Source organism: Paenibacillus sp. FSL H7-0350, from assembly GCF_038593195.1.
Classification (GTDB): domain Bacteria; phylum Bacillota; class Bacilli; order Paenibacillales; family Paenibacillaceae; genus Paenibacillus_AQ.
Genome location: NZ_CP151972.1, coordinates 6,919,122 through 7,149,807, shown reverse-complemented (window position 1 = coordinate 7,149,807; position 230,686 = coordinate 6,919,122). Strand labels below are relative to the sequence as shown.

Sequence of the window (230,686 nt, the reverse complement as noted above, 5' to 3'; positions counted from 1 at the left end):
TAATCGTAATCGCACTGATTAACCCTCTTCGACTTAATCCAGTGTGCGGCAAAACATCAAACTCCAAGCCATTCAGAGCGCATACATTCGGCCTATGCGCATCTGCGCCTAAACAATGTATTTGGTTTTTCGCATACATTCGCATTTGCTCCACCTACCTTCGCGGCAACTACTCCCTAACCAGCACAAAGCCGGAATCCTTTGTGCGGATTCCGGCTTTTCAGACTATCAATTACAGAAGCAGTTATTCCTGCCCCGCCGCAAGCAGTTCCTCGACGGGCCAAGGAAGCGGGTTGTTGAATGCCGTCCAGTCCTGCTGCATCTCCTCTGCAGTCAGCAGGCAGCGGTCCAGGCGGGCTTCGATATCCTCACGGTTCATCTGGACTCCGATGAAGACGATCTCGTTCAGCCGGTCTCCCCACTGCCCGTCCCACTTCGCCAGCACATCCGGTTCCGCAGCCAGCACCTCCTGCTGCTGCTCCTCCGGCAGGGTAGCCAGCCAATAACCGGCGGGACCGAACTGGATGGACGGCCCCGCCTGGCTGATGGTCGCTGCCAGATCACCGCTGGCCGCCAGCCAGACCAGTCCTTTTGCCCGGACGACCTCAGAGGGCCAGTTACTGAAGAAGAAGCTCAGCCGCTGCGGCTGGAACGGCGCTCTCCGGCGGTAGACGAAGGAGGTAATGCCGTATTCCTCAGTCTCCGGTGTGTGTTCCTCCTTGGCAAGCTCAGCGATCCAGCCGGATGACTGGCTAGTCTGTTCGAAATCGAATAATCCCGTATTCAGAATCTCGGATAGCTCCACTTGTGCATTCACCGTGCGAATGATCTTCGCCCGCGGCTGAAGTCTGCGCAGAACCGCCTCCAGCTTGTTAAGCTCCACCTCCTCCACCAGATCACACTTGTTAAGCAGCAGCACATCACAGGTCTCGATCTGATCGATCAGCAGATCGACGATATCCCGGAAGTCGCCTTCACCCGCCGTCATATTGCGGTCCAGCAGACTGTCGCCCGAGGCGAAATCATGCCAGAAGCGATTGGCATCGACCACCGTCACCATCGTATCCAGCCGGGCCAGCTCGGTCAGGTCGATATCCAGCTCAGGGTTCGGGTAAGTGAAGGTCTGGGCCACCGGGACCGGCTCACTGATGCCGGAGGATTCAATCAGAATGTAATCAAAACGCCCCTCCGAGGCGAGATGATTCACTTCGCGCAGCAGGTCATCGCGGAGGGTGCAGCAGATGCAGCCATTGGACATCTCCACCAGCTTCTCCTCTGTGCGGGAGAGGCTGCTGCCGGATTTTACCAGATTCGCATCCACGTTCACTTCACTCATATCATTGACGATAACGGCTACCTTCAAGCCCTCACGGTTATGCAAAATATGATTGAGCAGGGTAGTCTTGCCGGAGCCAAGGTATCCGCTTAGCACTGTTACAGGAATTTTGTCCATTGTAGTCTCCTTGTATATTATATTTTCAGAATAGCGCGGCTAATCAGCTTAGCGGGTCTCCCGGTGCAGCGTGATGCGCTTCAGGCGCGGGCAATATTTTCTCATCTCAAGGCGTTCCGGTGTCGTCCTCTTATTCTTCGTGGTGGTATAGTTGCGGTCGCCCGTCTCCGTACAGGCCAAGGTAACGATTACTCTCATCTCCATCTTGCTCCTTTCTATTTAATCGTAATTATTACGATTTACACATTCTACACGCTCCAGCCCTCCGCTGTCAACAGCTGTCCCCGAACATTTCAGCTCGCTTAGATTAGTGTTCTTTCCTGAATAAGCTTGACGTATAGATGGAATTACAAGCGGAAGCGGCTTGGCCGCCTTCTTATGGGGACGGTACTATTGGAGCGGGAGAGTGAGCCATGAAGATACCTGTGATTATACTGAGCGGATTTCTGGGGAGCGGAAAGACGACCCTGCTGCTGAGTCTGCTGAAGGAGAGCCAGCGGAGAGGGCTGAACCCGGGAGTAATCATGAATGAGCTGGGCGCAAAGGATGTGGACGGCTATATCCTTCAGGAGAGTACCGGCACAAGTGTGGAAAAGCTGCTGGACGGCTGCATCTGCTGCAGCCGCAAGGAGGAGCTGCCGCGCAGCCTGATCGCCCTGCTGGCACGCCGCCCGGACATCATCTACATCGAGCTTACAGGGGTAGCTGACCCGGATGAGATCGCGAAGTCGCTGCTGGCTCCGGCGCTGGCAGACCGGCTGCAGCTGCACCACGCCATTACGCTGCTGGATGCCGAGAATGCACTGGAATACAGCAGCCGCTTCTCGTCCGACAAGCAGCTCGTCCGCACCCTGCGCAAGCAGATCACCACCGCTGATCTCATCATCGTCAACAAAAGCGATCTGGTAGAACCGGAGACTCTATGGAAGATTGAGAAGATGGTCTACAAGCAAAATTCGGAATCCGAGATTGTCTTCACCCACTACAGCCAGATTAATCTCGCTCCGCTGCTGACAGGTATCGCAGCACGCGGATTCAAGGGCTCTTCTCCCCGGCGCGGCCCCGGCAATATCAGCGGCGCTACCCTCCAGCGGATGAACACGGACAATAGCAGCAGCGGCGGCAGCGCAACGGCAGTACATGAGCCTGAATCCGGGACGGACGACTCTTTTTCCCAAGTGGCAGCAGTGACGTTAACCGTTCCCCCGGCATGGACCGGAAGCCTCCGGCAGGAGGAGCTGGAGCAATTTTTGCGGCAATGGGGCTACAGTCTGCTGCGGGCAAAGGGCCATGTACGGCTTGCAGGCCGGGATTCCGTGCAGCTGGTGCAGCTCGCGGGGAACCGCATCTCCTGGGAGCCTTCAAGTTACCCGGGCCAGCCTTACATCGTCTGCATTGGCCTGAATCTGGACGAGAGGGCGATCAGCCGCAGCTGGGCGGCGTTATTCAGCTAAGAACCTTGTGCGGGAAGGAGCCGATAAACCTTTGACCACCTTTACTCCGTTTAAAATATTGCCGCTGCTCTTTTCCGCCGCTTTTCTGCTTACAGCGGGCAGCCTGTGGCTGCCCGGGCATCTGAGCCTGCTGGATAACGGCTATGTCGACACGTTCAAAACTGCATTCCTCGGCATTTTGCTGGAGGCCTTGCCGTTTGTCCTGCTGGGCGCGCTGCTCTCCTCCCTGCTCCGCGTCTTCGTGCCGGACGAGCTGATCTCGCGCTGGATTCCGCGCCGCGCGGTTCCGGCTATTCTCTTCGGCTGCCTGCTCGGAATCCTCTTCCCCGTTTGTGAATGCGGAATGATTCCACTGGTCCGCCGCCTCATGCATAAGGGGATGCCTCTCTATGTTGCCATCGTCTTCATTCTGTCCGGCCCGATCCTCAATCCGGTCGTCTACGGGGCCACCCTGACGGCCTTCCGCTCCCATCCGGAGCTGGCCTACACCCGGATGGGACTGGCTTTTGCCGTCGCGGCATGTATTGGCCTGATCATCTACGGGACCATCCGCAGATCGCCGCTGCGCCTGTCCATCCGCCGGGAGGGAAGCGAAGAGCAGCATGGCACACTACGCGGGGGCCGGGCGGCGGCGGTCCTGGTGCATACGTCGGATGAATTTTTTGAGATGGGTAAGTTCCTGATCATCGGCTGTCTGCTGACTGCGGGCATCCAGACCTTCATGAATCAGAGCAGCCTGTCCGCCATTGGTGACCGTCCGCTCGGCTCCTACATATTCATGATGGGGCTGGCCTTCGCACTCTCACTCTGCTCCACCTCCGACGCCTTCGTTGCGTCCACCTTCCTGCATACCTTCCCGGCAGGAGCGCTGCTAGCCTTCATGGTGCTGGGACCAATGCTGGATTTCAAGAACGCCCTGATGCTGCTCTCGCTGTTCAAGACCAGATTCGCCCTGTACCTGTTCTTCCTCATTGCCGCGGCCGTCTTCACCGGCTCCGTGCTGGCTTCATTCTGGCTGTAGCTGCCCTGAAATTCCAAATATCTGGAGGAGGATCTGCATGAATAACTCCGGGAGCATCCGGTTTCACTATGTACTCAGGGCGGTTATTCTGCTCGCCTTCGCCCTCTATATCGGACATCTGGTCCAGCAGGACGCCCTCCATTATTATGTTGCGCCTAAGCTGGCCCGCTGGATCAGGTTATGCCCAATTCCGCTGTCCCTAATGGCGCTCAGCCTCGGGCTCCAAGGTGCGCTGGGCCAAAGCTCCGCCCTCTGCGACTGCGAGCACCGCCTGCCCCGTTCATTCATGGGCAGCTCCGCGCTGTACAGCCTGTTCCTGCTTCCGCTGCTGCTCGGGTTCCTGCTGCCCGACCGGGCACTCGGCAGTGCCGCAGCGGCCAAGAAGGGCCTTACCCTGACTTATACCGCCGTAGAGTCCGCCACCGGGGACAGGTTCACTCCGGCCAACCCCTATGAGGCCGAATTTGCAGAGCTGGCAGGACAGCTCTACAGGCAGCCCGTCATCCCTGTATTCCCTGAGATTTTCTCAGAAACGCTAGGCGCCCTTAATCTCTACAAATCGCAGTTCGAGGGCAAGGAAATCTCCGTATCCGGCTTCCTGTACCGTGAGCCGCAGGGGTCCGGTCAATCCGGCTACGCTGTCAGCCGCTTCCTGGTTCAGTGCTGTACGGCAGATGCCACCCCTTTCGGCATTCTCCTTGCGCCGGGTACACAAATAAGCCTGCCCGCCGATACCTGGATTGAGGTTCGGGGCAAGCTTCATGTGACGCTCCGTGAGGGCGTAGAGACTCTGCAGATCGCTCCGCAGAGCATAACCGCTATGGCAGCACCGTCCACACCTTATGTGTACACGAACGCCGATGCCGCAGCGGCATGGACAGAGCTGCAGCCTTGACTAGATGACCGCATCCAGCCCGTTGTCATCCTCCAGCGAAGACTGCGGGTTCGAGATTTCCACCAGGAGACGGGCCGGAATACAGATAATTTGCTGCTTCGGCCGGGAGATGAATCCCATGTCCAGCGCAATGGTCAGCGGAGCATCGGAATAGGTCATCTGAATACCATAATCGAATACCTTCAGCGTGTTATGACCATATCTGGTGCGGATATCAATAATCTGCTCTTCCTTGGTCAGCTGTACAGTCTTGTAGGCTTTGCCGTTCACGGTGATTACGGCCTCCAGTTCCCCTTGCTTATACGGATGATTGTGGTTAGAGAACCACTTGTAACCGTAGATGGAACCGGCGGCCAGCAATACAATGAGAATCAGCAGGAAATCTCCGCGCTTCATCGTTTTCACTCTATTGACCCTTTCGCTTGCCGTTATTCATTCGTAATATTTACGATTTATATAATAGTAATGCAGACAAGGAAAAGCTGTCAACGTGAATAGCGCTCGCTTTGCCTGCCAGCTATCCGGCCTTCTATATTACAAGACTACCTACGGATGCTGCCCGACCATTCCCTCAGCACTCTGTCCAGCTCTTCCCCACGGATTGGCTTGGGGATAAAGTCCTGCATCCCTGCCCGGAGGCACATCTCTTCATCTTCCTTACGTGCAAAGGCCGTGGCGGCAATAATAACCGGAGACAGCCCCATCGCCTCGCGGATCTGCCGGGTCGCTTCAATTCCGTCCATGCCCGGCATCTGAATATCCATGAACACCAGATCATAATGCCGGGAACGTACAGCTTCTACCGCCTGTTCCCCGTTCACTGCCAGGTCTGAGGAGTAGCCGCGCTTTTTGAGAAAAGTCTGCAGGATCTGCTGATTCACCTGATGATCCTCTGCGACTAGGATAGACAACGGTCCGTACTGGCCCTCGGGATGATCCAGGTTGAAGATCCCGCCCTTATACTCCTGAGTGGCAGCAACTCCTGCCAGCAGCGCTTGGCCCGGCTCCTCCACCGAATACATCACGCCGATGGTAAAGTAGAATTCCGAGCCCTCCCCTTCGACGCTATTCACACCGATAGCTCCGTCCAGCAGCTCGACCAGCTTCTTACTGATCGCCAGCCCCAGTCCCGTCCCGCCGTACTTACGGTTGATCGAAGGGTCCAGCTGGGAAAAGGACTGGAATAACAGGTTCTGGCTGCCCTGCGGAATGCCTATTCCGGTATCAGTTACCGTGAACCTCAGAATCAGCGAGCCCGGCTCCCCGGCAGCCTCCAGCTTCACACAGACGCCGACCTCGCCTTCTTCCGTGAACTTGACCGCATTGCCGACGAGATTCACCAGCACCTGCCTCAGCCTGGTTTCGTCGGTGATGACAACAGCCGGAATATCCGGCTCAATATGGCTGCGCAGAATCAGCCCTTTCTCCTGGATACGCGGATAGAATAGCTCACAGACGTTCTGAACAACCTGCCGGATATCGACCGGCTGGAGATCCAGCGTCATCATGCCGGATTCAATTTTACTGAAATCCAGCACCTCGTTAAGAATATGTACGAGCGCGGCGCCGCTTTTATTAATAATCTGGGTGTAATACTGCTGTTCCTCCGTAAGCTCTGTTCCCGACAGAAGATCCGCCATCCCGATAATTCCATTCATCGGTGTACGCAGCTCATGGCTCATAATCGCCAGGAACTCCGACTTGGCCCGGTCAGCCTTCTCCGCAGATTCCTTGGCACGCTCCACAGCCTTCTCCTCGGTGATATCCCGGAAGACCACCACCGCCCCTTTATGCTCTCCGTTATCATATAGTGCCGTCATCCGGTATTTGACCAGGAAGCTGGAGCCGTCCTGACGCCAGAAAATCCCTTCCTGCTCCTGCTCATAAGAGAGCTTGGTCTTGAGCAGCTCCGCCAGCGTCCGGTGTCCCCCGGGATACAGCTCACCATCCATCCAGGTCTGCGCGATCGTATGCAGCTTGATATTACCGGCCAGCTCCCCCGGATTATACCCGAGCATGACAGAGGCAGCGGGATTAATAAATACGGTCTCCCCCTCCAGATTCATGCCAAAAATCCCCTCCGACACAGAGTTCAGGATCAGCGCATGCTCATAGCTAAGCTTCTCAATCTGCTCCAGATACCGCTTAGGCTCTGTAATATCACTGGTAATGGCGAATACGCCGACCACTTCATGATCAATCAGCATAGGGACATAAATCATCCCCACCTCCACCCGCTCGCCGTCGTGACGGATCACCCGGGTATCGAAGGTCTGGGCCATGCCTCCGGCTGCCGCCAGAAACCGCATATTCACATGCTCCAGCTCATCCTCTTCAATAATCTCACAGTAACTGGAATGTATTAGGGTCTCCCTGCTGTATCCAGTCAGCTGCTCCAGACTGGCGTTCATTGACTGAATGTACCCCTGCAGATCCATGGCACTGATGGCAGACGGATTGTATTCGAAAAGCGACTTGTAGCGGTTCTCGCTCTCACGCAGCTGCTCCTCCATCCGTTCACGCTCGGTCACATCCTGCACCATACCGCGGATCTGCTGAACCTTGCCGGAGGCATCCAGGATCACTTCCCAGTGTGCGTAGAGAGACTTACGATCCTCACTACCCTTCACTCTGAAAATCGCCTCGCCCTTAGCCCCGGACTTCAGCGTATAATGCAGCTCTTCACGCAATCTGTCCAGGTCCTCCGGCACTACACAGTCAAGCAACTGAGTATAATGGACCACGGTATGATTTCCGCAATTCCCGCCTAATTCAAAGATAGCCATCAGCTGGCCGGAGACGATCAGCTGCTCATAGATGGAATTCCACTCCCAGGAGCCCATTTGTCCAAGCTCCTGCGCGGCAGCCAGCATATCTTCAACCTTCTTCCGCTCGGTGATGTCACGGGCAATCGTCAGGATCTGCCGTACTTCGCCTTCACGGTTCCGCACCACCTGAAGGGAGCTTTCAATCCAAAGATAATGGCCGTCCCTATGCCTGACCCTGCGTGTGAAGGTGTCACTGTCAGAGTAGAGCTTCCCCGGCTCAGTCATTTCCAGCGCATCCGCTTCATGGTAATATTCCGTTTTGTTGCGGCCGATCATGCCGCTTGCCGGATAGCCGAGCAGCGTTTCGACTGACGGGGAGACGTAGCGCAGCGTCCCGTCAGGATCGGAGAATGAAATCATATCCGGAGTGTGCTCCGTAACCAGCTCGTAGAGCTGGTGGTCCTCCTCTATCTTCTTCTCCGCGATCTTGCGCGCGGTAATATCCGTCATCTCCGCAACCAGATGGGATGGACTTCCCGTCTGTTCATCAATGATCAGAAAAAGATGCAGGGCAACCCAGAGCATCTCGCCATTCTTATGTACGAACCGCTTTTCGGTATCTACAGCCATATCGGGACTGCTTATTAAATCATTCATAATCTGCCCGTGATCCAGGGTATACCCTTCATCCGGAAAGACGATATCCTGATAACGCAGCTCCTTGAGTTCGGTCTCGGTGTATCCCAACATCCCGCAAAGCGCAGGGTTGGCCATGAGCATAGTTCCATCCGTAATGGATACTGCCGCATATCCTATTGAGGACCGCATGTACAAGTGCTTAAATAGTGTGTCGGACAAAGCTAGAGCCTCCTCTGAGAAAATGGGGGACATAATTTAGTAACATTATACCTTTTATTCGGAATTTATGCTCCAGACCTAAAGTCCCGCTAATGATGGTGTGCAGGACAAGCTGCCGCTGGAAACGGTGCATATTCACACACAAAATAACCCCACAAAGTGGGGCTTTAGCGCAGGTGATGACTCAGGTACTTTGCGGGGACCCCAAAACATATAAATTCTACAAGTGGAAACGGCTTTGCCGTCCTTTTAAGGACGGTATCGTTTCAGCGAGAAATAGAAGGATACTTTATCGTGTGCAACATATAAAGTCTTATATTTTCAAAAAAACCGCCCTGGTCACTTGCATGACGTCAAGGCGGTGGTTATAGGTTAGTCCAGTCTCCTGCGCGGCAGCCAGAAGGCACAGAAGAGTACCAGTGTCAGCGATAGACCGGCAAGCAGCCACTTGCCGTTATCCCATGGTTCCTTAAGCAGGCCGAACAGGTAAAAGGGCCCGGTCAGTCTTCCCTTGGTGGTGAAATCCAGCAGATACCAGGAGAATCCGGCAATATATCCAGCCGAGAGATTACCGGCCAGAAGTGTGGCTGTCAGACCGGCTGACCCCATCACAATGGCGGTAATTGCCGTCCCTCCCACCATCGGCCATAGCTCGAAATCTGCGCCGCTTCCATGTACCCAGATGAACAAAGCAGCAACAGCAAGGAAGATATAGAGGGCGGTAAGCACCCAGCGGAACAGAAATAACGGAAGATGACGTACCCGCTTGGCATAAAGCACCTCCTGGATGCCGCCATCCTCCAACAGACCTAGATGCGGATAGACTATCAGTCCCAGCAGGCTGACGAGGAATTCTCCCAGTTTCGCAACCTGGAGCCTGTCCATTAATACAGGGTCTATGAATACCGGTACGGCTGCCAAAAGTACCGCTGACAGCAACCAGGAATAATGCACTGTCAGCTTGAGGTTGTAACGGGCGAGCGGAGCGATGATCTGCCTGCTCATCTCAGCGCCCCCGGTGCGGGCACCGCCGGAGTCCGCTTCGTCTTCTTCCTGCCAAGTGACTGGGCAGAATCCAGACGGCTGCGGTTTCGCTCCCAGAGCCAGGCTGCCCCGGCGGTCAGAAGAATTGCCAGCAGCAGGTAAAAGCTGCGGTTAAGGGCAATCTCATCTGCCCAGCCTCGGTACAGATTATAGTCATTCGGCGAATTGAAGCGGATGAACAGCCGATTCAGCCCATAGGAGCCCATAAGCGGCAGTACGGATACGAACCACCAGATGATCTGCAAGGCGATAGGCACAATGCCCCGGCGGAACAGCATGGAGCCGAACATCCCGAAGGCGACCGAGATCCACAAGGTGGGCAGCAGCCACCAGGCCGTATAGCTGAGAAAGATCCTAATGGCCTGCCCCGTCTGACCTGTAAGCCCAAGCGTATCCACCGTCTGCCAGCCCCCGATGACAGCCAGAATGAGGTAGACCACAGAGAGCATGATTCCTTGGGCGATAAACTTTGACCCGACATACACCCACGGAGAGACCCTGCGGCTGTAGATCAATTCATTCATCCGGCTGGAGCGGTCCCGCAGCAGCAGGAACGCGGACAGAAAAACCGGGAAGATCCCTGCCGGCAACGACAGATAGTCACTGAAATAGCGTGCGGCTCCAGGCAGCAGCTCCCCTGCGTCTACCTTGGCATGGTAGTCCGCAAGCTGTGCATCCTGTACCTTCATTGCTTCGTCTACAGACGTTATAGCATAGCTGTAACCACCCAGTCCTTGTTGGTACATGCTGTTTCCGCCCAATTTACTGTTCAATGCCTCAGCGATCTGGTAAGCCTCATCCATCGTATATTGGCCGGGGTCCTTCAGGATCTTATCCAGCTGTGAGATGGCAGCGGTCAAGGCCGCCTTCTCTCCGGCATCCAGCTCTACTTCCATCGGGAAGCCCAGCCTGAGCTTCTCACCGGCTCCCGCATTCAGATCCCGCTGCATATGAATTTTCATCTGTTCAGCCAAGCTGCGGGTATCCCCCGGAGTAGCCCAGCCGTAATAAGGCTGTTCCGCAGTCCCCATATTCTGCGGAGTATTTATTACAGGAGGACCGAGCTCTCCCCAGGTCTCCTCCGTAGCATAAGAAGTGAAATAGAAGAATACGCTGGCAATTACAAACAGATAGAATACCAGACTGCGCAGGGTCATGCGCATCTCCTTGCCAATCAATGCCATCATACGTAGGATTCCTCCCTGCGCATCAGGTGCAGGTATGCATCTTCGATGGACGGTGCAGTCTGCTGCGCCCCGGCAAAGGGCTGCTCCCCGGCCAGCACCCGGACCCGCATGCCTGCGCCCTCCGGCACGGCCGACAGTACCGGGAAGCGGTCGCGGTCCCGCTCCCACTGCGTCCGGTCCAACTCGGCGATCCAGACACGGCCGGCCGCAGCGGCGGTGAGATCGCCTATTCTGCCGTGATACCGCAGACTCCCCTTCTGCAGTACAGTCATTTGCTCGCAGGTGGACTCCACATCTTCAACGACATGCGTGGACAGGAGGACAATCCGCCCTTCCGCGAACCGTCCCAGCAGCCGCCGGAAGCGGATGCGCTCCTCGGGGTCCAGCCCCGCTGTCGGCTCATCGACAATCAGCAGCTTCGGCTCATGCACCATGGCCTGGGCCACGCCCAGCCGCCGCTTCATCCCGCCGGACAGCGCCTTGACCTTCGTCCGGCGCTGCTCCGTAAGGTTCACTTGCTCCAGCAGATCATCTATTCTCCGCTTCCGCCCGGAACGGCCGCCTATCCCGGACAGCAGCGCAAGATAATCCATAGCCTCATAGACGGTCATACCGGGATAGAAGGCGAACTCCTGCGGCAGATAACCGACCAGCTCGCGCACCCGGGCTTTATCCTGCAAGGGTACCCCGCCTATCTCTACCGTTCCTGAACTGGGCGTCAGCAGAGTGGCTAGCAGCCGCATCAGCGTAGTTTTGCCGGCCCCGTTCGGCCCCAGCAGGCCGTGAATACCCTCGCCTACCCGAAAGCTGATATCCTGCAGGGCTGCCTTGCTTCCATAAGTCTTGGTCAAATGATTAATGATTAGCTCCATTTCAGTTCTCTCCCTTTCCTGCAACTCCCGTTCAACTGTCGTTCTCCAGACTCCACAGCAATTCAAGCTTCTCGATCAGCAGACCTGCTGTAATCAGAAGGAGCGACAGCGCAACACAAAGCTCCCGATCCACCTTGCCGATCCAAATCATCAGGGCGAATACGGCTGTAACGATTGTGAAGCATGAGACTGTCAGAATCTTGCGTCTGGCCAGCACTCTGCGGTTATACAGCACTTTCTGCGCTTCACGCTTGTCGTATTCCAGCAGCCGGGCCTTGCGGTAGACCTCATCCAGAAATAACTGCTCCTGTTCCGTTGACTTCACAATCCCACTCCTCCTTCTCATAGATCTGCCTCAGCTTCTTGCGCGCCCGGTGCAGCAGTACCTTGAAGCTCATTTGATTCCGGCCCATCACTGCGGCCGCCTGTTCATAAGACATCTGTCCCACATCCACCAGATAGACCGCCTGCCCGTAATCGGGCTTCATCTGATGCAATCTCCTGCGCCATTCTACATCCTCTTCCCGGATGATGGCCAGCTGTTCAGGATTTCCCTCATCCGGGTTATGTACGCTGCTGCTCTCCGCCGTATACGGTAAGCTTTGCTGCCTTGCACGCTTACGGACCGAGTCTATGCTCTTGTTGCGGAGGATGGTAAACAGATAGGTTTTGAAGGATGCCCGGTAATCATATTTCTCCGGGTACACCAGCAGATAGGCGAAGCAGTCCTGCGCCAGATCCTCGGCGGTATGATAATCCCCGGTCAAGTGGTACGCAAACCGCACAGCCGGCTCCCGGTATTGCCGGACCAGCCATTCAAACGCGTCCCGGTTCCCTTCCGTGAACCTGATTAGCACCGCCTCTTCATCCAGCCGAGAAGCCGCCGCCTCATCCGCCGTCTCCTGGTCCACTGCCACAAGACCTTCTCCCCGGTCCCTTTCGCTCCCGTTCGTCTCACACGCCTCCTCTCCTGCCCAGCCGTCTACTGCTTATTCGTTCAAGTAAGGCAAAAGGTTACAGTTTGTCCGTGAAAAAATAAAATCACCCCAACGGGTGAATGATGCCGGTACCTCCTGCCACGTGTAGGCAGTACTTTACGCGCCTCCATCCACTCTGCTTTCTGGCGGCATATAGCATGAAACATGAGCAGCATGGAAATCCAAACATTTGGCCCAGGTGCCTGCTTGCGAGCATAATGTATGCTTTTTTCCGCATACATTCCGGCCACGTACCTGCATGTGAGCATTATGTATGCTGTTTTTGGCATACATTGGGTCCATATGCCTCTGTAGCACTCTTACGTTACACCTGTTTCGGCATTCCTTTGCATCGCTTCTGGGAAATAAGTCTCTTCCCCGTCAACTGGAGTAGAAACGCAAAAAATAGCCCTTCCGAAGAAGGGCTATTGAGTAATGCGGATGCGGTCAAGAGGACTCGAACCTCCACGATATTGCTATCACTGGCACCTGAAGCCAGCGCGTCTGCCAATTCCGCCATGACCGCATATTATGTAGTTCAGTGATTCAATCACCGTAATTAAGAATATACTCTCTTTTTTGGGGAATTGCAAGCTCTTTTTTGTCAAGAAATCTAACGGTCAACAAGTAGAAACGGCTTTGCCGTCCTTTTAAAGGACGGTACCGTTTCAGCGAGAAATAGAAGGATAATTTATCATGTGCAAAATATAAATTCTTATATTTCAAAAAAATGACCCTGCCAGCAGGCAGGGTCCAGAGTTCACCAGATATAATCACACATACAAGCTGAGGCACACTCAATATAACACCCGATTGTTAAAGCAGTATGTAATCTAATCATTGACTTCAACAATTAGATATATTTGTCGCGTCCGGCCCCCATACCGGCTGCGAATAGCAACACACTGGCTACAGCAAGCAGCGCAAGCGGTACATTCCAGCTCCCCGCAGCATCATGCAGCAGGCCGAACAGCGCAGGACCCATCGCGGCGAGCAGATAACCTGCCGATTGGGCCATGCCGGACAGCTCGCTGGCCTCCTGCGTAGTCCGGGTGCGCAGGCTGAAGAACATCATTGCCAGACCGAAGGCGAAGCCCCCGGCAATCCCAATGCAGATAGCCCATAACGCCATTAGTGCGGTACTGCCCAGCCAGACGCCAAGGATACCGGTGATAAACAGAACAGAAGTAATCACCACCGGCAGCCGCTGGTTCTTCATCCTTCCGGCCCAGAGCGGCACGAAGAATGTGAACGGCAGCTGGGCCAGCTGCATCAGCGAGAGGATCCAGCCGGCATGGCCGGCAGACATCCCCCGCTCTCCGAGGATCACTGAGAACCAGGCGATCAGCACATAATAGAGCAGGGATTGCAGTCCCATGAACAGCGTAACCTGCCAGGCGAGCGGAGAGCGCCAGACCCGTGCCGCTGATGAGGATACAGTGCCTGCCTGTCCCGTGCCCAGACTCTTCAGCTGCGGAATCCAGAAGATCGTAGCCAGTGCAGCAATCATGAACCAGAGCGCCAGCGTCCCTCTCCACCCCAGCCCCGCACGGGTGGCCAAGGGAACACTCAGCCCCGAGGCAGCCGCTGCACATATGTTCATAGACACGGTGTAGATTCCGGTCATCAGACCGATGCGGTGCGGGAATTTCCCCTTGATCAGTCCCGGCAGCAGCACATTACAGACGGCAATCGACAAACCGATCATGGCCGTACCTGCGAAGAAGGTTACCGTGCCGGAAGCCGAACGGACCAGAATTCCCATGGACAGTGTGAGCATGGCCAGCACCAGGATATTGGGCAGTCCCAGCTTGCGGGCTAGCCGCGGCGCGAAGGGTGACAGTAGAGCAAAAGCCAGTAAAGGCAAAGTCGTAATCGCCCCCGCTAGAGTATTAGACAACCCCAGGTCATCCCGGATCATCTCCAGCAGCGGTCCGACGGAAGTGAACGGGGCGCGCAGGGCAGCGGCCACACAGATGATTCCGGTGACGAGCATCCATCTGCTGCGGACATCCGCAGCAGATGAGGACAAGGCCGGGCTTGTCCTCTTGTTATTTTCACGGCCGAGCTTCATGTGGTACCTCCAGGTCGCAGCAAAACACCCGTCAAGCCCGGAGCTTGTCAGGGAATAGCCGCTATATGTATTACGCCCTTCATCCAAGGCGCATTATTTCATTATATCATATCGCTTGCCGGAGCAGTCTCCCGGGGCCAGAATATAACCCCACAAAGTGGGGATTTAGCTTCAAAGATAATTCAGGCACTTTGCGGGGGCCCGAATTCTTAAAAAAACCGCCGGTCAAGCGACCAGCGGCAGGTGAACAAAATTAGAGACAGAAGGATTTCGTGATGATTACGAGCAGGATGAACAGAACCAGGATTGCGCCAGTGGAAGTGAAAACTCCGCCGTATCCTCCAACATTTTCGCCCATGTTAACTCCTCCTTTATGCCTGGATACTGTTAAAATATGTATAAATTACGATCTTGGTTTGGGTTAAACGGCAATCAATTCCGCAGTATATTTCAATTTTTACGATTCTCACCGTTGACAAAACATGTAACCATCTTTAGTATCCTAAGCAGAAGGTTTAATTGAGAATCACTCTCAGTAACCAGATACATAACATATTATAGAAAAGAGTGAACAAGAGATGCTGCGTCGTTTTTTCTCCTATTACCGTCCCTACAAGAAGCTGTTTATCCTTGATTTCACCTGTGCGGTGGGTGCGGGTCTGCTGGAGCTTGCTTTTCCGGTGGCTGTCAATAAATTCATTGATGATCTGCTGCCGGGTCAGGATTGGCCCCTGATTCTGATTGCCTGCGTGGTTCTGCTCGGGATCTATGCACTTAACACAGCCATGAACTATGTGGTTACCTATTGGGGGCATATGCTGGGCATTAATATTGAAACCAATATGCGCAAAAAAATGTTCGATCATATCCAGAAGCTCAGCTTCCGGTTCTTCGACAATAACAAAACCGGTCATCTGCTTGGCAGAATTACCAATGACCTGAATGATATCGGGGAAGTTGCGCATCACGGGCCGGAGGATGTGTTCATTGCGGTCATGACGCTGGTCGGCGCATTTATACTGATGGCCGATATCAATCTCCAGCTGGCCGTAATTACGTTCATCATCGTGCCGATTATGGCCTGGGTCATTATCCACTTCGGGCGCAGCATGACTGAAACCTATCACCGTCTATTCGGCAATGTAGGGAACTTCAATGCCCGGATTGAAGACAATGTCGGCGGAATCCGCGTGGTCCAGTCTTTTGCCAATGAAGAATTCGAGAAAGAGCTGTTCGCTGTGGACAACCAGAAGTTCCGTGAGACCAAGCTAATGGCCTATAAGCTGATGGCCAAAAGCTCGTCGGTCAGCTATATGATGACCCGTCTGATCACCATTGTCGTGATGGTCTGCGGGGCGTGGTTCTTCATCAAAGGAGAGCTGGAAATCGGGGAATTTGTCGCTTTCATTCTTCTGTCTAATGTCTTCTTCCGGCCGATTGAGAAGATCAATGCGGTTATTGAGAGTTATCCGAAGGGGATTGCCGGATTCAAACGTTATCTTGAAGTCATCGACACTGAACCGGACATCGCTGACAAGCCGGATGCGGTAGAGGTGGATTCGCTTCGCGGGGATATCTCCTTCAGCCATGTCAGCTTCGGCTATGAAGCGAACCGGAAGGTACTGGAGGATATTAGCCTGGAGGTTAACGCCGGGGAGACCATCGCATTCGTTGGCCCTTCCGGTGCAGGTAAAACAACCATCTGCAGCCTGCTCCCCCGGTTCTACGATGTGACCGGCGGCGCAATCTCCATCGATGGGATCGACATCCGTGATATGAAGCTCAGCTCGCTGCGCAAGCAGATCGGAATCGTGCAGCAGGATGTGTTCCTCTTCTCCGGCACGATCCGAGAGAATATTGCCTACGGCCGGCTGGATGCGGGGCTGGAGGACATCTGGCAGGCGGCCCGCCAGGCTCACCTGGAAGAGCTGATTAACAGCCTCCCGAATGGGATGGAGACTGTAATCGGCGAACGCGGCGTGAAATTGTCCGGCGGACAGAAGCAGCGCCTGGCGATTGCCCGGATGTTCCTGAAGAATCCGCCGATTCTCATTCTGGATGAGGCTACCTCGGCGCTTGATACCGAGACTGAAGCGGCGATCCAGCAGTCGCTGGCCGATCTGTCTGTGGGCCGTACCACGCTGGTCATTGCCCACCGCCTGACGACGATCAAGAACGCTGACCGGATCGTTGTTGTAAGCGAGGACGGCATCTCCGAGGAAGGCCGCCACGAGGAGCTGGTGAATGCCGGAGGCACTTATAGCCGCTTGTATCAGGCGCAGTATAATGCGTAGACATTTCTATTGATACGGACTCAAATTAAAAACCTTCCGAAATGCGGCTTAAGCCGTATACCGGAAGGTTTCTTTATTTTGAATCAAAATGTGGTGCATAATTAATTTCCTCAAGGATCGCTGCACCAAGGGCTCTAATCTCTTGAATACTGCTGGTGTAAGAAAATTCATCGCCCGCAGTAAAAACGGTGATTAGAAACAACTGTTCATGATCGGATTGTTCTATCCATTTCCACTCAAAGGATTCGTCATAATGCGAAAAATAACCATTATATAAATCCATCGGGAAATTATTAAGCATCTCAACAAATTTATTTAATGTAAAATCCGTCCACCCTACTTCACTCACAACGATGCTTCTATTCTCTGTAATTGTAACGATAAACTTACAGCCCTGATCAGGTCTCTTATCACGATAGACAAATTCTATATTCAAAGATTTATCATTCTTATAATAGTCTTGTAATTTAGCCAAATTAACAACCTCCGTCAATCCATTCCTCAGCACGATCTGCCATGGCCTGGACCTCGTTCATGAACCATCCTGCATGATAGCCGTCACAGACTGCATGATGGACTTGCAACGACAGTGGCAGGTATATTGAATCGCCTGTGGTCGTGAATTTACCTGCGGTAATAATGGGCAGAAGGTAATTCCCGTTATTGCTGATATTCAGGTTAAATCCCGTAAAGGAAGTCCACGGAATCATAGATACAGAAAAGGTATGCTCAGGTATAGGTGTCTTAGGGAACAATCTCCCGGAATCCTTATAATTCTCCACATCAGAAACATAAGCAACATGGAACGCTTTGAAATCATTCGTGCCCGCCGTCCAAATCGCCGAAAAGGATTCTGAGACACTGTCGGCAATTGTATACAGCGGGTCTACCTTGTCCCAATACCCTAATTCCCCCGTACAATTGTATCCCATTCTGAACGCAATATTGGAGTTGACCACACGGGTCATTAAGAATAGAAGGGCAGGATACAGCTTATATTCTTGTTGTTTTATTATTCGGTATAAAACGCTAATCTCGATTTCTGCTGTCAGGCTAAAGGTCGTACCCTGGTTCAGATAATGATTAAAGATCTCTTGTCTCTTCCAGTTATCCCTATCAATCAGATTAAAAATCATTGGCTATGCCTCCTAAATGTTTGTGTAAACTGAATTTAGGAGGCTGACTTGTCTGCTTTCTTCATTAGAAGCCCATCCTTTAAAAAGAGTTCATATTATTGTATCATACATCACTATTTCAAAAAAACGCTGTCACCCCGGCCTTGTTACCCAGTGTGACAGCGTTCGATACCCGGCTGCAATAGCAGCAGCTCCGGCTTATTTCTTGGCAATATGACATTTCAGCAGCTTGCCCTTGACCGTGGTCTCCTTCATCGTCTGGAGTACAAGCGGTCCCTTACCGTTCAGAATATCGACGTAGGTCACATTATCCTGAATCGTGATGATCCCGATGTCCTCAGCCGTAATGCCCTCAAGCTTCGCAATGGTGCCGACAAAGTCCACCGCGCGGAGCTTCTTTTTCTTGCCGCCATTGAAATACAGCTTCATGATGTCCTGGTTCATGACCTCGGTTTTGCCCGCTTTGCGGACCTGCTGCTTGCCCAACTTCTGGTCGAAGGCCGGTTTGGCATAGGCCACGGCATCGTCTGAAGGAGCCTTCATGACGGGCAGGCTGAAGCCGATATAGCCTTCGATTTCTCTGACCCATTTGTGTTCGTTTGGAGTCACGAAGGTGATCGCTTTGCCGCTTTTGCCTGCGCGCGCGGTGCGGCCGGTGCGGTGGACGTAGCTCTCTTTTTCCAGCGGGATATCGTAGTTAAAGACATGGGTGATGTTCTCGATATCAATTCCTCTGGCTGCAACGTCGGTGGCGATCAGATAACGGAACTGGCCGCGCTTGAAGGCATTCATTACCTCGAACCGCTCGTCCTGCTCCATGCCGCCGTGGATCTTGTCCACCGGATATTCGAGGTCAGCCATCCCGCGGAAGAGGGCGTTCACCTGCTCCTGGGTCCGGCAAAAAATAATACAGCTATCCGGGTTCTCCACCGTCAGCAGATCGCTTAGCAACCCGAACTTGGCAGCTTGTACAACCTCAATCAGTGCATGCTCAATCGATGCTGTCGTAATTCCGCTGGCTTCAATCTCAATGTCCACCGGGTCCGTCATATACTTCCGGCACAGATTCTTGATCACATCCGGCAGTGTCGCCGAGAACAGCATCGTTACACGTTCCTTGGGCAACTGCTTAATAATCTTCTCGATCTGCTCGATGAAGCCCATGCTGAGCATTTCGTCCGCTTCGTCGATCACCAGATATTGAATGCGGCTCAGGTTCAGCGTACCGCGCTCAATATGATCGAATACACGGCCCGGCGTGCCTACAACGACATGTGTCTTCTGGGTCAGCTCCAGCTTCTGCGGGGCGAACGGCTGCTTGCCGAACAGCGCTACCGCCTTGATCCGCTTGAAGCGCCCGATGTTCGTAATATCTTCTCGTACCTGCTGGGCCAGCTCCCGGGTGGGGGTCAGCACCAGCGCCTGGGGTTTGTTCTCCGCCCAATCGGCCAGCTCGCAGAGCGGGATGGCGAATGCTGCGGTTTTGCCGCTGCCGGTCTGGGACTTGACGATCAAATCCTGCGCCTTCAGCGCCACCGGAATAACCTTCCGCTGCACCTCTGTAGGGTCCGTGTACTTCAGAACCTCCAGCGCACGGATAATCTCCTCATCCAGACCATAATCACTAAACTGTACTTGTACTTCACTCATATTATATTCTACCTCTTCTATGCCGATTGTTCCGGTTCAGGCGGGATCTCCCGCGTTCCATCCATCTTGCGCATACCTTCATTATAACAGCTACTCTGCCCCTTGATTCCATTCCTTATAGAATTGCTCCAAAAAACTAAGCATGAACTGATGCCGCTCCTCTGCAAGCTGCCTGCCGTAAGCGGTGTTCATCAGATCCTTCAGCTTCAGCAGCTTCTCATAAAAATGGTTGACCGCTGTCCCCTTGGAATAGTCCCGGTATTCCTTCTGCAGCGATTCGTCACGCGGAGGGAGCTGCGGATCATAGACCGGACGGCCCTTGGCTCCCGAAAAGACCATGGTCCGCGTAATGCCGATAGCCCCCAGCGCATCCAAACGGTCCGCATCCTGGACCACCTGCCCTTCCAGCGTTGACATGGGCTCGCCCCCGCCGCCGCTGAAGGACATCGTGGCAATAATCTCCATAATATGCTTACGAGCAGCTTCATCCGGCAGATGTCTGTCCAGCCAGTCACTCACCTTGAGCAGCCCCGCCTCCTTGGAAGGATTCAGCTTCTCGTCTGCTACATCATGCAGCAGGGCGGCTATCGAACAGATCACCACATTCGCCCCTTCCATTCCGGCAATCAGGGCTGCCGTATTCCGCACCCGATTGGTATGAAACCAGTCATGTCCAGTGGTGTCCCTTCCTAATTGTTCTTTGGCGAAATTCTCCGCTGCTGTGATCAGCTGTGTATCATTCATTAGGTTTGCTCCTTCGTGATAAATAATGCAGGTCTTGCGCCGCTGCTCCTGATCCGCTATAATGTGCTGTAATCCAGATGGAAAGGAATTGATTCACATGAACCGCTTGTCCATCATAACGAATCAACTTCATCATCACAAGCAGCGTTAGCACACCTGAATTGATTCAGGGCGGGCTAACGCATTTCGCGTTTGACCTCCCTGCGGCATAGATAAGCGCGCAGGACCATGAGGTCCGGCGCGTTTTTTATTTTCACCGAATTCATATTCAAGGGGGCTGCTTAGGATGCAAAATATTAAAGGAACTTATGATTACTTCGGCCGGGAACAAGCCATCCGCCAGAAGGTTCGGACTACGCTGCAGGAGCTGTTCGAGCTGTACGGCTTCGAGCCGATGGAGACGACCCTGCTGAATGAGCTGGAGCTGCTGACCTCCAAATACGCCGGAGGCGATGAGATTCTGCGCGAAATGTACCAGCTGGCCGATCAGGGCGGACGCAGGCTGGGGCTGCGGTACGATCTGACGATTCCTTTTGCCAAGGTGATTGCCTTAAACCCTGGAATTGAATTCCCCTACCGCCGGTATGAGATCGGTAAGGTGTTCCGGGATGGTCCGGTCAAAAAAGGCCGACTGCGCGAATTCCTGCAATGTGACGCCGATGTCGTCGGTATTGCCGGACCGCAGGCGGAAGTAGAGCTGATGCAGCTCGCCGCAGAGGTGTTCCGCAGACTGGAAATTCCAGTGATGCTGAAGTGGAACAACCGCCGCTTCCTCGGCGAGATTCTGGGTGCAGTCGGTGTTCCGCAGCAGGAGCAGCTCTCCGTGATGCTGACCCTCGACAAGCTGGCTAAGATCGGCAGCGGCGGGGTGCTGGTCGAGCTGACGGACAAGAATCTGACCGCTGAGACGATTACCTTGATCTCGGAGCTGCTGGAGCTGGAGAACCCGGGATTCGCAGAACTGGTAGAACGATATAAGCTGGAAGAGCAGCCGGGCACGCTCGAAGTGCTTGCCTTGCAGCAGCTGATTGATGCGGTTGGACTTGCGGATGTGTGCGTCTTCGATCCTTTTTTGTCACGCGGGCTGTCGTTCTACACAGGGACAGTCTACGAAATCTTCGATGCCACAGGCAGTTATACGTCCAGTCTGGGCGGTGGAGGCAGATATGATGCCATCATCGGCAAGTTGGTGGGGCGTGATGATATAGAATACCCTACCGTCGGCATCTCCTTCGGTATGGAGTCGATCATGGCCCTGCTGGGTGAGCGCCCGGCAGATATGGCAGACCGTTCCAGCGTGCTGATTGTTCCGATCGGAGGATATATGCCGCAGGCGCTGGCGGCAGCAGCTAGCCTGCGTTCCGCCGGTATCCGGACCACGGTGGACTCCGGCTCGCGCAGGCTCAAAAAAACGCTGGCCGCAGCTTCAGCCAAAGGCATCCGCTACGTGATCATGGTCGGAGAGAGCGAAGCCGCAGTGCAGAAGCTGCGGCTGAAGGATATGGAGCTGGGGAGCGAGGAACTGGTTACAGCGGCGGAGGCGGTTCAGTTGATTTCGATGGGCTGAATTCTATCGAACAGAAACCTGGAGTCCGCCAGATACTCTCTAAGATAGGCCAGTGCATACGTCTGCTCCTCCCTCAAGCTGGGGAGTTCGTCTGGATTAGAGATGTGGTGGCTGTAGTTCCCGATCATGATCATAATGAAGAAGCATTCCAGCTTCCGTTCGTAATCCGGCTCCAGCGCACGGACGCTGCTATAGCCCCCGATCAGGCTCCTGCGCTGCTCCGGGGACAGCTCCAGCAGAGCAGCTGCCAGATCATAGAGGTAGAAGCCGTAGCCGCAGCGGCCGAAATCGATGGTACGCGGCTTGCCTGCAGCGAACACCACATTCCCGCCGTGCAGATCACCGTGAATCAGACCATAGTTACCGGGGTCCGGCGCCATAGCATTGAGTTCACCCGGGATCTTCACGGCAGCCGCCTGATAAAGCTTCCACCAAGCTTCCGGGACCATAAGTTCATGGTGCTTCTCCAGCTTGTCCCACTCCTTACGAAAGCTGTCTGCTCCCCATACCGGACGGGTGAACTCTCCAGAGGGAACAAACTGTTTGCCCGCTTCATGTATCCCGGCCAGCATAACGCCTACAGCGTAGAGCTGCTCATCCAGCAGATTGCCCTCTGAATGCTCCCCTTCGACCCAGCGCATGAGGGTAACATAGTTTAGTGGCTGTGCTTCACTGCCAGCTTCACTTCTAGTCTCCAGAATATAACTGCCGCTTGAATCGGGCAGCCCTTCAGGAACAATCAGGTCTGCTGTCTGACTGAGATGTCTGAGCCATTCCAGCTCCGACAGAATCTCCTCCCGGCTGCACCGTCCGCCATGAATCCGCAGCAGCAGCTTCTGCTTGTTTTCCGTCTCTATCTTGAACGTGATACTATCGGATTCCTTTATATATTCAATTTTTGTCCAAACTAATTCGTATGCCTTGAGCGCCCGGAATACTATATTTCTTGTTGCTGTTTCTATTGTCATCTGCCTGTCTCCTCCTATGAATGTCTACATTCATTATAGGGTCGGCGGAGGCGGCGGACATAGATAATAGACAGGTATAACCTGACTTTTGCACAAAAAGAAAAGGCTGCTCCAAGAGTCATGACACGACTTCTTGGGACAGCCTTCTTTGTTAAGTGTGGATCAGCTTGAGTGCCAGGCGTGGGCGCTTGTCTATGAACGCTGCGATTGTATTTCATACACTAGATTTCTGCATTTATGCTCCAAAATTCCGCCTGTGCAAAATTCTACTGTACAGAGTGCAGCAGATGCTATTTTTCGAGGGGTTTTAGAGGAATCTAGTGTACATAATGCAATCGAAGCCAGCTCTCGGGGTGAACATCATAGGCCTTAAGGTTGCGCGCCCTAAGACCTCTATCCTCTCTGCTTGCTTCCATACACAATCTTCTTGATGCTGTCGCCCGACAGGCAGAATTGCTCCGCCAGCTCGGTTACGCTTAGTCCGCTGGCATAATGCTCACGAATGGACTGGTTCCGGGCGCTTAAGTAGGATCTGCCGCCTGAATTCTCCCCCCACCGCTTGCGCTGTCCCTGGGGCTTAGGGATATAGAGCATCCCGCCCTGCATATATTTTTGAACCTCCTGCAGCAGCTGCTGCGGTAATACCAGGTCTGCATTTACATATTTCATATAGCTCCGCTCCTCTTAAGTTATTCAACTTATCAAGGCAGCAAAGTCTATAGCACAGAACCTTATCCGGCCAAACGTTGCAGCGGAGAATAGCTATCCGCTCTACACAATAACCGCTGTCTGTTGATCCATAGACTTTGCGTAGAGCTGAGCATTAATCTTGTCATGATGCGTCCTCCTTCCAGTATCTAACATAGCTTATATTGACTATAGCATACCAGTCTCCGGTCTTTCAAAAAAAAGGGACCCCGCCAGCGTCCGGCGGGGCCAAAAGTTATATTAAAGGGGGGTATGTGAGTACTATACCCCCTCAAGCTTAAAAACAGATGAAGCCCAGATAAAGATCTGCTGAAACGAATTTTAGATTTTGAATTTCTCAACCAGCTGCTGCATTTCCTTCGCGCTCTGCGTATTCTCGTCGGCCATTGTGGCTTCATGGAAGGTCTTCTCCACAATATCTGCCGTCTTCTCGGCGATATCCTGCACCCCGATGGCTCCCTCGTTCACGGTAGCCGCCACCTCATTGACAGCGATGGCGATGCTGGAGACGGTCTCGTTCAGGTGATCGGCCGCCGCCTCGAACTGGTTCATCAGCCCGTTAATCGTGGAAGCATCATCATTGTACTGCTGGCTGACCTCGGTCAGGCGCTCATAATCGCCCAGCACATTGCGGTCGATGAAGCTCAGCACGGCCTCGGAATGCCGGGTCATCTGCTCCACGGAGGCATACACATTCCGCACAACCTCTTGAATGCCTGAGGCCGTCTCGGAGGACTTCTCTGCCAGCTTGCGGATCTCCCCGGCCACCACGGCGAAGCCCCGGCCCGCCTCGCCTGCCCGCGCGGCTTCAATCGCTGCATTCAGGGCCAGAAGGTTGGTCTGGCTTGTAATAGAGAGAATCGTATCGGCCAATACGTTGATCTCGTGGATCGCTTCTGACTGCTCAATGGCCTGCTGCATCTCACTGCGGACAGAGCTGTAGATCTGTTTCGCGTTCTCTGTGGACGTCACTGCATCATGCTGAAGCTCCAGGGCCCGCTGCGTAATTTGGCCCGATACCCCGGAGCCTTCTTTTACCTTAGCGCTGATCACTCTGACATTACTCAGGGTCTCGTGAATGGCCGCCGTCATCTCCTCGGTAGAAGCCGCCGTCTCCTCCATCCCTGCGGACAGCTCTTCTGCCGTGGCTGAATTATCATGCGCATTCTCTCTGACCTCGTTCGACAGCTTCTCCAGCGTCTCGGCATTATCCAGCACCTTGGAGGAGATTGCAATCAGACTGCCCGCCATCTCACGCAGCGCCGCACGGGTACGGAACATAGCCTTGGCGATAGTTCCTGTCTCGTCTTTATTTTTAGTCAAATATTCATATTGATTATCATACTTGAGATCCAGCTCTGCCGTGCGGTTCACCAGCTCCGTGAGCTTGATGATCGGTGAGGAGATCCGGGTAGCCACTGTAGTCCCAATCAGCAGGGTGAGCAGCAGGCTTCCCAGACCGAGCAGCATAATGAAGTTCGTCATCTCGTTCACCGGCTGCAGCACCTCGTCCACATCTCCGCTCAGCACCAAGGTCCATTTCGTCTCCGGGAGCACGGTGTAGGCCGCTTTTTTCTTGGCCCCATTGAAGGTATATTCCACAATGCCATCCGCAACGCTCTCCCCCGCCTTCACCCGCTCGACCACGGCTTTGATCGACTCGTTCTCCACCAGTGAACCTATCTTCTTCTCGTTGGGGTGATACAGCGTATTCCCCGTTTCATCCACCAAGTAAGCATAAGAGGAAGGCGCACCCGCCACCTTGGCATCTGCCAGATAAGTCACCAGACTGTCCGCCCTGACTGCCGAAGCGACGAATCCGACCATCTTCTCCCCACTCATCACCGGATGGACAAAAGCCAGAATAAAAGCCCCTGTTGACTTAGACTTCAGCGTCTCGCTGATTACAGGCATCCCGGTCTTCAAGACATTCTTCGTATAATTTCTATCGCTGAAGTTGGCGCCGACCAGCTTGGTATCGCTGTCCGCTACCGCCGTTCCCTTCAGATCAACCACAAACATATGCTCCAGGTTGCCTGCATCCTTCACAAGACCCTGAAGCTTCACATTCACTTGACTCTGCAGGGGATTCCCGCCGCTCAAGCCGTTATTACCAGCCTGGGTCAGAAGCTGCACAATCTCGCTGTCCCCGGCAACCAGCTGCATACTCCGCTTCTCTTTATCAATCATGGCGGCAATGGTCTGCGCTTTGTTGGTGTTAGCCTGTTCCATGGAAGATTCGGTCAGATTCATGATGGTGCCCGTGGATTTAGTGTACGTAAAGATCCCCATTAGTGCTGTAGAAATAAGTGTAACGACAATCATCATAACCGATAGCTTCATACGAATCTTCATGATTTCTACTTCCTTCCACCCTTTTCTTATCCTCTAGCTTCTAATCAGCCAAATAGCTTACTTTATTACAATTATTATCGGATTTCCCTCGAAAATAATGAATATTCCTTGTATTATTTTCAGAAATATTATCACTTTTTGTCGAATGACAGCATGAAAATTACATTTCATTCCAAACACTACAAAACCCGCCCTCCGGTACCGCCGCAGACTACGGCATAAACAGGAAAAGCGGGTTCATATACACACATTCTATTTAGTAAGAGATCTGCGAATGTCGGATGAAGCTGGAGCGACGAGCCCGTCAGCCAGCAGATCAGCCTGCTGCCGCCGTCTCACCCTGCTGCGGATGAACATGCCGGTACAGGCAGCCAGAATCTGCTGGAACAGCATACCGGAGATCACAGGCAGCGCCACGGCAGGCGGGAAGTAGCTAACAGCCAATACTGCGCCTGCACTGAGATTACGCATGCCGGAGTTGAACTGCACGGCCACGGAGCTCTCATGGTCATAATGGAGGCGGCGCGAGACGAATGCTCCAATAACATAGCCGAGCGCAACCGTAACGAAGGTAACCGCGATAATTAGAACGAGCTTGCCGTCCGGATGCTTCAGGTACCGGGCAATGCTGGCACCGTTGATTGACACCACCGTGAACAAGCCCACCTTGACGAACGGGGCCAGCGGTGGCCCGCAGGCAGCACTGATCTTGCCTTTGCTGAATTGATTCAGCAGCATTCCCGCTACGGAGGGGAGCACCACCATCCAGAGCAGGCCCCGCATCATCTCACCGGCGTCCATCTGTACGCTTGCCCCCATCAGGACATATAAGGTAGCCGGTACAATCAATGGCGATAACAGCGTATCAATCAGGATCAGAGCCAGCGTAAGCGCAATATTCCCGCCATGCATGGATACCCAGACTACACTGACCACCCCGGTTGGAATCGCGAACAGCAGCACATACCCTGTAACCGTATAAGGATCGCCCGGGAAGAACAGCATCGCGGCCAGCCAGCCGATCAGCGGCATTACAACGTGCAGGATAACCAGCAGAATAATCAGCTTCTGCGGCTTGACCAGCACGGCTAGCAGATCCCGGAAATTCGATTTCAAACTGCCGATCAGCGTCATACCGGCGAAGATCCAAGGCACCAGCCACGTTAAAGGAAGCAGGGACACCTCATTAAGCACGCCAACTACGATGGCTGCGGGTGTTAGCAGCGGCATGATCCGCTCCAGCACACGGTTGGATGATATTAATCCGCGTCTTACTGCACCAAGCATGGTTCTCATCCCTCCATGTTAACTATGCCATCATACACCGCTGCACTGACTCTCTCTGCTGCCAGATCCGGTAAATGAGCTATACTCCTTGCGGGAACAAAGCGTCCAGCGCCGGGCAAGGCCGTTTCTCCAGATAGTCCGACAGCGGTGCCGGCATGTTGCTGTACAAGTCCTTCAGTGACATTCCGTTATAGATATTGCCAATAATGACCGGGTGGCACAGCTCGGAGATCAGAATGTCGCCGTTGCCGTGCAGATGAAGCTGCTTCATCCCTTCAATGCAATGCGGGAAATAGACGCCCGGCTGCTCCTCGAAGCCCATTGCGTCCATGAACCGGTCCATACAGGTGAAGTAGAGGGTGGTATCCGCCGGCTTCCGCGCAATCAGCTCATTGACGGCATTCTTCAGCTGTTCCCGGGCGGCAATCGCCTTCCAGCCGGTATGTCCCATGATAATGCTATTCTGGATTTCATGCGTTCTTACGCCCATAGAGTAGACATGCTCGCTGATTTCCTGCATATGGTCCTGCGTCTCATTGAACAGCAGCGTCTCCAGGACGACATTCACATTTGTTTTGGCGAACATGGTGATGTTCTCTCTAATTTTGTGGTAGATACTCGGATGAATATTATAATACCGCGAGAAGCCCTCAGCCGTGGTGAAATTAAAAGAAATATGAATCGTCGTCAGACCTGCGTCCACCAGTTGTCCGATCCGCTGCTCATTCAGCAGACTGCCGTTCGAGTTGAGCTGGGTCTGAATGCCCCTGGAGGTACAGTAGGCGACAATCTCCACGCAATCCTGAAACTTCAGTGTAACCTCTCCGCCTGACAGGCGCACACGCTTCAGATTAGGCAGCTCCTCCAGAATGCGGATGACCTCCTTACCGTCAAGGGTCTGGCCGTCATTTCTATTGTAAGCGCAGCAGTAATCACAGCGGAAATTGCAGTTCGAGGTCACGCCGACTTCCAGCCCTTCCAGCTCATACGTCATCGGCTTATCCAGTTCCAGTGCTTTATATTTTGTACTCATATTCTATAGTCCTCCTTGGATGTGCAAACATTCGCAATAAGTTAACTATAGAATTATACAGGTAAGCCCGCGAGGTTAATGTGACATTTGATATTTGCAAAAAGACTGCCGCATGGGTTAAGGCTCACCATACGGCAGTCTTCATTAATAGATGTACCTATTACAGCTCGATAGCTTCTCCCATCCGGCTCAGCACCGGCTGGCCGATGATCCCCAGACGCCAGATCGCAATTCCCTTAAGGCCGTAACGCTTAGCCAGGCCGATCTTGGCATTGACGGAGGCTTCGTTCTCACTGTAGACCGATATCCCGAGAATCAGCTTCTCCTTGCTGACCTGCTTCAAGGCCAGGCGGATGCTCTCATCGACCTTATTCATCGGCTCCGGCCCGGTCTCCCCTTCATAGGCGTAAGCCATGATAACCAGATCGTCCGCAAGTGTCCCCAGCGTCTTATAATCATACCCCTTGTAGGAGCTGTTCAGCGGATGCAGAATGACGGTCAGCTTGAGGCTGGCGGCGCGGGCGGCTGTGGAGAGATTTTTGACAAAAGCGTTATATTGACTCTGCACCAGGGCCTTATCCCCCGTCAGCCCCAGTCCTTCAAGATCCAGTCCGATGCCCTTAAATCCCTTCTGCGAGGCCAAATCGACAATACTGGCAATCGTCTGCTGCTGAAGCTGCGGGTCCTCTAGATTCTTACTCAGCTCAAGTGTTGAGTCACTGGAATAGACCATCAGGTAGGGAGCGGTCCCTCCCGCCGCCGCATTCTGCACAATCGACTCCGGCGTAACCTCGCCTGCCGCCTCCGGCCACCAGAAATCCTTGCCTGTGGTGGTGAACTGGCCGTCCTTGCCAATCCGCGCCCAGCCAAAAGCAACCGCATCAAAGCTTGGAATAAGCGAGACCTCACTGTACGCCTTCTGTGCGTAGAAGCCTAAGGTATACATGTCCCGCTTCGGGGAGGTGATGGACACGGTCTTGGACGCCTGATCCCAGGAGGCTGCCGCCCCGAACTGCTGGCTGAAGAATTTGAGCGGCAGCATCGTCGTTCCGCGGATATCCTGCGGTGCTACTTCCAGCTTCACTACCGCCCCGTTCACGACGGCATTTTTGCTGCCGAGCGTCAGGACGACTACAGTTGGAGCGGCACCAGCTGCGGCCTTCCGGGTGGCAGTGATTTTGCGGGCCTTCTGATCCCATTCCACCTGAATGCCCAGGGCTTCAGAGATGGCGCGGAAGGGCACCATGGTCGTTCCGTTCATCATCACCGGCTCTACCGGGAACGGCAGCGGATAACCGTCCAGCATGATACTGACACCCGCAGGTGCAGCATGGACCGCACTAGCCGGAAGTGCCGAGAGGCTGCCGAGTGAGATCGCTGCGCATAATACTATTTTGGCCAAATGCTTCATATAAGTAAGTTCCCCATCCTCTTAGATAGATTGTGAATCTCTCAACCTTACATCCCCTACTATTCTAGCAAACTAGATAAATATAGCAAATGAAGAGATTGTAACCATTGCAGATTCACCCGTCCGGGGTTCTCCTTACACCTACATGAACACGCTCAAAAAGACACCAACAGCCCGTTCAGCATCCACCTCTACAGCCACTTCGATGAATTCTCCTTCTTTGGGCTGTGCCCGCAAGTCTGCTACGACCATACCGGAGGTGAACGCCCCCTGATGCTCTACACGGACCTTCATCCGGCGGCAGGTTACCAGATCCGGCTGCAAGGCAGCCATCAGGGCCAGCGGATCATGCAGCGGAGCGCTGTTAATGAGATAGTTCGCCTCGCGGTAAAATTTAAAATAATACGCCAGCGACTCTTCCATAAAGTCAATGACCGCCTTATTCTCTTCCCGTCCATGCCGCCTCAGCAGCTCCACATGCTCTGAAGTGATCCGTGTCTGAAGTGTCACATCCAGCCCGATCATCATTACAGGCAGTCCTGAAGTGAATACACGGTCAGCCGCTTCCGGGTCGCCCCACAGATTGGCCTCGGCTACCGGCGTAACGTTGCCCGGCTTAAAGACCGTTCCGCCCATAACCACTACCTTCTTCAGCTTGGAGGTCAGCTGCGAGTCCAGATCCAGGGCCAGCGACAGGTTCGTCAGCCGTCCGAGCGTCACCAGGACCAGTTCTCCCGGATTCGAATCTGCCATCCGCACGATGAACTCTGCCGCCGTCTCTTGCACCGGCACCTGCCGGGAGGGTGGCAGCTGAACGCCGCCAATGCCATTCTCCCCGTGAACATGGGTGGAGAAGCCGGTTAGCTCACGCACCAGCGCCCGGGAAGCTCCCAGCGCTACCGGGATTTCATAGCCCGGAGCCGCAAGCTCAAGCAGCCGCAGCGTATTCTCCGCCGCCTGCTGCACATCAATGTTGCCGAACACCGTTGTAATCCCCTCGACCACTACCCCCGGTGCCCGGAGCGCATACAATATGGCCAGTGCATCGTCTATTCCTGTGTCACAATCGATGATGATTCTAGTTGTGCTGTTACTCATCTCTATTTCTCCACTCCCTATATTAACTTTGCTCTCTAGGCTTAGTCGCACTGCTCATCTTAACATGGGGTTACCTGCGGCTCAATATGGTTTGTACACAAGCAGAAACGGCTACGCCGTCCTTAAGAGGACGGTATCCGTTTCAGCGAGAAATAGAAGGATAATTTATCGTGTGAAACATATAAATTCTTATATTTAAACAAAGAATCCGCCAGCCTCATCAGGCGACGGATTCTTCATTACATATTATCGGGTTACATAAGCGGCCGCCGCCCCAGTGAACCGCTCCAGCGCTTCAACCAGCACGGAACGCGGGCAGGCCAGATTGATCCGCAGATGGCCTTGGCCTTCCAGTCCGAAGACCGAACCTTCGTTAAATGCCACCTTAGCCTCACGGTACATCAGCTGCTTGAGCCCGTCTGCATCGAGTCCGAGGGCCCGGCAGTCGATCCACAGCAGATAGGTGGCTTCCAGCTGCATAGGCTTCACCTGCGGAAGATGCTCGGCCAGATAGGAGATGGCGTAGTGAGCGTTGCCGTTAATGTGCAGGATCAGCTCATCCAGCCATTCTTCCCCTTCGTTATATGCCGCTTCCACAGCCTCTGGCGAGAAGAATGCCGACATGTGCAGGCTAAGCGTCTTAATTTTATAATCGAACTTCTGTTTCAGCTTCGGGCTGGAGGTGACGATATATGAGGTCTGCAGACCCGGCAGATTGAAGGTCTTGGTAGCCGCCAGTGTGGTCAGCGTAATGTCAGACAGCTCCGGGGACAAGGAAGCGAACGGAATATGCTTGTGTCCGGGCATGATCATGTCGCAATGAATCTCATCCGAGATCACCGTTACCCCATACCGCAGGCATAGCTCGCCGAGACGCAGCAGTTCCTCCCGTTCCCATACTCTGCCGCCCGGATTATGCGGGTTACACAGCAGCAGCAGCTTCGCACCACCCGCCATCAGCTCTTCCAGCTGGGCGTAGTCCATGACATAACGGCCTGCTTCCAGCTTCAGCGGATTCACCGCCACCTTGCGGTCATTCATCCGGATCACATCATAGAAAGGATAGTAGACCGGCGATTGCACAATCACCTGATCCCCCGGCTGGCTGAACAGCTCCACAGACAGGCTGAGTGAGGTTACAATCCCCGGAGAATCAGAGATCCACTCCTCCTGAATCTCCCAGTCATGGCGTCTGCGGTACCAGCCGGCAATTGCCGCTTTGTACGAGTCGCCCGACACACTGTAGCCGTATATTCCTGACTGTACGCGGCGCAGAATCGCTTCCTGTACCGCAGGAGGGCTTGCAAAGTCCATATCGGCCACCCATAGCGGAAGAATCTCCTTGTCTCCGAACAGCTTCTCGGACTGGTCCCATTTGTAGGAACGGGTATTGCGGCGGTCAATGATACGGTTAAAATCATACTTCAACTAAAATCACCCATCCTTTCTGCTTGTCCGTACATTGTACCATGGGCAGAGACATCCGGCATCCTGATTCCATCCGCCAGCCTGCTTCAGCTTCCCTTGCGCAGCCGCTCCAGAGACTGGCCCAGCCGGACCTCCTCCAGCGGCTTCAGCACATAATCCACAATGTCCTGGTCGAAGGCCCACAGGGCATGCTGCTTCGTCTCTGTGACCACTACAATCTGAATATCCGGCAGCCTTTTCTTCACCAGCTCGGCTACAACGACTCCTTGGTGGCCGGGCAGCTGAAGATCCAGAAACAGCACATCAGGCTGCAGCAAGACAATCCGGTCCACAACATTCTCGGGATAAGCAGACATGCCGATCACATTTACCTTGCCTGTATGCTGAAGCATCGATGACAGCTTATAGAGATCCTTCTGATTCACATCCAGCAAATAGGCTTTAATCACCCGGGTTCCTCCTCCTTCCATAGGGATGCATTACGATTATCAAGCAGCTTGTACATTCTTGTTTGTAAAAAAATTGCTGTCCCCGCGTTTGCCAAGAAACGCTTAAGGACAGCCATAGTCGGTATTATATTGCAGCCTCAAGTGTAAGCTGCTTCTGGTAATGCTTTTAGTTGAAGGAAGCTGGCAGCAGGCTGCGCAGATCCTCCATATTCACAATCAAATGAATGTTATTCATTGTCCGCAGGGAACCGGAGATGATACCCGCCAGCTCGCCGTGCGTATCCAGCAGAGGCCCCCCGGACATTCCGCTTGCCACCTGGGCCGATGTTAGAATCCGGCTTCTGCCGTTAATGTCGGCTGCCGGAGTGTTGACGATCCCCTCCGTGATGATCGCTGTATTCTTAAGCGGATACCCGAGGGCATACACCGCTTCACCATGTCTCAGCTTGTCCTTGCGTAGCGGCAGATAAGCATAGGCATTATCCTTTTGCTTCATCGCGGCAGGACTTGGCAGTTCAAGGATGGCCACATCCTTCAGCTCGTCGGACTTGATGACTTTAATCGGACTGATCACCGTTCCATCCGCCATGACTCCTTCAATGCGCTGTGCGTTTTTGACCACATGATACGCCGTTGCTGCGGTACCGGCCGGAGTCAGGATGATTCCTGTTCCGGTGGAGCTTGCAGTACCGTCGCTTTTCAGCACACGCAGATAAAAGATCGCCTTACTCGCTATTCCATAGCTTTGTTCAGCGCTAAACGCCTCAGGTGTATCTGCACTGGTGGTGTCTGAATAGAAGAGTATCGCCGAGATCAATGAGAGGACCAGGCTTACGGCAAGCAGCTTTGTTTTCATCCGCCGATCTCCTTTACTTATGAATTTCTGTTATTTCACAACCGACATGATGTCTTTGTAAGCCCAGTGAGTAGCTGGAAGATCCTTGAACTGTACAGAGGTTACCGTCAGCTTCTTCGTGCCGGCAATCCGGTTGATCAGCACTACGGCCTGCGCACGGGTAATCGGTGTTCCCGGCTTGAAGGTTCCGTCAGGGAAGCCTTGCACGTATCCTGCCTGAGACAGGGCATTCACGTACTTCTCTGCCCAGTGGCCCTGCAGATCCTTCTGCTTGGTCACGCCGTTCTGAGTTACATCGAGCTTCAGCACGGTTGTCATGATTTTGGAGAATTCCGCACGGGTCAAGCCCTTGGTTCCGCCGAATCCGCCATCCGGGAAGCCTTCAATAATGCCGGCTGAGGCGAAGAATCCGGTCAGGCCTTCATTCTCGGCATTGACATCATTGAACAGGTTGCCTACATTTACTTCTTCCATATCAAGCAGCGGTGCAAGGGACTGGATCAGCTCATACCGGGTAATAGCTGCGTTCGGCATGAACAGACCATTCGGATAGGCAGCCATATACTTGATCTCGCCGCTGTTACTCTTCAAGCTGTACTTCGCATTCTCCACCACATATTCAATGGTAATGACTTTATCGTCTTTGTCCGTGATGGCTTTAATCGTCATACTCTTGGTAATCAGCAGCTCACCGGTGTATTTCGTGCTCTTGATAGTCGGAATGCTGCCGTCCGTTGTGTAATAGATCGTCTGCCCTGCTGGAGCTGTCAGCTCCAGCTTGCTGTTCCTCACAATCTTGACCGGAGCTTCACTATCACCAGTTACTGTTGATGTTCCAGCAATCGCGGTAATCGCGGGAGCTGCCGGTGCAGGTGTCGGGCTCGGAAGCGGAGCTACCAGGCCACCGCCACCACCGCCTCCGCCTCCGCCGCCTGGGCCGGAACCTGAGCCGGGATTAGGGACTACAAGCGTCCAGGTCCAGGCTGCAACCGGGCTGTACTCTTTGCCGGGAGCAATGGTAACGGCTCTAACCGTTGTTATGCTCTTAAGAACGATAGGTCCGCTGTAGACCAGGGACGTCTCTGTAGGTGTTGTACCGTCCAGTGTATAGTAGATGCTTCCTCCCTGCTCACCTGTTGCCAGCTCCACCTTCACTTCAGTGGTGAAATTCTTATCTGCAGGAGTTGCAGTTGGTGCAACTGCTGCGCTCGGGTACTGGAGTGCTGCTGTATTAATAGCAATACTTCTGCTCTGTCCTCCAGCAGTTGCCTTCAGCACTGCACTGCCGCCTGATATCAGGCTGCCGGTTGTACCGTTCACTACAGCCTTGGACGAATCAGCGCTCCAGGAGAGTGCTAAGCCGCTGCTCATGTGGAATGCCGAACCCACGCGGTTAATCAAATCCTGCGGGTCCAGGATAACAGCGGCTGAAGCCAGAGTCCCTTCGTCTGTTCCGTTAAAGACTGCAAGTACTGGATAGAAGGTATTCTGGGCTGTCCAGACACCGGCATCCAGGTCTGCCGGCAGATTCGCACCGGTCAGCTCGGTGCCGAGAAGTCCCGTTGCACCGCTGCCGGCTCCGGCTACTGCCTGGCCATTCAGATTGTAGTACGCAATATTATTCTTCAGCATTTGTCTGTTAAAGAAGGAACCGCTGATCGTGGCATTGTCAGATTTCTGTCCGGCAATTCCCCCGAAGAAGGCCTGCAGCGGTTGAATCTTGCCTTTTACTCCAGCCTTCACTTCTCCGGTATTCAGGGAAGAAGTAATGGAGCCGCTCTCTGCCAGACCGGCAATTCCGCCAGCCCATGCAGTAGACATGCCTTCGGCGAGAACCGTGGCGGCAGAGTAGCTGTTCTTGATCTCTCCCGCATTCAGACCGCTGATCCCGCCAGCGATCGCCTGGGCCGAAGCCACACGGATAGCGCCATAGGCCATTGAATCAGTGATGGAGCCTTCCGCACTGTTCTCACCGGCAATTCCGCCTGCGGCCAGTGCAGATGAACCATCAATGTTGCCCTTCGATACAGCCTGGTGAATCACACCAGCGTTACTTCCGGCAATGCCGCCAATCCGGCCTGCTCCGGCTAGCTTCACTCCTTCATTCGTAACCTTCTTCAGAGTTCCCTGATTCACGCCTGTTACCCCGCCTGCGGCAGCACTGCCAGCCACAGAACCGCTGACCTTCACATTCTGGATGACTGCACCTGTGTGGTTGATCCCGGCAGCAATACCTGCATTCACTGCGCCGGAGAGTTCTGCTCCGGTGAAGCTAACATTCAGGAGCTGACCACGGTTATCCTTGATGAATCCGGCTGTCTGCTGCTCAGAGCGCTTCAGCGAGAGTCCGTTAAGCGTATGGCCCTGGCCGTCGAACACGCCTGTAAAGCTGTCGAACGCGGTCCATCTGCGTCCGGCAAGATCGATATCCGCATCAAGCAGGATTGTTGCCAGCTCCGGCTTGTTCGCTGCCGTTCTGTTGAACAGCTTGTAATAATTCAGTCCAGTCTCGTTATAGAACATGACTGCACCCGCAAGCTGTAGCGGAGTTCGCACCGTAATGGATGCGTCCGTCAGGCCGTTCAGGAAGGTGGTATCAAAATCAATATCCCATAATCCCGAGCTCAGCGGGTTAACCGCTGCTGTACTCACGGCAGCTGCGGCTGCACCTGTGTTACGGCCTATGGCACCTAGTGTGCCTGTGTAGGATGAACTAATAATTTTGCCATCCCGGAAGTTATAGCCGACCAGTGCGCCAATATAGACATTGTCGCCTGCAACTGCGGCGGTGATCTGCGGCACATTGGCATAGACACTGGTTAACGTTCCATCACTATATCCGGCAAAGCCGCCGTTATAGGAGCGGGTCGAGGACTTCACCCCGACAGTAGAAATCTTGCTCTGCAAAGCGTAAGACTTGCTGATGCTGCCGCTTCTCTCCACTGCTGCTGCGAAGCCGCCGCTGCGCGTGTCGAAGCCGGTATTGCTTACGTCACCGGAAGCATAGGAATCTGTGATCGAATAATGATCAACAGAACCGGCGAAGCCGCCGACATAAGCACCTAATCTGCCGCTGACATTCAGCTTGCCTGTGGCATAAGACTGCTGAATTTGTCCGGCAAGCGTACCGTTCTCACCCAGGAGTCCGGCGAAGCCGCCTGCATATATCGTATTATCCTGATTGGTATCTGTAATTACTACCGGAAGATCTGAATGGGAATGTGCAATACTCACATGATCCCCCATACCGATAACCCCGCCAGCCCGTGTAGCCGGTACAGATTGGCCAAGTGTTACTGCCGTTCCTAAGGTAAGTGTCCGTCCAGAGCCGGCGATGACTTTACTGTAATGAATCTCGCCGCCTTCTCCCCAGCCCACAAGCCCGCCTACATTATTCACTCTGGTGTTGTCCACATTAAGACCACTTCTGACAATGGTATCTACAATGATACCGCTGCTGTATCCGGCAACTCCGCCTGCATTCACTGTGTTGCCGCCGGTTACCTTCAGCTCTGTAGCAACCTCTGAGCTATAGATGGAAGCATCCGTATTCTTACCGGTCAAACCGCCTGCATAGAGGTCAGCACGATGGTCTGCTCCATTGACTGTGATTTGGCCGTTATGAACCTTGGCAATATAAATCCCTTTATACAGCGGATATGCCTTGCCAAAATCAAAGCCCTGATTGATATCCACGGCTGTGATCGTTCCGGCAATCCCGCCGACCACAACCTCGCCACTCTTCGCCGCTGCCTGAAGATCTGGTGATGAATCCGCATTGTAGATGATGGAATTATCACTCTCGCCCACAATACCTCCGGCAGTGATCACTTCACCGGCGGCCTGTAGGGAAGCCTTGAACTTGGCGTCGTTGATCGCCGTCCGGGAAGCCGATCCGGCAATCCCGCCGAGCACAGCCTTCAAGCTGTCGCTGGTCGTAGCCAGCTTCACACCTGACACTGCTGCATGTTCAACATCGAAGCTGCTGCTGTTATCTACAGAGCGGGCCAGCATTCCGCCGAGTCTGCCCTCCTTAGAGCCAACTACACCACCGGCAGATCCGTTTGCTGTCAGTTGTACGCCGCTGCCGGAGCCGGTTACTGTTACATTACGGATGCTGTTCCCCTGATCGGATTGACCGATCATACCGCCAAGGATGGAGCCAAGCCCCCGCGCTTCCAGGGTTCCGTCTGCAAAGCTTACGGTCAGCCCTTCAGCTTGACCTGTCTGGTAATGTCCAACCAGTCCGCCAACCGTGGCTTCCATTCCCGTGGAGGAAATCCGGTATCTGGAATTCACCTCAAGAGCCAGACCCTTCACATTCCCGTTCTGAACCCCGATAATTCCGCCGATAACGGCATGGTCAGCCGCGCTGCCGATGCTGCCGTCCTTATCGTGGATGACATAAGTGTCAGCTGTAATATCCGCTGTGTTGTCGCCGATCAGACCGCCGGCGATGCCGCCTTCAGCCACCGTCTCAATCCGGCTTCCACCGTCCAGCGTAAGCTGCAGACCAGCAACACTGCCTGAGTTCTGGCCGATGATGCCGCCGACAATACCGCCGCTAACCTTCACGCCGTCAAGCAGCTTAAGGTCCACATTCTTGACCGTGCCCAGGTTCGTTCCGGCCAGTACGCCGGTGTAGCCGTTACCGGCAACCGTAAGCGGCTCAAGATTCATGTTCTGCACTGCAGCCTTGACTCCAATGATTCCGAACAAGCCGGAATGAGTATACACAGGCTGAAGCGTTAAGCCGTCAATCAAGTGGTTCTTTCCTTCAAAGGTTCCTTCAAATGGAGTAGTCTCCTTATCGCCGATAGGCACCCATTGCTTGGACTGAATGTGAATCGGATTCATGACCGTCACCGTTCTGTCCGTAAAGCTGAACTGGTCCACACCGGCAATCGTGCCGTTGACAATTCCCGCCAGACCGGCAAGCTCAGCCTCCGAGGTGATCTCGAAGCCAATCGCATCTTTATCCTTCACGTACCAGTTGATATTGGCATTCACGTTATTCCCGTTGTCACCGCCCACATTGGCCACACGGTTAACTTCAGGATACCGGTATACTGCGCTCAGCGAGCCGTATTTCCAGGCTCCTTCAAAGTCCCAGCCCGACAATCCAGGGAAAACAGCTCTGTCCTTCAGCGTCTCCGACAGAATCGTAGTCAACCGGACATGCACATTCAGCCAGCGGTGATTGCCCTCTGCGAAATCAGGCAGATCGCGGTTGATGTTCAGTGCTTCGTCTTTAATATAGTAAGACTTATAGAGCAGTTCTTTACTTGCATTGTCATAACGCCCGGCGAAGCCGCCGGCATAAGCACTCTTACCCTTCGCTACATTAACCTCTGCAGCTGAGTAGACATTGCTCACCTTACCGTTTGTAATTCTGCCTACAAAGCCGCCGGCGTAAGAATTATTGTTCTCAGCGTTAACACTTTTCGCTACGTAGGAGTTCTTGATGTTCCCGCCGGACAGTTCTCCGACCAGACCGCCGACAATGGTATATATGTTTTTCGCCGTAACTTTGGAAGCGGAATACGATTGCTCCACTGTACCGGCAGTATTTCTGCCGATCAGTCCGCCGAGGTAAACCGAGCCGCTTGATGTTCCTTGAGCATCGCCTGTCACATCAATATCTACATAAGAAGCAATGACAGGGCCAGCATTGCTGCCTGCCAGGCCTCCAGCATGTGTACCTGTCCCTTCAATGGTCAGGTTCGCATTGGAGTAAGTGTAGTAGAGTGTTCCTGATGCCGTATTGACACCGGCCAGACCGCCGATGATGGAGGAATTTCCTCTTGAAATGACTGTGATTTTATCGGTAATGCTGTTGTTGGCAATCAGCGCGCGGTTCTCACCAACCATACCGCCCACAATGGCATTTGCGGAAGCTGCTGAGACCGTACCCAGTACACGGGTATTCTGAATCGTGCTAATAGAGGTTACAGGATTCAGTACAGGTTCATTACTCTGGGCCGCATTCAGGCCCACAATTCCCCCGACATAAGAGGACACTGCACTGGCGTTAGCCTTCAGATTCAGAGCACTTACATACGTGTTCGCAATAATTCCCGAAGCACTGCCGTGATTATATCCGGCTACCCCGCCTGCAGTAGCGCGTGGTGCATTAAGTGTCAGACTAAGCGTTGATCCGGCCAGACGTTCCAGCCTGGAGGCTTCATTGTAGCCCACAAACCCGCCGATATAGGCATCTGTAGCCGCCGGTCCTACCAGAATCAGCATATTCTCCAGGTTGACCATTTTACTGTCACTGCTGATACTGCTGTCCGTTAGTATACCTGCCAAGCCGCCGACAGAAGGCTTCGCTGCTTGCGCCTGAATGAGCATCAAGGCACTATTTTCCGCATTCACTTCCGGCAATGTAATATCCGTTGCTCTGGCAGCACCTGCGATAGCTCCTGCTTTCGCATCCACTGCTGTCAGCGTAATCATCGGTTCAGCACCGGGAACATTCAGTACAGCGGATGCAATGCCTGCACGTGCTTCAGGCGTCGCCGCCCCTTCGGAATGCCCGGCGATTCCGCCTGCTTCAGCACGGACACCATTTGCTTCAATAGACAACTGGGTCACTGTAGCGTTAACCAGCTGTCCGGCATTGAAGCCGGTATTCCCGCCAAGCTGGTTATCCGCACCACTTGCGGTGATGACAACATTCTCCGCATGATTGTACGGAGCGGCTGCGGCCGAATGGTTCTCGCCGAACATCCCGCCGGCTTTTACCGAAATGCCTGTAGCCTTGATGTCAATATGATTCGTGTGACCATTGAACTGGGCAGCCGAGTTATGCCCTGCACCGCCGCCGAAGCTCACCTTGTCAGCCTTCAGCTCTGTGCGGATGTCTTGTACCTGTACAGGCACAGCGGCAGATCCGATTACCGCATCTGCAGTCAGCTTGCCTGCTGCGCCGCCGATTGTATATCCGCTTGTTCCAGCTTCATTCAGGAAGCTGATCCGTGCAGCCTTACCGCCGGTCAGCGTCAGAGGCTTGGTGTTCACGCCCACGAGTCCGCCAAACGTGACATTATACTGCCCGTCTGCTGCACCTGCTACCGCAGCCTGAAGCACCAAGGTACTGTAGCCTGCCGATTCAGCATCTCCCGCAGTAACTCCGCTTACCGTTCCTTGTGCGTTACCGGCGATTCCGCCGACAACGCCGCCAGCCGAGGTCACTTGAAGCGTTGCATATTTAATAGAAGAATTAGTCACGGTTCCTTCCAGATAACCGGCGATTCCGCCGATGGTACCATCGGAAGTAATATTCAGATGACCCGCTGTAGTCTTGCCGGTCACTGCCGATGCAATGGTTCCGCCAATTTCGTAACCCACGGTACCGCCGGTATAGACATCCGCAGTACCTTTAACCATCAGTTCGCCTGTGGAAGAGGTCTGGGTGATGTTCCCGCCTGCATCATAGCCGGCAATCCCGCCGGTATAGACTCCTTTACCGCCGTTAACCGAGATCAGCTCTCTATTCTCGAATACTCCCGCCGTAGCGTTGCTGGTAACCAGCCCGCCTGCGGCATATCCGATGAATCCGCCGGTAGCTACATTCTCTGAGCCTGTTGCTGTAATCTGCTGTGTATTCGCATAAGGATGCGTCCAGGTGAATTTACTGCCGGTATATCCGGCAATCCCGCCAGTATATACGTTTTTTCCGCCGTTATTGGTAACCGGCGCTGTATTCACAAAGGTAATGGAAGCCGCTTCGCTTGCTACCGTACCTGTTGCACCTACCAGTGCCCCGGCTGCCGAGTTCACTGCCGCTGCTGCATCAACGGTAATTGCACCGTTATTGGTAGTCATGTTGGAGAACACGACGGTGTTGTCTACTTTTCCGGCTATCCCGCCTGCCGCAACCTGACTCCCGCCAGCGATAGTAACCGCCGCCGTATTGATGATTGGAGTGTCTTCATCATTTAGACGAAGCGAGCCTGTGGTGTGCCCTGCAATTCCGCCTGCGGTGAGCACGGAACTGTCCGTCCCTTGGGCAAGAATCGCTCCATTATTGACTACTTTTTTGATGATGTTGCCTTTGGAACCGCCATAGCCCATAATTCCGCCAACATCGGCTGAACCATACACCGTAACGGTTCCATTATTGATAGAGTTCGAGATCATCCCTTCGCCCATCCCGACAATACCGCCCGTGTAGGAGTGGTACGGAGAAGCGTCCGAAGTGATATTGATCTGGTTGGTAATGTCAAAAACAATGCTGCTGCCGCTCATTTTACCTACGGCAGAGCCGGCATAGACATCATAGGTTACTCCGGTCACAGAGATGGTGCCTGATTCAAAAATCAGGCCGCCTACTGTACCGCCTTGCATATTTCCTATCAAGCCCTGGTAAGAACGGTTCGCTATTACATTCAAACCGTTAATCTTCTTCATTAATCCTCCTTCCGTGATTAATGTTCCCCGGAAGGGATGCTCGGCCGTACCGATTGGCACCCACTGGTAAGCGGAGAGATTCAGGTCATTCGTAATATCCAGAATCTTACCGCTGAGTCCGTTTACGGTACCTTCATTAACGAGCTTGGCTACACCTGCCAGCTCTGCAGCAGTCTTAATTTTGAAGGTATCATTCGTTGGCACGTACCAATTGGTATCGGCTGCGCTGTCCCAGGTCTGCGGATCAGCCTTGGCCATGATGCCTCCGGCAACTGCGGCAACGACAATTACCGCCAGTGCTATTAGATAACCTATCCATGATTTTCGCTTCAAAGCCATATTGACACCACCTGAATAGTATTGTGATTTGAGGATTCCCCAGCAGAGTGTGCCCGCCCGCTTACGAGCGAACGGGCACATCCTTGTTATTGCTTGGCTGTAATGAACTGATCAAGCCGGATGGCTATGGCTGCCGCCTGCTCACGCGTAAGCGGACTTGACGGGTTCACCTTATTGCCTTCCCCGAGAATAATGCCGTTCTTAATGCTCATTGCCACTGCTTGTCTTGCCCATGCTGGAACCTTGCCCTTGTCTGTAAAGCCGCTGAGGATCGAAGTGACTTCGGCTTCGCTAAGTTCACTGCCCGGATGGACCTGATTCAGCAATCTGCCGAGCATCGTCATCGCTTCGACTCTTGTCAGCGTATCCTTAGGCGCATACTTGCCGCCTTCAAGTCCGGTAACAATCCCCAGTTCGGCTGCAATGGAGACACTGCGGTTATACCAGCTGCTGCCGCTGACATCACTGAAGGCTGCCGAAGCTGCCTGCTTGTTCATGAGACCTGCAACGCGCAGCAGAATGGTTGGATATTCTGCCCGGGTCACTTGGCCTGCCGGATCGAACTGTTCCGCAGATTTCCCTAGCACGAACAGCTTGGCGGATGCCGCAGCGATACCTTCCTTCCCCCAGCCTGAAGGCATATCCTTGAAAGTCTTCTGGTTGCGGATGAAGAAGAGGCTGCCTTCACCGGTCAGCTGTGTATTGACCGCCGTACCGCTGCTGTCCAGCTTCCACGGTACAGTTGTCCAGTTGCCGTCTTTATCCTTAAGCACCATGGCCGTAATTTCCTTGGCCGCAAGCGGCGCAGGAATGGCAATCTTGGCTGCAAGCGCCGGTGTCCAGCTGCCCTTCGGCAGGTTAACGTTCACTGTTACACCTTGCCCTGCCGCCATCAGCGTGAAGCCTTGCTGATCCGCAATAGCCTTCATCGCCTGCTGGTCAGCAGTGCTATTACCGCCAATGCCGGTAGTAAGTCCTGCGGTCACACCTGCAAGATTCTCAGGAGCAATGACCAGTTGTCCCATAGGAACTTCAATCACAATCTTCTTCTTCGCACTCAGCTGCTGCTGGACCACACTCTGGTCTACCCGGATACTGAATGCTTTGGCATTCGGATCAGCAGAGCTTACCGTGAGGTCACTACCTGCAACAGCTTCTTTATCCGTAATGTGTACGATCGCTGTAAGTCCATTCCACTCTGTCTTCATGGCTTGGCCGTTGACGGTAATCTGGGCTGCCTGCTCCGGTGCTTGTTCTTCAACAACTCCCGGTACGGCACCACCGCCGCCACCGCCACCGCCAGCACCGCCGCCGCCTGAACCACTGCTGGTCCAGACCGATGCAGCTACACTGCCGGAAGCCTTAACCAGCTTGTCCACAGAGGTACGCTTAGCCAGCACAATGGTGGCACCCGAATGAGCGGATACGATACCATCGAGCGGAAGCAGACTCCATGAGCTTACATTATCTTTATACTTCAGTACTTCAGGACTTGACGAGAAGACCTTGTAAGCGATCTGCTGTCCAGTCATATCTCCGGCTGAAGTCACCGTAATCTTCGTGCGGTTGCTGTCTCCGCTGATTGGAGAGGATACGGCTTGCACAACTCCCAATTCATCCGAATCCGGAACGGCTACGGTTGCCGCAAGCATGCCCTTAAGCGTTACACCCTCGGACACCTTATACTCTGCCTCAATCAGGCTGGAGCCTGTAGCCAGTGCAGTAACATTGCCTTGTGCCGACAGGGATACTGAATCGCCTACGGCCACTTCATAAGTCAGATTAGCTAGATCCTTACCAGTAATCGGCTCATCCTTAAATTTAGGCTTGCCATTATCGTCTTTGCCATCCGACACCTTGAGATAGGCCTGGATTTGGCCTGCCGCACCCGGCGTCAGCTTCTCCGCTCCCTTCAGAATCAAGGCAACCGGTACTTTGAATCCGGCATTCGTAATATCCACTACTGCCGTATTCTGATTGCCCGCTTCGTCCTTAGCCACAATATTGAGGGCTACAGAAGGTTCATTCGAGTCAATCTTCACAGTTCCGTTGAAATCACCGGTTAACGAGTCCACTGTAAGTGGAGCAGAAATCTCAACATCCTTGTATTTCCCATCCGGCTGTAACTGACTCACGGTATAAACTGCAGCCAGCTTCGTTCCTGTAGTTGTTGTTCCGGCTACACGAACGGCACCCTGTGCAGTACGTTCGCCCGTTACAGGCTCTGTGAGATACAGCACCGGTGCGATCGTATCTACCGTCAGATACAGCATGGTCACTGAGATATCCTTCGTTGCCGTATTTCTGGCCCTGAGTTCAATCGCATACGGCCCGTCCGTCTGGAACTGGTCGAGATTCAGTATGCCTTCGCTTGTGCCATCTGCTTTATTCTTCAGAGCTACTGTCGCAATGGATTTGTCAGCATAGAATGCTTCCACCGTCACATTGGACTGGCCTGAAGAGAGCGTCAGCTTCTGCTTCGTTTCATTCGTTAACAGGTTAACGTAGTTCCCGGAAGAGGCATCTACCGTCCCTGATGAACTCAATACCGTCAGCTTCGGCAGGCTCGGAACCGGCAACCATGTGCTGCTGCTGCTCTGCCGCTCGGCATAATGATAGTTCTGATGCTTGTCGGCATCCTCGGTTGGAACCGCCGCTGAAGTAACGCCGATGACGTAATTCTTCTTCACTTCCAGGCCGACGTATTTCACCTTACTCAGATCAATCACTGTGCCTTCAAGGCTTCCCTTGTAGACTTCATCTGTTGTAGTTACAGCCTTCCAGCCGCCGATCAACAGACCTTCATATTTGCCTGTGGATGCATTCCAGTAAGGCTTAAGTTCCTGTTCGGTATACAAAAGTTCTCCAAACGGAGCATATTCACTCAGTTTACCTTCAGCATCCAGTTTCGCGTCTACTACGTAGCTGTGCTCGAAGCCGCTGTGTCCCGATTTCTTCGCTCCCGGCTTGAAGGAAAGCGAGAACAATCCGTTGCCGGCAGGCTCAACCTTGACATCACTAACACTCTGAGGTGCCAGCGGATCAATAATTTCAAACCGCTGCGGCGAAGTCTTCGTCCCGAAGTTCGCGCTGGATTTCAGCTCGGCCCGCAGGTAATAGTTGCCTTGTCTGAGCAGCCCGCGGATATCCTCGGGATTGCCCATCAATGTTACATTGGTGACATCGATCACTTTGCTGCCGCTCGTGATTCCGCCGCTAACCGAGCCGCCAGCTCCAACTGGTACATCCTTGGCGATCAGCATACCCGGATCACCTGTCTGCAGAATCTCTTGGCCATTCAGCATTTCCTTGCGGCTTGTCACCGCATCCTCAGCCAGGTACAGGTTCACTGTATCGCCTTCGGCTGCGTTAGCAACTTTCCAGGAGGCTGTGAACTTATTCGCATTCGAGCTGTCCTTCGCCAGGTTGACTTCACCCAGAGTAGGCAGGGTTGGAACGTTGAGCAGCTTGGTATCAACAGCCGAGACGGCTGTCAGCTTCCAAGTGCCGCCTTTTGTAGCTTCATTCTCAGGAATAATGATATAAGCTCTGCGAATGTCCACTTCATCGCTCAGCCTGGACGGATCTTCAGATTTGAAGCTTGCAGGAATATATTGTGTAAAAGCATTTGCCGTAGGATCAGTGTTCGTGTTATCGAATTTCACCGGATACATTTTGCCAGATGCATCCTGCAGCTTGAATTCCGGCATTTCCTTGCTGCTGTACTCCATCTCAATGATGGCATTGCCGGCTACGCCGTCCATCGGAATCTCATGGATTCTGCCGCCGTTCTTGACCGTAATGCCGCCTACGCCGACATTGATTGATCCGTTCTCTACATATTTGACTCCCTCATCTACCTTACGGTAGATAATTTCCTGATTCTCTTCCTCGGAAGCTACCTTGGAGGTGGCCAGCGTCTGTACGCCTGCACCAATCACCATAAGACGAGGTCCAAGCTCAGGATCATCCACCACCAGATGGATCATTCCCTCCGGCAGCTGATCGGTCGAAGTACCGAATTCAATGCCGCCACTCCAGTAGTAAGTAATGCCTAAGGAGATTAGCAGAATACCGATGCTGCCCCAGACCTTATCATTGTTGACGCCGAGGAACATACTCGACAGCGGCATGCCGCCGACAATCGGTACATCGTTCGGAATCTGCACCTTCGAGCTGATATAGCCTTCAAAATCAGTGCGGTTCTTCTCCAGATTCTGTCCGACGAAGATGCCCGCCTTCCCGATGATAACGTCCCAACCGCCGATATCCATCTCTGCTTCCACGCGCACGAACCATGGCGTTACCCACTGCGCTTCGAGCAGCGCTTTGGTCAGCATCGGAAGCCGGTCGTCTTTCTCCGCATCAGCTTTGGCAGCGAAATCCAGCTTGCCTTCCACTTTAAGGCCAGTGCGTTTCACTGTCAGGTCCACATCTCCGAAGAAATACGCCGGAGCAATCCCGAACCGCATGCCTACGCCTGCCTGAATGGTTAACGGGAACGGATCTTGTGCCGTGCCGCCAGCAATCGTATCTGCCAGTTCACGTACTGCACCCCGGATTGCTGTCAGGTAAGTTGCACCTGTGACCAGGATACCCGGCTGCGGAAGCTCTGCACCGAAGGCAATGACATCCGGCAGAATCCGGCCGTCCTTTACTTTTTTAAGTGAGAATTCAATCTCCACACCCATCATATTCTTCAGTTGTGCCGCGAACTCCAGGCCGTATTCATTGCCTACGCCGCCATCCTGCACAGCATGCTTAATCGTAACCTTGCCGCTCGGAGCATCAGGACCTTTTTTCTTATCCGCATCCTTCTTCTTATCCGGTCCGAACAACCCCATCTCCTGATTGAGATCGAAGCCCAAGGAGGCATCGACGCCATAGAAGCCGGCACTGTTGAAGATTACATTCTTGATTTCGGAGTTAATGATCTTCAGGGACAACGAGCCTCCGAAGGAAATACCATTCTCACGCAGAATGAAATCATTGAAGGAGAAGCCAAAGCCGTCGATTGAGAAGCTTGGTGCCCCGAACAAAGACTGCTTGTTGAAGTACACATCCTCAATCATGATCTGGCGCAGCGGGTTCAATCTGTCACCCACACCGCCGATGGCCCATTTCAGACTGCCGTTCTGACTATCGTCTTCCGGATTGCCGTCATTGCCTTTCTCATCCTTCTTATCGTCATCTTTGTCTTTATCCTCTTCGTCATCCTTCTTGGTAGGATCGAAGTCCTCTTCTCCAAGCGACTTGTTGAAGCCGTTGAAGAAGTCGAGCGTCCATTCGCCCTTATGGAAGACGAACCCGCTGCTCGCTACACTCAGCGTCCCCTCACCCTTGATGAACAGGGTATCCAGGAAAGGCAGATCGCCAGGAAGGGTGTTGCCGAAAATATCCAGCTTACCGCGTACAAAAGACAGGTCCTTACCTTTATAAGCTACAGCATCATTAATAATTGCCGGTTCTGTCTTGGTATCCACGATGACCTGCTCTTCGTCACCTGTGCCAACCTGCTTGATCATGCCACGGACAGTTACCAGAATCTCACGGTCGAATTCCGGGTCCTTGGCTTCCGCTTCTTCCTTGAATTCCTCAAAGTCCTCTTCTGTTGCAAACAGCTTGTAAGCATACATTGGAGTCTCTTTCAGCGCTTCTTCATCCATAAATTCACTGATATCGAATTTCGGATCAACCGCTTTGCTCGCTGCGCCGAACAAGGCCTTGGTTTTCTTATATTCGGTAACAGCCTTATACAGGAACGAACCGTCCTTGAAAGGCTTGCCCGGGAACAGAGAGTTCAGCTGATCCACCAGCTCATCCTTTACAGAAGCGCCGTTTGCAAGGCCGCTGATATCCACAGCTTCCTTGTATACCGCCATTACTCCGGCTTCACGGATTCGTGTGTCGTTATTATCAGTGACCAGGAAGGATTGCGGAGTGGTCATATCATAGAGAGCCGCTATTTCCTCATCCCCGCCGGCATCACCTTTGTAATCAATCTCCACCTGGTACTCACCGAGCGGCAATTCAGGTCCAAGTCCGGCTTCCAGCACATTGCCGCCTGAATCCACCTGGTCACCGCCGCGGTACGTAATCCGCATGGCGCCGGAGAATCCGTCATCCGTCGGCTGCATCACCACTGCATCCTGAACATTGACTTTGTACCGGTTACCATCTGCTTTATTCTTGAGGTACAGGTCAAAGTTCGGAGCAGTCGTTGCATTGCCCGTATTGTAAGCTTCAATATTCGACAGATTGACCGTCAGATATTTCACATCTGTGCTATACAGCTCTGCCGGAGCGAGTGCATAGGAATACGTAGCGGTTGCTTCTCCCACCGGCGGCAGGAGAATGAAGTTGGTACGGGTCGATTCATACTGGGCTTTAATGCCCTCATCCTTAACGCCTTCGATTTTACCTTGCGTTTCGGGGCTTCTCGCGGAGATCATGTACTCCCGGGTAACCGGCCAAGGTCTGCCTTTGGCTTGAACGCGGAAGGTCGCGGTAATTGCGTCACCCGGCTTGTACTTCGGCTCAATGCCCATCGCCGCTTCATCAGGTGTGGCTGACTTTTTGAATTCCAGCATTTTGCTGCGGGAATTCTCCAGGACCGGATTACCATTGGCATCCAGGACATCATAACCCTTCTCATCCTGCCTGACGAAGCTTAGCCCGCTCTCCAAGGTCATCTCCACTTCGATCTTGGAGTGCTCCATATTGTAGGCCTGCAGGTTCTCTACTTCTGCTATAACGTCGAAGACACCGTTTTTCTCATATTTCGTCGGCACTCCTCCGCCGTCTACCGGCTCGGTAGCCAGTTGCTGAACCTGATCCACATAACGGATCGAGAACACTTTATCCGGTGCAGTAAGTTCTCCTAGTCCGTATACAGTCTCGAAGCTCTGGAAGCCGCCAGGTGCCAGCTTCTCCGGGTTCCAGTAGAAGGCGACGGCGGAGTCCGCTGTGCCGAAATCATTGGTGTCCCTAGTGAAGTCCAGATTCGGATGGACTTTATAATCCCATTTCGTATTCGCCAGACCGTTCCAATGCCCCACAATCATCTCATCCACAATATTAATATTCTGCTCGGCAAAGTTATTGAAGCCGTAGGCCACCACATTGGTTGCCTGAGGATTCGTCAGATCCAGCTTATCGCGCATAACCCAGTAAGAAGGAATCTTGAAGTACGCTCTGTCCTCTTCCGGGATTCCGGCATCATCCTCCGGGTTATGCACCAGCTTCCGCTCTACCTGCAGCGGTGACTTGTAGGCTGTGCCAATCTGGAACTGCGGTCCGTCGTTTCCGCCGACCATCGTATCCAGCAGAATCCGGCTGCCGATCTGCACCTGCGCCCCGCTCTTGTTATTCACTTCATAGCGGATATTGACATTCCCGGAATTCACAGCATCCTTGCTGTCGGTGTAAAGCATCAGAATCTGCTTGATCTCTACGCCCTTAATCTTCCAGATCATCTCCAGTTGCTTGGTGCCATTCGAATTCTCCACTACTTTAGGTGCAATAGTCTCTGAATAATGGCTGTTGTCGAATTTGTATTTATTGCCGTAAATATAATCTGTTCCATCAATCCGGAACGTCGTGAACGACGTCTCCGGGTCATCCCCCTGGAACAGCAGATTAACATTATTGTCGTTCTTGCGGATCGGTTGACCCTCTACAGTGCGAATACCGTAGCGGCCTGTTTCGTTATCCACAGTGACCTTAATAAAGTCATTCTGGATCATGGTTGTCTTGGTACTGCTGGCCGCCTCGACGAGAGCATGGAAGCTCTCGGAGGTGGACAGAAATACCATGATTAAGGTGAGCATTACCGCTACTGTGCGTTTCAACAACTTCACCAAGTATTCCCCCTGTTCTTGTTTCAACTATTTCAGATTGCCGACAAAGAAGGTAGCAAATTCGCGGTCCCGCTCCTGGGTTCTCACCACAATGGTGTACCAGCCTGTTTTCGGGAAGGTGACCTTGAAATTACTGCTCACCAGCTCAGCATAGGTCAGCTTCTGCTTCACCAGCTTCAGCTGTCCTTCGCGGTACAGACCAGGGTAATACAGAATATCGAATGTTCCTGCCTGATTGACCTTGTCTACTCCGCCTACCTTCATCAGGTTGAAGCCGGATACCTTGAAGGTAATGGTGTTGGTATTGAACAATGCAGATTCGCCGGATGAAGCCGAGATTAAGGTATCGTTACCGAAGACCAGCAATCCGCCGTCCTTCACGACCACCACATCCTGATAGACCACCGACTTATTGCCTACCTGGTCAACTGCTGTGTAAGCTACGCGCTGGCGTCCAAGCTTGCTCAGATCCAGCCCGCTGACCGATACTTTCACGTTAGCTTCAGCCGATACATTATCAGAAACGGTGAACCCGCCGAGATCCGTACGGAAGCTAAAGTCTTTCTTGTCCTGGACAATCCCTACCGTTTCCTTGTTCAGAGTCAGCTCAGGCGCAGTGTTATCAAGTCCTGCAATGGTCACCGGAACCTTGTTCACATTGCCCAGCAGATCCGAGATGGCAATGACCGCTGAACCGCTGCTCTCAAAAGCACGCGAGTAGCTGTACGTTCCATCCGCTTTACTGATCTGGTTCGTATACGCGGCTCCGCCCTGAATAGGTCTTACGCCCGAGAACATGTGGTTAGGGGCAGCAACTGTGCCGCTAAGCGTAACCTTTACTTTGCCTTTGGCATATTTCTGTCCGCCGATGGTAACAATCTGATCTGCCGGAACCGCTTTGCCTTCGGCATCTACAAAGGTATAAGCCACTTTATCCGGTACTGGCGGTGCAGAGAGAATATTCGTTACCTTCTCTTTGATAACTGTCGTATTGCCGTACACATCCACCACGGTAAATGATGCCGTTCCATTCTCCATGAGTGTAATGCTCTTATCGGGACTGATAATGTTGAACGCTTTAGCCGAAGCATCTGCCTTCTCTACCGTAACCGTAACCCCAGTGGAGAACAGCACATTGCCGCTGTTATCCTTCAGAGTGCCGAAGGTTTGGCTTCCATTCTCGCCATATTGGTAGGAACGGACTACTTTTACCCTAGGTACTTCCTTGTTAATGTTCGCAACCGTAGCTTCAACCGTATTGATATTTCCGGCAGCATCCTTAATTTCGAATTCGAACTTTCCGTTCTCCGTGAAGGTGTAGGCTGTCTTTCCACTATTGTTCACCACCGTGACCGGCTCAGAGGTGCTCTGGAGAAAGGCAACCACATTGCCGTTCGTGCTCTCCATGTATGAATATTCAACGGCTCCTTCAGGAGGAGTACCGTCAATATTCTTCACAACCAGATATAGGGTATCTGTCCGGTCCGGATCACTAAGATCGGTCAGATCGAAGCTATAGTAGCCATTCTGATAGATTTTGAATGAATTACCGGTCCGCACAGGCACCGAAGGGTTAATCTTCGATGGCATTACCCGGATACCCGGCGGGACCGTGATTTCAATATCCGCACCAACTTTGGCATTGACCGGGCTGTTCACGCTGAGTGAAGCTAGCGCATAGACCGGCTCTACTGTAGTAAGAGGGAGCTCGATTTCAAGCTTGGCCGCTGTGCTGATCAGACCGCCCGGCGTTCTGTACTTCACCCATACCTGAAGCTCCTCAGTCTTACTCGTCGGAACTTTAACTGCTACAAAGTTAGTGTACGGCTTCCAGTTCAGCCAGCTTACACCGTTATCCGGTGACACCGAATATTCATAACCGGTCTTGTCCTCCGTTTCGAGACTCAGCTTCATAATGGCTGTGTAGCCGTCCGCTGTATCACCGGACAGATAGATCAGAGAAGACTTGGCATCCGACACCGGCGCATCCGGCTTGGTCGTTGCCGAGACTTTGAAGGTTCCTGCACTTGCCTTGATCGTGCTGTTGCCTGCTCCGTCAACCGCGAGTACATATAAGCGAAACTCAGAGATTTCTCCCGCATCCAGCGATTTGTCGTCGATGGATACTGAGCCGCCTGCCGGAACATCTTTCCATTCTTTGGATGACTCTGTAGGTACTTTTGCACCTGCATCTTGTCTGACCCATTGATACTTGCTGACCAGTCCTGTTTTGCTGTAGAACTCCGACACGCTGATCCGCGTCTTCTGCAGCGGCAGGGGGTAAGCAATTGAATCAGGGCTGAAGTACACTACCGGTGCTTCATTGTCAAAATAATAAGCCTTCGAGTAGTAGTACGTTTTGTCGCTGTGCTTCACCATAAGATGAATGTACTGCGTTCCGTTCAATTTATCGCTAACTGGAATGACATAGCTGTAAGTGGCTTCACTTACAGAAGCGCCAAGACCCATGGCTGCAAGCTTGGCATCAGTGCTGACTTCTGGTGTCGCTGCCGGTTCCGTTACTTCTGCCGAAGCAGCAGGTGTCGCCGCCGGCTCGGTACTGTTATCCGGTGCCGGAGTCTCTTCCGGTTCAAGCGGCGTCAGCGAAGGCGCTGCCGGCCCTGAGGACAGGAACCTCATAAGGGCCACCGGTCCGATGCTTGCTGTAACTTCCGGTGTGGCCGGAGGACTTGGCTCTGTAGGAGCACCAGACGCTTCCGGTTCCGATCCGTTTTCAATCAAGCTTTTCTCAGACAACGGGGACATGCCGGATGACTCGGAGACCTCCAGTCCGGTAAATTTACTATCATTATCTGGACGAATGGAGCTGTCGCTGATGGCATAGCCCACATAATCGGGATGCACACCGCTGATCTGGAACGTAACATCATGACTCTTCACATAGTTAGGGTTGGCTTCCGGTGTGAACTGTGTCGGAATAGCCGCCTCTGAACTCACGACTACCGCTTTTTCCTGCGGAGTTTTGACCGTCTCGTTGCCTGCGTAATCAAGCGCCTTCAGATAGAGCCAATATGATCCGTCCTCATCAATATCATCATAAGTAGACCGGGTTACAGTTGAGCCGGTGTAGGTCGTATCCGCCCACTTGCCGATCGCCGGAGAATCCCCGTCCTTCACCCATTGATACTGCACACTTTTGACACCGCTATGCGGGTCCTTCACAAGAGCTTGTACAGTGGCGATATCCTCTGCAGCCATGGTAATGGCAGGCCCCTGGTTGTCCAGCTTCAGAACGCCTACTTCATGCTTCCAATTAGAGTCGTCATTCTTGAAATCGTCCACTTTCCAGACGCTCAGATCGCCGTATTGTCCAACAGCCGCCAGCGCCTGATTATCGGCATAGAAAATCTTATCCGCCTCTGAACCCGGTGCCTCTGCAATCCAAGCATCATACTGTGCCTTATGAGTATCCACATAGACTTTTTTCTTCTCATACTGCATCAATTCTCTGGCAGAATCCCAGGACATATCAGCAGTCCAGGTATGCAGATACCACTCACCGCTGTTCCCTTCCTCGAAGGCTTCTGCCGGAGGAGCAAGCAGGTTCGTCTTGTTATTCACTACCGACAGCTCTATATTCTCGAATTCTCCTGGATATAGCTCATCTGACGGCTGCTTGGCGGAGAGTGCGTAACGCTTGAGCGCTGCATAATGATCTCCGGCTACACCGGCGAACGGATCAGCCTTATCCTGGCTCCACCAGTAGTACACCAGGCCCACGGAAGGAGAAGCTTCCGCACTCAGATTCGAAGGGCGGTAGATTCCTCGGCTCGGCCGTTCCGTACCGCGGTCAGGGACGGTAGGATCCAAATGCGGTACTTTAATGGAAGGATCGTTGGCGTCAATCGTAACCTTACCTTTTTTGGCATAGGTTGTATCCGTCGCACCGCCTGTCTCGAACCGGTAACCGATCACCGGCTCCGTATTGTCGATGAACAGGTTCGCCCAGTCAATTTTGGAATTAGCGAGCGATTCGTCACTGCCGTAAGGGTCAATTTTCTCTTTATGGATTCCATCGAAGTTCGCAGGCTGAATCATCAGGTTCCCTGCATAATCCTGGATAACATCGGTATCCATCTGGATGGGCTCACTGCCGCCCTTGGCATCATTAGATATAGCTACAGCCTTGAGAAGCGGGGTTTCCACAGTTTTGCCATCAGGCACAGTCATGCGGAAGCTCCAATTCGGTGTATTCCGGCCTGCAACATAATAGGCTTTCATTCCGTTATTGAAGAGGATGAAGGTTTTCTTCTCGTCCCAGCCGGTCTTGGCAATGGCCTCTTCCGTCATCTGCAGGGTGAAGTCAATCACATCTCCCTTATTCAGCGTAACTCCGGTCAGAATCTCCGGCTGAATGCCATTGGCGGTCTTGGAATACTTCGGACGCACGGCATCGACAATGACGCGGAAGCCGCCCCGGTCAAAGTCAAAGGGGTTCCCGCTTTTCCGGTCCAGCCAGGCATTGCTGCCGCTGCTCGGTACAGTATTGAGATTGACAACCGCTTTATTGCCTGCCGCATCACTGAGCACGGATTCTTTCAATTTATTATCCAGCGACAGATCCATCTGCGCTCCGCCGGTAGTCCCCCCGGTAATCAAAGGTTTCAGCGGATTATTGCCGCTGTTGTGGAAAGGAACTCCCGTATATCTGTAGGCAATTTTTTTCTGGTAGGAATCCAGATTGTTCTCGTTAAAGGATATATTCTGCAGATACTGCTGTTGTCCGGCTGCCGGAAGTCCGGTGCCCGGATCATTAATGAACAGCTTGTGCCGCAGGAAATAATCAGAATTCGCCTTTACCACCGAAGTCGGTCTGACCGGCTCGCTGAAGTTGTAGCTGAGCGTGATGTTCTCGTCTCTTTTGACATACAGCTCTTTCTGGTTAATATTCTCGTTAAGCCGTTCTGCACCGTTGCCGGTAAAGGTATAGTTATCAATCACCGGACGCTTGAGATCCTGGAACTTGAGGTAGAATCCGCGTACACCCGCCGCTTCACCATCATCATCGCCTTCACCCCAGACCCTAATAGTGATAACAGAATTCGGTTTGATGATGGCCTTGGCCGACTTGTTATACCGCTGGCTGCTGCCGGTTCGTTCATTGATAATATCTTTTCCGTCGATGTTTACTGTAATGGACGAATGACGGGTCCATAGGAACCCGGAGTGACGCCGCAGCACGGCGAACCCTGTAAGCATCTCCGCATGTCCGCTCTCTGCCATATTCTTCAGAAGCGGATTGTCGGCTACCTTCACCTGGAATTGAACCGTTGCTTCATTATCATCAACACCGGCAAAGATATCGCCCTTAGTCCAGTCGTACTTGGCGTCTTTATCTTCCTCTGTCTGCTTGAAGCCCTCCACCTTGGTATAAAAGTTGAGAAATGTATTGTCTGCAGGGTAGCTTAAGTTGCCGACATGTTGTCCGTTTGGAAACTTGACCTCAAAATCATCACCCGCAGCCTCTGCCAGTCCGCTAAAGGCACTGGGTATTAACGATAGCAACATACTAAGAATCAAGCTTAGCGAGATATATCTCTTCAATCTCCTGCTCATTAACAATTGGTGCTCCCCCTTATTCGTTCATCATTTCCTGTCCGGCGTGCAGCAAGCTTCGCTATAGTCTGGATTCACTCCCTATGCTTCCGCATTCTCCTTTCGACCTGCCCACCCGTGGACAACAAATACTAGTTATAAAACTGCCTGTTTTTTCATATCTGCGTTTATTCTATCAGGCAGCTCTAAACAAACTCTTAACAAATCTCGACAAAAGTTGCGTCAAACGCCCCGAAATAAGGTTAATACACTCGAAAAACGAAAAAAGTCCTGATTTTTAAGGGAAAATGTCTGAAAACATAAACAAACCGCACTGAGAGTGACTCAGTTGCGGTTGAATGGGTGTGGATCAGTTTTAAATTTTAAGATGGATTATGTCAATTGCTCATTTTCTTTCTTGCTATCGATAGACTAAAGATGAATTGCTTCTTATTGAAAATAAGCAGCTCACAGCCAACCTCAGAATCCGTCCGCATTAACTCAATTCCGATAATTTCATTTCTTGTTCGATACTTTGACATATCCGATGACATTGATCTTGATTCCTCCCTCGCCGTTGCGAGAATCAGAAACCAAGATGACAAAATCTTTATACGGGTTTTTCATAGGTTATATGTGTTATTGGTAGAATGTTGGGTTTATTCGGCACTAGGTAGCCCCACCACCTTGGTTATACATGTTTCAACCAATTACCTCGACACTTTGCACCCTTGTTTTAAGTGAATCGATACGAAGACTTAAATCCTTAGCATCGGCAATTCCTAGCTCATCAACAAAATTATCAAAATCAAAACACTTAATGATCTCATCCACTACCTCATAGATTTGAGAAGAAAGAATCCCGCTATTGATTTGCAGATCAGCTACACTAACATAAAATATAGTTTTCTCGGTGTCTCCCTCCTCAATGACCTTAGCAAACTCATACAAACACCGTCCTCCTGCTTGCAAATTATTTAAACCATCGGCAATTGAATTAGTAAAGACCTCGGCAACATATTCAGTCAATTCGTTATATTCCCATTCCTTCACGTCCACTCCCCCTTATCACCTTTACATCTTAGTGTGACATTTCTTTTTCAAGGTAAGGATGGTCAAGTAGACTAAGTAAACTTGTGGTTAAATATTTCGTCTGATACGGGTCTAGAGCTTTATTGACAAGCAGTTGGCCTTTCTCCATTCTAAGCAGCTGAGCTGAACCATCTTCTAGAAATAATAGATTTCCATCAATATGACTTATAAGCCTTCCCATAATTTTAAACAAAAGCTCTAGTCCTTGATAAAACGTACTTCCGAACAATTGAATTCTGATGCAAACATTCACATCTAAGTTGTAATGATTTCTAACAAAAGCGATATCCGAAATATCTTCAACTTCAAGTGCCAATGCAAATAGCTCAGACCCAATAACTATTTCCTCATCGTTACAACTCAAAGATGCCTTCTTGTTCCCAAACTCAGTCGTAAATTTTCCCAGCATTTCACCTAATGAATTATTACTTACTTTAGATAGTAAAAACAATTCATAATCCATGGACTTCTATCTCCCAGATACTAGTGTGAATTCCTCAGCTCTATACCTGAATTCCCTTTCGAATCTTTTAAAATATTATCAATGGTAGTATTATCATTTTCATTCCCGGAAAAATAGTGATCGACTATATCTACTATCTCATTGTAAAACCATCTTGCTTTTGGGCAAAGATCTACTGGCATTTTTTCGAGTTCTTGCAATACTTTGTTTCTCCTCCAATAAGATAAAGTTCTCTCCTTATTTCATATTATTAGAATAGAAATTCAAATCAATATTTAGTAACTTTATCCTGAATTCCATCATTAGTTTGGAACAGCAATGGCTTCGAGTATTTTTGCCTCTGTGTCATTAAATCTTGGAAATTCATCATCAACATAACAAAAAACAGGTCAATAATGGTAACATCTGACCACAATGACCTGTTTCCCATTTCACTCGGCACTGGTAGCCAATTCCTCTTAGCCACTTACTTCACATTTTTCTAACATCCATTTCTTTGCTTCATCTGATTTCAACAAAGTCGGCTTCTCCAACGTACCAATATTAATACTTTTAATATGAGCTTCTTCTATACCTTTAATATTTTTTAAAGTCACTCCGCTTAATAATGTTTCTTCAAATGTCGCTACACTTATATCTATATTTTCTAGTCTTGCCCAACTAAAATCCGTTAAGTAGAACGATACATTAATCAAATTACAATCTAGTAAATATGCATTTCTAAATATTGCTTCCCAACAATCACCTTTACTAAATCTACTGTTTTTAATGACACAGTTGGTAAAATCCGTATATCTAAGGTCTGATTTATAAAAATCACATTTATCTAAATATGCATTTTTAAATGTTGACGAGGCTAATAATGATGTGTGAAAATCAATGTTTTCCAGTCTGAGATCATCAAAAGTACACTCAATCAAATATGCTTGTTCAAGCAATATATCGGATAAATCAATACTTCTTAAGTCCACTTCATCTAACTTTAACATTTCGCCTTCTTTACCAATTGTCTCAACCCACTTTTTATGCAAATCAAACTTCCTATTAAGATTCCCTTCCATTTTCCCACTCCTTAAGGATACCATATTATTTTATCGGTTACTCCTTCTTCATCAATTGTTTTCTTGAGTTGTTCAACATGCTCAGGCTCCATTTTTCTTGTGTCAATAATTACGTTGTTCCCATTATCAAATTCTTTTTGTAGCTTTTTCATACCTTGTTTAATAGTAAAGGCACCCTTTTTGGGATTTGTTATAGGAATTCCATTGTCACCACTTGGGTATGATTCAAAGCTTTTCACGTCCCACTTTAAACCTGATGAAGTATCTATAAACTCTGCTCCATTTTCTCCTTGAGGATCACGCACTAGCTTTCCCAATTGACCTCTTTCTTCTACTGCTAATCCAACTTCCCTTTCTCTGATATTTTTAGGTTCTATTTTCCCATTACTTGCTGGATCTCGAGCTAAGTCATCCAATTCCTTCTGAGTTCTACCACCCGTTTAATTTCCAGCCTTATCGTAGAGTTTAGGTTTGTTACCTTTCCCCCTCCCCTCACTCCGCCACACCTGCCCCGGCACTTCGACCGGGCCAGGGCCGCCCGGCGTTGCCGGGATTAACCGGTTTGGGTAAGGGTTAATCCCTGGAAATTTCCAATGCTTTAAGGCATCCGGCACTTTCTTGACCGCATCGGTCAGCGGGTCCATCACCGCGTCGGCCAGCTTACCGACCATGCCGCTCTTGGCGATAGGTACGCCCGGGACGAGGATGGATGCGGCGTTGCCGAGCATTTCGGCTTTTTGCTCCGGGGTGCCTTCATTGAAATCATGATACATGGCTTTGGCTGCATCCACCAGAACTTCGGGGTGATTGACGAGATAAGCCACCTTGTCCATCGTTTCCTGAGTCGTCTTCTCCGGGTCGATGACGAAGTCAAACGCGAACTTGGCGGTGTCCACCACACCCATTACGGTAGATTCGATCAGACCGCCTACGAAAGCTTGGGTCACCTGATCGGCCTGCACCACTATTTTGCGCCATTCGGTCATGCCGTAGGTGTCTTCCAGCCAACTGTAATAGGCGGTGTATATGACTTCAGAATGTTTACTGGGATCATAGACCTTGTCCTTGAAGTAGGCAAAGGTCGTCTCGTTCTCTTTGTTCTTAGCTGTGATTGGCGTGCCGTCCGGCAACGTCATCGGCGGTCCATGGAGCCGCTTATACTCTGCCACCTGACGCTCCAGCTCGCGAATCTGTTCCGCTCGAACCACCGCTGCCTCGATGTCCTTATAATTATTCTTCGCCCACGCGCGGTATTTCTCATTCACCAGTCCTAAGGTGATAGCGAACCGCAGTTCATCACTGGCTGGCACCGCTGATCCGTCCGTCAGCAGCGGATTATAGGTGCAGGCCGATAAGGGGGAGCCCTTGTATTGTGTCCGCAGGTCGGTCTTCGTATAGAAGCCCGGATCCACGCCCAGCTTCTGCAGCAGCTCCCGCTGACGTTCTGCATGTTCGTTCGCGGACTTCATATAGGCCTTGTTGCCATACTTCTCATATACAGAGTACGCCGCTTGACTTCGTCCGATTTCCCGCAACGCCTCCGCAATCCTGGACAATTGTTCCCGCGCCTGCTGCTGTTCGGCGGAACTACCGGTTTCTCGCTGCCGGAACAGATCGGAGATGACTGCATCTGCGGCAAAAAGCTGCAATTGTCTGTTCACCGAAGTGTCCCTGACGTTCCGCAGAAGCTCCTGAATCATGCGGCTAAGTGTCGGCGGATGACGAAGGACATCCTGAATGCCACGCCCTGCCCGGTCCCGTATGCCTTGCAGCCACCGGCTGAATATGCTGCCCGCCTGCTTCCAAGTGAAGGCCGGTGTCGTATGAACCAGACTCTGTGCCTTCGTCTCGGCAGCTTGATATTGCCCGGCCGCCCAGCGTAACGCCGATTGCTTACGCTCTATCTGGTCATTAAGCGACTGCGCCTCCCTTACCAGCTCCTGCAGCAACCGGACCGCCTCGCGGGAGGGAGACTGCACATAACTTTCCGGATAAGCAGCTTGCACCGAACGGACCAAACCGCCAACGCTTCTATCAGTACCGGTGACCTGTTCCTCCAGCACACGGTTCAAGCGCTTCAGTCCCTGTTCCAGCTCCAGTATCCGCTTGATGTCCACCTGCTGCTGCATGCTTCACCTCCAGAGATGCATCAGTCATACAATGAAATTATATATTTCTAAGGTCGACAAGAATTCCTGATCTCACCGTCTTTTAAAAAATCCATTCTAAAGCTCTCCACATTCTAATCTTCTGAAATTTCGTGCAGCCTTTCTAAGAATTCCCCAAAATCCTTAGAAAGGAAAAACATATTGCCCATATCTTCAGGGTCTTCATCATGAATCCAGAAATACACATGTCCAAAATGCGCTTCAGTAAGACCTAAGCATATCTGATTACCACCAGAATCATCTGCAATCGGAATAAATCCCGCCTCTAATATCTCATCAAAATTATGAATTTTATTGTCTAAATCGTCGTACATTTCACCAATGCCATAAAAAACATTTACCATACCCATCCCTTGTTCTCTTGAGATAGTAAAGTAATAGGGTTTAGGATATCCCCCATTGTGTTTCAATAAAAATTCTCGATATTGTTGGGGAAGTTGAAGCCCGTTTATTCCTTCAAAGTCTCGGAGTCTAGATTCTGTTAAAACTTCACAGCTCCCTTGAATCTCCAATTCTAGTCCCCTCCTGTTCCATTTACAGTGGACTGTCCGCTCATTGGTTTGTTGGTTTCTACTGTTCATCATCGAGTGCATCCAGAACTTCATCCCTAATGTCTTGGGGCTGAATTCCCCTAGTCATTACCCCGGAATTGCGCGGCCATCCATGTTTGCCACATACTAACTCATTATGGTGATAGCTGATCCTTCCACCTCTCTCAAACAACTTAATAATAGGGTCATATAGATCGTGAAACTTCAGAGCCACAGGTGTTTTTTTGTCCACCACGTATGCCCATTCAAGATAAAAAGTGCAAAGATACTCTGTAACCCAACCAACGTTGGAGTTTACTAATGCATTACATTCTTCTTTTATATGTGCAGGTGTATCAAAATTAATTACTTCTGCTGCATTAAAAACAGCACGTCTATTATCATCCTTGGAGTTAAAATCCAAAAAAATATTCCCCCTTCTTATAAACTCGGTAACTAAGATTATATAAGAGGGTTTATCTATGCCATTATTTTTCCAATTCATGTTCATTATTTTTTTCTTGGCTTGTTCAAAGTTAGACTTCAATTTTCCCACCTCATTGTAAGAAATCCAATGCCTCAAGCCACCCGGCACTTTCTTTACCGCATCGGTCAGCGGGTCTTCATTATCATCCAGTTGAATTGCTATAAATAGTCCACCGAACCCAAGTATCTCAGGTAATTGGTTAATATTGTAGCTTCAGCAATCTCCCCGGTATACTTAAAGTTAAAAAGTAAAATAACTGCATTAATATCTCTAGGTAATTCTTCCTCCACTAGTGCATTAAATTTCGGGGCAATTTCATTATCATAAGAGAATCCTTCAAGTAATAGATTTAGGTTATTATTTGCCTCTTCATAATAGTCTGCTTCTCTTACTGCATCATCATATCTGCGAATCTCAAAGTGATTAGCAAATATGGATGGGATAAAATCTCCTTCATCGGAATAAGAGACATTAAGTAATCTATCCAATTCCTCGAAAGATTGAACATCTCCAACCCACAAAGACACGAATCCTTCCTGTTCCATGTTAAGTCTCCCTAAGTTTATAGTCCTTCAGGCACAGCGTATCCCCACCCTTAACCCACCCTCAGATCTGTAATTAGCCAAATATCCATGGCTTTTTACTCTTCCCTGTATCTATTAAAAACAATATATAAAACAAAGCTACCACCTCTATTTTGTTATGGAATTATTCTTTGAATACATTTCCATTATTATGAATTATCCCAATTATAATGCATATAGGATAAAAAAAACCACAACACGGGCGGCTAGCTCGCATTGTGGCATGGAAGGTTGTATTTTATAATCTTCTTGCTAGAGTTATATTTCTAATCTGTTTTTTATTATTTCTAATAGACTGTGGATCTTAACATTATCTTCTGGATGATCAACAAGATGTTTCGCACTAAAAATAACTAAATAGTTATAAAATTCATCATACCCCATTACTGCCATTACATCTTCGTCACACGCTGGGGGCTCTCCTATAAAGCACACTTTCTTGTCTCCAATGTAGTACTTCTGCTCTGGTTCATGATAGGTAGAAAATTGTACTTCTAACGGACCTGAGCCATATCCGTGTCTCTCATTATCACCAAAGTATTCCAAGGATTTCGGAAAATTAATAATCCAGAAATAAGATTCAACCAGTTTATCAATTTCGTTTTGTTCTGTAAGTATTCTATGCATTTCTTTTTCTCCCTGTTAACCTTTGATTGGAATTAACTACTTATTAAAATAAGTTACCATATCTTCTTTAGTGTAAATGTCCGTATTCAGTATATATCCAAAGAAGTCTGCCACAATATTCTTATTCTCTGGATTAATACTATGGAATCGGTCTAGGAAGTGAATAATTAAGTCCTCATCCACATTTTCAATCGGGGCAGGTAAATACCTTGCACCTTCAAGAATATATGCTTGTTTGTTCACAAAAGAGACAGCATCTACAATGCAATCCCATTTCGCTTCATTTTCTTCATATTCATCCATTTGCATTTTTATAAATAATCCTCCGAACTCTGTACCATCATCTAATAATCCGTATATTTCATCTCCAGCAGGTATTTTTGTTTCTAACCATTTCCAACAAATATCTAAAGCATTTCGAGCATCCTCAAAAAAATTGTTGTCACTTAACGATTGAACAATAAACTCGCTTAGTCCCAGGTAAAATATTATCTTCTTATTAATCGGTAATATAGACCAATCATTCACTTTGCATCCAGTCAATTCAGTATATTCCCATTCCTTCACGTCCACGCTCCCTTTCAAACGAAGATCAGATCAATTACGCTGGCATCTGACCATAATCAACTTCTTTAATGTAAGTGCTTTCATTATTACGTTAACATAATTAGAAATTCTTCAAAGGTGTTACTTGTAAAATAAGTTACAGGGTCTAAATCTGATGATTCTTCATGATTCCAAACGCAAACAGTCGGCTCTGTTGTAGCAGTATTTCTATAATCTAAAAACACAAAGTCACCTGCAAATAGAGCAGCTATTGGTAATAACTCAGTACCTACTAAGTTTTCGTCTGCCACAATCCTCTCCTCTAACTGAGTTCTAACTACTCCGATATCGTAGAATTCATCATCGCTCTCCCCGATTACCTTCAAGATACATAAAAACCTATCAATTGTATAACTATGGTTGTTACACCTAAAGCTAGCTTTTACAGGAGAAGCACCATTACATATTTTAATAAATTCTTTATATTCATCCGGCAATTTAATTCTCCACTTATTTTCTTTTTCAGTCAGCAGAACATCATCCGGCAAAGGATATATTATAGTTTGATCTTTAACTTCCATGTCTCTACCTCCTAACAATATTATCTTGGAGCGTCCGCCCACCATTATAAGATTGTAATATTGTCGGTCCAATCAAATTGCTACATCTTGGTACCCTACCCCAGCTACTTCTTCATTAATTAGACGTATACCAATTCCGTTTTCTTCATCCCATGTACAGTCAAAAGTTAGTCCAATAGATCTGGCTTCTACGCGTTTTGCAGCTGGCACATAAATTCCAACGAGTTCGATATTTTCAAGAAGTTTATCATTTGTTTCAATTAAAGGATAATTTTCATCATATGAAACGTCATAGCCAAGTTCAGACCGCTTCTCTTTGTAATAATTTAAAATTGGGGTCAGAATACTTTGCTGAATCTCTCGCCAATATTCTATCAATGTGTTATATGAAGCATACTGTTTTCCACTAAATTCGCCATCTTCTTCACCATCTACCATCACAGCAACATTGACTTGTTCTCCGAAAAATTCAATTGTAAAATCCTTGCTCCACACATAATGGTATTCAAGTTCACCGAACACAGCATCATTAATGATCACTCTGAGAAATCTCCTTCTATTTATTAGATTTTGCTTAGATTCATTACCACCCGCCAGTTCAATGGATGATGTATGGTGCGAATAGGATGGGGCAGTATAGTTTAAGAATAAAAGGGTTCCTCTAAGCTTTGTATGATTCTGACTCAATAAAATTCTCTACTAAAAATTTATCATTATCGCTTAGGCCCTCTAAAAGTTCGTTAAACTTAACCTTTGCATCCTCATTATCCAAAAGGGATAGTGTAGCGATAGCAACATGACCCAATTGCCAAGGTCCAATAAATTTATTGTCTGTTAAAAGTTCTCCAAGTTCAGCTAATCTGTCAACAATTCTATGACCACAGTAATGTCTCTCAATCAATTTGAACATTGCCATCGCAACAACTCTTAAATTCTTAGCCTCTAAACATACTATTAAATCTTCATTTTTAATCTTGTCAGTATTAATTTCTTCTACTAATTCAGCTATTGAAGCCATAAGCAAATCTCACCCCTTTTTTCAATTGTATTAGTTTTTAGGGCTCTTATGGCACCAATCTGAGTCATACGGTAACGATTTTAGTTTTTGCATATCCTCCCAACTGTAGACCCAATCATAGTCCGCGACCCAAAAGTAATCATCGGGGTTTAATTTCAGGTATTCATATATAAAGCGAAATATCAATTCTTGAGCACCATAAATCTCCTCAATTCCACCCACCTGATATAGTGGAAGACTCGAATCCAAGCCAAAAACAACCTCATTATTATCATAAGTGATCTCGTAGTTATCAAGTCCATCAACATAAAATATAAATTGCTGATTATTCTCATTAACCAAAGGCTTATCAGTAACATTTAAGGTTGTATATAAGAACTGTTCATTCTTATATTTTTTATAGTTATCAAAATACAATCTGGCATCTGCATGAAAAGCAGCTACTATCGTGTCGCTTAACAATTTTTCAGGGGTATACTTTTCTTGCTTCATTAAAATAAATGCTGACGATCCCATACTACTTTATCACCTTTCCTAATTCGTCTTACTCTCTATATCAACGTTATCTAAATTTTCGTCTGAAATATCAATAGCATGTAACTTTGAATATCGTTCACGCCAATTGTCTATAGGAAATGCGCCAAAACCATAATCCAAATAGATACTCTGATCAAGTCTAAGAGTTCCCCCCTTTCAAAATACTTAATCAATGGCTCAAAAATATCTTGAGATTCACCATTAAGTATTTTCCCTTCCCCAACTAAAGAGACCCATTCAAGATAACGTAAACATATTGTTTTACATAATAGATTTGGTTTACCTGATTCAGAAAAAACACTAGTGATAATATCCTCTAATTCTAGATTAGAGCCCAACACTTTTGCAGGACTAAAGAAAGGTCCGGATTCAATTGAATACCTCTCCAAAAATAGTGAACTTCTCCTCAAATACTCAGCAATTAAAAGTTCACTTGATTTCTTTTTTGTTTCAGAAGTTCCCCAAGCAATATTCGAGATTCGTGTTATTGCCCTTTCCAAGAAATCAATCATACAATTCACTCCATTTGAGATTATAGAATTTATTAGGCTTCGCTTGTTAGTTCTTTATATTTATTCTTAACTGAGTTCCAAGTACTCTTCTAGATACTCAACCTCATGCTCATCTAAGCTGTCCCGATAATTAACCTTATCTGACAAATCTAAGACTCGCTGCATATTAGTAATATCTAGTTCACTACTGCTACTTCATAACCTTCAGATTTTGAAATCTTGTTGATAACTAATTCACTCAAAGAAAGGAGATAGACTACCTTGGCATCCACATTTAAATTGTCGAATTGATTCATTATTTCGCACCACTCTATGCTGGGGTTATAAACAAAAAGTTTCACAACTAGGACAACGCCATACACTGTTCCCGTTGACATCTCCATTCTACCTATACAATTTTAAACTTTCGTTTAATTGCATATAGTCGAGATTCAATTACATCCTTATCATCAGAGTGCTTTAACAAATATACTTTACTTGCTTCCTTAAGATAAACATAGAAACTGGAGTAATCTAGTACGAAGGTTACATCTTCATCAACTGCAGGACGGTCAAAAAAATAACAAACCCCATCTTCTCCGAAGTACCCTTCTTCCCACTCTTCTAGCTCACTTGCAAATAAACACCAGATATGCTCATTACCAAAACCCTGCCCGTTACAATACTTTTCCAACGCTTTAATAAAGTTCCCATCTCCGATAGAAAAATAATAAAGATCGATCAGTTCTTTTTCAGAAATATTTTCATTTGTCATATCGTCACCTCCCTATTTCCCCTCAAAACATCCTTAACATTTGATGCATTTTCCAAATATACTGAACAGGCTGTCCGAAAGGCTTCTTAATCATGTAGTTCAACAACCTCCTCTAAAGTTTTTCATTAGGTTTTAAAAACAGGAATTCTCTAGGTTTGATAATTTCTTTGAAGTTCTCATTATCCCAAAATCCAGTATTATTATTAATATAGATCACTTCATTTAACCTTACTAAATAAACTGTATCGCCATTAAACTCAAAAATGCAGTTAGTGCTGACCTTATTCATGATTTCAAAAACAATAGTTAACATATTAACTATTGCTTGTTCCCATTCAAAGAACTTGTTAATTCTAAAACTTAAATCTTGTCGATTGATGAATTCATCCAAGAAGTACTCCGACTCATAACCGTAAAGTGACTTAGAAGTATCCATTAGCGCCAATGAAAACCCAAGCCTATCATATGTTTCAGTTATTCGAATCCCTTCTGACATTTTTTCTATTTTGTTCATGTCTAGTATCACACCCAATTTTTCCAGTTCAATACTGATATCAGTATTGGATAATTGTATCTCTTCTAACATAAATGAATATTCTATAGCCATTAATATAACCCCCCGTTTTATGGAAGTAAGTCAATTACCTTTTTATCTTTAGTTATTACGATGACTTCATCTAAATTCTTTATAGGCCAATCAATAAATTGCTTTTTCAGTTCACTTAGATTTCCATTCCAGTCTCCAAGAAAGCGAACATAACAAAAAACAGAGTAATTATAGTAGTATCTGACCATAATCAACCTGCTTTGCGTATCGCAATAGCTTTATTTAGGTTACAAAATAAAAGCAATTGATATGCATACTTGAAATCAGCCGCCCTACTGGAGTTGAGATAAGAGCAAAAGTTGTCAGACTTCCATCCCTTTTTACAACCATTATAGCTCGATCTGGAAAAATTTATGTACCATCAGGTAAAAACCAGCACCTTCTTACATCAGACGGAAGGTCCACATAGTAAGCCCCTGGGCCTCTTTTCGCTCTCCAACATACCAATATTTAAAACTCCGTTCATGTACATTATTCTGTTCAATGTAACGTAGAATGACGCTTTGATCGCTGTACAATGTCTCATTATACAGTGCTTCATCGAAGCATATTCAAAGATCGCTCTGCTGATCATACTGTCTGACAAATCAGCCTCATCAAAAACCGACCCCAAAAAGTATCCTCCGGCAAGGTCGCTATGATGCAGAATGTTTTTTTTGAAATCCGACTCCACTATAATGGAATCACTCAAATCGGCATGGGGTAAAATTTCTCACCAAGCTGGCCGTTGGAGTCTACCCATGTCTTATGGTTCTCTAAAAGATGAGCAATGTTCATTTAATCCCCCCTTGCTGATTGGCCCTCTCCACAATCCACTTTAGTTTTCTCCAAGTTCAGCTAATCTGTCAACAATTCTATATTGAATGTATAGTATAGTGCTTAGCTAATTCGCACCTAAAAATGTGTTTACAATTGTCTCATTTGCTGGATGAATAATAGCCACTCCATCAGACCATTCCGTTCCATCAATATTCAAAGCCCGCCCGCAAGTATCACATTCTAAAATTAATTTTTTCTCCGCTGCAACAACATAATTCAACTCATCATCTTTACACCTGGGACAATGTAGTGAAACTGATTTTTCATGTCATTCAACCATTGATATACTGCCATACTCATCATTCTTTTCTATTTTGTCAGAAGCGTTGCTCCTTCAATTTCTCTAAACGATAGGGTGATGTGACAGTTAAGACCTATGCAAAAAAGAATCCCCGCACAACGGCTGGGGACATGTTAGCCAAACAACGGCAAGTATTTACGATAGTAATTAATCCATATGATCATCCGATAGCCGTCAATCATACTGATTTAGGAATCGAGCAACTTTTGCTAAGACTTGATTCCGATGATTTAGTCTTCTCACGGGCAAGAATAGTTGAATTTGCTTGGCTTCGTTATCTCCCACCCGCTTAATATATGATGCGCTGTACTGACTGGCTTATTTGGTTACTAAATTACAATATCCTGGTATCCAACATCAACCACCTCTTCATTCAATAAACGAAGTCCCAACCCATTTTCCTGGTCCCATGTGCAATTAAAAAGTATTCCAATATCTCGACCTTCTCTTATATCTCCATATGGGACCACAATTCCCTCTAGAGCAATCATTTCAAGAATTTGGTCATTTGTTTCGACTAACGGATAATTTTCTTTCTGATCGATATCGTAACCCAATTCATGTCGCTTTTGTCGATAATAATTTAAAATTGGTTCAAGAAAACTTTCATGTAATTGCTCCCAACTCTTCATTAACGCTTGGTATGCCGCGTACTGTTCTTCATCAAATTCCCCATCTTCTTCGCCATCAATCATTAATGTAATATCAGTTTCTCTTCCGAAAAAAAGAATAGTAGTATCCTTAGACCAACTATAGTTATACTCAAGATCACCAAAGATTGGATCATTTTTTTTCATTTTATGATCTCCTTTTGTTTATTTGGCAAAACCTCCAGGTTCAAATGCCCCTGCATTAATCTCTCCTACACCGCCAAGATGTCCAAACGTACTGTTAATATTTGTTGGCACTAGTTGCATTGTTTTTACATCATTTAATTCATGCCATGTTAAGTTGTTTTTTTCACGATAGATCTTTATATCCCTTACACTAATTTTACCCGAATCCATTCCGAATTGGCGTGCTAATTCAGGAGAACTATTGAGTTGCTCAGCCAATTTTGAATCTGATTGAATGAAATTTTCCCTTCGTGCTTTTCCTCCATAAATTCCTTTTCCGCCTAGCATATATTCGATTTCTACTTGCGCTTTTGCTACAGGTGAAAAGTCAGGTACAGCATTTTTATATTGTATACCATCAATGCCAGCCTCATTTAATACTATTTGTACTTCAGAATCAGGTGGCGGCTTAAGAGTACACTTAGATTCGCCCCTAGTTCCTTCAAAACCAACCGTTGGATTTTCAGGTGCAGGTGTCTGACTAAGTCTTGCTTCGTAAGAACTGGCAAATTCAGTTTGCTTGAAAGCAGGCGGAGTATTGTCAATCTTACCCGTCCCCTGACTCCGCCACACCCGCCCCGGCACTTCGACCGGACCGGGGCCGCCCGGCGTTGCCGGAATTAAACGGTTCGGGTAAGGGTTCATCCCTGGGAAATTCCAGTTTTTCAAGGCATCCGGCACTTTCTTCACCGCATCAGTCAGCGGGTCCATCACCGCGTCAGCCAGCTTGCCGACCACGCCGGTCTTGGCGATGGGTACGCCCGGGACGAGAATAGAAGCGGCGTTGCCGAGCATTTCGGCTTTTTGCTCCGGAGTGCCTTCATTGAAGTCATGATACATGGCTTTGGCCGCATCCACCAGAACTTCGGGGTGATTGACGAGATAGTTCACCTTGTCGATCGTTTCCTGGGTCGTTTTCTCCGGGTCGATGACGAAGTCGAACGCGAACTTGGCGGTGTCCACGGCACCCATCACGGTAGATTTGATCAGGCCGCCTACGAAGGCTTGGGTTACCTGATCGGCCTGCACCACTATTTTGCGCCATTTGGTCATGCCGTACGTGTCTTCCAGCCAACCGTAATAGGCGGTGTACACGACTTCGGAATGTTTACTGGGATCATAGACCTTGTCCTTGAAATAGGCAAAGGTCGTCTCATTCTCTTTGTTCTTCGCTGTGATCGGCGTACCATCCGGCAACGTCATCGGTGGTCCATGGAGCCGCTTATACTCTGCCACCTGCCGTTCCAGCTCGCGAATCTGTTCCGCTCGAACCACTGCTGCTTCGATGTCCTTATAATTACTCTTCGCCCATTCGCGGTATTTCTCATTCACCAGCCCCAAGGCGATGACGAACCGCAGTTCATCACTGGCTGGCACCGCCGATCCGTCTGTCAGCAGCGGGTTATACGTGCAGGCTGATAAGGGAGAACCTTTGTATTGCGACCGCAGGTCGGTCTTCACATAGAAGCCCGGGTCCACGCCCAGCTTCTGCAGCAGCTCCCGCTGGCGCTCCGCATGTTCATTCGCGGACTTCATATAGGCTTTGTTCCCGTACTTCTCATAGACAGAGTACGCCGCTTGACTTCGCCCGATTTCCCGCAACGCCTCCGCAATCCTGGACAATTGTTCCCGCGCCTGCTGCTGTTCGGCGGGACTGCCGGATTCTCTCTGCTGGAACAGCTCAGAGATGACTGCATCTGCTTCAAAAGGGTGCAATTGTCTATCCACCGAAGCGTCTCTGACGTTCAGTAGGAGATTCTGAATCATGCCGCTAAGCGTGGGCGGGTGACGAAGGACATCCTGAATCCCACGCGTTGCCTGGTCCCGTATGCCTTGGAGCCATCGGCTGAACATACTGCCTGCCTGCTTCCAGGTGAAGGCGGGTGTAGTCTTTAGCAAACTCTGCGCCTTCGTCTCAGCAGATTGATATTGCCCGGCCGCCCAGCGTAATGCAGATTGCTTACGCTCTAACCGGTCAGTGAGCGATTGTGCCTCCCGCACCAACTCCTGCAGCAACCGGACCGCCTCGCGGGAGGGAGACTGCACATAACTTTCCGGGTAAGCAGCCTGCACCGAACGGACCAAACCGCCAACGCTTCTGTCCATATCGGTGACACGATCTTCCAGTATGCGGTTCAAGCGCTTCAGTCCCTGCTCCAGCTCCAGTATCCGCTTGATCTCCACCTGCTGCTGCATGCTTCACCTCCTGAGTACAAATCCGCCGTCTAGTTATTTAAGTCGTCGAACATGGAGCCCTTCACTGTGATGGTCATGCCGTCCAGTGCCGTAATACCTTGAATGGAGCCTAGAGTGCGATAGGCCAGCTTGCTCTTGCCAAGCTCCACATTCCCAACCGACACTTTAATCGGATATTCACCGTCCGCCATATTGGCATGAGTATACAGATAGCTGTTCTTCGGGTTGATCACAATCGTAACGCGGGTCTCTTCCGTAATTTGATACATGCTCTGCCCGTCTTTTACGAATTCCTTATATTCAAAAGCCGTATTGCTTCCAGCCGTAGAGGACTGGCTATAGCCTTCCATCACCTTTTTCCAGTATTCATGGGTATCGCCCTTTACGTCCTGTGAATGCTCCAGCTCCACTACCTTTTTGCTGTAGCGGCTGTCATCTGTACTACGGTCCATTACGGCCAGCAGCACTTCGCCATTCACACCCTTTGGACTCGCGGCAGTCAGTATGCCCGTCTTACGGGCAAAACCTCCGCCCTGTTTGGCAAGCGGCTCATTGCTCAGGTTCACGGCGATCTTTTTATTGTTGATATAGATCAGGTCATTCTCATAACGGAAAGAATCAATGACCCGCTGCACCAGCTCTTTATGATCTTCAGTATCGTCCTTGACCGGCTTGTACACCACAGTCTTTACCTTGAAGGAATAGGACCCTGCCGGGTTAAAATAGTAGCCCGACTTCAGCGGATAGTTGAAGCGCTGCAATTCCCGGTCCGTGGCGAACACCGCTTTGTCATAGCCTGCTTTACCTGCTTGTCCATTTTTGGCTGCTGTCCGCGAAGTCTGATATTCTTGGAGCTGCGGACTGGTTGCACTCCAGGCAATTTCACCAGTACCTTGCTGCGTGAACGAACGATTGTATTGCCCATTTACGGCTACAGCTTTGTATGCTTGATTATTCTTATCTAAATGGTACATCCAGCGGATGACATCCACCGGATACGGTTCGGTTCTCCACAGCAACTTCTTGGATAGAGCGGTCCCGGTGTTCTGCCCGATCTTACTGTCTATCACAGGCTCCGGTACTTCTTTGCGTCCATGATAGAAATACATTTCATAGAGTTTCCGGTCCGTTCCCTGCGGGAAGCTGGCGATTGCCGTATCGGTCTCTGTCCGTGTGGTGCAAGTGCCATTGCTGCAGCTCGTCACTTCATACTCATAGCTTCTTTGCACTCCGCCTTGAAAGTCCACCCGGCCTTCTTTTACCGCAGGGGAATATGGATTAGCCGGATTGAGCCATTTGCCATGCTCAGGGTCATCGCCGAAATCCTTGCGGTCAATCACCGCGCTGACGATGGGCTGGCGCGAAATACGACTCCCCGGATCATCCACCACAGGATTGCCCGACACATTATATTGCCGGAATACATCCGGTGTCGCATTGGTCACATTCAGTTGTCCTGTTGCCTTGTTGATCCAGTCTCCGCGGGGTAAGTACAACTGGGCAACTAACGGTACGCCGCCGTAGATCGGGAATTCCACCTGCCGGGTCAGCACATTATAGCCCAGCGGCTGCGGCTGCAGCAGCTTGACGGCGATCGGATGCGAATCGAGCACGTTATTAGCCATCTGCTTCTCCTTGGGGTTCTTCCCCTCCGGGTTCACGCTGAACTTGATACGCACATCGCTGCCTGGCATCTTGAAGCTGGCTTTCAGCAGGCGCTCCCCGTTCTTGGGAATGACAAGCTCGCCGCTACCCTTCTGCGCATGACCGGTGAACGTCAGCTTCGCCGAAGAGCTATCGATGGCCTTGCCTGTACTCACCTGAATAATCTCCCAACGGAAGGGAGTCTTGATCTCTTCAGGAAAAGATGAATCCACCCGGATCTGTACTTGCACCTGTTCACCGGCCTCTGCCTGCAGCGGCAGCTGTTCAAATTCAGTCTTTATATCGTACTCCTGCTCAATCAAGGCCAGCGGTGCAATCGGAATGTCCAAATACGTGATATTCCCGCTGTTATGGGAGATATAGACGGTGCCATACCCCCACGAGAAATACGTGGGCGGCTGGAGCACATGAACATAGTCAATCCACTTGCCACCCTTGGATGGAGTGGCGTTGTTGGTATAGACCTTCTTATCTTGAAGCTCTTTATTCTGATTACGGTACATGAAATCCTTATACGTATGGTTGCCGCCGTATTCAATATTCAAGCCCTCGATAATCGCCTGCTCAAAGGTCCCGTCTGTGAGATAGGCGGTGAGCTTTGAGTTGTTAGTGTTTTGATAGCGGTCAAATTTATTTGTGTTAACTTTGAATTTTTGCTGAACGGCATCATCCTCCCAGGATTCCTTAATCAGGGAGAGATTCTGAATCTGCGTCCCGCTCCACCCGGCGAACCAGGGAACATTCTCTGTCGGTACCGAGTTGCCTTCCCGGGTATAGCCGGAATATTCATAGAGCCCTCCGTCCAATTGGGTGCCATGACTGGTCCCGTAGACGATTTCATAGTAACGTTCGGCACCTGAAGCAATCCTTTTTTGCAGCAGATCCTTCCGGTAGCTGCCCTTGGAGGTCTCCTCCTTGAAGTAATCCTTCACACCATATAAGTCCAGGTAATCTTCGTTGGCGAATTTCAGCACTTCGGCCGGAGTGGCCGGCTTCCCGCGTGCATCCGAATAGGTATCCATTTGGAAGACGGCAGCGACAAAAATGACCGATAGTATGGCTAGAACCAGGGCTCTCTTCATCCATCTACACCTATTTTCTGTATATAGTAAAAACCAGCGCGTTATATTCGGTAGAAGACACATTAATTTTGTATTTTGCATCTTCAAATGTTCTAAAGGGCAGGTTATACTCTACTGTCTTCTTTGGAGCAACATAGTCCAGCATGGCATCTACAGTAGCCGGCTCAATCTTTTGCCGCATAATCGCTTCTGCTTCCTTCATTTGCATGGCATAATCAGCACCCTCGATCTCGAAATCGACCAGAATGACAAGGACGGCCTTGCCCTTGGGAGGATTCTCAGTAGAAGAATTAACCTGAAGCATAGAGCCTGTATCCGTATAATAAGTGAATCCGTTGGAGGTCTTAGGAGTGCCCTTAGCGGGTGCGGAGCTGATAACAGGCGTCTTGCCATCCGTGGAAATATAAGCGGTGCTAACCCGCTGGTCCCAGTTCACGCCTACGCCCAGCCCTTCGCTGACAAACTTCAGCGGCACGAACGTTCTACCGTTCTTCATCAGGGCAGCGGTATCCATCGTCTTCTTGGCGCCATCCAGCGTAAATTGTCTGTTCCCGATGACTAGCACCAGCTTCTTGCCGTTCAGTTCCACCGTTACGGTCTTGGAAGCCGGAACCCAGCCCACCTTCGCCCCGAGGGCTTCACTCACGAAACGGACCGGCACCTGCACCCGGTTCTGCTTGTCGAGGAATGGCTGGGCATCCGGGAAGCTGATTTTGGAGCCGTCCACCACCACCCGGACAGACTGGGCGGCATGTGCAGATACAGGCATTAGCGAGATTAACAGGAATAGGGCTGTGAACAAGATTGTTATTTTTTTCATCTTCATATCCTCCTCAAGTGGGGTTGTGACAAGCCTTAGCTATACTTCCTCTACTGGCGCTGCAGAATTACCGGCTCCCCGTCTAACTCTATCGTAATTACAGGATCGTTAATCAGCGTGCCCATGAAGCCGAAGGCGTGCCAGTCTCCGCTTGCCAGTACTAGGTCTGCACTGTGCTTGCGGCCGTATTGGGTCAGGAGAGGTTCAAGCTCTTTGCCGGTAAAAGGAGTCACCTGCTTAGTCCCGTCACTGCTGTCCGAGACGGCAATCGAGCTGAGCCTGATCTCCTTCCGCGAGTCTGTCAGATCCTCTGCATACAAATCAAGCCCAACTTCAAGCGAACGTTCATCTGACGCCTCTGCAATTGCAGACAGGAAGGCATATTCATCCTCCTTGCCGCGCAGCTTGTTCATCGCAGCTTTATATTTCTCATTCCCCGGCGTAGTTGGCGACAGAATCGCCATCAGATGCACGCCCTGCGTCGAATAGCCGGTATAAATCACGGAGTCGCCCAGCAGCGGTTGAACCTGTTCTTTCTGATCCAGCATCTCTTCTACTTCCGCATCGCTGAGCACGATGGACATAATGCTCTGCAGCCCGCGAATCCGGTCCGAAGCCAGCACGGCGGCCATCAAATCATCAGAGTTTTGCGCAACCTTCTGCATATTTGCCTGCAACTCTTCATACAGCTTCTCTTTCAGTGCAGTGCCTTCATCATCTCCGGCAGGCTTCACCTGATCATAGCTCTCCGTAACGGGACTGTTCGTCTCCCACTTATAAGAAGAGACCCCCCAGCCGCCAACCTTCTGTTGCTGCAGCAGCACCGTAAAGTAATGGTCATTCATTACATATTCCAGGACCCGTCCGCCATCGTCAGGCAGCTCATAGGCATGGGAATCTTCCCCATACAGCCGAACGACATCCGCTTCCGCGTCTCCCATTTTGAGGCCTGCTGCTGTAGGAGAATCATCGGTCACATCAATGATGTAGAGCCGCTCATTCTCATCGAATGTGAACTCAGCTCGGTCCGTCATAACGGTACGATGTCCCTGATTCCAGTCGGCGGGATCACCTGCATTCTCAATTTCATTGCTGTCGTCTATGCCTTCAACTTCCAATTGTTTGCGCACTTCTTCCAGAGTCATTCCCAGTTGGAACATACCATCTTCTCCATTCTTCTGCTCATCGGTAATAACCCTATGGGCCGGGACTGCTGAAGGACTGGGAGCAGCGGTCTCCAATACCGGACTTTGCGTGGCTGACTGCCCCGTTTCTCCTAAAGTAGCCTTATCTGTCCGTGCGCAGCCTGTAATCATAAGTGCGGTGTACAAGCCTATCATCCAAAACCATTTTTTCATATGGCTATTTCTCCCTTCCAAGAGTTACTGCTACTACTGAACTTTCTGTCACCGCGTACTATGTCCCTTGCCCGATTCTGCGCTGCCGTCCGTTTGCCCTTCTGTAACTCCGCCATTTTTGCCATACCCCACGATATAGGTGTCAGTAAGCTTATAGGAACGCCGGGCAACCCTATCTTTCGTATTGCCTTCAATGGTGTATACGGTTTTGGACTTGCTGTCATAGCCGGTGACGATGCCTGTATGGTTTTGCCCGCTGCGGGTAAAAAAGATAACATCTCCAGCCTTCGGCGTGTATCCCGAGGAGCGTTTACTATAACGCCCTTGCTTGATGTACCATTGTCTCCCGGCTTCAACACTTGCATATTTGGGTACCACATTGCCCAGGATTCCGGCTTCATTAGCGATATAAGAGACGAACATCGCACACCAGGGCTGGTAGTTCATCCCATACCATTTGCCGTAAGGCGTATTGTTGTCACCGCTTGTTTTGCCTTTGGGGACATGCTCCTTGAAGCCCTTAGCCAGTTCCAGCTCGGCGGCTGCAAGAAATTTGTCAATACCAGGGGGATTCCCGGTACTGCCGCCGTTTACACCGCCCTTAGCGTCAGGTGCTTCCGGCTTCGGCTTGGATGGCAGCTGCGGAGTCCCGGAGGGAGTCTGAAGCGCTGCGCTTTCTTTATAGGTGTTGTTGCGCCGGGTGGTATATTTGCCCATGACCTCGTCTTTCAATGCTGCATTATGAATATTCTTGAGCGTCAGCGGAAGACCCGCCTTAAGCACCGCCTCCACCACCCGGTTCGCTCCGCGCGGCGACTGATTCTTAAGATCCGCATAATAGACCAACGCCTGGGGATCGGTAATGCCGAGTTTTTCCCCGCTATCCAGATAGACTTGAACATCCTTGCGGGCCTGCTCATCCTGTGCATTCTTCCCTGCCTTGGTCGTCAATAAGGCGGCAAGCGCTTCTTTCTCCTTCAAGCTCAGCACCCTGGTATACCACCATTTATCCTGCTTGGCGTACTTGATGAGATCCTTCGCCAGACTGGCAGGCAGATGCTTCTTGAGCTTGGCTTCATAGTCTCCCTGGGATGGCGTGATATTCATTTTCTTGAAGGTAAGCAGGATCAGATCTCTGGCCCGTTCGCCGTGCCACTGTATTTTCCCGACACTCAAGCCGCCGCCGTCGTCCGGAACCACAGTACCGTAATTGCCTTCATTGCCAAAAATCACGCCCATCGCCAGGTCCGTAAGCTGCGTCTCCGTGAGCGTGTTGCTGCCCGTTCCGGCGGAAGAATCAGCCTGGTTCAGCTCACTGAACAGCTTCTTCCAGGTGTGCGGGCCTACGATACCGGCCACGTCGCCTGTATTGCCCAGATGATTAGCGGCCTTAAACGCATTCACCGCTTGTTTCGTCTTGGCGTCGAAACGGCCATTCACCGTAACCTCATAGCCAAGCTCACGCAGCCGGATTTGCATGATCCGCACCTGCTCGGAGTACACATGAGGGCTATATTTCAGCCCGCCCTGAATGACGCCGAACAAGTAGAGCCAGGTCATCTCGCCTACGATCCCGGCATCCTTGCCTGTATTGCCCAGTCCATATTTCTTCTTAAAAGCATTTACAGCCTGCTTGGTCTGCTTGCCGAAATAACCGTCTGCTTCAAGCGGATACCCTAATTCAGTCAGACGCTTTTGCAGCAGCAGCACCTCTTTACTGTAGACATCGGGGTTGTACGAGAGCTTGGAAGAAAGTGCTTTGATCCCCTCCGGCAGTATCAGAGCTGCCGGTTTGGAGGCTGCAGCTGAGCCTTTGTTCTGGGAAATACCGGGTGCACTCTGCTTTATGACAGATATTCGCTCCAGCCTGATGGTAGACTGCTTCTCTTCCCGCTGATACTGATCTGCTGCCCAGATGAGCGCAGCCGCTTTGCGGTCCAGCTCAGTGGAGAGCGTTCCCGCCAGCGAATTGATTTGCTTAAGCAGGTTCTCCACACTATAGACAGCAGACTGCACATAACCTTCTGTATATCGTTCGCGGGTTCTTGCAGCAGCCTGGCCTGCTGCCTTCTGCATATTGCTGCTCCCGCTGATCTCCCGGCCCATCCGCTTCAAGCCGGCCGACAGCTCAGTCAGCCTTGTACGGTCAACCTCTTGCGACACTGTCCCGGCCTCCTTCCGCCTGCTTCACTTCTATATCTGAACCATCACTTTCATGAGGTCTGGTATGCTGAAGTTATGTATGACAAGCATAGCCGCGCCGGAAGCCTAAGCTTCCGGCCGCCTATACCTATATTCCGCCTGCTTCTATCTGCGAAGCTGGCTGGCAATATCGCGATCGCTTTGTTCTTTGATCTCTGCAACCTTATTCAATTGCATACTGATGCCATTCACACACTCGACCAGCTTGTCGAGCGACGGCTTCAACTGATTGAATTCCTCAATGAAGGCCTTGGAGGATTCACCTTGCCACCATGCTTCAGCAGCTTTAATTTCACTATCCAGCTTGTTGATGATATCTTTAGCACTTTGGCCTTTAGCCTTAATGGAACTGGCAACACTTCTAGCCTGCTCAGGACTGAATACCTGTTTCACCATTCGATTCACCTCCCTTCGTGGAATCTATTGCCGTTACTTCTTCCTCGCAGCGGCTGCGGCCAGCGCGCGGCGGGCCTCTTCTTCGGCCTTCGCCCTCGCCCTGCGTTCATCGTCAGCCCGCTGAACAGCGCCCGCCAGGACCTGCAGCTGATTCTGCAGCTCCCGCATATGTCCAAGCAAACGGGTTACATCCCGGGTAATCTCCTGATACTCGCTGCGGTAAGTATCCCCGGCTCCGCCCTTCCACCAGCTGCTGCTCTGAGCGGCACTGCTGTCATTCTTACTCTGCTCCCGGCGGATATCCTCCGCCGCACTGCTTACATTTCCTGACTGCCGGCGGATTTCTTGCGGCGTAGGCAACAAGCTCACCTCCTCAAATGGGTCATTCGAAGGCCCTAAGTAGCCGTACGAATACCCGAGTATTTATTCTTCAGAATCAGGTAGCCATCGCCCGGCTCCAGCTCCTTCTCCTTCTCACCGTAAGGCAACCGGACGTTGAACAGATTCTGATCCTTCAGGCTGCCCAGCTGAAGTCCGCATTGTTCCTCGCGGATTGCCTTCCCGAGTCCGTCCCAGTTCCCGGCCAGCTCGGAGGTGTTATCTCCGGCAATAACGGCAACCTTAAGCGCCCGTTCCTGCTTTACCATTCGTTCCAGCAATTCTTTCAAGGCATAGAGGTCACCATTCGTGAACTCCGTAAGCCGGTCAATGACGAAGACGATACGCGGCCATGAGGCAAACAGCTCTTCGGCTGCACCGCCGCTGCTCTTGACCTCCAGCAGGGAGCGGCGTCTGCCCTCAAGCTCATTCTTGATTTCTTCTGCGAAGGCATACATATCATCTACGGCTGCCAAATCCGTTACACCAGGCTGCCCTAGCACACTGTAAATTCCCATACTCCCTGAATCAAGCGCATAGATAACGCTCTTCTCAGACCGATTAAGAAGCTGTGTGATCCATGACACCAGCAGTGTGCTTTTACCGGACATGGGATCTCCGGCTACCATGACAATAGGTGTTGTGTCCAGATCCAGGACGGCAGGCTGAAGGTCGTTATCTGATAGTCCAATCGCCAGCCGCCCTTCCGGCAGTGCACAAGCCTCATTCAGCTTACGGATATCAATGGAAGCCGGCATCACCGGAATCCGCGGTGCTTCCGTAAACAGGCCGGTGTCTGCCTGTTTACGCAGGTGAAGTATCCACTGCTCCACTCCTCCATGCTTCTGCTCTGGCAGGAGCGGCAATGCCGTCTGGAACTCCAGCGGAGGCTTACCGCGCACAAGTCCCCGGCCGGCCGCACGTGATGGCTCCAGTCCTTCCGTGCGGCCGACAATCATTTCATATTCGCTTTTCTCTGTCATCTGCAGGCTGATGGCATTCTTGAAATTGATAGCGAATTTATAGCGTACAAGCGAAGCATTGGTAGCCGTAACCACCATATAGATTCCATATTTGGTCCCTTCCCGCGCCAGCACCACCATCTGCTCATCCAGCTCCTCATAGGTCTCCGATAAGGCGAAATAGTTGTCAATCACAAGCACCACTGACGCCAGCTTGCCGATCCTTGCCCGGTAATCGGCAAAGCCGTCCGCCCCGCTGTCTTCAAAAATCCGCTTGCGCTCATTCATGGTGCGAAACAGGAATTTAGTGAACTGGAGAATAGTCTTCTCCTGCTCCAGCGTCATCACGCCCCCGCAATGGGGCAGCGCTTCAAGCGCTTTGAACGAAGAGCCTCCGCAATCCATTAAGTATAAATGTACGTCATCTGGTGAATACCGGTACGCCGCTGACAAGCATAAGGTTCTCAGCAGCACCGTTTTGCCCGTGCCCGGCGCCCCGTAGATGAAGAGATTACCTTCCCCGGCCAAATCAAGCATCAACGCTTCCTGCCTTTGCCCGCGCGGGTCATCTACAAGTCCGACGGGGATGCTCAGCGTCTCCTGGACTGCCGGCCAGCCGCCAGCTTCCTTCCAGCCCCCGTCAGCCTTATACAATTCCGCTAAATCTACCGATTCAGGCAGCGGAGGATGCCAGGGTCCGGGGAGCGGGTGAATGTCTGCGCTCCGGGCAGAAGCTGCCAGCGATTTGACCACGCTCTCCAGTTGGCTTGGCACCTCCATCTCAGGCAGCTTCTCTTCATCCAGCGGATAGATCTGCTCCTGTTTGCCGTTGAGCTGCAGCCGGTAAATGCGTTTGTGCCGGAGGTGATGCCTTTGCACGTTGCCAGGATCATACATTGCTCCAGAGTAAGCCGACTGGAACATCTCAAAGATCTCGTCATTCCCCACCTGGATGAACGCCCGCCCCGGTTCCTTGATCATGGCCGCATCCGGACGCTTAATGACATCCTTGCTGTCCGCTTCATCCTGGACCTTCAGGCATATTTTGAATTTCGCATTGCTCCAGATCTGATCATCCACGATTCCTGCCGGCTTCTGCGTAGCCAGGATCAGATGTACCCCCAGGCTTCGGCCTACTCTCGCGGCACTGACCAATTCCTTCATGAAGTCGGGCTGATCCTGCTTCAGCTCCGCGAATTCATCGGCGATCATGATCAGATGCGGGATAGGCGTCATGCCGCGTTCCTTTCCTCCGTTATGATACAGCTTCTGATAGCGGTCGATATTGTTGACCCCTTGTTCGGCGAACAGCCGCTGGCGGCGCAGCAGCTCGCTTTTGATGGAGAGCAGCGCCCGGTTCGTCTCATTCCCGCCCAGGTTGGTAATCGTCCCCACCAGATGAGGAAGTCCCTGGAATACGTCGGCCATCCCGCCGCCTTTGTAGTCAATCAGGACAAAGACCAGGTCATGCGGATGATAGTGGATCGCCAGCGAAATAATCAGGCTCTGAAGCAGCTCGCTTTTGCCTGAACCCGTGGTCCCGGCAACCAGGCCGTGGGGGCCATGCCCGCTCTCATGCAGATCCAGACGAAATGCGGTTCCGCCTGCGCGTACACCGATAGGGACACTCATTCCCCTAAACGTCTTGTTGCGGCTCCAAATGGACGGGAAATCCAGTTCCTTCACGGTACGGACCCCCAGCATGTCCAGTAGTGTGACCGAAGCAGGAAGAGCAAACGCTGCTCCCGTAGACCGCAGACGCAGAGGGGCCAGCTTACGGGCCGACTGTTCAAGCGTTCTCGTATTCACCTGATCGGGCAAGAAGGTCAGCTTGACTCCCGATATTTTGTCCGCGAGTTCGGCACTCTTGCTGTTCATATGGATCACTACGCGGCTATTCATCGGAAGATAGGCTTTATTGGCTGCAATGAACATCGAGGATACGCCAAGCCGGGAATTCCCGTTATAGAGATAATTGTAGATAGGTTCATTCTCAAGCAGCGAAGGATCTTCAATGATAAAGACATAATGCGGATGCAAACTCCCGGGCACCGTGCGCAGCTCCCGTTCCCTCAGAATCCCCTGTAATTCACCCAGCACAGGGTGGGCCATCGGCCGGCCGCAGAGCAGGTAACGGGTGGTGAAATCCTCATTCCACACATGGGGCAGATGCTTAAGCCAGCTCCAATCTTGAACACGTTCCTCCGGCACCAGCAGCACGAGCTTCACATCATCGTATCCGTGATGCGTCACCAGCTGCAGGACCATTTGCTGCAGCAGATGCCGGGTTCGCTCTGCCTCTCCTGCGAGGCCGCAAATTTCAGCTTCCAGCAGGTTAACCGTAACCGGTGCATCAGGAACCTTGGCGAACTCCAGCGCCAGCCGGTGCGGCTCCATCAGCAGCGGGTCATTCTCCAGCACGACTGCCTGCTTGTTGTATACGATACGTAAGGCGGACGGCACACTGCCTACCCCCAGCCGCAAGGAGAGAAAATCCTGGTGAACCGGCGTCCGTTCCCACAGCTTGCTGTCATGCTGCTGAAGTCGATGCAGACAGGCTTCAGGCTCCGGGTTCATCTCGTGCAGCGCCTTACTCTGCTGTGTCCGGGCCAGGGACAGCTCGGCACGGACATCTGCAATATATTGCAGATACTTCTGCTCCCGCTCCTTCTTCTGCCGGTTATACTTACGAATCTGCGACGCTGCACCCGTGAAGGAGAACAGAAGCGTGGTTACCGTCATGGCAATGGAGAGCATCATATACATAGACTGGGCTGTCAGTGCCAGCAGCACGGTAATGACGAGCATTACGGCAGGGGGCACCAGCAGGGCCATCCAAGCGATCTCCGGTTTAGCATAGGCATGTGGAGGATTAGGAATTTCCAGTTCACCGCCAGGCATATCCGGCAAAAATCTGGGCTGGCGGCTGAATTCGTATACTTTTGCCATCTTCATCCCCCCTTAACGACTTCTGTCTGCCTGAAAGCGAACCGCTTGTCCGCCTGACATTGGCATGGTGTACCACAGCTCTTGATGAATGAAGAACAGTTGCCCGTCTGCCTTATGCACGCGGTCCGCACGCTCTCCATAAATGCGCAGGCTCTCACCAGACTTCAGATCCAGCCTATAGATCGATCCGTCATTGCCCGCATTGCAGCAGTAGATGTAACCACCTTCGCTGATCATACTGAGCGGAATCAGGTCCGGGTAGGCTTCCCGCTCACCGGACAGCGGATCAAGCAGCGTCAAGGCATGTCCATTCATCAGATCCGCATACAGGAGCCGCGCTCCGCAAGTTTGCAGATAAGCAGCGCCTCCCTCAGTCAGCCGGGTAGAGTGGTTACCCTCCAATGGACAACTGTAAATACCTTGTGCGCAAGCATAATAGAGCTGTTCTCCCAAGATCGTATAGCACTGCACCACACTGTCCGTAAGGCATTCGGTCTTGCGTCCGTCCGGCAGACAACGGTACAATCTTCCATCCTTTTCATTAATGTAAAACAGCCAGCCTGCTCTGAGCCTGATCTCGCGGCAAGGCTCATGCAGCAGTACTTTCAGCTCCAGCGTTCCCGTATCCACTCTGCACAAGGCATTACCACGGCTCTGGTCACTGGCGAACAGCAACCCGCCCGCTTCATTCATGAACCAGAGGATTCCGGGCAGCCTTGCAGCTCCTTCTTCATCCCGGCTCAACAGATAAGTTCCCGGTTCCGGTTCCAGCGTCCCGCATAGATCCGTTATGCAGTACACACCAGGAGTCTGTAACAGGAGTCCGCCGCCTGCAATATTATCATTCATGCTGTCATTCCTCTCCTATCAGCGTCAGCAGCGCGCCGTGGCTGACACCCTCTTCCTCAAGTGAACGTGCGCTCTCCAGAATACGGCCCAGCGGCTCTGCCTGCAGTCTCCCTCTCTGCGGCTTCTTCAGCGCAAGCGGCTCCTCCAGCATCTCCAGCAGTTCAGATACCGGGATTTCCGAGGGCAGCTTCAGATCAGCTTCCACCATTCCTGCCTTCAGCGTAACCATCACATATTCCATAAGAATCCTATCCTCCGTTCCCTAGTTCTTCACAGAGAGTACGGTCATCCGCTCGCCTGTCATGACGAAATCCACATCCTGCCCGGCTTCCCGGGCCAGGCGTAAATATCTTGTCTTGAACACATAAGGTACTTCCGCCAGGACATGCACTTCAGTAGTTTCCCGCCCATTCCATGCCTCAGGCTCATGTCTAAATTCAAGGGTTACCTGTATCGCCTGCTGCTCCCCTGCGAAGGTTAGCTGACCTCCATCGTTGCTTGTAAGCCCGGCTTTCATCGCTGCACCAAACGCTTCAGCGAAGTACTCCGCGAAACGTTCTTCATCCACCTCCGCGTCCAGGCCCCGCAGCTTCTCATAGACCAGGCTCCGGTCCTTCGCTGAGCGCAGCGCATTATTAAGCGCCGTACTCAGTACAATCTGCTCGCGTGAAATGTTGAACACTTCTGTCAGCGGTGCAATCAGGATGGACAGCATCACAGCGATCAGAATGGACACAGCGATTGTTCTCAAGTCCTTCAGTCCCCGCTTCTCATCCGAATGAGTTAATCGAAATAATAGTCCAGATCCTTATAGTGCTTCAGCCCGACTGAGGTTAGCGAAAAAGACACGGGAATCTCCGTGCGGATCTCTTCCCCCCATAGCTTAACGCTCAGCGGATAAACTGCGCGTACCGTGACCGTCACGGGCTCTCCCCGCTGGCGGTAGGGCTTCTCCAGCTCGGTCGCATTGGCATAGACTGTCTCGTCGTCATTGCCGACAGCCCTGCCATTATCTTCATTCAATGCTTCGACCTCGATCTGATTCGGATGCTCCCGGTAGATTGGACGCTCCTTCAGACGCTTCAGCGCATCATCATAATAGGATTGCTTGATATAGTTATCTCCGGCAGCGACCTGTGACAGGTTGAAGGTCTCGATGACCAGTGTCATGTACCATGGGAAGAAGAACACCAGATTGGTGAACACCATAATGCTGGCTGCCACCACAATCGCGACCAGAAAGGATTTTGCGACTCCCCGCATTGCTGGTGTACCTCCTTCAGATTACTGTGTGAATTTCTCAATCTGCTTCATGAAGAGATCCCAAATGTCACTGATCCAGGCTCCCAGATTTCCTTGCACAATAACGATTGCCGCACCGATAATGACGATGGCCGCTACGGTAAGTGCAATCTGCTTCACCCCGATATCCCCGCGCTCTTCTGTCCAAAAGCTCTCTTGACTCTTCTTAGGTTTAGCCACGTTTTCCGATTTCTTCTCCATATTGTTCAACCTCCGAATATAAAATTTATTGAAACATTTCCAGTGAACCCTTGACCAGGAACAGATAATAAATGGCAATGTACACAAACAGGATGATGATCAGTATCCATTGGATTCGGGCATTGCTGCGCTCACGCCGCAGAAGATCCTTCTCCAGTGCTTCCACCCTAAATTGATTGACCTCATTCTTGAGGTACACCATCTGGGAGACATTGTCATAGCCTCTAAGGCGGGTCTCCATGATGTCGCAGAACTTGATGACATAACGCATGGGAACCCGTTTCTTGAGCTGCTTCAGCGCATATTCCTCGCCGTATTCAATATTGTCCAGCATCACACCCAGCTCTTCAGCCATATCCTGGCCCGCATGAGGCAGGTAATCCCGGATCACATCTGCCAGATAGATATTGATGGATTTGGAGTACTGGTAGTAGACCATGCTGTAAAAGGCAGGAAAATCAAGCGAGATATTGCGGTTCTTCTTCTCGATACGTTCTTCAAGACTCTTGACCGGATAGATCCAGCCCAGCAGAATGAAGATGGCGGTCACACAGCCAAGCAGCCGGTTTGCACTGCCCAGCACGATTGCCAGAAGCGTTCCGCCCGAGGCATAGAGCAATTGATTCAGTCTAATCTCCTCCGGCCGGACCAGCAGCTCCAGACGGTCTATCATCTTGCGGAAGCGGATGCGGTCTGCGGTGCCTACAAAGCCTGTCATATATTTCAGGGCAAAGTTCTTTTTGTACAATGCTACCCGCTGCTTCAGCTGCGTGCTTTTTCGTTCGTTCATGAACCGGCGTGCGCGCTTCTTCTTTCGTCCGCTGACCGGCTTCAGCATGGGCAGGAGAAACAGCTTAATCAGATACAGAATGGACGTTAAGGCACACACCTTGGCAATAAAGATCATTTACGGTCACTTCCTCCCCCAAGGTTACCCTGGAGCGCCTGGGTGCGTGCAAAGCTCAGACAGATTACACAGATCATCATGGTATTAATTAGCTTGCCAGCCTGCGTATCCAGCATGAATTCGCGAAATCCGTCAATGGACAGAGCGTAGATGAAGAATAGCAGTACGATGACGGTTTTCATCAGGAAATCACGGTTCATTTTACGGAAAATCGTCTCCTTACGCGCATTGATCTCCCTCAGTACCGCATTCTCATCTACAATATCCAGGAAAATGTCGGCCATTCCCTTGCGTTCGTTATATTCAAACACAATCGCCTTCTTCGTAAAATCATCGAACTTAGGACCGAGCTGGCGGTTCAGCAGAGTGATGGCCTGCCTGAAGCTATATCCGTTATTCTCGCAGTTATCAATGAACTGCCGGAGATAGACCCGGATGTTAGGGCTGATGTATTCGTCACTCTCCATCACCTTCTTGATCGCGACCAGCACACCGTCACGTGCCAGCGGACAGATCAGATCCTCTGCGTCCATAATATTTTCGATATCCTGGGCACGTATAATCTTGGACTGCATCACGAACCAGGTCATCAGGCCGACAAAGATGGAGATGGTTACGACTACCGACAACGTTACACTATTCATGAAGAACACAATGACCACGGCTACCAGCGCGAAAGAAATGCAGAGCAGAGAAGTGAAGCTCTCCAGAGTAACCGGGAGGTTGAAATCCAGAATCAGCCCTTCCACCAGCCGGTTATATTTCGCGATCGGGTTCTCCTTGCGCTTGACAATACGCTCCCGCTTAATCCGGGCAACGTAACGTTTGGTATTGTATTTACCAAGATGGTCGGCCACCGTGTCCAGCATATCTAACAGGCGGTGAAGAGAGCCCTCGAAGAAGCGGACCTGGAAGATCGTATTGAACAGCACAAAGGCCGCAGCGCCGAGCAGCAGACTAATGAGTAAGTTCACATTCATCGAATGCATAACCCTCCGTTTCGTCATCGAGGGGCTCCCGGGTGAGGAATTCAAACCGGCTGCGCTTAATGCCCGCCTTGAGCATAGATTCCTGGGCACGCAGGGATAGCTTGCCCACCCGCTTGTGCCGCCCGATGATTTGGACCACCCTTGTGCCGCCCGCCTCCTCCACCACATCATCATAGATGAACTTATAAATCGGATTAATCAGCGGCTTCAAGCCTTCAGACCCCAGAATCTCAGATATCGACGTGACCTTGCGGGTACCGTCAGCCAGCTTCTCCTGGTAGATTACGAATTTGACTGCACTGCAAATGTTGCGCAAGGCGAGCTCGGCAGGTTCATTCGACACCATCAGATAGGCAGTCAGGAAGCGGTAGATCGCCTCCTCATCTCCTTCGGCATGAAGTGTGGTGAAGAAGAAATGCCCCGTCTGTGCCGCCCGCAGCGCAGTCGCGAATTCACCCGGGGTCCGCAGCTCGCCCGGCCCGATCCAATGGGGAGACTGCCTCATCGCATTGATCAGCAGATTCTCCATGGTAGCCGGGCTGGCATCATCCTCTTCAGGCACGGATTCGTACTGCAGCACATCATTGATGATGGGGCCGAATTCTCCACCTTCCCGGCGGTGCAGCCGCATCTCGGACGGATTCTCAATGGTTATAATCCGGGAGAGCGGATGAATCTGCTTCACTAGCACTTCATTCAGCGTAGTTTTACCGCTGCCGGTTGGTCCTACAGTAATCCATGACTGATCTGCTTTGGGAATTAGGGAGAGCAGCCGGAACATATTGACGGAGAAGCTTTGTTCATGAATCATCATGGCTGGAGTAAGACTTTTTTTGCTGAATTTGCGGATTACAAAAGCAGGCAGCTCATAGGGTGAGATTTCCGCATGCGTGGCATTCACCCGGTACCCTTCCACCGTTCGGGCATTCACCATCGGAACCTTCGGTGTTAGGCGCATCTTGGACACTCCAATTAACTTCGATATGATACGCTCCATATGTTCGCGGTCTGTGAAATGCTGGTCCCAGCGCAGCGTTTTGCCGCCGGTCTCCACGAAGATCTGTTCCGGCCCGTTGGCCCGGATCTCGTCAATTTGCGGGTCCTCCATGGCCTCGGTTATCGGGCCATAATGCGTGATTTCGTTAATCAGCGCATTTTTCAGGGACTGCAAACCGCCATATTCCTCCACACTAGGCTTCTGGGAATCGACAAACTCCATAATATACCCCTGGGTCATTTCCCGTTTGCGGATCGGGTCTCTCTCCCGGCGGAAGGCATTCGTTGCTGCCTTGCTAATATATTTCTGGCATAATTCCAGCGCTTCCTCGAAGCTGATGGTGGTGTATTTATTTTTGAGTGCATCCATATCTTCCGCTTGAGTGCTGTGGTGCGAGAACTTCTGCTGCATTTCACTTACTTTTGCCCGGGTTAGCAAGGCTCAGGCCTCCTTCACTGATTAATAATGGAATCCCGCAAACGGTTCATTTCCTTCATGAACGCCTTATTTTGCAGAGGATGATCTTTAACATATAGCTTGCCGTCCTGGGTGTACGCCGCTGCGGCCTTCACAAAGGGCAGCGCTGCTGCGATCTGAAAGCCCATCTGCTTGAACACCTTATAATCCAGCCCGATCTCATGCAGGTTCATCATAATCACACTGGTGAACTTGGCTGTGCTGATGCCAATGGAAGCGGCAAAGTCCAGCAGCTTGGTCATATTGCCCGGAGCCTCGATCCGCTCGGCTGCTGTAAAATATCCGATATGGCAGTGCTTCATCGCCCCCGTACAGAATTCGAGTGGAGGATTATATGGAATGTCCAGCAGGATAATATCGAACATTCCCTTAAGTGTGGATAATACCTGTTCAATATGCGCGAAACCAAATTCGAAGTATTCCTCCAGCAGATCATAGGGACTGGGGGAGAGCAGATACAGGTTCTCCTCAGAAGTAGGATCAATATCTTCACGCATATCCGCTTTATCGCTTTTGAGCACCCGGATCAGCCCTTTTCCTCTGGCGGGAGGATCTACACCAAACAGATAGTAGAGGTTCGGATTGAACACTTTAAAATCCACGATGCAGGTGTTGAAGCCTTGTTGTGCCAGCAGATAGCCTAAATTGCCGATCAGCATGGCCTGATCTGTCCCTTCACAGGCCGGCAAGAAACCAATAACACTATAGATCAGCGGGCTGTCCCGAAACTCGGCTCCTACCAGCTCCTTAGAGGATATCTTGCGGAAGATGCTCTCCAGTTTTTTTACTTCTTTTCGATCCATGATTCCACCTCATTTTGCAGTGTAGGCAGCTCATCCATAATTACCGTGCTGCCGCTTCTGCTGAGCATCGTAATCAGAAAGCTTTTGCTGTCCAGGCTTTTGTATTTGGCATACTTATTAATCTCCTCACCTGAGCCTTCCAGCAGCAGAGCCTTGGGCTGAATGCTCTTCAGGAAATCGTCGCTGCGCATAACCTCCTGCCGCTTGTCCTCGCTCAGCTTCAGCACTTCCTTGTATACCTCATAGATCGAATGGCTGTTGGCGTTGAGCATATCCTTGATGACAATACTGTCGAACAGAATCTCGGTCTTCGTAACGGAGGACTGTGAGGGGTTGAATACGGCATTGGGATTGCCTCCTGCACCAGAAGCTGCAGCTTCTTCCACATTGTAAGACACCCGGATACGGACACGGTCTCCCGGCATCAGAATGTCTCCGCCAGCCTCAAGGAAGTTGTAGGGCAGGGTGAGGACTTCCTGCTTCTCACCCAGCTTATACAGCCATTCATTCTTGACCGGCTTCTCATCCAGCAGCTGATCCTCATACAGCACACTATTATCCCGAATATAATATTTCGTGAACTTGCCCAGTACTTCAGGAAGCTTGTCCGCCAGCACCATATCGGATGTATACTCTGTGCGGATAATGTTATAGGTCTCCACTTGCTTCTCTGTCAGCACCGTAAAGGCGGGCAGCCCTCCCTTTTCTGTGAGCCGCAGCACCTCTACCGTATCACGGGCATCCTGGCTGGCGTTGGTGATGACTATGTATGAGACGACAATGACGGTCAGACTGAACAGTACTGCAACTATTCGTTTCAACAGGTTCCGGTTGGGAGCCACATTTTTTACACTTCTGATATCCATCTACCCCGAACCCTCCATCAATCTAAGAAGTATGGTGCCGAAGGCCCGCTCGAACTCCGGTCCGCTGTTCACAATCGGGATATCACTTTCGATCTGCTGGTCAAATCCGGCACTGGCAGGCACGTACCCGGCCAGTGCCGGTTCAAACCGGAAGCTGTCACTGAGGCCCGAGCCGAGCAGCTCACCGACCTTCTCCGGGGTAAACAGGTCACCGTGATAACGGAAGCTGTGATTATAGCGGGTGACAATAACTTTGGTCTTGGCATTGAGATAGGCGGCAGAATCCCGTTCAAGCACTAATTCAATATTCCGCAGGGTGCTTAGCACCGAATATAGGTTGTTAGGAACACACAGTCCGAAGGTATCCATATGAATCAGCGCACTCTCCATCTGCCGCATGGCATCCAGGGGAAGATCGAGTACGACCAGGTTGAAGTTATTCCGCAGAGCCGATAACAATCCGGCCAGCTTCTCGCTGGTGTAGAATTGCTGAATCGCCCGCTTGTCCTGGAATCCGTAGCTGAGTGTAGTCATCCATAGATTTCCTTGGACCGGAAAAGCATTGGTCCTGTAATCCTGCGGCTTCGCCAGCATCCGGATCAAGGAACTCCCCAGATGCTCATCCTTGTGCGCCTGTTCATCAAATCCGCTGAAATATAAGTTAATCCCTCTGTATTCAGTATCCATATCCACAAGAATAGTGTTCAGTCCGCGTTTTGCAGCTTCTGCCGCCAGATTGACTGCGGTGCTCGTCAGCCCGCTGCCCCGGTGTCCGGTCACCGCCACTACCCGGCTCATCCCCCGGCTGATGTTCGCCAGTTCCCGGGAGAGCGAATCAGTGGACTGGAGGGCTTCTGTATCCTTGCCTTTGGAACGGAACCTGTCCAGGAAAGAACGCTTCTTGCCCTTCAGCTCACCCGGTTCACTCTCCCGGGCTGGCGTGAAGCGCATTTCTAGGCTGCCTGATCCTAACCCATTATTCCTCAGACGATCTGCAAGCTGTGCCAAAGCCTGCTTCACCAATGCGATTGGCAGCCTGGGTGTATGATATTCAAGAACACTGAGCCCCAGATATTGTCTTGCAAGGGATGACCATGCTTCTCTCTGACGCGGGTCTCTCGTTAATATAATTACCGGAGTGTCTTCCCGGGTCTGGGATAGATGCTCTAACAGATTATGAACAGACTCCCTGTCAGCAGCCAGTCCGTCCGGCAATCCTTCGTCTGTAATCACAACAGCTTCCGGTGCGGGAATCGTGGAATTCTGCAATAACCCGGCTGTATCCCGGACCCGCAGGCCTCCGTCATTCATAGTTGTCCACGGATCAGCGATATGGGCAGTGATGTACCCGTGACCTGTACCAGCCAGTAGAAGTACCCTCATCATCAATCCTCTTTCATTGTAAATTTGCCTGGTATAGAACCCCGGCCTTCAGCCTTGACACAATACGGCACATCATGAGAACATTTTCCATAAAGCGACTAATAGTGCAGAGCACAAAACCCAGCACAGCACACAGAATCCGAGGCGGTGTCCTATATGAAACTCCTACTGTTATCCAGCCTTATGTTAATACTGATCCTATGTAGCTTAAATGATATCCGCCGGCGCAAGATTCCCAATATTCTGACAGTCTTAATTCTGGGAGTGGGCATTCTTCATATGATCCTGTACGGGTCTCTGCTGAACTCGCTTAACGGTTTGCTTCTTCCCGCCGCCCCCCTTCTTCTCTTGCGCAGGTACTCTCGTTCAATTGGAGCAGGAGACATTAAGCTAATCTCGGCTGTAGGGGTATGGCTGGGAGGACTCCTGAATCTGGCCCTGTTCGGTGCGGCTTGTCTGTTATGTGCTGCGGTTCTGCTCTTGAAGCGGACTTACCGGCAGGATATTCCCGGCTCCGTGCCCTTCGCTCCTTTTCTTACTGTTCCAGTCATTCTGACTGTGTTAATTATGTATTAACTTCATTTGATTTAGCTTTTCTCAATTGGTAATATTTCCTTCTGTTTTTAATTAATCCAATGGCAGGTGATTTGAAACAGGCCACATTACCCAAATTAAGGTGCAAATGCGAAATATTATACAGACCTATAGACAGCATAATTTTCAGGTAAACCGCTAATTATTATGTAGATCAATCGAACTAATCGTTCGTCCTAACGAAAAAGAGCGTTCCACAGTCTCTATCGGCTGTGAAACGCTCTTTTTTTTGTAAATAAACACTTTATGCTTGTGCCACCCGCTGCCCAATCGTCCGGCCTACCTGATCCAGAATGGCAGACACCGAGGCGGGATCATGCACATCGTACTCATCAATATTCAGCCGCAGCACCGGACAGGCGCTGAATTCGTTAATCCACTGGGAATAGCGGCCATGCATATGCTCCCAGTAGGAGACGTCGGTCTGGATCTCCATCTCGCGTCCGCGCTCATTGATGCGGGTCAGGATCGAAGGCAGGCTGCCTTCAATATAGATCAGCACGTCGGGATGCGGGAAATATGGCGTCATCACCATGGCCTCATAAAGGCTGGTGTACGTAGCATAATCGGTCGGGGACATAGTGCCTTGATCGGCGTGCATTTTGGCGAAAATCCCGGTGTCCTCATAAATCGAACGGTCCTGCACAAACCCGCCGCCCAGCTCGAACATCTTCTTCTGCTCCTTGAAGCGTTCGGCCAGGAAATAGATCTGCAGGTGGAAGCTCCACCGCTCGAAATCGTGATAGAACTTCTCCAGGTACGGGTTATGATCTACCTGCTCCAGCGAGGTCTGGAAATTCAGGCGCTGCGCGAGTGCTGCGGTCAGCGTCGACTTGCCGACACCTACGGTTCCGGCCACAGTGATAATGGCATCATTCGGGATGTTGTAACTACTCATTTCATAAGCTCCTTTACTTGCTTCGCGATGGTGTTGAAATCTTCGGGATTCTCCACGAAATCCACCTGATTTCCGTCGATAGTGACGATTACGGTGGACGGTTCGCGGCGGGCCAGTGAGGCCATTGCATCGTCATAATCCTCAATTAACTGCTGGAGGTAGGCAGGGGCAATGATCTCTTCAAATGTACGCGCACGCTTGGCAATCCGGGCCAGCAACGTATCCAGATCCGCCCGGATATACAAAATGATGTTCGGCTTGGGGAAATCATCGGTCAGAATATGATAGATCTCCCGGTATTTGTCCCGTTTCGATCCCTTCAGCGTCCGTTCCCCGAAGATCAGATTCTTATAGATATGATAATCCGAAATGACCGGCTTCCCTTGATCTATGTACTGCACAGTTGTGTCTTCAAGCTGCTTGAACCGGTTGCAGAGAAAGAACATCTCAAGCTGGAAGCTCCAGTCGTCCATATTCTGATAGAACTTGTCCAGAAACGGATTCTCGTCGACAATTTCTTTAATGACCGGAAGCTGTAGTTCGGTGGCGAGCATCGTGGCGAGGGTGGTTTTACCGGCTCCAATCGGGCCTTCCACGGCTATAAAAGGTGCATGTTTCATTAACGCTAATTTCCTCCTCAAGTACGGACAATTCCAAAAAACAGACTAAATTATTGTACCACAGGAGCACCGCAAGCAACGGTTAATTTTCAAAGAAACTTTTCAGGGCCAAGCAGCGTCTATATTCAAGGTAATATATTCTTTTATTTACCTAATTCAGTAATTTCCTATAGAGAGTAGAGGATATCGTGATGAAAAAAAGAATTTTGCTTGTGAGCATGGTGGTGGGTTTGACGGCGTGTCTGACTCTGGGGAATCCCGAGGCTGCAACAGCAGCAGCTAATGACGTTGGCTCCGGCATCTCCTCCTACGGACCCGATTATCTGATTAAGGACGATGGGACCCTGTGGGTCTGGGGGGAGACGAAGTCCGTACCTACTCAGGTACATGGACTAAGTGATGTACAGGCTTCTTTCCCTTTATATTACAGTGCAATGGTAACCACCAAGGATGGCTCGGTCTGGAAGTGGGAGAGCAACGCCCGGACTATGGCCATTGAAGTTACACCTGTGCCCGAATTGAAGAATATAACCAGTTTCCAAAGAGTATACCCGCGTCATTTGGCAGTCACTGGAGAGGGTGCGGTCTATACTTCAGTTACGTCAACCGACGACAATACGACACCTCCGTTCGCGCCTGTTCCCGGCCTGGATCACGTTACAGCCATCTCTCAATATTCCGAGAGCAACAAGCTTAACAATAAGTTTAGCGACTGGCAGCGCTATCTGTTCCTGAAGACAGACGGGACGGTCTGTACCAGCATTGACGAACTTGCCACTTTTACACCGGTCGCCAATCTGAAGGACATTGTCCAGCTCGAACAGAATTATGCGCTCAGTAAGGATGGCAGCGTCTGGACCTGGCCGGACCAGGATAGTTATTTACCGGAGACCTATAGTGACCCGGCGAAGATAACTGCAACTCCTTTTTCCGGCTTAAAAGATATTCGCACTCTGTACAACAACGGGCGCAGCCGGCTCGCGATTGACAAGCAATCCCGTCTCTGGTTCTGGGGCTCCACAGTCACTGGATATTCGGATGGAACCACGTATCAGGATGAACCCGTTCCGGTTGTCTTCTCAGGGATCAGCAAGGTGAACGATGCGTACATTGTTGAACAATCTATTGTCGCTCTGACCTCAGACGGCAAGGTCTATGCGGCTTCGATTGCCGCAGAACTTATGTCGCCAAATGCAAAGTTTACCTTGCTTGCTTCCGACATCCAGTCGATAAAAGGCGGAGGAAGACATGTCATTATGCAGAAGAACGACGGCACCCTCTGGGGGTGGGGCGTGAACAAGAATGCTGAGCTCGGGTACGGTACTTATGAATTCAGCTACAAAGAGCCCGTTCCGATGCAAAAGCCAATCTCCGTTAGCCTGAATGGCGAATCCATTGCCTTCACCAATGGTGTCATTACCCGTAACGGACAGAATTTCATTCCGCTGCGTTCACTGTTCAGCAAGATGGGAGCTACTATCGGTTATTCCATGGACAAAGTAGTAACGATCACCGGTACCGCTGCCGATAAAACTCCGCTAACCATCGTCATCAACACCGTGAACGGAGCCACCACAGTAAATAATAAAAACGTCACTCTGGCAACACCGCCGTTTGTAGTTAATGGTACCGTCTACCTGCCGCTGCGCTTCATCAGCGAACAGCTCGGGGCCAAGGTCGACTGGCTGCCGCAGGAGAGCCGGATTGCGATCAGTATGAAGTAAGGGGATTCTCCCCTGACACAAAAACATTAGCAGACTATTCTCAAATGGAGAATGGTCTTTTTTTTATTTTGATCTTGTATATAAACAAAGAATAATCTAAAATTCGCCTTTTGAGATATTTTGAAACCTTCAATCGTGTTGTTTATAGGAGGCGAAATAATGAAATCCAGCTCTTTGTTAGACACAGATATAGAATTCGCAGAACTCTATCAACGACATGCAGATATGGTCTACCGGCTTTGCTATATATATTTAAAAAATCCTGTTGATGTTGAAGACGCTGTTCAATCTGTGTTCCTCAAACTAATTAACACTCCAAGGTTCTTTAATGACCACGAGCATGAAAAAGCATGGTTGACAGTAACTACTAGAAACTACTGTAAAGATATTCTTAAACATTGGTGGAGAACCCGCCGTGTGGCATTAGAGCGTTTGCCGGAGGCTGTTACTTGGAATGGTTTTGAGCCTTCGGGTAAAGTCGTTTCAAAACTTCTTTCACTCCCTGAAAAATACAAAACCGTATTGTATCTATATTATTTCGAGGAATACACAGTAAAGGAAATCGCTAAAATGTTAGGCTGCAAAGAAAGCACAATCCAAACACAATTATTTCGAGGCCGTAAACGGCTTAAGATAGATTTGGGAGGAGATTATATTGAGGATTAAAAATATTCATGAGGCTTTTGAAGCTTTGACGCCAACAAAGGATCAAAAAGATAAAATTTTTCAAAATATTTTAACAAATAGCCAGATTAATCATAAAAGTCAAAGAAGAACTGCTCCTATAAAACTTAGAAGATATACTATACTTGCTGCTGTACTGATGATTGGTTTAACCACTACAGCTTTTGCAGCAGTATATACAGGACTTGATGAAGCACTGATTCAATTTCTTAAACCATCCAATAAGAATCAGGTTGTACATATGTCTAATGGCGCTTTTACAATAAATAAAATAATTAAAAATAAGCAGGGCTCACTAACCATTAGGCAGGTGATCGGCGACAGCAATCTAACTTATATTTTAATGGACTTTACCGCTCCTAAAGGCACAGATCTGAATGCGGCCCGCTATCGATTTCATGCCGATATCGACTCTAATCAAAGCTCGTACAGTACAGGATACGAGGTAATCGATGACGGGAATCCTTATGACAACAAAATTAGTTTGGTTATGAATATAATGACCAATAATTCCTTAGCTGGTCAAACCGTTGATCTTATTCTCAGAAATCTGGAAGCTGCTGATCCGTATCCCGGTATTTTTGAAACCGTAGTATCTGGTTCCTGGGAGGCCACACTTAAGCTTGATTTCAAAGAATACTCTAGCCTTTATCAGGTCAATCAGGGCATTTCACTGTATGGTTATAAAGCAATCTTAAAGACGATCTCTGTCTCGCCAATTTCAATCACCTTGAAGATTGAGAGCGATTCATTACAAGAAATAAATAAATTCGCCTTCAAGTTAGAAGAAATTGGTCCAAATATATATTTGGATGACTTACCTATCACTATAAATTTTACAGATGGTACTTCAGAAACAACTAGAATTTTTACAGGAATGTCTACGAGCTATTATACAAGTAACCAACTCATTACACTAAAAACGTTTGATAATGTTATAAATGATAAAGAAATCGAGTCTTTCGTATTCTTTGGTAAAAAGATTCCGATTAAAACGGTCCCGCGCTGATTGTTATTCGGGTTTAAATTGTTGCAAGTTTTGCAGGATTTCTGGCCGGATAAGTAGCATAAGCGGGGATTGTTGCATTTATTGCAGGATTTCCAGCGGTTGGCTGGCTCAGATCATTCTATTGTTGCATTTTGTGCAGCATTTCAAGCAGATGGACCGATCGGGGGATGCATTGTTGCATTTTGTGCAGGATTCCCCCCCAGTTGCCCAGTTGGATCGAGTAGGAGGGGGCGGCAAACCCCCGTCCTCTCACACCACCGTACATGCGGGTCCGCATACGGCGGTTCCAAAAGGTTAACAAAGCTCTAAGTAACGTGAAAGCAAACTTTTCAGCCCTTTCCCTTCCCAGTAGGAAGTCGGAAGGGCATTATTTGTATTCCGGGACATTTCCCATGCGCCTCGCCGTGAGTTTGCCATTGTGAAACAGGCCCACTCGGGCGTTCCTAGTGCCCGGAGTTCGCGGATTCGTGTGCGTACTCGTTTCCACTGTTTCCACAGGCACATTCGCAACCTTCTTCGAATCCACTGGTCCAGCGTTTGGAGGTGTTTCTTGGCCGATGCCAAATGGAAATAGCCTAGCCAGCCCATCAGATATTGATTTAATCGGCTTATTCGTTCTTCCATTGAGATGGACCAGGTTCGGTTCGTTAGCTCTCGAATTCTCTCTTTGCATGCTTTAAGACTCTTCGGCGCTATTCGTATGGTTGCCTGTTTCTGGCTCAGGAAACTGAATCCTAGGAACTTCCGGTGCCAGGGTCTGGCTACCGCACTTTTCTCCCGGTTCACTTTCAGTTTTAGCTTTCCTTCTACAAATCGGCTGACCGATTCCATGACCCGTTCGCCCGCTCGTTTACTCGCCACAAAGATATTACAGTCGTCCGCGTAGCGTACAAACCGCAGTCCGCGTCCGGTCAATTCCTTATCCAGATCATCCAATAGAATGTTTGCCAGAAGCGGACTGAGCGGACCGCCTTGTGGCGTTCCTTCCCGGCTATGCTCCAGCTTTCCATTGACTATCACTCCGGCGCTAAGATACGCGCGAATCAGTGTTAGTACTCTCTTGTCTGCTACTTTCCGCGCAACCCTTGCCATGAGCCTATCGTGATTTACCCGGTCAAAGAATTTCTCGAGATCGAGGTCTACGACCCATCTCAAACCACTTTGGATATATCTTTGTGCTTGTTTCACGGCGTCATGGGCGCTCTTTCCCGGCCGAAATCCGTAGCTGTACCACGAGAATCCTGCGTCAAAGACCGGATTCATGACTTGTAGAAGAGCCTGCTGGAGAAAGCGGTCCATTACCGTCGGGATGCCTAGCAGCCGTACGCCGCCTCCGGGTTTGGGGATTTCCACCCGTTTGACGGGTGCAGGTTTATAGGTACCCGCAAGAAGTTCGGCTTTCACCGGTTCCCAATGTGTTTTCAAATAAGCCTGTAGATTCGCTACCGTTACATTGTCCACACCGGGTGCTCCTCCGTTCTGGACCACTCGTTTGTATGCGAGCCGAAGGTTATCTCCTTCGAGCATTCGCTCCAGCAGGTGGCTCTCTGCTTTGCGAGAGGAAAGGCCGACTTGTGCCGATGAAGAACTCGGCGCTCCGGCATACCCTGACGGCTTCACCGCTTCTCTTTGCCGCAAGCTCTCTTGCGAGATATTCTGCTGTCGTTGCTCTTCATGCGAACGCATCGGTTTCCTCTCTCCTTTCGGTTCAGCCCTTCCGTAAACGGTTGCAACAGTTTACGTACTATGGCTTCTGCTGACTCCTGCCAGTTCAGCGTAGCCTCTCAGCTACGGTTACAAGTTTTTTTCCTTGCATATCCGACAGGCCTCCCCAGATAAGAACGTCATCTTTCCGCCCGCGCCTGCCCAAGTCTACGGCTACAGCACTTGGCAGCTTTGGATTTTGTCATGTGTGGGTGACTCATCCGGCTGCAGCCGCCTCTAATTGGATTCGTGTACCTCAGGCCGTGCTTTTGCCTCCGGCTTCCTTCAGATTCCACCTCACGGTAGACACCCTTGCCCTTGGCTAACGGTAGGCGCTTGCCAGCCCCCGCTCGGGACTTTCACCCTAAAGATGACGCCCATGCTGGGCGTACCACAAAAACGCCCCCTCAGCCAAGCTGAAGGGGCGCTTCTATTATTATCATCAACCGATTAAGACAACCGGCCGCTGAAGTCACTATATTCGAACTCGCGGATCACCTTGAGGCCTTCTTCTTCATTATAAGAAGCGATAGCCGGGAGGTTCACGCCGTTGAACATGTGGTTCTTCACCATGGAGTAATGCGCCATGTCGGTGAAGATCAGCTTATCGCCGTATTTCAGCGGTTCCGGGAAGGAATAATCACCGATCACATCCCCTGCCAGGCAGGTCATGCCGCCAAGCCGGTAGGTGTGGGCGAATTCGCCCGGTTCTCCGGCACCGAAGATGCCCGGACGATAAGGCATCGCCAGCACATCCGGCATGTGGCATTCAGCCGAGGTATCGAGAATCGCGATATCCATGCCGTTATGCATGGTGTCGAGTACCGTAGCAACCAGATAACCAGTGTTCAAGGCAACGGCCTCTCCCGGCTCCAGATAGATCTCCACGTTGTACGTCTCTTTCATATGCAGAATGCACTTGATCAAGGTGTCGAGATCATAGTCAGGACGGGTAATATGATGCCCGCCGCCGAAGTTCAGCCATTTCATCCCGTGCAGGTACTGGCCGAATTTCTCTTCTACAACCCTCAGCGTACGCTCCAGCGTATCCGAGTTCTGCTCACACATCGTGTGGAAATGCAGGCCGTCAATGCCGTCCAGCTCGTCCGGCCGGAAGTTCGGCAGGGTTACGCCCATACGGGAGAAGTTGTAGCAAGGATCATAGAGCGGCACTTCAATCTCGGAATACTCCGGATTGACGCGAATCCCGCAGCTAATCTGCTTCGGCGCGTTCTGCACGCGCTGCTTGAACCGGCTCCACTGGTCGAACGAGTTGAATACTATATGATCGCTGTAGCGAAGCAGCTCATCGAACTCACGGTCGACATAAGCGGGTGCATAGACATGGACCTCTTTGCCCATCTCCTCGAAGCCCAGCCGGGCCTCGAACAGAGAGCTGGAGGTTACGCCATGCAGGTACTTGCCGACCAAAGGGTACATGGCGTGCATGGAGAAGCCTTTTTGCGCAAGAAGAATCTTGGCTCCGCTCTTCTCCTGCACATAATTCAGGGTCTCCAGGTTCTTCGTCAACAGCCGTTCATCCACCAGATAGGCAGGGGACGGCAGATTGCTGATATCTATATCGATGTCCTTGTTCTTCATGGCCATGCGCCTTAATCCAGCAGCGTCGGCGAGAAATTTTCTTGCCAAGGCAGGCCGTGTTTGTTAAGTGCATCCATGAACGGATCTGGATCGAACTCTTCGATATTGTGTACACCCGGTTTGTTCCAGATCCCTTTGATAATCATCATCGCCCCGATCATCGCAGGAACACCGGTAGTGTAGGAAATGGCCTGTGAGCCAACCTCTCTATAGCACTCTTCGTGATCGCAGACATTGTAGACATAATAGGTCTTAGGCTGACCGTCTTTGGTTCCTTGAATGATACAGCCGATATTGGTTTTACCTTTGGTTCTTGGTCCCAGGGAAGCCGGGTCAGGCAGAATAGCCTTCAGGAACTGCAAAGGAATAATCTCTTTACCTTCATAATTAATAGGCTCGATAGAAGTCATGCCCACATTCTCAAGTACCTTCAGGTGGGTCAGATAGTTCTGCGAGAAGGTCATCCAGAAGCGGATCTTCTTCACGCCAGGAATGTTAACAGCCAGTGATTCTAACTCTTCATGGTACAAAAGGTAGATATCCTTCGGGCCGATCTCCGGGAGATCGTATACTTTCTTCTCAGACAGCGGCGCGGTCTCAATCCACTCGCCATTCTCGAAGTAACGTCCGTTCGCAGTAATCTCGCGGATATTAATCTCAGGATTGAAGTTGGTGGCAAACGGATAACCGTGGTCGCCCGCGTTCGCATCCACAATATCAATCGTATGAATCTCGTCAAAATAATGCTTCTGCGCATAGGCCGTAAATACTCCGGTTACGCCAGGGTCGAAGCCGCTGCCGAGCAGCGCTGTAATTCCGGCCTGCTCGAATCTTTCCTTGTACGCCCATTGCCAGGAATATTCAAACTTCGCAGTATCCTGCGGTTCGTAGTTGGCTGTATCTACATAGTGCACTCCGGTAGCCAGGCAGGCATCCATGATCGTCAGATCCTGGTAAGGAAGAGCCACATTAATCACGACATCCGGCTGGAAGCTCTTGATCAGCTCAATGACTTCTTCCGTGTTGTCAGCATCCAGCTTGGCCGTAGAAATCTTAGTCAGGCCCCCGTCCAGCTTCTCTTTGAGCGCATCGCACTTCGACACCGTACGGCTGGCAATGCAAATCTCTTCGAATACATCCGGGTTCTGGCAGCATTTATGAACAACAACGCTCGCTACACCGCCAGCGCCAATAATTAACGCTTTTCCCAAATTAATAACCCCCTAATTATGCTTAAGTTATTAGTTATTAGCCTTGCTGCTCTGGAACAGGCTACATCCTATGAAAAATCAACAACGCTGATTATACAGAAACTTTCTCAATAAATCAATAAAATCCGACAAAAACTGTGATCTTCCGTGTAAAATCTGCAGTTTTCTACATTAATACTCTGTAATTCACTTCATTGCACTGAAATCCTTCGTTTTCCTTCGCTTTTAACCTTAATAAATGGAGAACCAGCTTAGGGTCCCTTCCACATTTCAGTCCATCAGGCCAACCGGATAATTATATCACAACGGCGGTGTTGTTCAACTTTTTATTTTAAATTTAAGCAAGGCAGCCGGACAAAAGTGCAAATGAGGCACATTATAATAACTTACCCGTTTTTCGATGCCGTTAACTGATAAGTGTAAAGGTCGCCCAATGTTGACTAATCTGATCCGGTCCGGTCCATTCGTTTATTATGCGTAACCCTGCCTTTCCCATACCTCTGTCATACCTGGGCGTTGCGGGATTAACTAGACCTTATCGCAGACGGCGGTTGTCCGCTGATCTGCTTGAAAGCTTTGCTGAAATGAAACTCATCGCTGTATCCGCAGGCGGCCGCAATCTCCTTCAGGGTTAGCCTGGTATACAGCAGCTGCTTCTTCGCATGCTCATAGCGGATCTCACTTAAATACCCTTTGGGACTCTTGTGCAGATATTGCTGAAAAAGACCGCGCACATACGAGGAGGATATGCCGTAGCGCACCGCCAGCTCATGGATCTGTAAGGGTTCACTGTAGCGCCGCTCCAGCTCCTCCTTCATCCGTAAGAATAATTCGTATCCCTGCCCCCGGTCAGGATGGCCGCCCTCCTTAGCCTGAAATAATTCGTACAAAAGCTGATAGAGCAGCGCCTGAGTCTTAAGCTGGCTTCCGGGACTGCCGGGAACAAAGTCGCCAGCAATCCGGCGAAACAGCTCACCCAGCGCTCTCCCCGGCTCCCTCCCGGGCTTCAGGCGGAACGGCAAGGGCAGTTCATGAAGCGGCTCTACCCTCCCCTGATTGTCCGCTGAAGGCGACAATGTATACAGCGAGAGCAGGATCATGGTGATCCGCAGTGGCATCCCGCCTCCGCTGTTCATCTCCATGGACAATCCCGGACGGAGATAGAACAGCATGTCCGGCGACACCGGATGCTCCTCTGTGTCTGTCCGGAACACTCCTTCCCCCTCCTGAATCCAATACAGGCTGTGGACATGTATATTCTGACGGATATCCCTCCAGTGCGGAAAGGTAGTCTTGTCATGAATCCAGTGGATATCCATCACCAGATTCTGCGGAATCTCCACCATATATAGCTCCTCCGTTTCTCGGCCTGCCATTTACAAGGATGGGATCAATCAGGGATTCATTTCTGAAGCGTTTTTGACATGCCAGTTCTGTTCATTATACCATGCCACTCCCCTGCATTCATTGCTACACTTAGGACATTAACGGCTGGAATGATGAAGGAGAGATACCAGATGACTGAAACCTTGTCCACTACGGCACAAGCCCTGGATTACATGCCTTGGATTGGCCTGTCCGAACAAGAAAGGCTTCAGCAGGACCGGCACCAGCAGCAGCTTGCTGCCGATTATCCCTGCACCTTCGGGGAAGCCTGCTTCGTCTCGCCGCAAGCCATTGTGCTGCCGGATCAGCTAACGCTTGGCGACCGGAGCTACATCGCCGGAGGTGCGATTGTCCGCAGTACACGGCTGATCACAGGCAGCGATTGCTCTATTAACAGCTATAGTATATTGTCAGGCGATATTACCATGGGGAATGGCGTACGGATCGCTTCCCATGCAAGTCTATACGGCTTCAATCACGGCTATGCTGTGACGGATGTTCCGGTCTTCCGCCAACCTTTGACAGTTAAGGGCATTGTCATAGGAGATGATGTGTGGATCGGGGCGAATGCCGTGATTCTTGACGGAGTGCGTATCGGCTCGCACAGCATTGTTGCGGCGGGGGCGATAGTGACCCGCGATGTACCGGCGTACAGCATTGTCGGCGGCAATCCGGCCAAGCTGATCCGCAGCCGTCTGGCCGGGGAGACTGTGACAGAAGATCATAAGGAGGATGAAGCAATGGAGATGGAAGAGCAGGCTGGCGAATACGCAGAGCATCTAGCGAATGCGCAGGGAACGTCGTCTGCTGAATACGAGACAGATACCGCTAAGCTTGAAGGTGCGGGAATGGGTAGCGGGGTACTGCCGCTTGGCGGAGCGGAGCCTGCTCCTTCAAGCCTGTATGAGCAGCTCGCGAATTTCAGCAAGCAGGTGCAGGAGCAGCTAACTCCCCTGCTTGCGTTCTACTCCGAAACGATAGAGGGAGAGAAGCTGTTCCGGGACCGGCCTGGAGCGGGGCGGACTGTAAGGGCGTACTGCGATGCTGTGGAAATTGCTGCGATGTTCGGCAGTCTGCCGCCCGGCTGGACGAAGGAGGAGCTGACCGCCACATTACACCAGTTCCAGGACAGCGGGACCGGATTATTGCCCGACCCGTGGTCGCCGCCCGGACCGGAGGATCAGCCGGAGCTGTTAACCGATCATCTCTCGCGTTATCATCTTCTCGCTGTAGGCTACGCGCTAGAGGTGTTAGGTTCTGCTCTAACCTATCCCGTAGCCGTGGCCGAGAATATGGATACCGCCACACTGTATCAGCAGCTTGATAGTCTGCCCTGGGCGGACAATGCCTGGGGCGGCGGCGACTGGATTGATTGCTATGCTACCGGGCTGTATCACAATCTGAAGTCCTTCGGCTCCGGCAAGCGCCCGGATGATCTGTTCGGCTGGCTGGCGACGCACTGCAGCCGGGACTCCGGGCTGTGGGGTCTGCCTACTCCGGAGGAGAGCTGGCTGCAGCCGGTGAACGGCTTTTACCGGCTTACCCGCGCTACCTATGCACAGTTCGGCCTGCCTCTGCCGTACCCGGAGCAGAGCATCGATACCGTGCTGGCTCACAGCCGGGACCGCCGCTTCTTCCGCCTGGACGCGCTGAATGCCTGCAACGTGCTGGATGTCGTCCACCCGCTCTGGCTCTGCCTGAAGCAGAGTGATTACCGGCAGGCGGAGATTCGCGCTTGGGCAGAGAAGCTGCTCGGCGAAGTGCTGCCCTTCTGGGTTCCCGGACGCGGCTTCGCCTTCCAACTGTCGCGGCAGCAGGAGACCGGCCTGCAGGGCACGGAGATGTGGCTAAGCATTATCTGTCTGCTGGCGGACTTGTGCGGGTTAAGCTCAGCCCTGGACTACTCCCCGAAGGGAGTTCACCGACTGGAGCCTGCCTTCTCGTTATCGGTATAAACGCGGCTTGCGCCCACAAGGCGGCTTGAACTTATTTTCATAAGTGGAAACGGCGGATTTGCCGTTCTTTTAAACGGTACCGTTTCAGTGAGAAAACCCCGTCGTCTCCGCTCGTTCTAAGCAGAGATGACGGGGTTTTGTTCGCTTTTACATACAGCTTCCGATTATTGCCCGAAGCCGACGCGCGGACGCTCGCGTTCCTTGGTCTGCAGCTCTACCGCCCGGATCGAGGTAATGGGAATGTAGAGGGTCTGATACTCCGTACTGTATTTCACGAACCGTTCATCCAGCTCCTCCAATACGCCACCTCTAACACTTGTACCATCCAAAAAATGAATATGAACTTCCTGTCCCTTCAGCGCTTCCAGCATGCTCTTCCTCTCCTTCGTCTCACAAATGGGTGATGATGGTGTCAATAATTCCGTATTCCAGTGCCTCCTCAGCCGACATGAAGTAATCCCGGTCCATATCCTTCTCCACCTTCTCCTTCGGCTGGCCGGTCCGCTCAGCGGTGATCCCGACAATCTTCTCACGGATCTGAAGAATACGTCTGGCGCTGATCGCAATATCGCTGGCCTGCCCCTGCGCCCCGCCATGCGGCTGATGGATCATAATCTCGCTGTTCGGCAGGGCCGATCTTTTGCCAGTGGCTCCCGCAAGCAGCAGCAGTGAAGCGAATGAAGCAGCAAAACCGGTGCAGATCGTGTTGACTTGAGGTTTAATTACCTGCATCGTATCATAAATACCGAAGCCTGCGGTAGTTGAACCTCCCGGGCTGTTAATGAACATCTGAATATCCTTCTCCGGCTCATCGGCCGCGAGGAACAGCAACTGCGCAATAATGCTATTAGCCAGCCCGTCATCAATTGCCGCACCCACGAATACAATCCGGTCCTTCAGCAGCCGGGAATAAATATCATAGGACCGCTCTCCTTGGGCTGTCTGTTCAATCACATAGGGGATTACGCTCATTCTGGTGTGCCTCCTCTGATCTGTTTTAGTGTGGATACCCTGTAAACGGTCCACCCGCACGAAAAGATACGGTGGGCGGAAGAGGTGCGGAAATAGCGGGGTGCGTATCTTTTACATTGTGCTGTTCGTTTATATAATAGAAGCAACGCAACCCATCGAAGGAGAGGGCCACTATGACGATTATTGAACATCACCGGACACCGGATACGATAGCCATGGATACAAGACATCTTCAGGAGCTGGGAACAACGCTGCAGCGCTACTGCCTGTCGCTCACCCGCTCCCGCTTCGACGCCGACGATCTGGCGCAGGAGACCTGGGCCAAAGCGCTCGGCTACCGCAAATTCACCATCAGCCCCAATCCCGAAGCCCTGCTGCTGCGGATTGCCAAGAATACCTGGATTGACGCTTCCCGCCGCCGGGGGTCGCTCATCCGTGCCATGGAACGGTCTGGAGTGTCAACCGATCCAGCTTCTGCTGCGGCAGCCCTAGAGGAGCTGACCGGGACGGAGCTGACCTTTCAGGCGCTGCTCGCCCATCTCTCGCCGCCGCAGCGGACCGCCTGGGTCCTCCGCGATGTGCTGGGGTATTCAGCCGCCGAGTCCGCCGGACTCTTGGCTACGACGGAAGGCGCGGTCAAAGCAGCGCTGCACCGTGCACGCCAAGCCTTGAGCAAGGTCCGGGAGGAGCTGATCCAGCATGAAGGTCCCGCGCTTCCGCAGGATGCCGATTACCGGGGTTATCTGCGGGCGCTGGCTGAGGCCTATGAGCAAGGGCAGATTCCAGTATTGCTGGAGCTGCTCCGCCAGGAGAACGCCGGGGAGGTAACCGCTGCTGTAAGCAACTTTACCGTTCAGTCCGTGTATTCCATGTATACAGACAACACCAGATACGCCTATACCCAGGGAGCACCTGCATACGGCGGGCTTCAGATGGCTGCATAATACGGATGAATGGAGCAGTGGCTCTGCTCTGATTATAACTTAGGAGAGTGAACCCATGAAGAAGGTGCTTGTGCTTGGAGGAACGAGATTTTTCGGCAAAAGACTGGTGGAGCTGCTGCTCCAGGACCAGGACAGCGAGGTCACCATCCTGACGAGGGGGCTAACTGAGGATACCTTCGGTGAGCGTGTGACCCGGCTGGCTGTGGACCGGACGGATGAAGCGGCGCTTGAGCAAGCTATCGGGGATACTTTATGGGATATCGTCTACGATAATATTTGCTACACGCCGGATGAGGCGGCTGCTGCTGTGCGGATCTGGGCCGGGCGGACCAAGCGGTATATCCTGACTTCCAGCTTATCCGTGTACGATCCGCAGCCGGAGGCGCTGGCTGAAACGGACTTCGATCCTTGGCATTATCCGCTGAAGTCTGGCGGAAAGACGGAAGTCAGTTACCAGGAAGGCAAAAGGCAAGCCGAAGCGATTCTGCTTCAGACAGCGGATTTCCCGGTGGCTGCGGTACGTTTTCCGATTGTGCTGGGCACAGATGATTATACGCGCCGGCTGCATTTTCACATCGAGCATGTTCTGGCAGGTCAACTGATTGGCATTCCTAATCCGCAGGCGGAGATCTCGTTCATCCGTTCGGACGAAGCGGCTGATTTCCTGCATTGGCTGGGCCGGGAGGGCTCAGCTGTCACGGGGCCGGTGAACGCCTGCTCGGACGGCACCCTGACCATTGGCAGCGTTATTTCCATCATCGAACAGATCACGGGAAGGACGGCTGTCGTCCAGTGTGAGGCGGCGGAAGCAGAGCAATCCCCTTTTGGCATCGGTGCATCCTGGTTCATGGATACGGCAAAAGCCCGCTCGGCGGGCTTCAGCTTCCTATCCTTATCAGAGTGGTTCCCGGAGCTGGTCTCGTCGCTGACCCATTCACTTCGCCAGGACCAGTAGTTCCTCTTCCAGCTCTTTGGAGATCTCTTTCTGCGGTTCGTTAACAAATGTACTCAGGCCGGGCGCAGGCTTATCCTGCACCGGTATTCCCGCAGGCAGGGGCCGTTGAATTTCGGCTTCTGCCTTTTTTCTCGTCTGTTGCGTGAGGTTCTTATGCATCTCCTGCTGTGGCTTGGCCTGGATATGCTCTTCTGTCTTCGCTTGCGCCTTCACTTTCGATGCCTGCACCCTTCCGCGAACCGTTGTATCTGCATGTGCTGAACTTGAATCTAAATCTGAACTTGGTGCTAATTCTAGCTCAGACGCTGCTTCCTGCTCGAATCCAGCCTCAGCAGCCTCCGGTATTTTGAACACATTGATCTCCCGGAACAGCTGCTGCGAGATTTCATTAATCTCCCCGGCCTGCCTTGCAATGTCCCCGATGGCCTGATCCTGCTGGGTGCTGGAAGCGTTAACCTCCTGAACTCCGGCCGCCGTCTGCTCAGCTACAGCCGCAACAGAATGTACAGATTCGGCAAGCCGTGAATTGAGGGTACGGGTCTGTTCCACCTTGAGGTGAATTTGCCCGATCTGTGTGCTGATGCCTGTAATCGATTCGTCGATAGCGGCGAAGGAAGCCAGGGTCTGCTCCACCTGATGGTCCTGCTGCTCCAGGCTGTCCCGGGTCTCCAGCATATGTCCCTGGAAATCCGCCATACCGGCCCCAAGCTCCTGAATAATCCTGCTGATATTCACCGAGGAGTCATTCGTCTGTACGGACAGCTGCCGGACTTCATCGGCAATCACCGAGAAGCCTTTGCCTGCTGCTCCCGCTCTGGCAGCCTCGATGGCCGCATTCAGCGAGAGAATATTCGTCTGCTTCGAGATTTCGGTGATTGAATGGGTAATGCGCGAGATATCCTTGGACTGGTTCACCAGCTTGTCCAGCGCACCATACACCTTGCCGATGGATTCCCGGGACTGACGGGAGCTGTGGCGCAGAGCCGTAACGGTATCCGAGCCCTGCTGTCTGTTCCGGTTAGCCGCTTCACTTGTAGTCAGCATTACATCGGTATAGTCAGTAATTTCCTGGACCCCACTGGCCAGCTCCTCCAGGAGCTGCGTGCTCTGCTCCGACTGGCTGGCCTGCTGGTCTGCCCCAAGCGAAATCTCCTGTATAGTTCTTACAATATTCTGGTTCGTATGCGCTGTAACGGCCGAAGACTCCTCAAAAGATTGCGCGTAATCGGCAAGCGAACCTGCCGCAGACAAGGTCTGCCGCAGCATCTCCTGTACCCTGCCGACCATATGGTCGAAATGATGGCTCAGCTGTCCCAGCTCGTCATTGTACGGGGAGTTAATCTGCTGCCGCAGATCGCCCTCCGCGATCTGTCTGAGCGCCGCCTGAAGCTTGCGCACTGGTGACAGGAACGAGCGGATCAGCAGCCAAGCGAGCATCAGCATAAACAGGGAGACTGCGATCGCAGCGTACATCACGATGGATACGGTATCATCCAGCAGAGCGAAGGAGACCCCCTGGGCCTGATCGGCATTGGCAGCGGCAGCGGTGTACAGCTCACCGTTAGTCTTTAGCATGTCCTGATTCAGCGCAAGCGCTTTTGTATGTATACCATCTATGGTCTCCAGTACACTCAGCGGATCAAGGGTCTCGTCCGATATCGTCGTTACCAGTTCTTTCGTTAGAGCGCCATATTCTTTTGCTTGTGCAGACAGTAGCTTATAACTGGCAGAAGCAGGCGTACCCTGTTCAAAATTCACCTTGACCAGCTCCGCAGACAGCTGCTGCTGCTTCTCCTGCAACGGTTCGGCCTGCTCCAGGTCACTGGATTCCGCCAAGGAAGTCTCCGCACGGTTCAGCTCCTGCAACTGCTGGGTGATGGTTGAGACCGTAATTCTATTCTCCATTTCGCTCTTCTGCCGTTCCATGGATTGCTCGACCTGCTTGATTTTATGTCCCTGGTACACAGCCACGCCCAGAAAAATAAGTGTGATCGCCGAGAAACTCAAGATCAGCTTCCATTTCATCGAAAAGTGCAGCGGATTCCCCTTCAAAAGTATCATCCCTTCATATCCAGCCTGATTTTGCAATAGGTATATTCTGCTAATACTCTCTAATTGTAAAAGCCGGATATTAATTGTCCTCCTATGTTATGTATGCGTAGCGTAAAGATTCTGTTGCGAAACTGTTAACAAATGTGCAGAATTTAAGGAATGACAGGACTAATTGGACTAATAAGACTATTGGATAGGAACACGGCTTATTTGTACGGGACGATTGGGCCGGTGGGTGTCAGAGAGACAAGGTGTGACAGCAGCGGCATGCCCGGTTGTTGTACAAATTGCAACTTTGATATACCGATAAAAGGGTAATTCTAAAGATTGTTGCATGAATTGCAGGAATATCGCCGCCCAGCCCCTTAGAGAAGAGGGAATGCTGCCTTTAGTGCAATATTTTTAGATTAGGATTAGTTTAATGAGGGAGAAGTTGTATAATATGCAGCATTTGTATCAGCAAGGGAGCAGAGGGCATACGCCAGAAGGGACTGAATAGGGACTATGAGTATAGAAAACAAGCTTGCAGCTACAACAAGGGAAGAATTAAGAGATTGGCTAATGGCGAACAGCAGCACAGAGGCTTCTTGCTGGGTAGATGTCAGTCTCAAGCCGCTCCCGGGGACGATACTGTATCTGGACGCCGTGGAAGAAGCGCTGTGCTTCGGCTGGATTGACGGGGTGAAGAAGGCGGCGGCTGACTCGAAGCTGATACAGAGATTATCCCCGCGCAGCAAGCGCAGCTCATGGACCGAGCTGAATAAGGAGCGCGTCCGCCGCCTGGAGAAGCTGGGACTGATGCGCGCCGAGGGACGGCGGGTCCTGCCGGATATGGATGTAGAAGCTTTTCGAATTGATCCCGTGATTGAACAGAGATTGAAGGCAGACGAGCAGGTGTACCGCCATTTCCTGGCCTTCCCGGCGCTGTATCAGAGGGTGCGGATCGACACTATTCAGAGCTACATCCGCCAGCCGGAGCTGTTCGAACGCAGATTAGACAAATTCATAGAGAATACCCGTGTGAACAAAATGTACGGACAATGGCATGACGACGGGCGTCTGCTGGAGTATTAGTTGGGTTGGAGTATAGTTCTGGTGGATTATTAGTTCTGGTGGTGAGGTTGATTTCGGACAAATTGTCCTTACAATTGGAGCATTTAGCTCCCGAATGGTTTGTGCAAACGGTATGTGTGGGGATGGGTGCATTGTGTGGGGATATGGGAAGGGTGTATTGAAAGTAACTGGGGGTTGCTCTACATGATAGATATTACATGACGAAGATTACATAATGCATATTAGTTGGAAAAACGTATCTTATTCTAGGTCCTTTGGAGTGTTTGCGGAAATTAATTGGATTTATGACATTTATGTTCGTGCGAACTCCCTCTAAGGCTCTGATGCCAGCATATTAAGTGTCGTTTATCCAACTACGGCTCGCTATGCCCCCTTCCGCCCCTGAACAAGTGCCCAAAATCCAACTGTTCCCTGCGGCAGGGGTTGAGGTTGACGGTGAGGCTGGTGCTGAGGTTGATGGCGAGGCTGGTGCTGAGGCTAATGCAGATACATATGTTGATGCTGAGGCAGCTTGTGGTCCAGGTGCTGGCGCAGACGTTGACGCTAGTGCGGACATATTGCGGATGCTAGTGCGGGTGTATTCAGAAAACCGAATACATTTACTATTAATGTTACTGGCGTGGTGCAGACGCTGGCGCAACAGCCATGTCCTTGTCCTCGCCCTGTCCTTGCCTTGCCTTGCCCTGCCCTGCCCTGCCCTGCCCTGCCCTGCCCTGCCCTGCCCTGCCCTGCCCTGCCCTGCCCTCGCCCAGCACTTGCCGCTCCCGCCCTCTGTAATCGCTCAATTTGAGCGATTCACTTACATATCATAACAGGCCCCCATAACCGGGGGCCTGTGCACAACTTACCGCCGCGCCGCTCAGTCCCGGCGGTACACCCAGCCGCCGCCCTGGCACAGCGCTGCCAGCGCAAGCCCGGCACCGCCCGGCCCGGTCCGGCGGATCAGCGCCAGATCGGCCGGTGCCCCGGCCGCCAGGCCCGCCGCCGCCGGCAGGGCCATGAAGCCTGCCGGGCGCACGGACGCCATGTCCCAGGCGTCCGGCAGCGCGACCAGGCCCGCGGCGCTGAGGCGCGCGATATGGCGCAGCAGCATCTGCGCCGAGCCCGCCAGCAGCCCGGGCTCGCCGGCGAGATGCAGCCGGCCCGCCGGGGTCAGCACGACACGGCCGCCGACCGGCGTGTCGTAGCTGCCGGGCGCCAGCCCGGCCAGGGCAACGGCATCGCTGACCAGCAGTGCCCGCTGGCCCTTGACCTTCATCGCCACCTTCAGCACCTCCTCCGGGAGGTGGAAGCCGTCGGCGATCAATGTGCACCACAGCTCATCTGCCGCGAGCTGGGTCCACAGGTAGTTCGGATGGCGCGGCAGCATAGCATGCGCGCCATTGCCCAGATGCGTGGACAGCCGCGCTCCGGCGGCTACCGCTCCGGCAATCTGCGCGGCATCCGCTGACGTATGCCCGATGGAGACGGTGATCCCCTGCCGGACGCAGTGGCGGATGAACTCTGCGCTCCCCTCCCACTCGGGGGACAGCGTCACGATGGCGAGGCGCCCGCCAGAGGCCGCCTGCCACTGATCGAGCAGGGCCGTGTCCGGCGGCCGGATATGCTCCAGGGCATGCGCCCCGCGCGGACCGTCCTCCGGCGAGAGGAACGGGCCCTCCAGATGGATGCCCTTAATGGTCGCCGCGCTGGCTGCATCCTCGTCACAGGCCCGGGCAATAGCCCGCATCGCCCCCAGGATGGTATACGGCGCGCCGGTAATCACCGTAGGGTAACAGGCGGTCACACCTTCCCGCCATACCGCGCGGACTGCCTTCTTGACATCCTCTGCCGTCAGTGCCGGATGATTGAAATCATGTCCGCCATAGCCGTTGATCTGCAGATCGACAAGCCCCGGAGCCACCAGCGGCAGCTCTGCCTGTTCCTCCAGCGTCAGCCGGGTCTCCAGCGGTTCGATAGCAGCAATTAAGCCCTCCTCCACCGTAAGCCGGACCGGCTCGCCCGTCCGGTAATGCAGCGCCTCCAGCTTCATGAGAAGACTGCCCCGAACGAGTCGGTATCCAGGAACATCCGGCAGTCCCCATGCCCCCGCAAGATGGTGGACGGACATGCCGTAGAGACGGATTCATGCAGCGTCCGGGTCACCGCACCGCGCTTGGAAGCGCCCGGCACCATGCAGAACAGCCATTGCGCGGACAGTAGCACCGGTATCGTAAGCGTCAAGGCCTGCTGCGGCACTTCCTCCAGACTGGCAAAACACCCGTCATTCACCTGCTGCCTCCGGCAGATATCATCCAAGACCACCAGCTTCACAGGAAGCGGATCAGCGAAATCGGCTACCGGCGGATCATTGAACGCCAAGTGGCCGTTCTCCCCGATGCCAAGGCAGACTATATCGATAGGCGCTTCTGCCAGCAGCCGCCCGTAACGCCTGCATTCCGCTTCGCTACCTGCGGCAGGACTCAGATAATGAACCGTTCCCGGCCGGACCTTGTCGAACAGCGCCTCCCGGAGGAAGCGGCCGAAGCTCTGCGGTGAGCCTGCCGGCAGGCCGGTATATTCATCCATATGGAATGCGGTAATGCGGCTCCAGTCCAGCTCCTTCGCAGTGGCAAGCTCAGCAAGGAATTCGTTCTGCGAAGGGGCGGCGGCGAAGACGATCCGCACCTGCGCTTTGGAGGCCAGCAGCGCCCGGATGGCTGCCGCCGCCTCACGCCCGGCAGCAGCTCCAAGCTGTGCACGGTTTTTGTATACACGGACAAGCATAGCACCCGACAGCTCGGTGTGAATCGGTTTGATCGTCAGCATGGGTAGTGCCTCCTTGCTTCAGGGGGTTGTGTGAATCGGTTTGATCGTCAGCATGGGTAATGCCTCCTTACTTCAGAGGGTTGTATGAATCGGTTTGATCGTCAGCGTATGAATCGGTTTGATAGTCAACATGGGTAGTGCCTCCTTGCTTCAGGGGGTTGTGCGGAACGGTTGCCTTCCTCTCCCCGGAATTCTCCGGGCGTAGCTCCAGTATGCAGCTTGAACAGCTTCGTGAAATAGCTCTTATTCTCATACCCAAGCCGCTCGGCAACCTGCTCCACACTTTGCGGAGACTGGTCCAGCCATTCCTTGGCCTGCTCCATTTTGATATGGGTAACGTAGTGGATGAAGCTCATTCCGGTCTCCTTCTTGAACAGACGGCTGAAATAGCTCGAATTCAAATGCGTATATTCCGCCACCTCCTCCAGGGTGATTTTCCGGTTCAGATGGCGGTCTACATATTGCTTCACCTTCTTAATCTCCTCCCGGCGGGTCTCCTGGTACATCTCGCGGATATAAGGAAGCCGTTCGTAGAAGAAGGCCAGGGACCATGTCTCCAGCGTGCCGATATCGTCGATATCCGCCAGGGTATCATGCAGCAGCTCCAGCGAAAAAGTGGACTGGAACTGCTGGCGGGCCATCAGCCGCATCTGATTGTCATAGAGCAGCTTGAGCATCCATTCCTTCACCTGGCGCGGGGCATAACGCTTCAGACGGATGTGGTCCATCCATTGGGTCAGCAGCTCCGCAAGCCTGTCCGCTGATTCCTCCAGGAAGGCATCGCGGATCTCGTGCGCAGCTTCGGCGTAATGGGTGAACAGGTCCTCCTCCGTGAACGGCGGAAGCTCCTTCAGTCCGGCCAGCCCGCCGGGCTTCAAGTAGAAGGCATACTCCCGGCCTTGGGTTAACAGCTCTATCAGCCCCTCGCGGAAATAACCGCTGCCCGCCGGGATACACAGGTATTGAAAGGACGCCCTCACCCCCGGCACGGCTTGAATGGCTGAACGCAGCCTGCCGAGCATGGAGATGTGTCCGGCCTCTGCCCCGTTCCCCATACCGCCGGTGAAGACCAGTACACAATCACGGCCGCTGTAGGGCAGACATAGGGCGGCATTATTGTCCTGATACACCGACTCAGCCGCCGCTGCCACCAAGGACATCCGCGCAAGCTCTTCCCCTGGAGCCTCCCCGCTGTCTCCGCTGATCCGGCAGAGCACAGCGACATGGGCTGTGAGCTCAGGCAGAATGCCCAGCTCGGCAGCGTCACTCTGCCACTCGCTGCCTGGCAGCTCCCGGGCAATGATCCGTTCCAGTACCCGTTGCTTCAGCAGCCCCTTTTGATGCTCGGCCATGCTTTTCCATTTCAGCGTCTGGGCCTTCTCCTCGTCCCTGCGGCGCAGCTCCCCGCCCAGCTCCCGGAGCAGGGTGATGATCAGCTCTCGGCTCATCGTCTCCTTCAGAATATAGTCGCTCACCATCAGCTTGACCGCCTGTTGCGCATAGGTGAAGTCATCCATGCAGGACAGCACAACCACGCGCACCTCCCCGCTTCGCAGCTTCAGCTCGCGGATCAGCTCCAGACCATCCATATACGGCATGCCAATGTCTGTAATCACAATATCCGGCATGTCCGCCCCGGCCTTCTCCAGAGCGACCAGACCGTTCTTGCAGGCCGAATGCAGCGTGAATCCAAGCTCGTCCCAGGGAATCATTGCCGACAGAAAATCCAATACCGGCTGATCATCATCCACCAGCATTACGCTATACATCCCTACCACGCTCCCTTTCCTCAGCCTGATCCGGAATCTGCACGGGCAGCACGAACCGGAAGGTTGTCCCCTCGCCGGGCCTGCTGTCCATCGTAATCTGGAAGGCTGAACCGTAAGTCAGATGCAGACGTTCATAGACATTGGACATTCCGATGTGGGCCAGCCTGCCAGGCGGCATCGCTTCCTTGCCCGGCGGCTTGGAGCTTAGCCCGGCGTGCAGGCGGCTCAGAGTGACCTCATCCATCCCCTGACCGTTGTCTTCTATCTCAATGAACAGCCGGTGATTCTGCGTCCAGGTTCGGATCAGAATACGCCCGCCCCCTTGGCGCAGCCCATGAATATAGGCATTCTCAATGACAGGCTGAAGCAGGAAGCGGGGGATACGGACACTGAGGCTCTCGGAGGTACAATCAGTATCCAGCGCCACCTCCTCGGACTGGCGGAAATTCAGCAGCTCCACATAGCTCCTGACAATATACAGCTCATCATGCAGCGTAGTGTATTCATCCCGCTGTTGAATCGTCATACGCAGCAGCCGGGAGAGCGAGAAGAGCAGTTCCGCATTCTCCTCATCTCCCCGCATCATAATGCGCAAGCGGATCGAGTTCAGGATATTGAACAGGAAGTGGGGATTAATCTGCGATTGCAGCATCGCCAGCTCCGCCTTGCGCTTCTGTGCCTGCTCTTCCTTGATCTGAAGTACCATCCCTTCTACCCGGTCCAGCATATGATCGAAGGATTTGCCCAGCCGCCCGATCTCATCATAGCCCCGGACTCCCGAACGGAGGCCGAGCTCCCCCCGGTCCACCCGCGCCGCCACCTGATCGAGCCGGATAACCGGCTTCGTGAACTGCCTGACCAGCAGCACCAGGATCAGCAGGAAAAAAGCGCCCGACACCACCTGCACCGCCGTACTCCAGCGGTGGGTCGCGCTGATCCGGCTGACCGCCTCACGGTAAGGCGACAGGCTGACAATCCGGTAATTGCCGTAAGGGATCTCCAGACTGCTGAGCAGATACTGCTCCCCCCGGTAATCGATGAAGCTGGAAGCGGCGGCGGGCTTCACGGCATCCATAAGTGAGAACGGCCGGCCCAGCAGGGACTTGTCCCGGGCGGCAATCACCGTTCCGTCCGGCGCAATCAGCAGGGTCTGCTGTCCCTTCCCGCTATCACTCAAGATCTGGCTGATCCGGCTCTCGGCGATACTGATTATTACCGTAGCGTAGGTTGAACTGGAGGACAGCTTGAGATTGCGGGCAATCGTAAGCACCTGCGGGCTGCCGGCTGCTGCGGTCGGGATATAGTTATCAATTACGCCTGCCCAGTACAGCTCGAAGGCAGGCTGCTTGCGGGCGGTATCCATCCAGGGCTGCTGGAGCAGTGCCCCGACATCGAGCTTGGCGTAGGAATAATTGGAGTAGTATTGCCCGTCCGAGGTGAGGACGGTCACGAACGTTTTTTCCATCATGGAGGTCACGCTGACCAGCTTGTCGGTCACCTCTTTGAAATCCAGGATATGCCTGGCTGTATCAGGCTGGTGCAGCTTGCTGCGCTGCCAGTTTTCTTTGAGAATAAGTGTGATGCCGGGATCGAACTGGATATAATTCGCCACCAGCACCATATTGCTGAAGAGGTTCGAGATGTACAGGCTCTCCTGCTCCAGCGAACGGCGTTCATTCTGAATCACCTGGGAACGGAGGATATGCTCTGTGTAGGAATTGGAAATATACAGGGTAATAGAGGCGGGAAGCAGCAGACAGAGCAGGGAAGCGACGAGCAGCTTATTGCGAAAACCGAGTCTCCATCCTCTTAGCAGCAATGGCCATCCCCCTTCACAATCAGACTATCGTGTCTATGCTTCTATCATATCAGCTTTCCGCCTCAAGCAGCTGATTTCACCGCAGGATTTCAGGTAAAATCCGGCCGTTTAGCCCTGCCAATTTTTACTTATTGGCATCCACAATCTTCTGCAGCTCCGCCTGCGCTTTGCTGATCGTAGTCTCCAGATCCTGCTGCTTCAGGATGAACAGCTCGGTCTCTTTGGTAAAGGCCGTTTCCAGCTCGCCCTGGTAGGTCGGCGGCACACTTAAGGGAGCAGGCTTCGCATTCTTGATCACATAGGCCAGTGAGGTTTCGTCAATGTTGTCCGGGCTCATGGCCTTGGTTTTGACGCCTGCAATGAACTGGTCCACATCCTGCTTCTTCCAGGCGGAGTATACATTCTGCATCTGCTCGCCCTCCGTGGAGTACCAGCGGATGAAATCATACGCTTCCTGCTGATGCTTCGACTTTTCCAGAATTCCAACGTAGTTGCCGTTAGCAATACTGACCCCGCTCGGTTCTCCTGCACTGTTCGAAGGCATCGGCGCGAACGCGGTGGTGAACGTAGCCGGGAACTCCTCCGACCCGCCGGCTTCACCGATCATCCAATTGCCGGTCACGATCATCGCGGCATGTCCGGTGAAGAATTCTGAGCGGTATGCGAGCTTCTGGGAGATCGTATCGGCATACGGTACGGCCACTCCGGATTCCTCAGCCTTATTGCGCAGCTCCAGAGACTTGCGGATGCCCGCGCTGTCAATATTTACGATACCGTTATTGACCAGATTATTGTCCTTCTCCTGGTTGATGATTCCGAGCTCCCAGTACATGGCCCAGGTATGGAAATAGGTGCCGAAGGTCTTGGAGGGGCCAGTGCCGCTGGTCAGTTTGGCTGCATAATCGAGATAGTCGTCCCAGCTCCATTCCGTCGGAACGGCTAACCCTGCCGCATCCAGCTTGTCCTTGTTCAAGAGGACGAAATAATTCTCAAGCGTATCCGGGAGTGCATACACCTTGCCGTCCACGGATGGATCAATCGTGTATTCGTCAGCCAGCGTGATCCCTTCCTTGGTGATCAGGTCATTCAGCGGAGCCAGCAGGCCAAGTCCGGCACGCTGTGAATAGTCGGTGGCTCCGGGCATGAACACCACATCCAGGTTCTCGCCGGAAGCCACGAGCAGATCCAGCTTTTTCATGCCAGCCACAGAGTCCCCGTTGTCGGCAAGCTCGACATATTCCAGGGTGACGCCCGGATGTGAGTCCTCATAGGCCTTCAGCACAGGCTCCATATCCGCCGCAGGGGACCAGTTGGCCACCTTAATCGTTACCGGTTCTGTGGAAGGTGCGGCACTTTCCCCTGCCTCCGGTGCAGCCGTACTACCAGCAGCGGGAGCTGCGCCATTGGTGTTGTTTGAATTGCCGCAGCCCGCCAGGGCTACCAGAAGCACGACGATCCATACCAGAGCGAACACATTCTTTTTCATCAATAACACCCCTTCTAATGTGGTTTACACCCGGTTATGCAGTTTCCGGGAATCTGCCCGCCCTCACCCCTTCACCCCCCCTAAGGAAATACCTTCGATAACCTGCTTCTGCCCAAGGATGAACACAATCAGCAGCGGGACAATAGCCGAGACCGAAGCCGCCATAATCAGCGAATAGAAGGCGCCGTTGCGGTCGGCGAAGGCGTTCATCCCAAGCTGTAGCGTGTAGAGCGTCTTACTGTTCAGGAAGACCAGCGGCGTCTGAAAATCATTCCAGGTCCAGATAAACCGCAGAATCGCATACGTGGCAATCGCGGGCCGGACCAGCGGGAACAGAATGAAGGTGAAGATGCGCAGATGGCCCGCACCGTCAATCTGTGCCGATTCGATATATTCGTTCGAGAGCGAAGCGAAGAACTGGCGGAGCAGGAAGGTGCCCAGCACGCTGAACCCGCCCAGCAGGATCAGGCCCAGATGCGTATCGTACAGGCCCGTGGAACGGAAGATGATGAACAGCGGCACCAGTGTGGCTTCCGCAGGAATCATATAGGTTGCCAGCACCAGTACGAACAGTGCATTTCTGCCGGGGAAGCGGATTTTGGTGAAGCCGTAGGCGGCCATGCTGGACACTCCCACAGACAGGAGCGTGGTGAGCGCCGTGACCTTGATTGAGTTCCAGTAATAGAGCGTGAAGTTGGCTTTGCCGAACCAGACGGAATGATAGTTGAAGGACGCCCGCAGGGTCTGCGGAATCCATTCAATCGGATACTTGAAGACATCGGCCTCCGGCTTAAGCGAAGCAGACAGCATCCATATAAAAGGAAGCAAAAACACGATCCCCAGCAGCGCCATGATCAGGGTGATGATGGCTTTTCCCCAATCCAGATTGCCTATTCTCACAGGTGTGCGCCTCCCTTCTCTAGTAATTGACCCAATAGCGCTGCCCCAGCCACTGCAAGCCGGTAATGGCCAGCACGATGACGAACAGAATCATAACCATGGATGAAGCATACCCGGTCTGAAGATCGACGAAAGCCGTCTGGTACATGTCATATACGACAACAGAGGTGGAATGGGCCGGTCCGCCGTCCGTCAGCACCTTGACCAGAGCGAAGGATTTGAAATTGCCGATAATCCCGGTCACCAGCAGGAAAAAGGTGGTCGGCGTCAGCAGCGGAAAAGTAATTGAGCGGAACTGGGCCAGCTTCGAGGCGCCGTCGATCGTCGCCGCTTCATACAGATCGGCAGGAATATTCTTGATTCCGGCGATATAGATAATCAGCGAGACCCCAAGATCGATCCAGATCATCAGCAGCATGACCGAAGGAAGCGCGTAGGTCGGATCGGCCAGCCATTTGGGCGGATGGTCCACGCCGAGCGCTGACAGGAAGCCGTTAACCGGACCGTACGAAGGATGGAAGAGCACCTGCCACACGACCGCTACCGCGACGACACTGGAAATCTGAGGCATGAAGTAGATGACTTTAAAAGCACCCGGCGCGTACACATGACTGGTGATAATCACCGCCAGAATCAGCGCGATCCCCATTCCGGCCGGTACGGCAAGCAGCATTATGAAGTTATTGCCCAGCGACTTCAGGAACACCTCATCCTGCATCAGCTGGCGGAAGTTATCAAAGCCATTGAAACGTATCTTGTCGAACCCGGTGACAAATGACCATTTGGTGAAGCTGAGCACGAAGGAGAATATCATAGGAATTAGCGTAAATACGAGCACACCCAGCAGCATGGGACCGGTGAACAGGTAACCCATCCCGGCTTCCAGCCGTTTTCTTTTTCTGCTGCCGGCGGTAGGTTTCTCACGGGACTGCGGTAAAGTAACTGACGTCTTCAATGGCTCTGTCCCCCCTCTTGCGTGATCTTATCTCTCATTATAGAAAGGTAAGGCAATAGGCATAAGCCACGATCCTGACCCGTTCGGAAAAATTTTTACCTGACCCTGCATCAATCAGTCAAAAACGGTCCGAAATTGCGCAAAATAGTTGATTTACTGAGGTAGTCCGGTTTGTTATCTTCTAGGCAAGCACCAGCTTAGGCTTACAAAACTTAAAGTGTATGCTTTCGAAGCCAGTTTGGCGAAGAGACCCAGGGGGCTTATGCTTACAAATCTTTTAGGAGGGATAGTGATGAACGTGAAGTCAGATATTATGTCCGCTTATATGGATACTATTGTTGAACTGCTGAATGAGATACGGAGTGAGCCGCGGGACAAGCTGCTGGAGGTGGCGGAGCTGCTCGCCGGGCATATTGCGGAGGACAGGCTGATCTATCTCTACGGACCCGGGGGACACTCCAATATGAATGCTACCGAGGTCTTCTTCCGTGCCGGCGGACTGATGCATATCAGCGCTATTTTAGATGAAGGCACGATGATCTCGAATGGTGCCCTGCGCTCCATGGCGGTTGAACGCACTCCCGGCTATGGCACATTGGTGATCGAAGACAACCGGCTCGGACAAGGAGACATTCTGATCATCGCCAATGCTTACGGGATCAACACAGCCTGTGTCGATGCCGCTCTGGAAGCACGCCGCCGGGGCGTGATCACTATTGCGGTGACCTCCGTGGGCCATGCCGAGGCTACGCCAGCGAATCATATCGCCCGCCACCCCTCGGGACAGAATCTCTACGCACTCTGCGATTATGTTCTGGACAGTAAGGTCAAGCCCGGTGACGCTGCGCTTCACATTGACGGCACCCAGCCGAAGATGGGCTCCACCTCTACCTTCGCTAACGCTTTTCTGCTGAATTCCCTGATGATGACCACTGCCGCCTGCCTCGGGGCAAAAGGGATCGAGGTGCCGGTCTGGCGCAGCGGCAACGCCCCGGGCGGGGACGAGTGGAATAACCGCTTCATTGAGCGCTTCAAAGGCCGGGTACGCTGGCTATGAGCCTGCAGCTGATTCCAGCCCCTCAGGTGGTGCAGAGCCGTGGACCGGAGCCGGTCACCGGGCTTCACGGCTGGGCGGTGCAGTTATGGAGCCCCGGGGAGGATGTCCGGCTAGTGGTGGCGGCTGAACGGATATTCGCCGGGGTAACAGTACATGCTGCTCAGGGCGGCAGCGGTGTATTCGCCCTGGTCACGGAGGGTACCCCGCTCAACCCGCTGCTGGCCCGGCGGGTCGAGGGCAGACATGACAGCTACGTGCTGATTACCGATAAGGACCGGATCGAGCTGTATGCGCTTAGCGCCTCCGGCCTCTTCTATGGGCTGAAGACACTGGAACAGCTGCTGGGGAGCGGCGGCGGTACCGTACCTGCGGTGACGGTTGCCGACTGGGCCGAGCTGCGGCTGCGCAGCGATTATCTGGATCTGCGTACCGTCTATCCTACGTATGAGCATCTGCTGGAGTATATCGCGGAGCTGGCCGATTATAAGATCAATACACTGATTATCGAATATGAGGACAAGCTGCCGTTCCGGGAACTGGCCTTCCTGCGCCATCCCGAGCTTGCTTTCACAGAAGATGAACACCGGCGGCTGCTCAAGACGGCACAGGACCACTTCATTACCGTCATTCCGAAGCAGCAATCCTTCGGACATCTGGAATATATCCTGAAGCATCCGGCCTACATCGGTCTGCGTGAGGTCCCGGAGACCGTGTCAGAGCTGTGCCCGCACCGCGCCGGCTCCTTCGGGATGATGGCCGGGATTCTGGAAGAGGTGGCAGCTCTTCATCCGCACAGCCGCTATCTTCACCTCGGCTGTGACGAGGTCTGGACCCTTGGCACATGCGGGGACTGCAAGCGCTCCGGGCTTACCCCCGAGGCTTCGTTCATCCGCTTCGTCAATCAATTGGCGGAGAAGACGCTCAGCCTCGGCAAACAGCCGATGATCTGGCATGATATGATCATGCAGGCTACAGCAGAGGAGATTGCGGCGCTTGACAAGCGTGTGATCGTGGTCGTCTGGATCTATGGCGGGCACCGGATGAAGGCGGATGCCCGTCAGATTCTCCACAAGCTGCGGGATGCGGGCATCCAGACCCTGGGCGCTTCCTCTGTCCGCTGCTGGGACGATAACGGCGACCAGAATTATCCCGTGATCCATAACCGGATCAAGAATGTGCAGGACTGGATTCAGCTCGCCCGTACCGAGCAGCTGGAGGGCATTATTCATACGAACTGGGGGTGCCCGTTCTCGTTAGGCAGCCCTTACGGATTATTCGAGACCTCACGTTATCCGGCTTTCTTCGCTGCGGAGCAGAGCTGGAACGCCAGAGCGGAGACCGGGACCTTCCTGACACGGTTCCTGCACCAGTTCCACGGCCTGCCTGCGGACCGGCTGAGCTGGGAAGAATGGGCGGATTATGCAGTCACTGACTATTACGCATTGATTCCGCAGCTTCTGCCCGAGGTCAAGAAGAACCGCTTGACCGCTGAGCTGATCGATGCCATGATCCAGTACGAGCTTCCGGCGCAGCGCCGCTCACCGCTGCATACCTTCCTTTTCCGGGGAGCGATGTCGCCGGGCAGCGAGGAAGTGATGACCTTCCTCCGGGACAAATACCGGAGCGGCTATGGCGATCTGCGGCGAGCCAAGCTAAGAATGCAGAGCGTGCTCGCAGAACTGCTTGTGCCGCAGATGTCGGAGCTGTTCATCCGCTCCCGCTTCTACCGGCCTGAACTATTCGAGGCCAACCTGCAAGCCATGATGACCGATCTTGAGATCATAGAACAGAAAGCGGGGGAACCTTGATGCCTGATATGCTTGTGAAGCTATACGATCTGCCGGACAACGGGGCGCTGCTGGAGCGTCTGCGGGGACAAGGCATTGTTATTAAACGGGCGATGACCGGAGATAAGCAGGCCATTGTGGATTTTGTCGGCCGCCATTTCACGGAGAGCTGGCGGAATGAATGCGAGGTAGCCTTCGCCCACCTGCCCGTCCACTGCTATATCGCCGTGAAACAGGGCGAGGTCATCGGCTTCGCCTGTCACGAGGTTGTAGTGAAGAACTTCTTCGGTCCGACCGGGGTGCTGGAGGATTACCGGGGGCTGGGCATCGGGAAGGCCCTGCTGCTGGAATGCCTGTCCGCCATGCACCAGAGCGGCTACGGCTACGCCGTCATTGGCTGGGTCGAGGACGCACTGGCCTTCTATGAGAAGACCGTCGGTGCGATAGCGATCCCTGACTCTTTTCCCGGGGTATTCCGTGACCTGATCAAACTGGGCTGAATCCCGCCCTGATACAGCAAAACAGCGGCACCCCGGGGCTTGACCGTCCCAGGTGCCGCTGTTTTTGTTGAGGATGTACACCTCCATCAATATATAGTCGGCACCATCCCTCCATCCATACGGATGGGAGAACCTCTAAAGGCTGCCGCATAAGGACTGCATACAAAGGCAGCCAGCCTGCCGATTTCCACCGGCTTGATGAAACGCTGTAATTCAGATTGCGGCAGATTAGCCGCCATGAATTTCTGTTCTTTTTCTGCAAAAGTTAAATTTTCGTCAGGATACATACCCTCAATGATATGGTGAACCTTTTCTGAGAGTGTAGGCCCGGGCATGATGGTATTCACTGTAACTTCCGTTCCTGCTGTCACTTTAGATATACTTTTGGACAGGGACAGAAGCATGGATTTGGTCATCGCATATTGAGGCATTTGTCCTGAGGGCATGACCGCCTCTTCGCTGGCAATGAAGATCACACGGCCATAATTCCTGCTCAACATTCCAGGTAAATATAATTTCGTTAATCCGTTTGCAGCAAGCACATTCGTCCGGAAATATTTCTCCCAGATGTCATCGTCCACTTCCTCATACTGCATCAATTCATAAATGCCCATACTGTTTATCAGAATATCAACGCTGGGGAAATGGGCGAATAAGGCTTGTCTTTGCTCAGAATCGGCAACATCGGCTGTGGCATTCTGAGGAGAGGTGGCCGGGTAATTCAGCTTCAATTCACGGACAGTCTGCTCCACCTCTTCCCTATTCCGTCCATTGACCAGTACGTTGACACCTTCCTTGGCAAGCTCTATCGCAATAGCTTTTCCTATACCCTTCGTTGATCCTGTAACTAGCGCTGTTGTATTGTGTAATCCCATCTCCATAATGCACTTCTCCTTATTCATTCCTTGTTGTGTTGCGGATAGTGATTATATTATCTCGTTGGGATCGTTCAGTAACTAGCACCTTGCGCCAAGCTTCTTGCCGGACACGCCAAAAGTTACAGCTCAACACATGCGGCATTCAGGTGTTCAACTATTCAGATGTTCCGCACGCCACTGTGAAGGCGTAACCCCTTCCCAATGGCGGAAGGCACGGAAGAAAGAGTTCTGATCCTCATACCCGGTCAGATACGCCACCTCTTTAAGATCAAGCGAAGGATTTGCCAAGAACTTCTGTGCCTGCTCATGTCTGACTTGTGTCAATAGCTGCTTGAAGGTCGTCTTCTCGTCAGTCAGACGGCGCTGTAAGGTCCGCCCGCTCATCGCAAGCTCCTTCGCAACCGTCTGGAGGTCGGGGCATCCGCCTGCGAGACAGTATGCAATAATCACCTTGACCTTCCCGGATACAGAGAAGCTGCCAAGCTGTTCATTGAGTGAGCGGTCCAGTGCGGGAGCAAGGATCTCCAGCAGTTCTTCGTTATACGAAACAAAGGGAAGGTCCAGATGGCTTTGCAGCAGCGTCAACCGGTTATACTTGCCGCCTGTTTGAATCGCGCAGCCGAAATAAGCTTCGAGCACTTGTTCATCGCCCATGGAGTGGACAAATTCGGCTGCCTGCGCCTTCAAGGGCTGACCCGTCCCCTTTCTTCCCAGCTCCAAGAGAAAAGCCAGCGTAATTCCCGCCAGCACCTGCGGGCCGGGCAGCCCTGTATCTCCCCACTCCAGTTCAATGATGCACTGCCCGTTCTCTTCCGCCATCCGCAGGCTTTCGGGCGGACACATCTGTTTGTACTTGACCATGCGGTGCAAGGCATCGCGATAGTCGCGGGCGTGATAAGTCGCTAATACGGCGGGCGGATACTGCGCGGTGTCAAAGGCGGCCGCAAGTCTGGTGATGCCTGATGCAAGATCTCCGGCGAGCTCGGAATACGCCTGCCAGATGGCGAAATATTGGGCAGTGGTAACTGTGGCTTCTGTTGTTATGGTTACAGGGAGCTGTGCCATGCGGGCTACGTCGGTTGCAGCAATCCCCAGGCGGCTTATCCCTGTCCAGAATCCCGGAGGCATTTTAACGCGTTCAGAGGGACGGGACTTCATAGGTGGGCCTCCTTTAGCCAGTTGCATATTACAGTGTTATGGTTGTCTTAAGGCCATATAAGAATACTCTTGTGCCTGTGATCATGTCTATCTTAATGAACGGCAAGGGTAGAACACTTCCTAATTTCACACATATTTCTTATTTGGTTGTACCCTACAGGGATTACAATGGATTCAGATCATCGCTGTACGGTGTCCATCATAATTAGTAGGAGGATCAATCATGCCCAATATCTGGATGCATATTGAATTCGGTCAGCAGCTGGCCGTAGAATTCAGCAGCCGTTTTCCGTGTCTCCAGCTGCTGGAACAACAGCAGAAGCTCTACAATCTTGGCTGTCAGGGTCCGGATTTCCTGCTGTATCACAGCTTTCTCCCCTGGAGCAAGGATGCGGGGGCGCTGCATCTCGGGGATCTGATGCATTCGCGCAGCTGTGGGCCTGTACTTATAGACTTCTGGGAGTCTGCGCGAAACCTCAGCGGAGCTGAGGGGGATCAGGCACAGCTCTACTTCCTCGGCTTCCTCACCCATCATCTGCTGGACCGCAATCTCCATCCCTATATTAACTGGAAAGCGGGCTATCAATACCGCGACCATCAGCGGTTTGAGATTGATCTGGACACCTTGTTCATGGACCGGCGGCGGAACCTCAACACATGGCAGAACCCGGCTTGGTCTCTGATTGACGCCGGCTCCCGCCTGCCCGGTCCGGTTCACCGCATCCTTCACACTACTGCCCTTAAGCATTACCCGGAAGCGATGGCCCGGTTGCCTGAGGAGATCTGGCAGACCTCTTACCGCGATATGGTGCTGGCCCAGCGCTGCCTGTATGACCCGAAGGGCTGGAAGAAGGCTATCACCTGGGGACGGGCACGCCTGCTGTTCTCCCGTAAGCTTACCGCCCGCGAGGAGCTGCTGGATTATCTGAATGAGCGGCACTCCGAATGGCGGCATCCCGCACTCTATTCCGAGGTCCGCACAGAATCGGTGTGGGAGCTATGGGAGGCTGCTCTTGCGGAAGGCCGGACGGTGCTCGGAGCACTTGCCGATTGGCTGGAGAGCAAGGACCCCGCTGCGGCAAGGTGCAAGCTGGAGCAGTTCTCACAGGTGCTGGGCAACCGCTCCTACGATACCGGCAAGGATTGCAGCATGAATCTGCAGAACCAATACGCCGAGCCGATCTGGACAAGTCTCCCGGGCAGTTGACGGCGGGGGGGCGAAGTATTTGGACGGGTAAGGGATGCGAGTGCGGGACCGGATGTGGGGCAGGGAACCGGGCATCGGGAAATGGCAACGCCCCCTCATTCCCACGCAGTAGCCTAAAATAACCACAAACAGCAAAAACGCCTGGTTCCCCGGGCGCTCAGCCTAATCTATACACTAGCCTGCTATCACACAGCCTTTACAGCTTACAGCGGATCAGCATTCGGAAGAATCTCCGGCGGGGCTGGAGGAATAATCTCGGGCTGCTCCGGCGGTACGATTTCGGGATGCTTCTCCGGCACAATCTCCGGCGGGATCACAACCGGCTCCGGGAGGATATCCGGCTTCACACCCGGGACAACCTTCGGCGGAACCTCTGGCGGCAGATCTTTGCTCATCTCCTTATACCTCCTTCATTCCTGATACCTCATGTATACCCGTTCCGCTCCTCCCTTAACCTTATTGCCCTAGTCCTCACTGGTCTTCTCTGGTCCTACTTTGTCCTCCCGGGTCCCCTCTGGCCCTACCTGCAAATTCCCCCTTCATGCGAGATGTTTAACCTGCGGTTGATCTACAAGTAATAGTTAGTTGTTAAGATCAAGGCAACAAGATTACTGGGAGGGATACCGATGCGTCTGGCTTTATTCACGGACACCTTTCTTCCGCAGACGAATGGCGTTGCCCGTACACTCGGCCGGCTGACCGGCCACCTGCACCGCCGGGGAATCGATCATCTGCTGTTCACGCCAAAATCAGCCCCGGAGAGCAGCTACCCCGATCCTGTCAGACCCGTTGCCAGCATCCCTTTTTTCCTCTATCCCGAGTGCAGGCTGGCCCTGCCCGGCATGTCCTCCATCCAGAGTGAACTGACTGCCTTCGCCCCCGACCTGCTCCATCTCGCCACCCCGTTCAATATCGGCTTAACCGGTCTCCGGTATGCCCGCAAGCAGCAGCTCCCCCATGTCGCCTCCTATCACACCCACTTCGACCGTTACCTCGAATATTACAAAATGAGAAGAATCCTCCCGCTCTACTGGAAATACATGAAGTGGTATCACCGTTCCTGCGATGCCGTCCTGGCCCCTTCTCGCGAGACCCTAACCAGCTTGCGTATGGAGGGATTCACCCGGCTGCGCCTGTGGTCCAGAGGTGTGGACTGCACCCTCTACTCGCCGGAGAGACGAAGCGAAGAAGTGCGGGAGCGTTACAGCAAAGGAGCAGCACTGATGATGCTCTATGTCGGACGGATTGCCCCGGAAAAAGATCTCACCACCCTCCTTCAGGCCATGCCGCTCCTGCCGGAGTCTGTGCGTGCAGCGGTTCAGCTGGTGATTGTCGGCGATGGGCCGCTGCTGCCCGAGCTGAAATCGCAGGCACCGGACAATGTCACCTTCACCGGTGCCAGACACGGCGAAGAGCTGGCAGAGCTGTACGCCTCTGCGGATCTGTTCGTCTTCCCCTCCTGCACGGAGACCTTCGGCAACGTCGTGCTTGAAGCCATGGCGTCGGGGCTTCCCGTCATCGCCGCAGATGCTGGCGGAACCCGGGAGCTGGTGGCACCCGGTGTCACCGGCATGCTGTTCAAGCCCCGCAGCCCGGCAGCCATGGCAGAGCGGATCTGCACTTCCGCCGCCGGGCACCTGCTGCGCAGCGCAATGGGCCGCGAAGGGCGGCGCCAAGCCCTCAAGCGCTCCTGGGAGCAGATTTTCGACAGACTGATTAAGGATTATGAAGAAGTCATCGAGCGCCGCAGGATCAAGAATGACGCTGGGATTTACACCGCCTGATCCGCTGTCTGCCCGCCTATGAAGACTAAGCGTTCCCGGGACCACGGGAATGCTTTTTTCCATTGTTCACGGTTTCTCCCCATCACTCTATTGACCATTGGAATAATGACTTATATTATACACATATACAATAATCCAAAAAATGGAATTCAGTCAGGCGGTGATCCTTTGAAGCCCCTCACAACGATTCGCAGTCATCTTGAGGCTTATCTCTATTCCCAGCAGTTGTCCATCAACCAGTTCTCCATTCAGTCCGGCATTAATTCCGGCACCATAAGCCGTATCCTTAGCGGCCAGCAGCCGATTGCCATGAATCATCTGAAATTGATTACCCGGGGCATGGAACTGCCCGAGGATCATTTCTATAGCATGTATGTCGATGAGTGCTTCTTATATTCGGCACCAACCTGGCGGCGGCTGCGCCCCTTCATCCTGAATTCGGCGGAGCTGGGGCGGCTGGACTGTATTGAGCTTGTAGCCAAAAATCTGCTGGACAACCTAACCTACGCTCCGATGCTTTTTGAAGTGGCCGAGGACCTGTTCCAGGAGCATCACTGGCAGGCGGCGGCCGTGCTCTACAAGAATATCAGCACAAGCGAGAAGTATCAGCATTCGGAGCGGCTGGCCCTCTGCCAGTACCGTTTGTTCCGCATCACCCTCGGAGACAGCCAGACACTCAACCTCCAGGCTGCTCTTTTATTCGAATGTTATCTTGAACGGCTTGAGGTGCCGGATCAGCTCGACGGGCTGAAGCATCTGATGCATGTCTATTACTCGCTGCACAAGTGGGACAAGGTGGACGCGCTGGCCCAGGAGATGCACCGTCTTGCCATGCTCAGCTACCACCATCTGCACCGGTCGCAGCGCAGGGACCGCCAGGATAAATGTCCTGAGAAGCCGGTTTTCTTCTATGCGCTGTATTCGCATCTGATGCGGGCAAGTGTGTGCGAAGAATTCCGGGACTATGAATCGGCGCTGAAATACGTAGCTCTATATATGGATAGGAGCTGGATACGCGAAAAAGGGGAAGAAACCCGGCACATTCTGGACCAATTCCAGGAGTGGGGCACGGCCAATACCCTTCTCTACCGGATGATGTCCGGCGACTATGAAGTGTTGCCTGAATATGTGGCCTATATTGCTCCGCATGCCAGTGAGATCTTTGTAGCCCTGTACCATATTATGATCTCAGCCAACCGTTTCTCCTGGAATGTCGATGAGGTGCTTGAACAGTTCCCTTCCTATATCCCTTACCGGACCAACCTGAAGGACTTCGGGGAGCTTCACAACCAGCAGATCCTGGCTGACCAGTACTCTACCTTTCTCGCGGAATTAGCCAACTATTATTTACGCAATCACCGCCTGGAAGGAATGGGCTTCCTGCTCCAAAGTCTGGAATCCTCTGCTAAAATAAAGAGTGATAGCATAATCATTAAATGTGTGAATCTGTTTGAACAATTCCGGCATCAAGCCACTGAGGAACAGACAGAACAATACAGACTTCTGATTGGAGAGGTGCAAGAATCCAATGATAAGAAAAATGATTATGCTTCTAGTTTCGTGTAGCTTGGCAGTTATAGCAATTCACCCCCTGGGGGGTTATGAATCTGTAACAGAAGCTACTGTACAATCCGTGGTTCAGCCTATGGGTCACGGGACGGGGGACGGCTGATCCAGCAGTGGCCACACCCGAAGAAAGGATGAGAAACATGAAGATCAACCGGAGGATGTTAGTCCTCGCCGCACTCGCACTGGCTCTGGCCGGCTTCGGCCAAGCCTGCCCCGGGCGTGCAGCTCCAATTAACCTACAGTAACGGAAGCGGGTTATCAGGCATGGCCGGAGGCACCGCACAGATCAAAAACGGGGTCTCTTATATGCCGGCTAACCTGGTCACAATCATGGGACTTGAGGGCAAGTGCAATCATGCCAAGTAGTAACGGCTTTGCCGTCCTTTTAAAGGACGGTATCGTTTCAGCGAGAAATAGAAGGATAAGTTATCGTGTGCAACCTATACATTCTTATATTTGGACAAAACTGCTGCCTTCAGCGGGTGGAACAAAAGCTTCAGTGTGAAGCTTGGTCAATCCACCGGCGTACTGGACGGGAAGAAGGTCTCCCTTGGAGGCACACCTTATATGGCGGATAAGCAGCTGTATGTGCCTGTCAAATTTGTAGTAGCGGCCCTTGAAGCCGGACCCGTAAGATGGGATGCCGCCATGAATACGATACGGGCCAACGGTCTGCATATATACCGCGGTTATTCAGAAGTGTTCGACGGCGGAGTGTACTCCCTGTCTCTGGACAGCGGGGAGCTGTATCTGACTACGAAGCAGGACACTAAGCATAAGCTTGCTGTACTCGGCATAGAACTGGATGTAGTAGACTTTACTTTCGAGCGTACACCCGCCGGTCTGACGCTGCTTCAGGTCGTGAATTCGTATGGCGAGCCTCATGTGCATGTAGAGTATTACACTTATCTAGTGAAGAATAACAGTGTGATCCGCCAGGGACATACGAATATCCACACCTCCTTCGGCACAGCCCCGGTCTGGGCCGGCGATAAGCTGGTACTCAATGATGGCCGCACGCTAAGGCTCATTGAGGATGGAACCGGAGCAGTCAGCGAGACGGTAGATATACCGAAACTGCTGGGTGCCACTGTAGCCAAAGATGTCTATTATAATGTCGAAGCCGTCTACCCGGATGTTCTGCTGGTCCGCCCTACAGACACCGCATTCCTGACCCTTGTTGATCGTACTACCGGTAAGCAGACTGTGTTATACAAGCAACTGCTCAGTGCGGAGCGCCAGCGCGAGGTAGAGCAGCCCGACTCCATGTTCCCGGGGCACTATATCTACTTCACCGGACGCACAGACAATGTCTTCACCTTCAACCTTCATAGAATAGACGGCAGCCCAGACATCATCAAGACCTACACATGGCCAGGCAGCCAGAACTGAGCCGCTACACTTTACATTCGAATGAGCTCGGTTTTTCGCATACATTTTTTCGGCCACGATAAAAAACGTATAAACGTCATCACAACAAACAATGACGTTTATACGCCTAACCTTTAACAACCACCAAATGAAAGACAGGGCGTCTACAAACGCCCCTGCTTTTTCATTCTCCGCTCTATTCTTCTCTGTCTTCTTCGTTCTCTTCTCCGTTTACGGTCCTTTCGGTAGAGCAGGAGATCCAGCATAACTTCGAAAAGCACCCCGAATAGCTCAGCCATACAACCCCTCTTTTCAGCGGTTTCAGCGGTTTCAGCAGTTATAGTAGTGCTGCTTCACTCCCTACGGCCGCCGCAGTCCACCCAAGCTTGCTCCTTCACTAAATACCCGCTCAATCCTCCGCTGCACCTCGGGGTCAGGAATTAACGGCGGTGCCTGATGCGGCTTCACCCGGGCGTCGATAATCACATTATCACAGGCCCAGTGCTTATGCTCTACCGTGCTGTTCACCCCATGGATGTCATGGGAAGGATTGCTGCGCGTGAAGGTCGCCCACAGGAAGTTGTTCAGCGATTCCGACATGAAGCTGCTGTCATCGCACAGAATAATCATCGGGCAGGAATCAAGCGCCCCCTGCGCTGCAATGGCAGCACTCAAAGCGGAGATTTCCTCTGCCGCCGAGGAGTAATCCCGGAACGGCTTCCCCTGCATGGCAACGATGCCCGGCATAATCATGGCCGCCGGACCCCAGCCCCGGTCTACCCGCTGAAGAACCTCAGGCACCTCCGTACACAAGCTCCGCTTCTTTTCCCCTACGGCTGCGAAGACCACCTTGCTTCCGCTGTTGATCCCGGTGCCGGAATAATCCAGCGTATCGATCGTTGTGTTCGTCTGGAAGTGAATATCGCGGCGCAGATTGATCCGCTCCAGGATGTAAGTCAGGAACCCGGCGATATCATGCGTGCTGACCGGCTTGTCCTCTTCTGCCGTGATGAACAGATATTTCGCCAGACTGAGCTGGCCGGTTCCGAGAATCCGGTTGCTGATCGTCAGCAGCTCTGCAGGCTGCTTAAGCTGCTGATACGGGGTATACCGTTCACTGCCGATCGCGAACAGCAGCGGGTGCACGCCCGCAGCATCTATCGCATGTACCTCCTTCACGCCGGGAATCTCCGAGCGGATCGCCCCGCCGGTCAGCTCATGGATGAGCTCTCCAAAGGCAGTGTCCTCCTGCGGTGGACGGCCGACCACCGTGAAGGGGAAGATGGCCCCTTTTTTGGCGTAAACCTTGTGTACTCTCATCACCGGAAACGGGTGAGTCAGGCTATAGTAGCCCAGATGATCGCCGAACGGCCCCTCCGGCTTCGTCTCCCCGGGATGAATCTCTCCGGTAATCACGAAGTCGGCATCGCTGCTGACGCAGAAGCCGTCTACATAGCTGTAGCGGAAATGACGCCCCGAGAGTAGCCCGGCAAAGGTCATTTCACTTAAGTCCTCCGGCAGCGGCATCACCGCCGAGAGCGTATGCGCAGGGGGACCGCCGATGAAGCAGCTAACCTTAAGCGGCTCGCCGCGTCTGTTCGCGTGGGCCTGATGAATGCCGATGCCGCGGTGAATCTGGTAATGGACGCCCACTTCCTTATTCAGCTCATATTCATTGCCGCTAAGCTGGATACGGTACATCCCCAGATTGGAGTTCATAATGCCCGGCTTATCGGGATCTTCGGAGTACACCTGCGGAAGCGTGACGAACGCCCCTCCGTCGCCCTGCCAGTGCTTAATCTGCGGAAGATCGGAGATTTGAATCTCCTCGAACCCGGCAGGCACGCCGCTGCCCTTCTTGATAGGCAGCGCTTTGCGGGCGGCAAGGCCTGTACCGATATACCTTAAAGGCTGTTTGAGCGCCTTCATGGGATTGCTGCGCAAAGCGATGACCGCCTGCGAAGATTCCCATGTGTCGCGGAAGATGAACTTGCTGCGCTCGATCGTTCCGAACAGATTCGAGACTGCACGGTACTTCGAGCCCCGGACATTCTCGAACAGCAGAGCAGGACCGCCTGCCTCATAGACCTTCATATGTATCGCCGCCATCTCCAGATGCGGGTCCACCTCTTCATGTATGCGAATTAAATGCCCGTGCTTCTCCAGGTCAATAATACATTCTTCCATATTGCGATATGACATGCTTCTACTCCCATTCTCTCAAGAATATGAACCTCTTTATTATCAATGAGTGTGTCCGTCAGGTCAATTGCCGCCAGGGCAACCTCTCCAGTTGTCACAAATATTCTTGCCTTCTTCTGTGGAGAGCCATTATTATACTTGTAAACCGGACGGCTCCGGGCATACAATCGGCAAAGGGGACTAACGCAATGATCATCAAAAAGGTTACCTGGCTTGAGCTCTTCTACGATCTGCTGTTTGTCGCTGCGGTCTCCAAAGCCAGCCATGTGCTGCTGCATGTAGAACACGAGACCCTGTCCCTTGAGACACTCGGCAAATTCGTACTAATCTTTATTCCGATCTGGTGGGCCTGGGTCGGGCAGACACTCTTCGTTAACCGCTATGGGAAGGATACCGTCCCGCACCGCGTGTTTCTGATCATTCAATTATTCTTCGTGCTGATCATGACGGCCAGTCTGTCTGTGGATTTCGATGCCAACTATCTGCCGTTTCTGATCGGCTACCTGGGACTCCGCATCATGACCGCCGTCCAGTACCATTATGTCCATTCCGGAGAAAGCGGGCACCTGCGGAACACGGCCCGCTATTTGGGATCGCGCTTCTGGATTGGGCTTACGATTTCGGCCTGCTCCCTGTTCTTCGATTCCTGGCTCCGGTATGCCGTGCTGTACGCCGGGATTGTGCTGGATATTATGCTCCCGCTGACCGGCCGGCGGATTCTGGTGAAGACTCCCGCCAATACCCATCATCTGCTGGAGCGCTTCTCCCTGTTCGCGTTGATCCTGCTCGGCGAATCCGTGGTCAGTATCCTCGCCGTGCTGCAGTCCAGCAGCTGGACCGGACCATCTGTCGGTTTCGCTGCGCTCACCTTTGTGCTGATCATCGCCATATGGTGGCAGTATTATGACAACCTGGAGAAGAAGGTTGATATGCATATCCAGACTGCCGGACAGACGATTATCTACGGGCATCTGTTCATTTATCTGTCGCTATGTATGCTTGCTGCGTCAATCCAGCTATTGTTCCTGGATCAGCTTCATTATGGGCAGATGCTGAACCTGTTGTTCGGCTCCGTGCTGCTCTATTTCGCTTCCGCGGCACTGGTCTTTCAGGTCTACAGGCATAAGCAGCACCAGCTGGGAATGAAGCCGCTGGCACTACTGACCCTCATTCTGGCCTGCTTCTATGTGCTTGATCTTCTAGTCCATGTACCGAATGTACTGATCATGGGCGAGCTGGCGCTGTTCTTCGCACTGTACGCCAGGATTACTGCCTGACCCGTCAGCCAGTCAGCTCTCAGGCAAGGCCAATCTATTCGCTCTGCATGCCAAGAGGCTGCACCAGAGGTCATTGCCCGCCTCAGGTACAGCCTCTTCCGGCCGTCTTACTGGCCTGTAAATTCAATCTCATCGTAATCATAATAAGCCTGGAGGATCTGCTGCCGGTCATCCTGGAAGAGCTGGTCGGCCACACCGCTGACCAGTCTCGGAATCGCATTCCGCAGTCCCGAGATGGCCGATGCCGATAACCCGCAGCTGGCCAGAGCGGAATAGTTGAACACGAATAAGCCATGCAGCAGCTTGCGGCCTGCTTCATCCCGGCTCTGAAGTTCAAAGCCGGGGCTAAGATACGGGTGCGCATCCAGCAGCGGATTCGCCGATCCCACAGGCGCTGTGTACCGGTCGCTCCAGCGGGCAATATGAGTCTCCACCTGCCGCAGCTCCGGCCGCAGGGCAGGATCGCTGAGCAGGCCCGTGCTGACGATCAGATAGTCGAAGCTGAACTCTCCGGCGGGCGTAGTCACCACCGCCTGCTTCCCTGAAGCCTCCACCTTCAGCCATGGCGAGCCGAGGTGCAGCTGGAAGCCAGGCCATGCCGCTGCGCGGCGGAAGGTATCGCTCGTCGGCGGCTGATTATACTGGAAGAAATGCGAGATGACCGCATATTTGTCCGCATCCGCCAGGGTATGGAACCGCTCAATCATGCCCGATCCCTCCATCTGGCGGATCGGATTCACCCCCGGAAGCTTCGCCCGGCGGACGAAGACCTGGGCCTCAGCCGCCCCCTCCTGAAGCGCGTAATTCGCATTGTCGAAGGCGGACGCCCCGCCGCCGAGAATCCCCACCCGCTTGCCGCGAAGGGCAGCGAAGTCAATCTGCCGGGAGGTATGGGCATACAGGCGCTCCGGCAGATGATCTGCAATCATCGGCGGAACATGCCACTGCCCTCCGCCTTGAATGCCGGTAGCCAGCACCACCTTACGGGCCAGCAGTGCTCCGTCCTTCGCACCCGCTCCTGTAACCTGCAGACGGTAGATTCCATCGTCACCAGGCTCGACCAGCATTAGCCGCACCTCGTTACGTACCGGCAGCTTCAGAATCTGCCGGTACCAGCGCAGATACTCCATCCACTGCCCGCGCGGGATTTTGTCCACCTCACTCCAGGCCTCCGCCCCATACTGAGCCTCCCACCAGGAACGGAAGGTCAGCGACGGGATGCCGAGATCAATCGAGGTCAGAGCTTTGGGCGTACGCAGCGTCACCATCCGGGCATAGGTCTCCCAAGGCCCCTCTAGCCCGTCACGATTCTCATCGATAATCAGCAGATTCGAGATCCGTTCGCGCAGCAAGCCAAAAGCCGCACCAAGCCCGCTCTGTCCCCCGCCCACAATGACGACATCATATACATGGCCTTCGGCATGCTCCACAGGGCGAACCCAGTCCGCGCCGCCATAGGCGAGGTACGAGAGATCCGTATTCACGCGTTCATTCAAGGCTTCCAGGCTCATCATTCCTCAGACCTTTCCGGGGCATCTTCAGCTCATAGCTGCTGCTCACTTTGCATTCAGTTCCACAATCCCTGATCTACATCTATAGCGATATTATATAGGGTATGCCCCCGCTTTTGAATGTTGATGGAAGGTTTATTGTCATAAGAACTGAATTCGGCGGACGGGATTGTACATTAAGCCAACATTTCAACGTCAGCTCCCCTTAACGCTTGACAAATGGAATATTATCTTACTCGTATCAGCAAAAAAGAGCCGTCCCCATCAGCTCAAGCTCCGTGCTCTCAATGATAAGCTGCGTCAGCAAACTGCTCGATTTCCTGCTCTATATCCAGCTAACCAACTTCCTGATCATTCCGGTGATTCTCTATAGCATCTATTATTTCAGACATGACCATAAAGCAGCGCGCCCTCAATGAATCCGGGCGCGCTGTTGTTAGTTAGAAGCGTGCTACAAAAAACTCGCGGTTCGACGGGACGAACTTCTGTGTGCGCTGCACATTATCCGCATCGATAATCCGGAGCGTGTAGCTGACCGTTGTCAGCGTACTGATCGTATTGAACTGGGCGACGCCGAATTCATCGAATTGAGCCGTGATCACAGTGCCGGAGCTCCGGGTCAGTGTAGCCTTCCAGTCCTGCGTTTCATATGGGACATTGTTATTGTTCACGGCAAGCACGATGAAATTATTAAGCACCTGTCTGATCCGCCGTCTCTTGGGTCTTACTACCGCCGCTGCTCTTGCTTTTTTAGCCATCAGTTGACGTTTTGCCAGCAATGCCTTCTTCTCTGATTCTTTCATTTGCTTCACCACTTTCTATTGGAATACAGTAGTAAATGCAAGAGAAGCATCAGCCGAAACGCGTTATTGCCTGTTATTTGCATAAATGTATCGCTGTACTCATTCCTGGTTTCGTACCCACGAGGCAGCTGGACGCATACACTGCTTCATAGAGGTGATTACATTATGAAGAGTAAACCATCATGGGCCAGGCGTCACGCCGCCAAGCTCAATCGGCCCCTGAAGCATAAGATCCGCAGAGCTTATTCCACTGTTGCTACAAAAGCAGCTATACCGGTGATCATACAGTTCAGACAACCGCTTACTCCGGCGCGGCTCCGCGAACTAAGGAAGCATCTGGGACGGCATGTCCTCCCGGTCAAGCATCATCTGCGGCTTCATCAGGCCGTGGCTTCACAGGTATCCCTGAAATGTCTGGAGTATGTATGCCGCTGGAACGGAGTCCATAAAGTCTATCTGGACGGCATTAAGAAAGCTACGCTCAACATTGCAACTCCATCCATAGGCGCTACAGCAGTTAGACGTTCAAGAGGGCTTACCGGCAAAGGCATCAACATCGCTGTGCTCGATACCGGAGTCTATCCGCATCCCGACCTGACCCGGCCGGTGAACCGCATTCTGGCGTTCAAGGATTATATCAATCACCGGAAATGCCCGTACGATGACAACGGACACGGCACGCATATCACCGGGGATGCCGCCGGTAACGGCTGGTCCAGCCGGGGCAAGTACCGGGGACCCGCACCGGAAGCGGGAATTGTCGGAATCAAGGTGCTCGATAAGTATGGGGACGGCTATGACTCCACCATTATCAAGGCCATTGAATACTGCATTACCCACCGCAAAAAGCTGAGGCTGCGCATCCTCTCCATGTCCTTCGGCGGACCGGTGGCTCCGCATATCAAGGATGACCTTCTCGTTCAGGCCGTTGAAAAAGCCGTCAAAGCCGGCCTCACCGTAGTCATCGCCGCCGGCAATGCCGGCCCTAGGCGCCGGACCATTGAGTCCCCAGGGATCAGCCCCTCCGCGATCACCGTCGGTGCTGTCAATGACCGCCGGACGCTGACGCAGAAGGATGACCGGATCGCTGTCTATTCCAGCCGCGGGCCCGCCCCCGGCGGCAGAGTGAAGCCGGATCTGGTCGCCCCCGGCGATTCAGTGATCTCGCTGCGCGCCCCCGGCTCCCAGCTGGTCCGTGAATTGCCGCGCAATAAGGTCGGAAAGCGGTATTTCAAGCTGTCCGGCACCAGCATCTCCACGCCCATCGTGTCCGGTGCCGCCGCACAGCTGCTCCAGCTTGCGCCTTGTCTTACGCCGCGCCAGGTGAAGCTCTTGCTGAAGCGTAACGCCTTCCCTCTCCGCCTGAAGCCTAATACCGGCGGAAGCGGGGAGATCGACGTACGATTCCTGAAACGGCGCTGCTCTCCCAAGAAACCCCACAAAGTGAGACTTTAGCTCCCCAAAACAAAATAACCGGTACAGTAACCGCTCCTTATTCTTCGGGGAGCGGTTACTCCTCAGACAGCTGCGGCCATAGCTGGCGCGCCCAGGCTAACAGTATCTCGTCTTCTCCATATCTCCCTATACACTGGAAGCCGAGCGGCATCCCTTCAAGCGTTGCCGCAGGCAGAGTGACCGTGGGCACTCCCGCGAAGCCCCAGACCGCAGGCATCCCTGCCCAGCCCGTATTCCGCTCCTCGATCTTCGGTGCAGTCCCCCCTTGGGCCGGAGAAACCCACAGGTCGATTCCCTCTTGGTCCATAAGCTCCATCAAGTCGCGCCGCAGCTCCCGTTGCCGGGTGCGGTACTGCTCCAGCTCCTCCTCCGGAATCTGCTGTCCTCTAAGGATCGCTTCCTGCACGGGGACACCGTATTCTACTCTATGCTCCGCGAATCTATCTTCATGCTCCCGTGCCAGCTCACCCTCAATGAAGCGCAGCATGGCATTGCCGTAGATGAGTTCATCTTCCCACGGCATTTGGACATAACGGACTTCATATCCAAGCTGTTCAAGCCCTGTAATCTGAGCCTGGAACACCCCTTTGACTTCCGCACTCATCAGCTCCATATAGACCCCCTTAGGGATACCCAGAACCGGCTTACGGGAGATTGGGGCAGCAGGAGCTTCCCAGTCAGGGACAAGCAAGGCTGCCGCAGCCTCCATATCAGGCAAATCTTGCGTGAAGAACCCTACCGTGTCAAAAGACGGCGAGAACAGCAGCACACCATCCAGCGGAACCCGGCCATAGCTGGGCTTGAACCCGACCACTCCGCAAAAGGACGCCGGGGCGATCACCGAACGCAGCGTCTGTGTGCCCACTGCCAGCGGACAGAGCCCCGCAGCCACCGCTGCGGCGGAGCCTGCACTGGACCCGCCGGGAGTATGCGCGGTGTTATGCGGATTACGCGTAGCAATGGGGCCGTTGTAGGCAAATTCCTCAGTCACCGTCTTGCCTGCAATCACGGCCCCGAGAGCACGCAGCTTAGTGACCAGAGACCCCTGAGCACCGGCTAACAGCTCAGCGGATAGCTGTGATCCCGCCCGGGTCGGCAGGCCGTCCACATGGAGCAGGTCCTTAATGGCTACAGGAATGCCGAATAAGGCCGGGTTACGCTCATCTCCGCTGTACATACTTTGCAGCAGAGCTTGTTCCGAATCCAGCCGCACTTCAACCTCATCCTCAGGGACAAACGCATGGATATGCGGCTCAAGCTGTCTGTAACGCTCCAAGTACTGGTTAAGTACAGTTCCGGGTGAATATCCGGGTTCATCCATCCGGCTCATCATTTCTGTCAGGGATACCTTGTGAAGCAACATTAGATCATCTCCATGGAATATTATGTATAGCATTTGGCTTATTACGTTTCAGACTGCATAAGGTAACAGAAATTCCCAAGCTTTCTCAGCGCCAAAAAAGCCACCCGGGCCGCTTCCCCTCCAAGATGGCTTTCATGTTCCCTATCACAAGAGCTTCCTAAAGCTCTTTGTCTCCTTGATCTCCGCTCTGCTTATACTCATTCAGCTTCTGATTAAGCTGCTTGGCTTCCCGTTTCCCGTCGATGTGCATCATTGCGTACACCATAGTTTTGACCACCAGAATGACAATGACGAACGGTACCAGCACTCCCTTATCCATTAGCGGGCCGTCCGCAAACTGCCACAGCCAGAGAATTACCAGCACATCCGCAAGGATGAAGCAGAGATAGAAGCTGATCGTCTGCACTTTGGGATCTACCTCATACGTATTCACCAGCGCATACCGGAAGCAGGTAAAAGCAGCCGCCCCCAGGAACAGCTGCACCAGCAGCGAGCCCCGGATCATCTCCGTAGCATTCAGAGCCAGCACAACCGCCGCAAGCACCATCAGCCCCCCGCAAGCCACCAGCAGATCCTTCACGAACAAAGATACATACTTTCTGGTTGTAATCATGAGTTTCCCTCCTATTCAAGTCTTGACAGCACAGCTATAACCCTAACTTCCGTTTGAGCACCGGGACATATTGTCTGGAGATGTGGACTTTCTCACCGTTGTGCAGCAGCGCCTCGTATCTTCCGTAGAGCACCGGGCGGAGCGACTCGATCTTGGCCACATTCAGGATGCTGGATTTGGAGGCCCTGAAAAAATCACCAGACTCATACTCCGTCTCCAGCTCATACAGCTTCAGCCTCGACTCATACACCTTCTCCTGGCAGTAGATGAACACCTTATGGTCCACCGCCTCGAAGTAATAGACATCACACGGATGGATGATGTGCATCTGTAGCCCGGTCATACCAATCAGCTTCCTGGGGCCTGCGTTCACCGAGTGGATCAGCGCCAGCAAGTCTTCATCCGGGTCATTGCACCTCAGAATAATTTCAGGCTCACCGCCCTCCGGAACCTGCTCAATCGTGATTTTCACCGCCACCGCCTCCTGCATTCTCTCCCTACAACTACAGTATATTTTTGTCAAAAGACTTATACAATGGCCTTTGCGCAAGCTGCACTCTGGCGGGTTCAAGCTGCAGGTTTGGTTGGTTCAATTCCTTGGTTGGCTCTCTAACTGGTCCGCCTAATTGCAGGCTTCAGCCGACGACGCCGTGTTATATAAGCAGCAAAAACCCGCAGATCAGCTCTGCGGGTTCTTGGAATATACAATTTTACGGATGCTATCGATAGATAAGCCGTATTGCTCACACAATTGGTCCAACTCTGCACCTTTTTGGAAGCGGCTACGGATCTCAGCATTGCGGACTTTATAGTAATCGGCTGCCCCTGAGCTTTCGCCCCATTTTCTGCGTTTACTCTTGCAGGTTGGGATATACAGGGCTTCCCCTTGAATATATTGCTGAATCTCCTTCAGCAGGTGGTCTGGCAACAGCTTTGCTGCATTTACACATTGCATATCTGGCTCGCTCCTTAAAATTTATTAATCTTTTAAGGGCAAAGCCTGTGTAAATAACTGTATTACTTAAAACATACTTCAGGCGAATAAATCCGCTCCATGCCAAGCTTTCGCCTTAGTTATTTCACAGGCTTTGCATGGAGCGTGCCGTTCACATACTGACTCATCCGAAACATGGCCATCACCTCCCGGGATTCTGGAATTGGTGCAGATTAACTCTATTCTAGAATAATATCCATATTGGTTCAACAACGGATGTGCACTGTGCCAGAAGTATAGCGTTTAGCTATAATCAAATATTACCGGAAGAACATTAGTTTTTTGCGGGCGCCGATTATATAATAGAAACTATATGGTAAAGAAAGGATGCGATACAGCAAATGAAATTCTCAGAATATGTATACGAACGCCCGGATGTGGAACAATTCAAGCAGGAGTTCACCACTTTGCTAAAGGACCTGGAGACAGGCAATCTGGAGGAGCAAAAGGCTGCCGTGGCAGCAATCAATAAGCTGCGCAGCCGCTTCGATACGATGGAGACCCTCGTGAGTGTCCGCCACTCCATCGATACGGAGGATGCATTCTACAAGGCAGAGCAGGATTATATGGACGAGACCGGACCGGTGATCCAGGAATACATCACGGATTACTACAGAGCCCTTGTCAATTCCAAGTACAGAGCCGAGTTCGAGCAGGTATGGGGAACACAGCTCTTAAGCTTGGCCGAGATCTCACTACGCACCTTCAGTCCTGAAGTAATTGAAGATCTGCAACTGGAGAATAAGCTGTCCTCCGAATACTCCCAATTGATCGCGTCCGCCAAAATCATGTTCCAGGGCGAAGAACGCACGCTGGCACAGCTGATTCCGTTCGATTCTTCCACGGACCGTGAAGTTCGCAAAGGCGTATTCGAGGCCCGTAATGCCTTCATGGCAGAGCATGAACCCGAATTCGACCGGATCTATGACGAGCTGGTGAAGGTCCGGGCAGGAATCGCTGCCAAGCTGGGATACAAGAGCTTCGTGGAGCTCGGGTATGACCGGATGGGACGTACCGATTATAATGCTGAGATGGTGGCGGGCTTCCGCAAGCAGGTGCATGAGCATATCGTGCCGGTTGCGGGGAAGCTGAAGCAGCGCCAGCGCGAACGCCTTCAGCTGGACGGACTGAAATTTTACGATGAGGGTATTAAGTTCAATTCCGGCAACGCTACCCCTAAGGGCGACCCGGACTGGATCGTGGCGAATGGTGCGAAGATGTACCAGGAGATGTCCCCGCAGACCGGTGAATTCTTCAGCTTCATGCAGGAGAACGGGCTGATAGATCTGGTCAGCAAAAAAGGCAAGGAATTCGGCGGCTACTGCACCTTCTTCAGCGACTACCGTGCTCCGTTTATTTTCTCCAACTTCAATGGTACCTCCGGGGATATCGATGTGCTGACCCATGAGGTCGGGCATGCGTTCCAAGCGTATTCCAGCCGGAATATGGAGGTTCCTGAATATACGTTCCCGACCTCCGAAGCCGCTGAGATTCATTCGATGAGTATGGAGTTCTTCGCTTGGCCATGGATGGACCTGTTCTTCAAGGAGGAGGCGGACAAGTACCGTTTCAACCACCTGGCGGACAGTCTGGAGTTCATTCCTTACGGCGTATCTGTGGATGAATTCCAGCATTTTGTGTACGAGCATCCCGAAGCTACACCGCAGGAACGCAAACAGGCTTGGCGGGACATTGAGCGAAAATATCTGCCCCACCGTGATTATGACGGCAATGCTTATCTGGAGCAAGGCGGCTTCTGGCATAAGCAGGCCCATATTTTCCGCTCCCCGTTCTACTATATCGACTATACCCTGGCCCAGCTCTGCGCCTTCCAGTTCTGGAAACGCTCGAATGAGGACTTCACCTCGGCCTGGCCGGATTATCTGAAGCTCTGCCAGGCTGGAGGCAGCCGCTCCTTCACGGAGCTGGTGAAGCTTGCCGGTTTAACCTCCCCGTTCGAGGATGGCTGTATCGGCTCTATCATTGGTGAGATTGAGGGCTGGCTGAACAGCATAGACGATAAGGCGCTGTAGGGGCGAGGATTCATACACCGAATACAATTAAGTTACATTCACCATCAAGCACAGCGTCAACTATTAGGGGCTGTCCCAAGTAGCCACTTCATGGCTTCGGGACAGCCCCTAATTTTAAGTTGGATCGATATGAGCACGCTCTCTTATTTCTTCTTCCCCTTCTCTGCGGCCTGCTGCTGATTCTCCTCTACTCTGAATTTGACGATTCTGGCAATGAGATCATAGGGGAGCGGCTCCTTGATGGGGAACTGTACCGAACCCTTGGCTCCTTTGTACCGCGCCAGCTCCTCCTTGAAGGCTTCAATTCCCCGGGGTGCAGGATAGAACCCAATATGATTCTTGAAGGCGGCAAAATGCACCAGATTCTTATGCAGGAACCAGGTCGGCATCTGGTAGCTGATCTTCTCCACTGCCTCCGGTGCAGCTTCCGAAATGACCTTACGCAAGGTCTGCAGAAGCTCCTGGACCTCCGGCGCAAAGTCCGCAATATACTGGTCAACCGATTCATAGGTAACTTTATTCTTGTCCACTTACGCTTCATCTCCCTTGGGTTGGTTCATAGATCTTCAAGCCATTGCAGGCATACCGGAATGAAACCGGCATAGTCATTCAGCGCTTGCAGGGTAGGCAGTACCTGGCTCGTTCCAAGCTCCCGCTCGGAAATATCCGGCCCTTCCAGTCCCAGAGACCGCCGAATGCTATACTCCAGCCAGCCTATTTTACCGTGGAAGCCGCTGCTCAGCACTTCTGGCCAGGGATCAGTAATCTCTCCCCCTTGATGACGGTAAGCATGAATCACTGCACAGAAATCTGCCATACGGATGTGACCACTCTCAAAGTCTGACCAATAGAGCGCTACTTCCATCAGCTCCTGCGCCGGGTTAACCCAGCCTGCGGCCTCCCAGTCAATGATCACGGGCTGACCTTCAGAGCTCCACAGTACATTCTTCGGGTCCAGATCCCGGTGGCTGATGACTCTGTTCCCGCCAAGGACCGTCATAGCGGCGTTGACCTGCTTGCCATAACAGCTTAGCTTGTCCAGATTAGCCTTAAGGGGTACAGCCCACGAGAGGCCCATTGCTTCACCCTGCAAGGCATACCCCAGCCAATCTGTCCGCAATTCCTCCACTGTGCTGTCCCTTTGGAGCTCGTTATGGAGGGGGGTGAAATCCGCCGCATGGATGTCAGCCAGAGCTTGTCCGATCAGAATGCAGTGCTCCAGCCCCGCTTCAGCCGCAGAGACGGAACGGCCTTCTATCCAAGGGAACAGCAGATAATATTGCCCGTCCGCTTCATGTATACAGCTTCCCTCATAGAGAAGTGCAGGAAGTGCGCTCACTCCCTGCCTGCGGGCCTGCACGGCTACCTTCTCGGCTGCTATCATGTTGTTCATCACAGCTTCCTTCCGCATGAGCTGCGGGTTGAGCGCCTTCACTGCATACTCTGCCTGATTCGTGGTCACACGATACATCCGGTGGAGGAAACCGCCGGAGATTTGCTCCGGCACCCCACTCAGTAAGCCCAACTTATATGTAGCACACAGCTTTTCAAAATTCAAATTGTAATTCGTTAGCGTCATGATCCCTTCGTCCTCCCGGCATAGAACTTCAAATATTCGTCCATATGGCTCTTCCAATAGTCCCCGTCATGCTGGCCTGCTCTGAGGTGATATTCCACCGGCACGCCCTTTCCTTTAAGCAGGGTATACAGCTGCTCTGTGCCTTCATAGAACCGGTAGCTGTCCTCCGCCCCGCAGTCCAGGTAGATACTCAACTTCGATAAGTCCCTGTTCTGCGCCAAAAGAAGCGGATCACGCTCCTGCCGCAGCGCTTCCGTCGGATAGAGAAGCTGGACCAGGCCGTTCTCGCCTCCGGCAAGAGACCAGTCATCCAGGAACAGCGCCGGGCTATGCCCGCCAACCTTACTATAGATATCACTATGCAAAAACGCCGAATGCAAGCTGATAAAACCACCCATCGATATGCCGCCAATATAGCGGGAACCGCGCTCAGCCAGAGTATTGAAATGCGTATCTGTATACTTCACAACATCCTCGACCAAATAATCCTCATACCGTTCACCACCCAGCGCTGTGGGATCACCCGGATTAGCTATAGCATTCAGTCCATAGCTGTTGTCCATCTGGGGAGCAACGATTATGAGCGGCTCGATTTGACCGTTCTCAATCAGTCGGTCAGCATTCTGCTGAAGCTCCAGCCCGCCCCACATATCTGTTTCTTTGCTGCCATAGCCATGGATGAAATAGAGTACCGGATAACGCTGAGAAGCCTTGTACCCTGCGGGAAGATAGACACTAAGCCGCATCTCCCGGTCCAGGGCCTCACTTTGAAAAACCAGATTCTGAACGCCAGGGCTTTGCAAGGGTGCCATCTCAACCTTGTCTGCCGCCTCTTCAGACGCTTCGCCTGAGTTCCGTGAACAACCTCCCAGCATTATACACAGTATGATCAGAAACAGATACAGCCTGAAGCCTCGAGAACCTTTCATATCGGCCGCCTCCCGTTCTCCGCTACAATCGTAGCGCTTACATTAAACAATATCATGGATTTGGATATTAATGGTAGGACAATTATGTTGTCTATGTATTATTAGGTCAGCCAGAAACTACTGGTTGGCCTATCTTCTATGTGTTTTAATAAAAATCAATCGTTTTTCCGGTCAGCTCCGTCTTACTTATAAAAACATATTTCGAGGACGACTTCTTCCATAGACCAACACAATAAGGAAGAGGGGATGGTGAATGGGGGGGAAGACAATGAACAAAACCAATACAGCAGATCTGTCGCTGATGGATGAAGAGGTGTTCTATGAGCGGCTAGCAAGTGAGCACCGTAAACTGTATGCGCTCGCTTACAGCTATCTGCGCTCAGAAGCAGATGCCCTGGAAGCGGTGCAAGAAGCCTCATGCCGGGCCTGGATGAAGCGCAAACAGCTTAAGAACGAGCAGGCCTTCACACCTTGGCTACTCCGTATTACCATCAACTGCTGCATGGATGAGCTAAGGCGTAAAAAACGCGTTGTGCTGACGGAAAGGCCGGAGGAGGAGACCCAGGAGATGAAGAGCAGCGATCGTCTCGATCTGGAGCGCGCCATGAGCCGGCTAAAGCCGAAATACCGGCATGCCGTGATGCTCAAATATTACCAGGATATGACAACCACCGAAATTGCCAAGGTACTGAATAAGCCCGAAGGCACGATCAAAACCTGGATGCGTCAAGGACTCATGCAGCTGCGGAAATATCTATGAGTAAATAGGAGGTGAAGGAAATGTTAGCAAAAGAAGAGCGTGTCCTAAAACAGGATGCACAAGAGGTCCATCTTCATGCAAAGGAGATTAAGGAATTGAAAATATATAATGCAATGCGCAGTGGAATGGCACAAGGGAAAAAACGCAGCAAACGGCGTTTCTATTCCTATGGGGCCGGCGCTGTATTAGCCGCGGCCGCAGCTATTTTTGTGATTGTCTCATCCATCGGCTTACCGGCCGGAGGTACAGACGATTCCGTCCTCGGCGGTTCAGTGCAGGCGGTCAGCACCACAAGCTGGAATGATTTTGCAGACTATCGCAGACAGCCATTAACGAACCGGCTGGTTGGCGGCATCCTGGAACGAAATCTGGTAAAGCCGGTCCGTCAAAGCGCATCAAACAAAGGATACCGTATGGATGTGGATGGCGCCGTCACGGATGGCCGTAAAGTGTATATCCTATTCAATGTGCACAACGGTACGGATCAAGAAGTTATTCCTGCGGATACGAAAATTCAATTCGGTGATTTCGAGGTTCCATATCCGCATCGGGGCGCAGCCCTGGAATTAGCGAACAGTGGCGAATCCAGAATTCAGCCTGGCGAAAACAAGAATTTTATTTATTCCACCAACTATCCTGCTTCCATCACTGATTCCAAGGATCTGAAGTTCACTCTAATTCTCACCGGAACGTCCGAACAGGCGCTCGCTTCCAGCAGCAGCAAGTATCGGACCAGCCTGGAGGTATCGTTTCAGCTTGATCCAGACGATTTCAAAGACCAGGTGCGCACGCTGCCTGTGAATCGCACGCTTACAGTGGACGGTCAACAGATTATAGTGCACCAAGTACAGTATACTCCGTTCAATACTTATGTCGATCTGGAGTATGACAAGGCGAACACCAAACAGATTTTCAGCCTGCTGAATCCTGTTCTGACCGCAACAACCGGGAGCCAAACCGAGAAATTGGTGTATCCGGGTAGAATCACGTCCAATAATTCCGAGGTGTACAAAGACTCCTCGCAGGCAACGCTGGTGTTCAGGTATACCGGGCTCAACCAGCCGGACTCCATCTCGCTGAAAATTGCCGGTATCTCGGCGCTGGAGCCGGAGCATATGAAATTTGTGGTCGATCTGAACAAGCAGCAAGTGATTGAAGCACCGGCAGACGATTGGGAAATGGTCACCTCCAAAAAAGAACATAATGCAACGGCGGAAGAGATTCTGCTCCGGCGTAAGGTGACCAACATGTTTTATTATACTGATTCGCAAGGGGCAGTACAGGCAGAGTACATCGGTGCAGGGCTGGACGACAAATTCACCGATGCGAACGGCCAGGTGCATGATAGAGCCAATCGGGAAACGCCACTAATCAACTTCGGCGGCACCATGATCTCTGGAGACGGTACGGGAATTGATGAGATGAGTTTATCTTTTGACAGTCAAGCTGCAGATTATCCGCAGCCGCTTACCCTATCGGTATCGCGCATTTGGAATCCAATTATGGAGACGCAGAGCATTGAGCTGTTCTCAAAGAAATAGACTACAGCAAGAAGCCCCGCCCAGCCGACAGGCTTGCGGGGCTTCTTGCTTATTTATCTGGACTTTGGAACTTCCACTCCCTAATTAATTTTGGTAAGCTGCCACTTCTGGGCATCGGTTCCGTTATCTGTCCATTGCTGCACGACGGCTCCATCTGCGGTAGAGGAGTTCGAGACATCCATGGCCAGCCCGCTGGCTTTGGAGATCAGCTTGTAGTATCCGCCGCCCACATCGACGATGCTCCACCGCTGGGCGTTGCTGCCGTTGTCATTCGCCTGCTGGAGCTGGACTCCGCTGGCCGTGGAAGCATTCGGCACATCAAGCAGTTTGCCGCTATGCATCGCTGTAAGTTTGTAGAAGCCGTCTCCTGTGCTCTCCACTCTGAACTGCTGATTGGTTGCAGTGTAATTAGTCCACTGATGCATTTTGGCTCCGTCTGCTGTAGATACATCCGTCACATCCAGTACCTTGCCGCTTGCCTTGTTCATCAAGGTGTAGACCCCTCCGCTGACAATTCCGCTCGAAGGAGCACCCGCCTGATACACCCGCACATAATCCACCAGCATCTGCGCCGGGAAGCTGGTTGAGGCATTCGGAGCACCCGGCCAGTTGCCGCCCACCGCGAGGTTCAACAGCAGGAAGAACGGTTTCTGGAATTCCTCCGTATTTCCGGTTCCGTTCTCAATATAGAATTCATTGAACTGGTAACCGTCCACGAACCATCTGATGTACTTGGAATCCCACTCTACGCTGTACACATGATATTGAGAGAAGTCCAGATTGCCTGACACCCGCCCAAATTCGGCATGGCCTCCTGCATCCCAGTGCACCGTGCCGTTAACGGCAGCGTTATTGTTTACCCGCTCCATAATATCGATCTCGCCGCAGGCCGGCCAATAGGCGGTATTAATATTGGAGCCTAGCATCCAGAACGCAGGCCATAACCCTTGGCCGGACGGCAGCTTGATTCTGGCTTCGATTTTGCCGTATGTGAAATTCTTAAGCCCCTGCGTCTTGATCCGCGCCGAGGTATAGTTCATGCCTTCATAGGATTCTTTCTGCGCAGTGATGACCAGATTGCCGCCAGTCACCTTCAGATTCTGTGAACGGTTAGTATAGTATTGCAATTCATTATTGCCCCAGCCCCCGGTGCCTGTGCCAATCTCGGCTGTCCAGTTCCCGGTATTGAGTGAAGAACCGTCGAACTCGTCGCTCCAGGCCAGATTCCAGGTTGCTGCGCTTGCGCTCCCTGCAGGCACCAGTGCGATTAATAACGCGAACAGCATGAACAAGCTTAAGACTTTACCTCTTCTAAACATCTTCGTCCTCCTCTTTTGGCGTTTCAAAGTTGCCAGCCTTATTTCAATGCACGCGTACGTTCGCGCAGTTGAAACCTTTCCCAACCGGTTTCGGACATGAATATGGTAGCGCCTTCTTCTGCTACATCCCATATATATCGCTTTTGGTTCCCGGAAGAACCAGAAATTTGACAATTTAGCGAACCCGGCGGAACGGAGCAGCTGGCCTTCGGACGACACTGCCTCATCAGCCCTAAACACAGCAAAAAACCGCTCCCGAGCGGAGGCGGTTCCTGCTTTTGCAAAGAGTTGTTGCCGTACTACTCGAGTCCGTGCTCTTCGCGGATCTTATACATCCCTTGTACGAGCAGCTCCGAAGGATCACGGTTAAGCTGCATATGCGTCAGTAACAGATGGAGCGGGATAGCGCATACGTTATTCCCGTCCGTGATTGCAGGGAAGCCTGCTTCAAAGACCGGTCCATGCTCCTCGTTCCAGGCCAGTCCGGCATGCACCTGCTCCGGTGCGAACTCCTCTGTTACAGCGGCGATACACATCGGAACCAGCACATTGTCGACAGCGGCCTTGGCTTCCTCTTCACTGGCGAGCGGCTTAGGCATGGAGTTGCCTCCCTTGGTCTTCATCAGCTCGTGGAAGAAGGACGCCATCCAGATCTCCGGACTGTTGCCGGACTGGAACCGGCCAGCCAGCTCACGAAGGAAGAAGCCGCAGTAATAATCAGCGTTATCGTTATCCTTTACACGGAATACAAATACCGGGCCGTAGTTGTCCAGGTTCAGCACCTGTCCTTCCACATCGCTGAAGCTCATTTTGAGCGCTACAATGCCGTTATGAAAAACAGCCTTGAGCAGCTCATTCCAGTTCTCTTCGGTCATGGCCTTCTCGGCAGCTTCCGCTTCACCGTTCACCGGCTCATTCGTGGTGTCATTGGTTGTTTCGTTTGTCATTGTTAAATTCACCCCACTTTCTATCATACCATCCTATTGAACAAGGTAACATACCCTATCTCTCAGGCACAAATGGAAAGGTCTGCCGGACCCGGATGTATGTCCTTATGCGCAAGTGCTATACTAGACAGGGTACAGTAACCATCTCATCTTGCAGAAGGGAATGACCCTAACCATGAATACCGAACAATTAGACCGAATTCACACTGGCCAAGGCTTTATAGCTGCTCTGGACCAGAGCGGAGGAAGCACCCCCAAAGCGCTGCTGCAATACGGTATTAAGGAAGACCGTTATTCAGGGGACGAAGAGATGTACACCATGGTTCATAGCATGAGAACACGCATTATTCAGAGTCCCGCCTTTACAAGCGAGCATATTCTCGGTGCAATTCTGTTCGAGAACACGATGGACCGCCTTATAGACGGGCAATATACCGCCGATTATCTGTGGGAGCAGAAGGGCGTCGTGCCTTTTCTCAAAATTGACCAGGGACTGGCCGCTCCTCAGCATGGAGTCCAGCTCATGAAGCCTATTCCCGCCCTCGATGCCCTGCTGAAGCGGGCAGTCAGCAAGCATATCTTCGGCACCAAGATGCGCTCCGTGATCCATGAGGCGAACCCGGAGGGTATCCGGCAGGCCGTTCAGCAGCAGTTCGGGCTGGCCCGGCAGATCGCCGCCTTCGGACTGGTTCCGATTATTGAACCGGAAGTAGATATCCTCAGCAAGGACAAGCAGGAATCAGAGCAATTGCTGAAGCGGGAACTGGCCGCACGCTTGTCTGAGCTGCCAGATGACGTGAAGGTCATGCTTAAGCTGTCGATCCCGACAGAGGATAATTTATACAGCGAGCTCGCCGCAGATCCCCATGTGGTTCGGATCGTAGCCCTCTCAGGAGGGTATACCCAGGCTGAAGCCAACGAGAAGCTGGCCCGCCAGCATGGAGTGATTGCCAGCTTCTCCCGCGCCTTATCCCAGGGTCTCAGCGATCAGCAGACGGAAGAGGAATTCGGTAGCACCCTGGCTGCGTCGATCCAGGCCATCTATGAGGCTTCGATTACTTGATCAGATCCATGCTCATTTAAGCTCATAGCTTCATATACAGAAGAGGACCCCAGGCCTAGTGCCGCAGGGTCCTCTTCTGTATATTCCGAATAGAAGTTCAGAACTCAAAACTACTCCTGATAATCACCGGCTGATCGCTACTGTCACCGCAACAAATCTAAAGTGTTGCAGAATCTGCAACTTTCAGCTCTGTATACCTGGGTATGCAGGAGAGATGTTGCATGATATACAGGATTTCTCGAGCTAATCCGCACAAAAGAGAGGGAAATGCTGCCTTTCCTGCAACAATCTTGGATCAAGTCCTGGTTAGTGGAGAGAATGTTGTATTTCAGGCAGAATTTCATAGCAGTAATGCTCTTGCCCTAGCAGGAGCTATGCTTGCGTAAGCCGTTTAATGCCCTCCCGCACCCTAGGCGCTACCTCTGTCCCGAAGAGACGGATGGCCTGCATCACCTGGGCATGCGGCATGGAGCCGTGCGGGACATGCAGCAAGAAGCGGGTGATCCCTACATGCTCGTAGAGGTGAATGATTTTGCGGGCAACTGTGTCCGGGTCCCCCACATATAGAGCACCGTCAAAGCTGCGGGCGGCATCGTAATCCGTACGTTGATAAGAAGGGAGTCCCTTCTCCACCGCCCGGACATTCGTCCGTGCATGTGTAGACGGGAAGAAGCCCTCTACCGCAAGCTCGTCCGTCTCCGCAACATAACCATGAGAGTGTGAGGCAATCGGAAGCTTGGACACATCATGACCAGCCTTGGCTGCTGCCTCCTTGTAGAGCCGTACATGCATGGCATAATCGGAAGGGTTCACATTGCCGATAATCGCCAGGGCAAAGGGCAGACCCAGAGTACCCGCACGGACCGCAGACTCCGGAGTTCCCGCACTCGCAATCCATACGGGCAGCGGATTCTGCTCCGGACGCGGATAGATCTCCAGATTCGTTATGGCTGGACGGTGCTTGCCGCTCCAGCTCACCTTGCCGGGCTCCCGCAGCTTGAGCAGCAGGTCCAGCTTCTCGTCAAACAGCTCTTCGTAGTCCTTCAGATCATAGCCGAACAGAGGAAACGACTCGGTGAACGAGCCCCGGCCCACCATAATCTCGGCACGGCCACCCGATATTCCGTCCAGTGTAGCGAAATCCTGAAATACCCGCACCGGATCGGCTGAGGACAGAATCATGACCGCACTGGTCAGGCGGATTCGGGTCGTCAGCGGTACAGCCGCCGCCATCAGCACAGCAGGCGATGAAGCTGCAAAATCAGGCCGGTGATGCTCACCCACGCCGTATACATCCAGTCCTACCTGATCCGCAAGCACGATCTCCTCCACCACTTCACGCAGCCGCTCCGCATGGCTTAGAGTCACTCCGGTATTCACGTCAGGCGTTGTCTCGACAAAGGTGCTTATTCCAAGTTCCACGTATTGTTCCTCCTAGAAGTCAGTAATCTTTATATTCTAAAACTAAATAGTCAAATATTCAAAGAAAACTTTAACCTGCAGCAGGGCAGGGTGCCCCGGCTGTGTCAACAGCCCGTGAGGCACCCTGCCCTGGCAAAACCGTTACATTCTTATAGCAGCAAGTGAATTAATCAGCAAAGCTGCTGTCATTGAGCCTTTTCAGTACTGCAGTAACCTCTGCTCTTGTCGCTGTTCCTTTAGGATCGAACTGGTTACCCGGTTTACCGCTAATGAATCCGAACGACTGGATATCAGTAACCGCAGAAGCTGCCCAAGAGGAAATGCTCTTGTCATCTGTGAACTTGACAGCTCCAGCGGTCTGTTCCGGCTTCAGCTTCATATAATTCAGATAATTACGGATCAATACCGCCAGTTCTTCTCTGGACACCGCCTGATCCGGCGCAAACCTCTTATTGCCTGTGCCCTGTACGATACCATTGGCTGCTGCCCAGGCGATATAAGGCGAGTAATATTTATTTCCCGCCACATCGGTGAAGGAAGCTGCTCCAGAGGGTTCAGCACCTGCCATTTTGCCCAGAACCGTTGCGATCATTCCGCGTGTCAAGGTCTGATCCGGTGCGAACTTATGATTGCTAAGACCTGTGAACCAGCCTCTGGCCGCTGCAAAATCAATACTGTCTTTGGCCCAGTGGTTCACGATATCGCTAAAGCCGGCGCTATAATAGCCTACGGCAAATTTAGAGAAATGACTTGTCTTGAATTCTACCGTTTTCGCCGCTGTGTTGTAGCGGCTGGTTACTGGAATGGCAACACCGTTGTTGTCAATATAGTATGCAGCAAGCCCGTTCGCATTCTCTCCAGCAGCCTGAGTATATGGAATTTGCACATGGACCCTCTCACCGCCGAAGCTGGTAATCGCCGAGGTACCATCCCCAATTGTGAAATCGTACACGGGTCTGCCGCCCACCCGTGCTTGAACACTGCTGCCTGCTATATTAACCGAGGACAGCTCTACACTAATACGGAGCGTTTCCCCCTTGGCAGCCTTACTGATGGCATCCAGCACAGAATGGCTTAGTGTAATAATAGCGAATCCGGTATTAATCTTCAGCTCCGCTTGAGTGCCGGAAGATAATCTGCTGACAAATTCGCTCCCAAGCTCTACTGTCAGCTTCCTGGCTTCCTTGACTGCCTCCCCGCGGAGTTCAACGACCGTCCGCTTGCCGGCCTTATCACTCATTGCTGCGTTGTCCAGCAGCTTCGCGGCAGCCTCAGCCGTAAGCTTAAAGCTTGCTTCTTGAGTCTGGGCATTCTGAGACGGTGCTAATACAGCAACGGTATCAGTGATGATTGTCTGCACAGCTAACGGTGTAGCCGTTGGAGCAGAAGTTGGAGTAATTGTTTTGACGGGCACAAACACCTGATCCGGTGTTTGTGTAGCTGCCGGGGTTGCTGTTGGGGTCTCCGGCTTAATCGTTGGCGTCACTGCCGGTATATCCGGTTTTGTCGTCGATGTTGGTGTTGGCTTCGTAGTTGGCGTCGCTGTCGGTGTCGGTTCAACAACCGGCGGTGTATAATAGCCTCTAGGAATTTCTATCACGGATACCGTACCAGACACCTCATTAGCCACAAGCAGCAGCGGATAGCGTGTCGGACTCTGATCGGCTGCGATGAACGTCTGTCCTTCCGGAGATACATCTCCGGCCACCCGGTAAGCCGGCTTGGAACCCGACTGATCCACTGAATGTTCAAAGTCTCTTGTATTCAGATAGTCATAGAACACCGGGGCGTTCACATCCGAAATATCGTACATCATATTGCCGCTGACCCGCTCCAGGCCGATAAAAGCATACGGCTTACCGTCCACGATGCCGACTTTAACGTCCTCAGGTTCGGGACCTTTTTTTGCGCTTCTTTTCTCGAATACGAAATCATCATTGGACCAGTTGAAATATTGCGGCAGCAGTCTGGCGGTAATCTGCTCAAAGTCTGCTCCGCTGTCATACAATAGGGACATGTTGTCTGCATCCCAGATGGAGAAGGAACGCGCACCGAACAGATAGGTTTTGCCGCTGACAAATCCGGTTCCGCCCGCACCCACTTCATAATTTGAAGGATCGAAGGTTGTCAGTTTGATGTCCTTATCAGCATTTCCGTCCTGCCCTTTGCCCAGCTTGATATCCTTCTCGTTAGTGTATCCGTTCCAGTCCCTGGAATCCCCTTCATTGGCAGTAAGGATATATGTCTTTCCCCCGGCAGTGTAGGTGGTAATCCCGTCCGGATTATACATTCCATATACATTCGGCTCCGGCTGAATCTGAATTTTGCCGTCTCTGCGCATGTCCAGCCCATTCCCGGACACACTGTGGTCTTTGAAGCCCAGTCCCTTGATGCTGGTGAATACACCCTGCTCAATATCAAGTGCAGCAATGGCATTAGCCTCCTGCAAGGAGATGAAGGCACGTTTGCTATCCGCCGATACCGCTGCATATTCAGGCTCCAAATCTACGGACGGTGCAGTTTGTTTTTTGAGAATAACATTGTCCGCCAGCAGTGCATTTCTAGCCTCCGTGCTATCGAAGCTGGTGAAATCAACAATCTTGACGGTATGCTCCTGCAGATGAATCACAGTAACCGAACCCTTGGGATCAACCGCAGGCTCTTTGTAGCCTTGTCTTGGCTCACCTTCATCAGCCGTCAATAAATACTTGTTATCCGGCGTGAAGGTCACCATATCCGGCTGAACCCCTGTCATATAGTGGGTCTGGTATTTCCCGTTATAATCCAGCAGCAGCACAGCACCTGGCTTGCTGTAATCCGCCTCCTGTACTGCTATAGCAACAGTATCCAGTGTTGTGCTGATATCTACACTCGTAATATCCCCGAAGCTGAAGCCGTCAATCATCTTGCTTACGTCAATCCGTTTCTCCAGTGTAAGCAGATTATCCTGGCCCGGGACCAGCGTCTTCAAGCTGACAATATCAATGCTCTTCTCCTTGCCGTTCACCAGATAGAACTTCTGATTGTCACTGTTGTATTTCACAATCTCTGCAACTCCGCCTTCCAGATCCGAGAAGCCCGTGGAATAGCTGCCGATTTTGTGCATCACCGATCCGCTAAGCCGTTTGATCTCATTTCTGTCCCGCACACGGATTCGCTTACCGACCGTATCCACTGAAGACAGGCCGATGGCAGAGATTCGCTCTCCCGGCTGAATCGTTTCAAGCTGTACGTCAGGGGTAATGTATCCGTCTATAAATACTCTTACGTCCCCGGAGCCGTCATTCACGATGATTGCCCCTACTTTTCCACTGTCGAGATTTACAGCCTTCACAGTACCCTCTACCTGTACAAGACTGCCCCGGGTAGAATCCGCTATTGCTGCCGCTGTAGAGACCCGGGCCGGGACAAGCTCATGAATGCTGCTGTCAATGATCTGTATTTCTGTTACTGTAAGCTGCTTCTCTCCCTGATATCCGCCTACGGTTCCGGTAACCTCCACCTTCTGTCCTGCGCGGAAATTACCCGAGACCGGGAACAGGTTAATACCGGCTGTAGCATCCTGTACATAGATCGAATCAAAGAATGCCGTGCTCTGATCATATCCGCTTGCGCTCGAAGTCACCGTGCCTTGAATGGTAAACTTCGTCCCTGTGGCTGCCGCCTGGACTTCAGCAATAGGTGTTACTGTTCGGGGTGCGATCTCCTTCAGAATATTCTGAGAGATATTGTAGTTGCTATAGCCAAGATCCGCAGCATTATCCAGCGTTGCCTGCACTTCGAAATTGGACATGAACACGGAACCAGCCACAAATAGCTTGGCCCCCTTGTCCAGTGTTTCAACCGTCAGTGCCGGAATATTGCCCTTCACTACCGGATTCCCTTCGCCGCCCAGGTCATCCTTATCTGAATCCAGGCTCTCCGAAGTGGCATGAGAAATCACGATAGGACTCACCGCCGCCTTATCCGCTTCAGGTACAAAGATCGAGGAACCGCTGTAGAAGCTATATTCCTGCGCCGGATTAACGCCATACGTATATGGGCTATCCATGTTGTAATTTTTGAACCGGAGCCGGAAATTCTGGCTAGGCACGAAATTCGTATTGTCGATCAATTCATCATCTACAAGCCGGGCCTTCCCGCCGAGTGCCTCCAGAATCAGATTCTGCTGGTACGCCGCGTGATGAGCCGGATCACCTTTGGCGTCGTTATAATCAGCCAGTCCAGTGACAATAACAGTATGACCGTTATCTGCAAAAGCCTTTACCGCAGCAATTTCATCCTGCGTATATTCACCAAGCGCACCGAGGGAAGCTTTTCGGTTCGGCGGAGTTAGAATCAATGCCTTCAGACCATCCAGGTTCTCCGGCTTAAGGCCGCCCTTAATGTCTACTAGACGGATATCATAGGTCTCCGCCAGCTTGGCGAAATTAGTCATGCTATTCGCATAGTTCCCGGCCACATAATCATTAAGATGCGATGCGTCCACTCCAATATTGACAAGCTTCGCAGCATCTCTGACATTCAATTCCAGGGAGGCGATAAACGTCCTGCTGATTCCATTCACCACCGCATTTGCCGTAACTACCATAACCGCGCTGCCTGGTACTGACGGCGTGTACGTGATACTGTCTTTTAATGTACCCAGTGATGCGATTGGCGCATTAAGGGTTTTGGCCGCAATACTAACACCATCCATGCTGTAATCAATCGATTGAATGGTTGCCGCAGAAGCCTCATTGTTAAACAGCTCGGTGGATAGCTCCAGCGATTCACCGGTTACCGGCATGCTGGCCGAAGAGGTCACCGCAGTAATTCCGGCCTTCTCTACCTCGCCGACCCATACAGGTGCCGTTACAGCGATGTTTCCATCTGCTTGTACCACACGAATATAATAGTAGCCGCTAGACGGATTATCGATTGTCACAGCGTAATTTGCCTGGTTAGCCGTGAAATTCTGGATATTCGATTCTTCACCGCCCCTGCTGATCACCGATACCTGACCAATCTGATCAGTGACATCCGGGTCCAGCAGATCTACATTGATATCCAGCTTAGAGATACCTGCCGGCAGACTTGATCCCAGCGGTTCCCCGTTAGCCGTGTATTTAATCTCCAGATTCTCATCTTCAGTGGCATACACACGCAGCTCACGGAGAGCGGAATATACGCCTTCCTTGCTGAGATCATCGGTCACAATAGCCGTTCTGGCAGTATTGGAGTTACCCCAGCGCCCCTTGTGATTATCCTGATTGTTGGTCGGTGCGAGATGCCAGCCTTTATCCAGTGCATTATTGTAATATTCGTAGGAGCGGAAATATCCGCCGGAGTTCACGGCCCCTTCGCCATTACCTACTTCTATTAGCGTCATATGCCGGTTCAGTTCAGGATCGTAATTGGAGAAGGTATTGAAATCTCCAAAGGTTGGTCCCGGGTGGTTGAACTGTCCAATGGAGCCGGGAATATTCTTAAGCAGTTTGTAGTAGTTGGTCATGCCTGAGACACCCGAAGCGTAGGTTTTATTATTTCTGCTGACGAAGCCCTCTGTATTAAAAGTATTGATATGCCCGGGGCCGCCGGCCCAGGTCATCTCATACCCGTAAAACGGAACAAAACCCGGCGTTGCCGCCGCAGCCGCTGCTGATTGTCCCTGCTGCCATTTAGCATTGGCAACACTTGCCTCATACTCAACAGGACTACTTGAGGTATCGAAATAATTGGAGTGGTCAGTGAGCGCAAAGAAATCCAGCTTGGCCACATCTCTAGCATAAGCATAAGCCTCTTCCATCGTGCCAGAGCCGTCTGACTGCACGGTATGTCCATGGAGCTGTCCAAAATACACCTTGGCCGCCGTACCGCCATCCTTAAGTGTATAGTTGTACGTTGCTGGAACACTATCCTTATATCCTTCCATTACTGCCGAGGCTTCAATCTTGGCTGGAAGCATGTCCGCTGTTAACGTAACTGGAGCGCTGTAAGCTGCCTTTGCATCTACAATCTCTTCCGGCAAGCCTGCTTTGCGGGTCAAAATATAGCTGATGGCCGCTCCTTCCGTTGGTGTGGTCAGTTCAATAGTACTGCCGGAGGGAATGGCTCCCGTTCTGCTGGCAGACACCGGTCTGGTCTGTGCCTGAGTGTAGGTGAACGTTCTTTCAACACTGCTATTCGTATTCTTCAAGGCTCTAGCCTTCAGGACTGCCGTATTGCCCGGCTGGTTAAAAGCATCGATCACCACCGAACCGGTTGAAGCGTCTATAGTCTGCAAGGCTCCGCCGTTCAGGCTGTATTCCAGACTTGCCCCTGCAGTAAGAGTGGATAACTCCACCTTGCTTCCCGCGGGAACCTCTGAATCTTGACCCGGAGCAGCCGTAACTGCCGCTACAATATCGGAATCGGCTTTTTGCTCCCCTGTGATGAAGATGTTGAACAAGCGGGAAGTTCCTCCAGCTGCCACTTCCTCGGCAGCGGAATAACTTGCCGTGCCAGCACGGATCGACAGATTGCTTGTCTGCAGAAAGCGCAAGGTTACTGCCGCGTTGTCGTCAATAGCTGCAGGCAGCGGCAGATTGGACTTGGTTGGGGTTGCCGAATAGGAGGAAGCATTGGAATAAGCCCCCTCCTGAATATCTGTGAAATGAATGTTATCCGTGCTGTATTGCAGCTTGAAATCTCTCGGACCGGTGCCCGAGCCGTAAGAATTGAAGGATAGCTTCAGATTCTCATATCCGGCAGCAGAAAAAGCCAGCGTCCAATACTTAGTATCGGCGCCAGCATTCCAGCCGGTTATTGAAATGGATCTGTTGGAATTAGTATAACTTGATATTTCCCCGCCAATTCCATTCTCGCCCATATAAGTCGAGAGCGTCACTGTGGAGGCAGCCGCCAGTCCGCCAGTCGCCGGGAAGCGGGTCAAGGTCTTCGTCGCATCCGGATGATCAGCGAAATCCCATTCCGCAACAGATACAGGAGTTGCCGCAGCATTCACAAATGTAGATACAGGCAACGTCATTAGCAGCATGATTGCCGCCATAATTGCACTAAGTATCCGCTTTGAACTATTAATATTCATATATGCCTCCCTAGTCTTTGATACCTTAACTTTAAGAGGCATATGTAAATTCTCTGCTGCTATATTGTTAAAATTATAAGTTATTCACGTTGATCTTCCGGTTCCGCTGCATGAAGCTCCCGCTTATTTCACCAGCTCCTCCAGACTGCCAAAGGCACCCGCGGCCGATTTCAGCTTGGATTCGCCTCCGACCACACAGAAGTAATTCTGCTGCGTTACCGCCTCAAGCAGACTGGCATAGCTCCTGATATCCCCGGCAGTGGCCGACAGAATTTCATTACGCTCCTGCTGAAGATCCTCCGCAGTAATCTGCTCGAAATAATGCCGGTCCGCCTGACGGCCTGTAGCGCCGGGACTCAGCGGCTGGTCCAGCATGGCCAGGGTCCCGATAATCGCCCTCTCCATCTCCGCTTCATCTGCTGTATGTTCACCTGCAAACTGAGAAGCCCGGTCATAGATCTCCAGCGTCTCCAGCAGGTTCGGATCGCGGTAGGAAGTGAACAGAATCACCCCGTCGCGGCGCAGGAGCAGATTGCCGCCATACGCACCGCCCTTGACCCGGACCGTATTCCACAGGTAGGTCAGGCTGAGGATCTTCTTGAGCACCTGCAGCTTGCCGGAATAGGCGAAGCCCAGCTTCTTGTAGTCATAGCCTTTGACTACATACTGTACCTGGCTCGCGGACATGAAGCCTTCGTTGACCGCCTGCCCCTGTGCGGACAAGAGCGGCTGGGAATGCACCGCCCGGCTGCTTAGGTCCAGCTCCTGCACATGTGCGGCGAATTCCGCATACGAATCCGCCGTACCGGTGACGGAGAGCGTCAGATTCTCCGTATTGAATAACAACCCGCAGATTTCCTTCAAGGTATCTGCAAGTCCTTCAGCCTGCTGGTCAATGCTGCGGGCAAGCTCCTTGATGAAGCGGTAATACGCCACGCCGCCAAGCTGCTCCTCATACATCCCCCGATCCGAGAAATAGGACAGCACCCGGCTGGCTGCAATCTCATTGCCTTTCTGGATCAGCATCGCCTCCATCCCGGAGGCTTCGCGGCGGACAATCTCCTGCAGCTTGGACAGGTTATCCAGATTGCTGCCGTAGAGCAGCTCATGCAGCAGCTTCAGGGAACCGCCGATGTTACCCTGCATGACCTTGATGCGAGCGCTGAATTTGGCCTGATAACTTCCTTCCGCAGATTTCCCGGCTCCGAACACCTCATTCTGAAAACGGATGCCCCCGGTCGAAATCCCGATCTCACTGGTCAGTTCCTCAATACTGTAGGCTTCCGTCTCCAGCTGTCCAAGCACTCTCGCCAGCAGCTCCAGATAAGGAATCTGCTGCGCTGTAAGCACGCTGGTGTCCCAGTACAGCTTGATATAGGCAATTGCACCGGCAGCCACTTCATGATGCAGCACCTTCATCCCATCCAGCGCGTACTCCACTGTGGGTACCCCGGCCGGGGCGATAGGGTTAATATCCTGGAGAGTCAGCTTCGGCAGCTTCTCTAGCTCCTCTGCGGGGTCAGGTGTGTTCTGACGGGCCAGCAGCTTATGCGTGCTAAGCACCAGCTCATCCAGCTGGGCCGGGGCCAAAGACGCTTTGTATGACGCCAGACGGCTGCGGACCGCCGCATCCTTTTCCCCCGCAAGAGTCTGAGAGGGCTGGAGGACAACGACACTACAGTGGTTACTGTTCAGCAGGTAGGTCTCAATCAGCCGCTCGAAATAGCGGCCCGAACTTTGTTCACGGATCGCCGTAATCGCCGCTTCATACTCCAGATATGTGGACGGCAAGCCGTCATACAGCCAGGCCTTCATCACTTCCATGTTGTAGGTGAGACCCTTCGGATATTGGGTGAAATCGGCTTCACGCAGTTCAAATTCCTTACTGTTCACCGCAGCGAGCACCAGCTTCTCATCCAGTCCGTCTGCTGCAAGACGGCTTAAGGTGGTTCTGACGAGATTCACGAATTCTTCTTTGGCCTCAGGGTTCGAATGCGTCAAGGCAATGCCCAGCATAGGCTGAACCATGCTATCTGAATAAAAAGCAACCACATCCTTGCCAAGGCCGCTCTCCAGCAGGGCTTGCTTCAGCGGGGCTGCGTTGCTGTCCATCAGCATGCTTTTCAGAATGGCAAAGGCCAGATTCAGCTCCCGGTCCAAAGAGGTCCCTATTACATAATTCAAGCTCAAGTATGTCTTGTCGGCAGCGGTTTCCGTCTCCAGAATGGGATACTCCGCCGTAAGCTGGGTAATGCCGGCCGGTGCCTGTAGAGCAATCGAAGTATCCATTGCCTTACGGGTATAGCGGCTGAGATATTCTTCATGGATAAACCGCAACCGTGCTTCGATATTCAAATCGCCATAGAGATAGAAATAACTGTTCGACGGATGATAATAATTCCGGTGCGCCTCCAGAAACTGTTCATACGTCAAGGAAGGGATGTTTTGCGGATCACCGCCGGAGGAGTGACGGTAGATCGTACCCGGGTAGAGCGATTTTTTGATCCGGTCAATCAGCACCGTCACCGGCGAGGAATACGAGCCCTTCATCTCATTGTAGACAACACCCTTGTAGATTAGCTCATCCCCGGAATCCGGCAGCTCATAATGCCAGCCCTCCTGCTCGAAGATCTCCGGCTGACTGTAAATATTCGGCTGAAAGACGCTGTCCAGATAAACCTCCATCAGATTGGCGAAATCCTGGTCATTCTGGCTGGCTACCGGATACATTGTTTTATCGCCAAAGGTAAAGGCGTTCAGGAACGTCTTCATCGAGCCCTTCAGCAGCTCCACGAACGGTTCCTTCACCGGGAATTTGTCCGAGCCGCACAGAACCGAATGCTCCAGAATGTGAAACACGCCCGTGCTGTCCGCAGGCGGAGTCCGGAACGTAACACTGAACACCTTATTGTCATCCTGATTCTGTACATAGAGCAGCCGTGCGCCGCTCTGCTGATGCTCCAGCGTGTATACGGAGGATTCGATTTCCCGTATGTACTCCTTGCGTATCACTTGAAACCCGGAATAGATCTCACCTGCCATTAAGCTGCTCATATCTTTCCCCTCCTTAGTTCAGGGCTGCCCTGATTCCATGAGCTTATCATATCCGGGGTTTCCGGTTCCAGTATGAGCTGCATAGAGGCTTGGACTACGGGATGCAACACCCTGCTCTGACGCTGCGAGAATCTAGACCCGGCTCAACCGCTCAACTGCCTGCTGCTCATCCGCTACGAAAAATATATCCTTCCCCTGGTTGCATTCATAGATGAAATCACGCAGACTGCGGCTGGTATAGCTACTGAAATCACCGACCACGGCTGCCTTTACCTGATAGTTAATGAACTTCTGCAGAATCTCACCGGCCAGCCTTGTCTTGAGGTCGAAGAACTCCTCGCTCAGCAGCGCCTTATGGATCACTATCCGGTCGCAATCCGTCTCATAGCGTACCGTTGCCATCAGATCCAGCGCACTCCGGACATCACACACCACGGCTTCGTTGCCGCTCACTACAGCAATGATTGTACCGCCAGCTTCTATAGTTGTTATGTTCATTACTATAACCTCCTTATCGAATATGTTAAAATATGCGGATAGCTAATATTAGCAACGATTGAATTGTACAGTAAAGGATGGATCATGATGGAGCTCACGATGAATTGGATTACACTCAGGGTACGCAATCTGGAGGCTTCCCTTGATTTCTATCACAGAATTCTAGGGCTTCCGGTGGAGCGCAGATTCGAGAGCAGAGGGAAGCAGATCGTCATGTTGGGGGTAGAGGGGCAGCCGAAGCTTGAGTTGATAGAGGGTAGTGACCCGCCGTTGAAGCCGGAATGCGGAGTGTCTGTAGGCTTCGAGGTCGGATCGCTGGACAAGGCTATGGCGGAGCTTAGTAAGGAAGGAATTCCGGTAGCCCGCGGTCCCATCGCGCCGAATCCCAGCCTGCGCTTCTTCTATATCCTGGACCCCGACGGCTTCGAGGTGCAGCTTGCCGAGCATATATAGAGGTAAGCCTACTTGCGGAATTAGCGCCACGCGCCTACACACGGCTCAATGTAATCGGTTTTTCGATTACATTGGCGCCTTGCGCCTACACACGACCCAGTGTATTCGGTTTACCGCACATCTCTCTCAAAACAGCAAAAAAACGGCATTTCTGCCGTTTCTTAAGGGATGGACTCTCAGGGGCTCGAACCCTGGACAAATAGATTAAGAGTCTACTGCTCTACCAACTGAGCTAAGAGTCCGTATGGTGTCTATGTATGATTCTCTAGACGATAATCTCTAAGCTGACTGCGTCCGCTCAAAAGTACTTTCATAGTATACTTTTTTGAACGGGCGCTTGTCAACTGTTTTATTAAAACTTTCTCACACTCAGCTATGAACTGCTGTTTACACGCGATTCTTCCGCATCATCACCACATACACCGGGAGTCCGGCAAGCGTGATGCCAATCCCTATAAGCGAGCGCAGCGGATCACTGATGATCGTGCTGGCCAGGATATAGAGACCCCCTGCAACGCCAAGAATCGGGGTGAACGGATAGAGCGGCACGCGATAGCGGCCTTGTACGGGCGGCACCTTCCTGCGTAGGAGGAACACTCCGAACACGCCCATGGTGAAGAAGATCCAGAGCACGAACACCAGCAGATCCGTCAGCGTATTGAAGGTTCCCGAGAAGATATAGACTACCGCCAGCACACTCTGAAAAACAAGCGCATTCGCCGGCGTCTGAAACTTCGGATGAATGCTGCTCAGCACCCTGGAGAACGGAAGCTGTCCCCGCTCCCCCATCGCCTGCGGCACCCGCGCTGCGGTCATGAGATAACCGTTCAGCGCACCCAGCACAGAGATGATAATGCCTGCCGTAATGAAGGCTCCGCCGCCGCTCCCGAACAGCGCCTCTGCCGCATCGGCTCCCGGAGTCTGGGATGACACAATCTGGTCATAGGGCAGCGCCTGGAACACCGCAATATTGAACAATACATATACGGCGATAACAAAAACAACACCGATCGAAATGACTTTGGGCAGCGTCCTGGCCGGGTCCTTGATCTCTCCCGCCATATTGGTCACGCTGATCCAGCCGTCATAGGCCCAGAGAGTGCCGAGCACCGCAGCCCCGAAGCCTGCCCCTGCTGCCGCTGTACTGATGCCGCCGAAGCCGGGAGCCAGATCCGAGAACAGCCCGACGCCCACAATGCCTGCTACCGGAATCAGCTTCCCGACCGTGGCTACCGTCTGAATGATCCCGCCGAACTTCGTCGCGATGACATTCATCAGCAGAATGAAGGCTAGAATGCCCACCGCAAGCAGCTTCTGCTGCCATCCATTCAGCGGCAGGAAGTAACCGGAGTAGGTAGCAAAAGCAATCGCCAGCGCCGCCACAGAAGCCGGATAGGAAATCACCGCCTGCACCCAGCCGAGCAGATATCCGAACACCCCGCCGTACAATTCACTTAAATAAGTATATAGACCTCCCGACTTCGGAATGGCAGCCGCAATCTCCGCTACACTCAGCGCCGACGCCAGGGTAATGATCCCTCCAACACCCCAGGCCAGAATACTCATCCACGGACTACCCGCATTATTCAATACAATTCCGGGCTTCAAAAAAATCCCCGATCCGATAATCATCCCGACCACCAGGGCCAGCGCTTGCAGGAACGTAATACTTTTGGTTAACGGCTTTGTTGTCATAACTTCATTCCTTGTCCTTCCATTCTGTGAATATGTATATGTGTGTATTTCTCTGCGGCGCCTCTACTCCCCTGCTTTTGGCCGGATAAATTGACTATAAAATAAACTCCCCATTGTACGATCCACTATATGGAATATATACTAAAAGTGAGGGCGCTTTCATTTATCTACAAACTTTAAGGAGGAATCATCTACTTATGCTGCACACTCCCGGCATTACCGACTGCTCACCGGCAGAGGTTCACTATGACGCATCAAGAATCGGGGTACTCCATACCCTCTTTCAGAAATTGATCGACGAGAACAAAATTCAGGCAGCCGCTTACAGCGTCTCCCGGTACGGCAAGACGTTCATGAACGGTGCCATCGGCCCCCTGTCCTACCGCAAAGACAAGACGGACCCGCTGTTGCCGACAACCGTTCATCGCATCGCATCCATCACCAAGGCGGTTACCTCTGTGGCGATAGCCAAGCTCGTAGAGGATGGCATTCTCCGGTTTGACCTTCCCGTGGGTGCCTTTCTGGAACCGTTTAACGTGGAGCCGTTCAATAAAATCGACATCTACAGCCTGCTTACGCATACCTCCGGCCTGTTCCCTGACTGTGCGGGCAGCATGATTCCTTATCACAAGTCTTACTGGGAGCTGATTGGCGAATATTTCGACAAGTATAAGCCGGAGGACGGTGAACTGGACTGGATCACAGCTGCACTGAGCTGCGGGATCGACAAACCCGTCGGTGAGGAATGGCAATACTGCTCCTTCGGTTTCTGTATTCTTGGTGAGATCATTAAGAAGGTCACAGGTATTTCCGCTGAACAGTACATAGAGGAGCAGATCCTGCAGCCGCTCGGCATGAAGGACACGATGTGGGAGCCGACTCCCGAATTAGCAGGGCGCTTCATTATAAGAAATGAACGCAAAGAAAAGCAGCTCCATGACCTGATCCATGGCTTACAGCAGGAAGAACCTCCAGCAGAGAAGCTGTGGAAGAACGTATCCAGTACAGGCGGGGGACTGGTCTCTACTACTGCGGACCTCACCCGCTTCGCCAATATGCTCCTGGGCATGGGAACCTTGGGGGATACGCGGATTATCGGCCGTAAAGCCGTAGAGAAGCTCACCACCCGCACACTCTATGGCAAGCCTGATTACTGCTGGGGCAACAATGTCAAAGACCGGAGCTATGGCATTGGGCTGGATATGCGGAGAGGCCCCGCATTCCTCTATTCCGAGGGCAGTTATTTTCATGAAGGAGCAGGTGCCTGCTGTATGGTAATCGATCCGGTGGAGCAGCTCACGGCCGTGTGGTTCGTGCCCTTCACGGACGATAACTGGTATGCGGAAGCCCTGTTCAATGTAACCAATGTAATCTGGTCAGGACTGATGTAATGAACCGTCTCAAGCATAACTGGCTCATCTGCCGGGCCGTTGCAGAGGTTACCTACAAGGAATGGAGTGCCTACCGCACCCATTCCTTGGTCTCTGTTATTGTCGGCCCGGTCTATTTCATGGTGCAATATTTCATCTGGACAGCAGTCTATGGCGGGCAGACTACGCTCGGCGGGCTTGATCTCCAGCAAATGATCCGCTATTTCGGGGCCACGGCGCTGATCGGGTATCTTATTATGGATTTTGCCGACTGGAATCTGTCGATGCTGGTGCGCACCGGCAAATTCCTCACCTTCCATCTGCGCCCGGTGCATCACCGTTCCTTCGCCTTGTTCCAGAAGCTGGGGCACCGGATGCTCGGCTTCTTATTTGAGTTCCTGCCCTGCCTGCTGATCTTCATCTATATTTTCGGGATCGACATGCGGCCGGCAAGCCTCCCATGGACACTGGTATCTGTGCTGCTTGCCTTTCTTATGAACTTCTATGTTAATTATACGATTGGCCTGACCTCCTTCTGGCTGGTGCAATCCGGCGGGATTCGCAGCGCCTTCATGCTGGTGTCGGGTATTTTCTCGGGAGCGCTGATTCCGCTTGATTTCTTCCCGCACTGGCTTCAGGTCACCCAGCTGTTCCTGCCTTTCCAGTACATTGCTTATATGCCTGCCATGGTCTTCACCGGGCATTATTCACTGGGCGGTCTTGAGTTATCTCTTCCCGAAGCTGTAGGCATGCAGGCGGCCGCTGTGCTGGTGATGTTCGGCTGTAATGAGCTGGTCCGCCGCCGGGCAATGAAGCAGTTCACGGCGGTTGGCGCATGAATACGCGGAGGGAAAGGAACGTTCCTGTTATGAAAAAATATGTAGATGTATACAAGCAGTGTATGTACTCTGCTATCCAGACCGCTTCGGCCTACCGGATGAACTTCATCGTCAGCAGTCTGATTACACTCGTCGGCAACATTCTGTTTCCGCTGGTGACGCTGTTAATCTACCGGGCGGGCACCAGCTTTCCCGGCTGGAGCTTGTATGAGGTGCTGTTGATTCAGTCTATATTCACCATGTCCAGCGGTCTCTCCAGTCTGGTCTTCGGAGGCTTGCTGTGGACAACGATGTCGCATGTGAGGGAGGGCAGCTTCGAGATCATTCTGCTCAAGCCGCTGAATCCGCTCTTCTACATTGTAGCAACTACCTTCTCTGTAGAGAGTGTCGGATTATTCCTGGGCGGGGCTGCCTTATTCATCTTCTCCGCTATGCATATCGGCGCCATCTCCGCCCTCGCCTGGCTGCAATTCACCGGAATGTTCCTGGCCGGGACGGCTGTACTCGCCGGATTATCGCTGATGATGGCGGCGATGTCCTTCAAATGGGTTGGCAATTCGCGGATTTCCGAGCTGGCGGACAGTGTGCTGCATGTCGGCAAATATCCGCTGCCGATCTTCCCGAAGGCGGTGCAGGCGGCAGCTACGCTGATCATTCCCGTGGGGATGGTTGGCTACCTCCCGGCCTCCGCACTGCTTGGCCGGGTACAGGCCGGTGATTTTATCGCGATTCTGCCTTGCTTTGTCTTTCTATGGGCAGGCATTTGGGTATACCGGCACATGATCAGATTATATGAGGGGGTTGGCGGCTGATGCCGGTGATCAATGTCAAACATTTAACGAAGTCCTATACCACCTATAAGCGGGGCGCAGGCATGGGGCAGACCTTTACGAGCTTTTTCCGGCGTGAAGCGGTCTCTGTCCAGGCCGTGAACGATATCAGCTTCGCCATTAAGCAGGGTGAAATCTGCGGGATGCTGGGTCCGAACGGGGCAGGCAAATCCACTGCGATCAAAATGCTCTGCGGCGCGCTCTACCCGACCAGCGGGGAGATTGAAGTACTCGGCTATTCCCCGGCCCGGGACCGGAAGCATTATGTCCGCACCATCGGGGCCGTCTTCGGCCAGAAATCCCAGCTCATCTGGGATATTCCGCCCATCGACAGCTTCAAGATGAACAAAGCGATCTATGGTATCTCAGCCACGGATTTCAGCAACCGGCTGGACGAGCTGGCAACGCTGCTGGATATATTCGGAGTGATGGAGAAGCCCACCCGCGTGCTGTCGCTTGGCGAACGTATGAAATGCGAGTTCGTCATGGCGATGCTGCACCAGCCGGACATTCTGTTCCTGGATGAGCCGACCATCGGGCTGGATGTGATCGCCAAGCTCAAAATCCGCGAATTCATCCGCCAGATGAACAAGCAGCAGAACATGACCTGCATTCTCACCACCCATGATCTGGAGGATGTGGAGGAGTTAGCCCACCGGGTAATTGTCATTAATCACGGCGAGAAGGTGTTTGATGACTCGCTGCAGCGGCTGAAGTTGTTCCTCGGGGAGAAGAAGCGCGTGAGCTTTACATTTAACGAGTCTGTGCGGGACACCCTTTTCGACAATGACTGGACCAAGGTCATGGAACGCCCCTCCGACCTCCAGATTACGCTTGAGGTAGACACCGCCCGGATCTCAATCAGCGATTTTCTGGAGAGCATCTCCCGCAAGCATGCCTTCTCGGATATATCCGTCAAGGAACTCCCGATCCAGCAAGTCGTAATGAATATCTATGAGAATACCAAAAGCAGCCTGAACCGTCACCCGTTAGAGTGACAGCTCAGGCTGTTTTTTTATCAGACTAATATTAGCTTCGGCTTACTTCGCAGCAGCCAGCTCAGACGCAAGCTTCTCCGCCCCGTCAAAGATGGAATAGCTGTAGCCCCAGAATTGGTTGAAGTCAATCTTATAGATCGCTTTGTTCTGGATAGCCTTCAGACTCTGTAGTGACGGATCGGCATAGAACGCCTTTATCGACTGGTCAGCATCAATACCGCCTGTATACACAGAGATCAGCATGACATCGGGGTTGGTGGCGATCAATTGCTCCTTGCTGATCTCACCGGTCACATCGGCGTAACTGTTGGTCAGTCCTAGCAATCCCAGCACATCTCCCGCAAAAGTATCCACGTTCCCGCTATAGACAGCGATTGCGCCGTTGCCTCCGTCTGATACATAAGCGAAGGTCTTGGCGCCTGTGGCTGCCACTCCCTCCTTCAGCTTCGCTGCACGCTCCTTCAGCTCTGCGATGTACGCCGTGGCCTTCTCCTGCACATCAAAGATCTGGCCTAGCTGTTCAATATCCTTATACAGGCTGTCTAGCGTTGCCCCTTGCAGACTGGTGCTCTGCACGAAGGTCTTGATGCCCAGCTCGTTGAGTCCGCCTACCGTCCCTACTCCCCAATCCGCATCTGCGAACAGGCCGCCGCGGCCCATCACCAGATCCGGGCCTCTGCCTACAACCAGCTCTTTGCTGGCATAGTCTTGGGAGATGACAGGAATCTTTTTGAACTCTTCCTGAACTGCCGGATCGCCTGCACCGTAGAGAGCCGCAACCCCGACCATTTTGTCGGTAAGCCCCAGCTTAATCAGCAGTTCCGCCGCACCTTGGGTATTCGCTACTACCTTCTCGGGAGCTTTATCGAAGGTCTGCGATTTAGCCGTCCATTCGGTGCCTTCACCGTTATTCGTGTGGTTCTCAATTGTAAGCGGATATACCGTCTTGGCCGGCTGTGCAGTCTCCGCCGGTGCTGGACTGGCTGATGCAGGTGCAGCCGTTGCCGCCGCTTCCTTCTCATTACCTGCGTTGGAAGAACAAGCCGCCAGCATAACCGCCATCACCAGAACCGCCAGCAGCGGTACATATCTTTTGAATATTTTCTTCATTCTCTTAGGTCCCCTTTTCTGTATGTACGTTAGTTCCCCTGCGGGAATGGCATTAAGCCTATGGCCTTGCAAGGAATACCTCCGTAGAATATAGAAAGTTGGACAACATGTCAATGAGAATTATTATCATTGACAATCGTTCTCAGTATACCTTATATTTAAGAACATGCTAAGATATCCTGCTCACAGTGTCATCTGATGAGTCAGTCCATACTAATCCTCTAATGTAAAGGAGCCTTCCCATTGTCATGCATACTGATCTAGCCGTACCTTCACAGCCTAAGCAATCTCTCATTCATTCCCGTTATGGCTTCATGGCTGTTATAGGCGTCCTGTTCATTATTACCCTGCTGTCTGCCGGAGCTGCAGTCTCCTTCGGCCAGGTGGACATTCCTGTCTCACAATCCTACCGGATTCTGCTGCATCACATCACAGGCATCCAGATTGGAGATATGCAGGATCTGACCTCCGGTTCGTTCGTCGATATTATCTGGAAAATCCGCTTCCCGCGTGTCCTGATGGCGATGTTCATCGGCGCCGGACTTACGCTGTGCGGGACGATCATGCAGGCAGCGGTGCAGAACCCTCTGGCTGATCCATACATACTCGGTATTTCCTCCGGCGCTTCGCTGGGCGCAACCTTCGCCATCCTGATCGGCTTCGGCTCGATGGGGCTGCTCGGCCAGTCGGGAGTCGCCTTTTGGGCTTTTGCAGGGGCGGTTGGCGCTTCTCTGCTGGTCCTCACACTCGCCAGTGCAGGCGGCAAAATGACCTCCGTCAAGCTGGTGCTGGCCGGGATGGTCATTAACGCTCTATGTACCGCCTTCGCCAACTTCATTGTCTATTTCGCGAACAATGCCGAAGGCATCAAGACGGTTACCTTCTGGACGATGGGCAGCCTGGCCGCCTCCAGCTGGGACAAGCTGCCGCTGATCTCGGTTACCGTCCTGCTCGCCGTTATCCTGTTCCTCTCGCAGTTCCGTGTGCTGAATGCCATGCTGCTCGGAGATGAAGCGGCGGTTACGCTGGGCATTCATCTGGGTGCCTACCGCAGAGTCTACATGATTCTCACCGCGCTGATTACCGGAGTTATGGTAGCAAGCTGCGGGATGATCGGCTTCGTGGGACTGATTATCCCCCATCTGGTGCGGGGACTGGTGGGCTCGGACCACCGCAGGCTGCTGCCGGCGTCGATTCTGTTCGGAGCGATCTTCCTGATCTGGACGGATGTCATTGCCCGGACCATCGTACCGAATGTGGAGCTGCCGATCGGGATCATTACCGCCTTGATTGGCGCACCGATGTTCATGTACATGCTGATTAGAAAAGGCTATGCCTTCGGAGGGAAAAGCTGATGAATCTGAATGTTGAACGGCTAAGTGTCTCTTTCGGTGAGGCGAGGATTGTGCAGGAGGTCTCGCTGAGGGTGCAAAACAAGCAATTCGTTGGCCTGATCGGCCCGAACGGCTGCGGCAAATCGACGCTGCTCAAAAGCATCTACAAGGTCATCAAGCCCCGTCAGGGAGAGGTCTTCCTTTCTGAGCTTAATGTGATCAAGGCCAGCCCGAAGCTTGTTGCCCAGAAGCTGGGCGTAGTCGGCCAGTTCAACGAGCTGAGCTTCGACTTCACCGTCCGTGAGATGGTGGCGATGGGCCGGACGCCCCACAAAGGGATGCTGGAAACCGATACCCAACAGGATGCTGACATTATCTCTGCAGCACTCCGCAAGGTCAATCTGGAGGGGCATACAAGCCGCAGCTATAACTCCTTATCCGGCGGCGAGAAGCAGCGTGTCATTCTGGCGCGTGTGCTGGCCCAGCAGCCGGAATTCATGATTCTGGACGAACCGACCAACCATCTCGATATCAAATACCAGCTGCAGATTCTGAATATTGTCAAAAAGCTGGACATCGGCATTCTCGCCGCCCTCCATGATCTCACCCTGGCCGCCGAATACTGTGACTATCTCTATGTCATGAAGGAAGGCCGGGTCGCCGCCAGCGGAGTCCCTGAGGATATTCTGACTAAGGAATTAATCGGCGAGGTCTTCGATGTGGCCTGCGAGACCTACCGCAACCCCGTCACCGGCGCGCTGGGCATCGCCTATCTGGAGACAAGGTAACTCTTAGGCAGAAACAATAGATCTTCTAAAACCTGCGGCTCCTTGCCCGCAGGTTTATTCTTTTTGCAGGATGTTGAAACTATTCTCACCCCTTAACGGTCTAATGTTCAATCAAGTGCTTCAAGAAGCCCATAAAGGAGTGAACGAACTGAAAGCCCAGCCGCAAGTACCCCAACGATTCGCTGAACAACTTCAAGACTGCCGGAACAACCTGTTCCGCAAGGCCTACTGTTATGTCAAAAACGAGCATGAAGCGCTCGAAATCGTCTCGGAGGCTACCTACAAAGGGTATCTTGCCTTCGGAAGGATGAAGACACCGCAGTATTTCGAGACCTGGATGACCCGGATTGTCATCAACACCGCTATTGACCATCTTAACCGGAACAAACGGGTTACTTACATGGAGGATCACTCGCAGAGCTATGCCGGGGATGAGCATGCAGTTCCACTGGAGGAGAAGCTGGATCTGTACCAGGCTCTGGACAGACTATTGCCCGAGGAGAAGGCGTATATTATCCTGAAATTTTTTGAGGATCTGCGCTTCAAGGACATGGCGGACATTCTGGAGCTGCCGGAGAACACCGTCAAGACCAGGTTCTACCGGATCATCGGCAAACTGAAAGCTCACTTAAAGGATGGGGAGGTCGAGGGAATATGACAGGAAAAGACCGTTATACACAGATCGAAATTCCCGCACAGCTCGGAGACGTTCTGGTGGAAGCGCAGAATAAAGCAGCGGCCCGCAGTAAAAGAACCGTACGCTTGCGATGGTTAGGCTCGGCGGCCGCAGCCCTCATAGCTTGTCTGCTGGTGTTGAATATCCCGGATGTGGCAAGCGCCCTCTCCAAGGTTCCTGTAGTGGGAAGCATCGTGAAAGTGCTGCAATTCGGGTCTGGAGGCGAGCGTACTGACGGCGCTGCCGTAAGCACGGTGACCGCTGAGGATACGATTCGCATCGTATTCAATCAGGAAGGTAATACAGCCGCTAGTGTACCTTCCTATACTGTCGACCAGCGGGAGGCTCCGAACCGTCTGATCTTCACTTTTGGCGGCGTCCGCAGCTTCGATTATGACGCACTGGAGCAGGATATGATCGCCTCTCCGCTGGTCAGCGATGTCTACAGAAATATCATCCTGGACGACTCCGCCATGCGGTTCGTGGTTGAACTGAAGGAAGGCACCCGCCATACCCTGACCGAGTTCAGTAATCCGGGTACGCTTGAGCTTAAGCTGACAGCAGAGGGCAAGGCCGCTGCACCTAAAGAAGTCTATTATGTACGCAGCGAAGGAATGCCGCAGGGAGAATCACTGGCTATCATGGAAGAGGTCTATCTGGAGGATGATGTCACCTTCCTGAAGACTGCCTCCGGTGATTTCGCCGCTGTCATGGGGGGGTTTGCCACCCGTGAAGAAGCTGAGCAGAAGCTCGCGGAAATAACCGCGCGTGAGAACTATGCCGGGGACCTGCACGTGGATAGCTGGATGAGCAACGGGCATCCGGAGTAATTCTCGTATATAAAAGTCTAAGCCGCTTGTCATGCCAATTCCGTCCGGTATTAGCCGGTAGAATTAGGGGCTGTCCCAAAATTGACAGCCCCTTTTATTGCGGGAACGAAAAACAGCATACATTTGCTGACGTGCAGGCGTGTGGCCTGAATGTATGCGAAAAACAGCATACATTGGCGAAGTGTTCCCCTCCCCCAAGTGCTCACGCTAAATCTTCTCCATCATAAAGAGCTATCCCAAGCAGCCGTTTCACGGCTTCCGAGACAGCTCCTTCATTATGTTCTGCATTTGGGGCGGAACTTACGCCGCTGCACTATATTTCATCCGGCGGATAGACCAGGCCGACAGGATGACCAGATACACTCCGCTCATGGAGAAAAACAGCAGATTCTCCATAGCTGTCAGCCCGCGCTGGGTAAGCACGCCCATACCAATGGTCAGCAGTGAATAAGGAAACAGCAGCCCCAGCTTCAGCACATACAGGCCCAGCCCGACAAAAACCGCACACAGGCTGATTCCGACCGGCGTGGCAAAGCTGCGGATACGGATGGACAAGCCGAGCTGCAGAGCGGCAATGCTGAGCGAAGCCACCCAGCCGCGAAAGGTCCATAGGATGATGTCCAGCGGAAAAGCCCCCGTCAAAGACAGCATCTGTCCTGCCGCCCAATACATTAGAAGGAATAGCGCCTGCGCTCCGGCAATCAGCGCGCCTACAATAACAAGCTTGGCTATAAAGATGCCGGTTACGGATACTGGAGCAGCCAAAATCATATTCCAGTTCCGGTTCACATGCTCCAGCCGGCAGACAAAGGCGCAGCAAATGGCAATCAGAATTGGCAGGAAGAACTCCCCGTAAAATAAGCTGACCTGCGTCCACAGGCTAAACCAGCCGCCTTCGAGCGCCTCACGATTCATAACAAAGTTGGCACAGCCGATCATCAGGCTGACCACAGGCAGGCTGACCAGCACCAGTCCCATCCGCGAGCGGCGCAGCTTGGGCCATTCGGCAGCAACACTTCTGAGCATAAGTTCCCTCCTTATATCGCTTGTCTTGAGATATGGGCATTTCCGCCCACATACAGCAGCAGTGTAATAACTAAAGCTGTAATGCATTGAAGGACAGGTATTGTCCCTGTAATATATGACCCGGCAGAAGCTTGATAGAGATAAGTCACCGGACTGAGATCCAAATAATAAGACCAGACGATCATCTGCCGGACAGCGGCTGGGAATAGGCTTGCGGTCGTCCCCAGGAATCCGCCCAGCATGCCAAGACATAGGGCAAACGCCTGATTCTTCACCACCAGCGATATCCATTGCTGCATGGCAATAATCAGCAGACTGGCAATCAGAGTACCCGCAGTGAACTGAAGCAGCAGGCCTGCCGGAAGCGGTTCTGCGAGTCTATGGAACATGCCAAGGCCGGCAATAAAAACAACCTGGGCCAGAATGCCGTAGAGAATCAGACTTCCGGCACAGACGAATTTGGCGGCATAGACCGCCTGGCGTCCGACAGAGGTGGTCATCAGCATTTTCCAGGTATCCCCTTTATGCTCCATGTCGCAAATCCTTGACACCACAATCGCCGACAGAATCGGCAGGAACAGCCCGTTCATGGACGAGAGGCTGAAAATCAGCGCTTCCCAGGCGGCATTGTCTGCACTCCGCGAGATCGAGATGCTTATGGACATGGCCGCCCAGCCCAGCTCGGCGGCCAGAAAGAGCGTCAGCATCGCCCACACCTTTCTCCGCCGGATTTTGTAATATTCGAGGAACAAGGCTCTCGTCACAGGCTCCGCTCCTTTCCGGTAAGATCCAGGAAGATATCCTCCAGGCTCTTCCTCGACTCCACGATCCGGCTCACAGCAAGCTGGCCTGACACCAGGATCTCATTGATCCGCGCCACCTCAGAGTCAGGCATGGCACTGAACACCAGCTGCCCCTCTTGCATTCTGGGCCGGTACCCGTGCTCCGACAGTATCCTTACTGCCCTGGCTGGATCATCAATCCGAAAGTGAACCGCCGCCCGGTTCTGCGCCTGAAGCGCAGCCATCGTCCCCTGGAACAGCAGCTTGCCGTCACTGATAATTCCAACCGAGGTAGCAGTCTGCTCGATCTCGGACAACAGATGGCTGGATACCACAATCGTCATGTCATACTGGGCAGGCAAGGATTTAATCAGCTCCCGGATCTCTCCGATCCCCGCAGGATCAAGACCATTGGTGGGCTCGTCCAGTATGAGCAGACTGGGGAAAGCCAGCAGGGCTATCGCCAGACCCAGGCGCTGCTTCATTCCGAGTGAATATTGCCCGGCAGGCTTATGGCGGTGATTATCCAGCCGCACAATCTGCAGCACCTTATCGATATTCTTGGCGGGCAGGCTGCGCAGCCGCTGCATCACTCTCAAATTCTCAAGACCTGTCAGATGTCCGTAATAGGAAGGCGACTCGATCAGGGAACCCGTCCGGTTCAGAATCTCCAGCCGGTGGTTCCGCAGCTCTTGGCCGAACAGCTTAACTGTTCCCTGGGTGGGCTGCACCAGTCCCAACAGCATCTTGAGCGTAGTCGTCTTCCCTGCTCCATTCGGACCGAGGAAGCCAAAGATCTCTCCCTGCTGCACCTTCAGATTCACCTGATCGACCCGTGGTGTTCCCCCATAGGTCTTGGTCAATTGCTGTGTCTCTATCATTGGATGAGTGTTCATAGGCTCCAGTTCAGCTCCATTTCTGTCAAGTTGACTCTTGCTTCCAAGCATAGAGGCCTTCCCTTGCTACAGACTGAAGATAACCTTACGCCTACCTTAAATACTCCGGCCCCTCCCATTCTTCAACGCCTGATCGTGTATACTAATTCATGGGTGATGACGATTGAATACGATGAAGAACCGCAAAATAATGATCGTTGAGGACGAACCGAAGATACGTGAGATGATCGAGCTCTTTTTACGAAAAGAAGGGTATTACCGCATCTATACGGCTGGAGATTATAGCTGTGCCCTCGCCATGTGCCGCCAGGAGAAACCGGATATCGCCATTCTCGATGTGATGCTGCCGGACGGGGACGGGTTCTCGCTTCTCTCCGCCATACGCACCTTCTCCGGGATGCCGGTTCTCTTCCTGTCAGCGCGCGGTGAGGATGAGGACAGGCTGCTGGGACTGGGACTGGGGGCCGATGATTATATCGTTAAGCCATTCCTGCCGCGGGAGTTAATGCTGCGTCTGAGCGCTGTGCTGAAGCGGGTATATGCGCCTTCCATACCAGAGCGGCTGCCTGCCTTCAGAGTTGGTAAACAGGTGGTAGATCTGGACAGCGCTGTGGTACTAAGAGAAGGCCAGGAGCTTCCACTGACGGCTAAAGAGCACGCCATTCTGGTCAAGCTATATGAGAACCACGGCCGGATTGTGACCAGCGATGCGCTCTGCCAGGCGGTATGGGGGGATGACAGCTACGGGTATGAGAACACATTAATGGTACATATCCGGCGTATCCGCGAGAAAATCGAAGCAGACCCCTCGAAGCCAGAGCAATTGCTGACAGTCAGAGGCCTTGGATATAAGCTCATGGTGCAGGAGGCGCTCTAATGGACAGTGCGGTCCGGATTTTACGCAAATTCGTAGGTTCTACCCTGCTGGTCTCTACACTGCTGCTCCTGTTCAATCTGATTCTGCTCGGTTCGCTGATCTTCAAGGAGACCCATCAGGAGGCTTCACCGGAAAAGGTTGTGCAGGAGATATCCTCAGCTCTGCAAGGTTCTGACGGCGAGTATTCCCTTGATCCCAAGGCGGCAGCGCTGCTTCAGCAGAACCGGGCCTGGGCCATGCTGCTGGATGCAGACGGCAAGGTGACATGGAGTGAGCAGTTGCCGCCGGAGATTCCGCGCGCTTACAACATCGTAGAGGTGGCGAAATTCTCACGCTACTACTTGCTGGAGTATCCTGTGTACATCTGGGAGCATCCGGAAGGACTTCTCGTCGTGGGCTATCCCAAATATTCATATGAAAAATATCAGCTCGAATACTTGACCGACTGGCTGCGTTCCCTTCCCTTAAGGGTGCTGCTGCTACTGGTCTGCAACGTGGTACTAGCTGTAGCCCTCTCCTTGTTCATCGGCACCCGGCTGATCCGCCGTATCCGGCCCCTGATCAACAGCATTCATGCCCTGGCCAAAGACAAACCGGTTAACCTGGAGACCGCTGGGATCTTCAGCGATTTGTCCGAGAGCATTAATTCGGCTTCCGCTACCCTGCAGACCAGGAACACGCAGCTGAAATCACGGGATGAAGCCCGCTCGAACTGGATCGCCGGGATCTCCCATGACATCCGTACTCCGCTCTCGATGATCCTGGGCTACGCGAGCAATCTGGAGGAGCAGGATAATCTGACCAGAGAGCAACGCCAGCAGGCTGCCATCATCCGCCGCCAAGGAGAGCAGCTAAGATCGCTGGTCAGCGACTTGAACCTCGTCTCGATGCTGGAGTATGACATGCAGCCGTTGCAGCTTAAGCCGGTCCGCTTATCCGCACTGGCCCGGACCGTGGTATCTGACACCATCAATAACGGCCTGGAGGAGCGTTATTCACTGGACCTGTGCATTATGGACGAACGTCTGCAAGTGATGGGCGACGAGAAACTGCTGTACCGTGCGGTAAGCAATCTGGTCCAGAACAGCATCCGCCATAATCCGGACGGCAGGCGGATTACGGTAACGGTCTCCCGCAGTCCGAACCCGAAGGAGCCGGAATGCTGTCTATCCGTATCCGATGACGGGCCTGGGGTTCCGTCAGAGCTTTTGCCGGAGCTGATCCTGCTGCCTTACTCCGGGAAGCGGACCCGCCCCGTCCGTCAGGGCCACGGGCTTGGCCTCCCGATGGTCGCCCGCATCGCTGAAGCTCATAAGGGTAAGCTTGTTCTGGAGAGTAACACCGGCCACGGCCTGCGGGCCACCCTGCAAATCCCCCCTTTAGCGTGAAGAAGAATAGACAGCGAATGTACGAGCCTCTTGTGCGGAAAGAGGTTCTTTCATTTAGGCTAAAATCCTCTCTCCAAGATTCCCCATTTTCTGCTATGCTAATAGAAATTCATAGTAGATACAGGAGGCGTAACCCGGAATGGATGCATTTCAATATGAGCTTACCTCAGAGAGTTCGATTAACCTGAAATATGAGTACGGCGGTGAGTACTTCACGTTCAGCCTGTACCGGGATGACAGAGGGTGGGTGCTTCATCCGTTTGACGGGATGCTGCTGCGGAATCAGGCGATGTGTACGCTGGTTGCGCAGGAGCTGTTCAAGCACAAGCCTTTTCAGGTGATGCTGGCCAAGGAAGGGATTCTGTTCACCGATATACGCTCCACCGTCAATCTGGATAATGTCAACGCGCCGGTTGCCGCACGCAATGAACGCGAGCCGCGCGGTAATCCTGCAGACGACCTGATGGAATTTGTTCAGCAGCACTCGATTGAAGAGGTCATTGACTACGAAGGCAAACTGGTGGGGAGCCGTATCTCCTTTTACAAAGAAATTCTGCAGCGCATGTTCATGGACAACCTGGGCCCCTCGGACCCCGAGTTCCAGAAGATACAGGATATTGTACGGATCTACGAGCAATGCCTGGAGCGGCTGACGGATCTGAACGGTCCGAACCTGGATGCCGGAAGCCGGGGCAGATTCTGATTCTGCCCGTGCACTTATACAAGCTTGAACTACTCATAGGAAAGGCTGGTTCTCATGACACTTGAGCTTATCAAGGGGCAAAAATACAGCTTAACCAAAGACAACCCCCGCCTCACGCATCTCATCATTGGCCTGGGCTGGCAGGCTGCGGGAGCCGGGATTGAGATTGATAGCTCTGCTGTTCTGCTTACAGAGACACAGCGGGTCTCTTCTGCGGCGGATCTCATATTCTATGGGCATCCCGCTGCCGATGATCAGTCTGTAGCTCTATTGCCGCCTGAGCAACAGAGCAGCACAGGCATGGCGGAACACGCACAAATCGCTGTCCGGCTGGACCAGATTCCTGCGGAGTACGAGCGCATTACGTTTGCGCTGACGATTCATGAAGCCGTGAAGCGGCAGCAGAGCTTCTCTTCCTTGGACGGCGCCTATCTGCGGATCATGAGCGCTGCGGACGGAACGGAGCTGCTCCGTTATCCGCTGGGTAACGGTTATACGGTGGAAACTGCTATCGTTGCCGGGGAGCTCTACCGGTATCGGAGCGAATGGAAATTCAGCGCGGTCGGCTCTGGTTATGCCGGCGGCCTGCCCGCCCTATTCCATAGCTACGGGATATCGGCGGATGAGGCTCAGGCATTGGTTCAGACAGCGAGACCGGAGGCTCCGCCCCGGAAGTCTCCTTTTGTTCTGCCGGAGCTGCGGCCACGCCCTAAGCAGAGGCCAGCAGACCTGTTGCCTCCGGCTTCGCCGCCGGGTTCTCCGGGTAATTCGGGAGACCGGCTGCTGAAGAACCACGGGGAGGCGGTCCGGCTTCAGAGCGGGCCGGGAGCTGCGGGCGAGATCGTAATCAATCTCAACTGGGTTCAGACCGAATCCTCCAGCTGGTTTGGCAGAAAAGGAATAGATCTCGATCTGGGCTGTCTGTTTGAACTGAGCAATGGTCTCAAAGGCGCGGTCCAGGCGCTCGGAGAATCCTTCGGCAGCCTGAACCGGCCTCCTTACATCCTCCTGGACGGAGATGACCGTACCGGCTCGATTGCCACAGGCGAGAATCTGCGGATTAACAGCCGCCATCTCTCCGAGATCAAACGGGTTGTTATCTTTGCCCTCATTTATGAGGGAGCGGCAAACTGGTCGCAAGCTGGCGCCGTTGTAACCATAAGCCAACAGGGTGGGCCTGAGATCAAGATCCAGCTGGACGAGCACAACAACGATAAGGGAATGTGCGCCATCGCCATGCTTCACAGCCAGCCGGATGGAACCATCCTCGTGGAACGGCTTGTAGAGTATTTCAGCGGTCATGAGGAGCTGGACCAGCGTTACCAGTGGAATCTGCGGTGGGAGGCCGGGAGCAAGTAGGGAGCAGTCATAATCATGTGCGGCATCACCTTAACGGGGGACGCCGCTTATTGTGTGTGTTCGGTTTTTCGATTTCATTGAGCTCACTCGCGCCCACACTGCAAAAACAGCCCTTCCCCGTCAAAGACGGATGGAAGGGCTGTTTTGTGCTGTAATTATTTTATTCTGCAGTATGATCTACAGAAGCTGCCTGGATGCTGCCGAATGCCCAGAAGCCCGCCGGGACATCTGTCCATTTCTGGGCCGCACTGGTCAGCGGAGCGATGCCAAGGGCACGGTTAACGATGGTTACGGCTTCTGCACGCGTTAACGTCTGGTCTGGACGGAAAGAGCCGTCTTCGTAACCGCTGATGATGCCTGCCTGAGACATCCGTTCAATGGCTGCCTGAGCCCAGTGTCCGGCAATATCACTGAAGCCTGCCGCTTGGTCTTGAGCGCTTGTAATCAAACGGGACAGGAGGGTCGCCATTTCAGCTCTTGTAATCGTCTGGTTAGGCTTGAAGCTGCCGCCCCCATAACCTTTCATGATGCCGCTTCGGGTCACTTGACCGATTGCGTCTGCCGCCCAGTGTTCGGGAGGAACATCAGAATACACTACGCCAGCAGTAACAGCGGACTGGCCGAAGGTGCGGGCAATGATGCTGGCCGCTTCTGCCCGGGTGATGCTGTTCCCTGGCTTGAAGGTGCCATCGGCATAACCTGTCATATACGCCTTCACCTGTACCGCAGGATCTTGTGCAAGTACAACGGTAAAGGTACTAAATTTGCTGATGCTAAATTGAATGCCTGACTTTCCGGTCTGGCCAAAAGGTACGATCTCTCCCTTGACCAATTCTTTGGTGCCGTCGCTGTGCTGGGTGAAGACCGCAAGTGCCTTCAGTTGCTCCGCCGTTAACGAAGAGTTGTTAAGCGGTAATACCAGCGTAACCGGACGGCTCTGCAGATTGGTCTCAATCGTTACCGGACGGCTTACGAGCGTGACCGATGCACCGCGGGATACACTCTGCACCTGGGTTTTCGCAAGGGCTTCTACCACTGCGCTCTGTTGTGATGTCTTCAGCGGAACGAGGTTGAAGTAAATATCTGTACCGAACCCAGCCATCGAGCTGCCCGGAACCTTCACCTCAGCATTCACTGTGAATAGATCCAGCGTGATCTGATTATCAGCAAATTGCTTGCTGGAAGTTGCCGGAATGGTCAATCTGGTCCCAGCCACCTCATCATTCTTATCAGGCACGTTGATTCTGGCAATACTGGACCCAGCGGCCTTAAGCTCATTAACTGCCCGGATAGCTTGCTCCAATGTGAACGTAAGCGTGTCACTGTTCACTCCGTTTGCATCCTTAGTGCGGGTAATGACAACGGAGGATACCATGGAGCCTTGAGCGGCGCCGTTCTCAACGTTCGCATTAATGCTTTCTGTCTGCGGAGAAGGTGTCGGTACCGGAGCCGGGGCTCCCCCTCCTGATCCTGAACCACCGCCGCCCGGTGCCGGAGGATCAGTTGGCGTGACCGGAACAGGAACAGTCGAGAAGCTCCAGACCTTACTATCCGTAATTCCTGCATAGCTGTTACCTGATTCATCTGTAAAAGCACCCGGGTGAATCAGCACATAATAGCTGCCGCCCTGCTTGAGCAGACCGCTTGTATTGATGCTGACGGTAGAGTCCGTGACAGCGACAAGTGCTTTATTTCCCGCTTGAATTCTCGTTACAACCTCATTATTCGCTGCATTCACAAGCTCAATAGCGGCATCTCCAGCTAACACATTCTCGTTAAAAGTCAATGTGAGTGTAGCAGATACAGGTACATGCGTTGTATTGCCTGCAGGACTGTAAGATGTTACTACAGGCGGTGCCGTATCTGGTGCACTGGTGGTCACAAACCGCCAAGCGTTAATGCCTGAGATGCCGCTATAGCTGTTGCCAGCGAGATCTGTAAATGCTCCTTCCGAGATACGTACAAAGTAGCTTGTCCCATGCTCCAGATTATCCGCCGGATTGATGGTTACGACATTGTTCAGAATGGTTACCCTGTCCGAAAGAGCAGGAATCGCCGCTAACGGATGAATATCATCGGTGCTGCGGAATATCTCAATGGTACCCGCCGCCGCCCGTACATTTTCGCTGAAGGTAAGGACCAGATTCGCGTTCACTGCCAATTCGGTGGCCCATGGCTCCGGCGAATACGTGATCACCGTTGGCGAGATCCGATCCGGTGCATCTGTGGTTGTGAACTGCCAGAGTGTATTCTCCGCATTACCATCATAGCCGTTACCTGCGAGATCAGTAAATGCCCCGGCTCCAATCTGTACATAGTAGCTCACACCATACTTCAGATCATTCGTAGGATTAATCGTAACTACATTGCTATGAATAATTACATTCCCGGAAGCTGCAGGAATCGTCGCTACTGGTGCATGATTCGCACTATTGTAGATGACGATATCGCCTTCCCCTGCTCTTACTTTCTCGCTGAAGGTAAGCTCCAGATTAGCTCCAATAGCTACACCTGTTGCACCATTCGCAGGTGAGTACGTGTTCAACACAGGTGCAGTTGTATCTGGCGCAGCCGGGGTGGTGAACTGCCAAATGGTGTCGTCTGCGATACCAGCATAGTAATTGCCGGATGAATCTGCAAATGCATTATTGCTAATCCGCACATGGTAGCTTGTGCCATACTGCAGATTGTGGACCGGATTAATCGTTACTACATTGTTCAGGATGCTTACATCCTTGGCAGCAATGATAGCTTCCAATTTGTCAGTTGTGCTGTTGTAAATCACAATACTGCCTTCCCCTGCTCTAACATTTTCGCTAAAAGCAAGCTCCAGGTTAGCTCCGATAGCTACCTCTGTTGCCCCATTCTCAGGCGAGTAAGTGCTTACGATTGGCGCTGTCGTATCCGGTTCGCTGGTGGTACTAAAGCGCCAGGTTGTATCGTTAGTGATACCGGCATAAGGGTTGCCCGCTTTATCCATGAATGCATTATTTGCAATCAACACATGGTATTTCCTGCCATAATCCAGATTCTCTTCTGGATTAATCGTTACTACGTTGCCGTCAATGGTTACCACATCCGAAGTGACAGGAATGCTCATCATTGGGGCATTTAGAATCTCGCTGTAGATCTCAATTTGGCCCGCACCCTTCATTACATCCTCATTAAAAGTAAGCGTCAGGTTGTTGCCAATCTCTACATCCTTCGCTCCATCTGCAGGATAATAACTGCTCACCACCGGCGGTGTAGTATCAGGCGCTTCGGCGGTTGTGAACTGCCAGGTGTCCTTGTCCGAGATACCTGTATAGGAGTTAGAGTTTTCTGCTAGATCTTTGAATGCTCCGTCATCGATGTTTACAAAGTACGTAGTACTGTATTTAAAATCTTCATACGGAACAATGGTTACCACTTTATCCTTAACCGTAACATTCTCTGAGTTAACCGGAATTACCATTAGATTACCTTCGTCTGTACTGTCATAAATCAGAATGTTACCGCTATCCGTTGTTACATTCTCATCGAAAGTTAGTGTCAGTTGGGCATCAGTCGCTACTCCCGCTTCGCCCTGGTCAGGAGAGTAGCCGGTAACAGTCGGAGCTTTCGTATCTCCTGATCCAGCAACAGTCGTGAAGCTCCACTCACCCGCTGCGATCGCTACATTGCCACTGTCACCGTTAGTAAAAGCATTCGCGTCAACTGTAACGGCATATTTCGTCCCTGGATCAAAATTGATGCCCGGATTAATCGTTACCGCATTAGTGTCCGGATCTAATGTTACTCTACTGGCGTCATCAGCCGGGATGGTTTCAACCGGAGAGGACAGATCTGCAGCTTTAAAAATATGGATATTTTCAGTTCCTGCCTCTACCAGCTGATTAAACATGATCTCGAGATTTGCATCTATTTCTACATCTGTCTCATCATTCCCTGGATTCAGACTGAGAACCCGCGGAATGTTGGGAATGACATAAGACATAATGATCACACCGGAATCACCCGCTGCAATAAATTGATTAAGACCTTGGAAAAATACGATGCCGTTAAGCTTAGTAGTCGCGTTTGTAGTCTCAGGCTTCCATGTGCGCCACAGATCGGTAGTGGAGAACACTTTCCCCCCATCTCCTGCAGCTATAAACACGCTGTTTCCGAAAGCTACACCGGTTAGATTTATATTAGCTTCAAGAATCTTCTCTGCGCTTTTAGTACCCTCCGGAGAGGTAACAATAAGTCCAGAATCACCGACAGCTACGAAGATCCCGCCGCCAAAGGTAATTCCGTTCAAGTTAAGGTTTGAGTAATCGGTTGTTTTGCGCGTTACCTTTACCCATGTCGTTCCATTTCCTGAAGTTAAAACTGTACCGTTATCACCCACTGCAACAAACTTGTTGTTGCCAAAGGCAATACCATTCAGATTAACATTAACGCCTGCAACGGATGATGCAGTCCAATTGCTACCGCCGTCGATCGATGTAATTATCTTTCCAGCATCGCCGACTGCGACTAATTTATCTTTGCCGTCGTAGGCGATGGCATTCAAGTTGTTAATGATGCCTGTATTCCGGGAAGTCCAATCCTCATTATCTGTAGACACTAAAACTGTTCCAGCATTGCCTACAGCAACATATTTGCCATCCGTCCCTGTATGAACAATACCGTTCAAATCTACAGTTACACCAGAATTACGAACTGCCCATGTTGAAGGGTCGCTTGCGGCAACAATTCTTCCTCCTTCCCCGACTGTAACTAAAATATTTGAGCCTACAGCCACTCCGTTTACTTTGCTGCTGTCTGGCAGCGGACCAACATTCTCCCAGCTTGCCTCACCGTTGTCTGTTGAACCTGCATATACCGGAAAGGCCCCGGTCCAAACTAAGCTGATCACGAGTAGCAACGAGAAATATTTTTTCAATCCCTTACCCTTAAACAATGTATCGCTCCCCCTTGTTCATTCATCACTTTTCATCCGCTGCAGAGCAGTAGAAATTTTCATATATGCGCCCATTCTAGCAGACAGCTCTAAACAAACTCTTAACAATTCTCGACAAAAACCGATTCATCAGGACCTAATTGGGGTATAGCTCTAAAAAAAATGAAAAAACAGTGATTTTCTAACCTCTTATCAAAAAAATATCTAAACCTAAAAAAAGCGCACGGAGCTTTTGCTCACATGCGCAATTGTGTTCACATTTCCTCGAAAATTTCCTTGGCAACCAGTATCGCCGATGCGGCACGCGGCCAGCCTGTATAAAAAGCGAGGTGAGTCATTGCCTCGATCAATTCTTCTTCGGAGTAGGCCTTCAACGCACCGCACCATTCCCTCTGTATTGAATTCAATCGGCACTCAAGCCTAACCCTTCTAAATCAGACTGAAATCGGTCTGAGTCAGACCTCCATGTGAAATGTGTTACATGGTACCTTCAAGCAGAGGACTTTTTCCTCGTAGATCATTAGGGAGGTAACTGCATGATGCAAAAAAAACACTGGGGATACAAAGGGATTCTGCTGGTTGTGATCACGATTCTGCTGATCTCGATGGTAGGCTGCAACAACGCGTCGAACAAGGCAGCCGAAGGAGCGGTAGAGAACGATCAGAAGCCAGCGGCGGCAAGCCCAAGCCAGACCACGGGGACAGGCACTTCCGATAAAAGCGCTGCACTCTCCTTCAAGCCGGGGAAATACACAGCCAAGGGGAACGGGAAGAACGGCCCGATCGAGGTTGAGACAGAATTCACTGATAACGCTATTAAAGACGTAAAGGTGTTAAGTCAGAATGAAACAGAAGGCATTGCCCAAGGGCCGCTAAAGATTGTTCCTGAAAAAATCATCAGTGAGCAAAGCCTCGCAATCGATGCCGTCTCCGGCGCATCTATGACCACCAAGGGGATTCTGGAGGCTGTAGAGGATTGCGCCAAGCAGGCAGGCGGGGATCTGACGGTCTTGAAGCAGGCCAAAGCCACTGCTGAGAACAAGGAAGTGGAAGAGATCACAGTTGATGTGGCCGTAGTGGGCGCCGGTGCTGCCGGTACAGCTGCGGCGCTTGCCGCCGAAGACAGCGGAGCCAGCGTCGTACTGCTGGAGAAGACAGCTACACCTATGGGAGCCGGCACTATGGCCGGAGGCATGTTCGCAGCCGATTCCCAGCAGCAGAAGGACAGAAAACAAACGGTCAGCAAGCAATGGCTCTATGACCAGTACATGGCAGCCTCCGATGGCTACATGAACTCGCTGCTGGTCCGCAACATCATTGATGAAGCAGGGAAAACCGTTGACTGGCTGAATGCGAACGGCGCCAAAATGACCCTGGTGGATGCCGGTACCGGCTTTGCCTTTGAGCATATCGGAATGCCTGCCACGCTGCACGGATACCAGGAAGGCGGCACAGTAGCGATCACCAAGCTGATCAAGTCTTTTGAAGCCAAATCGGGACAGGTTCGCTTCAGCACTCCGGTGACTGAGCTGCTGACAGACTCTAACGGTGCAGTAACCGGCGTGCTGGCTAAGAAAGAGGATGGCTCCAAGCTCAAAGTGAACGCCAAGGCTGTCGTCATTGCAACAGGCGGCTTCGGCGGCAACAGCGAGATGATGGAGAAATATTTCGGCAAGAAGTTCACTCCGGGACAGATTGCTACAAATACAGGTGACGGCATTCAGATGGCCTGGAAGGTTGGTGCAGACCCATACGGGATGACCTCGACCCAGTATTTTGCGCAAATCTTTACGCCGGAAGAGATCGCTAAACTGGCCCCGATCAACAAGGATTGGTACAGCCTGACCAAGTTCAGCGAGTACCCGAACCTGAGAGTGAATACGCTGGGCCAGCGCTTTTCCGATGAGACTAAGGTTACCCTCTTCGCTGTACACGGCGCTGAGATTCACATGCAGCCCAAAGAGACGGAATTCCTGATTCTGGACTCCGCCATGCTGAACACCATCAAGAAGAAGGGCCTGGCAGCCATCGAACCCCACTTCTCCAAATGGAAGGGCAAGCGCCAGTTCTACATGGAATTCAATGAACCGAATGATACAGATGTTATTCTTGCAGATGAGAATAGACCTACGGACTACACCCCTTTGCTGGATTCAATGAAAGATACCGGTGTTGTTCACAGAGCAGATTCACTGGAGGTACTGGCTCAAGAGATCGGTGTGGACAAGGATACCTTCCTCGCATCCGCCAAGCAGTACAATACAGCCATTGCCCAGGGCAATGACCCTATGTTCTTCTCCGACACGAAGCGGCTGGTTCCGCTCAAGCAAGGTCCTTATTATGCCATTAAGTATGTCGGACGTAACCTCGGAACGCTGGGCGGCGTACGCATCAATGAGAAGATCGAAGCTACCGATTCGGACGGCCGGGCCATCCCTGGACTTTACGTCGCCGGTGCTGATGCAGGCGGGATGTACGGACAGGCTTATGTTGATTTTGAAGGCGGTACACTGGGCTTTGCCTATACCTCCGGCCGGCTGGCCGGTATCCATGCTGCGGGGTACTCGCATAAGTAATTAGACAACGAATTGCACAATTGTTAAAAAATCGCCCTACCTTTACCCGGTATGGGCGATTTTTGCTGATTCTCCTGAATTGGATTTGGATTATAATGAAGCAAAACTATAAAGGGAGTCTGTACGTCATGTTAGATATTCTCGCGCTGCTGGAGTGCTATAACACCTATGATCAGGATGATATTTACTTTGATGTTGCCAAAACTATGCTGGAGAATTATAACCAGCTTCAGACTTCAAGCATACAGGAATTCGCTGAGTCCAACCACATTTCAATCTCTACGGTCAGCCGCTTCATGCGGCAGATGTATTATGACAACTTCTCAAGCTTCCGGATGATCTATGAGCAGACCCCTCTGCAATATCAATATGACGGCAAATACTATCCTGCAGTGAAGGAAGAGGACATAGATCCGGTAGCCTATGGTGAGCTGCTGGCCGAGAAGATTAAGGAAACCACCAGCCAACTGGATGAACAGGCGATCACTTCGCTGCTGTCCATGATCGAATCCAGTGACGAGATCGTTTTCATTGGCATTCCCTTGCATTCCGAGATCTGGCGGCTTCAGGTGGAGCTGGTGCTCCTGGGCAAAAAGACCAAAGCGTTTATCGACCCCAACTATCAAGTCAATGCCGTTGACGGTGTGAACGAAAAGTCGGCCGTCATCAGCTTGATCTATATGCCGCAGTATAATCTTCATCAGGTGCAGCAGTTGAAGAGGGCTAAGGAAAAAGGCGCTCGGACTGCCTGCATAGCTCACGTAAGATTACAAGGTATAGAGAACATTGTTGACCTGTCGCTGCAATACGAAGGCACCGGCACCCAAGTAGACAGCCTGCTGATGCAGGTGCTGCTTAACTACATTGGGCTTCGCTTACGGAACAAGCTGCTCTTAGGGAAGCGATAGAGGGGGCCATTTATGAATCACGATTATTATGTGAATTGCATCACTCAGGGAATGGAACAATATCTGCATACCCTGGCGTTGGCAGAACATATGCAATATCATCAGGGGGAAGTGGAATGGATTTCTCCTTTGCCTGGCTTCGACGGCCCCTCACTAGTCTTTAAAGTATCGCTTGATGAGGATACAGCAATCGAGCATATTGACAAGTTGCTGCCTGACTTAAAATCAGGAGCACTTCCAAAAATATGGTTTATCCCGCCAAGCTCCAAGCCTGCAAATCTAACCGCTATCCTAGCCTCTAAAGGATTCAGGGATTTATCCGATCCCGAAAAGCCTGAATGGGGTATGGCACTAGATTTAGCAAAGATCCGTAACCTGCCACAGTCTAATCCGCGACTACAAATACACAGGGTTACCTCTTCGTCTGAATTTGCATTATGGATGGATGTGGTGAATGAGGCGCTGCATGGCTGGCCTATGTTGAATCAGGCACATTACGAATTTTGGCTTTCACGCAGCGAGCTATCTTTTTATCTTGCTTACCTGGATGGTGTTCCCATAGCTACCTCCGCTGCCATGCAGACCGGCATTCAGGCATCCATCGAGTTTGTATCCACCCTGCAGCCGTATCGGAATCAAGGTGCTGCAAGCGCTCTGTGCCTCACAACCCTCCATGATTTACATAACAAGGGTGTACAGACAGCGACCCTGAGAGCAAGCCACGAAGCCAATGCGCTTTATACAAAGCTTGGATTTAAGCCTTATTTTCAAACCGTAGTTATGTCTTATGAAGAAATAGAACGCTAGCCTCATGTATGCCAGCGATGCGTTCTTTTCCTCAGTTCAGCTATAGCACCGTTCCCGGCACTCGATAAGAACTTTGTGATATCCGGCCTAAATTCAATTTCAATCTGATCTTTGAATACTGTTATCCTTTCAATGATCCATCTCAACATAACTTTTTTGTGGTCATGGCTAGCTTCATTATATTTTAAATTCCACCCACTAATATTTTTGGCCAATTCTTTAATTTCACTTAATTCTAGTTTTTTCGTCTGAAGTTGCTCCTCAAGTGATCTGACTTCCTGATCAAGTTTTTGCAATTCCTTTTCTTTATCCTCAATCATTTCATTTAATAGTTCTGGCTTGAAGGCACTCTTTCCCAAAATACTTTTTGTCACTTCCTTTTTAAGTAAGTTCAATTCAACATATTCGCTTGCCAACTCTTGATTTTTTTTATCAAGGAATTCTTTAATATCCTTATACTCCTCTAGATCATAACCTCTGGAAAATTCTATGTAGTCTATCTTTTTCAAAGATGCGAGATATTGATTAACAACATCAGCTACAGTATCTTCAATTTTATTTTGTGCATAAATAGTCTGCCCCTTGCAATCAACGTTCCTTAACGCTTTGCCAGAACATCGATAAACCGCCCGTTTCCACATTTTAATCGTACCATCAGTAAGAGTGTATTTTTTGGCATTATATGTTGTAGTCAAAGGGGAGCCACAATAACCACATTTTATAAACCCGACCAATAGAAGCGGGCCTACCGAGGTGTTAACTCGTTCCCGATTATGGTCTTTAACTTGTTCTTTCGACCTAGAACTTCTTAGCAATTGAATATTATCAAAATCTTCTTTATCGATAATTACTAATTGAAGTTGTTGTTTTTCGGGCATCGTCCATTCTGCTTTACCTTTAGTCTCAAAAATCCCTTCAACCGATTTTCTTTTCCCATAGGCCGGATACCCTTTATACACAGGATTTCTAAGAATAAAGTTCACAGCAGCAGTGTTCCATTTACCTCCGGTAGAAGTGGGGATTGTATTTTCATTAAGATACTTAGCAATTCGATTACTTCCAAAACCTTCTTTTATCACCATATTGAACATTTGTTTGACGATAGTAGCTTGTTCTTCATTTATTTCCAGCTTCATCAGCTCTTTGCCTTTCTTATTTTTAATTCCTGAAGGTGTTAACCGGTATCCGAATGGTGCAGTGCCACCTCTAAATACACCATCTTCGGCCATTTGTGTATGTTTTTCATCAACGCGCATCGAAGTTTTTTGAGATTCGTTATTCGATTGCCAGAATCTAAGAAAGTTTGTAATGTCATGCCCCTCGTCTGTAAATTCTTGTTGACCTTCTTTTACTGACCAGACTTCAATTCCCATTGAGTTGAACCATTTTAATAACAGAGGGGTTTCATATGTCCTTCTTCCTAATCTGTCGAACATGAAACAAAGCAATACATCAAAGTGACTATTTTCCGCATCATATCTAGCACGTTGAATTTCATCTCTGTCCTCATTCGCTGTCTTATATCCAGAAACGCCTTTCTCCGTATACTCTTTTACCAACACCCAACCCTTACTATTAATAAACTCTTGACAAGCCCTACGTTGCATAGGAATATCATTTCCTTCAAGCTGCCCCTTTGTTGATACTCTATAAAATGCTGCGACCCGTCTCTTATCCCCTATACCGAAAGCCCTCCCATCAGTCATATGTACTACCATATTTTAATCCTTATTATTCTTTTTGTAAATAATGTTGACTGAGAATTATATTTATGATATATTATTTCTTGTGAGAAAAACGAATGGGGAATTAGTTCAGTGGGAGAACGCTTCGCTGGCAGCGAAGAGGTCAGGGGTTCGAATCCCCTATTCTCCACCATTCCATGGACTCTTAGCTCAGTTGGTAGAGCAGTAGACTCTTAATCTATTTGTCCAGGGTTCGAGCCCCTGAGAGTCCATCACATTTTTAAAGACCCTGACCAGGGTCTTTTTTTTGTTCAAATTAAAGCCCCTCAATCCTATACGTTCATAAGCAATTCAACAAAAAGGCACCCATCGGTTTATTCACCAATAAGTACCTTGTACATTGTGCGGCTGTCCCGTAAACCCCAGAGCCAGCCCCCCCCAATGAGGGCTTACCCTCCCTAAACCGCTTACAGCCCGTCCAGCTCCTCCGTGTTCTTGGACAGCAGTCCTTTCAGTTCCTTCATGAACATGTTAATGTCCTTGAACTGGCGATACACGGACGCGAAGCGGACGTACGCTACCTCGTCGACAGGGTAGAGCTGCTCCATGACCAGCTCGCCGATCTGGCGGCTCTCGATCTCGGCGAGGGCGATGCCGCGCAGGCTTTTCTCCACCTCGGATACGATGACCTCTAGACGCTCTACAGGGACCGGACGCTTCTCGCAGGCACGGATCAGGCCGCGGAGGATTTTGTCACGGCTGAACTCTTCACGGCTGCCGCCTTTTTTGATCACAATCAGGGGGGTCTCTTCAATCATCTCGAAGGTGGTGAAACGGCGGCTGCATAGCTCGCATTCACGCCTGCGGCGGATGGACTTATTCTCATTGGCCGGGCGCGAGTCCAGGACTTTGGTATTGGTGTGGTCACAGTAAGGGCATTTCATAAGCTTCTTCACTTCCTCATCATTAGAATGGATAGGCCCGGTCCATTGATACACAAGGGCTATGCGGGCATTATTTAATTTCCAGAAAACACCGTTTATTTGTTGTTATGAATCTGACATGTCCGGCACATAATACAGTTACCAACCGATAGGAGGTGAACAGCAATGAGCCAAAATAACAACTCCAATAACCTGGTAGCTCCAAACTCACGCGGTGCCTTGGAACAACTGAAATATGAAGTTGCCCAGGAACTAGGTATTACCCTCTCCCCAGACGGATACCAAGGCAATAAAACTTCTTACGAAAACGGTTCGATCGGTGGTTACATCACTAAACGTCTTGTAACCCTGGCTGAACAGCAATTGGCAGGTCAGTACAAATAAGTACAAATAACCTGCTAAACACGACATAAGCTTGCCTAAGAAGTATCGAACGGCCTCCGGCCGTTTGATGCTTCTTTTTACATAATAGCAGCAGAAGTAACAAGCACCCTAGAACTCACTGTAGAGCTCGGTGTATTGATCATAATAATAAATCACACGCTGCACGTAATGCCGGGTCTCACCGAACGGAATGTCCTTCACAGAGGCTTCTGTTCCGTCCCACTGCCCTTCATCCAGCCAGCTCTGCACCTTGCCGGGTCCGGCATTGTAGGCAGCTATGACCGCTATACGGTTGCCGTCGAACTGCTTAGAGAGCGTAGACAAATACCAGGTGCCCAATTCAATGTTGGAGGAGGGCTCTTCCTTTAGCCGTTCCAGCGATACCTCAGGAAGCTTGGCCTTTTCGAGCGCCCACTTGGCGGTATCCGGCATCAGCTGCATGAGTCCCAGCGCGCCTTTTTTAGATTCGCGTCCGGTCTTATAATTGGTCTCCACACGGATAATGGATGCCACCAGGAACGGGTCCATCTCATACGTCCGGCTGTGCTGGCGGATCTCTGCTTTATAATGAATAGGATAAAACCATGACATCCAGTTGGAGCCTAGAAACAGGATCGCGGTGAAGCCGATGAACAGCAGCAGCAGGACTCTTTTGGAGCGCAGCCACTTCATCATATCAGGCCCAGCCTGTCCCACAGCCGGGCAACCTGAAGCTCTGCAGAATCTGGATCACCGCTATTGTCGATCACATAATCCGCTTTCCTGCGCTTCAGTTCAATATCCATCTGCGACCTCAGCCGGTCCTCAGCCTGTTCCAGCTTCATTCCGCTGCGCTCCATGAGGCGGGCTAACTGCACCCTTCTCGGAACATAGACCACAATAATCTGCTCAAACAAGGAATCCAGCTCTGATTCGTAGAGCAGCGGAATGTCGACAATGACCAGCCGCTGCGGATTCTCCTGCTCAAGCGCATACATTCTGTCCTTGATCTCCCTGCGGATTGCCGGATGGGTCAGGTTATTCAGTGTCTTGAGCGCCTCCGGGTCACGGAAGACAATCTCACCAAGGCCCGCCCGGTCCAGCGAACCGTCAGGCAGCAGGATGCGGTCTCCAAAAGCCTCCACCGCTGCCGCCAGCACCGGATGTCCGGGGAGCATCACCTCTCTGGCGATGACATCGGCATCCACCAGTGCAGCTCCCTTGCGGACAAACAGTGCAGACACGGTGCTTTTTCCCGAAGCTATGCCTCCGGTTAAGCCTATAATCATGTACTCACCTCATAATAACTTCATTATACCCATTACAATTAATAATATCGCGGGCAGCGCAGCCGCATGCTTCATCCAGTAGCTGCCGGATAATCTAAGTCCCGTCTTCATTCCCATTAGCAAAAAGGTTCCGCTGAATACAGCGATCATCAGCGAGGTGGACCACGGGCTGAATCCGAGCAGTGCCGCACCGAGGCCGGCTCCGAAGGCATCCAGCGACAACGCGATCCCCAGAATCATGGCTTCCATGGAGGAGATGCTCCCCGAGGCATCCATATCAGCGGAAGACGGTGTGCGGAGAATCTGTATCACCACGCCCAGATGGCGCAGTTCCAGCGAGAATACAGCCGGCTTCAGCACCGTTTCCGCATTCTGTGCGGCAGCAGCCGTCTCCAGTTTGGTCTCCTGTCCAGGCGCAGTCTCTTCCTGCTCCTTCTGCGTCAGCATCTGAAACAGGGACCAGCAGCCCATTAAGACGAGAATAACCGCTCCGACACTGGAAGCGGCATTCGGCGAGACTACCTTGGCCAGCAGCACGCCGACCTGCATAGAACCATAAATGACGATCCCTGAACAAAGCGAAATAATGATAATGGAGAGCAAGGGGATTTTCATTTTACGCAGTCCATATGTAATACCTACACCAAATCCATCCAGACTAAGCGCAAACGCAAGCAACAGCAAAGACAACAATGGGCTCAGCACCCGCAATCCCTCCCGTGAAGAACCGGAGCCGGTGGATTAAGCATCCAAGCCGGAGCTCCGTTTCGCCATAATCAGCAATCTTCACACATTATATGGGCGGGACGGGCAGTAAGTGCCTGCCTTTATACATAGCGGTTATAACTCAAGTGTAACTAACCCGTAAACGGGCTCTAACCGCAGCGCTGACTCTAAATATAAATCACAGAATCAGTACAGGTACGGGCTGGCAGCTGGGACAATAATGCGTTCCCCGTCCGCCGACCACGCTCTTCTCAATCAGCGTGCCGCAGGTACCACACGGCTGATCCTTGCGTCCATAGATCTTGTGCTGATCCTGGTAACTCCCGCTCTCCCCCTGGCCGTTGACATACGACTTCACGGAGGAGCCTCCGGCATTCACCGCTTCCGTCAGTGTTGCGACAATAGCATGGTGCAGTCTGGCCAACTGATCCTCCGTGAGGGACTTCGCGGTCTCCTCCGGGTGGATGCCTGCGCGATGCAGGGACTCATCTACATAAATATTGCCGATACCTACTATATATTCCTGATTGAGCAGCAGCGGCTTGATCTTGGTGCTCCGCTTCGCGACAATCTCCTTGAACCGTTCCAGCGTGAAATCGGCATCCAGCGGCTCCTGCCCCAGCTTGTTCAGCGGCTTCAGCTGCAGATCCTCTCCCGGCTGGAACAGATGCATCGTCCCGAATTGGCGCACATCCGTATAACGCAGCTCCGTCCCATCTGTGAAATGGAAAATAACATGCGTATGCTTGTCCAGCAGCTCGCCCTCACGGTACACGCCGTAACGGCCCTCCATCCGAAGATGGGAGACCATCACCAGCCCGTCAAATACGAAACGCAGGAACTTGCCTCTGCGTTCAACTGTAACCACACTATGACCTGCCAGCATATGGGCAAAGGCCTGAATATCATCCGGGCGCTGAATAATCCGCGGCAGCCGGACGGTGACATGCTCTATCTGCTTGCCTGTAATTAACTCATTAAGTGTTCTTCTGACTGTTTCGACTTCCGGCAATTCCGGCATCATGGCTCACCTCCACTCCATTATACCGGATATCTGCCATGTGCGGGGAGCCTATTTCGCTTCGTACCAGTTGCTCCCAAAACTTACCTCTGCCTTCAGCGGAACAGACAGCTGCAGTGCTCCGGCCATCACCTCGGGCAGCAGCAGCTTCATCTGCTCCAGCTCCTCCTCCGGCACCTCGAACACTAACTCATCGTGTACCTGGAGCAGCATCCGGCTCTTCAGGCCGCGCTCATGCAGCGCCCTATCCATATGAACCATGGCCAGCTTGATAATATCCGCAGCGGTTCCCTGAATCGGCGTATTCATCGCCGTACGTTCTGCGAAGGAACGCAGATTGAAGTTCTTCGCATTGATCTCCGGCAGGTAACGGCGGCGTGCCAGCAACGTAGTCACATACCCCTGCTTACGGGCCTCGACTACGATATCATCCATGTAACGGCGGACACCCTGGAACACCTCAAAATACTGCTCAATGAACCGGGCCGCTTCCTTACGCGGAATGTTCAGGTTCTGTGACAAGCCGTAATCGCTGATGCCGTACACAATCCCGAAGTTAACCGCTTTGGCGGACCGGCGCATATTACTGTCCACACTCTCCGCAGGGACGCCGAATACGTCCATCGCAGTCTTGGTATGAATATCCATATCCTCGACAAAAGCTTCCTTCATCCGCTCATCGCCTGAGATATGCGCCAGCACACGCAGCTCGATCTGTGAGTAATCCGCCGCCAGAATCGACCAGCCCGGCTCTGAGGGCACGAATACCTTACGGAGCTTGCGGCCCTCTTCGAGCCGGATCGGAATATTCTGCAGGTTCGGGAACTGGCTGCTGAGCCGGCCTGTGGCCGCAATCGTCTGCCGGTAAAAGGTGTGTACCTTGCCGGTCTCCGGCGAAATTTCCTTCATTAAACCTTCGACATACGTAGATTGCAGCTTGGCCAGGGTACGGTATTGCAGAATCAGGCGCACGGCGTCATGATAAGGCGCAAGCTTCTCCAGTACCTCGGCATCCGTCGAATATCCGGTCTTCGTCTTCTTCACGACCGGCAGGCCCAGCTTCACGAACAGAACCTCACCCAGTTGCTTCGGAGAATTAAGATTGAATTCAGTTCCGCATGCGGAGTAGATCTCAGTGACCAGCCGGGAGATTTGGGCTTCGAATTCCTTGCCGAGCTGGATAAGATCGTCCTTGTTAACAGCAATGCCCTGCTTCTCCATATCGGCGAGAATCCGCGACAGCGGCATCTCCAGGTCCTGGAACAGACCGGTCATGTCCGTCTTGTCCAGCTCCTCCTGCTGCTTCTGCACAATGCCAAGCACAGTCGCACTCTTGCGGGCGACATGCTCACCGAGAATCGCAAGCTCAGGAATTCTATATTTGGCCCCTTTGCCGAAAACATCCTCATCCGGCGACAAGCGGGGCAGGCCGTATTTCGTGGTCAGGTCATTCAGATTCTGGCTCGCTTCAGTCGGGTCCAGCAGGTAAGCGGCCAGCTGAACATCGTGAGCGGCTCCGGCAAAAGCAATCCCCTGCCAATGCAGCGCCAGATCGGCACGGTGCAGATCATACCCGCTCTTCGGTGCCTGCTCGTCACCGAGCCAGTCACGCAGGGGTGCTGCCGCCTCACTCTTCAGCAGGGCAAAAGGCACAAAGTAATGCTGCTCCGGCGAAGACAGCCCGAGGCCGATCACTTCGGCACGGTGCGGGTTCTCCCCGTTAGATTCCACATGCAGGGCGGAGATGTCCGGCAGTGCCTGAACCAGCTTCTCTAATCCGGCTTCATCAACGATGGTAATCGTAAGCTCTGCCGCTTCCACCGCTGCGGGGCCGGACAGACCGCCGTCTGCCGCATGCGAATAGGCGCTGAGCGACAGCCGCTCCAGCAGGGACTTGAACTCCAGCTTCGCCAGGGCAGGGCCCGCCGTATCGGCAACAATACCGCTGAACACCATATCCTCCCAGGTATGCTCCAGCGGAACTTCACGGTAGATCGTCGCCAATTTTTTGCTCATGATGGCGCTATCCGCGTGCTCTTCCAGCTTCTCCTTCATCTTCCCCTTTAGTTCGCCGGTTCCGGCTAGCACGCCCTCCACCGATCCGAACTGCTGGAGCAGCTTAAGCGCTGTCTTCTCCCCGACTCCCGGTACCCCGGGGATATTGTCGCTGGCATCGCCCATCAGCCCCTTCAGATCAATGATCTGCTCAGGGGTGAGATCATATTTGTCCCGGATCTGCTTAGGCCCGTACAGCTCCACTTCCGTAACTCCCTTACGCACCATCGCTATGGTGGTATGCTCAGAAGCCAATTGCAGCATATCCTTATCCCCGGACACAATCATCACCTGACGGCCGGCGGCATCCGCTTCCCTGGAGATGGTGCCGATAATATCGTCAGCCTCGTAGCCGGCAATCTCGAACTGCGGAACTCCCAGACCCTTCAGCAGCTCTTTGAGCAACGGGAACTGTTCGGACAGCTCCGGCGGGGTCTTTTGGCGTCCGCCCTTATAATCTTCATAGCCTTCATGCCGGAAAGTAATCTTCCCCGCGTCGAAGGCCACAATCATATGTGTCGGTTTATGCTCCTCCAGCAGACGGAGCAGCATCGTCGTGAAACCGTATACCGCATTCGTCTGCTGTCCTGCTGTATTCGTCAGCGGCGGCATGGCGAAGAACGCCCGGTAAATGATATTATTTCCATCAATGAGTATCAGCTTGTCCACACTAGCACCTCGCCTTTATCTTGCTTTCTCTTTACATAGTACCATATGCTCCGTACAAAAAAGAACCTGAGGCTACAGATCCACACCTGCTCCGGCCTTTAGCTGCTGCTAATGGTATGGAATACAGGTTTGCCAAGTGAAGCGCGCTTTAAAACAAAAAAAGGCAAGCCCCGGGGAGGTGGCTTGCTGTCTGACGTTCAAGGCGCAGAGCTCTGCTAAACTGTATCTATGCGCCAACATTATGCGGTTATTGGTTCAAATCCGGACGTTTACCTGTAACCAGATACACTACACTCTCGCCAATATTCGTGGCATGGTCGGCAATCCGTTCAATGTAACGGCCAACCAGTGTGAGCAGCATCGCCTGATTCACGGTTTCAGGCTTCTGAACCATATACGTGTACAGTTCGTTTATCATCGCGCTGTACAGACCATCTACCTGATCGTCATCCTGCGCCATTTTGTAGGCCAGATCCGTATTCTCGTCCAGATAAGACTGAATAGCCTCCGTGGTCATGATCGTGACCAGCTCAGCCATGCGCGGAATATCCACAAGCGGCTTGATCAGCTGCTGCCCCTGGATGCGCATCGTTACCTTGGCTACATCCAGTGCCAGATCGCCCATACGCTCCAGATCGCTGGAGATTTTGAAGGCTACAATAATGCGGCGCAGATCCTTCGCCACCGGCTGCTGGGTGATGATCAGCCGTGAGCCGATCTCCATAATCCGGTCTTCCATGGCGTTAAGCCGCAGGTCCGCTTTGACAATCTCCTGCGCCCGTGCCGTATCAAGGGTCTGCAGGGCCAGTATCGCACCATCCAGGGCATCCGTTACATGCTCGCCCATCTGCTGCAGCAGGGTGCGCAGTTCTTCCAGATCTTTGTCGAATTCTTTTCTGCGAATCATATCGAAAGTGATCCTCCTCAAAAACATATGGTCATATCGGGTGAACGGAGTGAACCTAAGACTTACGAATCAGCCATCCTTAGCCGAAGCGGCCGGAGATATAGTCTTCTGTGCGGGAATCCTTCGGGTTGGAGAATAACAGCTCCGTGTCCGCAGCTTCCACAATGACACCGTTCAGGAAAAATACAGTGCGTCCCGATACTCGGGCGGCCTGATGCATATTATGCGTGACCATTACAATCGTATACTTATCCCGCAGCTCCTGAACCAGCTCCTCAATCTTGAGCGTGGACACCGGGTCGAGCGCTGACGTCGCCTCATCCATCAGCAGAATATCGGGCTGTACAGCAAGGGCTCTGGCAATACAGAGACGCTGCTGCTGCCCGCCGGACAGACTTAAGGCAGACTTCTTGAGGAAATCCTTCACTTCCTCCCAGAGCGCGGACTGGCGCAGGCTTTGCTCTACAAGGACATCCAGCTCGGCTTTGCTCTTCACACCGTGCAGGCGCGGGCCATAAGCCACGTTATCATAGATCGACTTTGGAAAAGGATTGGGCTGCTGGAACACCATCCCCACCTGCTTGCGCAGACTCTCCACTTCGATCTCGTCGCTGTAGATGTTTTTGCCGCCGATATTTACTTTGCCTTCAATACGTGTTCCGGGAATCATGTCGTTCATACGGTTAAGGGTACGCAGCAGTGTGGATTTCCCGCAGCCGGAAGGTCCGATAAAAGCGGTCACCTGCTTCTCCGGAATCTGCAAATCCACGTTCTTCAGGGCATGGAATGACTCATAGTAGAGATCTAGCTTCTCTATGTCAATGATGGATTTCATTAGTTTCTGTTGTCTCCTTCTCATCATCTTCGTTCCCCATGATAAGCTTTCAGTGTCAAAAGAGCTCCAGAGAATTGTTAACGCAGTGTAAAATCCGTGTGTAGTAAGACACGCGCTAGGGAGAAGGTGCTTAACTTGTGAGAAAAGAACACCGCCATGTTAGCTGACAGGTGTTCTCTTCTTGTTGACGACCAGTTTGTAGCCCACGCCGCGGATGGAATCGATATGCACGGATTCAGGGTCAAGCTCCAGCTTCTTGCGCAGGGAGCTGACATGCACATCTACGGTGCGCTGGCCTCCAATATAGTCGAAGCCCCAGACGGCATTCATCAGATCATCCCGCGTCAGGACGACGCCCGGCTTGCGGGCCAGATACAGCAGCACTTCAAATTCCTTCGGCCGCAGATTGATGCTCTGTCCGCCCAGCGAGACTTCATAACGCTCGGGGTAGATCTCCAGCTGTCCGAGAATAATCGTCGATGCAGATACCGCTGTCTCGGGCGGAGCTTCTTCGGCAATACCGGAGATCCGCCGCAGCACTGCGCTGACCCGGGCCAGCAGCTCGGATACGCCGAAGGGCTTCGTAATATAATCATCCGCCCCGGACTTTAGCCCGCGGACGACATCCTCTTCCGCATTCTTGGCCGTCAGCACTATAACCGGTGTGCGGATGCCTTGTCCACGCAATTTATCCAGAATGTCAATGCCGTTCATGCCGGGCAGCATCAGATCCAGTACGATCAATTCAAAAGGTTCTCTAGTCGCACGGTCATACCCTGCCGTTCCATGATCCTCCACCGTCACCTCGTAGCCTTCCTGTGTCAGGTTATAAGACAGCAGCCGGGCTAGTGTCGGTTCGTCTTCAATGACAAGCAATCGTTGTGCCATAGGTTCCCCCGTCTTTTCATAGGTTATTAATTTTACAAAACTGCATACATGCACATCATAGCACCACAATGTTAACTTAGTGTAAAATTATAAATTTATTCTCTATTAGACTCTGCAGAGTTATTCATTCTCTTCCTGCAGCAGCGGCAATTCCAGAATGAATGAGCTGCCGATGCCCAGATCGCTCTCTACGTTAATAGAACCGCGATGCAGCTCAACCAGATGCTTCACAATGGATAGACCGAGGCCGGTTCCGCCGGAGCTTCTGGAGCGGGCTTTGTCCACCCGGTAAAAGCGTTCAAAGATCCGGGGCAGATCCTTGCGCGGAATCCCCATCCCCGTATCACTGACTGTAAAGCGCACGCTCTCGGTGCCATCCTTCTTCTGGATGCTCAATACGGTCACTCTGACATTTCCCCCGTCCTGAGTGTAGTTGATCGCATTAGAGAGCAGATTCATGAAAATCTGGCGCAGCTTGTCTTCATCTCCCTCAATGAATAACTCCGCAGGCACATCCGAGCTGAGTGTAATCTTCTTCTTCTCCGCTACCTTGCTGAGCGTCTCCAGCACGGAATCGAAGAACTCGATCAGATGAACCGGGGAGCATTCCAGCTGAACGCGTTTGGATTCGATTTTGGACAGCTCCAGGATGTCGCCGATCAGGCGGTTCAACCGTTCGTTCTCATCGTAGATGATCTGCAGGAACGAACGGGCCGTCTTCTCATCCGTAACGCCACCGCCCAGGAGGGTCTCGGCGAAGCCCTTTACCGCAGCGACAGGGGTCTTCAATTCATGGGAGACATTGGCGACGAATTCGCTGCGCATTTTCTCAAGCCTGCGGATCTCTGTAACCTCCTGGAGCAGGAACAGCATCCCCCGGGAGCAGCCGTCCTGGATCATCGGCACCCCGTCCAGACGCACAATCCGCTCCACCGGATTATAGATGCTGCGCTCCTCGTGAATAGGTTCACCTGCGGACACTCCATCATCAATCAGCCGGGTAAGCTCATAATGATGCTTAATCTCCTTGTAGGAATGTCCGGTCATCTCGCTGTGCTTCACATCGAGCAGCCGTTCGGCGGCCCGGTTAAGCAGGGCAATCTCCCCTTCAGCGTTAATCATCACGATGCCGCCGGTCATATTGTCGAGTACGCTCTGCAGCAGATCCTCATTGTCGCGGATGGTCTTCAGCTGGGCCTGGAGACTGTCGGCCATCGCGTTGATGGCTGTAGCCAGCTGGCCGATCTCATCCTTGCGCTTCATCGGCACCCGGGCATCATAATCCAGATCGGTAATCCGCCGCGCCACTCTGGTAATCTGCTCCAGCGGTGAGGTCATACTGGAAGCCACTTTGTAGCTCACCAAGGTAGCGGCAATGAACAGCAGCACCAGTCCTCCTGCCATGATCATCCACGCCCGGTTCAGTCCTTCGGATACGGTATCCAGCCCCATCGACAGCCGGATATACCCGTCAAATCCCTGATCCGAGGACACGGAACCCGCCACATACATCATTTCACGGTCTAATGTATCGCTGTAACGAATCGCCCGGCCAATCCCTTCCTTCGCGGCCAGCAGCTCCTCCTCGCGGGTAGAGTGGTTGTCCATCTCGCGCGGATTCTTCTCCGAATCACCGATGACCCGGCCTTGCTTCGTAATGAAGGTGACACGCGATCCGGTCAAGATGGAGATCTTCTCTGCCTGTTCTGTATAGTAGTTCAGGGCATCCGGACTACTGGTATCCATGAATGAGAAGGTGCCGGAGAGCAGCTTTATTTCCCGGGACATGTTTTCTTCCAGCACGGAAATATGCGAATCCTTGAACAGCTGAGCCATGGTGATCCCGGCCCCGGTCATTGATATTCCTATCAGAGCCATAAGTATGATGGTAAGTCGAATGCGGAATGGTTTCATCTGCGGCGGTCCTCTTCCCTCGTGTAAATGTCCATGAGAACACTCTACCTGCATTTTCGGCAAAATACCAGTTCCAGCGGCGATTATCAACGGAGTGTAAAATGTGCGGGGAGCGGGATGCGTAGGCTGGGAAGGAGCGCCAGAGAGGATTGGGAGATACTGAGGGGCGAGGGAGGAACCAGGGCGAGGATGGAGCGATGAGTGAGATCGAGAACCGAGGGCGAGGATGGAGCGATGAGTGAGATCGAGAACCGAGGGCGAGGATGGAGTGATGGGGGCTCGTTAAGTGGACGCTCCGCAAACGGACCGTTGTTCCGATCGCTGTTGTTCCCGGATTTAATTAGAATGGACTCAGCGGTAAAAATCCGGGAACAAAGGCGAACGCTGCCGCTTCTCCACAATCAGTCCGCCCGCTGCGCTGTTTAAGAGGTGGGAGTTACACAACCCTAAATCTCCTTAAATAATCAACACCTCAACACCCTAACACCTCAACCCGCAACTATCCGATTCTGCAAACTTTAATTCCTCAACTCCTCATTTCTCCAATCCTCAACTCCTCCAATCCAAATAGTTTCAGCCCTGCTCTTCAGAAGTGACCGGTTCACGGCAAACAATTGGAAAAACGTAGCTTAATTCGCCCTTTTCTGCTAAATTACCGGAAGCAAGTGGATAAATGACAACTAATTATGTTTGTTTCTGCTATTTCTCGTAAATGTGAATGATTAAGTGTTGGTTGTCCAACTATTGTTTCTTCGGCGCAAATTTTGTAAGCAGCAGGTGGAGAAAATCCATCTATTTCTGCATCTTAAGTCAAAAGAAATCGCCCATTCTCAGAGGGCTGTATTACACCATCCAAAAAGGGGCGATTCGTGGATCAGACACTCCTGGATAATAAATTGACCAATAACCTGCTACTGATCCTTCCAGCGCTGCACGGTCAGCGTCACCGTCTGTGCACCGCCTGCGGGTGTAAGCGTACGGTTCGCAATATCCGCTCCGCTGGAAGTGATCTCTACCGTGGCCCAGCTTCCGCGCGTCAGCTTATACGTCACGGCGCTGCCTGCCGGAAGGTTCAAGGTGATGGAATATATCCCATCACTTCCACGGGTCAGCAGGTAGGCCGGATCTGCCGCATTCCAGCTGTTGAACGAACCCGTCAGATAGACCTGAGCATTCGCTGGAGTCGTGCCCGGAACGCTGACCCGGAAGGTTACGCTATCGGCCTGTGGTTCGCCGGTAATCAGATTTCCTCCCGTCAGACTGGAGCTGCCGGTACCAAAATGATAGTTATTCCCGCCATTGTTGTCCCAGGTACCGCTGCCGTTATTGAAGGCTGCGGTCAGGCCTGTGGCGCTGCCGAGCGGAATGGTAATGGCTTTGTAGCCACTGAAAGTAGAGGCCTGCATCTGCACACCCGGTGAAGTCGTCCAGGCCGTTGCCCCATCCAGCTTGTAATTGATATAGGAGTTACTGAATGCTGTATTTTTGTAATAGATCGTCGCGCTGTTGCCCGCCGGAGTGGCGGTTGGCACAGGTGTCGCTGTTGGCGCTACGGTTGGTGTTACTGTAGGTGTTGCGGTTGGTGCGACAGTCGGTGTAGCAGTTGGAGCTACAGTTGGTGCCACCGTTGGCGCCACGGTCGGTGTCGCTGTTGGCGCTACGGTTGGTGTAGCCGTCGGCGATGCCGTTGGCGCTACCGGACCGCCTGCCTGGATATTACCTGTAGGCGTATAGGTCCAGGTGCCGGTGCCGAATAAATAATTGCTGCCGCCATTGCTGTCCCAGGTGCCGCTGCCGTTATTGAAGCAGGCTTCGAGCTGGGTGGCTGCGCCGATGTTAATGGTGATTTTGTTATAGCCAGCTACCTCGGCAGCTGGGATAGCCACGCCTGGAGATGTCGTCCAAGTCCCGCCCACTGGGCGGTAATGAATGTACGGATTGGTGTAACCCTGCTTGTAGTAGATTGTCACACTGTTACCGGCAGGAGTAACGATCAGAGCGGCTGCGCTGAAGGCCGACAGATTCATGGCGGCGTCATACGCTTTTACCGTATAAGAATAATTAGTGCTGCCCACAAGTCCGTTATCTGTAAAAGAGGTCGTAGCGGAAGTCCCGATCTTCATGCCGTTGCGGTAAATTTCGTACCCTGTCACCCCAACATTATCAGTGGATGCTGACCAGGACACCAGCGCGCTGGAGGCATTTTGTACAGTTGCTGTTACATTTCCCGGAACACTTGGTGCTTGCGTATCGGTTACCGGCTGTGTTTTGGAGTAGATTTTGGCCGAATTAGCGCCCAGGGTAATTGTAATTTGCTTACCGGTAACACCACCCGTCTGCACGGTCACAGTATCGGAGGGGTTCAGTTGGTTCACCAGAACCGTACCTGCTGTAAGCGTGCTTTCAGCACGCAGCGGCAGCGTCACCGTCTGTGATCCGCCGGACGCATTACTGAATGCGGCGATGACCTCTTGGCCGACATTCGTGCCTGTATCAATCCTCCGGGAGAAAGCGTACAGATTCTGTGCGGACCACATTTCACGCTGGGTGCCGGTGCGCAGGGCCGGGTTATTTTTGCGGATCTCGTTCAGCTTGGCTACATGCTTGAAGGTACTGGCATTCTCATTGAAATAATTCTCCAGCACATTGCCGTTTGCATCCCGCTTCACCATCGACCAACGGTTCCACGTATCAGCGATGCCGCCCGTCATGATCTGCCCGTTGCCATTGCCCTTGTTCTGCTCCGTTCCCTGGAAGACCACAGGCGTTCCGCGCACGGTGAAAATAAAGGACAAAGCATTCTGCAGCTTCTCAACACTGCCACCAGCCTCGGTCAGGAAGCGGTTGCGGTCATGATTGTCGATGAAGGTAACCATATGGTTGGCGTTGCCGCCATAGTAGGAGTCTTGAGCCAGAGTGCCTTTAATATTCGCGTCAAAAGACTGCCCGTACGCAAAGCTGTTCAGCACGGAGAAGAATAACGGGAAGTCGAGCATCCCCCACTCCTTGTTGGTACCGACCCAGCGGGAGACGAATTCGGCATTGCCATCAAAATTCTCCCCAAAAGTATTCACGCCCAGCAAATTCTGGAGTTCGCCGATATCCGTCGGCTTCATCAGCTTGGCCGCATCGACCCGGGCGCCGTCTGCCCCCGTATAGTCAAACCAGCCCTTGATCGAGCTGAAGATGGCCTGCTTGGCGGCAGGAACATCGAAGTCGATATCATCCAGACCGCCCAGATCATGATTCTCCAGATAATCCTGGGCCCACTGATCGTACCGTCCATCGGCAAGAGACCAGTTAATGTCCCCATTGTGGTGGTACCAGGCCGGATTATTGAATGGAGCCGCAGGCTGTAAGGAAGGAATATCATAATAAGCCTGAGTGCCCAGCATGTAATCGCCGATGTGGTTAGGAACGACATCGATGATGACCTTGATTCCGAGCGCATGCGCGGAGTCTACAAGCTCTTTCAGCTTTTCTTTGGTGCCGAAGTAAGGGTTGGCCTTGTTCGGATCTTTGACATTGTAGCCGTGGTAGGCCGTGTTCTTGCCTGAACCGTTGTTCTCACGGTTAGTCATCTGCGGCTCGGCCACCGGTGAGATCCAGATCGCGGTATAGCCCATATTGTGAATATACGGGAGCTTGTCAATGACCCCCTGCCAGTCGCCGCCCTTCATGTAACGGAAATCCTCCTCGGAGTTCTCCCCGTAGCGGATAGCCGCGCCTGTTGCATTATTGGAAGAATCCCCGTCATTGAAGCGGTCAACCATAATCTGATAAATCGTGTCATTCTCGGTTACTGTTCCAATGCTGGCTGCTTCCACCTTAGCTTGCGGCAGGACAAACAGATTCATCATGATCGACAATACAATGGATGTGATTAGAACGGGAACAAGCAGGCGGTTACGTTTTCTTTTCATTCCTCATCTCCCTCTCATGTAAAACCGAATGCAACACTTTGGGCCAGCGGATACTCTGACGTTAACAACTTGTGCTTTGCTTCAGCTTGATAGTGCATAAGCTGATACTGACTGCTTAGCTGGAGCTTAGCAAGTGCTTAGCAAGTGCTTGCGTACTCTTAGCTAAAGTGTGTTAATGCTTAGCTAGAGTGTGCTAATACCTAGCTAGATAGTTTGGCTAGAGCTTGCTAATGCCTAGCTTGGCTAGAGCTTAGCTAGAGTGTGCTAATGCTTAGCTAGATAGTTTCGCTAGAGCTTAGCTTTACAGCTTCAACACAGCAGTGGGGAAACCGGTTTCCCCACTAAAAATTAACATGTCCCTGTATGCGCTGTCAAGACATATAAATCAAACCTGCCGCCAACCCGTATCCCATATAGGATAACCGCTCTGCAAAAAACACAAAAAACAGTATTCAGCATAAGCTCATACCTGGAAGGAACCCTCAGGGAGGCTGTATTGTTCTCATGCTCCCCTCTTCCTTTGCTGGTAAGATCAATTCAAGGCGGTTGGCGGATTCAGGGGCACAAGTGCTCTTCATTTGCTCGTTGAGCCAACTTTCCTGAAATTCAGGTGCACTAGTGCTCTTCATTTGCTCGTTTAGCTAACTTTCCTGAGATTCAGGGGCACTAGTGCTCCTCATTTGCTCGTTGAGCCAACTTTCCTGAAATTCAGGTGCACTAGTGCTCTTCATTTGCTCGTTTAGCTAACTTTCCTGAGATTCAGGGGCACTAGTGCTCTTCAGCTACTCTTTCCCCCAATAAACTCTCAGCATCATTCCCATTCATTTCCACTCTCCGACAACTTTCAGCACCATCAGAGGGATTTATCCCTTTCATTTCCGCATCCAGTCCACTTTCAGCACCATCAGAGGGATTTATCCCTCTCATTTCCGCATCCAGCTTTTATTTATCCTTTCCTTTCCCCTCCCAAGCAACTTCCCGTTACGCAGCAGCGTCCCCCCTTATTCACTCACCTCATCCGCCATAGGAGGTTGCCCTACGCAATTTCCGCAATCGCCAAAAAACCTCCTTCACCGATATGAAGGAGGTCTAGTCTAACGGGATATCCAGCCAGCTTATATTACAGTTTGTTAGATACTATCGCGAAGCAGGAACAATCTACTCAATTACTTAAACACCGGCTCGCGGAATTGGGCGAGCTTGGCGGCGGAATCCTTTTCGACATCAGCATGCAGGCTGTTGCCGTGCGCATCCATGGTGACGATCGCTGCGAAGCCGTCCACCTGCAAATGCCACATGGCTTCAGGAATACCGAATTCCATGAAGTCTACCGCGTTGACCTTCTTGATACATTCTGCGTAATACTGTGCTGCACCGCCGATTGCATTGAGGTAGACTGCGCCGTGCTCACCTAAGGCTTGGAGGGTCTTGGGTCCCATACCGCCTTTGCCGATTACGGCGCGGATACCGAATTTTTTGATAATATCGCCTTGATACGGCTCCTCACGGATACTGGTCGTCGGGCCAGCGGCCTTCACATGCCATCCCTCGTCATCCTTCAGCATGACCGGTCCACAGTGGTAGATGACGGCACCGTTCAGATCGACAGGGGTGTCGTGATCCATCAGGTATTTGTGCAGGGCGTCGCGGCCGGTATGCATCTCGCCGGAGAGGATGACCACATCGCCGACGCGCAGGCTGCGGATATCCTCCTCGCTGATCGGTGTGCTCAGGCGGATCTCACGCGAGCCGCCTGAGCCAGCGGAGGCTGCCGCAGCTGGTTCAGAGGCTGCCCCGTTCCCCGAGACAGCAGCACCCGATGCTGCTTCACCCGTACCGGATACAATAGCCGGTGCCGCAGGAATCGTAGCATCCTCTGGCACCACGCCGGAAGCTGTCCCTTCTGCTGCTGCTACACCCACAGCTTCAGCAACAGGCTGCGGTGCAGCTTCCCCCTCAACGGATATCCCGGTGCCGCTCTCATACAGCCATTCCTGAATGTCACCGGTAGCCGGATGGACCAGAATGCCTTGACGGCGGAAGGCCCAGCAGTTATAGGCCACAGAGACGAAAAAGCTGGCTGGCAGCCGGTTCATCACTCCGATTTTGCAGCCCAGCAGCGTCACTTCACCGCCGAAGCCCATCGTGCCGATTCCGAGCTTGTTGGCATTCTCCATAATGTAATTCTCCAGCTTGCCCAAATCTTCAACAGGATTCACATCCTCGACCTTGCGGAACAGCTGCTTCTTCGCCAGCTCATAGCCCGTGGTACGGTCGCCGCCAATACCTACGCCAATGAACCCTGCGCTACAGCCTTGGCCCTGCGCCTGGTACACGGAATGCAGAATGCACTTGCGGATACCGTCGAGGTCGCGTCCGGCTTTGCCGAGTCCCTCCAGTTCTGCCGGAAGGCTGTACTGGATGTTCTTATTCTCGCAGCCGCCGCCCTTCAGGATCAGCCGGACATCAATGCTCTCTTCCTCCCACTGCTCGAAGTGAATCACCGGAGTGCCTGCCCCCAGATTATCCCCGCTGTTCTCGCCTGTTAGCGAATCCACGGAATTGGGACGCAGCTTCCCGTTCTTCGTAGCACGGATAATTGCGCTGTGAATATCCTTCTTCATCTCTATCTGATTCACGCCCACCGGCGTATGGATTATAAAAGTCGGCATCCCCGTATCCTGGCAGATCGGCGATATTTGCTGCTCCGCCATCCCGATATTCTGCGCTATCGTGGTTAGTGCCAGTCCGGAGCGTGTCGCCCGGTCTTCCAGCGCCCGCCCTCTGGCTACCGCCCGGCGTACATCACCCGGCAGGTTCGTGGAGGTCTCTACAATCAAATTATAAATGCTCTCTTCAAAATGCTGCATCTTCATTCAGTCTCCTCTCCATCTGGTTCAAGCGGCCCTAACTCTGGTACAATTAGTTACTATAATAGCACATTAAGCTGCTCATGAAAGGGGTTACCTCAAAATTGAACTACCATTTCTCTGCCTATCTCTACCGGCTGCAATATATCCAGCGCTGGAGCCTCATGCGCAGCACCGCCCCGGAGAACGTGGCGCAGCATTCGTTCCAGGTCGCCCTGCTGGCGCACATGCTGTGCACCATCGGCAATGCCCATTTCGGCCGGTCGCTGAACGCCGACCGTGCATCCACGATGGCGCTGTTCCACGACGCCACCGAGGTCTTCACCGGCGACATCGCCACGCCGGTGAAGCATAACAACTCGCGTCTGCTGTCGAGCTTCCGCGAGATGGAGCAGGTGGCCGCCGACAGGCTGGCGGCCATGATCCCGCCGGAGCTGAGCGCAGTCTACGCGCCGCTCCTGCAGCCGCACACCAGCCCGCCCGGCTCCGAAGATGCCGGACTGCTCCGCTACGTCAAGGCAGCGGATGTGCTTGACGCTTACCTGAAATGCGTCTGGGAGGTCGCCGCAGGCAACCGTGAATTCGCCGCCGCCCGGGAGCAGACTGCCGCGAAGCTGCATGTGCTGGAGATGCCTGAGATGGCATATTTCCTTGAACACATGGCTCCGGGCTTCGAGATGTCGCTAGACGAGCTGTCCTCCAGTGCGAGTCAGGTTCAGTCTGCCGGGCAGCCCGAACCTATAGAGTAAATAGAGTACGGCATTCGCATAGCGTTGGCTCCCAGCGTTGGCTGGAACACTAACGTGTGAACAATGCGAATACCTTATACCGCTCTTAAGCAGAAGCTCATTTATCCATCTGACTGCATTCTGACCGCGTCCAGTGTCAGCCCTGAGGAGCGCACATTCAGTCCATGTAGCATTGCTACGGCACATTGCGATTGTGCTCAGTTTTTCGCATACATCGGGCCCACACGCCTTAGTGGTAGAAGGAGAAGTCAGCACGCGTAGCCTACAACGCTTATACAATACAAATAACCCGCCATGAGCGGGTTATTTGCGTATGGTCAGGTTACGTTAAGCACGGTTAGTCTGGTCAGATAAGTTAAGCACGGTTAGTCTGGTCAGTTTAGCTTGCTTCGGTTAGTCTGTTCAAGTTGCTTGGTTAGCCTGATCAGTTTAAGTGACATCCAGTTTGGTCACATCAAGCTAAGCCAAATCAGCTTGCCTACCTCAAGCCAAGCGGCTCGGACAGGATATCCCAGTCCTTGAATACCGGCTGGAGTCCTTGCGAGCGCAGCATCTCGGCCATCTCAGCCACGCTACGGTTGTCCGATATTTCAAACTGCGGGGTGCCCCCTTCGAGGGAATGTCCGCCCACTTCGGTGGATACCCCTGCGGACATCTTCGTGATGCCGAGCTGGACCAGATGATCGCGCAGAGCGGCAGGCTCGCGTGTGGACAGTGAGATGCCGGAGCGCGGCAGGAATAGGCGGTACGCCAGGATGATCTGCACCAGCGCACGGTCGGTAACATCGCTTGCGGGGTTGAATTCGCCTAAGTAAGGCCGGAATCTGGGAGTAGACAGGCCGATTTCGCATTCCGGGTACTTGTCCTGCAGATACCTCGCGTGCAGGGCAGTTGCCAGCGCCTCCTGGCGCCATTCGTACATGCCGAGCAAGGCTCCGATATTTATTGAACGAAAGCCAGCTTGACAGCCCCGTTCGGGAGCATCCAGCCGGTTGCGGTAGACGCGTTTGGGTCCTTTTACATGCAGCGCACGATAAGTCTCCTGGTGGTAGACCTCCTGATAGAGCGTTAAGCCGTCCACGCCGGCTTCTCTGAGTTCTGCATATTCAGCTGTCGAGAGCGGATTCACTTCAATGCTGACGGAGGAAAAATAGCGGCGCAGCACATTCACGCAGTCCCTCACATAACCGGCCGGACTATCCCTCCGGGATTCTCCGGTCAGGATCAGAATGTGGCGCAGGCCCGTGGCTGCGATGGTCTCTGCTTCCCGGGCGACCTCCTCCAGCGTCAGTTTTTTGCGCGGAAAATCATACATAGAACTGAAGCTGCAATAAGTGCAGTGATTCACGCAAAAATCTGCAAGATACATCGGGGTAAACAGCTGCATCACATGGCCGAAATGCGTACGCGTTAACCGGTGCGCCTTCTGCGCCATCTCCTCCAGATAAGGCTCCGCTGCCGGTGACAACAAGGCCATTAGCCCTTCTTCATCCACCTGCTCTGCACGAAGCGCGCGCTTCACATCCTCTGCCGTATACCGGCTCCATAGCGTCCCGTAAGGAAGCTGTTCCAACCGGGTCATCGTCTCATAAAAGCTCATAGCCGTTCCTCTCCTCCCTAATCCATCTGTCAGGCCAAGAACCCGGTCAACGGTGAAGAGGCTGCCGCCGTCTCCTCCACAGGCCCCAGTCCGGCGAGATAAGCTTTGCGCCCTGCGGATACCGCTTCACGAAAAGCTTCTGCCATCAGCAGCGGATCTGAGGCGGTAGCAATCGCTGTATTAAGCAGGACCGCTGCGGCCCCCATCTCCATCGCCTCAGCCGCCTCGGATGGTCTGCCGATTCCGGCATCCACGATCACCGGCAGATCCATCTCGGAGATCAGAATCCGGATCAGCTCCTTGGTCTGCAGCCCGCGGTTGGACCCGATCGGCGCTCCCAGCGGCATTACGGCTGCGGCCCCCGCTGCCTTCAGCCGCAGAGCGGCGGACAGATCAGGACTCATGTACGGAAGCACCACGAAGCCCTCTGCTGCAAGGATCTCGGTCGCCCGGATGGTCTCCATGTTATCCGGCAGCAAATATTTCTGGTCGTTGATGACCTCAATCTTCACCCAGTTCCCCAGTCCCGCCGATCTCGCCAGCCGGGCAATCCGTACTGCTTCCTCTGCGGTGCGCGCACCAGAGGTATTAGGCAGTAAGGTCATATGGGAAGGAATATGGCTGACAATATTGTCACTGCTCTCCGGGTCCACCCGGCGCAGGGCAACGGTAATGACCTGTGAGCCTGATCGCGTAATCACCTCGGGAATGAGGGTGTTACGGCTGTATTTTCCGGTGCCAATGAACAGTCTGCTGGTTAGAGTCACTCCGCCAATCATCAATGGATCTTGCATATTAACGCCTCCTGGGGTAAGTCTTCGTGTTTAGCCTCCGCCTACAAAATGAACCAGCTCCACCCGGTCCCCTTCGCTGAGCAGTGTGTCTCCGTAAGCCTCTCTGCCGGCAAGCTCACCGTTCAGCTCGACAATCACCAGCTTACCGGCCCACTCAGGCCGGGCCAGCAGATCCGCCAGCGTCCGGCAGCTCTCTTCCACCCTCTGGCGGGTACCGTTAACGGTCACAATCATGCCTGTTCACCTCCTGCTGTGCCTTTTACTTGATCCATATCATGGGTTACAAGACTGCTCTGCCGCCCTGTGAACCGCTTCCCTGTAGGCCAAGGCCGCTCCCACCGGGTCTGGAGCTCCGCAGATTCCCGACATGACAGCAATGCCAGCCGCTCCTTGGGCCAGCACCGCTCCGGCATTGCCCGGGGTAATCCCTCCGAGCGCAATCAGCGGTATGCGGCTCCAGAGGACAGCCTCTGCCAGCTGCACAAGTCCCCGTGCCTGCTGTCCGGGCTTGCAGGCCGTAGGGAACACATGCCCGTAGAGGCAGAAGTCTGCTCCCTGCCTTCCAGCTTCCGCCGCCTCTTCCGGCGAGTGGACCGATCTGCCGATCCGCAGGCCCGGTGCAAGGCCGCGCACTGCGGCTGGTGGGAGGCTATGCCAGGCTAACTGTACACCGCCTGCCCCGGCGGCCAGGGCAACATCGATCCGGTCATTAATGACCAGCTTCGAAGGCGGCACCCCGGCCTGAAGCATCTGCTGCGCTGCCGCCAGCAGTTCCCGGGCGGACATGGCTTTTTCCCGGAGATGGATATAATCCACCATAGAATGCACCGCCACGGCCCATTCAGCCAGCGCTTCAGGCTGCAGCCGCCCGTCCGAGACCGCATGAATCTCGTACAATACCCTTCTCCTCCTGTCTGTTCCAGCTCAATCTACACCACAACACAACACAAAAAAGACCGCTCCCCGTAAAGGAAGCAGTCTGGAATAGAAGCTGGAATACCGGTACTCACCGTGTACCCCCGCTGCAATATTCGTTCTCCACTTCCCTACGCTGGTATAAACCAGATCAGGTTCAAAGGGTCCGGACAACTACGCCCGTCTCAGCCTTGCGGCACCCCTAGTGATCGTTCTATGCGGTTGTTTCGTCTTGCTTGTTGTATATTAGCATATTATTCCTCTTAGGGCTATTCTTTCGTAGATTTTACTTCAATTACAAAAACCACAGATGAACTCCCTTCTGAAAATTTACCATCCTCGGTTGTCCAGAATGCTGATATGCCATAGTAATAAACGCCTTGTTCTTTTGGAGCATTAAAAGAGCCGTTCTGCAATGGAATTTGCACTTCTTTATCATCGACAAATTGCTGAACGGTTAACCCGCCGGGTGCCGGTTTATAAGTAAAAGCAACATGGATCCCCCCCTCAGGGGCTATAACAGTGGGAGTAACCCCCTGTACCATGGATTGTCCTCCTATATAATCCGCACATCCTAATTTCCCCCAGCAATAGCTGCTTTGGGTAACCGGAATTTGGGTTTTCCCGGAAGTAACAAGGGGTAGCGGCGGCGATTCCTGTGTAATTCTAATCCCAATGCTTTTTGCCTTTCCTTCCAATCTTGTATTTGCCACAAGTCTCCCTGCAAAAGGAGTCAAGTAAATGAACACTACCAGAAAAACAAAAATCCCCGCTGCAGATAGAATGAATCCTTTTTTTCTAAGCATCCCAATCCCCTTTTCATATCCAATTATCTAAATAGACGGAAATATATTGTAATAGTTACAAGCGCAGAAAAAAAGCCTGCCGGCAAGCGGTTAGGCTTTTTTAAAATAGAATTTATATGTTGCACACGATAACTTATCCCATCAGCCGTTGACAACCTCGCCGCCGTTCACATGCATCACCTGTCCGCTCACATAGGAGGAATCGTCCGAGGCCAGGTATACATAAGCCGGTGCCAGCTCTTCAGGCTGTCCCGGGCGCTTCATCGGCTGGGTGCCGCCGAACTCACTGACCTTCTTCGCGTCAAAGGTGGACGGAATCAGCGGGGTCCAGATTGGTCCGGGCGCTACCGCATTCACGCGGATGCCCTTATCGGCCAGATTCATCGACAGCGAACGGGTGAAGCTGAGAATCGCTCCCTTGGTGGACGAATAGTCCAGCAGCTGCGGGCTGCCGCGATACGCCGTGATGGAGGTGGTGTTAATGATCGTAGAGCCTTTTGTAAGATGAGGCATGGCTGCTTTGGTCAGATAGAACATGGAGAAAATATTCGTCCGGAACGTACGCTCCAGCTGCTCCGCTGAGATGTCCTCAATATGGTCCTGCGGATGCTGCTCCGCCGCATTGTTGATCAGGATGTCGAGCTTACCGAGTCCTTCAACGGTTTGACGAATCAGGCTTTGACAGAAGCATTCGTCCCCGATGTCCCCGGCGATCAGAATGCATTTTCTGCCCTCTTGTTCCACCTGGCGCTTGGTCTCTTCCGCATCCTCATGCTCGTTCAAATAGGAGATTACCACATCCGCGCCCTCCTTGGCAAAATGAACGGCAACCGCACGCCCGATCCCGCTATCGCCTCCCGTAATGAGCGCGGCCTTGCCCAGCAGCTTGCCTGCTGCCTTGTACGCCGGTGTCTCAAACTCCGGGAGCGGGTTCATCTCACTCTCAATTCCGGGGCGTTGATCCTGTACCTGCGGCGGCAGGGTTTTAACAGGTTGTTTGTTAGTGTCTGGCATAATCCATTCTCCTTTCGCTATCCACAGTAATGTTGATTGATCATGTTAGCATGGCTTAAGGTCTGGTGTTTATGCATCAGGCAGTGCGCCTGCTTGGCTGTACGTTATGTTACTTACCACACTTGGCAGCCGCCCAAACAGCCAATCTTCATTCACCGGCACCTATAGCGGAACGATAGTCCGGTAAGCAACGAACGTTTCCAAAAAGAATATTATCTATATCCGCCAGGGGGAATGTCCTATACTTTGTGAGGAACGACAACTACCTTTAACTGAAGGGACGCTACTATCATGGGGAATGAGCGCATCTTGCTGACGAACGGAACTGTAATCGATGGAACCGGACGGCCGCCGCTGCATCATACAAGCATTGAGATTGTTAATGGCCGCTTCGGCACCATAACACAACATAGTAATATTCACGGGAGAACCGGGTATGACTCCGCAACAACAGTGATCGACCTAGAGGGTCTGTTCATTGTGCCGGGGTTTATTCACACCCATGCCCATACCAGCTTCAAGTACATACAGAATAAGCCGCTCCACGGATATCATACGGAATATTTGGCCGTGTGCCTTGCAGAAGGAATTACTACGATCCGCGATGAGGGAATGACTACGGCAGCTTCGATTGAAGAGGTGGTCACACATACGCGGCAGCTGGAGAGCGGTGCTTTTCCCAGAATTCTTACATCCGGCAAGGTATTCACTGCTCCAGGCGGTTACGGTGGTCAGGAGCCTATCGGGGTAGGGAGTGCGGATGAGGCGCGGCTTAAGGTCCGTGAAGTCTTGGGACAAGGAATACATTTCATCAAAACAGCGCTGGAAGACGGCTACGATTCCGCCACCGCCGGACTCCCCCAGCTGAATCAGGAGATTCTCGAAGCGATCTGCCAGGAGGCCCGAAGCATGGGCGCTTACGTATCTGCTCATGTTACAAGTGCACGCAATCTTCAGATTCTGGTGGATGCAGGGATCAGTGATGCTGCGCATATGGTCTACGACCGGCTGGACGATCAACTGATCCGGCAAATGGTGAGCGTGAGCATCCGTATCGTCCCCACGCTCACCGTACTCCAGATGTTCCAGGACAAATTCGGTGCGCCGCTGCTGGAGCAAGGGCTGGATAATGTCCGGAGATTTATTCAGGCAGGCGGGGAGATTGGACTGGGGGATGATTTTATCGAAGAAGCTCCTCCGTGGTACAGAGCTGGTATGCCGTGGAAGGAGATCCAGCTGTTAGGCCAAGCCGGCCTCTCCCCGATGCAGATTATTATGGCCGCCACTTCATCCGGTGCCAAGATCTGTAGGCTGGATCATGAACTCGGTACCATTGAGACAGGCAAGCGGGCCGATCTGTTGGTCGTCGGGGGAGATCCGCTGGCGGATATTAACAACCTGCGTCAGGTCAACTGGGTAATGAAAGACGGCAAGATCGTATCGAAATTACACTAGCAGGAGGTTTTGCAAAATGAACGCAAGAATTTCACTCTCTCCGGTCACCCCGGACGATATCGAATTCATCACAGATCTGGAAACTAACAACTCGCTCTGGCCCTTCGAGGATATGATTCCAACCGACAAGGAGGCAGTCCGGAAGACTGTGGAGGAACGAATCCATAGCGATTGGCACAGACAATTCCTGATCCGGCTCGCCTCCCCGGAGGCAACTCCTGTAGGGGAAGTGAGTATACACTGGTATGTAAAAGAGCGGGAGAGCTGGGAACTGGGCTACAGCCTTTTCCCTGAATACCGGGGGCAAGGCTACTGCACCGAAGCGGCGCAGCTAGCCTTGAAGCTTGCTTTTGAAGAATGGAAGGCCCACAGAGTCGTGGCTATGTGCAATGAATACAATACCTCATCCATCAAGGTGCTGGACAGGTTAGGCATGGTCCGCGAGGGCGTATTCCGGGAAGAAATACACTGGAACAATCAGTGGGTCAACCAATACTTTTATGCGATACTGGACCGGGAGTACCGGGAGCGTAACGGGATATAGATCTATGCAGAGCAGCAATGCTGATCCTAATGCTATTCACAACGCCCCTTAGAAGAGAGCAGCCCTTCATTCAGAATTCTATTCATCTTCTTTTACGATTACATCCAGAACCCTGCCTGCTCCCGTAACCTTCGTTGATGTATTCAGAATAGCCTGAGTAACCGTTGTCCCTCCATCCAGCTCCATCTTAAGTCCTGATGCAGAGACAGCGGTCTTAACCGTGCGTATGGAGCCTTTTTGCAAGTGGAGGACTGGTCCTTTGGCTTCAATGTTCACGTCTCCGAAATTGCCATTAAGTGTCACTACGAGCCCGGCTGCAATGCCGGATGGCAGATCAATATCTGTGAACCCGGCTCCGGTACCCTCCCCCTCCTCCAGAATCACACTAGATTGTACCGACACCGTCTTCACCGATGTTGCACCTTCAGTTACCAGGCGGGCAGTTCCACTCTTCTTCTGCACAATCACTTGTTTCAAGGTTGTGTTCTTGAGCTGCACTGAGGGATCTCCGCTTCCCTGTATGATGACCTTGCCTAACACTTCAACACTGTCCAAGTCCACCTCTCCGTTGCCAATTCCTTCTTCCAAGACCAGGTCTCCAAATATCTTAAGATTCTGCAGCAGCACATCATAGCCGGATACGGTGACATTGTTATAGTATTTGATGGCTCCCGGCTCAAAGCTTCCCAGCCCCTCAGAACGGCTGATATTTACACTCTGCAAGCCGCCGCTTGTGACGTTGTAGTAATCCAGCAGTGCAATCGCTTCGGCCCGGGTCATCGCTTGTTTTGGAGCAAACCGTCCGTCCGGGTATCCCCTCATTCCTCCGGCGTTAATCATAGCAGCGACATCGGCTTGGCTCCAGCCTGCAATCTGATCCTTATCGCTGAACCGGGATAATACCTCCGTGCTCCCCGTCTCATAATACAGCATTCTGCTCACCATAATCGCCGCCTCCTGGCGCAGAACGGGATCGCCCGGGCGAATCGTGCCTCCGTAACCCTTGATGATGCCCGCTTCGAGTGCTTTAGAGATTTCTTCGTATGCCCAGTCCGTCTTAGGCAGATCGCTGAAATCAGCCTTCCCCTTGCTCTCCGCCGTCAGCCCGGCCAACCTGTTCATTAACGCGATAAATTCCGCTCTAGTGATCGCCTGATCCGGCCGCACTGACCCGTCCGCGAATCCCGTCAGCCATCCCTTTTCAAGCCAGCGGCTAATCGGCTTCTGCGCCCAGTGTCCTTCATAATCGGTTGCCGCATACATAAGCCCGCCTGAACCCAGCAGCAAGCCCAGACTTAGCCCCACCGTTACTAATTTTCTTCCTATCATTACTGCGCACGCTCCTATGTATGTGATGGAAATAGCCCTGGAGGCAGAAGCCTCCAGAGCTGTTAGCGCCACACTGCCCATCCGGCAGCAGGCTATTTAGATAATTGTGTTGTACACCATGAAAAAGATCATGACGACCAGCGAGACCATCAGCAGCAGACTCATGGTACGGATCTTGGCAGTCTCCGCAGAGACATCACGGTTCTCTCTCATGCCTGCCGCAGCAAGGCGCAGAGGCTTGGTCATAATCCCGCCGAACGCGAACATAGCCAGCAGAAGCACTGTAACAATGATCATCCAAGGTACAGAATATTCGCCCTTAGTCATCATGTAGCCGCCGGTCAGCAGCTGAATCACCAGCCCGTATTGGGCAAAGCGGTTGAATCCGCCGATTGCACTGAGCGTGCCTTCCTTCGCCGGGGAGGACAGCTTAGCCGTCCCGCTTAAGATAAACGGCAGCACCAGATAGAAGCCAAGTGCCAGCGTCCCGATCATATGCAGAAAAAAGAAAACATGACCCATCGTAATCTCCTCCAATTTCAATTTGAGGGGCTCCGGCAGATTGCCGGGGTTAGCCTCCGCTATCTGAACCAGGGATGCTGCGGGAGCATAATATGTACTGCCGTTGCCAGCACCTCGCCCTGATTCTCAAGCTGGGGAATGTCAAGCAGCCTAACCTGATGATAGTCTACAGGCGGCTACATAGATATAAGCTACACGGATGTGCAGCTTATATCTGTAGTATTTACCGGCCAGGTCTGCTTACAGATGGTTGATGATCTCGTCAGCAAAAGCAGAGCATTTCAGCTCAGTAGCGCCTTCCATCTGGCGGGCAAAGTCGTAAGTAACCGTCTTGTTGTTAATCGCTGTACTCATTCCCTTGTAGATCAGGTCAGCCGCTTCCTGCCAGCCCAGATGCTCAAGCAGCATAACACCAGAGAGAATAACAGAGCCCGGATTCACTACGTCCTTGTCAGCATACTTAGGTGCCGTACCGTGTGTAGCTTCAAAAATAGCATGTCCCGTAAGATAGTTAATATTCGCTCCCGGAGCAATACCGATGCCGCCGATCTGGGCAGCCAGTGCGTCGGAGAGATAGTCACCGTTCAGGTTCAGCGTCGCAATGACATCGAAGTCTGTCGGGCGGGTCAATACCTGCTGCAGCGCAATATCCGCAATGGCATCCTTGACGATGACCTTGCCTGCTGCTTCAGCTTCCTTCTGGGCAGCATTCGCAGCTGCTTCACCGTCGCGTTCCTTGATGACATCGTACTGGTTCCAGGTGAAGACCTTGTCGCCGAACTCCTGTTCAGCCACTTCATAGCCCCAGTTCTTAAAGGCGCCTTCAGTGAATTTCATGATGTTGCCTTTGTGTACCAGGGTCACGCTCTTGCGTCCGTGCTTGATCGCATACTCTACTGCTGAACGAACAAGGCGCTTCGAGCCTTCCTCGGATACAGGCTTGATACCGATACCGGATGTTTCCGGGAAGCGGATTTTGTTCACGCCCATTTCCTTCTGCAGGAATTCAATCACCTTTTTCACTTCGGCAGAGCCTTCCTGATATTCGATACCAGCATAGATATCCTCAGTGTTCTCACGGAAAATAACCATATCCACCAGCTCAGGATGCTTCACCGGAGAAGGAACGCCGTCGAAGTAGCGCACCGGGCGCAGACATACATACAGGTCAAGCTCCTGGCGCAGCGCTACGTTCAGGGAGCGGATACCTCCTCCGATTGGAGTGGTCAGTGGTCCTTTAATTGCCACAATGTACTCGCGGATCGCTTCCAGCGTGTCGTTCGGCAGCCATTCACCATATGTATTGAAGGCCTTCTCGCCGGCAAACACTTCGTACCACGCAATTTTTTTCTTACCGCCATAGGCTTTCTCTACAGCTGCATCCAGCACCCGCTTGGAGGCTTTCCAAATGTCACGGCCTGTCCCGTCACCCTCGATGAATGGAATGATCGGCTGATCCGGAACCAGCAGCTTGCCGTCTTCGATTGTAATTTGTTCGCCTTCTGTGGGCAGATCGTATTGTTCCAGTTTCAACATTGGTAGATATTCCTCCTAAAAGTATGATGTATAAGCATTCATATCATTCATTGTACTAAAGGGGTAGAGCAGCCTGCAAGGGCCGCCCTCCCTGCCGCCCTGTTATCGCTCGTCTACAGGGACGTACTTCATGTCTGACATGCCTGTATATTCCGCACGCGGACGGATGATACGGTTGTCTTCGTACTGCTCCAGAATGTGCGCCGTCCAGCCCGAAGTGCGGCTGATGGCGAAGATAGGGGTGAACAGCTCCCGTTCAATCCCCAGCTGTGTGTAGACTGATGCCGAATAGAAGTCGACGTTCGGCTTCAGCCCCTTTTGGCTGGTGATCAGCTCTTCTACCTTGACAGACATATCATAGAGACTGGTGTCATTCTTCATCGTGCCCAGCTCGCTGGACATCTTCATCAGATGCTTAGCGCGCGGGTCGCCGTTCTTATAGACACGGTGTCCGAAGCCCATAATCTTCTCCTTGCGCTCCAGCTTGCCCTGAATATACGGCTCAACTGCCTCCAGACTGCCGATCTCCTCCAGCATCTTCATGACGGCTTCATTTGCCCCGCCATGCAGCGGCCCCTTAAGCGCACCGATCGCCGAGGTCACACCGGAATAGATGTCGGACAAGGTCGCAACCGTTACCCGCCCGGCAAAAGTCGAAGCATTCAGCTCATGGTCAGCATGCAGCACAAGTGCCGTATCCAGCGCCTTGACGGATACCGCATCCGGCTCTTTGCCCCACAGCATATAGAGGAAGTTCTCGGCGATGGTCAGGCCCGCCTTGGGGGCTACCGGCTCCAGGCCTTTGCGGATGCGCGCCAGTGCGGCAACTACGGTCGGAATCTGCGCCTGCAGCTTCAGCGCCTTGGTCTGGTTCGCTTCCTTGCTCATATCATCGGCGGCTTTGTCGTACAGCGCCAGACTCGATACGGCAGAGCGCAAAGCGGCCATGGTGTTGGCTTCCTTGGGATACAGCTTCATTTGAGTGAGCACCTGCTCCGGGATCGCAGCATGAGCGCTGAGCTCGCGCCGCAGAGCTTCAAGCTCCGGCACCGTCGGCAGACTGCCGAACCACAGCAAATAAGCAGTCTCCTCAAATGTGGCATGGTCCGCAAGATCGTCAATATCATAGCCGCGGTAAGTGAGCACTCCATCTACGATAGAGCTGATTGAGGAGGTCGTTGCAACAATGCCTTCAAGTCCTTTAGTAGCTGTCATAGTATCTCTCTCCTTTGCCAACAAGAGTGTATAGTGCCGCTTCAAACCTCATGTAAACATTTACATTTCCAAGTATTTCAACTCTCTCTGAAAAAACTTCAGAACCGGCTCAGAAGATTGCAACTAAATTTCTGCTCTTTAACCTTTAATTATCATACCGGATTTTGACGGTTATGTGAACAACGTGGAAGCTTTGCAGGACATCAAATGATTTTATCGGAGGGATAGAAAAAAACGAACGCAAAATCTGTTTCATGAACCGGCTTCCAGGTTATGGATATGCCCGCCGTCTGAGCTTTTCTACCGCTGCTAGTCTTTTCACACCCCCTATGAATATATATAAGACGAGCCGTTATTTCTGGAATCCGCCAGAGTAGGAGGGACCGAACATCGATACACTTGTGCTTAAAAGAATGCTGCGCGGCCTCTGGGTCGTGCTTTCCGCCGCCCTGATTCTGCTGGCCGTATATGTACTACTGCCGCTTCTATACCCCCTGCTGATCGCCTGGCTGCTGGCTTATCTCATGCACCCGCTGGTCCTGATCCTGAAGGGGATGAAGCTCCCCGGCTGGCTCGCCGTATCCCTCTCGCTGCTCTTCTACATCGGAGGCATCGCTCTTGTACTGACCGCACTCATCACAAGGCTGGTCAAAGAGCTGATCGGGCTGCTCCAGACCTTCGATCTTCATACCGATCAATGGCGGGAGCTGCTGCTGTCCCTGAGCCGCAATGCCAGCATTCAGAATATTATTAACCAAATCAACCAGTTTTACCACGACAACCCGGGCTATCATGCCACCATTGACAGCAATATCAACCGGACCACTGAAACAGTCGGTCAAGCTGTGACGCAGATGATTACCGGATTCTTCAATATCATCCTGAAGCTGATCTCCTCACTGCCGAGCCTCGGCACCATTCTGATTGTTATCGTATTGGCCGCCTTCTTCCTCAGCACCGGCTGGGAACGGCATAATGCCAAGCTGACCGCCCTGCTCCCGGCTCCGCTGCTGAGACCGGTCTCGGAAATCTGGAAGGATCTGCGCAAGGCGCTGTTCGGCTACATCCGCGCCCAGCTAGTGCTAATCTCCGTAACGGCGGTAATTGTGATCATCGGCCTGCTGCTGCTGGGCGTCAAATCAGCCTTCGCCATCGGCCTGACCATTGGCATCGTCGATCTGATTCCTTATCTGGGCGTCGGTATCGTCATTCTGCCCTGGGCCTTGTATTCGTACATGACCGGGAACATGGCGCTGGCCATCGGACTGCTGGTGCTCTACGGCATCATCCTGATCACCCGCCAGGTGCTGGAACCCAAAGTACTCGCCAGCAGCATCGGCGTCGATCCGCTTGCCATGCTGATCGGCATGTTCGCCGGCCTTCAGCTGATGGGCATGCTCGGGCTGATCCTCGGCCCGGTGCTGCTCGTTATTCTTGATGCGTTCTCCCGCGCCGGCGTATTCCGCGCCCTGCGCAGCTATATCCTCAGCGGCAGGCTGCATTAGGGGGCAGGGTTCGAAACTAATTGAGCATAGCGAATCATTAGCGATAAGTGTAGTCTGTGCAACTAAAAGCAGCGAAACGGAAAGCTTTCCTCTTCTAACTGTAGTTTGTACAACTGTATTTGTCCAAAGGGGCAAAAATCCAGGTATAGAGGCATTTTAATTGTACGAAATACAGCAAAACAGAGATTCGGCGGTATATCCGGCGATTTAATTGTATAGTCTGCAATTAAGCCTACCTCTTACATCCTAATCAGGGCGTGATAAACCCTCAGTAAGCAATTTTTAAAAATAATTCTCACACTTTTAAATCTGATGCGCTATTAGTTGGATAAACGTATCTTATTGGGGAGATTTCAGAGCTTTTTGGAGTAACAGTTGGAAAAACGTCACTTAATTTTACGATCATCCGCCCCCTGGGAAAAATTGCAGTCTAATAAGTGTTGTTTTTCCAACTAATACCTGAGAGTGCCTCTTGCGAACATCAGTTAGTGTACAATATCCAACTGTTTCCGTCCGTTACTGCTCTTCCCTCACCACTCCCTAACGCCAAAAAGGCCTCCAGCCGCAGCACCTGCAACTGAACACCTTCTGACAAACCCGATTACTCCATAGTGCTCCTAAGTAACCTTACCACTGCTTAATACTCCTTAATACTCCATAGCACTCTTTACTATTCCTTACAAGTCCTTCATACCGCCAGCAACCGCCAGCCTGCTCTAGCTCTCTACCCGACTACCTGCGGTAGAAGGTGAACGTGCCGTTTTTCATCTTCTTCTCGATCCATTTCAGCAGAAAAACCCGGTAGAGCGGCCGGGTCAGCGGAAATACCAGAGTAAAGCCGATCAGATCCGTGACAAATCCAGGCAGAATCAGCAGCAGACCGCCGAAGAAAATACATAAGCCGTCCAGCATGGTCCGTCCGGGCACCCGTCCCTCCTGCATATGTGTTCTGCTGTCCTGCAGTACCTTCTTGCCCTCGAACCGCATCATTAGCAAACCGATGACTGAAGTAGCCAGCATGATCAGCAGTGTCTTGGGCGCTCCAAGAAAACTTGAGACATAGATGAAACCGAATAATTCCACGGCCGGGACTGCAAATAAGGCGGCCCACAGCCATTTGTTCCTGATCATACTGCTCCTCCTTCTTCCTTACATTAACGCTATTCTTCTTCGTTCAGCGCAGCCAGGATGGCCTGGAACAGCTCAGGCTGTGCCCTGTCGATCCGCACAGGCCTCCATTCCCCGTTCAGCCAGACATGGCTCGTCGAGCCGCTGACCAGAAGCTCGCCAGCGGTCCGCTCCTGCCCTTCCTGACCCGCCGTCATCCGGCGGATTTCGTATTCATACACAACCCTCAGAGCCGAGAAGGTGGTTAACCGCGCATATACGGTAATAAGATCATCATATCGCGCGGGGCTTTTAAATTGCAAATCTGCAGAGGTTACCGGCAGCAGCAGACCGAGGCCCTCCAGCCTCCGGTAGTCGAAGCCCAGCTCACGGAACATCTCCGTGCGGCCGCACTCAAACCAGATCAAATAGTTGGCATGATAGACCACACCCATCTGGTCGGTCTCCTGATAACGTACACGGATGGAGGTACTGTGCCAGCGGCTGGCCCATCCCGGTTGATGCGGATTCATATTCATGCTCCTCTCTATAATACAGCTTATCCGGCAGCCAGCAGTCCGCTAAGCGCCGACACCGCCGGATGCAGATGTAAGCGGCAGCTTACGGCGTGAACTTCTGGCGACATAGACCAGCAGAGCCGCGCCCGCAGCCGCACTAATCATGCAGGAGAGGTTCATCAGCCCGACCCCGCCCTGGTTCAGCAGCATCCCGTTCAGCAGATTGCCGAGAATCCCGGCTAACCCGGAGAATACGATGTTAAAGACACTTTGCCCGGTCGCTTGCATCTCCGCTGAGGTAATCTTCGATACATATTCAACCGCCGCGATATAAAAGAACCCGAACGAGAGGCCGTGAAGCACCTGTACGCCGATCATGACGGAAGGGTACGGAAAGGCCACCTGGACGCCCCAGCGCAGTACATAGATTAACGCTCCAAGCAGCAGCGTCCGCTCCATGCCGAGCCTGCGAATAACCCGGGAGGCGAAGAACATGGATGGAACATTGGTAATGGACGCCAGGAACAGAGCGATTCCCGCAGAGCTGGTGGACCCCCCAACCGACTGGAAGGCAATCACGAAATAGGTCCCGAAGGCCGTCATGGTCTGATTGACCAGAAAGCTCCCGCCCAGGAAAGCCAGGAATATACGGTTGCCGAGCAGCTTTTTGATTCCCTGGGAGAAGGATTGGCTCATCATGTGATTCTCCTCCGCCTGCTTGGGAAGGGTGAAGGCAATGACTACAGCGATGCTATTCAGCAGCAGAAACGGCAGCCAGATGGTCGATACAGAGAATTTGGATACATACTGTCCCCCCGCAATGGCCCCTACGGCGGCGCCTATGCTCATCATCATGCGGATGCTTCCGTAAGTGGCTCCAGCCCTGTTCGCAGCCGCTATGGCGTACGAGTCGGCTATAGGCGCCTGTGTAGAGGAGAAGATCGTGGACACGGTATACACCAGCATCAGCACGATGAAATATTCCGAACGGTACAGGACCGCAAGCACCGCCGGAACAGCCACACTCAGAATCAGCACCAGCCGCGCCTGGTTATACCGGTCGGAGACCATTCCCCATAAAGGCTGCACACAGATGGCGATCAGCGTCCCTATAGCCATCAGCACGCCGATCTGGCTGACTTCAAGTCCGTTTGATTTCAGCAGCAGCGAGAGATAGGAGCCGAAGGAGCCCCCGGCCAGTCCCAGAAACAGATAGAACCCGCGCAGCTTTGTTATTTTTTCCATGGGGATTACAAATCCTCTCTCATTCTTTTTAACAGAATACCCAACCTTGATAGCCGCCTTCTGCATTAAATAGAGCACAACCTATTATGAGGCGGTGGACAAGTGGGCCAAGTCAATAGATTATCACGGAGCAAACCCTGTCTGAAGGATAAACTCAATACGGGCAGAGCCGCCAGTTCCGGCTTTGGCTGGACTTCGAGCAACTGGAGCGGTTATGCCATTTCCGGCAAAAAAGGCAGCTACCGGCAGATATCTGCCGACTGGATCGTCCCTTATGTAAAGCCTACGGAAAAAGCTACATTCTCCTCGGCCTGGATCGGCATTGACGGCTTCAAGAACAGCAGCCTGATCCAGACCGGCACCGGTCATGAGTCGGTGAACGGCATAGTCCGGTATTATGCCTGGTGGGAGATTCTCCCCGCCTCCGAGACCGTCATTCCTCTTCCCGTCTCCCCCGGCAACCATATGCGCGCTTCCATTGTCAAGCTGAGTCCCGGCAAATGGTGCATCACCCTGCGCAATCTCAGCAAATGCTGGGTCTTCCGTACCGTACAGCGCTATAACGGACCGCAAAGCTCAGCCGAATGGATCGTCGAAGCGCCGCAGGTGGGGTACGATATCGCCCCGCTGTCCAAGTTATCCACAGTCTGCATCACCTGCTGCCAGGTCAATGGACGTAGCCCTAGACTAAAGGTCTCCGATGGCGGCGTTATGATCCAGAATAAGAGGCTGCTGGCCGTGCCATCCCTCCCGCGCTCTTGCGGAAGCGCCTTTTCGGTCAGACGGATCTATCGTAATAGTCCCCCTGCCGTGTATTCCAGGAATCCTATTTATACATCTCCCTGACATACTATCCTGCTCCAAACACTCAGGTCCAATATATCCATTTGCACCATTGATATCAATCTGTATCTTAACATTCCGGAAAGTTCACTTATCAAAAAAAGAGCAGCGGCAATCAAGCGCCACTGCTCTTATCATTATATCTTATTCGTGCTGCAGAAGCTCTTCCAAATCCTAGTCGGCTGGAATCGTATCTACCTTCACCAGGTTAGTGGAACCGGAACGTCCAAGCGGGATACCTGCAGTGATGACTACAAGATCGCCAGCTTTAACCAGACCGGAAGCTTTACCGCCGTTAAGAGCTGTTTCCAGCAATTCGTCAGTAGAATGAGCTTCAGGACCGAATACAGGAGTTACGCCCCATACCAGCGCCAGTTGACGCATTGTTCTTTCCTGGGTAGTAACAGCAATGATCTGTGATTTAGGACGATATTTGGAAACCACGCGTGCAGTGTGGCCAGTTACAGTCGAAGAAATGATCGCTTTAGCATTCAGATCCAGAGCGGAGATCGCTACGGATTGGCTGATCGCTTCAGTTACAGTAGTTTCTTGAGCAATCTGCTGCTTCATGAAGATCTCACGGTGGTTCAGAGCAGATTCTGCTTTCTCAGCAATACGGGACATAGTCAGTACGGATTCTACCGGATATTTCCCCGCAGCAGTCTCACCGGACAGCATGATTGCATCAGTTCCGTCGAAGATTGCGTTCGCTACGTCACTTGCTTCAGCGCGGGTTGGGCGCGGGTTGCGCTGCATGGAATCCAGCATCTGGGTAGCTGTGATTACCGGTTTGCCGGCGATGT

General features: G+C 52.2%; 185 protein-coding genes, 4 tRNA genes, 1 pseudogene and 1 riboswitch (1 of these 191 running past the window's edge). Of the genes and pseudogenes, 52 read left to right on the top strand and 138 right to left on the bottom strand.

The genetic code is table 11. The annotated features are described in order from the left end of the window. Window positions 1-244 precede the first annotated feature (244 nt). Window positions 245-1,453: a GTP-binding protein gene (locus tag NYE24_RS31980; protein WP_036702283.1), complete on the bottom strand. Its 1,209-nt coding sequence runs from the start codon at window positions 1,451-1,453 to the stop codon at window positions 245-247. A 48-nt stretch (window positions 1,454-1,501) separates the two neighbouring features. Next, complete coding sequence (rpmG, locus tag NYE24_RS31975) at window positions 1,502-1,651, bottom strand: 50S ribosomal protein L33 (protein ID WP_036702285.1); 150 nt, start codon at window positions 1,649-1,651, stop codon at window positions 1,502-1,504. Between the two features lie 215 nt (window positions 1,652-1,866). Between rpmG and NYE24_RS31970 the strand changes: the two genes are divergently transcribed. From NYE24_RS31970 to NYE24_RS31960, 3 genes are read left to right on the top strand one after another with little or no spacing between them, the layout of a single operon-like run. Continuing rightward, a complete protein-coding gene (locus tag NYE24_RS31970) occupies window positions 1,867-2,907 on the top strand; it encodes a GTP-binding protein (protein WP_342477569.1) in 1,041 nt (346 codons plus the stop codon). 31 nt (window positions 2,908-2,938) lie between these two features. Continuing rightward, window positions 2,939-3,928, top strand: a complete 990-nt coding sequence (locus NYE24_RS31965) for a permease (protein ID WP_036702288.1) — start codon at window positions 2,939-2,941, stop codon at window positions 3,926-3,928. 37 nt (window positions 3,929-3,965) lie between these two features. Then, complete coding sequence (locus NYE24_RS31960; protein ID WP_342477568.1) at window positions 3,966-4,823, top strand: TIGR03943 family protein; 858 nt, start codon at window positions 3,966-3,968, stop codon at window positions 4,821-4,823. Here NYE24_RS31960 and NYE24_RS31955 read toward each other — a convergent pair whose 3' ends face one another. The 10 genes from NYE24_RS31955 to NYE24_RS31910 form a co-directional block, all read right to left on the bottom strand. Continuing rightward, a complete protein-coding gene (locus NYE24_RS31955; protein WP_076157723.1) occupies window positions 4,824-5,219 on the bottom strand; it encodes a NusG domain II-containing protein in 396 nt (131 codons plus the stop codon). A 146-nt stretch (window positions 5,220-5,365) separates the two neighbouring features. Further along, window positions 5,366-8,449, bottom strand: a complete 3,084-nt coding sequence (locus NYE24_RS31950) for a PAS domain S-box protein (protein ID WP_342477567.1) — start codon at window positions 8,447-8,449, stop codon at window positions 5,366-5,368. A gap of 372 nt (window positions 8,450-8,821) precedes the next feature. Next, complete coding sequence (locus NYE24_RS31945; protein ID WP_342477566.1) at window positions 8,822-9,454, bottom strand: hypothetical protein; 633 nt, start codon at window positions 9,452-9,454, stop codon at window positions 8,822-8,824. Further along, window positions 9,451-10,680 carry an ABC transporter permease gene (locus NYE24_RS31940; RefSeq protein WP_342477565.1) on the bottom strand — a complete coding sequence of 410 codons (1,230 nt, stop codon included), beginning with the start codon at window positions 10,678-10,680 and terminating at the stop codon, window positions 9,451-9,453. Before NYE24_RS31940 ends, NYE24_RS31945 begins: the two co-directional genes overlap by 4 nt. Beyond that, a complete protein-coding gene (locus NYE24_RS31935) occupies window positions 10,677-11,552 on the bottom strand; it encodes an ABC transporter ATP-binding protein (protein ID WP_342477564.1) in 876 nt (291 codons plus the stop codon). The genes NYE24_RS31940 and NYE24_RS31935 overlap by 4 nt, the downstream gene beginning before the upstream one ends. Window positions 11,553-11,583: 31 nt before the next feature. Next, entirely contained in the window at window positions 11,584-11,877 is a 294-nt protein-coding gene (locus tag NYE24_RS31930) for a hypothetical protein (RefSeq protein ID WP_341186740.1), read from the bottom strand. After that, window positions 11,840-12,469, bottom strand: coding sequence for an RNA polymerase sigma factor (locus NYE24_RS31925; protein WP_342477563.1), 630 nt, complete (start codon window positions 12,467-12,469; stop codon window positions 11,840-11,842). Before NYE24_RS31925 ends, NYE24_RS31930 begins: the two co-directional genes overlap by 38 nt. 502 nt (window positions 12,470-12,971) lie before the next feature. Then, window positions 12,972-13,055 (bottom strand) — tRNA-Leu (locus NYE24_RS31920). 327 nt (window positions 13,056-13,382) lie between these two features. After that, window positions 13,383-14,603 (bottom strand): MFS transporter, encoded by a 1,221-nt coding sequence (locus NYE24_RS31915; RefSeq protein ID WP_076157743.1) that lies wholly within the window; start codon window positions 14,601-14,603, stop codon window positions 13,383-13,385. 253 nt (window positions 14,604-14,856) lie between these two features. Beyond that, window positions 14,857-14,961 carry a YjcZ family sporulation protein gene (locus tag NYE24_RS31910; protein ID WP_218639650.1) on the bottom strand — a complete coding sequence of 35 codons (105 nt, stop codon included), beginning with the start codon at window positions 14,959-14,961 and terminating at the stop codon, window positions 14,857-14,859. Between the two features lie 220 nt (window positions 14,962-15,181). On the opposite strand from NYE24_RS31910, the gene NYE24_RS31905 reads away from it, so the two are divergent. Then, window positions 15,182-16,897 carry an ABC transporter ATP-binding protein gene (locus NYE24_RS31905; protein ID WP_342477562.1) on the top strand — a complete coding sequence of 572 codons (1,716 nt, stop codon included), beginning with the start codon at window positions 15,182-15,184 and terminating at the stop codon, window positions 16,895-16,897. A gap of 73 nt (window positions 16,898-16,970) precedes the next feature. Here the strand turns inward: NYE24_RS31905 and NYE24_RS31900 are convergent, their stop codons facing one another. From NYE24_RS31900 to NYE24_RS31885, 4 genes are all read right to left on the bottom strand, one after another. Continuing rightward, complete coding sequence (locus tag NYE24_RS31900) at window positions 16,971-17,372, bottom strand: hypothetical protein (protein WP_342477561.1); 402 nt, start codon at window positions 17,370-17,372, stop codon at window positions 16,971-16,973. A 1-nt stretch (window position 17,373) separates the two neighbouring features. Further along, a complete protein-coding gene (gene catA / locus NYE24_RS31895) occupies window positions 17,374-18,033 on the bottom strand; it encodes a type A chloramphenicol O-acetyltransferase (RefSeq protein ID WP_036702310.1) in 660 nt (219 codons plus the stop codon). Between the two features lie 198 nt (window positions 18,034-18,231). Continuing rightward, on the bottom strand, window positions 18,232-19,683 hold the full coding sequence (locus NYE24_RS31890; protein ID WP_076157753.1) for a DEAD/DEAH box helicase: 1,452 nt from the start codon (window positions 19,681-19,683) through the stop codon (window positions 18,232-18,234). Window positions 19,684-19,773: 90 nt separating this feature from the next. Then, window positions 19,774-20,427, bottom strand: a complete 654-nt coding sequence (locus tag NYE24_RS31885) for an HD domain-containing protein (protein ID WP_341024143.1) — start codon at window positions 20,425-20,427, stop codon at window positions 19,774-19,776. A 286-nt stretch (window positions 20,428-20,713) separates the two neighbouring features. Here NYE24_RS31885 and NYE24_RS31880 point away from each other — a divergent pair, with 286 nt between their 5' ends. After that, window positions 20,714-21,994, top strand: a complete 1,281-nt coding sequence (locus tag NYE24_RS31880) for a histidine--tRNA ligase (RefSeq protein ID WP_342477560.1) — start codon at window positions 20,714-20,716, stop codon at window positions 21,992-21,994. On the opposite strand, the gene NYE24_RS31875 is transcribed toward NYE24_RS31880, so the two are convergent. The 51 genes from NYE24_RS31875 to NYE24_RS31625 form a co-directional block, all read right to left on the bottom strand. Next, window positions 21,973-22,962 carry a phosphotransferase gene (locus NYE24_RS31875; protein WP_341024140.1) on the bottom strand — a complete coding sequence of 330 codons (990 nt, stop codon included), beginning with the start codon at window positions 22,960-22,962 and terminating at the stop codon, window positions 21,973-21,975. The genes NYE24_RS31880 and NYE24_RS31875 overlap by 22 nt on opposite strands. Before the next feature lie 393 nt (window positions 22,963-23,355). Continuing rightward, window positions 23,356-23,631, bottom strand: coding sequence for a CD3324 family protein (locus NYE24_RS31870; RefSeq protein WP_036702318.1), 276 nt, complete (start codon window positions 23,629-23,631; stop codon window positions 23,356-23,358). A 360-nt stretch (window positions 23,632-23,991) separates the two neighbouring features. Continuing rightward, complete coding sequence (locus tag NYE24_RS31865) at window positions 23,992-26,025, bottom strand: methyl-accepting chemotaxis protein (RefSeq protein WP_342477559.1); 2,034 nt, start codon at window positions 26,023-26,025, stop codon at window positions 23,992-23,994. A 252-nt stretch (window positions 26,026-26,277) separates the two neighbouring features. After that, entirely contained in the window at window positions 26,278-27,321 is a 1,044-nt protein-coding gene (locus NYE24_RS31860) for a bile acid:sodium symporter family protein (RefSeq protein WP_342477558.1), read from the bottom strand. 70 nt (window positions 27,322-27,391) lie between these two features. Beyond that, on the bottom strand, window positions 27,392-28,345 hold the full coding sequence (locus NYE24_RS31855; protein WP_342477557.1) for a radical SAM protein: 954 nt from the start codon (window positions 28,343-28,345) through the stop codon (window positions 27,392-27,394). A gap of 160 nt (window positions 28,346-28,505) precedes the next feature. After that, window positions 28,506-29,756 (bottom strand): stalk domain-containing protein, encoded by a 1,251-nt coding sequence (locus NYE24_RS31850; protein WP_342477556.1) that lies wholly within the window; start codon window positions 29,754-29,756, stop codon window positions 28,506-28,508. A 141-nt stretch (window positions 29,757-29,897) separates the two neighbouring features. Beyond that, the gene (locus NYE24_RS31845) at window positions 29,898-30,854 is read right to left on the bottom strand and encodes a nucleoside hydrolase (protein WP_342477555.1); all 957 of its coding nucleotides are present in this window, start codon (window positions 30,852-30,854) and stop codon (window positions 29,898-29,900) included. A gap of 246 nt (window positions 30,855-31,100) precedes the next feature. Then, complete coding sequence (locus NYE24_RS31840; protein ID WP_342477553.1) at window positions 31,101-32,282, bottom strand: MalY/PatB family protein; 1,182 nt, start codon at window positions 32,280-32,282, stop codon at window positions 31,101-31,103. Window positions 32,283-32,368: 86 nt separating this feature from the next. Further along, window positions 32,369-32,731 carry a response regulator gene (locus NYE24_RS31835; protein ID WP_036702328.1) on the bottom strand — a complete coding sequence of 121 codons (363 nt, stop codon included), beginning with the start codon at window positions 32,729-32,731 and terminating at the stop codon, window positions 32,369-32,371. A gap of 166 nt (window positions 32,732-32,897) precedes the next feature. Further along, window positions 32,898-33,587, bottom strand: a complete 690-nt coding sequence (locus NYE24_RS31830; RefSeq protein ID WP_342477552.1) for a serine protease — start codon at window positions 33,585-33,587, stop codon at window positions 32,898-32,900. A 30-nt stretch (window positions 33,588-33,617) separates the two neighbouring features. Beyond that, a complete protein-coding gene (locus NYE24_RS31825; RefSeq protein WP_342477551.1) occupies window positions 33,618-42,341 on the bottom strand; it encodes a chitobiase/beta-hexosaminidase C-terminal domain-containing protein in 8,724 nt (2,907 codons plus the stop codon). Between the two features lie 86 nt (window positions 42,342-42,427). Further along, window positions 42,428-50,200, bottom strand: coding sequence for an S-layer homology domain-containing protein (locus NYE24_RS31820; protein ID WP_342477550.1), 7,773 nt, complete (start codon window positions 50,198-50,200; stop codon window positions 42,428-42,430). Window positions 50,201-50,227: 27 nt separating this feature from the next. Continuing rightward, window positions 50,228-55,729, bottom strand: a complete 5,502-nt coding sequence (locus tag NYE24_RS31815; RefSeq protein ID WP_342477549.1) for a hypothetical protein — start codon at window positions 55,727-55,729, stop codon at window positions 50,228-50,230. Between the two features lie 729 nt (window positions 55,730-56,458). Further along, window positions 56,459-56,809: an Imm3 family immunity protein gene (locus NYE24_RS31810; RefSeq protein ID WP_342477548.1), complete on the bottom strand. Its 351-nt coding sequence runs from the start codon at window positions 56,807-56,809 to the stop codon at window positions 56,459-56,461. A gap of 28 nt (window positions 56,810-56,837) precedes the next feature. Beyond that, window positions 56,838-57,311 (bottom strand): hypothetical protein, encoded by a 474-nt coding sequence (locus NYE24_RS31805; protein WP_342477547.1) that lies wholly within the window; start codon window positions 57,309-57,311, stop codon window positions 56,838-56,840. Window positions 57,312-57,331: 20 nt separating this feature from the next. Further along, window positions 57,332-57,511 (bottom strand): hypothetical protein, encoded by a 180-nt coding sequence (locus NYE24_RS31800; RefSeq protein ID WP_342477546.1) that lies wholly within the window; start codon window positions 57,509-57,511, stop codon window positions 57,332-57,334. Between the two features lie 258 nt (window positions 57,512-57,769). Then, window positions 57,770-58,372 (bottom strand): pentapeptide repeat-containing protein, encoded by a 603-nt coding sequence (locus NYE24_RS31795; RefSeq protein WP_036702340.1) that lies wholly within the window; start codon window positions 58,370-58,372, stop codon window positions 57,770-57,772. An 11-nt stretch (window positions 58,373-58,383) separates the two neighbouring features. Next, entirely contained in the window at window positions 58,384-58,788 is a 405-nt protein-coding gene (locus NYE24_RS31790; RefSeq protein ID WP_342477545.1) for a hypothetical protein, read from the bottom strand. Between the two features lie 24 nt (window positions 58,789-58,812). Continuing rightward, entirely contained in the window at window positions 58,813-60,501 is a 1,689-nt protein-coding gene (locus tag NYE24_RS31785; protein WP_342477544.1) for a hypothetical protein, read from the bottom strand. Between the two features lie 113 nt (window positions 60,502-60,614). Beyond that, window positions 60,615-61,052 (bottom strand): SMI1/KNR4 family protein, encoded by a 438-nt coding sequence (locus NYE24_RS31780; RefSeq protein ID WP_342477543.1) that lies wholly within the window; start codon window positions 61,050-61,052, stop codon window positions 60,615-60,617. Between the two features lie 58 nt (window positions 61,053-61,110). Then, window positions 61,111-61,626 (bottom strand): hypothetical protein, encoded by a 516-nt coding sequence (locus NYE24_RS31775; protein WP_342477542.1) that lies wholly within the window; start codon window positions 61,624-61,626, stop codon window positions 61,111-61,113. A gap of 89 nt (window positions 61,627-61,715) precedes the next feature. Beyond that, on the bottom strand, window positions 61,716-62,102 hold the full coding sequence (locus NYE24_RS31770) for an immunity 22 family protein (protein WP_036702347.1): 387 nt from the start codon (window positions 62,100-62,102) through the stop codon (window positions 61,716-61,718). Window positions 62,103-62,399: 297 nt separating this feature from the next. Next, entirely contained in the window at window positions 62,400-62,768 is a 369-nt protein-coding gene (cdiI, locus tag NYE24_RS31765; RefSeq protein WP_076157799.1) for a ribonuclease toxin immunity protein CdiI, read from the bottom strand. A gap of 36 nt (window positions 62,769-62,804) precedes the next feature. Further along, entirely contained in the window at window positions 62,805-63,335 is a 531-nt protein-coding gene (locus NYE24_RS31760) for an Imm6 family immunity protein (RefSeq protein WP_342477541.1), read from the bottom strand. Window positions 63,336-63,421: 86 nt separating this feature from the next. Further along, window positions 63,422-63,895 carry an SMI1/KNR4 family protein gene (locus NYE24_RS31755; RefSeq protein WP_342477540.1) on the bottom strand — a complete coding sequence of 158 codons (474 nt, stop codon included), beginning with the start codon at window positions 63,893-63,895 and terminating at the stop codon, window positions 63,422-63,424. 72 nt (window positions 63,896-63,967) lie between these two features. Beyond that, complete coding sequence (locus NYE24_RS31750; RefSeq protein ID WP_342477539.1) at window positions 63,968-64,435, bottom strand: DUF2004 domain-containing protein; 468 nt, start codon at window positions 64,433-64,435, stop codon at window positions 63,968-63,970. Window positions 64,436-64,556: 121 nt separating this feature from the next. Further along, window positions 64,557-64,913, bottom strand: coding sequence for a hypothetical protein (locus NYE24_RS31745; RefSeq protein WP_342477538.1), 357 nt, complete (start codon window positions 64,911-64,913; stop codon window positions 64,557-64,559). Between the two features lie 30 nt (window positions 64,914-64,943). Then, window positions 64,944-65,405 carry a hypothetical protein gene (locus tag NYE24_RS31740; protein ID WP_342477537.1) on the bottom strand — a complete coding sequence of 154 codons (462 nt, stop codon included), beginning with the start codon at window positions 65,403-65,405 and terminating at the stop codon, window positions 64,944-64,946. A 134-nt stretch (window positions 65,406-65,539) separates the two neighbouring features. After that, complete coding sequence (locus NYE24_RS31735; RefSeq protein ID WP_342477536.1) at window positions 65,540-65,962, bottom strand: hypothetical protein; 423 nt, start codon at window positions 65,960-65,962, stop codon at window positions 65,540-65,542. Window positions 65,963-66,350: 388 nt separating this feature from the next. Then, window positions 66,351-66,716: a ribonuclease toxin immunity protein CdiI gene (gene cdiI, locus NYE24_RS31730; RefSeq protein WP_036702356.1), complete on the bottom strand. Its 366-nt coding sequence runs from the start codon at window positions 66,714-66,716 to the stop codon at window positions 66,351-66,353. Window positions 66,717-66,828: 112 nt separating this feature from the next. Continuing rightward, window positions 66,829-67,323, bottom strand: coding sequence for a SitI3 family protein (locus tag NYE24_RS31725; protein WP_341024108.1), 495 nt, complete (start codon window positions 67,321-67,323; stop codon window positions 66,829-66,831). A gap of 1,449 nt (window positions 67,324-68,772) precedes the next feature. After that, a complete protein-coding gene (locus NYE24_RS31720; RefSeq protein WP_341024104.1) occupies window positions 68,773-69,240 on the bottom strand; it encodes a DUF2004 domain-containing protein in 468 nt (155 codons plus the stop codon). Between the two features lie 18 nt (window positions 69,241-69,258). Further along, complete coding sequence (locus NYE24_RS31715) at window positions 69,259-69,852, bottom strand: HNH endonuclease (protein ID WP_342479331.1); 594 nt, start codon at window positions 69,850-69,852, stop codon at window positions 69,259-69,261. Between the two features lie 1,652 nt (window positions 69,853-71,504). Continuing rightward, window positions 71,505-74,222 (bottom strand): hypothetical protein, encoded by a 2,718-nt coding sequence (locus tag NYE24_RS31710; protein WP_036702408.1) that lies wholly within the window; start codon window positions 74,220-74,222, stop codon window positions 71,505-71,507. Between the two features lie 10 nt (window positions 74,223-74,232). Continuing rightward, complete coding sequence (locus NYE24_RS31705) at window positions 74,233-75,042, bottom strand: copper amine oxidase N-terminal domain-containing protein (protein ID WP_051494129.1); 810 nt, start codon at window positions 75,040-75,042, stop codon at window positions 74,233-74,235. Between the two features lie 50 nt (window positions 75,043-75,092). Next, window positions 75,093-76,400 (bottom strand): hypothetical protein, encoded by a 1,308-nt coding sequence (locus NYE24_RS31700; RefSeq protein WP_342477535.1) that lies wholly within the window; start codon window positions 76,398-76,400, stop codon window positions 75,093-75,095. Window positions 76,401-76,448: 48 nt separating this feature from the next. Further along, a complete protein-coding gene (locus tag NYE24_RS31695) occupies window positions 76,449-78,563 on the bottom strand; it encodes a peptidoglycan-binding protein (protein WP_342477534.1) in 2,115 nt (704 codons plus the stop codon). 144 nt (window positions 78,564-78,707) lie between these two features. After that, entirely contained in the window at window positions 78,708-78,998 is a 291-nt protein-coding gene (locus NYE24_RS31690) for a WXG100 family type VII secretion target (protein ID WP_036702412.1), read from the bottom strand. A gap of 33 nt (window positions 78,999-79,031) precedes the next feature. Continuing rightward, complete coding sequence (locus tag NYE24_RS31685) at window positions 79,032-79,358, bottom strand: WXG100 family type VII secretion target (protein WP_076157833.1); 327 nt, start codon at window positions 79,356-79,358, stop codon at window positions 79,032-79,034. 35 nt (window positions 79,359-79,393) lie between these two features. Beyond that, window positions 79,394-83,287 (bottom strand): type VII secretion protein EssC, encoded by a 3,894-nt coding sequence (essC, locus tag NYE24_RS31680; protein ID WP_342477533.1) that lies wholly within the window; start codon window positions 83,285-83,287, stop codon window positions 79,394-79,396. Between the two features lie 12 nt (window positions 83,288-83,299). Next, entirely contained in the window at window positions 83,300-84,136 is an 837-nt protein-coding gene (locus tag NYE24_RS31675) for a DUF5050 domain-containing protein (protein WP_342477532.1), read from the bottom strand. A 4-nt stretch (window positions 84,137-84,140) separates the two neighbouring features. After that, a complete protein-coding gene (locus tag NYE24_RS31670) occupies window positions 84,141-84,377 on the bottom strand; it encodes an EsaB/YukD family protein (protein WP_036702417.1) in 237 nt (78 codons plus the stop codon). Between the two features lie 21 nt (window positions 84,378-84,398). Then, on the bottom strand, window positions 84,399-84,887 hold the full coding sequence (locus tag NYE24_RS31665) for a hypothetical protein (RefSeq protein ID WP_036702419.1): 489 nt from the start codon (window positions 84,885-84,887) through the stop codon (window positions 84,399-84,401). A gap of 32 nt (window positions 84,888-84,919) precedes the next feature. Further along, the gene (locus tag NYE24_RS31660) at window positions 84,920-85,399 is read right to left on the bottom strand and encodes a hypothetical protein (protein WP_076157841.1); all 480 of its coding nucleotides are present in this window, start codon (window positions 85,397-85,399) and stop codon (window positions 84,920-84,922) included. 21 nt (window positions 85,400-85,420) lie between these two features. Next, window positions 85,421-85,639 (bottom strand): hypothetical protein, encoded by a 219-nt coding sequence (locus tag NYE24_RS31655; RefSeq protein ID WP_036702422.1) that lies wholly within the window; start codon window positions 85,637-85,639, stop codon window positions 85,421-85,423. Window positions 85,640-85,664: 25 nt separating this feature from the next. Continuing rightward, window positions 85,665-86,546: a hypothetical protein gene (locus NYE24_RS31650; protein ID WP_076157844.1), complete on the bottom strand. Its 882-nt coding sequence runs from the start codon at window positions 86,544-86,546 to the stop codon at window positions 85,665-85,667. Next, entirely contained in the window at window positions 86,543-87,526 is a 984-nt protein-coding gene (locus tag NYE24_RS31645) for a hypothetical protein (RefSeq protein WP_036702426.1), read from the bottom strand. The genes NYE24_RS31650 and NYE24_RS31645 overlap by 4 nt, the downstream gene beginning before the upstream one ends. Next, on the bottom strand, window positions 87,504-88,970 hold the full coding sequence (locus tag NYE24_RS31640; protein ID WP_036702427.1) for an ATPase, T2SS/T4P/T4SS family: 1,467 nt from the start codon (window positions 88,968-88,970) through the stop codon (window positions 87,504-87,506). The genes NYE24_RS31645 and NYE24_RS31640 overlap by 23 nt, the downstream gene beginning before the upstream one ends. A 14-nt stretch (window positions 88,971-88,984) precedes the next feature. Then, window positions 88,985-89,812: a hypothetical protein gene (locus tag NYE24_RS31635; RefSeq protein WP_036702429.1), complete on the bottom strand. Its 828-nt coding sequence runs from the start codon at window positions 89,810-89,812 to the stop codon at window positions 88,985-88,987. Continuing rightward, window positions 89,794-90,678 carry a hypothetical protein gene (locus tag NYE24_RS31630; RefSeq protein ID WP_036702431.1) on the bottom strand — a complete coding sequence of 295 codons (885 nt, stop codon included), beginning with the start codon at window positions 90,676-90,678 and terminating at the stop codon, window positions 89,794-89,796. Before NYE24_RS31630 ends, NYE24_RS31635 begins: the two co-directional genes overlap by 19 nt. Further along, the gene (locus tag NYE24_RS31625; protein ID WP_036702433.1) at window positions 90,679-92,061 is read right to left on the bottom strand and encodes a hypothetical protein; all 1,383 of its coding nucleotides are present in this window, start codon (window positions 92,059-92,061) and stop codon (window positions 90,679-90,681) included. Between the two features lie 183 nt (window positions 92,062-92,244). Here NYE24_RS31625 and NYE24_RS31620 point away from each other — a divergent pair, with 183 nt between their 5' ends. Continuing rightward, window positions 92,245-92,637, top strand: a complete 393-nt coding sequence (locus NYE24_RS31620) for a prepilin peptidase (protein WP_342477531.1) — start codon at window positions 92,245-92,247, stop codon at window positions 92,635-92,637. Between the two features lie 262 nt (window positions 92,638-92,899). Here the strand turns inward: NYE24_RS31620 and NYE24_RS31615 are convergent, their stop codons facing one another. Beyond that, a complete protein-coding gene (locus NYE24_RS31615; protein WP_036702435.1) occupies window positions 92,900-93,553 on the bottom strand; it encodes a deoxynucleoside kinase in 654 nt (217 codons plus the stop codon). Continuing rightward, on the bottom strand, window positions 93,550-94,173 hold the full coding sequence (locus tag NYE24_RS31610; RefSeq protein WP_036702438.1) for a deoxynucleoside kinase: 624 nt from the start codon (window positions 94,171-94,173) through the stop codon (window positions 93,550-93,552). The genes NYE24_RS31615 and NYE24_RS31610 overlap by 4 nt, the downstream gene beginning before the upstream one ends. A 191-nt stretch (window positions 94,174-94,364) precedes the next feature. On the opposite strand from NYE24_RS31610, the gene NYE24_RS31605 reads away from it, so the two are divergent. The 3 genes from NYE24_RS31605 to NYE24_RS31595 all read left to right on the top strand — a co-directional run bounded on the left by NYE24_RS31605 (window position 94,365) and on the right by NYE24_RS31595 (window position 97,590). Further along, window positions 94,365-95,897: a stalk domain-containing protein gene (locus tag NYE24_RS31605; RefSeq protein WP_342477530.1), complete on the top strand. Its 1,533-nt coding sequence runs from the start codon at window positions 94,365-94,367 to the stop codon at window positions 95,895-95,897. Between the two features lie 159 nt (window positions 95,898-96,056). Beyond that, a complete protein-coding gene (locus NYE24_RS31600; RefSeq protein WP_342477529.1) occupies window positions 96,057-96,563 on the top strand; it encodes an RNA polymerase sigma factor in 507 nt (168 codons plus the stop codon). Next, the gene (locus tag NYE24_RS31595; RefSeq protein ID WP_342477528.1) at window positions 96,553-97,590 is read left to right on the top strand and encodes a hypothetical protein; all 1,038 of its coding nucleotides are present in this window, start codon (window positions 96,553-96,555) and stop codon (window positions 97,588-97,590) included. Before NYE24_RS31600 ends, NYE24_RS31595 begins: the two co-directional genes overlap by 11 nt. Window positions 97,591-97,884: 294 nt before the next feature. Here the strand turns inward: NYE24_RS31595 and ltrA are convergent, their stop codons facing one another. The 4 genes from ltrA to NYE24_RS31575 all read right to left on the bottom strand — a co-directional run bounded on the left by ltrA (window position 97,885) and on the right by NYE24_RS31575 (window position 103,483). Beyond that, complete coding sequence (gene ltrA / locus NYE24_RS31590; RefSeq protein WP_342477527.1) at window positions 97,885-99,276, bottom strand: group II intron reverse transcriptase/maturase; 1,392 nt, start codon at window positions 99,274-99,276, stop codon at window positions 97,885-97,887. Window positions 99,277-99,744: 468 nt separating this feature from the next. After that, window positions 99,745-100,881, bottom strand: a complete 1,137-nt coding sequence (nspC, locus tag NYE24_RS31585; protein ID WP_341027863.1) for a carboxynorspermidine decarboxylase — start codon at window positions 100,879-100,881, stop codon at window positions 99,745-99,747. Window positions 100,882-100,907: 26 nt separating this feature from the next. Continuing rightward, on the bottom strand, window positions 100,908-102,107 hold the full coding sequence (locus NYE24_RS31580; protein WP_342477526.1) for a saccharopine dehydrogenase family protein: 1,200 nt from the start codon (window positions 102,105-102,107) through the stop codon (window positions 100,908-100,910). Window positions 102,108-102,631: 524 nt separating this feature from the next. Next, window positions 102,632-103,483 carry an AraC family transcriptional regulator gene (locus tag NYE24_RS31575; protein ID WP_342477525.1) on the bottom strand — a complete coding sequence of 284 codons (852 nt, stop codon included), beginning with the start codon at window positions 103,481-103,483 and terminating at the stop codon, window positions 102,632-102,634. A gap of 141 nt (window positions 103,484-103,624) precedes the next feature. Between NYE24_RS31575 and NYE24_RS31570 the strand changes: the two genes are divergently transcribed. Continuing rightward, entirely contained in the window at window positions 103,625-105,448 is a 1,824-nt protein-coding gene (locus tag NYE24_RS31570; RefSeq protein ID WP_342477524.1) for a DapH/DapD/GlmU-related protein, read from the top strand. Window positions 105,449-105,612: 164 nt separating this feature from the next. On the opposite strand, the gene NYE24_RS31565 is transcribed toward NYE24_RS31570, so the two are convergent. Then, window positions 105,613-105,819, bottom strand: a complete 207-nt coding sequence (locus NYE24_RS31565) for a hypothetical protein (protein ID WP_036702456.1) — start codon at window positions 105,817-105,819, stop codon at window positions 105,613-105,615. Window positions 105,820-105,838: 19 nt separating this feature from the next. After that, window positions 105,839-106,456, bottom strand: a complete 618-nt coding sequence (locus NYE24_RS31560; RefSeq protein ID WP_268748828.1) for an ATP-dependent Clp protease proteolytic subunit — start codon at window positions 106,454-106,456, stop codon at window positions 105,839-105,841. A gap of 137 nt (window positions 106,457-106,593) precedes the next feature. On the opposite strand from NYE24_RS31560, the gene NYE24_RS31555 reads away from it, so the two are divergent. After that, on the top strand, window positions 106,594-107,364 hold the full coding sequence (locus tag NYE24_RS31555) for an RNA polymerase sigma factor (protein ID WP_342477523.1): 771 nt from the start codon (window positions 106,594-106,596) through the stop codon (window positions 107,362-107,364). A gap of 55 nt (window positions 107,365-107,419) precedes the next feature. After that, window positions 107,420-108,319, top strand: a complete 900-nt coding sequence (locus tag NYE24_RS31550) for an NAD-dependent epimerase/dehydratase family protein (protein WP_342477522.1) — start codon at window positions 107,420-107,422, stop codon at window positions 108,317-108,319. On the opposite strand, the gene NYE24_RS31545 is transcribed toward NYE24_RS31550, so the two are convergent. Continuing rightward, window positions 108,299-110,380: a methyl-accepting chemotaxis protein gene (locus tag NYE24_RS31545; RefSeq protein ID WP_342477521.1), complete on the bottom strand. Its 2,082-nt coding sequence runs from the start codon at window positions 110,378-110,380 to the stop codon at window positions 108,299-108,301. The two genes, NYE24_RS31550 and NYE24_RS31545, sit on opposite strands and share 21 nt — an antisense overlap. Window positions 110,381-110,875: 495 nt before the next feature. Here NYE24_RS31545 and NYE24_RS31540 point away from each other — a divergent pair, with 495 nt between their 5' ends. Further along, window positions 110,876-111,445: a YdeI/OmpD-associated family protein gene (locus NYE24_RS31540; protein WP_342477520.1), complete on the top strand. Its 570-nt coding sequence runs from the start codon at window positions 110,876-110,878 to the stop codon at window positions 111,443-111,445. A gap of 611 nt (window positions 111,446-112,056) precedes the next feature. Here the strand turns inward: NYE24_RS31540 and NYE24_RS31535 are convergent. From NYE24_RS31535 to NYE24_RS31500, 8 genes are all read right to left on the bottom strand, one after another. Continuing rightward, on the bottom strand, window positions 112,057-112,230 hold the full coding sequence (locus NYE24_RS31535) for a hypothetical protein (RefSeq protein WP_342477519.1): 174 nt from the start codon (window positions 112,228-112,230) through the stop codon (window positions 112,057-112,059). Window positions 112,231-112,304: 74 nt separating this feature from the next. After that, window positions 112,305-113,477, bottom strand: coding sequence for an amidohydrolase family protein (locus NYE24_RS31530; protein ID WP_342477518.1), 1,173 nt, complete (start codon window positions 113,475-113,477; stop codon window positions 112,305-112,307). Beyond that, window positions 113,474-114,253 carry a glucosamine-6-phosphate deaminase gene (locus tag NYE24_RS31525; protein WP_036702467.1) on the bottom strand — a complete coding sequence of 260 codons (780 nt, stop codon included), beginning with the start codon at window positions 114,251-114,253 and terminating at the stop codon, window positions 113,474-113,476. Before NYE24_RS31525 ends, NYE24_RS31530 begins: the two co-directional genes overlap by 4 nt. A 125-nt stretch (window positions 114,254-114,378) precedes the next feature. Next, a complete protein-coding gene (locus tag NYE24_RS31520; RefSeq protein WP_342477517.1) occupies window positions 114,379-116,022 on the bottom strand; it encodes a helix-turn-helix domain-containing protein in 1,644 nt (547 codons plus the stop codon). Beyond that, window positions 116,015-117,841, bottom strand: coding sequence for a histidine kinase (locus NYE24_RS31515; RefSeq protein ID WP_342477516.1), 1,827 nt, complete (start codon window positions 117,839-117,841; stop codon window positions 116,015-116,017). Before NYE24_RS31515 ends, NYE24_RS31520 begins: the two co-directional genes overlap by 8 nt. 124 nt (window positions 117,842-117,965) lie before the next feature. Then, entirely contained in the window at window positions 117,966-119,327 is a 1,362-nt protein-coding gene (locus tag NYE24_RS31510) for an extracellular solute-binding protein (protein WP_036702475.1), read from the bottom strand. Window positions 119,328-119,390: 63 nt separating this feature from the next. Then, window positions 119,391-120,179, bottom strand: a complete 789-nt coding sequence (locus NYE24_RS31505; protein ID WP_051494135.1) for a carbohydrate ABC transporter permease — start codon at window positions 120,177-120,179, stop codon at window positions 119,391-119,393. Between the two features lie 67 nt (window positions 120,180-120,246). Further along, window positions 120,247-121,182 (bottom strand): sugar ABC transporter permease, encoded by a 936-nt coding sequence (locus NYE24_RS31500; RefSeq protein WP_036702478.1) that lies wholly within the window; start codon window positions 121,180-121,182, stop codon window positions 120,247-120,249. Between the two features lie 292 nt (window positions 121,183-121,474). Between NYE24_RS31500 and NYE24_RS31495 the strand changes: the two genes are divergently transcribed. From NYE24_RS31495 to NYE24_RS31485, 3 genes are read left to right on the top strand one after another with little or no spacing between them, the layout of a single operon-like run. After that, the gene (locus NYE24_RS31495; protein WP_076157894.1) at window positions 121,475-122,239 is read left to right on the top strand and encodes an SIS domain-containing protein; all 765 of its coding nucleotides are present in this window, start codon (window positions 121,475-121,477) and stop codon (window positions 122,237-122,239) included. Beyond that, window positions 122,236-124,047: a family 20 glycosylhydrolase gene (locus NYE24_RS31490; protein ID WP_342477515.1), complete on the top strand. Its 1,812-nt coding sequence runs from the start codon at window positions 122,236-122,238 to the stop codon at window positions 124,045-124,047. The genes NYE24_RS31495 and NYE24_RS31490 overlap by 4 nt, the downstream gene beginning before the upstream one ends. Beyond that, on the top strand, window positions 124,047-124,526 hold the full coding sequence (locus NYE24_RS31485; RefSeq protein WP_342477514.1) for a GNAT family N-acetyltransferase: 480 nt from the start codon (window positions 124,047-124,049) through the stop codon (window positions 124,524-124,526). The genes NYE24_RS31490 and NYE24_RS31485 overlap by 1 nt, the downstream gene beginning before the upstream one ends. 86 nt (window positions 124,527-124,612) lie before the next feature. On the opposite strand, the gene NYE24_RS31480 is transcribed toward NYE24_RS31485, so the two are convergent. Continuing rightward, window positions 124,613-125,407 carry an SDR family oxidoreductase gene (locus tag NYE24_RS31480; protein WP_036702483.1) on the bottom strand — a complete coding sequence of 265 codons (795 nt, stop codon included), beginning with the start codon at window positions 125,405-125,407 and terminating at the stop codon, window positions 124,613-124,615. A gap of 147 nt (window positions 125,408-125,554) precedes the next feature. Further along, window positions 125,555-126,562, bottom strand: a complete 1,008-nt coding sequence (locus tag NYE24_RS31475) for an AraC family transcriptional regulator (protein ID WP_036702485.1) — start codon at window positions 126,560-126,562, stop codon at window positions 125,555-125,557. Window positions 126,563-126,785: 223 nt separating this feature from the next. Between NYE24_RS31475 and NYE24_RS31470 the strand changes: the two genes are divergently transcribed. Further along, the gene (locus tag NYE24_RS31470) at window positions 126,786-127,769 is read left to right on the top strand and encodes a zinc dependent phospholipase C family protein (protein ID WP_036702487.1); all 984 of its coding nucleotides are present in this window, start codon (window positions 126,786-126,788) and stop codon (window positions 127,767-127,769) included. Between the two features lie 203 nt (window positions 127,770-127,972). Here NYE24_RS31470 and NYE24_RS31465 read toward each other — a convergent pair whose 3' ends face one another. Beyond that, a complete protein-coding gene (locus tag NYE24_RS31465) occupies window positions 127,973-128,164 on the bottom strand; it encodes a hypothetical protein (RefSeq protein WP_036702507.1) in 192 nt (63 codons plus the stop codon). Window positions 128,165-128,395: 231 nt separating this feature from the next. Here NYE24_RS31465 and NYE24_RS31460 point away from each other — a divergent pair, with 231 nt between their 5' ends. The 4 genes from NYE24_RS31460 to NYE24_RS31445 all read left to right on the top strand — a co-directional run bounded on the left by NYE24_RS31460 (window position 128,396) and on the right by NYE24_RS31445 (window position 132,514). Then, a complete protein-coding gene (locus tag NYE24_RS31460) occupies window positions 128,396-129,553 on the top strand; it encodes a glycosyltransferase family 1 protein (protein WP_342477513.1) in 1,158 nt (385 codons plus the stop codon). 168 nt (window positions 129,554-129,721) lie between these two features. Further along, window positions 129,722-131,119: a transcriptional regulator gene (locus NYE24_RS31455; protein WP_342477512.1), complete on the top strand. Its 1,398-nt coding sequence runs from the start codon at window positions 129,722-129,724 to the stop codon at window positions 131,117-131,119. A 222-nt stretch (window positions 131,120-131,341) separates the two neighbouring features. Continuing rightward, complete coding sequence (locus NYE24_RS31450; protein WP_342477511.1) at window positions 131,342-131,488, top strand: hypothetical protein; 147 nt, start codon at window positions 131,342-131,344, stop codon at window positions 131,486-131,488. Between the two features lie 90 nt (window positions 131,489-131,578). Beyond that, window positions 131,579-132,514, top strand: coding sequence for a stalk domain-containing protein (locus tag NYE24_RS31445; protein ID WP_342477510.1), 936 nt, complete (start codon window positions 131,579-131,581; stop codon window positions 132,512-132,514). 339 nt (window positions 132,515-132,853) lie between these two features. On the opposite strand, the gene NYE24_RS31440 is transcribed toward NYE24_RS31445, so the two are convergent. Further along, window positions 132,854-134,695, bottom strand: a complete 1,842-nt coding sequence (locus NYE24_RS31440) for a UbiD family decarboxylase (RefSeq protein WP_076154829.1) — start codon at window positions 134,693-134,695, stop codon at window positions 132,854-132,856. A 188-nt stretch (window positions 134,696-134,883) separates the two neighbouring features. On the opposite strand from NYE24_RS31440, the gene NYE24_RS31435 reads away from it, so the two are divergent. Beyond that, complete coding sequence (locus NYE24_RS31435; protein WP_342477509.1) at window positions 134,884-135,972, top strand: low temperature requirement protein A; 1,089 nt, start codon at window positions 134,884-134,886, stop codon at window positions 135,970-135,972. Between the two features lie 107 nt (window positions 135,973-136,079). Here NYE24_RS31435 and NYE24_RS31430 read toward each other — a convergent pair whose 3' ends face one another. After that, window positions 136,080-137,483: an NAD(P)/FAD-dependent oxidoreductase gene (locus NYE24_RS31430; RefSeq protein ID WP_342479330.1), complete on the bottom strand. Its 1,404-nt coding sequence runs from the start codon at window positions 137,481-137,483 to the stop codon at window positions 136,080-136,082. Between the two features lie 287 nt (window positions 137,484-137,770). Between NYE24_RS31430 and NYE24_RS31425 the strand changes: the two genes are divergently transcribed. Beyond that, window positions 137,771-137,902 (top strand): hypothetical protein, encoded by a 132-nt coding sequence (locus tag NYE24_RS31425; RefSeq protein ID WP_342477508.1) that lies wholly within the window; start codon window positions 137,771-137,773, stop codon window positions 137,900-137,902. 21 nt (window positions 137,903-137,923) lie between these two features. Here the strand turns inward: NYE24_RS31425 and NYE24_RS31420 are convergent, their stop codons facing one another. Then, the gene (locus NYE24_RS31420; RefSeq protein ID WP_051493645.1) at window positions 137,924-138,286 is read right to left on the bottom strand and encodes a hypothetical protein; all 363 of its coding nucleotides are present in this window, start codon (window positions 138,284-138,286) and stop codon (window positions 137,924-137,926) included. Between the two features lie 165 nt (window positions 138,287-138,451). Between NYE24_RS31420 and NYE24_RS31415 the strand changes: the two genes are divergently transcribed. Beyond that, a complete protein-coding gene (locus NYE24_RS31415) occupies window positions 138,452-139,741 on the top strand; it encodes a S8 family peptidase (protein WP_076154833.1) in 1,290 nt (429 codons plus the stop codon). 55 nt (window positions 139,742-139,796) lie between these two features. On the opposite strand, the gene NYE24_RS31410 is transcribed toward NYE24_RS31415, so the two are convergent. The 4 genes from NYE24_RS31410 to NYE24_RS31395 all read right to left on the bottom strand — a co-directional run bounded on the left by NYE24_RS31410 (window position 139,797) and on the right by NYE24_RS31395 (window position 142,672). Then, window positions 139,797-141,104 (bottom strand): amidase, encoded by a 1,308-nt coding sequence (locus NYE24_RS31410; protein WP_076154835.1) that lies wholly within the window; start codon window positions 141,102-141,104, stop codon window positions 139,797-139,799. A 157-nt stretch (window positions 141,105-141,261) separates the two neighbouring features. Further along, a complete protein-coding gene (locus NYE24_RS31405; RefSeq protein WP_036695932.1) occupies window positions 141,262-141,717 on the bottom strand; it encodes a DUF3021 family protein in 456 nt (151 codons plus the stop codon). A 34-nt stretch (window positions 141,718-141,751) separates the two neighbouring features. Continuing rightward, window positions 141,752-142,189, bottom strand: a complete 438-nt coding sequence (locus tag NYE24_RS31400) for a LytTR family DNA-binding domain-containing protein (RefSeq protein ID WP_342477507.1) — start codon at window positions 142,187-142,189, stop codon at window positions 141,752-141,754. 207 nt (window positions 142,190-142,396) lie between these two features. Beyond that, entirely contained in the window at window positions 142,397-142,672 is a 276-nt protein-coding gene (locus NYE24_RS31395; protein WP_036695930.1) for a CD3324 family protein, read from the bottom strand. A 380-nt stretch (window positions 142,673-143,052) separates the two neighbouring features. On the opposite strand from NYE24_RS31395, the gene NYE24_RS31390 reads away from it, so the two are divergent. Further along, window positions 143,053-144,744, top strand: coding sequence for a M3 family oligoendopeptidase (locus NYE24_RS31390; RefSeq protein WP_342477506.1), 1,692 nt, complete (start codon window positions 143,053-143,055; stop codon window positions 144,742-144,744). A gap of 143 nt (window positions 144,745-144,887) precedes the next feature. Here the strand turns inward: NYE24_RS31390 and NYE24_RS31385 are convergent, their stop codons facing one another. From NYE24_RS31385 to NYE24_RS31375, 3 genes are read right to left on the bottom strand one after another with little or no spacing between them, the layout of a single operon-like run. Then, on the bottom strand, window positions 144,888-145,274 hold the full coding sequence (locus NYE24_RS31385) for a DUF1801 domain-containing protein (protein ID WP_342477505.1): 387 nt from the start codon (window positions 145,272-145,274) through the stop codon (window positions 144,888-144,890). 26 nt (window positions 145,275-145,300) lie between these two features. Next, window positions 145,301-146,269 (bottom strand): aminoglycoside phosphotransferase family protein, encoded by a 969-nt coding sequence (locus NYE24_RS31380; protein WP_342477504.1) that lies wholly within the window; start codon window positions 146,267-146,269, stop codon window positions 145,301-145,303. A gap of 50 nt (window positions 146,270-146,319) precedes the next feature. Continuing rightward, a complete protein-coding gene (locus tag NYE24_RS31375; RefSeq protein WP_342477503.1) occupies window positions 146,320-147,252 on the bottom strand; it encodes an alpha/beta hydrolase-fold protein in 933 nt (310 codons plus the stop codon). Window positions 147,253-147,520: 268 nt separating this feature from the next. Here NYE24_RS31375 and NYE24_RS31370 point away from each other — a divergent pair, with 268 nt between their 5' ends. Then, window positions 147,521-148,012 carry a sigma-70 family RNA polymerase sigma factor gene (locus NYE24_RS31370; RefSeq protein ID WP_051493639.1) on the top strand — a complete coding sequence of 164 codons (492 nt, stop codon included), beginning with the start codon at window positions 147,521-147,523 and terminating at the stop codon, window positions 148,010-148,012. Window positions 148,013-148,032: 20 nt separating this feature from the next. Further along, the gene (locus NYE24_RS31365) at window positions 148,033-149,553 is read left to right on the top strand and encodes a DUF4179 domain-containing protein (RefSeq protein ID WP_342477502.1); all 1,521 of its coding nucleotides are present in this window, start codon (window positions 148,033-148,035) and stop codon (window positions 149,551-149,553) included. Window positions 149,554-149,633: 80 nt separating this feature from the next. Here the strand turns inward: NYE24_RS31365 and NYE24_RS31360 are convergent, their stop codons facing one another. Further along, on the bottom strand, window positions 149,634-150,872 hold the full coding sequence (locus NYE24_RS31360; protein ID WP_342477501.1) for an RICIN domain-containing protein: 1,239 nt from the start codon (window positions 150,870-150,872) through the stop codon (window positions 149,634-149,636). A gap of 299 nt (window positions 150,873-151,171) precedes the next feature. Then, window positions 151,172-151,819 carry a hypothetical protein gene (locus NYE24_RS31355; RefSeq protein ID WP_036695922.1) on the bottom strand — a complete coding sequence of 216 codons (648 nt, stop codon included), beginning with the start codon at window positions 151,817-151,819 and terminating at the stop codon, window positions 151,172-151,174. Between the two features lie 175 nt (window positions 151,820-151,994). Between NYE24_RS31355 and NYE24_RS31350 the strand changes: the two genes are divergently transcribed. Next, window positions 151,995-152,882 (top strand): fructose bisphosphate aldolase, encoded by an 888-nt coding sequence (locus tag NYE24_RS31350; protein WP_342477500.1) that lies wholly within the window; start codon window positions 151,995-151,997, stop codon window positions 152,880-152,882. Between the two features lie 372 nt (window positions 152,883-153,254). Here NYE24_RS31350 and NYE24_RS31345 read toward each other — a convergent pair whose 3' ends face one another. The 4 genes from NYE24_RS31345 to NYE24_RS31330 form a co-directional block, all read right to left on the bottom strand. Further along, on the bottom strand, window positions 153,255-154,304 hold the full coding sequence (locus NYE24_RS31345; protein ID WP_342477499.1) for an Atu2307/SP_0267 family LLM class monooxygenase: 1,050 nt from the start codon (window positions 154,302-154,304) through the stop codon (window positions 153,255-153,257). A gap of 166 nt (window positions 154,305-154,470) precedes the next feature. After that, complete coding sequence (locus NYE24_RS31340; RefSeq protein WP_342477498.1) at window positions 154,471-161,373, bottom strand: choice-of-anchor I family protein; 6,903 nt, start codon at window positions 161,371-161,373, stop codon at window positions 154,471-154,473. 123 nt (window positions 161,374-161,496) lie between these two features. Further along, window positions 161,497-164,427 (bottom strand): insulinase family protein, encoded by a 2,931-nt coding sequence (locus NYE24_RS31335; RefSeq protein WP_342477497.1) that lies wholly within the window; start codon window positions 164,425-164,427, stop codon window positions 161,497-161,499. Between the two features lie 132 nt (window positions 164,428-164,559). After that, window positions 164,560-164,925 (bottom strand): DUF4180 domain-containing protein, encoded by a 366-nt coding sequence (locus NYE24_RS31330; protein WP_036695915.1) that lies wholly within the window; start codon window positions 164,923-164,925, stop codon window positions 164,560-164,562. 99 nt (window positions 164,926-165,024) lie between these two features. Between NYE24_RS31330 and NYE24_RS31325 the strand changes: the two genes are divergently transcribed. Further along, the gene (locus tag NYE24_RS31325; protein WP_235218455.1) at window positions 165,025-165,378 is read left to right on the top strand and encodes a VOC family protein; all 354 of its coding nucleotides are present in this window, start codon (window positions 165,025-165,027) and stop codon (window positions 165,376-165,378) included. A 169-nt stretch (window positions 165,379-165,547) separates the two neighbouring features. Here the strand turns inward: NYE24_RS31325 and NYE24_RS31320 are convergent. Both NYE24_RS31320 and NYE24_RS31315 read right to left on the bottom strand, forming a co-directional pair. Beyond that, window positions 165,548-165,620 (bottom strand) — tRNA-Lys (locus tag NYE24_RS31320). 145 nt (window positions 165,621-165,765) lie between these two features. After that, on the bottom strand, window positions 165,766-167,073 hold the full coding sequence (locus NYE24_RS31315) for an amino acid permease (RefSeq protein ID WP_076154868.1): 1,308 nt from the start codon (window positions 167,071-167,073) through the stop codon (window positions 165,766-165,768). Between the two features lie 197 nt (window positions 167,074-167,270). Between NYE24_RS31315 and NYE24_RS31310 the strand changes: the two genes are divergently transcribed. From NYE24_RS31310 to NYE24_RS31295, 4 genes are read left to right on the top strand one after another with little or no spacing between them, the layout of a single operon-like run. Next, window positions 167,271-168,464, top strand: a complete 1,194-nt coding sequence (locus NYE24_RS31310) for a serine hydrolase (RefSeq protein WP_342477496.1) — start codon at window positions 167,271-167,273, stop codon at window positions 168,462-168,464. Beyond that, window positions 168,464-169,282 carry an ABC-2 family transporter protein gene (locus NYE24_RS31305; RefSeq protein WP_051493635.1) on the top strand — a complete coding sequence of 273 codons (819 nt, stop codon included), beginning with the start codon at window positions 168,464-168,466 and terminating at the stop codon, window positions 169,280-169,282. Before NYE24_RS31310 ends, NYE24_RS31305 begins: the two co-directional genes overlap by 1 nt. Window positions 169,283-169,311: 29 nt before the next feature. Further along, a complete protein-coding gene (locus NYE24_RS31300; protein WP_036695905.1) occupies window positions 169,312-170,094 on the top strand; it encodes an ABC-2 family transporter protein in 783 nt (260 codons plus the stop codon). Next, window positions 170,094-171,110, top strand: a complete 1,017-nt coding sequence (locus tag NYE24_RS31295; protein WP_342477495.1) for an ATP-binding cassette domain-containing protein — start codon at window positions 170,094-170,096, stop codon at window positions 171,108-171,110. The genes NYE24_RS31300 and NYE24_RS31295 overlap by 1 nt, the downstream gene beginning before the upstream one ends. A gap of 42 nt (window positions 171,111-171,152) precedes the next feature. Here NYE24_RS31295 and NYE24_RS31290 read toward each other — a convergent pair whose 3' ends face one another. Beyond that, window positions 171,153-172,220 (bottom strand): ABC transporter substrate-binding protein, encoded by a 1,068-nt coding sequence (locus NYE24_RS31290; RefSeq protein ID WP_036695901.1) that lies wholly within the window; start codon window positions 172,218-172,220, stop codon window positions 171,153-171,155. 248 nt (window positions 172,221-172,468) lie between these two features. Between NYE24_RS31290 and NYE24_RS31285 the strand changes: the two genes are divergently transcribed. The 4 genes from NYE24_RS31285 (at window position 172,469) to NYE24_RS31270 (ending at window position 175,848) form a co-directional block, all read left to right on the top strand. Next, entirely contained in the window at window positions 172,469-173,575 is a 1,107-nt protein-coding gene (locus NYE24_RS31285) for an iron ABC transporter permease (RefSeq protein WP_076154878.1), read from the top strand. Next, window positions 173,575-174,342: an ABC transporter ATP-binding protein gene (locus NYE24_RS31280; RefSeq protein ID WP_076154880.1), complete on the top strand. Its 768-nt coding sequence runs from the start codon at window positions 173,575-173,577 to the stop codon at window positions 174,340-174,342. The genes NYE24_RS31285 and NYE24_RS31280 overlap by 1 nt, the downstream gene beginning before the upstream one ends. A 139-nt stretch (window positions 174,343-174,481) precedes the next feature. Beyond that, window positions 174,482-175,000: a sigma-70 family RNA polymerase sigma factor gene (locus NYE24_RS31275; RefSeq protein ID WP_076155143.1), complete on the top strand. Its 519-nt coding sequence runs from the start codon at window positions 174,482-174,484 to the stop codon at window positions 174,998-175,000. After that, window positions 174,997-175,848: a hypothetical protein gene (locus NYE24_RS31270; protein WP_342477494.1), complete on the top strand. Its 852-nt coding sequence runs from the start codon at window positions 174,997-174,999 to the stop codon at window positions 175,846-175,848. The genes NYE24_RS31275 and NYE24_RS31270 overlap by 4 nt, the downstream gene beginning before the upstream one ends. Before the next feature lie 300 nt (window positions 175,849-176,148). On the opposite strand, the gene NYE24_RS31265 is transcribed toward NYE24_RS31270, so the two are convergent. From NYE24_RS31265 to NYE24_RS31255, 3 genes are read right to left on the bottom strand one after another with little or no spacing between them, the layout of a single operon-like run. Continuing rightward, window positions 176,149-176,874, bottom strand: coding sequence for an ABC transporter permease (locus tag NYE24_RS31265; RefSeq protein ID WP_342477493.1), 726 nt, complete (start codon window positions 176,872-176,874; stop codon window positions 176,149-176,151). Between the two features lie 11 nt (window positions 176,875-176,885). Next, a complete protein-coding gene (locus tag NYE24_RS31260; RefSeq protein ID WP_036695893.1) occupies window positions 176,886-177,638 on the bottom strand; it encodes an ABC transporter permease in 753 nt (250 codons plus the stop codon). Beyond that, a complete protein-coding gene (locus NYE24_RS31255; RefSeq protein ID WP_342477492.1) occupies window positions 177,635-178,552 on the bottom strand; it encodes an ATP-binding cassette domain-containing protein in 918 nt (305 codons plus the stop codon). The genes NYE24_RS31260 and NYE24_RS31255 overlap by 4 nt, the downstream gene beginning before the upstream one ends. A gap of 163 nt (window positions 178,553-178,715) precedes the next feature. On the opposite strand from NYE24_RS31255, the gene NYE24_RS31250 reads away from it, so the two are divergent. The 4 genes from NYE24_RS31250 to NYE24_RS31235 all read left to right on the top strand — a co-directional run bounded on the left by NYE24_RS31250 (window position 178,716) and on the right by NYE24_RS31235 (window position 182,879). Further along, window positions 178,716-179,429 carry a response regulator transcription factor gene (locus NYE24_RS31250; protein WP_342477491.1) on the top strand — a complete coding sequence of 238 codons (714 nt, stop codon included), beginning with the start codon at window positions 178,716-178,718 and terminating at the stop codon, window positions 179,427-179,429. Beyond that, window positions 179,429-180,817, top strand: coding sequence for a HAMP domain-containing sensor histidine kinase (locus NYE24_RS31245; protein WP_342477490.1), 1,389 nt, complete (start codon window positions 179,429-179,431; stop codon window positions 180,815-180,817). Before NYE24_RS31250 ends, NYE24_RS31245 begins: the two co-directional genes overlap by 1 nt. 139 nt (window positions 180,818-180,956) lie before the next feature. Next, window positions 180,957-181,520 (top strand): hypothetical protein, encoded by a 564-nt coding sequence (locus tag NYE24_RS31240; RefSeq protein WP_036695889.1) that lies wholly within the window; start codon window positions 180,957-180,959, stop codon window positions 181,518-181,520. A 54-nt stretch (window positions 181,521-181,574) separates the two neighbouring features. Beyond that, window positions 181,575-182,879 carry a TerD family protein gene (locus NYE24_RS31235; protein ID WP_342477489.1) on the top strand — a complete coding sequence of 435 codons (1,305 nt, stop codon included), beginning with the start codon at window positions 181,575-181,577 and terminating at the stop codon, window positions 182,877-182,879. Between the two features lie 160 nt (window positions 182,880-183,039). Here NYE24_RS31235 and NYE24_RS31230 read toward each other — a convergent pair whose 3' ends face one another. Both NYE24_RS31230 and NYE24_RS31225 read right to left on the bottom strand, forming a co-directional pair. After that, window positions 183,040-187,761, bottom strand: a complete 4,722-nt coding sequence (locus NYE24_RS31230; RefSeq protein ID WP_342477488.1) for an Ig-like domain-containing protein — start codon at window positions 187,759-187,761, stop codon at window positions 183,040-183,042. 299 nt (window positions 187,762-188,060) lie between these two features. Continuing rightward, window positions 188,061-188,168 (bottom strand): annotated as a pseudogene (locus tag NYE24_RS31225) (carboxymuconolactone decarboxylase family protein); the annotation flags it as partial. Between the two features lie 174 nt (window positions 188,169-188,342). Here NYE24_RS31225 and NYE24_RS31220 point away from each other — a divergent pair. From NYE24_RS31220 to NYE24_RS31210, 3 genes are all read left to right on the top strand, one after another. Further along, window positions 188,343-190,382: an FAD-dependent oxidoreductase gene (locus NYE24_RS31220; RefSeq protein WP_342477487.1), complete on the top strand. Its 2,040-nt coding sequence runs from the start codon at window positions 188,343-188,345 to the stop codon at window positions 190,380-190,382. Window positions 190,383-190,477: 95 nt separating this feature from the next. Next, the gene (locus tag NYE24_RS31215) at window positions 190,478-191,290 is read left to right on the top strand and encodes a hypothetical protein (RefSeq protein ID WP_342477486.1); all 813 of its coding nucleotides are present in this window, start codon (window positions 190,478-190,480) and stop codon (window positions 191,288-191,290) included. A 12-nt stretch (window positions 191,291-191,302) separates the two neighbouring features. After that, complete coding sequence (locus NYE24_RS31210) at window positions 191,303-192,097, top strand: GNAT family N-acetyltransferase (RefSeq protein WP_342477485.1); 795 nt, start codon at window positions 191,303-191,305, stop codon at window positions 192,095-192,097. 2 nt (window positions 192,098-192,099) lie between these two features. On the opposite strand, the gene NYE24_RS31205 is transcribed toward NYE24_RS31210, so the two are convergent. After that, complete coding sequence (locus NYE24_RS31205) at window positions 192,100-193,803, bottom strand: recombinase family protein (protein ID WP_342477484.1); 1,704 nt, start codon at window positions 193,801-193,803, stop codon at window positions 192,100-192,102. 97 nt (window positions 193,804-193,900) lie between these two features. Between NYE24_RS31205 and NYE24_RS31200 the strand changes: the two genes are divergently transcribed. Next, window positions 193,901-193,975 (top strand) — tRNA-Ala (locus NYE24_RS31200). A 6-nt stretch (window positions 193,976-193,981) separates the two neighbouring features. Then, window positions 193,982-194,054 (top strand) — tRNA-Lys (locus NYE24_RS31195). Between the two features lie 195 nt (window positions 194,055-194,249). Here NYE24_RS31195 and nrdR read toward each other — a convergent pair. After that, complete coding sequence (gene nrdR, locus NYE24_RS31190; RefSeq protein ID WP_036695870.1) at window positions 194,250-194,726, bottom strand: transcriptional regulator NrdR; 477 nt, start codon at window positions 194,724-194,726, stop codon at window positions 194,250-194,252. Window positions 194,727-194,891: 165 nt separating this feature from the next. On the opposite strand from nrdR, the gene NYE24_RS31185 reads away from it, so the two are divergent. Next, window positions 194,892-195,110 (top strand): alpha/beta-type small acid-soluble spore protein, encoded by a 219-nt coding sequence (locus NYE24_RS31185; RefSeq protein WP_036695868.1) that lies wholly within the window; start codon window positions 194,892-194,894, stop codon window positions 195,108-195,110. A 108-nt stretch (window positions 195,111-195,218) separates the two neighbouring features. On the opposite strand, the gene NYE24_RS31180 is transcribed toward NYE24_RS31185, so the two are convergent. The 11 genes from NYE24_RS31180 to NYE24_RS31130 form a co-directional block, all read right to left on the bottom strand. Then, window positions 195,219-195,782, bottom strand: a complete 564-nt coding sequence (locus tag NYE24_RS31180) for a lytic transglycosylase domain-containing protein (RefSeq protein ID WP_036695954.1) — start codon at window positions 195,780-195,782, stop codon at window positions 195,219-195,221. Next, entirely contained in the window at window positions 195,782-196,378 is a 597-nt protein-coding gene (gene coaE, locus NYE24_RS31175) for a dephospho-CoA kinase (RefSeq protein ID WP_342477483.1), read from the bottom strand. The genes NYE24_RS31180 and coaE overlap by 1 nt, the downstream gene beginning before the upstream one ends. Window positions 196,379-196,387: 9 nt before the next feature. Beyond that, on the bottom strand, window positions 196,388-197,083 hold the full coding sequence (gene ytaF, locus NYE24_RS31170) for a sporulation membrane protein YtaF (RefSeq protein WP_342477482.1): 696 nt from the start codon (window positions 197,081-197,083) through the stop codon (window positions 196,388-196,390). Window positions 197,084-197,282: 199 nt separating this feature from the next. Next, window positions 197,283-198,125 carry a DNA-formamidopyrimidine glycosylase gene (gene mutM, locus NYE24_RS31165; RefSeq protein ID WP_342479329.1) on the bottom strand — a complete coding sequence of 281 codons (843 nt, stop codon included), beginning with the start codon at window positions 198,123-198,125 and terminating at the stop codon, window positions 197,283-197,285. 51 nt (window positions 198,126-198,176) lie between these two features. Then, window positions 198,177-200,849: a DNA polymerase I gene (polA, locus tag NYE24_RS31160; RefSeq protein ID WP_342477481.1), complete on the bottom strand. Its 2,673-nt coding sequence runs from the start codon at window positions 200,847-200,849 to the stop codon at window positions 198,177-198,179. Window positions 200,850-201,096: 247 nt separating this feature from the next. Continuing rightward, window positions 201,097-201,756 carry a phosphate signaling complex protein PhoU gene (phoU, locus tag NYE24_RS31155; protein WP_036695863.1) on the bottom strand — a complete coding sequence of 220 codons (660 nt, stop codon included), beginning with the start codon at window positions 201,754-201,756 and terminating at the stop codon, window positions 201,097-201,099. Window positions 201,757-201,835: 79 nt separating this feature from the next. Then, window positions 201,836-202,591 (bottom strand): phosphate ABC transporter ATP-binding protein PstB, encoded by a 756-nt coding sequence (pstB, locus tag NYE24_RS31150; RefSeq protein WP_036695861.1) that lies wholly within the window; start codon window positions 202,589-202,591, stop codon window positions 201,836-201,838. 159 nt (window positions 202,592-202,750) lie between these two features. Next, the gene (locus NYE24_RS31145) at window positions 202,751-203,479 is read right to left on the bottom strand and encodes a response regulator transcription factor (RefSeq protein WP_036695860.1); all 729 of its coding nucleotides are present in this window, start codon (window positions 203,477-203,479) and stop codon (window positions 202,751-202,753) included. A gap of 120 nt (window positions 203,480-203,599) precedes the next feature. Continuing rightward, window positions 203,600-205,393, bottom strand: coding sequence for an ATP-binding protein (locus NYE24_RS31140; protein WP_342477480.1), 1,794 nt, complete (start codon window positions 205,391-205,393; stop codon window positions 203,600-203,602). Between the two features lie 911 nt (window positions 205,394-206,304). Beyond that, entirely contained in the window at window positions 206,305-209,316 is a 3,012-nt protein-coding gene (locus NYE24_RS31135) for a carbohydrate binding domain-containing protein (protein ID WP_342477479.1), read from the bottom strand. A gap of 1,166 nt (window positions 209,317-210,482) precedes the next feature. Continuing rightward, window positions 210,483-212,186 (bottom strand): fumarate hydratase, encoded by a 1,704-nt coding sequence (locus NYE24_RS31130; RefSeq protein ID WP_342479328.1) that lies wholly within the window; start codon window positions 212,184-212,186, stop codon window positions 210,483-210,485. Window positions 212,187-212,290: 104 nt separating this feature from the next. Between NYE24_RS31130 and yfbR the strand changes: the two genes are divergently transcribed. Beyond that, window positions 212,291-212,935 (top strand): 5'-deoxynucleotidase, encoded by a 645-nt coding sequence (gene yfbR / locus NYE24_RS31125; protein ID WP_083677796.1) that lies wholly within the window; start codon window positions 212,291-212,293, stop codon window positions 212,933-212,935. A 478-nt stretch (window positions 212,936-213,413) separates the two neighbouring features. Here the strand turns inward: yfbR and thiH are convergent, their stop codons facing one another. From thiH to NYE24_RS31095, 6 genes are all read right to left on the bottom strand, one after another. Continuing rightward, a complete protein-coding gene (thiH, locus tag NYE24_RS31120; RefSeq protein ID WP_076154943.1) occupies window positions 213,414-214,535 on the bottom strand; it encodes a 2-iminoacetate synthase ThiH in 1,122 nt (373 codons plus the stop codon). Window positions 214,536-214,564: 29 nt separating this feature from the next. Beyond that, window positions 214,565-215,329 (bottom strand): thiazole synthase, encoded by a 765-nt coding sequence (locus NYE24_RS31115; RefSeq protein WP_076154946.1) that lies wholly within the window; start codon window positions 215,327-215,329, stop codon window positions 214,565-214,567. A 30-nt stretch (window positions 215,330-215,359) separates the two neighbouring features. Beyond that, on the bottom strand, window positions 215,360-215,563 hold the full coding sequence (thiS, locus tag NYE24_RS31110) for a sulfur carrier protein ThiS (protein WP_342477478.1): 204 nt from the start codon (window positions 215,561-215,563) through the stop codon (window positions 215,360-215,362). A gap of 39 nt (window positions 215,564-215,602) precedes the next feature. Then, window positions 215,603-216,226: a thiamine phosphate synthase gene (locus NYE24_RS31105; protein WP_342477477.1), complete on the bottom strand. Its 624-nt coding sequence runs from the start codon at window positions 216,224-216,226 to the stop codon at window positions 215,603-215,605. A gap of 129 nt (window positions 216,227-216,355) precedes the next feature. Beyond that, window positions 216,356-216,458, bottom strand: a riboswitch (TPP riboswitch). Window positions 216,459-216,513: 55 nt separating this feature from the next. Further along, complete coding sequence (locus NYE24_RS31100) at window positions 216,514-217,050, bottom strand: hypothetical protein (protein ID WP_342477476.1); 537 nt, start codon at window positions 217,048-217,050, stop codon at window positions 216,514-216,516. 141 nt (window positions 217,051-217,191) lie between these two features. Beyond that, on the bottom strand, window positions 217,192-218,064 hold the full coding sequence (locus tag NYE24_RS31095) for an SDR family oxidoreductase (RefSeq protein ID WP_036695842.1): 873 nt from the start codon (window positions 218,062-218,064) through the stop codon (window positions 217,192-217,194). Window positions 218,065-218,355: 291 nt separating this feature from the next. Between NYE24_RS31095 and NYE24_RS31090 the strand changes: the two genes are divergently transcribed. Both NYE24_RS31090 and NYE24_RS31085 read left to right on the top strand, forming a co-directional pair. Beyond that, window positions 218,356-219,519: an amidohydrolase family protein gene (locus tag NYE24_RS31090; protein WP_342477475.1), complete on the top strand. Its 1,164-nt coding sequence runs from the start codon at window positions 218,356-218,358 to the stop codon at window positions 219,517-219,519. A gap of 16 nt (window positions 219,520-219,535) precedes the next feature. After that, entirely contained in the window at window positions 219,536-220,063 is a 528-nt protein-coding gene (locus NYE24_RS31085; RefSeq protein ID WP_342477474.1) for a GNAT family protein, read from the top strand. A gap of 78 nt (window positions 220,064-220,141) precedes the next feature. Here NYE24_RS31085 and NYE24_RS31080 read toward each other — a convergent pair whose 3' ends face one another. The 4 genes from NYE24_RS31080 to citZ form a co-directional block, all read right to left on the bottom strand. Then, a complete protein-coding gene (locus tag NYE24_RS31080) occupies window positions 220,142-221,392 on the bottom strand; it encodes an S-layer homology domain-containing protein (protein ID WP_342477473.1) in 1,251 nt (416 codons plus the stop codon). Between the two features lie 96 nt (window positions 221,393-221,488). After that, the gene (locus tag NYE24_RS31075; RefSeq protein WP_036695834.1) at window positions 221,489-221,914 is read right to left on the bottom strand and encodes a hypothetical protein; all 426 of its coding nucleotides are present in this window, start codon (window positions 221,912-221,914) and stop codon (window positions 221,489-221,491) included. A gap of 240 nt (window positions 221,915-222,154) precedes the next feature. Next, window positions 222,155-223,450 carry an NADP-dependent isocitrate dehydrogenase gene (gene icd, locus NYE24_RS31070; RefSeq protein WP_036695832.1) on the bottom strand — a complete coding sequence of 432 codons (1,296 nt, stop codon included), beginning with the start codon at window positions 223,448-223,450 and terminating at the stop codon, window positions 222,155-222,157. 102 nt (window positions 223,451-223,552) lie between these two features. Next, on the bottom strand, window positions 223,553-224,665 hold the full coding sequence (citZ, locus tag NYE24_RS31065; RefSeq protein WP_036695829.1) for a citrate synthase: 1,113 nt from the start codon (window positions 224,663-224,665) through the stop codon (window positions 223,553-223,555). 389 nt (window positions 224,666-225,054) lie between these two features. Here citZ and ytvI point away from each other — a divergent pair, with 389 nt between their 5' ends. Beyond that, the gene (ytvI, locus tag NYE24_RS31060) at window positions 225,055-226,170 is read left to right on the top strand and encodes a sporulation integral membrane protein YtvI (protein ID WP_342479327.1); all 1,116 of its coding nucleotides are present in this window, start codon (window positions 225,055-225,057) and stop codon (window positions 226,168-226,170) included. A 732-nt stretch (window positions 226,171-226,902) separates the two neighbouring features. Here the strand turns inward: ytvI and NYE24_RS31055 are convergent. The 3 genes from NYE24_RS31055 to NYE24_RS31045 are packed head-to-tail and all read right to left on the bottom strand — an operon-like array spanning window position 226,903 to window position 229,040. Beyond that, window positions 226,903-227,301, bottom strand: coding sequence for an FxsA family protein (locus NYE24_RS31055; protein ID WP_036695825.1), 399 nt, complete (start codon window positions 227,299-227,301; stop codon window positions 226,903-226,905). Window positions 227,302-227,330: 29 nt separating this feature from the next. Further along, window positions 227,331-227,810 carry a thioesterase family protein gene (locus NYE24_RS31050; protein ID WP_342477472.1) on the bottom strand — a complete coding sequence of 160 codons (480 nt, stop codon included), beginning with the start codon at window positions 227,808-227,810 and terminating at the stop codon, window positions 227,331-227,333. A gap of 48 nt (window positions 227,811-227,858) precedes the next feature. Then, window positions 227,859-229,040, bottom strand: coding sequence for an MFS transporter (locus tag NYE24_RS31045; RefSeq protein ID WP_076155154.1), 1,182 nt, complete (start codon window positions 229,038-229,040; stop codon window positions 227,859-227,861). Between the two features lie 102 nt (window positions 229,041-229,142). On the opposite strand from NYE24_RS31045, the gene NYE24_RS31040 reads away from it, so the two are divergent. Continuing rightward, window positions 229,143-229,886 carry a G1 family glutamic endopeptidase gene (locus NYE24_RS31040; protein ID WP_036700666.1) on the top strand — a complete coding sequence of 248 codons (744 nt, stop codon included), beginning with the start codon at window positions 229,143-229,145 and terminating at the stop codon, window positions 229,884-229,886. Window positions 229,887-230,057: 171 nt separating this feature from the next. Here the strand turns inward: NYE24_RS31040 and pyk are convergent, their stop codons facing one another. Further along, window positions 230,058-230,686 carry the 3' portion of a pyruvate kinase gene (gene pyk, locus NYE24_RS31035; protein WP_036700667.1) on the bottom strand. The gene runs 796 nt beyond the window's last position, so 629 of the gene's 1,425 nt are visible here — the last part of the coding sequence; its start codon lies off the right edge, out of view — the gene reads right to left on this strand; the stop codon is at window positions 230,058-230,060.

Coding starts and splice junctions, on each gene's coding strand:
- NYE24_RS31980 (WP_036702283.1), bottom strand. CDS start 1,453: ATGGACAAAATTCCTGTAACAGTGCTAAGCGGATACCTTGGCTCCGGC.
- rpmG (WP_036702285.1), bottom strand. CDS start 1,651: ATGAGAGTAATCGTTACCTTGGCCTGTACGGAGACGGGCGACCGCAAC.
- NYE24_RS31970 (WP_342477569.1), top strand. CDS start 1,867: ATGAAGATACCTGTGATTATACTGAGCGGATTTCTGGGGAGCGGAAAG.
- NYE24_RS31960 (WP_342477568.1), top strand. CDS start 3,966: ATGAATAACTCCGGGAGCATCCGGTTTCACTATGTACTCAGGGCGGTT.
- NYE24_RS31955 (WP_076157723.1), bottom strand. CDS start 5,219: ATGAAGCGCGGAGATTTCCTGCTGATTCTCATTGTATTGCTGGCCGCC.
- NYE24_RS31945 (WP_342477566.1), bottom strand. CDS start 9,454: ATGAGCAGGCAGATCATCGCTCCGCTCGCCCGTTACAACCTCAAGCTG.
- NYE24_RS31940 (WP_342477565.1), bottom strand. CDS start 10,680: ATGATGGCATTGATTGGCAAGGAGATGCGCATGACCCTGCGCAGTCTG.
- NYE24_RS31935 (WP_342477564.1), bottom strand. CDS start 11,552: ATGGAGCTAATCATTAATCATTTGACCAAGACTTATGGAAGCAAGGCA.
- NYE24_RS31915 (WP_076157743.1), bottom strand. CDS start 14,603: ATGAAGCTCGGCCGTGAAAATAACAAGAGGACAAGCCCGGCCTTGTCC.
- NYE24_RS31910 (WP_218639650.1), bottom strand. CDS start 14,961: ATGGGCGAAAATGTTGGAGGATACGGCGGAGTTTTCACTTCCACTGGC.
- NYE24_RS31905 (WP_342477562.1), top strand. CDS start 15,182: ATGCTGCGTCGTTTTTTCTCCTATTACCGTCCCTACAAGAAGCTGTTT.
- catA (WP_036702310.1), bottom strand. CDS start 18,033: ATGATTTTTAATCTGATTGATAGGGATAACTGGAAGAGACAAGAGATC.
- NYE24_RS31890 (WP_076157753.1), bottom strand. CDS start 19,683: ATGAGTGAAGTACAAGTACAGTTTAGTGATTATGGTCTGGATGAGGAG.
- NYE24_RS31885 (WP_341024143.1), bottom strand. CDS start 20,427: ATGAATGATACACAGCTGATCACAGCAGCGGAGAATTTCGCCAAAGAA.
- NYE24_RS31880 (WP_342477560.1), top strand. CDS start 20,714: ATGCAAAATATTAAAGGAACTTATGATTACTTCGGCCGGGAACAAGCC.
- NYE24_RS31875 (WP_341024140.1), bottom strand. CDS start 22,962: ATGACAATAGAAACAGCAACAAGAAATATAGTATTCCGGGCGCTCAAG.
- NYE24_RS31870 (WP_036702318.1), bottom strand. CDS start 23,631: ATGAAATATGTAAATGCAGACCTGGTATTACCGCAGCAGCTGCTGCAG.
- NYE24_RS31865 (WP_342477559.1), bottom strand. CDS start 26,025: ATGAAGATTCGTATGAAGCTATCGGTTATGATGATTGTCGTTACACTT.
- NYE24_RS31860 (WP_342477558.1), bottom strand. CDS start 27,321: ATGAGAACCATGCTTGGTGCAGTAAGACGCGGATTAATATCATCCAAC.
- NYE24_RS31855 (WP_342477557.1), bottom strand. CDS start 28,345: ATGAGTACAAAATATAAAGCACTGGAACTGGATAAGCCGATGACGTAT.
- NYE24_RS31850 (WP_342477556.1), bottom strand. CDS start 29,756: ATGAAGCATTTGGCCAAAATAGTATTATGCGCAGCGATCTCACTCGGC.
- NYE24_RS31845 (WP_342477555.1), bottom strand. CDS start 30,854: ATGAGTAACAGCACAACTAGAATCATCATCGATTGTGACACAGGAATA.
- NYE24_RS31830 (WP_342477552.1), bottom strand. CDS start 33,587: ATGAAAACAAAGCTGCTTGCCGTAAGCCTGGTCCTCTCATTGATCTCG.
- NYE24_RS31825 (WP_342477551.1), bottom strand. CDS start 42,341: ATGGCTTTGAAGCGAAAATCATGGATAGGTTATCTAATAGCACTGGCG.
- NYE24_RS31815 (WP_342477549.1), bottom strand. CDS start 55,729: ATGTTGCTATCGTTAATACCCAGTGCCTTTAGCGGACTGGCAGAGGCT.
- NYE24_RS31805 (WP_342477547.1), bottom strand. CDS start 57,311: ATGGATTATGAATTGTTTTTACTATCTAAAGTAAGTAATAATTCATTA.
- NYE24_RS31795 (WP_036702340.1), bottom strand. CDS start 58,372: ATGGAAGGGAATCTTAATAGGAAGTTTGATTTGCATAAAAAGTGGGTT.
- NYE24_RS31785 (WP_342477544.1), bottom strand. CDS start 60,501: ATGCAGCAGCAGGTGGACATCAAGCGGATACTGGAGCTGGAACAGGGA.
- NYE24_RS31770 (WP_036702347.1), bottom strand. CDS start 62,102: ATGGAACAGGAAGGATTCGTGTCTTTGTGGGTTGGAGATGTTCAATCT.
- cdiI (WP_076157799.1), bottom strand. CDS start 62,768: ATGCATAGAATACTTACAGAACAAAACGAAATTGATAAACTGGTTGAA.
- NYE24_RS31755 (WP_342477540.1), bottom strand. CDS start 63,895: ATGGAAGTTAAAGATCAAACTATAATATATCCTTTGCCGGATGATGTT.
- NYE24_RS31745 (WP_342477538.1), bottom strand. CDS start 64,913: ATGGCTTCAATAGCTGAATTAGTAGAAGAAATTAATACTGACAAGATT.
- NYE24_RS31740 (WP_342477537.1), bottom strand. CDS start 65,405: ATGAAGCAAGAAAAGTATACCCCTGAAAAATTGTTAAGCGACACGATA.
- NYE24_RS31735 (WP_342477536.1), bottom strand. CDS start 65,962: ATGATTGATTTCTTGGAAAGGGCAATAACACGAATCTCGAATATTGCT.
- cdiI (WP_036702356.1), bottom strand. CDS start 66,716: ATGACAAATGAAAATATTTCTGAAAAAGAACTGATCGATCTTTATTAT.
- NYE24_RS31725 (WP_341024108.1), bottom strand. CDS start 67,323: ATGGCTATAGAATATTCATTTATGTTAGAAGAGATACAATTATCCAAT.
- NYE24_RS31720 (WP_341024104.1), bottom strand. CDS start 69,240: ATGAAAAAAAATGATCCAATCTTTGGTGATCTTGAGTATAACTATAGT.
- NYE24_RS31710 (WP_036702408.1), bottom strand. CDS start 74,222: ATGAAGAGAGCCCTGGTTCTAGCCATACTATCGGTCATTTTTGTCGCT.
- NYE24_RS31705 (WP_051494129.1), bottom strand. CDS start 75,042: ATGAAAAAAATAACAATCTTGTTCACAGCCCTATTCCTGTTAATCTCG.
- NYE24_RS31700 (WP_342477535.1), bottom strand. CDS start 76,400: ATGAAAAAATGGTTTTGGATGATAGGCTTGTACACCGCACTTATGATT.
- NYE24_RS31690 (WP_036702412.1), bottom strand. CDS start 78,998: ATGGTGAAACAGGTATTCAGTCCTGAGCAGGCTAGAAGTGTTGCCAGT.
- essC (WP_342477533.1), bottom strand. CDS start 83,287: ATGGCAAAAGTATACGAATTCAGCCGCCAGCCCAGATTTTTGCCGGAT.
- NYE24_RS31675 (WP_342477532.1), bottom strand. CDS start 84,136: ATGAATGATAATATTGCAGGCGGCGGACTCCTGTTACAGACTCCTGGT.
- NYE24_RS31670 (WP_036702417.1), bottom strand. CDS start 84,377: ATGGAATATGTGATGGTTACGCTGAAGGCAGGAATGGTGGAAGCTGAT.
- NYE24_RS31660 (WP_076157841.1), bottom strand. CDS start 85,399: ATGCGGGGAGTCGCAAAATCCTTTCTGGTCGCGATTGTGGTGGCAGCC.
- NYE24_RS31655 (WP_036702422.1), bottom strand. CDS start 85,639: ATGGAGAAGAAATCGGAAAACGTGGCTAAACCTAAGAAGAGTCAAGAG.
- NYE24_RS31650 (WP_076157844.1), bottom strand. CDS start 86,546: ATGATCTTTATTGCCAAGGTGTGTGCCTTAACGTCCATTCTGTATCTG.
- NYE24_RS31645 (WP_036702426.1), bottom strand. CDS start 87,526: ATGAATGTGAACTTACTCATTAGTCTGCTGCTCGGCGCTGCGGCCTTT.
- NYE24_RS31635 (WP_036702429.1), bottom strand. CDS start 89,812: ATGGATCGAAAAGAAGTAAAAAAACTGGAGAGCATCTTCCGCAAGATA.
- NYE24_RS31630 (WP_036702431.1), bottom strand. CDS start 90,678: ATGGATATCAGAAGTGTAAAAAATGTGGCTCCCAACCGGAACCTGTTG.
- NYE24_RS31625 (WP_036702433.1), bottom strand. CDS start 92,061: ATGAGGGTACTTCTACTGGCTGGTACAGGTCACGGGTACATCACTGCC.
- NYE24_RS31620 (WP_342477531.1), top strand. CDS start 92,245: ATGTTAATACTGATCCTATGTAGCTTAAATGATATCCGCCGGCGCAAG.
- NYE24_RS31615 (WP_036702435.1), bottom strand. CDS start 93,553: ATGAGTAGTTACAACATCCCGAATGATGCCATTATCACTGTGGCCGGA.
- NYE24_RS31610 (WP_036702438.1), bottom strand. CDS start 94,173: ATGAAACATGCACCTTTTATAGCCGTGGAAGGCCCGATTGGAGCCGGT.
- NYE24_RS31605 (WP_342477530.1), top strand. CDS start 94,365: ATGAAAAAAAGAATTTTGCTTGTGAGCATGGTGGTGGGTTTGACGGCG.
- NYE24_RS31600 (WP_342477529.1), top strand. CDS start 96,057: ATGAAATCCAGCTCTTTGTTAGACACAGATATAGAATTCGCAGAACTC.
- ltrA (WP_342477527.1), bottom strand. CDS start 99,276: ATGCGTTCGCATGAAGAGCAACGACAGCAGAATATCTCGCAAGAGAGC.
- NYE24_RS31575 (WP_342477525.1), bottom strand. CDS start 103,483: ATGGCAGGCCGAGAAACGGAGGAGCTATATATGGTGGAGATTCCGCAG.
- NYE24_RS31570 (WP_342477524.1), top strand. CDS start 103,625: ATGACTGAAACCTTGTCCACTACGGCACAAGCCCTGGATTACATGCCT.
- NYE24_RS31565 (WP_036702456.1), bottom strand. CDS start 105,819: ATGCTGGAAGCGCTGAAGGGACAGGAAGTTCATATTCATTTTTTGGAT.
- NYE24_RS31555 (WP_342477523.1), top strand. CDS start 106,594: ATGACGATTATTGAACATCACCGGACACCGGATACGATAGCCATGGAT.
- NYE24_RS31550 (WP_342477522.1), top strand. CDS start 107,420: ATGAAGAAGGTGCTTGTGCTTGGAGGAACGAGATTTTTCGGCAAAAGA.
- NYE24_RS31545 (WP_342477521.1), bottom strand. CDS start 110,380: ATGATACTTTTGAAGGGGAATCCGCTGCACTTTTCGATGAAATGGAAG.
- NYE24_RS31540 (WP_342477520.1), top strand. CDS start 110,876: ATGAGTATAGAAAACAAGCTTGCAGCTACAACAAGGGAAGAATTAAGA.
- NYE24_RS31530 (WP_342477518.1), bottom strand. CDS start 113,477: ATGAAGCTGGAGGCGCTGCATTACCGGACGGGCGAGCCGGTCCGGCTT.
- NYE24_RS31525 (WP_036702467.1), bottom strand. CDS start 114,253: ATGCTGACGATCAAACCGATTCACACCGAGCTGTCGGGTGCTATGCTT.
- NYE24_RS31520 (WP_342477517.1), bottom strand. CDS start 116,022: ATGTATAGCGTAATGCTGGTGGATGATGATCAGCCGGTATTGGATTTT.
- NYE24_RS31510 (WP_036702475.1), bottom strand. CDS start 119,327: ATGAAAAAGAATGTGTTCGCTCTGGTATGGATCGTCGTGCTTCTGGTA.
- NYE24_RS31505 (WP_051494135.1), bottom strand. CDS start 120,179: ATGGCGCTGCTGGGGATCGTGTTTTTGCTTCCTTTTATATGGATGCTG.
- NYE24_RS31495 (WP_076157894.1), top strand. CDS start 121,475: ATGAACGTGAAGTCAGATATTATGTCCGCTTATATGGATACTATTGTT.
- NYE24_RS31490 (WP_342477515.1), top strand. CDS start 122,236: ATGAGCCTGCAGCTGATTCCAGCCCCTCAGGTGGTGCAGAGCCGTGGA.
- NYE24_RS31485 (WP_342477514.1), top strand. CDS start 124,047: ATGCCTGATATGCTTGTGAAGCTATACGATCTGCCGGACAACGGGGCG.
- NYE24_RS31480 (WP_036702483.1), bottom strand. CDS start 125,407: ATGGAGATGGGATTACACAATACAACAGCGCTAGTTACAGGATCAACG.
- NYE24_RS31475 (WP_036702485.1), bottom strand. CDS start 126,562: ATGAAGTCCCGTCCCTCTGAACGCGTTAAAATGCCTCCGGGATTCTGG.
- NYE24_RS31470 (WP_036702487.1), top strand. CDS start 126,786: ATGCCCAATATCTGGATGCATATTGAATTCGGTCAGCAGCTGGCCGTA.
- NYE24_RS31465 (WP_036702507.1), bottom strand. CDS start 128,164: ATGAGCAAAGATCTGCCGCCAGAGGTTCCGCCGAAGGTTGTCCCGGGT.
- NYE24_RS31460 (WP_342477513.1), top strand. CDS start 128,396: ATGCGTCTGGCTTTATTCACGGACACCTTTCTTCCGCAGACGAATGGC.
- NYE24_RS31440 (WP_076154829.1), bottom strand. CDS start 134,695: ATGTCATATCGCAATATGGAAGAATGTATTATTGACCTGGAGAAGCAC.
- NYE24_RS31435 (WP_342477509.1), top strand. CDS start 134,884: ATGATCATCAAAAAGGTTACCTGGCTTGAGCTCTTCTACGATCTGCTG.
- NYE24_RS31430 (WP_342479330.1), bottom strand. CDS start 137,483: ATGAGCCTGGAAGCCTTGAATGAACGCGTGAATACGGATCTCTCGTAC.
- NYE24_RS31425 (WP_342477508.1), top strand. CDS start 137,771: ATGATAAGCTGCGTCAGCAAACTGCTCGATTTCCTGCTCTATATCCAG.
- NYE24_RS31420 (WP_051493645.1), bottom strand. CDS start 138,286: ATGAAAGAATCAGAGAAGAAGGCATTGCTGGCAAAACGTCAACTGATG.
- NYE24_RS31415 (WP_076154833.1), top strand. CDS start 138,452: ATGAAGAGTAAACCATCATGGGCCAGGCGTCACGCCGCCAAGCTCAAT.
- NYE24_RS31410 (WP_076154835.1), bottom strand. CDS start 141,104: ATGTTGCTTCACAAGGTATCCCTGACAGAAATGATGAGCCGGATGGAT.
- NYE24_RS31405 (WP_036695932.1), bottom strand. CDS start 141,717: ATGATTACAACCAGAAAGTATGTATCTTTGTTCGTGAAGGATCTGCTG.
- NYE24_RS31395 (WP_036695930.1), bottom strand. CDS start 142,672: ATGCAATGTGTAAATGCAGCAAAGCTGTTGCCAGACCACCTGCTGAAG.
- NYE24_RS31390 (WP_342477506.1), top strand. CDS start 143,053: ATGAAATTCTCAGAATATGTATACGAACGCCCGGATGTGGAACAATTC.
- NYE24_RS31375 (WP_342477503.1), bottom strand. CDS start 147,252: ATGAAAGGTTCTCGAGGCTTCAGGCTGTATCTGTTTCTGATCATACTG.
- NYE24_RS31370 (WP_051493639.1), top strand. CDS start 147,521: ATGAACAAAACCAATACAGCAGATCTGTCGCTGATGGATGAAGAGGTG.
- NYE24_RS31365 (WP_342477502.1), top strand. CDS start 148,033: ATGTTAGCAAAAGAAGAGCGTGTCCTAAAACAGGATGCACAAGAGGTC.
- NYE24_RS31360 (WP_342477501.1), bottom strand. CDS start 150,872: ATGTTTAGAAGAGGTAAAGTCTTAAGCTTGTTCATGCTGTTCGCGTTA.
- NYE24_RS31355 (WP_036695922.1), bottom strand. CDS start 151,819: ATGACAAACGAAACAACCAATGACACCACGAATGAGCCGGTGAACGGT.
- NYE24_RS31350 (WP_342477500.1), top strand. CDS start 151,995: ATGAATACCGAACAATTAGACCGAATTCACACTGGCCAAGGCTTTATA.
- NYE24_RS31340 (WP_342477498.1), bottom strand. CDS start 161,373: ATGAATATTAATAGTTCAAAGCGGATACTTAGTGCAATTATGGCGGCA.
- NYE24_RS31335 (WP_342477497.1), bottom strand. CDS start 164,427: ATGAGCAGCTTAATGGCAGGTGAGATCTATTCCGGGTTTCAAGTGATA.
- NYE24_RS31330 (WP_036695915.1), bottom strand. CDS start 164,925: ATGAACATAACAACTATAGAAGCTGGCGGTACAATCATTGCTGTAGTG.
- NYE24_RS31325 (WP_235218455.1), top strand. CDS start 165,025: ATGAATTGGATTACACTCAGGGTACGCAATCTGGAGGCTTCCCTTGAT.
- NYE24_RS31315 (WP_076154868.1), bottom strand. CDS start 167,073: ATGACAACAAAGCCGTTAACCAAAAGTATTACGTTCCTGCAAGCGCTG.
- NYE24_RS31310 (WP_342477496.1), top strand. CDS start 167,271: ATGCTGCACACTCCCGGCATTACCGACTGCTCACCGGCAGAGGTTCAC.
- NYE24_RS31305 (WP_051493635.1), top strand. CDS start 168,464: ATGAACCGTCTCAAGCATAACTGGCTCATCTGCCGGGCCGTTGCAGAG.
- NYE24_RS31300 (WP_036695905.1), top strand. CDS start 169,312: ATGAAAAAATATGTAGATGTATACAAGCAGTGTATGTACTCTGCTATC.
- NYE24_RS31295 (WP_342477495.1), top strand. CDS start 170,094: ATGCCGGTGATCAATGTCAAACATTTAACGAAGTCCTATACCACCTAT.
- NYE24_RS31290 (WP_036695901.1), bottom strand. CDS start 172,220: ATGAAGAAAATATTCAAAAGATATGTACCGCTGCTGGCGGTTCTGGTG.
- NYE24_RS31285 (WP_076154878.1), top strand. CDS start 172,469: ATGCATACTGATCTAGCCGTACCTTCACAGCCTAAGCAATCTCTCATT.
- NYE24_RS31280 (WP_076154880.1), top strand. CDS start 173,575: ATGAATCTGAATGTTGAACGGCTAAGTGTCTCTTTCGGTGAGGCGAGG.
- NYE24_RS31270 (WP_342477494.1), top strand. CDS start 174,997: ATGACAGGAAAAGACCGTTATACACAGATCGAAATTCCCGCACAGCTC.
- NYE24_RS31265 (WP_342477493.1), bottom strand. CDS start 176,874: ATGCTCAGAAGTGTTGCTGCCGAATGGCCCAAGCTGCGCCGCTCGCGG.
- NYE24_RS31255 (WP_342477492.1), bottom strand. CDS start 178,552: ATGAACACTCATCCAATGATAGAGACACAGCAATTGACCAAGACCTAT.
- NYE24_RS31245 (WP_342477490.1), top strand. CDS start 179,429: ATGGACAGTGCGGTCCGGATTTTACGCAAATTCGTAGGTTCTACCCTG.
- NYE24_RS31240 (WP_036695889.1), top strand. CDS start 180,957: ATGGATGCATTTCAATATGAGCTTACCTCAGAGAGTTCGATTAACCTG.
- NYE24_RS31235 (WP_342477489.1), top strand. CDS start 181,575: ATGACACTTGAGCTTATCAAGGGGCAAAAATACAGCTTAACCAAAGAC.
- NYE24_RS31220 (WP_342477487.1), top strand. CDS start 188,343: ATGATGCAAAAAAAACACTGGGGATACAAAGGGATTCTGCTGGTTGTG.
- NYE24_RS31215 (WP_342477486.1), top strand. CDS start 190,478: ATGAAGCAAAACTATAAAGGGAGTCTGTACGTCATGTTAGATATTCTC.
- NYE24_RS31210 (WP_342477485.1), top strand. CDS start 191,303: ATGAATCACGATTATTATGTGAATTGCATCACTCAGGGAATGGAACAA.
- NYE24_RS31205 (WP_342477484.1), bottom strand. CDS start 193,803: ATGACTGATGGGAGGGCTTTCGGTATAGGGGATAAGAGACGGGTCGCA.
- nrdR (WP_036695870.1), bottom strand. CDS start 194,726: ATGAAATGCCCTTACTGTGACCACACCAATACCAAAGTCCTGGACTCG.
- NYE24_RS31185 (WP_036695868.1), top strand. CDS start 194,892: ATGAGCCAAAATAACAACTCCAATAACCTGGTAGCTCCAAACTCACGC.
- NYE24_RS31180 (WP_036695954.1), bottom strand. CDS start 195,782: ATGAAGTGGCTGCGCTCCAAAAGAGTCCTGCTGCTGCTGTTCATCGGC.
- coaE (WP_342477483.1), bottom strand. CDS start 196,378: ATGATTATAGGCTTAACCGGAGGCATAGCTTCGGGAAAAAGCACCGTG.
- mutM (WP_342479329.1), bottom strand. CDS start 198,125: ATGCCGGAATTGCCGGAAGTCGAAACAGTCAGAAGAACACTTAATGAG.
- phoU (WP_036695863.1), bottom strand. CDS start 201,756: ATGATTCGCAGAAAAGAATTCGACAAAGATCTGGAAGAACTGCGCACC.
- pstB (WP_036695861.1), bottom strand. CDS start 202,591: ATGAAATCCATCATTGACATAGAGAAGCTAGATCTCTACTATGAGTCA.
- NYE24_RS31145 (WP_036695860.1), bottom strand. CDS start 203,479: ATGGCACAACGATTGCTTGTCATTGAAGACGAACCGACACTAGCCCGG.
- NYE24_RS31140 (WP_342477480.1), bottom strand. CDS start 205,393: ATGAAACCATTCCGCATTCGACTTACCATCATACTTATGGCTCTGATA.
- NYE24_RS31135 (WP_342477479.1), bottom strand. CDS start 209,316: ATGAAAAGAAAACGTAACCGCCTGCTTGTTCCCGTTCTAATCACATCC.
- NYE24_RS31130 (WP_342479328.1), bottom strand. CDS start 212,186: ATGCAGCATTTTGAAGAGAGCATTTATAATTTGATTGTAGAGACCTCC.
- thiH (WP_076154943.1), bottom strand. CDS start 214,535: ATGAGCTTTTATGAGACGATGACCCGGTTGGAACAGCTTCCTTACGGG.
- NYE24_RS31115 (WP_076154946.1), bottom strand. CDS start 215,329: ATGCAAGATCCATTGATGATTGGCGGAGTGACTCTAACCAGCAGACTG.
- thiS (WP_342477478.1), bottom strand. CDS start 215,563: ATGATTGTGACCGTTAACGGTACCCGCCAGAGGGTGGAAGAGAGCTGC.
- NYE24_RS31100 (WP_342477476.1), bottom strand. CDS start 217,050: ATGCTTAGAAAAAAAGGATTCATTCTATCTGCAGCGGGGATTTTTGTT.
- NYE24_RS31095 (WP_036695842.1), bottom strand. CDS start 218,064: ATGCCAGACACTAACAAACAACCTGTTAAAACCCTGCCGCCGCAGGTA.
- NYE24_RS31090 (WP_342477475.1), top strand. CDS start 218,356: ATGGGGAATGAGCGCATCTTGCTGACGAACGGAACTGTAATCGATGGA.
- NYE24_RS31085 (WP_342477474.1), top strand. CDS start 219,536: ATGAACGCAAGAATTTCACTCTCTCCGGTCACCCCGGACGATATCGAA.
- NYE24_RS31080 (WP_342477473.1), bottom strand. CDS start 221,392: ATGATAGGAAGAAAATTAGTAACGGTGGGGCTAAGTCTGGGCTTGCTG.
- NYE24_RS31075 (WP_036695834.1), bottom strand. CDS start 221,914: ATGGGTCATGTTTTCTTTTTTCTGCATATGATCGGGACGCTGGCACTT.
- icd (WP_036695832.1), bottom strand. CDS start 223,450: ATGTTGAAACTGGAACAATACGATCTGCCCACAGAAGGCGAACAAATT.
- citZ (WP_036695829.1), bottom strand. CDS start 224,665: ATGACAGCTACTAAAGGACTTGAAGGCATTGTTGCAACGACCTCCTCA.
- NYE24_RS31055 (WP_036695825.1), bottom strand. CDS start 227,301: ATGATCAGGAACAAATGGCTGTGGGCCGCCTTATTTGCAGTCCCGGCC.
- NYE24_RS31050 (WP_342477472.1), bottom strand. CDS start 227,810: ATGAATCCGCATCAACCGGGATGGGCCAGCCGCTGGCACAGTACCTCC.
- NYE24_RS31045 (WP_076155154.1), bottom strand. CDS start 229,040: ATGGAAAAAATAACAAAGCTGCGCGGGTTCTATCTGTTTCTGGGACTG.